Source organism: Brumimicrobium oceani (assembly GCF_003143775.1).
Lineage (GTDB): Bacteria > Bacteroidota > Bacteroidia > Flavobacteriales_D > Crocinitomicaceae > Brumimicrobium > Brumimicrobium oceani.
Genome location: NZ_QFRJ01000002.1, coordinates 313,187 through 543,872, shown reverse-complemented (window position 1 = coordinate 543,872; position 230,686 = coordinate 313,187). Strand labels below are relative to the sequence as shown.

Below are 230,686 nucleotides of genomic sequence, written 5' to 3'. Positions count from 1 at the left end.
ATTAGATCTTTATTCAGTAAATTATCCTTTGCAAAATACCAAAGTAAGACATTTTAAGCATCCTATTAATTCATTTCAAGATGACTTTAATATTTCTTTTGCAACTGCCGATAGTGCACTTTTTACATCGAATAGAGCAGGAGGGGTAGGAGACGATGATATATACTATATTATATTTAAAAGAGAAGAGAAAGTAGAGGAGGAAGAACCAGTAGAGGAGGTGGAGCCACCTTTTATAGTGGAGTGGGAAACTACTGGGATTTACTTCGGGTTTGATAAGTCTACCTATGAAGAAGCCCTGTCGGAAGATAAACTGATTGCTTTGCATGAAATAATGGAGAAATGTCCTACGTGTACCATTCAATTAACTGGCTATACAGATACCAGAGGTTCTCAGCGCTACAACAAGATCTTGGCCGAAAAAAGAGCGAGAAACGTAAATGATTTCCTCCTTGAAAATAAATTTAATAAGGCAAGAATCAGTATTGTAGCCAAAGGAAAAGAGGATTTACCTTATCCATCTGAAAAAGGATTTAGTGAAGAAGAACATAAATTGAATAGGGTTGTGGAAATAAGTATTATTGAATAATCTTTAACTTAAATGCTTTTCTCCTCTCACTTGAAATATGGCACTAGCCTAATTCCATCCTGAAGCGGATTTCTTTTTTTAACTGGTTGGAAATAGAAATTTTCGAAGGATCTTGTTAGTTTACCGCTGAATCACATTATTGTTTGGTTTGATGTATTTACTGGTAAAGTATCGGATAGGTATTTTAACTGATACACCATTTTCATTTTGATCGTTAACTTTTAGCAAAACTTTCCACAGGGTCTGTCAAATCTCAAGCAATTTTGTAGCATTTAGGCAACATGTGGAATACTTGTCTAAGACCTGATATTTTGTTGCTATAGGAACCTTCATGGATGATATTCTTTATTATCTTAAAAACTAAATTCATGAGTTTCTGAGCTGATACAAATAATGGTCGCTTTACTGGAGTAGTCTTATAGTTGAGCTATTCAGGTTAATTGTATTGTGTGCGCACCATTGAAAAGGTGATGTTGTTTTATTGTGACACACAAATGAACGTCAAAAAATCAATAATCAAACCCGCTTAATTATAGTGTAATCTTGTTGTTTAGCGCTTCATTTGGGTATATCCTTCTGGAGGTTCAGTGGAAAAAATCTCTGTTTTGTTGTCTAGCTCATTCTTGAAATTAGAAGCTTTAAAACTCATTCTTATCCCATTGCTTATGGAAACAAACTCTAAAGGAAAACCTGGTAAATTGGGATTAATAATGTGTTGTCCCATGTCTTCCAGAATAATTTCATCAGTTAACCAATATGTGGCATAAGATCCATTTTCTTCCATTACATATTTTCTACATTTAAAACCTAAAATGTTTTTGTACTCATTAAAAGGGGTGATTTCAAAATCTGTTGTGGATGTTTCTGGTTGTGAGCCTGATATTTCATCAACACTTCCCTGATTAGCATAATTGCCATAAATACTTTTTGTAATCGTAATTCCTTTGTCAAGTTTTCTATTAATTCTTATTGAGGAATGAGTGATTTTACCCATTTCGAAGTCAACTCTTGAAAGGTCTTTGGCAAAATAGATTTCCATTTTGCTGTTCTTCATCATGCTGGCTGTTTGTCTGGCGTTTAAAGAGGTGTCAACAGCTGTTACATCAATGTGAAACTGGAGAAATCCCTCCTGAAGTTGACTAAAATTGAGGAATGGAATAAAAAGAAATATAAAAAATAAGTGTTGTGTAGTTTTCATCCTACAAAGATACTAATTTTCTATATTTTACCCTATCTCTAAAAGGTTTTACCAGCTACAAATCGTATTGTAGCTGGCATGGCTTTTAGTCGAAAAAAGAAAGTTTGTGAAGCCTAAAATTACTAGAGTTCAAAGCTATTTGTAGTTTTGATTGCGTTCTACTCCTCTTAAACAGCGTCAAATCCTCCACATTCAAAATCTTCACCTTCCTCTTGACTTATTTTGTTTAATGTGCAAAGTACCTTTTGACTTTTGAGAATAAAGTTTTTACACGAAAGGCACATTTTGGGAGTTGGATATAAATCAGGATCGATGATTGTTCCATCATCATCGCGATAATTTCCTTCACCTAAAAAGTCGAGACTAAATTCTCCCCAGTCATCAACCGTGAATGCATCTGCTTCTGTGTAGCAAGGCAGAGCACTGTCAATCTCGTAATGCTTTGTCGGTAAATTTTCTCCTGTCAAACACTTGTAGCAACCGTTTCCCAATGATGCTGATCCGATAACCCAAATGTCGTTTCCGCAAGAACACCTCACGTTATTTTTGAAATCTGTTATTTTCTGATCTAAATTGTTTCGTAATTCTGCCTCATTTGTGGATGGGTTATTCAATAAATGTAAGGCTACATACTCTTGTTTTGAAATGGGTGTAAAATTCATAATATTTTGATTTTAAGTGGTTATTCTAAATTAAGATAGTGAAATAATTGAGTTTTTGAAAACTTATTTAATGTATAATTAGATTTTATTTAAAGATTACGATTCTTTAATTCCAAGAAAGAAGCAGAGATCATAAATTCCCTGTAAATCCAAACTCCATCTTCTATAATTTCCGTACATTCGCAATAAATATTTAGACGAATGAAAATAATTTCAATTTTAGTTCTACTTACCCTGCTTTTAGTGAGTTGTAATAATAATACAGACGAAGGACTTCCAGTAAAGGAGAATAAAGTCTTCAGTATTGTAACAACAACGACTATGATAACTGATTTAGTGAAGAATATCGGTGGAGATAGCGTTGTTGTTCATGGTTTGATGGGGGCTGGTGTTGATCCACATTTGTACAAAGCGAGTGAAGGTGATGTGAATAAACTTTCCAACGCTGATATGATTTTGTATAATGGTTTACATTTGGAAGGGAAGTTGGTTGACGTTTTTGAACGAATGGAAAAACAAAATATTAATGCTATTGCGGTGACAGATGCACTGAGTAGTAAATTCTTAATAGGATCAGAACTTTTTGAATCGAATTATGATCCACATATTTGGTTTAATATCCGTTATTGGGAGTTGATTACCTTATTTGTAGAAAAGCAGCTGTCTGATGCTCTTCCAGCAAGTAGCGATTATTTTAAGGAAAATGCCCAAGCTTACCTCAGACAACTTAAAATCCTTCAGCAAGAAGTAGCTGATCAAATAGCAACTCTTCCCGAAGATAAACGCAGATTAGTTACTGCCCACGATGCTTTTAACTACTTTGGCAAAGCCTTCGGTTTCGATGTTGTTGGATTACAGGGTTTATCTACTGCCACCGAAGCAGGAGTGCAGGATGTTCAAGAAACGGCAGCTTACATTATAGAACATAAAGTGAAAGCTATATTCATAGAAAGCTCTGTTCCTAGAAGAACTGTTGAAGCGCTTCAGGCTTCCGTAAATTCAAAAGATCATGATGTTGTTATTGGAGGAACTTTATATTCTGACGCTTTAGGAAATCCAGATACAGAGGAAGGAACTTACATCGGAATGTTCAGGTATAATGTGAAAACAATCGTTGATGCATTAAAGTAAAAAATCAATGAAAGGAAAAATAGCAGTAAAAGTAGATGACCTCACCGTAGCTTACAACTATAAACCCGTGCTTTGGGATATAGATTTACAAATCCCCGAAGGTGTTTTGATGGCCATTGTTGGTCCAAATGGAGCGGGGAAGTCAACACTGATAAAAGCTATTTTAGGAATTATAAAACCTATTGCTGGCAGTGTTAGCATTTTCGGTAAAGCTTATACATCTCATCGAAAACACGTGGCCTATGTTCCCCAAAAAGGAAGTGTAGATTGGGATTTTCCCACCACGGCTTTAGATGTAGTTATGATGGGAACTTACGGAAGTTTAGGTTGGATTAGACGACCAAGCACCAAAGAAAAGAAGAGTGCTCTGGAAGCACTTGAAAAAGTAGGCATGCTTTCGTTTAAAAATCGTCAAATTAGTCAACTTTCTGGCGGACAACAGCAGCGTATTTTCTTAGCTCGTGCCTTGGTGCAGGACGCTTCTATTTATTTTATGGACGAACCTTTTCAAGGGGTGGATGCTACAACAGAGGTGGCGATCATCAATATCTTGAAGGAACTCAGAAAAGCGGGTAAAACGGTAATTGTGGTTCACCATGACTTGCAAACTGTTCCCGAATATTTTGATTGGGTAACATTTTTGAACGTAAAGAAAATTGCAACCGGTCCAGTTAAAGAAATTTTTAACGACGATAACTTGACAAAAACCTATGGTATTAATTATAAGGTGAGCATTCAGAAATGAAAGAAATATCAATAAACATTTTACAGAGATACAATGTAATGACGTTTTGAAAACGTCCTGTTTATTGAATAATTGAAAATTAATGGGAATAATTGAATACATACAATTGGTGTTTAGTGATTACACTTTGCGTACCATCACGCTGGGAACTGCTATTCTAGGAGCGGTCACGGGAATGTTGGGTAGCTTTGCTGTATTGCGAAAACAAAGTTTGTTGGGGGATGCCATTTCTCATGCTGCATTGCCTGGAATTGCCTTAGCTTTCTTGTTGACAGGAGCTAAGGATTCAAACGTTTTGTTAATTGGAGCTTTAATTAGTGGATTGATTGGTACACTTTGGATTAGAGGGATTACGCGAAGAACACACTTAAAGTCTGACACCGCATTGGGACTAATTCTATCTATTTTCTTTGGTTTTGGAATTCTTTTGTTGACTTACATTCAAAAGCTGCCCGATGCAAATCAAGCGGGATTGGATAAATACTTATTTGGTCAGGCAGCTACTTTGGTGGAAAGCGACGTGTGGCTAATGGCTTTGGTAACGGGCTTAAGTTTAGTCGTGCTTTTACTGTTTTGGAAGGAATTTAAGATTTTGCTTTTTGATAAAGATTATGCACAAACTTTGGGTTTTAATACCAAGTTTATCGATTTTCTTATTACCACTTTTATAGTTTTAGCCATTGTGTTGGGATTGCAAACCGTTGGAGTAATATTGATGAGTGCAATGCTTTTAGCTCCGGCAGCTGCAGCTAGACAGTGGACCAATAGTTTGGGAATGATGGTTTTTTTGGCGGCAATTTTCGGAGCCAGTGCTGGAGTTTTTGGAACCGCCATTAGTGCAACTCAAAACAATCTCTCCACAGGTCCCGTCATTGTTTTAGTTGCCTCCGTTTTTGTATTGGTTTCATTTATTTTCTCTCCAAATCGTGGTTTATTATTTAAGCGCATTCGATTAATTAAAAACAGAAATGATTTAGAACTGCAAAAAACCTTGTCATTTATGTACCATATTGTGGAAGATCATGATGATATTTCTCACCCTCATGCGATTAGAATTTTAAATAATTTTAGAGGATACAGTAGAAAAGGATTGAGAAAATTAGTCGATAAAAACTATGTGAAACTAGAAGGTGATATGTGGAGAATGACTCCTAAAGGCTTTGCTGTTGCCAAGAATTTGTATAATCAAAACGGGAAAAATGACTGATGCACAAATTGAAATTCAGTTGATTGCGAGTCTTGTGGCTGTTGCTTGCGCGATTCCTGGAACTTTTTTGGTTTTGCGAAAAATGGCGATGATCAGTGATGCAATTAGTCACTCTATATTGCCTGGTCTTGTAGTGGGATTCTTCCTAACGCAAGATTTAAATTCACCTTGGTTAATTTTGTTTGCGGCAATTACTGGAGTTTTAACTGTGGTTTTAGTAGAGAAAATACAACAAACCAAATTGGTGAAAGAAGATACTGCTATTGGACTGGTGTTTCCCGCATTATTCAGTATTGGTGTAATCATGATCGCACAATACGCCAACGATGTTCACCTTGATGTTGATGCTGTTTTACTCGGGGAATTGGCTTTTGCACCTTTCGATCGAGTGTATTATGGAGATATGGATTTAGGACCAAAATCCCTTTGGGTTATTGGAAGTATTTTAGTCCTAACACTCATTTTATTGTTTGCCTTTTTCAAAGAATTAAAGATGAGTACCTTCGATGCAGGGCTGGCTACCTCCCTCGGATTTTCGCCTATTGTAATTCATTACGGATTGATGAGCGTGGCATCAGTAACGACCGTTGGTGCTTTTGATGCCGTTGGAGCAATTTTGGTTGTGGCATTGATGATCGCACCAGCAGCCTCTGCGTATTTATTGACTACCAATTTAAAGAAGATGATTGGCTTGGCGTGTTTTTTCGGTGTTTTCAGTGCTATTTCTGGATACTGGATGGCCAATATTCTGGATGCTTCTATCGCAGGAAGCATCGCCACAATGTTGGGATTAGTATTTTTAATGGTTTATTTATTCGCTCCAAGCAAAGGCTTTTTTGCAGTTTTATACCGTGAAAAACAACAGCGCAGAGAAGTTTCATTAATCACTTTTTTGCTGCATCTAAAAAACCATATTGAAATTGAAGAACGCCATGTAAATCATCTCAACGAACACATTAACTGGCAGAAAGTCCGCAGTAAAACCATTCTTTCATTGGCTCAAAAAAACAATATGATTAGCATTTCAAATGATGTTGTTTCTTTAACCGAAAAAGGGGAGGAGTTCACTTCAAAAGCAATTGAATATATCTTAACCAATGAAGATAGTTTGATAGAAGATATGAAGGAGGATTTCTTTTTGTTTAGGGGGTGATGCACTCAAGCGCTGACTAGAATCTGCTGAGAACGGTAGAGTTTGGTGTGTTAAAACGAAATCAATCTTACATTTGAATTTTTTCGCTAATGTTTTCTACAACTATTCCGTCTTGAATACTGTATTTTCTACCCATAAATTTGAATGTTTCTCCTTCTGATTTACCGATTAAATCATTAAGATCTTCCTTAATTGTGTGTATAGATCCACCAGTTGCAAATGCAAGGTTTAAATACTGTACATTCAGTCTATATTTTGTTCCGCAAAGAACGATGCGAACAGGAGTTTTAACTTTAGAAATTAATTCATGGTCTCTAAAGTCCGATAAATTATCAGCAATTAAAATAATTTCTTTAGCTTTTGGATTTTCTTTTTGTGCTTTCAAAAGGGCTTCGATGTCGTTTTCCTCCCTATCACCACTGCATCCAAAGGAAACTGAGTGAAGTAAATTTTCCCTGAACTGTTTATATTCTTTGGTTTTAATCGTATGAATTCCTCCTGTAATTCCAATTGCTTTTTGATTATTTGGCATTCCATCGCCATCATTGAAAAGGGCAATATAAGCCTCTTCATTTTTATTCATTTTCAACAAAAACCAAAAAGCCATTTGTTCCATATAGGGATACATACTGCAAGTAACATCTGCTACAATAACAGGATTAATCCAATTGTTTCGTTCAAATGCTTTTAATACAACTGGGTCGTCTCTAAATTTCTTTTCTAATTCTTTGTCTGTTATTTTTTTATCATCTTTTATAGGTAACGCAGCGTATTCTTCTTGTTCAATTTTATTCAACAATTGACCTTGTTCGGGCTGGTAATAAATTACAGCTCCATGAAACATCATTTTTGCTTGAGATTCGCTACTGCAATACATTTGACGAACGATGCTCCAAGTTATCCCTCTATTTTTAATTATATCGGGGCGAATGCTCAACATGTTTAAGATGCGTTGTTTGTTTAATTCAGTAATATCCTGATCTTTTGGATAGTTTGTGTACACTAAATCAATTTGAATTATATTGGCATTCTGCAAGACTTTTTTATCCATCACAGACAGAATTTTAGCGCTACCATAATGCATATTTACAACAGCGGTTTGGAGATGTGTACCTGAAACACGATAAATCCCTGCTTTTTTATCTCCTTGATGGATAATGTCATCAATCGTTCGATGCGCCTTTTGAGCAAAAATACAAGTTGAAAAAAATATAAAAGTTAGGATGGCTATTGTCTTCATGTTTCTGTCTTATAGGTTCAATTATAAGTATAACATTAAATCGTACAATAGTTACACTATTAATGATTACACTTAAAACCTCCAAGCCACAACCCGCGTCACCTTATTCCCAGTTCCCATCGGAATTTCTTTTACCTGCTTCGCTCCAATTTTTTCTAGGGCGTTTAAGATTCCTTTCATGTTGGATTGCTTAGAAACTAAAGTGGAAAACCAAGTCACGTTTTTGGCAAAGACTTTACTTTGTTTGATCATCGTATGAATGAAAACATATTCTCCGCCTTTGAAAATCAATTCGTTTGTTTTTCCTGCGAAATTAAGTTCTGGAGTTTTGCTGTCTTTTCCTTTCAGATTTTTGACTTTCCTACGAGTTCCTTTCTCTGCTTCCTCTCTTGAAGAATGGAATGGTGGATTACAAATGGCGATGTCAATTTTATCTTCTTTTTCAATAATTCCAAATAAAATATTTAATGGATTTTCTTGAAGTCTTAATTCAATTTTTCCTTTTAATGAAGGGTTGGATTTTACAATATTTGCAGAAGAGGCAATAGATTTCGGGTCAACATCCGCTCCAATGAAGTTCCAGCCGTATTCTGTTACGCCAAGAATTGGATAAATACAACTCGCTCCAACACCAATATCTAAACAAGTGATTTTATCTCCAGTTGGGATTTTTCCATTATTATTTTCTGCTAATAAATCAGCAATATGATGAATATAATCAGCTCGTCCTGGAATTGGCGGTGTTAAATTCTGCGCTGGAAAATCCCAGTTTTTTATTCCATAATAATGATTCAGAATCGCTGTATTTAGAAACTTCACTGCTCTAGCATCAGAAAAATTAATTGAGTCTTCCCCAAATTTGTTGGGTTGAATATGTTGTTTCAACTCAGGTTTTGCTTTCACTAATGCAGATAAATCATAACGATTTACATTTTTATTGCGCGGATGTAATTGTGATTTTGACACTTTATTTGAATGTGTTATTTGAATGAGATTGATCAATAAAATAGTTTGTTTATTGATAACTTTTTAGGTTCTAATATTCTAAATGGAATCCTTAAAAGCACAAAGATAAGTAAGTAATTGTGGATTTGTTTTTTTCATTTGGTTATCTTGAATTAGAGGTGATATTAAATGAATTGCCTCACTACTCTCCACTCAGCATTCCCTACTTATTCTTAACGTACTTTTCCAACCATTGATCTTGCTCCCACAATAAATGCAGAATGCTTTCTTTGGCTTTGTATCCATGACTCTCTTTTGGTAAAACCACTAATCTTACGGTAGCTCCCAAACCTTTTAAAGCATTGAAATAACGCTCACTTTGCATAGGATAAGTTCCGGAATTATTGTCGGCTTCTCCATGAATAAGCAATAAAGGCTGATTCATTTTATCGGCATTCATAAATGGTGACATGGTATTGTAAACTTCTGGTGCTTCCCAATAATTTCTTTCTTCACTTTGGAATCCAAAAGGCGTTAATGTTCTGTTATAAGCTCCACTTCGCGCAATTCCTGCTGCAAATAAATCACAATGCGTAAGTAAATTAGCCACCATGAATGCACCATAAGAATGACCTCCAACAGCAACTCTGTCTCTGTCGATATAACCCATTTCGTCTACGGCGTCTATTGCAGCTTTTCCGTTGGCAACGAGTTGTTTCACATAAGTATCGTTCGGTTCTTCATCGCCTTCACCTACAATTGGGAATGCAGCATTGTCTAGTACGGCATAACCTTTAGTTACCCAATAAATCATTGAACCATAATAAGGGAAAGTGAATTTATTAGGGTTTTGTGTGTTTTGGCCCGCACTTGCTGAATTTTTATATTCTCTTGGATAAGCCCAAATGATTAATGGTACTTTTTCCTTCTTTTCTTTATCATATCCAACAGGCAGATATAAAGTTCCTGATAAATCTAGACCGTCGTCACGTTTGTAATTTATTACCTCTTTGTGCACATTTTGAATGCTTTTAAATGGATTTTCAAAGAAGGTGATTTGCGTGAGTTTCTTCCCTCTTATATTTCTGAAAAAGTAGTTAGGATATTCTGTTGGCGATTCTATTCTTACCAACATGCGTTTACTTTCTGGATCAAAATCTCTTAAACTTTCCACCTTGTCCGTGTATTCTGACTGGTAAATTCTTTTCTTCTTTAGGGTGTTGAAATCCAATTCATCCAAAAATGGAAATTGACCTTCGGCAGAGTGACCTGCTCCCAAAAGATAAGCTTTGTTGTTGTTTAATGCCAACACACTTTCTCCAAATTGATTTCTTTTCGTTACAAAATTACCCGGATCACTGTATGCATCTTGGTAACTTCTGTCCCTGATTACTTTGGCTTCTTGACTGTTGTCTGAAGGATTGAAAAGGTATGTTTTGGTGTTTCTTGTATTCCACCAATAATCACTTGCAATGGCTGTTGAGTTATCTCCCCATTGAATTCCACCCATGCGATTAATTGTCTTAATCAAACTTCTTTCATTGCCGTTAAAAGGCGCATCCATTTCGAAAGTTTCATCTCTAAACGGAACTTCATTTTCAGGATCTCCGCCGTCCAATGCCTTGGTGAAAATTAAAGTGGCTGCTTTGTCGTTTCTCCAAGAGAAATTTCTTTTTCCGGTACGAACCGCCATAAATCCTTGTGGAAGGTCTTCGATTAAAGGAACTTCTAAAACTGTTTCTACTTTTTTACCTTCTTTTGTGTAGATTGTAGTTTTTGAAGGGAATCTGTAATAGGGAACAAGGTAGGAGAAAGGTTTTTCCACTGTTTCAATCATTACATAATTTCCGTCAGGCGAGAAGGAAACCGTTGTATAAATATCGTCCGTCAACCATTTTTTACTTGTACCCTCTAAAGTTACTTGATAAAGTTCAGCGCGTGCCAATTGTTCGAAGTTGTGCTCATCGCTTTTGTTGCTCAATAAATCTTGGTAGGTTCTATTTTGTGCTTTCTTACCGTCATTTACAGAAATTGTTGGCCCCTTTGGAACAGCTGTTTTCGTGTTGATTAAATCTTCTTTTTCAGAAGAAACCATTTTAACAAGGATAGATTTTCCATCAGCAAACCAGTTTATGGCGTCTCCAATATTCGCATTGAGATTGGCGTCTGTTAATTTTATAGCTTTTGCCGTTTTTAAATCTAAAACCCAAAGCTCAACACCATTTTCTGTGGTGTGTGTAAACGCTATTTTTGTTTGATCTGGTGACCAACTAAAGTTTGTCAATCTTGGATTTTGTGGCAAAGCTTCCACTTGAATTCTTTGGGTGTTTTTAGATTTTAAACTTTTAATTTCAATATTGTTAAAGTAATTCACTCGGCTACCGATGTTGGTTTTAGGATCAATTCTTAAACCTCCCAATCGTAATTCTTCTTGAGAAAGTTCCTCAATTGAACCATAAGCATTTCTAGAAACTAAAATCATATAGTTTTTAGCTTCGTCCATAAAAACACTCGGTGCTCTTTGAACATCAACTAAATCTAAAATTTCTTGTGATGGTTTTTGGTAGCTAAGTCCTTCTTGTGCGTTGAGCGCTGAAAAGGAAAGAAGGATGAATAAAAATGAAAAAAATCTCATATTACTGACTTTTTAATTGGTGAAATATTTATTGTGCTTCTAAAATAGTGATTGTAAATAGATTATTTGTTGATTCTCTTTTGAATCTTTGACTTCAATTGTGTTTTTACAATGATATTTGAGGATTTGCAAATCGTCCCAACATTGTATCTTCGATTGGGAATTTTCTTTAGAAACCTACAAATTAACAAAATTCGTAATTGATTATTTCCAACACTCTTCTTTCTTCCTCCGCGAACCTTTGGCCCTTTGCGAATCTCCGCGTAATTCTTTTTTTTTCTAAAGTACAAAGCGTTCAAATATATCCTCCAATTCTTTTTCTGGATTTTCACAAACACCAGTGTGAGTAGGCGAACTTTGAATAATCGTACTTCTTGTGGCAACTAACCAACGGAATCGATTTGGCATTTCCATTTGTGCAATGGCATTATTTTTTGGTTGCGCATTACAAATGTCTTCCCAAGCTTTTAAGTAATTTTCTAATTCTTCTTTGGTATGTTCACTTTTGAAAGCAGAAAGTTTGGCTTCGTCTATATGAAATCGCATCGCTATAAATTTCTTTGGTTTGGAATAAAGAATTGCTCCAATATTAAAAAATTCTCCACGTTCAACGAGCGGTGAGAAGCGGATGATGGCGTATTCGTATATATATCTATCTTGCATCTTGAGCTTCTTTTACGAGTAAATCAATTAATCCCAATTTTGCCATCATATACTCAAGATATGCTGCACGTTTTTCATCTGGATTGAGGGGGTCTTGTTCATCTTCCAACCATTCTTCTGGAATAGCTTGAATTATCGTTTTAACTTTTTCTTCACTCAAATCTTTTTGAATTTTCTTTGCTGCTTCCTTTAGTTTTGTTGCTTTTTCTAGTAAAACATGATCTTTTATCATGGGGAAGCTGCGGGTAAGATGGTTTTTCCAGTTGTCCCAATTGTGGTGAAAATAGAAGCTTGCTCCGTTATCAATGATCCACAATTCTTTTTTCCAGATTAATATATTCGGGTTCTTTGTTGTTCTATCAATGTTAGAAATCAAACTGTCTAGCATCACAATTTTAGAGCACGTCATGGCATCAACCTCCGAAACCAAAGGGTCGTAAGTGATGGCAGAAGATAAGAAGTGCATTCCCAAATTTAATCCTACGCTGAATTTTAACAAATCTTGAACTTCCTCATCGGGCTCCATTATAGAAAAAGAATCATCGAGATTCATAAAAACCAATTCCGGCATTTTTAGTCCAATAGCTCGAGCCAATTCACCACCAAGAAATTCGGCTATAAGGGCTTTTTTTCCTTGCCCTGCACCTCTAAATTTAATGATATAAGTAAATTCATCGTCTGCTTTTACAAGACCAGGCATCGAGCCTCCTTCACGTAAAGGGCTTATGTATTGAACGACATTAACCGTCCGTATTTCCAATGTTTGCATCATGTGTTTTCTTTTGCAATATTTTAATCCTTTATCTAAAGAAAACTAGCTAAAAACCGAAGCTTTCAAAGCCTCATAAGTTTCCACAGCAATTTCCTCTGCATCTTTTATCATGTCTTTTCCAACCCAGGAGGTCATTTTGAAACCTATTCCTGCGGCAATGGCTTGTCCTACAAAAGGAACCCATTTTGATGCACTTTTTGTGACAATGGAGGAACTTACTCTTTTCAGTAAAATCATAATGGCTTCTTTTCCTCCGTATTTTGTGGTGTATTGAAGAACGATTGAAGCGATTGCTTTGGCGCTTTTTTTATCTAAAAACTGTAAGTTGAACTCTTGGTGTTCTTTGTCAAGTCCATAAATAGAGGAGACTTCTTTCGACATTTTCACCAAAATTCCAATGTCTACGCTGATGTCTACACCAGGAATTGGATTAAGTCCATTAGCTGCTGCAATGGCCGAGTGTCGGGTAACAATTTTCTCAGCTATTCTTTTTTTTTCTTCTAATATTTTGTTGCTGGTAATATTGATATCTGCAATAAAACGCTCCTTTTTAAAGTCATTTAGTGAAAAAAAAACATCTTCTAGCAATTTGCTAAAATCATATTCTTTGGGGTAATCCGCAGAGGTTAAGTAAATTCCTTTAACGTCAATTCCTTTTAAATTTTCAGCAATGTTGTCTCTTACTTTTTTGAGTGTTTCACCTTCCGGAACTCCTCTTTTCATTCCTCTTTCGATAGCGAAATCAATTTTTGTGCGTACCGTAAATACAGGAATCTCTATTTTAATTAGTTCTTTGATTAAATACAAATCATCTTCAAAAAAGCGATCTGATGTGACCAAGATTACACAATCGAATTCCTGAACATTGAATGCTTCTATGTATCCTTCTTTTGGGAATTTTGACGTTGAACAACCTGGTAAATCATAAAATAGCAGTCCATTGCTTTCTATCGGTTCATTCACGTTCATGGTGGTTTCTATCTCACCCACTTCAGCAATATGTTCTCCAGCAATTGCATTAATCATAGATGATTTTCCAGTTCCGCTTCTTCCAATAATTCCGCATTTGATTTTAGCGTTTTGGTAACTTTCTAAATCAGCTTTTAGTTTTTTTATGACCTCGTTGGGGTTCATTTTATCGAATTCCATGTTTATAAAGATAGTGATGATTTGTTAAAAAAGTGGTGCATGTTTTAAGATTTATCATCATTTCCTGTGTTTTTCAAATCGTCGATTAAATCATATTTCACTTGTCTTTTCTCCCATCTTTCTCGGGCGTATTTTTGCATATCTGTGACTGTATCCTTTTCGTCCATTATTTCCAAGCCCAGCAATGTTTCTATAATGTCTTCCATCGAGACAATACCGTCCATTCCACCATATTCGTCAATGATTAACGCGATATGGTCTTTCTTTTCTAGCAAACTTTCCCAAAGTGAAAAAATAGCGGTAAAATTGGGTACTTTGAGGATGGAGTGTTTTAAATCTTTTAGTTTAAGTTCTTTTTTTCCCTCAGCTAAGTTTTCGAAAACTTCTTGTCTCAAGACGTATCCAGTTATGTTTTCATTATTTTCGGAATAGACGGGTATTCTTGAGAATTTTAGAAACTCCTTATGTTTAAGGAACTCAAGTAAACTCATGTTTTCATCAACAGTGGCCACAACCACCCTGGGCGTCATAATTTCCTTAACTTTTATATTCTTAAGTCTAAGAATGTTTTGAATAATTTTATTTTCCTTGTTCGAAAACAAACCTTCTTTGGTTCCAATGTTGGTTAATGCCGCTATTTCGGCTCTACTTGTAGTGCTTTCGTTTCCTTTTTTGGAAAATAATTTTGTAATTAATGCCGAGATCAATACAAAAGGGTAAGTGATGAAAATTGTAATTTTTATTAGCTTGTTGACTGGCTTGGTCAAAGTACTCCAGTATTGAGCACCTACGGTTTTAGGGATTATTTCAGTGAGAAACAAAATCAATAAAGTTAAAACTGCCGAAATAACCCCAAAAGCAGCTTCTCCAAAAACTTTTACTGCTTCTGCACCAACACCTGCAGCACCAACGGTGTGTGCAACTGTGTTTAAGGTTAGAATAGCAGATAGAGGTTTGTCTATATTTATTTTTAAATCGATAAATGATTTTGCCCAAGCTTTTCCCTCGTTCTGTTTTACAATAAGGAAAGATTGTGGGGTAGAGAGTAAAACTGATTCCATGATTGAGCACAGAAATGAAATAAATAAAGCAATAAACAAATAGACAAATAAGGCTACCATGTAGTTTGAATTTTAGAATATCCTAAAAGTACTAAATCTATAAAAATCGAGGGCTGAGGAAATCAAATTAATAGATAAGATAAGTTTAATTTAACAGATATTCAGAGGGAATTTAAAATGGAGTCTTCCTGATATAGAAAATTAGAAGCTCCTTTCAATCATTCTTTTGGGTTCTTTTGTGGAATCAATAATAATTTCGAAATCTATTATTCCCAGTACTAAATTCTCCTCTGTAACAACATCTACTTTCCAAAAGCCTGGCTTTACATTACTTTTAAAAGTATAGCCCCTAAAACCATCATCTCGACCACCTGTTATTTCGTAACCAATATTATCAGTTATTTCCCATTGTTTTGTGCTTTCATTGTACCATTTCCATCGGTGAAATATTGCCTTAGAAATCTCAGTGGGTGCAAAAATTGAAGTAAATACATAAATATTTTCGTTTTCTTGATGAATGTATTTTATTCTGTGATCTCGCCAAAAAACAAACCAATCGTCTCTTTCATAAGTCACCAAATACTCACCATTGTGTTTTTGAACGTTATGCGCCACCATTCCAGAATCTAAGGCCAGTGGAACAGGAGGGATGAGGTTGGTAAAATAAAACAGATTGATTGTCGCATACATCGTTAAAATAATTCCAAGCAATTTTTTTATTCGAATTTCAGCCCTTGTGCTAGGACTTTTTTTGTAAATAAAGGCGATTAAAGACAAGGTGGTGAATAAACTAATTATTCCTGAAATAAGAAAAATGGTGGTGTTCATTTCTCTTATGAAAACTGGAATCATGAAAGTGAAAAAGGTGAAACTAACGAAGAAATACACACTGAATTGTAAATATTTATTCGAAATACGTTTCTTAAGCATTTCATTGGCAAATAGTAAAGCCACTAGAATAACGAAAAAAGTAATGGTTTTGGACAGGGAAACACTTCGCGAGAAGTAAATGACATAAGCACTAGAAAGTCCACCAAAAGAAAACTGAATAGCCAACGGCAAATAGATTTGATACTTCTCTAACAAGGTGTTTTTCCATCTTCCATCATCCACGCGATTATATAAATAAATCACAATGCTTAGAAAGGTCATGTGAGCACAAAGAATACTCAAATCATAGACCCTGTCTATGCGACCAAGAGTTAGCGAATCGAAAATAAATCCTCCGATAAAGAATATAATAGGTGCGTATTTATTATTTCTTCGAATAAATTTACGAAAGCGACTATTCTTGAATTTCTCTACTGTTCTTCTCATGCGTTTTAGAATGGATTGAAAGTAGCGAAAAACATTGTAATAATGAGAATTGGAAAATGATTTTAAATAATTTTAGGAGTTATTGAGAGTACTTTGATTCAAGGCCATTTTCTTTCATTTCCTAGCGTAAATCTGCATGTAATTTACAGTCACTAATTAGTTTTTTAAGAACTGCTTTCTATAATTCAAGTTTCCATCTTTAGAACTCAACTGCAAAACATACATTCCGGAAGACAACTTGCTGACATCAATTTGCTTTGCGTTTACATTTCCATTGTCGATTAAAACTCCTTGCATGTTGATGATTGAATAGCTCAAATTTTCTTTGTCTAATTCAATATTTAGAAATTCGCTCGCAGGATTTGGATAAATTTTCACTTCATCGATTTCATTTTCTAGTAGATCAAGAGTTCCAAAAATAATTTCTTCGCAATAATTGTCATTTGGAACGTTTAAATCTGTTTTGGAATTTGGATGACTGGTGTAAACACAAATATCCAAGGAAATTGTGCTATCGGTAAAATAGTAGGTGTTGTTGTGCATAAACCCTAAGGAAACCCACATTGAGTCATTAGGAGCCAGATTTAAGTTTTCGAATTGTTCGGTGTAATAAGTATAACCGCATACCCCTGGACTTATTTTATGGTTAATTCTACAACTTTCTAGGGTCTTATTTCCATAGTTTTTAATCATCACATCTGCCCACAATTTGATGGTGTAAATACCTTCAAATCCTGGATTGTGGATTGCAGAAACTTGCGTTTGTTGAATATCTACAATTCCAATATCTGTTGAATTTATTACTGCATCTTGAGTTGATTCACGAGAAAAATCTAAGTGGCGAATGGATTTATAACTTGTCAGATTGAAATTGATTGTTGTGGTAAAATGAATATCATTAAAATCCTTTGGCTGGTCAGCATCAATTTTTGCTGGAATTGCAAGAACATCATTTATTGCCAATTGACGATTTACTGTTAGAATAAACTGGTCATTTACTCCTTGACTAACAAATTCTATTTTATTATTTCCAACTTTGAGATTTGAATAACCATTATAGCCAGCAATAGTAGAACTTTCAATAGTTTGGAAATTCGTGTTAAAACTAAATATACTGTCAGAAGTTAAAGCGTAAAGTGTATCGTTGAGTACCTCCATATCTTTTACCCTACTGCTAAAATCAACCGAGGAAATTGTATTTCCATTGTTGTCAAACCCGAAAATTGAAATTCCATTATGCGCAATTTTACTGTATCCTGTAAAGTTGATTATACTTTCTAAATAGGTCTTATTTACGTTAAGCGTGTCTAAAAAAATGCCATCATAATTTAATGTGTAAATGTTTGATTCTTGTGGAGAACTCCTGCTAATGCAGAGTTCATTATTTTGTCCTAATGAAAGACCAGTCATTTTGTTGTCATAATTATCCGAGTCTAGAAAGTTTCGGTTCCAAATGAGCGCACCACTGGCATTGTATTTTTGTAGAAAGTCGAAGTTATCATCTCCATAATCACAGCCTGGTCTTGCGTGACCTAAAATATAAACACCACCATTTTCAGAGGGAATTATTTCCATTCCTCTCAAGTATTCAACAGATTGAAGCGTAATTGGAGTGTTCCAAACTATGTTTCCAGCAGTGTCTGCTTTTATTAAATCACAATACGTGAAAAATCCAGAAGAACTCTGTTGTTTTATAAAGTAGGAAAACTCATCAATGACCACAACGTTTTCAGAAACCTGATTGTAGTCATCATTCAATGCGATTTCTCCGTTTAAACCTTGTGAAAAGCTAGCTAGAGAAATCAATAAAACGGAAATTAGAGTTGTAATTTTCATAGTGAGTGTTTTTTGTTGCAACTTTTTAGTTAACAAGTTTCTTTAATTCTTCACTAATTTACACAAAATAAACAATAAACAATAAACAATAATTTTTCATTTAAGACCTTATTTTTTGAATTACAGGTTGATAGGTGGTCTATAATTCCATTACCATTACGAGTCCAATGGAGTTCATTCTGCCTAACTTTTGTTTATCATTTATCACCAGTAGATTTTTAACAGCTGACCATTTTGTCAAATCATATTGCAAACTGTAATTGAATCCAAGGTGAAGATTTTTATATAACTCATAGGTCAGACCAACGCCAAGTTGCGCACCGAAGTTCCAGCCTTCAAAGCTGTTCTTAATGGTTGAATTTAAGAAGCGGTGCTTTTCTTCTAAAAGATAATTAGCATAAAACCCAAAGTTGGGAATCATGCTCAAATTTTCGTTGAAAGTGTAGTCTAAAATAGCAATGAAAGGAATTTTCAAGAGTTTTCTTTCATGATGGAAGTTTCCGTTTGAATTAAAACCATCACCAGATAATTCGTTCAATCCTACTCCTGTGGCGAGCCCCAGTTTATGGGTAACTCTGTATTTTACTAGGACTTCAGCATTGTTGCTGTTCATGTTGTAATTGGGGTCTTTGTCGTTTTCCATTACGCCAAATCCAATTCCGCCATAGGCCAAAAGATTAAAATCGTAGTGTTTTATTTGGGTGAATGAAAGGTTGATAATGGAAAGGAAAGCGAATAAAAGATAGTATTTAATTAAATTCATTCTATATTTTTTACATGGTTAAGATTTAATAAGAATGAAATAATAGATGTTATTAAATTGGAAGTGATTTAATCTTACTCAGTGTTATTTTTGCTAGTTCTACTTTTTTTGGAAATAATTCTTTTCCTTTTAATTCAAGAGCAACTCTAGCTAGTCTTTCTTTTGTCGATTTTGACATTGAATTAGCTTTTTTAGTTTTAAAATTTTGTTTTTCCTGTTCCATTTTTTTCAAAAGTTAGATTTGAATAATGTGTAGATTAATTAAAAGAATCAACTAGGTAAAGATAATTCATTTTTTTGATACACCAAAATTCCAAAATACTCACTATTTGGAATATACTTAACAAATTCAGGATTTTTTCCACTAGTGAAACCAAAAAAGACATACTCTTTGCTCAATTCATTGAAATTTTTGTCAACGTAATATTATATGCTTTAATTCTTCTGTTGTGATTTTTACAAATTAGGCCACATTTCTTTTTACAAGTGATTTCACATTTATCTTTAAAGTCCTCCGCGCTATCGCTTCCTTGCACCCAAATCGCAGCTTCATTGTTAATCGCAAAAAAAAATAGGAATCGTATTTAAAACAGTATTGAATACTTTTCGCATATCTCCATTATTACTATTAATGTCATCAATTAGTAAACCGCTTTTTTCATTAAAATCTCCGAATCCTAAATTGTAAACTTTTCTACCTGAAATATTTCTAATAAAGCTATACTCTATGGCTTTTACAATAGTTCTCACTCCTTTGCTCTCAAAAATAAACTGAGTGCTCAATGAATTGTTATTTAAAACTTGAAATTTATATGAATGAATATTATTCAAAGGTTAGGTCTTGTATTTAAGTTCTGATGAATTTAACTAGTTTAAATTCACTTGATTTAATGGCGTTATTACATAAATATATGAAAACGGATTGATTTAGCTTTAAAAAAACACAATAAAAAAGCACCTAAAATATAATTTAAGGTGCTTTCGTATAATTTAATATTGATTTTATCCCTACTGTAATCCAGCAATTTTTACAACTTCTTCTGTCTCTTTTGAATAATCAACTTCTTCGAAATTAAATCCGAAAAGGTGGAAAAATTCATTTCTGTATCCTTCTAAATCACTTAGTGACATCACGTTTTCAGTATCTACTTTTTCCCAAAGTTCAGCCACTTTCTCTTGAATGTCATCACGCATTTCTAAATCATCAATGCGTATTCTTCCTTCTTCATCCGTTGGAACTTCATCCAAGAATAATCTTTCAGTGTATAATCTGTGAATTTGTTCGATGCATCCTTCGTGCACATTATTGTCTTTCATTACTTGGTACAACAATGACATATATAAAGGTATAACCGGAATAGCAGAGCTTGACTGAGTGACAAGCGCTTTGTTAACAGAAATGTACGCTTTACCCTCAATGTCTTTTAATTTATCCGTGATTTTAAAAGCCGTTGCTTCCAAATGGTCTTTGGCTCTTCCAATGGTTCCATTTCTATAAACTGGCTCTGTTAATTTTGGTCCAATGTATGAGTAAGCCACAGTTTTAAAGTCTTTAGAAAGTAGATTTTCTTTTTTCAAAGCATCAATCCACATTTCCCAATCTTCGCCACCCATTACGGTCACAGTGTTTTCGATATCATCACCTTCTGCTGGAGCAATGCTTACTTCTTTCACTTCGCCAGTATGAAAATCTACTGTTTTATTCGTGTAAGTAGATCCAATTGGTTTTAGTGAGGATTTGTAGCGAACGCCCGTTTCTGGGTGTGTTCTCACAGGAGAAGCCAAGCTGTAAACAACCATATCTATTTGACCTAAATCCTTTTTGATTAAATCAATCGTTTGTTCTTTTACCTCTTTTGAAAATGCATCGCCATTTATGCTTTTTGCATATAATCCTTCCTTGTGCGCTAGTTTTTCGAAAGCGGCGGTATTGTACCAACCTGAAGAGGCTGTTCTTCCTTCTGAAGGCGCTTTTTCAAAAAAGACACCAATCGTTGATGCTTCAGAGCCAAAAGCACTCGTAATTCTGGAGGCTAATCCAAATCCTGTGGAGGCTCCAATTACAAGAACTCTCTTCGGACTTTCAATTTTTCCCTTCGATTTTATGTATTCAATTTGATTCAATACACCTTGTTCACAGCCATCTGGGTGAGCAGTTGTACATATAAATCCACGGGTTCTTGGTTCAATTATCATATTCTGTTATTTTGTTTTATTGTCAATGTATATTCGAAATAAGCGGTTTTGTTGTTTGAGCATCTAAATTTAAGAATTATTAAAGGAAGAAAATGTTCTTAAATTTAAAAAAAGAAGATTGTTCTTTGGTTTAGGCTTTTTTGAAGGAAGCTGGGCTATTTGAAATGCACCCTCATTTCACAATTTCACAAATTTCATCTGATTTGTATGTTCTCTATTCAAAATGTTTAGCGTATAAATTCCTTTTGGTAATCCGCTTAAAACTATTTGGGTTTTGCTTTGCGTGATTTCCTCTTGTAGAATTTCTTTTCCCAAGCAATCAAGAACAGAAAAAACAATTTTTTGATGGGATGAGCAATTTTCAAGTTCCAAATTCAAAATATCATTGCTTGGGTTTGGGTAAATTTTTACAATTGGCTTTTGCTCAGGAAACTGATGAGTAGAAAGGGCATTAACATATTTCCAAGTTTCCTTTAAACGAATATTTTGTGGATCTATTCCTGCGGCATAAAATAAACTTGTACCGTCGTTAAAGCTCATTCCACCTCTTCTTCCAATAGCAGGCAAAACGTCAAGGGCTTCCCAAGTGGATAGGTCTAAATTATAACGCCAAATATCATCAGCGTAATTACTAATAGAATCCATTCCTCCCATGACAACTAATTTATTCGACAGCCTGTTCAGAGAGGAATGTGTTCTCCCATTTCCTGGAAAAACCGAAAGTAGAGACCAAGTGTCTGCGCTAGGATTGTATTCATATAGTTCATTGTGGAAATGCTCATTTTCGTCCGTTCCGAAAATTAAATAACCTTTATCGTTGGATGCTGCACCAGAACCGCGGTATCTTGCTCCAAAAGGAAAATCGGATTTCTGTTGCCACGAATCAGCGCTCATATCATAAGCCCAAACTTCATTTATTGCTAAATCGTTCATTGTTCGCCCTCCAATAAAATAGGCGATATTATCAATGACAAAAGAAATACAGCCCCGTCTTCCCATACTTGGCAAACTGGTTTTTTCTTTCCATTCGTTTTGACTGGGGTCATACATCCAAAGATCATTTAAATAATTATTGCCTTTTAATCCACCGAAAACAAATCCCTTGTTGTTATTTGAAAATCCAGAAGCATATTGTCTTTCTTTACCTGCAGGCATTGCTGCAATTGCAGACCAAGTTTCAGAATTCATATCAAAGGCATAGAAATCGCGTGTGGCAGACCAACCCACTTTGAAGCCTGTTCCGCAATAGGCTTTACTTCCTATGATAAATGAAGTTCCGTCATCTCTCTCTTCCGCAGGAAAATCTGCGACTTGAATCCAAGATTGAGCGTTTAGTGCTAAGCAAGAAAATACAAAACAGATCGTGAGCATAGCCTTAATCCTATATCTTTTGATGAAACTTGATGTTGAAAGGAGCGCTACGATCACATGAAATGGTTTAAATGAAAAAGTTTATTTAGGGATTAAAAGTATAAGTAATTCCGAGAGACGCATAATGGAATAGGGAGAAATTGTAAACTTCGTTGTTATCTGCTCCTCCTTCAAGAATTCTATATCCTAGGCGAAAATCAAAATTGTTGGAATAATTATAGCTTACCGCCAGCTGAATATCCTCCGCTCTCCCTTGGGGTGCTGCCAAAGCATCTCCTTCTAAAACTAATCCAAATTGATCTGTTAATTTGTACCATAATCGAAAATTAATAATGGGCACAAATCCAACATTTGTTTTAATGGAATTTAAAGTTGCCGAACTCAGTCCAATACCGGCGTCTCTAATTTTGGCTGTAAAACCTAATCCGAATTTAAATTTTGGTCTGTCTACAATTCTATATCTATAAGTGAGTCGGTAAGAATTGAATTTATAGGTGCTGGCGAGTACTGTGTTGGATAGAAATGTTTTGCCATTAAAAAGAATGTCTTTTTCAACTTTTCCTGTTCCAATTGTTTTTAGAGGAGCATATAAAAGTGAGAATGTATGTCGCTTTTTTAACGTATAGTTGGCTCTAATTCTAATAAAACCAGTTGTTGCTGACTGAATATCATCTTTCAAAGAGAAAAAAGTTCCTTGGTCTCCAGGAATACGCACATCGTTATAGCCTGTAAATAGTGCGCCCGTTTCCGCGTCTAATGCAAATTGCGCTTGAATTGAATTGCTAATTAGAAAAAATGAGACTAAAATATAGAAAGTGATACCTGTTGTTTTCATTGCTTATTTTAAATTGATTCTCTATGGAGTAAAATCACTATTTATAAAAACTAATACTCACATTTTCAATCATATCATACAATCCTTCTTGGGTTTGAGTGGCTGAAACTAATTTCACTAGGCGCAGTCCTTCTGGAATTTTGGCTGAAAAACTACCAGCATAATTAGATTGACCAATGAGTTGATTGTCAACATAAATAGCGTATTCTTTTTCCATGGTAGAGTTCGGATAATTATTAATTCTCAATGAGTGTTTGTAGGATTTCAATAAAAAATCTTTTTCAACTGTAGAGGAAGCTCTGTTTTTATTTCTATGGGAATTCAGCCTAACTGTATAAACTCCGTCAGGTAAAGTAATTCCGGTAACTATGTTTGGATTTGCGCCTTCAAAATATTGCAATTCATCGCCAGCGTTATTTAAAATTGTCCATTTGCTATTTTTGTTATTTTTCGACAAGTTCTCGTAAATCAAAGCTTCGCCTTGGGCATATTCATATTTTTTAAGATTAAATTCTGATTTAGGTTTAAGACAAGCAAATAGGAATAAGGGCAAAAGGAATAGTAAGCAGTACTTTTTCATGGCTATGTGTTTTGGAGTGAAATTAAACAAAAATAACTGTGCATCAAAATTATTTATCAGCAGACATAGAAAGGGGAACAATTGCTTTAGAAACTAATTCTCACTCGCTTAATTGCTTTTTTGGTAAATTCAAGTTGTAAAAACCAATGACAAACCGCAGTAAGATTTAGTCTTGATTTAATGCCAATCAATATCCATTATTATTAATACTTCAAACTTCTCGGAATTACTTTAAGACTTGAAAAACGATATGGCTTGTATTGAGTAAATGTATTTCAAGGCTTTTCGAAATGCTTAGTAAGGCCTTTTAAAGTTATGTTATTCTTTCGAGGAAATAAAATACCTACCCCTACCAAAAAACGAGAACTGATGAATTTGGATGGGCCACAATGGCTTTATTGGATTTTTTAATAAAAATAAATCCAATTTATATTGTTGTTTTACAGGGTTTTGCGTCTATTTTTCAATTTAATTTCAATTTAATTTCAATTTATTTTCATTTTTTGAAATCCAAAACTCAATCCGGTGCGTATGTCTCGGCAACAAACAGAAATTATTTAACAAATACAAAAAATTAAAACATGAAAAGATCATTCAAAACAATCGGATTAATTGCAGGATCAATATTCTTAATGGGAACAGCATCTTATGCACAAGAAACAGTAAAAGTAGGAGGAGAGGAAATGTTCCCTCAAAAGAACATTGTAGAAAATGCGGTAAACTCAAAAGACCACACCACTTTAGTTGCAGCAGTAAAAGCCGCAGATTTGGTAGCAACTTTGCAAACAGAGGGCCCCTTCACAGTATTCGCACCAGTAAATGATGCTTTTGAAAACCTACCAGAAGGAACAGTTGCAACCCTATTGAAGCCAGAAAACAAAAAGACTTTATCCACAGTATTAACCTACCACGTAATCGCAGGAAAATATGATTTTGATGCAATTTCAGGATTGATCAAAAAAGGAAAAGGTGCGGCAGATTTAAAAACGGTTTCTGGTGGAACATTGACTGCGCAAATGAACGGAAAACACAACATTACACTTACAGATGAAAATGGAGGCGTGGCAAACATCACAACTTACGATGTTTATCAATCAAACGGAATAATCCACGTAATTGACAAAGTGGTTTTACCAAAAATGTAATATCCAATACCTTAATATAGAGTCGGTAAAAGATATCGACTCTTTCTTTAAAATTTAACTAAAAATATACATGATGAAAAATTTACAAAAAATTGCAATAGCAGCAGTTCTAACCATTTCCACATCGGCAATGAGTTTCGCTGCACATTTAGGAGATCAACTTACTTTTTCTGCTAAAATGGACGGATTACAAGAAGTGCCAGCAGTTACAACAACTGGACAAGGAGTGGCTACAATGGTGTTGAACGGAACACGAGATACCTTGTGTGTTTCCATTTATACGGCAGGAGTTCCAGAGGCAATCAGCGGAATACACTTGCATAACGGAGCTGCGGGAACGAATGGAGGTGTTGCTTATGATTTAACACCGTTTTTAATTAATGGTAATGTAAAAACAATTATTACTGGCACAGATTTAACGCCAGCTTTAATTTCAAATATGATTGAAGGTGACATTTATGTAAATGCACACACAATGACCAATATGGACGGTGAAATTAGAGGTCAAGTAAAATTAGAAACAGACTTGCCTTACCGTGCAGAATTAAATGGACTTCAAGAGGTGCCTTTGGTGGTTACATCTGCAACAGGATTGGGAGTTTTTAACCTTTCATTAGATAAGAAAAAACTAATGTATTGGGTAACTGCTGATGGATTGAGCGGTGCCATAATGGGAGCACATTTACACATGGGAGCTGCCGGAACAAACGGAGGAGTTGTTGTAGACTTAACACCTTCAATTATGGGGAATTCAATAGTTGGTGTTGCCGATGTTTCTGCTGTAGCTGGTTTTGCTTCAGATTTAGCAGCAGGTGATATTTACATTAATATTCATACTGCAGCAAACATGAATGGTGAAATTAGAGGTCAACTTGCGTATGATGACCAATTGGCTTTTGATGGTATGCTTTCAGGAATGCAAGAAGTTCCAGCGGTAACAACAAATGCAATGGGTGTAGCTCAGTTTTCTTTAAACAGTGATTTCACAGCAATCGATTATAGGGTACAAGTGGAAGGTTTGTCTGGTGCAATTATGGGAGCGCATTTACACAATGCCGAAGCAGGTGCTAATGGTCCTGTAGTAGTTGATTTAACTGGAGATGTTACAGGAAACACAATTTCTGGAACAATTTCAGGAGGAGCAATTGATCAAGCCTTAGTTATTGAAATGTTGAAAGGAAATGTTTATTTAAACGTTCACACTGCAGCGAATCCAAATGGAGAAATTAGAGCACAAATTAATAGAGTCGCTCGTGAAGGTTATTCTGTAAACTTAAGTGGAGACCAAGAGGTTCCAAGTGTTTCTACAATGGCGAATGGAGGTGGAATTGTTACCATTTCAAGAGACAGAGATAATGCACACGTTATGTTAGTAGTGAAAGATCTTTCTGGACCAATTGATGCAGCGCACATTCACAATGCAGTAGCTGGAATGAATGGAGGAGTAGAGTTTAACTTGTCTTCATGGTTCTCTATGACCGAAAATTATGATGGTGCTTACGGTTATTTAACTGCTGATGATGCAACTCCAATGAATGCAGCCGCTGAAACTAAATTCAGAAACAATGAAATGTATGTGAATATTCATACAGCAGCAAACCCTGATGGAGAGGTTCGTGGTCAGGTTTTACGTGGATCAGAATGTGTTCAAGAAACTTTAGGTCTTTCTGAAAATGAAGCGTTAAATCAAAATAGTTTGACGGCTTATCCAAATCCAACATCAGATAAAATCACTTTATCATTCGAAAAATTCAATGGTGAAATGACTGTTCAGTTAGTAGATATATTCGGTAAAGTTATTCAAACAAAATCAATTAAAGCAAATGACGCAACGATTGATATGTCTAATTTACCAAGTGGTGTTTACATGTTGAAAGCTGGAAATGACGTTACCAGAATCATTAAAAAATAAGCGTTTGTTTGCTTAACTGCCTGGTTTAGTTCAAACCCTGCTCCGAACAGAAATGTTTAGAGCAGGGTTTTTTTGATTTGGGGTTTAATTCTTAATTCAATATTACTTGCTTCGTGGTCAAATTAATAGCACTCTGTATTTTTAAAATATAATGACCTCTCGGCAAATCAGAAACATTAATGCTTTGTAGATCATTCTTAAATACTTTAATTAATTGACCTTGAGAAGAATAAATGGAGACAGAAGTTAAATCCATCATTTCCTTAGTTGAAATATAAATCTTATTTTGTGCTGGATTTGGATGAACACCAACTTCTAAAACTTCGTTTTTGTCAACAGAAACAATTACTGGGTCGCCAACAAATCCTGGTGTACTGCTATATAAATCACCATACATTGTAAATAATTTGTTTCCAGAATTAAAGTAAAATGGAATTTCTGAAACAGTAGCCCCCGTTGGTAATCCTGAAACATCTCCAACGTTGAAATTTGGTGCAGAAGTCGAGGACATGATATAAGGCGGCGCGTCACTAAAATTACCCGCCTCAGGTAAGATGGAAGCGAAAATGTAATCGTCCACGGCAAACATTGGTCCTACCCAAGCATTGCTATGTGTGTGTTGTCCCGCTGAATTTGTGAGTGCAAATGAATTTCCTCCATCTGTTGAAATATAAATATCTGTTCCGCCATTTGCAGGTGAATTAGAAACGAAAAGTCGGTCTAAACCATTGCTCGCTAATTTATTTCCTTGAAAACCTGAAGGAAGCCCGGAAGCTGCTAAAGTTGTCCAGGAATCTCCGTGGTTCGTGCTTTTGAGCAATTTTCCTGCTCCAATTGCATACCAATTGTCATTCATTCCAATCACATCTGGAATTGTGTAATCAATAGTTGTTTCAATCCAGTCAATTGTTCCTAGTTTCTTGTAATAAGATTTTGTTGGATTAAAAGCCATAACATAATCATTTCCCATATAGCGAACATTCATGGCTTCTTTTCCTGTGTTGGGTAAATTTTGAGGTAAGCCCACCGTATCAACCGACCAAGTAACTCCATTGTCTAAACTATAGTTCAATGTGTGGTCATAATTGTTGACTTTCATTGAAGCATACAAATAGTTGTTACAGGCAATTAATGCGTAAAAAGCACCTGGAGGAGCGGTTATAGCTGGAGCAGTCCATGTTAGGCCTTTATCCGCAGAATGTACAAATGTTGTAGTTGCTCCAACGGCAAAAACATCATCACCAATGCTTGTTGCTGCTACAAGATAGCCTCCACCAGCAGTTGTTAGTGCATTCGTGGCTGTCCAGAATTGGCCAAATGCGCTTGTAGCCAATGCAATGGATATAAAAGTAAAAATCGCTTTCATACTATTTGTTTTAAAATTCATTGTAAAATTAGAGGGAAAGTGGCTGCCAGGAAATACGGCATTTGCCTGATATTTCAGAATTCTGAAAAATAAGACTTGTGCTATTCTTTCTAATTTTTCATAAAAAAAGCTACCATAAGCGCATTTTTCGTAGATTACACAGAAAAAATAATACAACATGGGTATTCTTCCTGATCAATACGATAAATACGTTCGCTTTTTTAAATTCATGATGAAATACTGGAACAGTGATGTTTTCACCTTTCCAGATGGCGGAGTGCCGTCCTCTGATAAGGCCGATGCCTCTGCGGAATTTGACCACACGCCTGAAGAATTAACTGAAGACCTCAAGAAAATGGGACCAACTTATGTGAAGTTAGGTCAGCTACTTTCTACACGACCAGATTTACTTCCTCCACAATTTATGGAAGCTTTAGCAACATTGCAAGACGATGTTGATGAGGTAGACTACAAAATTATTGAAGAAATCTTTAAAGATGAGGTGGGAATGAGAATTTCAAAAGCCTATAAATTTTTTGACCCTAAACCAATGGCAAGTGCGTCAATTGGGCAAGTTCATAAGGCAATAATGCATTCTGGAGAAACGGTAGCCGTTAAAATTCAACGTCCTGGAATTAGAAAACGCTTTATCGAAGACTTAGATACTTTGATGGATATTTCTGAAAAAGCCGAAAGTGTTAGTGAAGTTGCACGAAACTTTGGTGTTCATAACGTAATTGAAGAATTGCGCTATATTCTTTTGAAGGAATTGGATTATACCCTAGAAGCACAAAACTTAATTACGCTGAAAGAGAATTTAAAGGATTTTAAACTCTTGTTTATTCCAGCGCCAATTATGGATTATTGTTCATCTCGCGTATTGACAATGGAATTTGTTGAAGGTGGAAAAATCACCAAAGTTTCTCCGTTAAAATTGATGGATTTAGATTTAGTTCCTTTGGTTGATGATTTAATAAAAGGATATTTAAAGCAAATCATTATTGATGGAATTGCGCATGCTGACCCTCATCCAGGAAACGTTTATTTGACACCTGAAAATAAAATTGCATTGATGGATGCCGGAATGGTGGCCAGATTTAGCAACGAAATGCAAGAAACGGTGCTCAAACTAATAATTGGATTAAGTAACTATGACAGTAGAAGAGTTTCAGAATTGTTATTGTCTATTAGTGAATATGATGAGCAAAAAGTAGATGTTGCACTCTTTAAGAAAAATATAGAACGCAAAATCCAAGAAAGCGAAAATCAAAAAGCCAAAGATTTACAAACGGGGCGAATTCTTATTGAGATCAATCAAATGGCCGCTAAACAAAATATTCATATTCCTGTAGATTTGAATATTCTAGGTAAAATTCTATTGAATTTAGATCAAATTGTGGCCTATCTAACTCCTGATTACGATATGCAGCAAACGATGAAGAAGTATGTTCAGAAGTTGATGCAGAAGAAAATGAAGGAAGACTTGAAGCCAAGTAATTTCATGGAATTATTCTTAGAAATGAAAGATTTAACTGAAAACTTGCCATTTCGCATCAATAAATTCTCTGAAAACCTAGCCAACAATAAGATTAGGGTTAAAGTAGACACGATTGATGAAGATAAATTCACTGGAGCGTTTCAAAAAGTAGCCAATCGAATCACAGCAGGCTTAATTATCGCCGCATTAATTATTGGAGCTGCTATGTTGGTTCAAATTCCAAGTTCTTTCACCGTATTTGGTTATCCAGCATTTGCCTTTGTCCTTTTTATAATTGCCGCATTGATTGGAATGTATTTACTTTATCAGATATTGTTTAAGGATGCGAATAAGGGGAAGTAAGTGGAGTAATTTGTTTTTCTTTGAAATAGGCAACGACTACAAAGTAGCTAAAACAAGATTTTTCATAATCATAAATTGAAGTGATTTAGTCGTTTTTATATCATGGTATAGTTGTTTTTTTAAATGTTGAATTTTGATTGATTGTCTTATGTTCTTAATAATTATTTTACTTAATTATCTTCTTAATCTCCTCAATTTCACCGTTCATCATAAGAATTTTCCCCTCATTGTCCAATAATAAGTAAGTAGGAAAACCATCAATTCTAAGTTTTTCGATTATCTCTTCGTTTGAAAATCCTTGTTGCCATTTTAAATTATGTTTCTCAATGTATTTATTTACATTTTCGATTTTATCATTTACAATTAATCCTAAGACCTGAACATTTTCGCTATTTGATTTTACCAACTCTTTTAAATCTGGAAGTTGTTGCGTACATCCTTTGCACCATGTTCCCCAAAAGTCCAGAAGTAAATATTTTTCACTTTCTTGAATTTCCTTTACTGTTTTCTTTTGACCATTAATCAACTCGATTTCGAAATGAGAAATATTGTCTCCAATTCCTAATGGTCGATTAAATTCTTTTTGACTTCTTTTTAAAATAATGTGCTTTCCGGTTGCTTCGATTTCTTGAATCTCATAAATTCCACCGCCAACTTCAATTTGTGTTGTGCTATTATATTCGACCGCACCTTTATCTAACTCTCCGAAAATTAAATCATTTTCATAATCTCCTATAACAATCCTGTCTTTACCGAGGTCATTGTACAATCCATTGCAATTATTATCGTAAAGTCCAATTTTAACTTCCTCTCCGTTAATTAACGTTTCCGTAACTCGATAATTCATTCTTTTATCAGCTAGCCAATAATCAATGTTGAGGGCAGTATTTCCAAGAGCGTCAGGACCAGAATTTGTAATGATAGATGCGATTTGTGCTTTTGATTCAGTAGTGAGTTTTGGGTAGAAAAATTTTATTGGAAATTGAGCATTTGAGTTTTCTGAATTGCTCAAATAGACAACAAGTGTAGAGTCCTCATCAAAAATCAGTGGTTGGCCATCATCAGAAAAATCTAGATTATGATTGTAGTCTACATAAACAATGGGTTTATAGCTCTTGTAATTTCCAAATAAGAAAGGAGTAGACTTAACTGTTATAGAGTTTTTCCAACCTGTAAAATAGTTAAACGCTAAAGCAGAATCTTTGATGTTGAAATTTTCTGGATAAATAACTTTTTGAACTTTACCATAATGTGTGACTGTTCCATCCGAAGAGCATTGGAGTAATTTCATAAAACCATGTGAATTATCACTTGCATGATAATATCCATTATTAAATTTGATGAACAGAGAATCTTGAGCTTGAGTGATATTTTGAATCCCCAAAAGAAGAATAGTAATGAAAAAGAAAATTTTATTTTTCGCTATACGCATAAGTTATTTAATTTTTTTTAATGTAAATCTTAGTTGCACTCCAACGATTGTGAATAAAATTAACAAAATTGAAGATAGTATAAAAAAATTAAGCAAGAACTGTATCAGTTAAAAATTACTTGTCATTTTCACAAACACAATGATATTATCAGTCCTTATTTCAATGAAGTGCTGTAATTCAGTTAACTCTTTTACACTGAGTTTATTCTCGTTTTGCAAAATCTGTGACAATGAGCAATCATCTGAGGTAAGAAAATCCGTGTCATCCATGAACCATTAGAGAGAAACTGTACATCTATGTTTCTTGGGAACGACTGTCCATTTTTTTAAAAAGATATCGAATTTGTAACCAAATCATTTTATCATTAGTCTTATTACTGAGACGAAAATAGTTTTAACTTAAAATTAGAAATGATGAATGATATTTTTGGAAGTGTAATAGCTATAGTTGCAATTCTATCTGCTATTGCTTTGCCTATCGGATTAGGGGTTTATTTTGCGTTGCGCACAGCAAACTATAAGCATAATGAAAGAATGGAAATGATAAAGCAAGGTCTGATACCTCCAAGTGATGATAAAGAAATCCCGAATCGGCTGAAAACATTGAAAAATGCTACTTTATTAATTGGTTTAGGTTTAGGTGTTGGAATTGGTATTGTTATTGTCAAATCTTTTAATTTAAATGAGGATGAAGGGTTCTGGGCAATCGCGCCAACGGTTCTACTTTTCTTAGGAATTTCACATTTGATTTATTTCTTTATGTCAAAGAAATATAATGAAACGGAAGAAGACTAGGTATGACAGAAAAGCAACTCATAAAGCAAATACTGAAAGGAGACTCTTCTTCTTTCGGTATTCTTGTGGATCAATATCAAGGCATGGCCTTGACAATTGCTTTTCGTATTTTAGGAAATAAGCAGGAGGCGGAAGATGTTGTGCAAAATGCTTTTGTTAAAGCGTATTTTAATTTGAATACTTACCGATTAAACAGTAAATTTTCTACTTGGTTTTATCGCATTGTTTACAATACAGGAATTACAGCAATCAACAAAGTTAAAAGTAGGAGCGAGGAGGGTTTTAACGAGAATACATCAGAAGACCTGCAAAAGATAATTGCCGAGGCGGGTCAATTGGATGAGCAAGAAAATCAAAAAAATCGTGTGAATAAAGCGATTGAACAGCTGCCACGAAATGAAGCGGTAGTTATTTCTCTTTATTATTTAGAGGAATACTCGGTGACTGAAATTTCTGAAATTATGTCCTTAACGAAAAGTAATGTCAAAATAATACTTTTCAGAGCCCGAAAAAAATTACATGACATTTTAAAATAATTATCATGGAAGAAAAAGAAATAAAAGATTTATTAGCAGAAACAAAGTTGAAGGCTGATGATAAATTAAAAGACAGGATTATTCATCAAATTAATGCTGAGAAGGCATTGATTCCTAAAAAACAAAAAGCTACCAATTCAAATGGAAGTTACTTTTATATTTTTGGAATTATGTATTTGCTTCTACTGACATTATCAGTCTACTTTTATCACCAAACTGAAGGAAATCCCTTTCAGTCGCAAACATTTATAGTAGCAACTATTTTCACAGCAAGTACCTTTAGTTTCTATTGGCTGATTCTTGTTTATGGTGATTACAAGAAAATAAAACGATAAAAAAAGGGAGGCTTTTCGACCTCCCTAATTATTGAAATAACCATTTATCATAATGGAGAACGATTTGCAAATCGTCCCTTTATTGTCTTCGATAAATGGGTTTTTCGTTGGATTTTTGAATTTTATCCAATTTTTGAATCAAATAATACATTTAATAATGTAAAAGGACGATTTGCAAATCGTCCCTACATTATTCCTTCGGTAAATGTTTATTGTTTTGAATCCTAACCAATTGATTTTACAAATTTCTGAAACACTTCCTTATGTTTTTCTAAATCCATGTTTCCAGAAAGTGAAGCTCGAACTATGTAATCCTTATCTCCTTCTTTTGTTGTTCCTTGTGTTGATGTCGCTGGAATCGTCCAGTAACAACCTTTCAACTGACCATAACTTACACAGAACTTACTTTCATTAGGAATTTCTGTAATCATCATGTTGATTAATCTCAAATTCAAAGCTCTTTTATGTGCTTCTTTTTCTTCGGCTGTATCTCCTTTTGTTGGAAGATCCAAAGAGAAAACGGAAGGTGTAAATTCTTGCTCAGCCAATTCATCAGAAACAAAATTGATTTTTGCTTCAGGTAAAACATCATGAATAAAGTTTACAAATTCACGCGTATTTTTGTATGCATCTGCAATTCTTTGATTCATTGAAGGCAATTGTTTTGACAAATATTCATATTGAAGATGAGTTGCTTCGTTATCACAAAGTGTCAAATGCAATTCAATTTTATCCATTAACGCTTGCGTTTTATTGTTTCCAACACAATATCCAGCAGTGACTTTTCCACCACTTGGAAATTTCGAACCACTTGCGTAAGAAATTGTTCTCACCGTTGAAAGAATTTCTCCTTCACCTAAGAAATGAACGTTCGGACAAAATGTTTGGTCTAAAATAAAAACTGGGTCAACAGCAACTTCGCCTTTTTCAGTTTTTCTCTCAGCACTTAAAGCTGCTTTTAAAGCCTCTAAGTCTGGAACTTCAACTCTTGGATTTGTTGGGATTTCAGCAATGATATAAGGTACAGCATCTTCCTTTGCTACTTTCGTAAGCACAGTATTGATACTTTGAACCATGTCATTGTCGCCGTCTACTGGTAAATCGACAACTTCAACATTGTCATTACACGCTGCAACTCTTCTCGCTTGGTCGTTTGTTCCTCCATAACAATTCGGAGGGACAATAAATTTAATTGCTTTCCCTTTGTGATTTTCCATCGCATCATGAATAAGTCCCATCATGATTGCGTATTGCATAGAAAGTCCGCTGGAAGCCACCAAAGGTTTTATTTCTGTACCTGTAATTTCATTAATCGAGTTTAAAACGCTTGTTTTATTTTCTTCTAAATTTCTATCAAAAAAAGCATCAAAATCAATCGCAGCATCTTCAACAAATGCATTTAAAGCTACATCACAATTGTCTGGTGTCATCGCAATTGTTTCTCTTCTTCTCACATGCTGAATGTCTGAAATATAACTTTCATTTTTCTCTCCATTTACAGTCAAAACACTTCCTATGTGAGCATGTAAATTAAGGTAAAAGTCGATGTGGTCAGTAAGCTGAATATCTCCAATTTTATTATCCTCAGAAATAAAGATTGTGCTTCCATCAAATGAGTGAACATCTGCTGCTTTATCAACTTTCTTTAATTCGAAATTGTATTCATATACGTTTTGAATAATTTCCGCATCAAAATTGGCTGGTAATTGGTCTACGTAACAAATCTGAGTCTTTTTATTGGCTAATGAATTTGTTCTTAAAACTGCCAAAACAGGAACGATATTTGAATCAAAACTGATTACATTTTCTGCGTTTAAATTATGTAATTGTGCGATTCCCCATTCCAATACACAAGACAAAGGGTGACCTAAACGAATATAATCATAAGCTGTAGGCAATTTTTCTAATGATAATAAATCAGAAGTGTTCTTTTGAAACAACTCTTCCAATTGACTTAAAAACTGAGTTTTTGCTAACTCTTCATCATAAATATCTAATCGGTGCGTAGTTAATTCCAACCAATCACTTGGCATGTTTATAAGTACATCTTTAATATAATCTCGCATTTTATTTGCCTCCATAATTATCTACTTTAAATAGGCGTGCAAGGTACGATTTTTAAGCTGATTTAGAAAGAAATGGAAAAGGAGATGTACGGAAGAAATTTTCGAATAGCGTTTAGTGACAAGAATTATTAAGAAATACGGTTATTGCCCTTTGCTCATTTACCTCATTTGAGCTGGCAAGAGGTTTCGCTAAATGGCATGGTTTGAAATTTCACAGCATATTCTGAACATTTTTCTTCCGCATTCTTTTTTGTATCCTTTATTGAATGAGTTTCAAATACTCCACCAGGATTAAAGCATTCGCAAGTGTATTCTTTCTTGCAGCTAATAAGAAGTAAACTGAGAAGAGTTAGTGCAGAAATGGATTGGAATAGAGTTTTCATAAAGTATGTTTTAGAACAGAACGGAATTTTAAACAGAATGTTGTTGGATAAATGTTAATCCCCTAAATCACTGTCCCACATTTCTCGATAAAAATCAACATATTGAATTGCTGCGCGTTGGTCTATATCATAATAATAGCGACATAATTTTTTGTATACAATCAATACTTCCTCATCAAAAGCAGTTTCTAACAATGCATCCAAAGTTCTTTCAATGACTTTAATATCCTTGCTTTTATTTTGAATTAGTCTTTCAGCTTCGGGTTTAGTGAGGGAAAGGGTGTGTTTCACAGCTTCTTTATGAAGTTCCCCCAATTTTTGTATCAACTCTTTTAGTGTCTTGTGCTCCATAATTACGAGTGTTTAATGAGATAACTTCATTCAAAATAAACCCCTTCTGTGGTGAAAGAGAAAGATTTACTTCCTAATCCACCAATCATAACCGCTTGAAATAAAGGGTTTAATTTTTCACTTCCATACCATTCAACTACGAAATTTGCCCCAGAACCACCACTGTCATCTTTTTCATCTACTACGTACTCTATCGTTTCAAAAGTGTTGACATATATTGGGTTTTCGAGGTATTTCTTTACAAGTTTTCCTTGGGTATCGAAATAATCAATTCTTGTAATGAATAAAGTGTCAGTCTCACTCGTGTTGTGAATACTTAAAGTAGAAGTCAAGGAAGTTCTATCGTTTCGTGTGCTTTGATAAATATTGGAATACACTGGAACATAAACCTTTTTGGTTAGTTTTTGTTTGGCTGACTTTCCAGACAAACTCTCGACAGCATGATTCTTTACAGTGATTTTAGTCTCTTGATTAGGGACTTTATTTTCACATCCAAATAAAAGCAAGCTTGATGCTAAAAACAGAAGGAGGTATTTCATAGTTTATAATTATTATCAAAACAATTTGAATCAAATATACAAAAGATTGATTTCAGCACCTTACTTAATATTAAGTTCAATAACCAAAAATTTATTTCAAGACTTTTTAATAGTATTTTTGCGGCATGTTAACACCATTGAATTTCCCAAAAACTGCATTAAAACTCTCCAAAAAAGGGGAGGAGATTTACGTTTGGGATGTTTTTAGGAAGAAAAAACTTCTGCTTACTCCTGAAGAATGGGTGAGACAACATATATTACATTTCTTAGTCGAACATAAAGAGGTTCCTTTACCTCTCATCGCGGCTGAATATCCAATTGAAGTCAACAAAATGGTACGCAGATGTGATGGAGTTATCTTTAACCGAGAAGGAAAAGCAATAGCAATTATTGAATGTAAAGCTCCGAAAATTAAACTCAATGAAGCCGTTTTACATCAAATCGCACAATACAATTTTAAACTACGTGTGCAATGGCTCATCCTCACCAATGGATTACAAACTATTACCGCATTCGTGGATCAAAAATCGGGAGCAATTCAATATTTCGAAGAAATTCCTTCTTACCAAGAAATGACCAAATAAAAAAGAGCAACATTTCTGCTGCTCTTTAATTTATAATCTAAGTTTATTTTAAAAGTATGCTTCTATTTTCCTTATAAAGTATGCTATCGCGAGTTTCTAATTCGTGATTGCTAGCATACTCTTATTTACCCAAAAACTCCATCACCTCACTCAAATCTGGAGACAATATAATTTCTGTTCTTCTGTTTTTAGCTCTTCCTTCTGCTGTGTCATTACTGGCTTTAGGATCATATTCTCCACGACCAGAAGCAGTCAATCTGTCTGGGTGTAAATTGTGTTCTGATTGTAAAATTCTCACCATCGATGTTGCTCGAGCTACACTTAAATCCCAGTTGTCTTTGTATTGTGCTGTTTTAATTGGAATACTGTCGGTATGACCTTCAACCAATATTTGGAATTCCTTGTTTTTCTTTAAAACATCTGCTAGTGCAGCTAAAGCTTCTTTACCTTTAGACTGAACATTCGCTTTTCCTGATTGGAACATTAGTTTATCTGACATTGAAACGTAAATCTTTCCATTCTTGATTTCCGTTGTCAATTCATCACCATCAAATCCAAGCAAAGCCTCGCGTAGTAAAGAATTTAATCGATTTGCAATAGAATCTTGGCGTGCAATTTCGTCTTCGAGTTTTTTGATTTCACCTTCTCTTTCACTCAACGCAGATTCTTTTTCGGCTAGTTTGCGTTCTTTTTCCTTAATTCTTTCATCATAAAGGTGACCTTGATTCAAGTTGTTGGTTACTGCATCAGAATAGCGTTCACTCAATTCTAAGTGGTCTTTTTTGAGTGCAGTGTGCTTTTTGTCAAGTATCGCTTTTTCTTCTTTTAAGTTTTTATTCGTCGTAGCCAAGCTATCATTTACAAATCCTAATTTTTGATTGTTCTTAATCAAATATTCGTTTTCTTCCGTTTTAATGCTTAGGTCTTCACACAGCTCATCACGCTCGTTTACCACATCAATAAGGCGACTGCTTCCTGCAATTCCACCCTCAGGTCTTGGTTCTCCACATTTGTAAACCGGAGCACAAGAAGCAAGAGTAAACAAGGTACCAATTGCTAATAATGCGAGATTTTTATTTTTCATAGTCTATTGTTCGTTTTAATTCTATTTAACCAAATATACAGATTTTCAAAGTATTGTTGGGATTTCTAATGATTAATTATCAATGTTTAACTTGGTTTGCGCTGTATTCTAATGTTTAATTATTAAGGTTTAATGTTTAACGGTGATGTTTCGCTGGACTTGTGTTTTTTTTCTGTGAACAAACCACAATTTTAACGCAGTTGAAATTTCACATCACTGAGCGTTAAACAACTAATAATTAGCCATTAATCATTACCAATTAAACACTATTTAGTTCATCTCCTTCATCAAAACCTTATAAAACTCCATCATTGCTTCAATGTCACTCAGAAAAACTTTCTCAGTTGGTGAATGAACATTATCTTCTGGAGCTCCAATGAAGCACCAATCGAAAGGTAAATCTGTGTTTTGCAACATGGACCCATCACTTCCACCTGCAGATTCTACTTCTAGTTGAAATTGAATATCATTTTCTTTCGCAATTTTTATAATTCTGTTTAAGAAACTCTTTCTTGGAACAGCTTTATCACGCATCGAAATAGCAACTCCACCGCCGTGTTTAACTCCATCTGTTACCCAAGTAATATCGGAAATTAAGGCTTGATGTACTTTATAATTGTCATATAAAAAGCGTCCTAAAAACCCAACCGATCCTCCGCCGTGTTCTTCGTATGTCGAAAAAACAATAGCGCCGTTTTCTAAATCTTCACAAACAGTTAAGGCATTCAAAACTCCCAGTCGGTTATCTAAGTAAGGAGTTTGAACATATTCATCCGTTAAATTGAAATTTGGCTTGAAGGTCAAATCTGTTCCCCTATCAATTTCCCTATCAAAAACATATTTCATGGATTTATTCCCTTCATCGTCCTCGATAATCATTAGCTCAGTTTCAATTTCTCCTTGACTATCGCTACCCACAAGCTTCATTCCGTCGATGGCTTTTGGTCCACCTATTTTAATTAAGTTGTAGTTGTACGCTGTTGTAAATCCAATGGTGTCTATGTGAGCGAAAACAGCAGTCTTGGGTTTTCCAAAAATTAAAACAATGGCATCCTGAAAACCCTCTCCGTAGTGCACAGTCACTTCACTTTTCCAAGACTTCTTATTCATCTCGACATAATCAAGAATAAAATCTCTGATATTTCCCTCGTTTCCTGAAGCTCCGCGTACTTCGATAAGTTTTTCTAGTAATTCTGGTTTAAAATGTCCCAATTTTCTCAATTTTTAATGAATCAAACGATGCTAGTTTTGATAAGAGCAATTCAGTAGATTCTATTTTAATAGCAATTTTCAAATAGCAATCGTTCTCAAATATTTGTTTATTTATGCTGGCATCGCTCTCTTTTACAGCATCCATAATTAAAGCCATGTCTTGGTAGCTAAAGAAAAGTTCAAATCTATCTTTAACCACTTCTGTAATTATTTTGCCATTTTCAATGGCTTCTTTTGCAGCAGTTCTGTAAGCGTTAATCAATCCTCCAACACCCAGTTTTGTTCCTCCATAATACCTTACCACACCAATAAGAACATTGGTAAGATCGAAAGATTGAATTTGTCCTAAAATAGGAGCCCCTGCTGAATTACTGGGCTCTCCATCATCGTTCGCACGATAAATATCTTGCTTTATTCCAAAACGATAGGCATAGCAAAGGTGCCGGGCTTGGTGGTGCTCATTCTTCCATTGTGCCAAAAGGTGTTTAGCCTCTTCCTCGTCCTCGCAACGAATGGCAATTCCAATAAATTTGGAGCCCTTCTCTTTGTACTGACCTTCAGAAGTGCCTTTTAATGTTTTGTATGTTGTGGGTATTTTCAGTATTTTTGGTTTTTGTGCAAATATAATAAAGTAATCGCTGAAATTATGAAGACCAGATTAACGATGTTGCTCGTATTTACAATTGTCCTTTTTTCTTGTAGAAAAGAAGAGCAATCTTGCTCAGACGGTATTTTTACCCCAGAAAAGGAAGTAAAAACAGATTGTGGGGGCGTTTGTCCTCCATGTGATTATCAGCCAACGATAATCGATACTTATCTGAGCACCACGGTGAATGGTCAAAAAGTATCTTTCTCTGATTTTACTTTAACAAAAACACCAGACTGGATTTTAACTTTCCAGAATGATAGTTTGTATTTCAATGTGAATTTTGGATCAGGAGATTCTTTGGGAGGTAGACCAATTTCAGCTACATATTCGCAGGGAACAATTAATGGAGATAACTATCCTGATTTAATGAATGGTACGGTGGTTTTTGCAGAAATTGATAACGTAGAAAATCAATTGTCTGGATTTTTTACTTTAAAATTCAATAGAGGTGGGGATGTATTTGATACCTTAGCGGTCAGAAATGCAGAGTTTTCAAAAATTAATTGGTAAAAGATGAAAATAAATTTCCGTTTGATATTGGGGTTAGGATTAGTAGCAATTACTTTTTATGATATTGTGGTTGCTGGCTTTCATTTTAAGCATGCTATATTTCTAAGTATTGCGAGTCTAGCCATTTTCTTGTCGTTAAATAAGAAGTAGTCCAATATTAAATCCTGCTCAACAAGTTAAAATGCTTTCAAAGCAAATCAATTTTGAGACTTTGTTGTTATAATTTACAATAAGTTGAAAATATCCTATGAAATTAGATTTACAAAATAATCTTAGAAAACACAAGCGCCCATTTTTAATTGCTGGTCCATGCAGTGTGGAAAGTGAAGAGCAGATGATGGCAGTGGCTAAAGGCATCGCAGAAACAAAGCCTGCTTTAATTCGCGGTGGAATTTGGAAGCCGAGAACAAGGCCAGATTCTTTTGAAGGTGTGGGAGCCATTGGTTTGCCTTGGTTGGTGAATGCAGGAAAAGAAATTGGCGTTCCTGTTACCACTGAAGTTGCGAATGCAAAACATGTTGAAGCTGCTTTGAAAGCGGGTGTCGATGTACTCTGGATTGGCGCGAGGACAACTGTAAACCCTTTCGCTGTGCAAGAAATTGCGGATGCTATTCAAGGCACAGATATTACCGTGATGGTTAAAAACCCAATAAATCCAGATTTGATGCTTTGGATTGGGGCTTTCGAGCGCTTACAAAAGGCCGGAATCCAAGACTTAGTAGCTATTCACAGGGGTTTTTCCGTTTACAATCATCCCAGATACAGAAATGTACCGAATTGGGAAATTCCCATAGGCTTAACAGAGGAAATGCCAAATATTCCTGTAATCTGTGATCCAAGTCATATCTCAGGAAGAAGAGATGGATTATTGAATGTTGCCCAAAAAGCAATGGATTTAAACTTTGCTGGTTTAATGATTGAAACGCATAATAATCCTGACAAAGCATGGTCTGATGCACAACAACAAATCACTCCAGTTCAGTTGAAAGAACTACTCAATCAATTGGTGCTTCGAAAAGCTGATGTGCACTTGGAAGGAGTCGATTTTATAGGAATTCAGCGTGGGAAAATTGCGGAAATTGACAACCAGATTTTTGATTTGATGAAAGAAAGAATGCAAATCGTAAGGGACATTGGGGTTTATAAAAAGGAAAATAACATTACCATTCTGCAATCAGAACACTGGAAGAAAATGATAGATCAACGCCTAGCAAAAGCCAAAGAACTAGAATTAAGTATTGACTTTTTAAGAAGTGTTTTGGATGCCATTCACCAAGAATCTATTCGTCATCAAACTAAAGTAATGAATCCGGGAAGAGGGGAATGAGATTAAATAGGGTTTGATTGCAAGTTATTTAGAGTTACACGATATAGTTTTGATATTATACAGTTTAGCTTTACTTTTATAGAACTACAAATTATACTTCACTATGAAAAACTTACTAACCCTTATCTTCGTTTTTTTTCTGACATTTACTATCTAGGTTTTCACCCTTATAACGTTGCACCTGATGAATACCCATTGGATGAATATTTTCTGTTGTATGATTTTGCTGTTTTAGACACCGTTGCGGTTGGAGATACCGTGACTTTTGGAAGTCAGCTCAATAATGTTTCTATTTCAATCTTAGGAATTGACACAATTCAAATTAATAGTGTAGAAAAAGTCAGGTACTGGATATTTTCAAAAGATGACCAATTAGTTGATTACCTCATTGAGGGAGTCGGTGGCCTACATCCTTTATCTCCTCTTTTAACGTATGGCTTTTATGGATTATGTACTTGCAGTTATGAAGCGACTTATGCAAGTTTAACAGATACTTTAGTGTTAAGTGATAATGCGGTTTTTGGAGACATTAGTGAGTTTTGTTTAACAGCCAGTTTGTCAGAAAATGATAGAGTAAACAGAATAAAAATATACCCAAACCCAGTAACGGGAAATTCCTTTATCATTGAAATGATTGACAATTCACAAATAGATGAAATTCATCTATTTGACAGCCAAGGAAAGCAAATAGATATAGGTATTGATTTTTCGGAAAATTCTAATACTTGTATCATTTCAACAAGCAATTTATCAAGAGGGATTTATTCTGTTGAAATAGTAGGTGATTCAAAATGTTACAGAAAAAAATTGGTTTTACGATAAAGCTGTTGTTTTTGAATGACTTAAAATCATTATTTCTTGCAAGCAAATGCGAAAAAAAGCGATAAGTAAGATGCATAGGGCTTGGACGGAGACAACAAAAATTCAAAATCTATACAATTTATAAAAATCGTCTGTTTCCGACCAATCACTAAATAGTAGATTTTTTAATTACAAAATTTTTCTTTTTAGTTACTAGACCAATTATTATCGTTTTAACAATTGAAAATACGTCTATTCAGATTCAATTTCCTCTAATTTATAAATATCTGTCTCCTCCCATTACTTTTTTAAATTACCCAGCCAAACCCACACTGTTTCAACATAAACTCACTATATTTGCGGGTATTCAGTATTTGAAATTATGGAAAAGATATTACCTTATAAAACAAAGAATAAAGTTCGAATAGTTACTGCAGCCTCACTTTTTGATGGTCATGATGCAGCAATTAACGTAATGCGAAGAATCATTCAGGCCTCCGGTTGTGAAGTAATTCACCTTGGACACGATAGAAGTGTGGATGAGGTAGTAAATTGTGCCATTCAAGAAGATGTGCAAGCAATTGCAATGACATCTTACCAAGGAGGTCATACAGAATATTTGAAATACATGTACGATTTACTCCAGGAAAGAGGAGCGCCGCAAATTAAAATATTTGCTGGAGGAGGGGGGACTATTCTACCTTCAGAAATCGATGAATTACACGCCTATGGTATCACAAAGATTTATCATCCAGATGATGGGCGTGAAATGGGCTTACAAGGAATGATCAATGATTTAATTGAAAAATCTGATTTTCCAGTAGGTAAAGATGTTGAGATTGATCCAAAAATCTTAAAGAATAAAAAAGATGCAGATATCGCAAAAGTGATTTCAGCGGCAGAAAATTTCCCGGAAGAATCAAAAGCTTTATTGGATGAAATGCATGTTTTAGCAGAAAATGCAAACGTCCCTGTTCTTGGAATTACGGGAACGGGTGGTGCAGGAAAATCTTCTTTGGTAGATGAGCTGGTTCGCCGTTTCTTAATCGATTTTGAGGACAAAAGAATTGCTGTTGTTTCTGTTGATCCATCGAAAAGAAAAACAGGTGGTGCTTTATTGGGCGACCGTATTCGAATGAATTCTATTTCTAGCGATAGAGTTTACATGCGTTCTTTGGCGACTAGACAATCTAATTTGGCATTGTCAAAATATGTAGCAGAAGCCTTATTGGTACTAAAAGCAGCAGAATTTGATTTGATTATTTTAGAAACTTCTGGAATTGGTCAGTCAGATACTGAAATTATGGAGCATTCTGATGTGAGTTTATATGTAATGACGCCAGAATATGGTGCGGCAACTCAATTGGAGAAAATCGATATGTTGGATTTCGCAGATGTCATCGCCTTAAATAAGTTTGACAAGCGTGGAGCTTTAGATGCGTTGAGAGATGTTAGAAAGCAATACCAAAGAAATCATGTTCGATTTGACGATCCTGTAGACGCTATGCCTGTTTTCGGAACGATTGCATCGCAGTTCAACGATCCAGGAATGAATCAATTGTACAAAGTGCTTTTAGAAACGTTGAAAGAAAAGACGAATACCACACTGGCTTCAACATTTGAGATAACGGATGAAATGTCTGAGAAAATCTTCGTTATTCCACCGGAAAGAACACGTTATTTATCTGAAATTTCTGAGAGCAATAGAAATTATGATCGTTGGGTTGATGCTCAAGTGATAGTTGCAGACAAAATGTATGCCGTACAAAAATCTATTGAGACTATTTCTGATAGTGAAATGGAGGATAAAGACAGATTGATTAAGGGGTTAACTGAAACTTTCGAGAAATTGAAAATGGATTTGAATCCACATAATATGGTGGCCATAGAAACATGGGGAGATACTATTCAAAAATACAAAGACCCCGTTTTTAAATTCAAAGTGCGCGATAAAGAACTAAAGATTCAAACGCATACGGAATCACTTTCTCATTTACAGATTCCTAAAATCGCCTTACCAAAATATTCTTCTTGGGGAGATATTTTGAGATGGTTATTGCAAGAAAATGTGCCAGGAGAATACCCTTACACAGCGGGATTATTCCCTTTCAAGCGTGAAGGAGAAGATCCAACACGAATGTTTGCTGGTGAAGGAGGACCAGAACGTACAAATAAGCGTTTCCATTATGTGAGTTTGGGAATGCCAGCAAAAAGACTTTCTACAGCATTTGATTCTGTAACACTTTACGGAAACGATCCTGCGGAGCGACCAGATATTTATGGTAAAATTGGTAACTCAGGAGTTTCGATTTGTTGTTTAGATGATGCAAAGAAACTCTATTCTGGTTTCGATTTAAGTGATCCAAAAACATCGGTTTCAATGACTATCAACGGTCCAGCACCTATGTTATTAGGGTATTTCATGAATGCTGCGATAGATCAAGCCTGTGAGAAATACATTAAAGCCAATAATCTAGAGGAAGAAGTTCGTGAAAAGATTAAATCAATTTTTGATAATTTAGGTACAAAGCAACCTGTTTATCAAGGGGAACTTCCTCAAGGAAATGATGGATTAGGATTGATGTTATTGGGTATTACAGGAGATCAAGTTTTACCAGCGGATGTGTATGCAAAAATCAAAAAAGACACACTTGCAGTCGTTCGTGGAACAGTTCAAGCAGATATTTTAAAAGAAGATCAAGCACAAAACACATGTATTTTCTCAACAGAATTTGCTTTGCGTTTAATGGGAGATGTCCAAGAATACTTCATTAAAGAAAAAGTAAGAAATTTCTATTCTGTATCTATTTCGGGTTACCACATCTCTGAGGCAGGCGCTAATCCAATTACACAATTGGCATTGACACTTTCCAACGGATTTACTTATGTAGAATACTACTTAAGCCGTGGAATGGATATCAACGCTTTTGGACCAAATCTTTCCTTCTTCTTTTCGAATGGGATAGATCCAGAATATGCCGTGATAGGTAGGGTAGCAAGAAGAATTTGGGCCAAAGCTATGCGTGAAAAGTATGGTGCAAACAAACGTGCTCAGATGTTGAAATATCACATTCAAACGTCAGGTCGATCACTGCATGCACAAGAAATTGATTTTAACGATATTCGTACAACACTTCAAGCGCTTTATGCGATTTACGATAACTGTAACTCATTGCATACTAACGCTTATGATGAAGCGATTACAACTCCAACAGAAAACTCTGTTCGAAGAGCAATGGCCATTCAGTTGATTATCAATAAAGAATTAGGTTTGGCGAAAAACGAAAATCCAATTCAAGGTTCGTTCATCATTGAGGAATTAACAGACTTAGTTGAAGAAGCAGTATTGACCGAATTTGATAGGATTACTGAAAGAGGTGGTGTTTTAGGTGCGATGGAAACGATGTATCAGCGTTCTAAAATTCAGGAGGAATCATTGCATTACGAAACTTTGAAGCACACTGGAGAGTTCCCAATTATTGGAGTAAATACTTTCAAGAGTTCAACAGGATCTCCAACAATAGTTCCTAAAGAGGTGATTCGTGCAACAGAGGAGGAAAAGCAATATCAAATAGAAATGCTATCCGAATTGAAAGAAGCACGTAAAGAGGAATCCGAAAAATGGTTGGCTATTTTACAAGAAGCAGCAATCAAGAATGAGAATATGTTCGAGAAATTGATGGAAGCAAGTAAGTTCTGTTCTTTAGGACAAATTACTACTGCTTTGTTTAATGTTGGAGGACAATACAGAAGAAACATGTAATGGTTTTCCCACCAGTAGAGGCGCAATGCACAACCACATTAAAAAAATCATTCCAAAAATTAATTGTTTTATAAGCATGCAAATATTATCTTTGTGTGATTCGTAAAAAAAATGGAAGAAATTCAAAAAGTAATAGCAGAAATAGAGTTGAAAGTGGCAAAAATGCACGCTTCACTCATTAATGTTAAATCTGAAAACACCGAATTGACATCAGAGCTACAATTGCTTAATGAAAAGTTGAGAGAACGTGCAGATGAGGTTCAGGATTTCAAAGACAAGTACGATGATTTATTGCGTCAAAACGAGGAGCGTGTTTCACTTGAAGAAAAAAACAAGAAAGGAAACGCAGAACAAATAGACGCACTGGTAAGGGAAATAGATGACTGTATAGGTCGATTGAAAGCATAAAATATATGAGTAAAGTATCAATTAAAATAGTTATTGCTGGACGCAATTATCCACTCACCATAAATGAAGGGGAAGAGGAGAAGGTTCGCAAGGCTGTGGAAGATATTAATACAAATATTCAGAAGCTACAAGAGAGTTATGCAGTAAAAGATATGCAAGATTTATTAGCGATGACTTCGTTGCAATTGGCAACCCGTGTAAACGATGCACCTTCAGATGGAAAGGAGCGGGTTTTGAAATCGGATATGTTAGCAGCATTGAAGTTGTTGTCTCAAAGTATTGAAGTAGAGTAATAAATAGCTTGCATTTTTTATAATAAACGTTTCCCACTTTTTTTTTAAGCAATAGTGCTTTTTAAAGACGTGGGATTTTTAATTTTTAATAACTATGGAAATAATAATAGGAGTAAGTATAGGACTGATAATAGGAGTCGTACTTGCCTTTGTAGTGCAAAACACACTGTTGAAGAAAAGAAAAGAACAGATTCTTAATGAAGCCGAAACTGAGGGCGAGTCTATTAAGAAAGACAAGATCATTCAAGCGAAAGAAAAGTTCTTAAACTTGAAAGAAAACCATGAGAAAACCATAAAAGATCGTGAGCGTAAGTTGCAATCTGCGGAAGATAGAACTAAAGCTAAAGAGAAAAATTTATCTAAGAAAATTGAAGAGATTAATCGTAAAGAGAAGTCTTTAGATGCTAAAACCGCAAGTTTGGAAGAGAAGATTCAATTGACCCAAACGAAGCATGACGAATTGGAAAAAATCCAAGATAAGCGTGTTTTAGAGCTGTCCCGAATTTCAGGAATGGATGTGGAAGAAGCGAAAAAACAATTGATGGAAGCATTGAAGGATGAAGCGCGAACAGATGCAATGGCCCACATCAAAGATATTGTTGATGAAGCAAAGTTGAATGCCAACAGAGAAGCAAAGAAAATTATTATTCAATCTATTCAGCGTGTTGCGCATGAGCAAGCGGTGGAGAATGCAGTTTCTGTGTTTAATATCGATTCTGATGAGGTGAAAGGTAGAATTATTGGACGTGAAGGGCGAAACATTCGTGCCTTGGAAGCAGCTACTGGAGTTGAAATCGTAGTGGATGATACACCAGAAGCAATTTTACTGTCTTGTTTCGATCCAGTGAGGAGAGAAATCGCGAGATTGGCAATGCACCAATTGGTTTCAGATGGCCGTATTCACCCTGCCAGAATTGAGGAGGTGGTAGCGAAAACAAGAAAATCATTAGATGATGAAATCGCGGAGACCGGTCGTAGAACTTGTATAGATTTAGGTATTCACGGTCTACACCCTGAGTTATTGAAGATGGTGGGTAGAATGAAGTACCGTTCTTCTTACGGACAAAACTTATTGCAACACAGTAGAGAGGTAGCCAACATTTGTGCAATCATGGCTTCTGAATTAGGATTGAATGTGAAATTGGCTAAACGTGCTGGTTTGCTCCACGATATCGGAAAAGTTCCAGAGGATGAACCAGAATTGCCACACGCTATTTTAGGGATGAAAATTGCAGAGAAATTTGGTGAAAAACCAGATGTTTGTAATGCAATAGGCGCTCACCACGATGAAATTGAAATGACGACATTAATTTCTCCACTTGTGCAAATAGCCGATGCGATTTCTGGAGCTAGACCAGGAGCACGTCGTGAGGTGGTGGAGTCTTACATCAATCGAATTAAGGAACTAGAGAATCATGCACTTTCTTATGATGGTGTAATCAAAGCCTACGCTATCCAAGCAGGAAGAGAGCTACGTGTTATGGTAGAAAGTGAAAAAGTTTCAGATTTAAAAGCGGATGAATTGTCATTTGCAATTTCTCAAAAAATTCAAACTGAAATGACTTATCCGGGTCAAGTGAAAGTAACTTTGATCCGTGAAAGAAGATCAGTGAACTATGCGAAATAGGTCATTAGGAGGTATTTAATTACGAATTATAAAAAAGCCATTCTCATCGAGAATGGCTTTTTTCCTTTTTATAACTTTTGCCAGAGACAAAAGTCTTGTCCCTGTATGCAAGAGTTACAATTCGTCCCTACATTATTCTTTGAATGATCAATTACGGCGTAGCTTTCCAATGAAAACTTATATTCTCATCCCGCGGATTACTCTATTTTTCACTAATTTTATGTCATGAAGAATTTATATCTATTTGTCACGACTTTATTCTTATTCAGTTCTACTTTGTCTTTTGGACAAACAGAGGAACCAAGTGTAATTAAAAAACAAGGAACATATTTGGGTTTGTCTCAGCCCTTGAGAGATTTGCCGCAGATTCACGATGAAAAATCTATGGCGTATTATAATGACGAAGCCAAGGTGCGCAAGAACAGAGTGCGTCCAGAATATTTGGACTCTTCAGCGTTGCCGTTAAAGTTTGATCCTTTGGTCAACAATTATTCCATGAAGTCCTCAGGGCCCGCAGAAAAGAAAAGAGGAGAGGTAAAGCTACTTCAAAACTTTATTGGAATGGATGGTGCGTTTCCGCCAGACCCATCGGGAGCAGTAAGCGATCAGTATTATGTACAGGCCGTCAATGTTGCATATCGTGTTTATAACCTGGATGGCTCTCCGGTTACCGGAATTATTCAATTAAAAGATTTGTGGCCAGGGTCAACAAATTCAGGGGATCCTATTGTTTTATGGGACAGACATGCTGAAAGATTTTTAATTACTCAGTTTCAAACAGGATCGAATGAAATATTGCTGGCTGTTTCTGAAACTTCTGATCCAACAGGTGCTTATCATTTGTATGCTTATAGTTTTAATAGTTTTCCAGATTACCCAAAATATTCAGTGTGGTCTGATGGTTATTATATGACCTCAAATACTCAGGGAAAAGGCGTTGTTGTTTTTGAACGTGACAAAATGCTGGTGGGAGATCCTAGTGCTTCCATGATTAATCTAAACTTGCCTCCATTCGCCACGCAAAACTTTTTTAATAGTGTGCTGCCAGCGGATGCTGATGGTGACCTACCACCTTATGGAACTCCAATAAGCATGTTCTTGTTTCAAGATGATTCTTGGAGTGGTGGAATAAATGAAGACCATATTAAAGTGTTAAAAATGACCACCGATTGGAACACACCAAGTAATTCCTCTATTGTGGTTGACCAAGAAATCGTAACTGTTCCGTTTAACTCTACTTTCACCAATTCTTGGGATGATATTATTCAAAAAGGAACAAATCAGAAAATCGATGCGATTGCTTCTGTTTTTAATTACAGAGCTCAATATTTGATTTGGCCAACTTACAATACTGTAATGCTTTGTAATGTGGTGGATATCGATAACAACAACACGGCAGGCATTCGCTGGTATGAACTCCGTCAAGATAGCGATGGAGATGATTGGGGAATTCATCAACAAGGTACATATTCAATTGATGATGGGAATAGTCGTTTCCTGGGAAGTATAGCCATGGATTATAATGGGAATATTGGAATGGGCTATTCTGTTTCGGGACCGACGGAATACCCTGGATTAGCGGCTACAGGACGTTTGGCGGGAGATGATTTAGGTGAATTTACCTTTACTGAAACTTGGGCGCAAAAAGGATTGTCCTACCAAAAAGGGGGTAACAGATTTGGAGATTATTCTCATATGTCTCTTTCTCCAGACGGACAAGAGTTTTGGTATACAGGAGAATATATTGGTGATACGGGGCCATTTGGGAATATTGGCGATAGGAAAACAAAAATTTTCTCATTTAATCTGCAAAGTCAGGTGGGAATAGAAAATGAATCGATGAAATCCGAAGCAGCGCTAATACTTATGCAAAATGATGAAAGTATTCTAGTTCAAGGAAGTGATTTGCCTGTTTCAGAGGAAATGTATGTTGATTTATTCGATATCAGTGGAAAATTAATTGAAAGGCAAAAGAAAGGAACATTCAATGGAGAATTGAATACATCCTTTGACAAAACTCGTTTGTCGAATGGTGTCTACTTGGTGAGGATTGGCAAAGAGAGTTTTATGCGGGTGGAGAAGATTGTTGTTTCAAGGTAGCGGGGAATCAGACAACCACGAGAATATTCTCGCGGTAGCCTTTGATTGATTTTGCATTTTTCAAATTTTAAACCATTTTAACAATGATGAAGGTCGATTACTCCCTTTGGTCATGAGATCGCTTCGCTAAGTTTACAAATCGTCCCGACATTATGTCTTCGAATATTGGTTAATGTTTTGGGAGGAAAAAATCGGCTGGGGAATGCCCAAAAACCAATCAGCAATTGGGTGTTTTATTATCTGTTTTGGAATTTTTCGTTTTGTGACGCTATTTCATTTGATAAACCAGGTTTTAGTCATTAAAAATACCCCTAAACGAATTGTCAAATCTCAGTTTTATTTATCGCTTATCATTTGTTACCTTTGCAAAAAATAGATTTGATGAAAATTTACAACAACATATTAGAAACCATCGGTAACACACCAATGGTAAGGATCAATAAAATGACCAAGGATATTCCAGCAACTGTTTTGGCTAAGGTTGAAACTACAAATCCTGGAAACTCTGTGAAAGACAGAATGGCGGTAAAAATGGTCGAAGAAGCTGAAAAGCAAGGGTTGATAAAACCTGGAGGAACCATTATTGAGGGGACTTCTGGAAATACTGGAATGGGCTTGGCATTGGCAGCCGTGATTAAAGGCTATAAACTGATTTGTGTTTTAAGCGACAAGCAAAGTAAGGAGAAGATGGATATTCTTCGTGCGGTGGGTGCTGAAGTAGTGGTTTGTCCAACAAATGTTGAGCCCGAAGATCCACGCTCTTATTATTCAGTTTCTAGAAGATTGGCAGAAGAAACCCCAAATTCTTGGTATGTAAATCAATATGACAACTTGGCCAATCGTGAGGCGCACTACGAATCTACTGGACCTGAGATCTGGGAGCAAACGGATGGGAAAATCACTCATTTCGTTGTTGGTGTTGGAACAGGAGGAACCATTTCTGGTGTAGGAAAATACTTGAAGGAACAAAATCCGGATGTTAAAATCATTGGAATTGATACTTATGGTTCTGTTTTCAAGAAATATCACGAAACAGGTATTTTTGATGAAAATGAAATCTACCCGTACATCACAGAAGGAATTGGAGAAGATATTTTACCAAAAAACGTTGATTTCGATACAATAGATCATTTCGAAAAAGTAACGGATAAGGATGCTGCAATTTACACTAGAAAATTAGCACGTGAAGAAGGGATTTTTGTGGGGAACTCTGCGGGTTCTGCTATCAAGGGAATTCTTCAAATGAAAGACATGTTCAAGAAAGACGATGTTGTTGTGGTTTTATTCCATGATCACGGAAGTCGATATGTGGGTAAAATGTTTAACGATGATTGGATGAGAGACAGAGGTTTCTTGGAAGAAGCGCATAAATCTGCTCATGATTTATTAGAAAATCACAAAGACCATCCTTTGGTAACTATTGGTGTGGAAGAATTGGCTTCTCACGCGGTGGCAAAGATGAGGCAATATAAAATTTCTCAAATTCCAGTTACCAAGGACGGAAAGTTTGTTGGTTTGATCGACGAAACTGCTTTGATTAATCAAATGATTGGAAATGAACAAATGAAAGATGAAGCAGTGGGCAAAATCATGGGGCCTAAACTTCCTGTTGTTCAACCGAATACTTCAATCAAGGAATTGTCTAAATTGATTAACAAGGATGTGCCTGCAGTCTTAGTAGAACTAGGAGAGGACAAATTCCATATTGTTACAAGGCACGATGTAATTAGTGCAATGGCTTAATTTATAGTTGTGATTGATCAATTGGGAGATGATATAATTTTAGAAAAGGAACCGATGAGAATTATCTCTTTGGTTCCTTCTCAAACTGAATTGCTTTATGATTTAGGTTTAGGCGATAGGGTGATTGGGATTACTAAATTTTGTATACACCCCAATGAATGGTTTCGTTCCAAGGAAAGAATTGGAGGAACAAAAGATGCGAATATTGATAAAATTGCTGCTTTGAAACCTGATTTGATTATCGGTAACAAGGAAGAAAATACCAAGGAAGATATTGAAGCATTGCGCAAGATTGCTCCCGTTTATATGAGCGATATTTATGATTTAGAAGACAGCCTGGAAATGATTGCTCAGGTTTCAAAGCTCTGTAATGTTGAAAAGCGAGGAGTGGAGATGGTTGATGAAATTAAAAGCAATTTTAGAACAATAACTCCTTTTACGCACAAAGCTAAAGTGGCCTACTTGATTTGGAAAGATCCTTTTATGGGCGTGGGCTCAAACACTTTCATAGATGTTATTCTTACGGACCATATGGGAATGATGAACGTTTTAGGAAATCAAGAACGCTATCCTGAATTAGATATGGAAAATCTTCCTGAATTGGATTATGTTTTCTTGAGTACTGAGCCATATCCTTTCAAGGAAAAACACTTTGCTGAAATACAAAACTACTTCCCGAAAGCTAAGTTAATGCTGGTAGATGGAGAGTATTTTACTTGGTATGGCTCAAGATTGATCAATGCACCAGCTTATTTAAAAGGATTGATGAGGGAAATGAGGGCTGAGCTATGACTTTTAGTTAAAGAGTAACAGTCCGTATTTCGCAATTTCTACGGTCATAAATTTTTCTTCTCGAATAGAAATTTCTCCTTTAATCTCCAATGAATCTCCTGCTTGCTCTGCGTGAATATTAAAATGCTCTACCTCTTCCAAAAACTGCTTTGAAAGCTTAACAGGTGGCATCATTTTGATGAAACCGGCAATAAATCCTTTTCCCTCGATTTCTAAAATAGTGGATGGATAACCATTCATTGAATAATGCGGTTTTATTTCTTTGGCGGTATATTTAGGCTTTTCTGTGACTCCAATATGAATTTCATTTTCTGAAACTTGAGTGTAATGGTAGACTACATCTCCGAGTGTAATGTGTTGTTTTTCGAAATTGACTAAATCACGATAATATGGATTGAGGTCTTTCATCAAGCTATCTATCTGAATCTTGTCGTCTAACCTGAGTACACAATCTAAATTGGGCAATACAGCCATAGAGCCGTTTATTTCGCCTATTGTAACACCATAAACTAAGATTTGCATCGATTTGATGTGGGGGATTGTTACGCCCAGTTTACTCAAAAAGTTGGTTAAATATTTCATCGCATCTTCAGGTATTTCACTGGTTTGAAGCTGGAAATATTTTTCTGAAATGGGAAGATGTAGAGCATTCTGAATAAAGGATTGAGCAATTGCACTGTCTTTCAGCTTACCTTTTCCTTCAATAAAAATAGTTTCTTTTTCAATGTTCAAATTGAGACTTAAGTCATTTAAATACTGGTCACCCTCACCTCTATAGGCTAGGTTCAGCATAGGTTGAGCGTGTGCAGCCTGACCATCTTTTTTTTCTGAATTGATGATGCGATTTGCCAAATTTGTGTAGTGACTTCTTGCTTTTCCTGGGCTTCCTTCATCTAGATTGATAATGACGCCATATTTAGAATTACTATTTTTTATTGTGTGTTCTTCACTACTTTGATACCTGTCGAAATCTGCCTGATTGGAGAGATTAAAAAGTAATCCTTGTGCACTATTCCCTTGCCAGTTATCATAGAACACAACAACTTCAGAGGTGATGTCAGCTCCTAATCTGTTGGTGACTTCTCCTTCTTTTGGAATGAATAATTCAGCGCTACTTTTATCTAATTCGGTATTAAATAAGACATCGACTAATAGCTCTTTAATAAGTTTTTTTGAGTTTATGGTCATCACGAAATCTACTTCTTCTGGCACGAGGCTTTTGTTTGAAAAAGATTTAGTTTCTGCTGTGAAGCTTATGATTCCAATAATAATCCAGAGGTTCACTAAAAGCAACAGCGCAATAGCAAATTTATATACACGTTTATATTTTTTCACGACCTGCGGAGGATTCATTTATAAAAATTATCTTTGTTGCTTAAATTTTGTATTGGTAAAAATAGTCATTAACCGATACAAAATAAAGGAGTAGTTAAACTTAATAATTTTTCAATATATAATGATGGGGAAAGTTTCTTTGTGGATACTGAAATTAATGGGTTGGGATATCAAAGACAGTCCTGAAGGAGTAGATAAAGCAGTTATTGTAATGGGGCCTCATACGAGTAATTGGGATTTCATTATAGGAAAATTAGCGTTTACTTACTACGGTGTAAAAGGCCGTTATCTAATTAAAAGCGAGTTGTTCTTTCCACCTTTGGGTTGGTTTTTAAAAGCGATTGGTGGAATTCCAATTCATCGAGGGAAAAATAATAAATTTACCGATCAGGCCGTAAAGCATTTCAATAATAACGACTCAATGTACATGGTTTTTACGCCAGAAGGTACAAGAAGTTATAGTCCAAATTGGAAAAAAGGATTTTATTATATAGCGCTTCGTGCAAAAGTTCCAATTTATATTGGTTACATGGACTACGAAAAGAAAATTGGAGGATTTTTAGATTTGTTTACCCCGACAGGGGATGTAGAAAAAGACATTGCTTTCATTAAAAAGGAGTTAAGCCAATTCAAAGGAAAGTATCCTGAAAAAGGCATACGCGCGGTGGAAGATGAGTAAGGTGCGCTGAAATGTTTTGCGTTTTTGCTTTGTTCTTCTTCTCTTTTTTCAAGCTCATGCAAATGGGATTCTTCTTTTGGTGAAAATTATGTTGTTCAAGAAAAGAAGAATTGTGCTTAATTGAAGAGCATACCATTTTCTTTTTTATTAAATGGCGCCGAAAGTTGTCGTAAAGTAATTTTAAATCAAGCAAGGCTAAAGCACAATTTAGAATTCTTTAAAATTAATGCAAATAAGGTATAATCTCTATTTTTTGCAGGAAGCTTAGCTTTATTCCCCTAACTTTGTCGCAATGAAATATCAAGAAGATTTAGACATTGCTAAAGAGAATAAAGCCGATAATAAAAGGCTTAAAAAACAAATGCGAAGAACTCCGGAGAGGAAACTCGACGAAAGATTCCATGCGGAACACGAAAAAGCATTTCAAGATATTGACTGTTTAGAGTGCGCAAATTGTTGCAAAACAACAAGCCCTATTTTCCGAGATATCGATATTAAAAGGTTGTCCAAAAGGTTCCGAATGAAGCCCATTCAATTTATTGATGAATACCTGAGGGTAGACGAAGAAGAGGACTATGTTTTAAAATCTTCACCTTGTCCTTTCTTGTTTGACGACAATACTTGTAGCGTTTATGAAGACAGACCAGCGGCGTGTAAAGAATACCCTCATACCGACAGAAAGAAAATGTTTCAAATCATTGATCTTACGTTAAAAAACACCGAAATCTGTCCTGCTGCTAGTAGGATAGTAGAAGCGATGAGAGGAATCTAAATCGGAGGTTTAAATTTCAGTTTTGAGCAAGAGTATTGAGTATACCGATAAAAATCGGTACAGGTTGAGGGAGGATCAAATATTGTTTTTCTAATTGATTTGCTTTTATGGGCATAAATTCATAATCTAAAATAAAAAATCCTCCATACTTTTCAGTACAGAGGATTTTCTCTTTTATTTCTCTTTGTGAAATCGGGCAAAGCGAAGATGTAACCTCTCCCTCTCCCTATTTTTTCTCTCCCAGCCGATTTATCGGCGACTCTCTCTAGAAATTGTCTTAAATAATTTCTTCTTCTTCCTGAGAAATTGGTTTTCTAAACACGATTTTACCATCAAATAAATCTACAATTACATTTTGAGACTTATCAATTTTCTGTGCGAGTAAGTCTTTCGATAACTCATTTAGAATACTCTTTTGGATTACTCTTTTTACTGGTCTTGCACCGAAGTGAGGATCATAGCCTGTTTCTGCAATCCAATTCAAAGCATCGTCTTTCACGATTAATCTGATATCGTGTTGCTCCAATTGTTTTTTCAAGTTATTCAACTGGATTTCTACAATTTGCTTGGTGTTTTCCTTAGTTAAAGGCGTAAACAAGATTTGTTCATCAATTCTATTTAGGAACTCAGGGCGAATGTGTTGCTTGAGGAACTCTCGCATTTCCATTTTTGTTTTTTCTGTAATCCTAGGAATCTCTGCTTCCACAGCACCTTCAAAGTTGCCTTGTATGATTTCTGCTCCCATGTTTGTGGTCATGATGATCAAAGTGTTTTTGAAATTCACCAATCTTCCTTTGTTGTCCGTTAATCTTCCGTCGTCTAATACTTGCAGTAAAACGTTGAATACATCTGGATGCGCTTTTTCAATTTCGTCCAGCAAAATAATAGAATATGGACGTCTTCTTACGGCTTCCGTTAATTGTCCACCTTCATCGTAACCCACGTATCCCGGAGGCGCTCCAACCAATCTACTCACGCTGTGCTTTTCTTGGTATTCACTCATGTCGATTCGCGTCATAGCGTTTTCATCGTTGAATAAATACGAGGCCAAAGTTTTCGCTAATTCCGTTTTTCCAACACCTGTTGTTCCCATAAATAGGAAAGAACCAATTGGTCGGTCGGGATTTTGCAAGCCTGCTTTGTTTCTTCTTACAGCGTCTGAAACGGCTTCAATGGCTTCTTCCTGCCCCACAACTCTTAGTCTCAATTCATCTTCTAAGCGCAAGAGTTTAGCTCTTTCACTTTCAAGCATTTTGTTTACCGGAATTCCAGTCCATTTAGAAACAACATCTGCAATTTCTTCTCCGTCCACTTCTTCCTTAATCATTTTGCTTTCGGCTTGAAGTTCTAGAAGTTTCGCCTTTCCATTTTCTACTTCCGTTTCAAGTTCTTTAACTTTTCCGTAGCGCAATTCGGCAACTTTTCCGTAATCTCCTGCACGCTCAGCTTGTTCCGCTTTTAGTTTAACTTGTTCAATTTCTTCTTTCGCATTTTGAATGGTATCAATTACGTCTTTTTCTGCTTTCCATTTGGCCATGAATTCATCTCGCTGCTCAGAAAGGTTGGCTAATTCTGCTTTTAAACTTGATAATTTCTGTTGGTCATTCTCACGTTTAATGGCTTCCCGTTCAATTTCTAATTGCATGATTTTTCTTTCGATTTCATCCAATTCCTCTGGTTTTGAATTGATTTCCATTCTTAGCTTAGAAGCCGCCTCGTCAATTAAATCAATCGCTTTATCTGGCAATTGTCTGTCGGTAATATAGCGTTGTGAAAGTTCAACCGCAGCAATAATCGCATCATCTTTAATTAAAACCTTGTGGTGATTTTCATATTTTTCTTTAATTCCTCTAAGAATTGAAATTGCATCATCTGCCGTAGGTTCATCGATCAATACTGTTTGGAAACGACGAACTAATGCTTTGTCTTTTTCAAAGTGTTTTTGATATTCGTCCAAAGTTGTTGCTCCAACCGCCCTCAATTCTCCACGCGCCAAAGCGGGCTTTAGAATATTCGCAGCATCCATAGCGCCTTCTCCAGCACCAGCTCCTACCAAAGTGTGGATCTCATCAATGAAAAGAATAATTTCTCCATCCGATTTAATCACCTCGTTGACCACCGCTTTTAAGCGCTCTTCGAATTCACCTTTGTATTTCGCTCCAGCAACTAAGGCTCCCATATCCAAAGCATAAACAATCTTTGATTTGAGGTTTTCAGGAACATCTTCTGAGACAATTCTCTGAGCGATTCCTTCAGCAATAGCGGTTTTACCAACTCCAGGTTCTCCAATCATAATTGGGTTGTTCTTCGTTCGGCGTGTTAGGATTTGTAATACACGACGAATTTCTTCATCACGTCCAATAATCGGGTCTAACTTCCCATTTTTTGCCATTTCATTGAGGTTGTTGGCAAATTTATCCAAAGACTTGTAGGTTCCGTCTTTGCCTTGAGAATCTACACTTTCCCCATCTCTTAATTTCATAATTGCTTCTTTTAAAGTTGATTTTTTGAACTTGTTGTCTTTCATTAAACTCGCTACTGAATCGTTTCCGTCCATTAAAGCGTAGAGTAAAATTTCTAATGAAAGAAACTCGTCCTTAAAGTTGCGCATTTCGTTCATTCCATAACTAAAAACACGTTGTAATGTGTTGCTTAGATAAGCTTGACCGCCTCCTTGAACTTTTGGATAATTTTTTATTATGCTATCCAAAGCCAATGTAAATGTAGCTAAATCACTGCCTAATTCTTTAAATATAAAGGGAAGAACACTGTCATCAACCTGAATCATGCCGCGCAAGACATGTCCAGTTTCTATCGCTTGCTGACCACCTTCAAGGGCTAATTCTTGCCCTTTTTGCACAGCCATTTGCGTTTTTGTTGTCCATTTATTCGTATCCATATATCTTTTATGTTTTAATTCTTATTTTCGATAGCTTTATATCAAATTCTAATCCATTGCTGAAATCCCTCTAGCTCAATGACAATATGGCGTTCGGAGTTGTTTTAAGCTGACGAAATGACTTGTTTTTCTCCTTAGATTTTGACTTCATTCTGTTTTTTAAGGAGAAATAACTAAAATTAGGGCTTGTTACTTTTTCGAAATTCGTATTTTATGGATTCAATTATTCCCAGTAAATTTAATGTAAATGCGGAGTAATCAGAATTAATCAGATTATTGAATGGAAAAAAAGACAAAGGAAAAAGATCAGGAGGACTATCAAGTGGATTTACAGAAAAAATCCGATGAAGTGGAAGGTACTCAGAAATACGACGATATTTTAAGTAACGTAATTCATGAGGGAGAAGAACTTTTCAAGGTAAATAATACAGCGATGTTGTTGAGTGGTATCATTGCCGGATTAGAAATCGGTGTGAGTTATTTATTGGTCTGCGTGGTTTACTTTCTATTTATTGGGGATGTAGATACGCAATTGGTGTTTAAAATGTTCAGCATTGTTTATCCCATAGGTTTTATTTTGGTAGTTCTTGGAAAATCAGCCCTTTTTACAGAGCAAACTTCTGTTCTAACACTCCCTGTTTTAAATGGTCAGAGAAGCTTTTTAGAGTTGTTAAGGGTTTGGTCTTTGGTGATTACAGGAAATGTCATTGGTGGGATTTTATTCGCTCTTTTTATTGGAATATTAGGACCCGAATTAAAACTTTTCGATACAAATACAATGGTTGCCGTGGGTGAACATGTCATTGATTATAAGTGGTGGGTACTTTTGTTAAGTGCCGTAACCGCTGGCTGGTTAATGGGATTACTAACTTGGTTGATTAACAGTACCAAAGGTTCAGTATCAAAAATCCTTTTAATTTTTATGATTACCGCAGTGATTGGTTTTGGTGGATTTCACCACAGCATTGTTGGAAATATCGAAGTATTTGGAGCTTTAATTTACTCCGATTCCCTGCTGTTTACGGATTATTTGTGGTTTTTATTTTTGGCGCTGGCAGGAAATGGTATCGGTGGAGCAATTGTAGTAGCGCTTTTCAAATACAGAATTTTTGAATCACATCATTTGAGTGAGTAGGGGAAATACAATTTGTTTTCCCAAGCAGAGCAATAGGGTATTTCTTGAATTTCAAAATAAGTTCTTTCATAGACTCTTTTCAATATCCCAACCAATATTCCACCAAAAAAAAACTATCTTTGCCTAAAATTTAAAACTATGATTCAACGCGTTCAATCCCTTTATTTATTGCTGACTTTAGGTGCTTTGATTTTTTTAAGTGTCGGAACGGATGTCTTTGTGACTGAAGTAGGACAGAAAGATCAATTTGAAATGATTAGTTATGGAAATGTATATGGAGTACAAAAGGATGTGCAGATTCATGGTGAGCTATCAGACAATAATATTTTATTGCTAAAAGAAGCAACGGGAAAAGTGAATATTGATGGAGATATGAAGGGAGTTCCGACTTATTACTTTCCTTTCTATTCAATTACCATATTGCTTTCTATGCTAACAGTTGTAGTATTGTTGGGGTATAAAAACTTACAAAGACAATTGAAATTAGGACGTTTATTGTTTGTGATGAACTTTCTTCTATTTGGTGCTGCAATCGCGTTGTACTATGTTTTCCGTAGTGCTACAATCGTTGAATCGGCAAGCTACGAGGCCAGTGCGCAGTTAGGTTTTGGTTTTTATTGCATTGCCATCGCCTTGGCATTTTCTTTCTTGGCAAACATTGGAATTCGTCGTGATGTGCGACTTATTAAATCTATAGATCGTATCCGTTAATGAATTATTTATCAGTTGAACAATTAACCAAAACGTATGCAGACCGTACGATTTTTGAAGATTTAAGTTTTGGTATAGACCAAGGTCAGAAAGTTGCCCTAGTAGCCAAAAATGGAAGTGGGAAATCAACTTTAATCCGTTGCATCATGGGCGAAGAGCCTTTTGATAGTGGGAGAGTGGTTTTTCGAAATGGAATTAATATCGCTTATTTACAACAGGCGGATGACTTGAATCCAGAAAACACGATTTACGAAGAAATTTTTGATCATGATTTACCGAAATTAAACGTTTTTAAAAAGTATTCTAAAGCTGTTCGAGAAAATGACGAATTGGCGATGGCAGAACTTTTTGAGGAAATTTCAGAATTGAATGCTTGGGATTTAGATAGTTTGGTAGAACAAGTTTTGTCTAAATTAAAACTAGATAATCATGAAGCGAAAATATCAACGCTTTCTGGAGGTCAACGAAAACGAGTAGCTCTGGCAAAAGTTTTAATCTCAGAACCCGACTTTTTATTTTTGGATGAGCCTACCAACCACTTGGATTTAGACATGATTGAATGGTTGGAAGAGTATCTTTCAAAGTCGAATTCTACTTTATTCATGGTAACGCATGATCGTTATTTTTTGGAGGTTATTACCGACATCATTTATGAATTAGAAGACGAGCAAATCTACCGTTACAAAGGTAATTTTTCTTATTATCTAGAAAAGAAAGCCGAACGTGAAGAAAACAAAGCCATTGAGGTTGGAAAAGCCAGGAGTTTATTCAAATCAGAATTACAATGGATCAGGCGACAACCTAAGGCCAGAGGAACAAAACAAAAAGCAAGGACAGATGCTTTTGAAGGAATCAAGAAAACAGCGAGTCAGAACATAGAGAAGGAAGAGCTTGAAATTCCAATCAAAATGGAACGTTTAGGTTCTAAGATTTTGGAATTGCACAAAGTCTCTAAAAGCTATCCAAACTTAAATATTCTTGACAATTTAACTTATACATTCAAGCGACAGGAGCGTTTGGGAATTGTAGGGCCAAATGGAGTGGGTAAATCAACACTATTACGAATTATTATGGGTGAGGAGGCTCCAGACTCGGGTAAGGTAGTCGTTGGAGACACGGTTGTTTTTGGTTATTATTCTCAAGCCAACATCGAAGTGGATGAAAATATGAAAGTAATCGACGTAATTCGCGATGTAGCGGAGTTTATACCTTTAGAAAAAGGTAGAGAAATGTCTGCTGCACACTTCCTCGAAAAGTTTCTTTTTCCGCGCCATATGCACCACAACTATGTTTACAAATTGAGTGGAGGAGAGCAACGCAGACTGAAACTGATGAAAGTTTTGATGTCTAATCCCAACTTTTTGATTCTGGATGAGCCAACTAACGACTTGGATATTTACATCTTGAGTGTTTTGGAAGATTATTTAAAGAATTTCCAAGGATGTTTGATTGTGGTTTCGCATGATCGTTATTTCATGGATAAAATGGTGGATCATATTTTCGTTTTCGAAGGGGATGCCAATATCAAAGACATCACTGGGAATTATACTGTTTATCGCCAGAATTTAAAGAAAGAAATTCTCGAGGAACAAGCCGAAAAAAGGTTAGAAAAAGCAGAAGCAGCAAAAGTACCCGTTGAAAAAAAGGTTGAAAAATCAGTTCAAACAGAAGCAAAAAGAAAATTAAGTTTTAAAGAGAAGAATGAATTTGAAACATTGGATTCAGAAATCGAAAAACTTGAAACTGAAAAAGAGGAGTTAACAGCAATCTTATCTGGAGGAACGTCAACATCTGAAGAATTAAACGAAGCGAGTAAACGCATTGGTGAATTGATGATTGAGTTGGAAGCGAAAACTGAAAGATGGATGGAGCTGGCTGAGTTTGCTTAAGGGTAAAATTCTTCGGAGGATCTCGTCAGTTGACGGAGACTTTATCTTTGTATTAAAACCGAATTTAAATTAGCTTTAAATGCCTATCCGATACTTTACCAGTAAATGTATCTAATCAAGTATGTGGTTAAGCGGTGAACCGACAAGATCCTTTCGCAAATTTCTATTTTCAACAAATTGAAAAAGAAATTTACTTCAAGATGACATTGGGCTAGGGCTATATTTCAAACGAGAGGAAAAAAACAAAAGCGCCAGAGCGCTTTTGTTTTTCCTCTCGTTTGCCCACTAACTCCCACAACTGTCATCCTGATCATTGTTGAAAATTATGATTTTCAACAATGGAAGGATCTTGTCAAATTTAAAAGAAAACCATTTTCTATTGTAATTTATTAAATTGCTGGTAAGGCTCTCGACAAGCATTTAGCTTTAAAATGATTGACTTGCATTAATATCAGGGTAGGCCAGAGTTTTAAATCAAACTATTGAGAGTTTCTAAAGGCTTAGTAAAAGGCATTCCCAATTTATTCTTGATCTAAAAAGAGATCACTCGTCGTTGCACTCTGTCGGGATGATAGATTTAGGTATTTAAGGTCGAGAAAACACCACCATGACTTCGTCATTCTGCCGTTATTGAATAACCTCCATATTTAAAGACACAATCTAAATTATTATCGAACAGGATATATTGAAAATTATTGGGTCACATTAAATTTGTGGGGATATGCTATATCATAAAACAATGGCCAGCTAATATCCACACGTCAATTACAAGTAAAATCACGTCAAGATTTTTTGAATTTATGCTTCATTTCGAATCAAGATCGACTTTTAGCTATAAGTTTTCTTGTAGCTTGTCGATGTGGAACTAGACCGAGAAATAAAAAGAAGTTCCCACAAGATTATATCTTGTGGGAACGCTTTAGGTATTTCGGGAACGCTTTATTTACCTAATTTGCTACTTTGTGGTATTTCTTGTGGGAACGCTTTAGTCTTGTTCTTTCATGCACTTCATCTTTTACAAAGTCTAAAAGATTGACTCAATATATGATAAGACCAATTTTTAAACAGGGATTCTTAGTCAAGAAAAAACTTAATCCCCAACTTTTAAAACTGACCTAAATTATTGAAATGCATTTTTCACTTTTCATTTATAATTTTTCATTTATAAAAATAAAGAACTATCTTTGTCGCCTTATATAAATATATATTATTAATAGGAGTTTCGTACTCCAACCAATAAAACATTATGGCAACAAAAATTAGATTGCAAAGACACGGTAAAAAAGGTTATGCTTTTTACCACGTAGTAGTAGCAGACTCACGTGCTCCACGTGATGGACGTTTCATCGAGAAATTAGGTACTTACAACCCAAACACAAACCCTGCGACAATCGATATCGATTTCGACAGAACATTAACATGGGTTGGTACAGGTGCTGAAATGTCTGATACAGCGCGTGCGATTCTTTCGTACAAAGGTGTATTATACAAAAATCACTTGATCAAAGGTGTAGCAAAAGGAGCTTTAACAGAGGCTGATGTTGAAAAGAAATTTGAAGCATGGTTGAATGATAAAGGAGCTAAAATTACTGCGAAAACTGAAGGTCATTCAGATGCAATGAAAAAAGCAGAGGCGGATCGTTTAGCTGCAGAGCGTAAAACAAACGAGGAAAGAGCTGCTGCAATTGCTGCGAAAAATGCACCAGAGGTAGAAGAAGAGGCTGAAACTCCGGTTCCAACTCCAGAAGCTGATCCAGTTGTAGAAGCTGCTGAAGAAGCAAAAAAAGAAGACGAAAAATAAGAGATTAATTTCTCACAATCGTTAAAGAAAATGAATAAAGCAGATTGCTTTAATCTTGGTTACGTAGCGAAACTTCACAGTTATAAAGGTGAAGTTTCGCTTTTTTTTGATGCAACAAATCCTGAGGATTATGCAGATCTTGATGCCGTTTATATTGATGTGGACGGTATTTTAACGCCTTTTTTCGTTGAAAAAATTGAAATGAAGGACAAAGGTTTTGCTAAGGTAAAGTTCGAGGGGGTTGATACAGAAAATGATGCCAAGGTTATATTGAAAAAAGAACTTTTTCTCTCCCTAGATAAGCTGCCACAGCTTTCAGGAAAGAACTTTTATGATCATGAAATTATCGGGTTTACCGTTGTCGATAAAAACTTTGGCGAGGTAGGAGAGGTGATTCAGGTTTTAGATTTTAAGATAAATCCATTATTGCAAGTCCAAAATAATAAATTAGATAAAGAAGTTTTACTTCCCTTGGCCAATGATTTGGTGCAAAGCGTAGATAGAGAAAAGAAGGAATTGCATGTTCAATCGGCAGAAGGTTTGATTGAAATGTATTTGGGGTTGTAGTAGGGACGATTTGCAAATCGTCCGTGCACTGCAAATCCCAAATAGCATTATTGAAATTTTCGAATCATTTTTTGATTAATTTAAAAAAAAAATGAATTAATCGGCATTCTTCATTTAATGACAGGGACGATTTTCAAATCGTCCGTCCACTGCAAGTTCCAAATAAGCAATTTTGATTTTCAATGGTTTCAAATCATGAATTATGAGCATATTCAAATTCAAAAAATTCAATGTTAATCAAAGCAATGCTCCACAGAAGATTGGAACAGATGCTATGATTTTGGGTGCTTTGGCAAATCCAAATTCCATAGGGTTTAAAAATCCGAAGGCAATTCTTGATGTTGGAACGGGATGTGGCGTAATTGCATTAATGTTGGCACAACATTTTCCTGAATCCCAAATCACAGGAATTGATATTGATGATCAGGCTGTTCAACAAGCGGATTTGAATTTCAAAAATGCTAAACTATCCCCTTTTGATTTCAAAAATGATTTCCAAGCCTTGCATTATAACTTTTTAGAATATAGTCCAATTCACAAGTTGGACTTAATTGTCTCAAATCCTCCTTATTTCAATACCAAAATGCCTTCTTCAGATCAGCAAAGAAGTTTGGCAAGACATGAAAGCAGTATGTCGCTGCAAGAGTTAATCAATCATTCAGCTGAAATTTTAAATGAAAGTGGAGAGCTGTGGTTAATTCTTCCTTCGGAAAGAACAGAAGAGTTGGTTTCAGGGCGGCTGGATTTAAAGCTTATTCGAAAAATAGATATTTATGGTAAACCGAATCGGCATGTACGCGATGTTTTAGTTTTTTCAAAAACGGATTTAGTTGACATAACAACCCCGGATACATTTACAATCAGAGATGGTCAAAATCAATATACGGAGCAATATAAAGCACTGACAATTGATTTTCATTTCAATCAGCTTTAATAAGTTCAGGTTTTTGAATATCCTTGGTTTTCTTAGAATGAGTTGGGCTTTTCAATTGGATTTGGTTAGGAAATCGGAAAGGAAGGCTTGATTTTAAGTGTTTTACTCCTGTCTTTCTTTAGCCAAACAATGTTAAACAAACGTGAACTTTAATTACGAATGAAGATAATGTCGTAATATTGCCCTCGAAAATTTCACTTATCACATTAATATGAATTTATTTTCAATTATTCTATTTTCAACATTAAATTGGTCTACACCAGATTCAGTTTCGATTGTTCTAACACCAACGGTTGAAAATGTTGATACGAACTTCTTAGCTACAGAATCTATTTTATTTATAGCTGATGTCTATGCTGATGAAGAAAAGTCTTCTTTGTTTATGCCAGACTCAGTAATTCAAGAATCTGTAATTCACGAATCATTTTTAGTGAAGGATAAACTGATTGATACTTTGATTTTTAATGGAACAGCACTTTTGGGAACGCCTTATCGCTATGCTGGAAATTCAAAAAAAGGGATAGACTGCTCTGGATTAATTCATTATATGTTTGAGTCTATGGGAACTGAGATTGCTAGAAATAGTCGCGATCTGTCTAAGTTGGGAATAAAAGTGGATATGGATGAAGTGGCCAAAGGCGATTTGGTGTTTTTTAAAGGAAGAAACTCTAAATCAAAAAATGTTGGTCACGTGGCCATTGTGGTAGAAGGTTCTGGTGATGAAATGCTCTTTCTGCATGCTTCTTCGAGCAGGGGAGTGGTGATTGACAAAATATCGGATGCTACTTATTTTAAAAAGCGACTTCTTTTTGCGAAACGCTTAGAGTTGGAAGAAATGATGCTGAACATCAATTAAAAACACTTTAAGGGAAAGTGTCTTAAAAGGATGACCCTAGGAAGGGAACGTATCCTAAATTTTCTTTAGCGATTTTTAAAATTAGATTTTAGTTACTGTTGGTTTAATAAATCGCCGTGTAAAGAAGAGGATTTCGCAGTATAGTTCAATACTCAGGATTCATCACTAATTGAGAATTCAACTTCATAGCTTGTATGTCTTCTTATGTTCATCACTCGATCTCCATCCAATAAAAAGTATTGACCTTTAATTCCCATTAGTTTTCCAGAGATAGAAGGTAATTTATCTAGATTAACACTTTTTATCTTTACAGGATATGCTAAAACAGGATAATTAATGTCTGTTATTTCATCGTCTTCGGTAATGTATTGCGCTAAATCTTCTGGAAGCAATTCTTCCAATTGCCATTTTGTTTCTTCAAGGTCTATGTTTTCATCCACTTCGTTTCGGAGCATTTTTCTCCAATTGGTTTTATCGGTGAATTCAGACTTTAAAGCCACTTCCAAAACACCTGCTAAATATCTGTTAGGAGTTTCAGCCAATTTAATCGCTTCATTTGCTCCTTGGTCAATCCATCTCGTTGGGACTTGTGTTTCTCTCGTAACACCAACTTTTACCACGTCACTGGCGGCTAAATAAACAATGTGTGGTTGGTTATGGTGCTTCTCTTCCCATTCAACATCACGACCTTCACCCAAGTGGGCTCTGCACAATTCTGGACGAATGATACATTCAGCAGATTCAGGAGCATCCTTAAAACAAGGATAACAAAAGCCTTGATTAAAGGAAGTTTTGGTTTTTGTACCGCATTTTTTACAAAAAATATTGCCATCAAATTGAAACGAAACGTTTTGCCCAATTAAGTCATTCATAGGGAGCTTTTGTTCTTCCTTCGTTTCAGAATTATAAAAAAGCATTTGATATTGAACAACATTTTCAGCGTTGAATTCAACTAACATTTTTCTTAACTCTCCTTTGATTTTCATTTGAATAAGTATTTATCTTTTATTGATGTTTACAAAAAGCCCGTGCAATCTTATATATCACAATGCTATTCGTAAATGTTGGGCTCAGTTGCTTTCCTTTGTCTTTATCGCCTTCGTCTAGCTCAGTTAACGGTTTACTTTTCGGTTACAGAGCGTTCTAAGATATAACCAAATTGTTTGTATATTATTTCTAATCTTTTCAATATTTTTCCCCTTGTCTCTTCACTGCCTTCGGACAGGCTCACTCAGCGGGATTACCCTTCGGTGACTGAGCCTGTAGAAGGCATAGAACCGAATGAGGGAAATTCCCTTCAAATTATCCTAAAACAACATTCCAACCATAGTTGCAGTTAACATACACGCTAAAGTTCCAGCAATTAATGAAAGCACTCCATACCTTGCAAGGGTAGGTTTTTTACCAGGTGCAATAGCTCCAATTCCTCCAACTTGAATTCCTATGGAAGCAAAATTGGCAAATCCACAGAGCACGTAAGTTCCAATAATTACAGATTTTCCAGTGATTTCATCCTGTAACTCGCCTAAATGTGGATAAGCTACAAATTCATTGATAATGGTTTTTTCACCTAAAAGTTGTCCTATAATCATTGAATCTTGCCAGGGAACTCCCATTAGCCAAGCAACGGGCGAAAGCGCATTTCCAACCAAATATTGGAAGGATAATTCTGTGTAAAGGGATGAGCTACTCGCTATGATGTCATTGATTCCTGTGTAATGTCCAACAGTGCTTAACATGTAGTTTGCCAACGCGATTAGAGAAATAAATACGATTAACATGGCAGCAACATTTACCGCTAGTTTTAATCCGTCGGTTGTTCCATTGGCAATGGCTTCTAGGGCATTTACCCCTAATTTGTCTTTGGGAACGCTTAGGTCCTTATTGATTTTTTCAGTTTCTGGTAAAAGAATTTTGGAAAAAACGATTGCTGCTGGTGCAGACATCAAAGATGCAGTTAGTAAATGTTTCGCGAAGAATACTTTTTGTTCTGGGTCTTCTCCACCGAGGAAACCGATATATGCCGCTAAAACTCCACCAGCGATAGTCGCCATTCCACCGGCCATAAGACAAAGGATTTCACTGTCAGTCATTTTGTTTAGGTAGGGTTTTACTAACAATGGAGCTTCTGTTTGACCTAGGAATACGTTACCTGCGGCGGACACACTCTCGGCTCCAGATAATCCCATTAAACGCTTCATGACATAAGCCATTCCATAAACGATTTTTTGTAGTATTCCCCAGTAGTAAAGTAAACTGGTTAATGCTGAAAAGAAAATTACTGATGGCAAAACCCACGTAGCAAAGTTCATCACAATGGGATTCATTTCACCAGTCACAACGCTGCTAAAAACAAACATTGCTCCTTCGTGAGCCATATCTACTACTTTTACAAAGGCTTTCGAAACGAAGTCAAATCCAGTCTCTATAAAAGGTACTTTAAGGATAAGTAGAGCCAATACAATTTGTAAAAGAATACCTTTGATGACCAGTGGCCAATTTATTCTTCTTCTGTTTTTACTTAGGAGAAAAGCGATGAAAATTAATGCTGAAACACCTATAATTCCTCTAATCACACCTTCCCATGAAAAGGAGGTAGCCAGAGTCTTGTTTTCCTTGAGGTAAGCCACTCTGTTGTTGTCTTTTTCCAATGCTAATTTACCCTCCTCGAGCGTAAGAATAGGGAAGGTTTCGGTGGTAACTGTGGAATCTAGAAGACTAGATAAAACAAGCTTATTATCTTCAATTACGTAGTAGCCTGATTTTTGATAGGTAAGTATAGTATCATTCGTATAGAAGGTACCGTTCTCATTTAGTTTTAAAGAGAATTTTCTTCTGAACCATTCTTGATCAGACGATTGTTCACTTTCTTGTGCGCTAAGGCTGAAAAAAGCAGTTATAAAAACAATGATAATTAGAACTGATCTATGAAGTACGTTTGTTAATTTCATCTCTTATTTTTGATGCAAGCTCATAGTCTTCCCCTTCAACAGCTTTGTCTAAACGATTTTCTAACTCTTTGATTGTTAAGTCTGAAAGGTCGTTTTTGCTTTTTTTGATGGTGACGCTTTTTTTTGGTTTTTCTACAGGTGTGGGAGTTTCTGCGTCCACATCCTCTTGGTCTAGTCGAATTCCAGCGGAGCTAAGTATAGATTCATAAGTGTAAACATTACATTTAAAACGAACAGCAAGTGCTATTGCATCGGAAGTTCGGGCATCAATTTCAACCTCTTTACCTTCTTTTTCACAGATCAGCTTAGAGAAGAAAATACCTTCTTTTAAATTGTAAATAATCACTTCTTTGAGTGTAACACTAAAGGCTTGTGCGAAACTTTTGAATAAATCATGGGTTAACGGCCGCGAAGGAGTCATATCTTCTAATTCAATTGCAATGGCTTGGGCCTCAAATCCTCCAATAATAATAGGTAAACGCCTTAATCCTTCAACTTCGGACAGTACTAGTGCGTAGGCACCAGATTGTGTCTGACTATAAGATAATCCAATAATTTCAAGTTTTACTTTTTCCATAGTTGGCGAAAGAACATCATTTTGATTATTAAATAATAAAATAGGGAAGCATATGCCTCCCTACTTTCATATAATGTAAAAATAATATTTATTATCGAATGATTAGTTCGAAGCCTTGAATTTTTTTACTGCTTCTGTTAATCGTGGTAATACTTCGAATGCATCACCGACAACTCCGTAGTCCGCAGCTTTAAAAAATGGTGCTTCATCGTCTGTGTTAATTACAACAATCACTTTCGATCTGTTCACTCCGGCCAAGTGCTGAATAGCACCAGATATACCTGCTGCAATATACAGATTTGGTGCAATCGCTACTCCTGTTTGACCAACATGTTCGTGATGAGGACGCCAATCCGAATCGGAAACTGGACGAGAACAAGCTGTTGCTGCACCTAACTCTTTGGCTAAGTCAGTGATCATTCCCCAGTTTTCCGGACCTTTCAGTCCTCGACCACCTGATACAACTAGTTCTGCTTCTGGTAATGGAATATCTCCTTCCGGAAGTTTTGTTTCTTTTACTGTAACTCTTGATTCTCCTGCGTTCCCTTCAAATTCTTCTACTGGAGCTTCAGATCCAGTTTCTTCAACTGGAATAGAATTGGGGAGTAGAGCGATAATTTTTTTGTCTGTGTTTACTTTAACATACCCATAGGCTTTTCCAGAGAATACATTTACAGGAATTGTTCCGTCTGCTTCAGGAACTCCTGACGCGCCTGCAACAAGTCCAACGTTCATTTTTACAGATAGACGCGGAGCTACTGCCTTACCGATTAAATCGTTGGAGAAAATAATTGTATTTGCATCAATTTTTTCTGCAGCCGTTGCTACCATTTTAGTTAACTGCTGCTCATCTATTCCTTCGAAAGAGCGATCAACCATAACTTTGCTAGCCCCATATTTACCTAATTGAGAAAGCATAGAGTCGTCCGCTTTACCGTTTGTAACAACCGTTACGTCTCCTATTTTCTTTGCGTATGTAACTGCTTCGAATGCATTTTTAGCAATCTTTTCACCGTTACTATTTATATATACTAATACTGACATATTTAATTCTTTTTTCGGGTGTGATTATATTACTTTCGCTTCGTTATGTAACAATTCAACTAATTCATCCATATTGTTTGGATCGATTAATTTCACTGCAGATTTTGGAGCAGGTAAAGCGTATTTTTCAAACGAAGTTTGTTTTGCTGCACCTGAAGCAGGAACCACATTTAATGGTTTTTTTCTTGCTGCCATAATTCCACGCATATTCGGGATACGTTGTTCTGCCATTCCCTTAGTACAACTCACTACCAATGGTAATTCAGCTTCAACAGTTTGAAGACCACCTATAATTTCTTTGTCCAATGTGGCAGTAGTTCCTTCAACGTCTAATTTCTCAGCAAGTGAAATAAAAGGCATATCTAAATGCTCAGCCAACATTCCTCCAACTTGAGAACCGTTATAATCAATTGTTTCTTTTCCCAGTAAAACCAAGTCATAGGCACCTTCTTTAGCGAAATGAGCTATTTCTGCAGCTACTTGACTAGCGTCTTCCGGTTTTACATCTATTCGGGTTGCATCATCAGCACCGATGGCAAGAGCTTTACGAATTGTAGCTTCATCTTCTGCGGTTCCAACAGTTACAGTGGTTACGCTTCCTCCATGAGCTTCCTTTAACTCCAATCCTCTCACTAGAGCATACCACTCATCGTAAGGGTTTACAATATATTTGACACCACTTTCGTCAAACTTCGTGTCACCATCAGTGAAAGAAATTTTGGTGGTTGTATCTGGAGCTTTACTAATACAAACTAGTATTTTCATATTATTTATTATTAATTTTTAAGTCTTTTACAAAAATATAAAAAGATTCTACTTTAGATACACTTTTTACAAGGTATGCATAGTAAATCTAACTTTTGTCATGTTTTATATGTTAAGCCTTTTGTCTTGCAAAAATATAAGAATATTCTGTCGAAAGAGAATCACTAATTCTTTTTAGTTACTTAAGTCTTGCAATTATCAATTTCTAGTATCTTTGTATCATGTTATTATTCATTAATAGTATTGCGGGATCGGAAATTGTGATTATCCTTCTTTTTGTTCTTATTTTCTTTGGGGCGAAAAGCATACCTGGTATGGCACGTGGTCTTGGAAAAGGAATTCGTCAAATCAAAGACGCTAGTCAAGATATTCAAGACGAAATAAGGAAAACGACTACAGATATGCAGAGGGACTTGAATGTGAATAAAGCTTTGCACGATGCTAAAAATAAACTAGAAGCGCCCATTAAGGATTTCGGAAATGATTTGAAATCTTCTGCAACTGATGTCCACAAAAATATTAACGGTATACTGAATGACGGTGGAGAAAATAGTATAGAAAAAACTTTAGAAGAGCCTGTGAAGGGTTTTCAAAAAGACATTAATTCTGCAACCACAGAAATAAATAATAACATCAATAGTTCGTCTGGAAATAATTCCAAAAATAACGCTGAGCAGGCTTCCAAAGATGAGTCGTTAAAGCGTAAACCGGATCAAGAAAACCTTAATTAATGTTTCTAAATATACTTTTAATTGTTTTGGGGTTAGCCCTCTTAATTGCAGGAGGTGAGTTCCTCGTTAAAGGTGCTGTAGGTATTGCGGCTAAGGCCAAACTCTCAAAATTAGTGATAGGAATGACCGTAGTTTCTTTCGGAACTTCGTCTCCAGAATTATTAGTGTCCTTGCAATCTGCAAGCGAAGGTCTGCCTGAGTTGGCGATTGGAAATGTAGTAGGTTCGAATATCGCAAATTTAGCATTGGTATTGGGAGTAACCGTATTGATTTTTCCTATGCCTGTTGCACGAAACACAATACGCTATGATTGGCCAATGATGATGGTGGCTTCTGTACTGTTTTATGTTTTCGCTATAGACTTAGAAGTGAACCGCTGGGAAGGTTTAGTCATGTTTTCTATCTTGATCGCTTTTATCACCTACATTATCATAAAGTCTCGTAAAAGTAGTGATTCATCCGTGGTAGATCTTCCAGAAATAGAAGAAATGACCAAGAAAATATCAACTGGAAAGCACCTATTGTACTTAGGAATAGGTCTTGCTGGCTTATATTTTGGTTCAACGTGGTTGATTGATGGGGCAAAAGCCATTGCTGAAGATTTTGGCATTTCCAAACACGTAATTGGAATTACAATTATCGCTTTCGGTACTTCAGTTCCCGAATTGGCTACAAGTGTGGTGGCAGCATACAAAAAGGAAACAGATATTTCTGTAGGTAATCTTGTAGGAAGTAATATTTTTAACATTCTTGCTGTTCTTGGTTTGACTTCAATTGTAAATCCAATTCCAATTGAAGAGATCGTCATGTCTTGGGATATTCTGTGGATGATTGGAATTTCACTTTTACTGCTCCCAATGATGGTTTTCAGAAGGAAAGTTGGACGATTGAGTGGGTTTATCCTGCTGGCGCTTTACATTACCTATATCATTACATTATTTTAAAGGGTTCCGAGGTTTTGCGTTTTGGACGCTGAGGACGATTGCGGATCGTCTTGGAGTTATCTCTTCGGATTAATGATCTCTCTTTGATAATGTGGTGGGGACGATTGCGAATCGTCCCTACATTATCTCTTCGATCAATGTTGTTGTTTGGATCATTCATCATTCAAAATCCATCCTTATCACCGCATTTTAAAACTCGCCATTATTGGGTAGTGGTCCGACAAAACTTTTTCTTTCCAAGTCTTAAAAGAAATAGGGGCGAAGTCTTCATTATGGAAAATATAATCAATTCTACCTGCGGGAACTTTTCCAGCATAAGTTCTTGTCATGCTTAGGTTTCCTTCGTAGAAAGCATCACTAAAATGTTTGTCAAACATCGCATACACATAAGAGGTTGGCGGATCATTCAAATCTCCACTGATGATTACAGGATAAGGGGAGGTCAGAATGTGGTCAATAATTTTTTGAGCCTGATTTGCGCGAAGTGGATAGGCTTTTTTGAGTTTTGAAACCAATCCTTTTATGCGGGATAAATAGGTTTTTGAGCTGGCTACTTCGGTATCGAAAAGCGAATATTCGTCTTTCTGGAAACGTATGCTTTCCAAGTGACAATTGTACACCCTTATGGTGTCTTTTCCTTTTACAATATCAGCAAACAAACTACGAATGGTTTGTGTGGAGTCACTAATGATTTCGGAATGAATAATTGGATATTTGGAGTAAATGGCTTGACCTGAGAACATGTTTTTGAGTTCCAAAATCATTGTAGTTGTGGAATATTGAAAACCTCCTGACTCCTTAATTTCTTCAGGTGAGATGATTCTTTTATTCGAGGCGTCTTCGGCATATTCTTGAATACATAAAATATCCGGAGATTCAGATTGGAACAAGTCATAAAACTCCGATTTGCTATTGCTTAATTCGGGGGTAAGAAATTTATAAGCGTCGAATAAGCGGGCGTTGAATGACATTATTTTCACCTCGTTTTCTGAATAGGATTCAAGATTTGGAGATTTAAAATCTACTCCAAAATATTTGGCGTGAGTAAATGTTCCTAAAATGAGTGCAAGTAATGAAAAAAGGATTTTTTTATTCCATAAAACATTAACAATTGTGAGTGCGATAGTGCTTATCAATAGTGCAGGGTAGGCCAAGCCAAACAGTTGAATAAACCAGAGTTTTTGTGGGGGAATTACAGAGCTAGTGTAACTAATTAAAAGCCCTATTGAACAGAGGAGTGTTGCGAATCGAACAATTATTTTAATTAACCGAAAGAGCATTTTTTCTCATTTTGTTGGTTTATTTGCTTTGATCAAATAGTACTTGCTTTTCTTTCTTGGTTAAGCTGTCATACCCTGATTTAGAAATTTTATCAAGAATGGCGTCAATTTGAGCCTGCTTTTGTTTTTTGTCCAGATTATACTGTTCGTCAGTTTGTCTTTGTGTTTTGGAACTGGATGTTGCTCCCGCTTTCCCACCTTTCTGTGCCCGCATTTTAGGCTTTCCATTGAAACTTGCTTTCAGATTTTCAACGGTTACTCTTGTAAAGTTAATGACATTGTTTTTTGAGTTGATATTGCGAATAGATAAAATTCCAAAAGCAGCACCTCCTAAATGGGCAAAGTGTGCAACGTTGTCAGAACCTCCCATTTGTAATAAATCCATCAGAATAAAAATTCCAGCCAGGTAAATCATTTTCACTTTAATTATTCCAAAGAGGTGAACCACCGCCATAGGTCGGTAAAAAGCGGCGGCCATAAAAATTGCATTTACGGCTCCTGAGGCGCCAACAACAAAGGTTTCAGTTCCGCGAAGTGCTGGGAATAAAGAATATGCAGCGATTTGAAATATTCCGCCCATTATTCCGCCTAAAATATAGGTGTACAATAACCTTTGATTGGAAAAGTACATCAAAAAAAAGCGGGAAATAAAATACAGGAAAAGCATATTAAATGCGATGTGCAAGAAGTCGAAATGGGAAAAAATACTGGTGAAAATTCCCCAAGGATGGGTAAGAAAGCCCATAATATCTCCACGAAGTGTAAAGAAATTATAAACAAAATTGGCCAGGGGGTTGGATGCTCCGTTGGTAACAGAGAGTGAGCCAAAAACCAAAAGTATATTGATAACTAGAAATACAGCTAGGTTAACACCAATAAGTTTAATGAGCATTCCGCCGTGTTTCCACTGATATTTAACTTCGTCGCTAAAAGTACGATTCATCTTCTAATAAAATTTACGTTTGTCTTTTTGCCAGAAAAGAACGATAATAAATCCAACAAGCGCTCCACCTAAATGGGCTAAATGGGCTACATTGTCTCCTGGGTTGGCCTGTATTGAGTTGTAAAGCGCGATTCCCACCATGATAATAACCAACCATTTTGCTTTAATAGGAATGGGGGGAAATAACAACATGAGTTTTGTGTTTGGGAACAAATAACCGAATCCAACCAATACTCCGTATACAGCTCCAGAGGCACCAACTACGGGTACAGAAATTCCAGAAATGTAATCTTGCACTAATCCGTTTGTGTTGGGCATAATATTAAAGGTGCTTATGGTTCCTGCGCGCAATTGAGAAATTTTCTCCTGCAAAGTGAATAAGTCATAGCCCGCAGCGATCAATTCGTTTTCTATGCTTTTTACTTCAATGTAACCAACGATTTGGTGCAGGAAAAAAGCTCCAATGGCTGTGGCTACATAAAAAATGAAAAAACGTTTTGGACCCCAGACTTGTTCTAGGGCTGAACCAAAAACAACTAGCGCAAACATATTAAAGAGGATATGGAAAAATCCGCCATGCATAAAAAAATGCGTAACCATTTGATAAGGCTCAAAATAAGGAGAGTTAAAAACATAGCCTCCCAAAATGTAGGTCATGGGAATACCTTGCATTTCTCCCAGTTGCGTAACAATAAACATGATTACATTCAGCAGTAATAAGTTTTTTACTACTGGGGGCATGTTTCCTAATATATTATTCATGATAGATAATTATTCAGTTCGTCAATCGAAATCGTATTTAATATTCTTTTTCCACTAGGAGAATATTGGTGTTGTTCACTTTGAAACAATCGGTCAATCAAGTAGTTCATTTCTTCTTCAGAAAGTGACTTACTTCGGTGATTCGTTGCTGCAGCGGATAAAGATAAAATTAATTCGTGTACCAATTCTCCTTTATCCAACTCTTCGTGCGTAATTTTTTCAACGATTCCATCCAAGCACTGGGTTACATATTCGACTTCCAGCATCGAAGGAATGCTTGATAAAACCAGTGTGTTATTCTGCCAGTCCCAATCAAATCCTAGTCGCTTAAGCGTACTGGTGTTGTTCTCCCATTCTAGTTTTTGAGTCGAAAGTAAATTGTACTCATAAGGAAACATCAGTTGCTGCGCGGCAATAGGCGAAAGCATAAAACGTTCCATTAATTCATCATAAAGCACTCTTTCATTCGCGCGGTTTATGTGGACCAACATTGCACCAGATTTGACTTGGATAAGCAGTAAGTTCTTGTGTAATTGAATTTTGTTGGAACTTGATTTCAGCGGTTCTTCGAACTTTATCTCCTTTGGTGCTTGGGTGATTTCTTCCTCTGCTTCTTCGCTTATTTTATAGAAATCTTCCCATTCCTCCTTGTTGGGTTTGATGGAGTTAAAAGCGTTCGAATTTCCAAAAGATCCAGAACTGCCAAAATTTTTAGAAGAACTTGAGTTTCCTCCAAAATTGCTCTTTTCGACTGAAGCCCCGGAAGAGGAACTGCTTTTGAAGGGATTAAAAGAAGTGTCTACTTGTATTTCGGGTTGTCGAATAGGACTGTTTTGCTGCTCTAAAGATAGGTCAAACTGAGATTGGTGTTCGAAGTCTAAAATAGGAGCGATGTTGTATTTTCCCAAGGCTAATTTAACTGCGCTTCTGATAATGCTATAGATACTTCTTCCGTCTTCAAATTTAACCTCCGTTTTGGTGGGGTGAACATTCACATCCAAAGATTGTGAAGGAACTTCCAAGTATATAAAATAGGAGGGATGATGTTTTGGCGGAATTAAATTGTCATAACCCGCGACCACAGCATGATTAAAATAACTGTCTTTAAAGTATCTATTGTTTACGAAAAAGTACTGTTCTCCGCGTGTTTTGCGTGAAAATTCTGGTTTTCCGATAAACCCTTTCACCTTCACAATGTCTGTTTCCTCCTCAATAGGCACAAGTTTATTGTTGAAATTTCTCCCGAATAAATCGACGATTCGCTTACGCAGTCCCGCTCCTTCAAGGTTATGAATTACATTTCCGTTATGTGAAAAAATAAAGCCAATCTCGGGATGGGTTAATGCAATGCGATTGAATTCTTCAATGATGTGTTTGGTTTCAACATTATCTGATTTTAAGAAATTTCTTCTTGCGGGAACATTGAAAAACAAATTCTTTACAGAAATAGAAGTTCCTTTAGGTCGAGAGCTTGGCTCTTGAGAGGTGATTTTACTTCCCGCAATTTGAATTTTTGTTCCCAATTGCGCACCCAACTCAATGGTGTCCATGTCTACATGGGCTATTGCAGCAATGGAAGCCAATGCCTCTCCACGAAACCCTTTCGTCGTTAAGGTAAATAAATCTGCCGCTGATGTTATTTTACTTGTGGCGTGGCGTTCAAAGGACATTTTAGCGTCCATTTCAGACATTCCTTTGCCATCGTCAATTATTTGAATTGAAGTTTTTCCAGCGTCTTTTATGTGTAGTTCAATATTGTTTGCTCCTGCATCTACAGCATTTTCTATAAGTTCTTTAACCACAGAGGCGGGCCTTTGAATCACCTCTCCTGCAGCAATTTGATTTGCGATATTATCTGGCAGTAAACGAATTACTTCTGACATTCTTTATTTCCTGTTTATGGGTTTTCTAAATCAATTACTTCAGCTGCGAAAATATCAACATAATCCAATATGAAATAGGTCGCCAAAAGTAAAGCAGCCAAGATAATAATTAATCGAATATTAGCCGATCGAGATTGGTTGGTGTAAGTGCTTTCGATGTTCCAAGCATTTTTCATTTTCTCTCTTAATCTTGCTTGTTGTTCTGTTGGCGTAGAATTGCTCTCTGCGTCATAGGCTTTTTGCATATTTTTAATGCGTTCCTTTCGCGCATCGTAATAACGAGGTGTGTAATCAAATTGCTTGTTTCTATTCACTTTCATGAACTTAATTCGCTCCAACATATTCTTCTTGCCTTTAATTTATAAAGCATAAAGGTAAGGTAAAAATCAGAAGTTGTAAAATCATTTTCTTTCTATTTGAGAATGTTTTCTTGTTTAATGCTTGCTTTAAAATCTATGCCTCCGTAGGGACGATTTGCAAATCGTCCCTACGGAGGCATAAAAAAAGCTTTTTAATGATAATGCTTGTCGGGAACTTTACCAGCAGTTCAATAAATTACAATAGAAAACGGTTTTCCCTCTCCTTTGAAATATGCCCCTAGCCTAATGTCATCCTGAAGAAAATTTCTTTTTCAATTTGTTGAAAATAGAAATTTGCGAAGGATCTTGTCAGTTCGCCGCTTGATTAGACACTATTTAATGTTGCTATCGAATTCTTTTGTGTCATCTGGCAGCTGGCGTGCTCAATAAAAAAAAACGACTTACATTTTATTAGCAGATCACGCACTTTGAGGACTAAACTTTAGACGGTGCATAGAAAGATTTTCTTCCATCAATGACCTATCTTGGAAAACCAATTAGTGATTTCATCTGAATATTAGCATTCTTTTAGATACTCACCTACATCCTTTGTTTATATTTGTTCTTAATAAAGGTGCCGAAATAAATTTTTAAGAATTTCGGCAATGTATTTGCTGATTTCAAACAACAATTTTAATAACACAATCCAGTATCATTTCATGAAAATAGTTCCAATTCTTGTTTTACTAGTTATTCTTTCCAGTGGATTAGTCAGTTGGTCTTTAAACAAAGAACTTGAACCTAATGAACCCGATTTCAATAAGAACGGACTTCCTGCTTATATGCGTTTATCGCCACAATGGGCACTAGAAAAGTTGGAGACTTTAACTTTAGAGGAAAAAATTGCGCAAAGTTTTATGGTGGAAGTCACTCCAAGAAAGGGCGAAGAACATCTAAAAAGTATCGATTCTTTGGTTGAGGTACATAAGATTGGTGGGATAATTACTTTTCAAGGAAGTACCCAAGAAACCAAAACGGCCATTAACCGACTTCAACAAAAAAGTGCGCTTCCACTTTTGGTGGGAATTGATGGCGAATGGGGGAGCAACATGAGAATTAGCGATCAGCCGCGCTTTCCTTTTCAACTAACAATGGGTGCAGCCAACCAATTAGAAAGCACAAATCTTATTGCACAGGCAATGGGGGCAGAATTGAATGAACTAGGAATACATTTGAATTTTTCTCCCGTAGTGGATGTCAACACAAACCCTCAAAACCCTGTTATCGGATTTAGGTCTTTCGGTGAAAATCCTTTGTTTGTTGGAAACCATGCACGCGAAATGATCAAAGGAATGCAGGATTTTAATGTTTTGACTTGTATGAAACATTTTCCAGGACATGGAGATACGGATGTAGATTCTCATAAGGATTTGCCAACGGTCAATAAAACAAAAACAGAATTAAACAGAGTGGACTGGGTTCCATACAAAATAGGGCGATTGGCCGGAGCTTCAGCTGTTATGATGGGACACCTCAATGTTCCTGCCCTAGACGATTCTGGATTGCCATCAAGTTTATCTCCAAAAACCATTAAAGAAATTCTTAGAAAAGAGCTGAAGTTTGAAGGTTTGGTAATTAGTGATGCCTTAAATATGCAAGCTTTAACGAAACATTATGGTGATATAGATATTGTAAAACGTGCTTACTTGGCAGGAAACGATATTTTACTTTATCCTTCCAAAGTGAAGGAATCCATTGCAGCGATAAAAAAAGCGGTGGACAAAGGAGAAATTAGTGAAGCAGAAGTAAACGAAAAAGCATTGCGCGTTTTAAGGGCGAAATTTTACGCAATAATTCATGAAAATGAGAACAAGCCTAATTTACTTGAGGAACAAGTAGAATTTGCAAAGTTAAATGTTTACGAAAAGGCACTCACTGTTTTAAAAAATGACAGTGTAATTCCAGTAAAAGATGTTTCAGGAAAAAATTTAATTATAAATATTGGAGCTGAGGGTAGCGCTTTTAATCAGGCTGCAAGTTTTTACACACTTGCAGATACCTTAAGTGCTAAAACAGCAAAGGATGCTTGGGCTATTTATAAATTTGTTTTTCGCAACTATGATAATATTTACCTTAATTTAATTGCTCCTTCAGTCCTTCCGCGCAACGATTTCAGTTATCCTGAAGGATGGAAAGATTTATTAAGAGAAATGCCCGAAGAATCTAATGTGTATGTTTCTATTTTCGGAAACCCTTATGCGATAGATGATGCTTTCACATTCGAAAAAGTAGACGCTGTACTGTTGGCTTTTCAAAACACGGATTCTGGTCAAAATAGAGCAGCGCAATTAATTTTTGGTGGTTTCCAAGCGAATTCTGTTTTGCCCATAACGCTAAGTGCAGAATATCAAGAGGGTTTTGGTCTTGTTACACCTGAGGCTTCAAGATTAAAGTTCACGGTTCCCATGGAGTTAGGTGTTCAAGCGTCTGCTTTTAATCAAATTGACTCTATTGTGTACAAGGGAATAAAGGAAAAAGCATTTCCTGGTTGTCAAGTAGTAGTTGCAAAAGACGGGAAAGTACTTTATCAGAAATCCTTTGGACATCAAACCTATGACCACAAAATAGCGGTGGACGATAAGACTATTTATGATATTGCATCAATTACAAAGGTGGCGGCATCCACAGCGAGTTTAATGTATTTACAAGATCACAAAGAATTTTCTTTAGACAGCACCTTGGGAGATTTTATTGGTGAAATTACGCGTTCTACCAATTATGAAAGTATTAAATTGAGAGATATGATGTCGCACCAAGCGGGACTCATTCCTTGGATTCCATTTTACACTCAAACTTTGGTGAATGGCCATCCAGACACATTGCTGTATTCCACGGCTCCTTTTGATAACAAGAATTCTGTAGTTGCAGATCATTTATATATGAGAGATAATTACGAGGATGATATTCTTAAAATAATTTTGGACAAACCCCTAAGATCTAAAACTTACAAATATTCAGACTTAGGCTATTATTTTATAAAAAAGATCGTTGAAAAATCGACAGGTTTACCGCTCAATGAATTTGTGAATAATCAATTTTACGCTCCGATGGGGTTAACTTCTTTGGGGTATCATCCTTTGGAGCGTTTTAGTTTGAATCAAATTGCGCCCACGGAGCAAGATACCTATTATAGACATCAATTGGTGCATGGTTATGTGCATGACATGGGAGCGGCAATGACTAATGGTGTGGGAGGACATGCCGGACTTTTTTCAAACGCGACAGATTTAGCCGGGTTTATGCAAATGTTGCTGAATGGTGGAGAATATGGTGGACAAAAATATCTTTCTAAGGCAACAATTGATGAATATACCAGTTGTCAATATTGTCCGAAGAACAGAAGAGGAGCGGGGTTTGATAAACCTGTAAGCACTGGAACAGGAGGTCCAGCCGCAGAGGCTGTTTCAAAATCCTCTTTTGGTCACTCGGGGTTTACGGGAACTTTAGCTTGGGCAGATCCAGAATACAATATAAATTATGTGTTCTTGTCTAACCGAGTTTATCCAAGTGCTGAAAACTGGAAATTAGTTAAGATGGATATTCGTACTGAAATACAGAGAGTTATCTACGAAGCGTTGAAATAATGTATTTTTAACACATAGAATTTCGAACATGTCTAACTGGACTGTGTTTGGACTACGTGGTTTTAAGGTTGAACAGTGTTGTTCAATCAAATAATGACAAAAATGAAAATTGGAATAGTATTATACCCTACATTTGGAGGGAGTGGTGTTGTAGCAACAGAGCTAGGGAAGGCTCTGGCAGAAAAGGGGCATAAAATTCATTTTATTACCTATTCACAACCTGTAAGGTTAAGTTCATTTCGTGATAATATTTTTTATCATGAAGTAGTGGTAAGTAACTATCCACTTTTTGATTTCCAGCCTTATGAAACGGAATTAGCCAGTAAAATGGTAGATGTAGTTGAAAATGAAGGTTTGGATTTACTGCACGTTCATTATGCGATTCCGCATGCCTCTGCTGCTTTTATGGCGCAGCAAATTTTAAAATCCAGAGGGGTGGAGATTCCATTCATCACAACCTTACATGGAACAGACATCACCTTAGTGGGGAAAGATAAATCTTTTGAGCCTGTAATTACCTTTTGTTTAAATCAGTCTAATGCAGTTACTGCGGTATCTGAAAGTTTAAAACGAGATACTTACGAGCATTTTGATACGAAGAGAGAGATTAAGGTGATTTCAAATTTCATACATGATTTTATAGATGATCCCATTGGTCAGGATTTAGAGCGCCGAAGAAAATACGCCAATGATGATGAAAAAATCATTTGTCACGTCTCTAATTTTAGAAAAGTCAAAAGAGTAGAGGATGTGGTTCGCGTGTTCCATAAAATAAATCAAACGGTAAAATCTCGTTTGCTGTTAATTGGCGACGGTCCAGACAGGCATAATGTGGAGTTGCTCTGTCGTGAACTAGGAACATGCGATAGAGTGATGATGGTGGGGAAAATTAGAGATGCTTCCAATTTAATGAGTGTTGCAGATTTATTCTTGCTACCTTCTGAAACAGAAAGCTTTGGTTTGGCTGCATTGGAAGCCATGGCAGTGGGAGTTCCTGTAATATCTTCAAATACTGGCGGAATTCCTGAGGTGAATAAGGAAGGATATTCTGGACATCTTTCTAAAGTTGGGGATATTGAAGATATGGCAATAAATGGAATTCGAATTTTAGAAAACGAAGACACACTAAATCAGTTTAAGATACAAGCGAAAGCGCAGGCGATGAAGTTTAGTTTGGCGGAAATTTTGCCTCAATATGAAGCGTTATACGAAGAGGTGTTGACCAAATTTAATGTGGTGAGTGAATAAGTTTACGTAATTTCTTGAGCTCATTAATTCGAATTAATTTACCTCTTTCTCTTATATTCTTAGATGTTTGGGTGAAATACTGATGCACGTTTTCTAAATAGTTTATTTGAAAATCGATCCACTCCGACTCTTTCATTGTATGTCCATAATTGGCCAATTCATGTCTTAATGTTTTCGCTACATTGTGATAATCTGCGCGACCAAGGTAGTCATGATCAGCATCACACATAATTTTTTCTAACAAGGTAACTGGGCAAAGATCTTGGCGAGTGGCTGAAATTATATTACAAATTGTTTCAATTTGCTCTTCGCTATACCCAAATTTTTTCAGTTCAATTTCGGCCATTTTAATTCCGAAGCTTTCATTTTTCGAGTAACGGAAGATAAAACCAGCATCATGAAACAGAACAGCGGTTCTAAGAAGGATTAGCTCTTCGCCTTTTACGCCTTCTAGCTTTGCTATTCTAATGGCAGCCTTCTCTACATTTAGGGTGTGTTTAATATTGTGATAATCTAGTTCATCTGGCAAGGACGATTTTAATTTGGTAATTATAAATCGGCGAGCAAATTCAAAATCCATCGGAGCTAACTCGCAAGCAACTCTCAATTTTCTATTGGGTAATTTTCCTTCATTGAATAGAGAATGCTCTGTTTTTAATTGATCAACAAAAAACATATCAGCATGATTTCCATATTTTAATTGGATTTCTCCTCTATGGGTAACATCAAAATATTCACTTATTTGTTCGGCTACAGAATGAGTAACTGTAATGCAGTTTTCTTTTGAGTTTTGCTCGGCTCTTGCAGCAATGTTTACTGTGTTTCCCCAAACATCATAGCTTATTTTTTTTGTTCCAATTACTCCCGCTACGAGAGGTCCCAAGTGCAAACCAATTCTAATGTTCCAATAGGCTCGGTTGGTTGCAATGGCCAATTGTTTCTTGCTTAATACATAGTTTCTGATCTCTAGCGCCGCCAGAGTTGCTCGAACAGCAGGCTTACTGTTTTTTTCGGTCACTCCTCCCAAGGCCATGTATGCATCACCAATCGTTTTGATTTTCTCCAAATTATAGCGTTCCATGATTTCATCAAATTTGTTGAAATACATTTCTAGCTCTTGAAGTAGGTCTAGTGGGTTTTGATCTTTTGCAGATTGTGTAAAGGCAATAAAATCGGTAAATAAAACTACCCCTTCACCAATTTTTTTCTGTGTAAATTTTCCAACAGTTCTTAATTCTTTAAGAATGGTTTGAGGAAAGATGTTTTCTAAAAGCTGACTTATTCTTAGGTCTTTAAAGTACAAACTTTTAAAAACTTCAATTTTTGCTTTTACCAAATTCTCATTAAAAGGAGTGGAAATATAATCTACTGCTCCTTCTCTAAAACCCTTCACTAGTCCAGCGCCTGTTGAAGTACTTTGACTAATAACAATTTTGTATGCGTCTTTGGAATTGGGATTAGATTTTAGCCGCTGCAAGAGTTCAAAACCGTTTACACATTTACTTTGAATGTTGATCAGAATGATCCCGAATTTGCGTTTTTCTAACTCTGGAAAAGCGGATTCTTCATCTTGACAAAATATTAAGTTATTTCCAGCGCCCAGCAACATTTTTTGTAAATCATTGATGTTGATTGGGTTATTGTCGATAACTAAAATATTTATAAATCTTTCCACTAAATAGAGTTTAAATCTTACTCAACGAAAATAAGAATTTTCATCGGTTAGTGGTAGGGAATGTATTTATTTTTGAATTTTTCAATCATCATATTCTTTCAAAGGGATAGGACGAATTGCAAATCGTCCCTACATTATGTCTTCGAATAATGTTTATGCTTGGAATTTTTGAATCCTTGAATTTTACATTTTTTCAATCATCATATTCTTCCAAGGGGATAGGACGAATTGCAAATCGTCCCTACATTATGTCTTCGAATAATGTTTATCCTTTAATCCTTGAATTAATAAAACATAAAAAAAAGGGACAATCTTATCGATAGCCCCTTCTCCGTTTTATGAAAGCATATTAAAATACTATAAATGCATAAAATCTTTCTTTTTCAAAAGTTGCTCCTCTGTTTCTGGGAAGTCAGGATCATCGACACAACAGTCTACCGGACAAACGGCAGCACATTGCGGTTCGTCATGAAAACCTTCACATTCTGTACATTTATCTGTTACAATATAGTAAACATCCATATCCACAGGTTCGTTTTCGGCCTCTGCATCAACTTCATTTCCATTTAATGTTGTAATCATTCCTTTTAAAGAAGTCCCATCGGCCCAGGTCCAATCGGCACCACCTTCATATATTGCATTATTTGGACATTCTGGCTCACATGCTCCACAATTGATGCATTCGTCCGTAATTATTATTGCCATTTTACTACTTTTTAAGCGTTACTTCAATACATTTGCAAATATAATAAACCTTTAACAAGGAATTTTGTTTTAAGGGACTTAAATTATTTTGACAAAGCACATGAACAGATCAAAGACAATCAAGACATTTTCAATTTTAGGAGACAGCATGATTAAATGGGGTGAAGGAGCAGAAAAATCAGCTTTTAATCCTTATGTTGCGGAAGAGTTTTATGACAGAATGCAAACAGCCATTCTTGGAGCGAAAGCGCACAATGGTTGGTTTTCTGAAGATTCGGTAAAAGAGAGTTTTCGGGTAATAGGCGAAACTTTATCCGAAAAGAATTTAGCATCTTGGTTAGAAGGCTATCCTGTGGTAAAAACTCCAAAAGCGGTTGGCTTAATTCTCGCAGGAAATATTCCTTTGGTTGGTTTTCATGATATTTTATCGACAGTTTTTTCTGGAAATAAAGCGATAATAAAATTGTCTAGCGATGACAAAATATTAATTCCTATGATGCTCGAAGTTTTAGTTGCGCTTCAACCAGAACTGAAAACACAATTAGAAATTGTAGACAAGTTAAATGATGCAGAAGCTGTGATTGCAACGGGAAGTGATAATACGGCAAGATATTTTGAGAAATATTTTGGGCACCTTCCGCGTGTGATTCGCAAGAACAGAACTTCAGTTGCAGTAATCAAGGGAGATGAAACACCTGAAGAACTTAAAGAATTGGGAAAAGATATCTTCACCTATTATGGTCTTGGTTGTAGAAATGTTTCCCATTTATTGTTGCCAAAAGGATATAACTTGGATCATATATTTGGCGCAATCGTTGGTTTTGGTGAGGTAATCAATCATAACAAATACGGTAATAATTACGATTATTACAAGGCCGTGTATTTAATGAATCAAGAAAAAATTATTGAGAATGGTTTTATTCTTACCCGCGAAATCAAAGAATTATTTGCTCCAGTAGCTGTATTGCATTATCATTTTTATGAATCAGAGGAAGAGAAAGAAAGCTACTTGGCAGCGCATGAGGATAAAATTCAAGCTATTGTCGGAAAAGATTATCTTCCATTTGGTGCTGCGCAATCTCCTGCTTTAAACGATTATGCAGATGGTGTAGATACAATGGAGTTCTTATCCAATTTATAATAGGTGAGGAAAACTAGGAGCGATGATGGATTCTAGATTTTTTATGAAAAAGTGAAAACAATATTTACGGAATATTATATTTGTTCAAATTGAAAAACAACAGCAATGAAGTTATTAGAAGATAAAGTAGTTTTGATTACAGGTGCCTCAAGAGGAATAGGAAAAGCAATAGCTGAAAAATGTGTTGCTGAGGGAGCAAAGGTTGCTTTCACTTATTTATCGTCGGAAGAAAAAGCCAACGCACTGGCTACAGAATTAACCAAGGATGGTGGGGTAGTTAAAGGATTTAAATCCAACGCAGCAAATTTTGATGCGGCTCAAGCATTGGTTGATGATGTAATTAAGGAGTTTGGAACCATTGATGTGTTGGTAAATAATGCGGGAATTACACGCGATAATTTATTGATGCGAATGACAGAGGAAATGTGGGACGAAGTGATTAACACCAATTTAAAATCTGCATTTAATTTAACTAAAGCTGTTCAGCGTCCTATGCTAAAAGCGAGAAAAGGTTCCATTATCAATATGTCTTCAGTTGTTGGAGTCTCTGGAAATGCAGGGCAATCGAACTATGCTGCCTCAAAAGCTGGAATGATTGGTTTTACAAAGTCTGTAGCTCAAGAAATTGGTTCTCGTGGTATTCGATGCAATGCCATTGCTCCTGGATTTATTGAAACTGAAATGACAGAAGTACTGGACCCTAAAGTTGTTGAACAATGGAGAGGTGCTATTCCTTTAAAAAGAGGTGGTTCACCAGATGATGTTGCCAATGCTGTGGTTTTCCTAGGCTCTGACATGTCAACTTACATTACTGGGCAAACTATAAATGTTTGTGGAGGAATGCAAATGTAAAATTGCTATTTTCTCAGGAGATAATACTGAATATAGGCCACTGATTACTTAAAAGTTATTGGTGGTTTTTTGTTTTAAATCACTAAGAAAAGAGCACTTAAATAGATTGCTTTATTCTTGGATTTCAGGATGAACTCTTATTTTTTTTAGTGGACATGTAATAAACGATAAGATAGTTCGTTAATATATCGAACTAAATTATAGGCGCTTATGGCAAACAGTTACTCTAAAACAGCTCCCGAGATGGTGGAGGGTAAACATCAACCATCGCAAACTACACTTCAATTCATTCTTAATTATTCCAAGAGTGTTGAGGTTAAAAAAACAAAACAAGAGTCGTTACTGATTCATTTAAACTAGATAAAGGAGCGCCGAAAGGTGCTCTTTTTAGTTTATTTCTTGTCACTGTTTAATCAGGTAAAGTTATCTGTAATCTTGCTCAGTTTTCTGTTGTGAAAAGTTGATTATTTGATTAAACTTGCACAATGGTTTTTAGTACTACACTATTTATACTGTATTTCTTGCCCGTTTTCCTTTTGGTCTATAATCTGACGAATAAAAAATGGAAGAATCTTGTAATCCTAATAGCGAGTATTCTATTTTACAGTTGGGGCGCACCAAAATTCGTATTTGTTATTGTAGGTTCTACTATTATTGATTTTTATCTGGTTCAGCAGATTTATAAAAGTGCGAAAACTAAACTAAGAAAATTACTTTTGGGTATCTCAGTAGTAATGAATTTAGGACTTTTGGCTTATTTTAAGTACGCTAATTTTTTTGTCGAGAATCTAAATTCTATACTAACATCTTTCGGTGTCACAGAATTGGCTTGGACAGCTGTTGTTTTGCCTATTGGAATTTCATTTTATACTTTTCAAACCTTAACTTATTCGATTGACGTTTATAGAAAGGTACACGCGCCATTAAATAAAGTCACAGACTATTTGATGTATATCATGTCTTTTCCACAAATGATCGCGGGTCCAATTGTCCGATTTAGTTCAATAGCGGATCAAATTACGAATCGAAGAGAGGTGATTGATGATAAACTGATTGGGTTTTACAGATTCTGCATTGGTTTAGCAAAGAAAGTGTTGATCGCTAATGTTATGGCAGAACAGGCCGATTTAATTTTTGATAGTGAATTGAGCGAGGTTTCTATGACGGGCGCATGGATAGGAATGCTGGCCTATACCTTCCAAATTTATTTTGATTTCTCTGGGTATTCGGATATGGCCATTGGACTAGGAAGAATGATGGGGTTCAGGTTTCCAGAGAATTTTAACTCCCCATATATTTCAAAAAATATCAGTGAATTCTGGCGAAGATGGCATATTACCTTGGGTGCTTTCATGAGGGATTATCTGTATATTCCTCTTGGAGGAAATCGTGTGAAGTCTAAAGGCAGGTTGTTCTTTAATTTGTGGATTGTCTTCTTGCTCTCTGGTTTGTGGCATGGTGCCGCTTGGAATTTCGTAATTTGGGGGGCGTACCACGGTTTGTTTTTAATTCTAGATCGTTTGTTTTTAATTAGGGTTTTAAATAAACTTGGAGCTGTTCTATCAACGCTCATTACCTTTTTTATTGTGATGATAGGTTGGGTGATTTTCAGACTCGAAGACCTGACATCAATTAAAATATACCTTTCTAGACTGTTTACTTTCGATTTTAATTCAGACACAGATACAATTACAACATTTTGGTTTATTTCTGTATTTGCCATTTTCTTTTCCTTTTTCACCGCTTTTAAGAGAGGAAAGAGAATTGAAAATTTTGTCCTTGCTCAGGAGTCTTTAAAAATCTCTAGCCATTTTGCTTTTGCACTGGTTTCAGTTTTGTTATTAATGTTGTCCTTAATCTCGATTACTTCGTCTGGTTTTAATCCATTTATTTATTTTAGATTTTAAAAATGGGAGTATCGAAATCAAATATCAAAACAAAGAATAGACTTTTCATTGGAGTACTGTGTCTGATTTTGCTTCCTTTATTTTTGGATGTAACGGGATTGATTAAAATTAAACCGCTTAATGGTGCTTACTCTGTGCCTTCAAATCCTGAGTTTACCCTTTCAAAGTGGTTTGAGGGTGATTATCAAGAAGAAAAAGAGAATTATATCGGGAAAAACCTCTACATAAGACCTGTATTTGTTCGGTTATACAATCAATATTATTATTCATTGTTTAATATTCCAAAAGCAAACTCTGTAATTATTGGTAAATCGTCTTATTTATATGAAAAGAACTACATTAAAGAGTATTTAGGAAGAAACTTTATAGGGAGTGAAAAAATAAAAGAAAAAGTAGTAAAATTAGCACGTGTTGCTGATACATTAAGAACAAAAGGAGTAGAGTTAATTGTTGTTTTTGCTCCTGGGAAAGGGAGTTTTTATCCAGATTTTATACCAGATGAATTTAATCCTGGTCATAAGACAATCACTAATTATGAAGTTTATAATAATGAATTAATGAAGTCAGAAATTCATTATTTAGATTTTAATAGATGGTTTGTAAACAATAAATCAACTTCAGAATATCCACTTTTTCCCAAAACAGGAATTCATTGGAGTAAGTATGGTGAATTATTGGCAGCAGATTCCATCATTAAATATATAAACTCGATTTCTCAATATAAAAAGGTACCAGAATTAATTCTTGGTGAAATAGAAACATCAAGTAGAATGAGGGATACAGATGATGATATTGAAAAAGGCATGAATCTAATGTTTAATATTCCAGATTTAGAAATGGCTTATCCAGACTATTCATTTAAGGAAGAAAAGTCTTCAAATCAGCCAAAAGTGCTCACAATTGCTGATAGTTATTATTGGGGGATGTTTAATTGGGGATTATCCCAAAAAGCGTTTAATAAAGGCCAATTTTGGTATTATAATGCCGCTATCTATCCTGATAGTTATGACGAGCCAATAAATGTGAGTGATATCAATATTGTGGATGAGGTAGAAAAAAATGAGGTGGTCCTATTAATGTCTACTGATGCTAATTTATATAAGTTTGCATTTGGTTTTATAGATCAATTGCATGAGGCTTATTTTCCCACAGTTGGGCAACTTGAGTAGAGTATTTTATTAAATACCTATCGTCTTCTTTTGCCCTAAATTATTTAAACTCCTAATTTCAATTTTACTTTGCGAATTCTCATTTTAACTTTATTGAAATCTAAAGTTTTATAACTGCAATATGAAATCCCAAATAGTTATTAGGGTGGAAACTCTTCTTTTTTAGGACGCGCTTTATCTTTTTTTAAAGGTGGAGCGTGATAGTAGTCGCTAGTAATGGCGGAAGCTCCATAGCTTGTCGGTCCCGATTTTTTATCGGGAATATTATCGACTTTTAGGAGTGGAGACAAGAACCGAAGCGAAGCGTGTTCATGAATTCAAACAGAAATAGACAAGAATGAATAATTCCAAAAAGAAAAACACTAATTAATAATGCTAATTTTATTCATGAAGTAGATTGGGCTAAAGTACCCGATAGCCATTTTTTATTATTGTTAAGTCTTTGGGAGTTCGAATTGAGCTTAACAAGAAGTTCAATAGCATGTTGAGTCATTCTCTGTTTATAAAAAATAGTGCATAAAAAAAGACCGTTTGGCAACAAACGGTCTTTTTTCTTGTAGCGAGAGGGAGATTTGAACTCCCGACCTCAGGGTTATGAATCCTGCGCTCTAACCAACTGAGCTACCTCGCCATTTTACTTAAAGCAATAATTGGTTTTCCTATTGCGAGTGCAAAGATAATAGCTTTTTTTTAATTTCAAACACCCTGAATGATCTTCCTTGAAATTTATTTCATCCATTGTTTTTAAATGGCTGTACAACAGTGTGTTGTGTGTTTTTTTTGATGTGTATATTTCGTTTGTGTTTTTGAAGATTGAAAGCCAAATTGAAGCAGTAATCGGATTTAACAATCTATAGGTTTTCTTATGGTATTATTGAAAATTGCAATTTGTGAAGAATCTCGTTAGTGAACCGTTCAATCACATATTTGATTAGATGGGTTTACAGGTAAATTACCAGGTCGTCATTTAGAATAAATTAAACAGCAGTATAAGTTGTTAATTATCAATTTGATAATGTGGTTGTGCTTGCTCAGTTGTTAACTAAGGAATTTGCACAAAGGCCCTGATTAGTTGGCTAAATTCAACGGTTTAAGGAAGAAGAACCTTTTGAATTGGAAGTGCTTATATCACTACTTTTCGGGCGATTGTGCAAAGAACTTTTAAAAGTTTTTAGTATATTGCAACTTATTGTCTGAGTTAAGGATAATGCGAAATAATAATAACAAAATGTCAAAAAAAAATAAGTTCGAACAAGAATACCTTTTCAATACTTCTTCCAAAGTTTTGAATTCTATGGTGATGACTCCCAGTGGTTTAAGCGAGTGGTTTGCCGATGATGTAAACATCAAAGGTGATATTTATACGTTTTACTGGGACGGAAGTGAGGAAGTTGCTCGATTGATTAGTAAAAAGGAGAACGAATATATTAAGTTTCAATGGTTAGAAGATGAGGAAGAAGGCTTGGACACTTATGTAGAAATACGTTTTAAAGTTGATCCGATGACCAAAGCTGTAGTATTACATTTAACCAGTTTTGCAGAAGAGGATGAAATGGAAGAGGTTCAATTGTATTGGGAAAGTACAATTGAGGAGTTGCGCAGGGTTTTAGGTGCTTAGTTTGGTTCTGTTTTTAACAGTTTACTCTTAACTATTACTACTGAAATTTAGTTAATCCTTATTTTATTTAAAGTACATTTATCCCCATAATTAATTATTATGAGCGGATTCTTTATTTTATCAATCATACTTGCCTATTTCGTAGTTCTGTTGATCATTTCTAGATTAACCTCTAAGGGAGCCGAAAATGATGCTTTTTTTACTGGAAATAGAAATTCTAAATGGTATTTGGTAAGTTTTGGAATGATAGGAGCTTCGCTTTCTGGAGTTACCTTTATTTCTATTCCTGGTTTAGTTGGTTCTTCGGGGTTTTCATATATGCAAATTGTAATTGGCTATATGCTTGGCTATGCAATTATTTCATTTGTGTTGCTCCCATTATATTATAAGTTAAATTTAACTTCAATTTATTCTTATCTGGGGGGAAGATATGGTCCTAAAACCCACAAAGTTGGTGCAGGTTTCTTCTTGATCTCACGTATTCTTGGCGCATCTGTTCGCTTGTTCCTAGTAGCTGATATACTTGATTATTTTGTTTTAAGTAGTTATGGAATTCCGTTTGAGGTGTCAGTGCTTGTAACACTGCTGTTAATTTACGTTTACACCTATAGAGGGGGAATAAAAACTATTGTTTGGACAGATACCTTGCAAACTTTATTCATGTTGTTGGCATTGATCGTGAGTGTTGTACTCATTACACAATCCATAGGGGGGATCGAAGAAGTTACGGTTGGTTTAAAGTCTTTGGGAATGACAGATTGGTTCGTGACGGATAATGTAAAAGATAATAATTATGTTCTAAAAGGTATTTTAGGTGGTTTATTTATTACCGTCGGAATGACTGGTCTGGATCAAGATATGATGCAAAAAAACCTTAGTTGTCGGAATGAAAAGGAGGCTAAAAAGAATATGATGTGGTTTTCTATAATACTGTTTGTAGTCAATTTTGTGTTTTTAGTTTTAGGTGGACTTCTGTTTCTTTACGCTCAAGAAAATCCAGATATTTTAGCTTCGATTCAAGGTATGGATGCAGATAAACAGACAGATCGTCTTTTCCCTCTTATTGCGCTAGAAGGGGGCTTGGGAACAATGATTGGAATTACTTTCTTGCTTGGATTAGTTGCTGCAGCCTATTCTTCCGCAGATTCAGCACTAACTTCACTCACCACTTCGACTAGTGTCGACTTGTTTCGTGTGGATACTTGGGAGAATAAAGCAAAAGCAGAGCGGATTAGAAAGTACATTCATATCTCCATGACTTTCATTTTATTTGTCGTGATATTGCTTGCTAATGCATTTAAAGAGCAAGATGTAATCAATACCTTATTTATTTTAGCAGGATACACCTATGGACCTCTTTTGGGATTATTTTTCTTTGGTATAATTAGTAAAAGACGTGTTAATGATAATTTGACTTGGATTGTTTGCTTAGTTGTACCAATTTTCATTTATGTTTTTAAAACTTATGAAGGTGATTGGTTTGATGGTTATAAATCTGGTCATGAGATACTTGGTGTAAATGGTCTTCTCTGTTATTTGGGCTTGTGGTTGTTTTCTAAGAAAAAAGTCTAAGGCTTTTGTTTTTCCCCTTTGTTATCGGATTTTTGGGTTCCAATGGAATAACTATTTACTATCGGTTATTAACCGTTAAAAACCTTTAGAGGGTCTCATAGCAAGAGATTGAGGTTTTTGTGGATTCTGTAATTTTCGTATTTCTGTGTTTCTTTCGAACGTACCATTTACCATCGGTTATTAACCGTTAAAAACCTTTAGAGGGTCTCATAGCAAGAGTTTGAGATTTTTGTGAATTCTGTAATATCCAGATTTCTGGATTTTTTCTGGAATAATTATTTGCCATCGGATATTAACCGTTAAAAACCTTTAGACTCAATGATAAGTGAGTTTTGATTGCTGTGAGAAGTATGAGTTATGAAGATATTGCGAAAGATTGTTGTATAAATAGTTTATGATAACAATTATTTTTCACTAACTTAAATGGAAGCGTAAGGCTAAATCAATTGATAAACTTGAAATCATCTAATTATGAAAAATTGTAAAATATGTTCCAAAAGGCTTGTGGGTAGATCCGATAAATTATTTTGCTCCCTAAAATGTAAGAATTATTACCATACGGATTTACGCCGGAAGACCGCCTTGGTAGCAAAAGATATCGATAAAATGCTGCACAGAAATCGCTCAATTATTTATGAACTCCTGGGTTCAAAGAATCATTTCGTCAAAATAAAAAGGGTAGAATTGGATAAGAAAAAGTTTCATTTCAATTACTATACGCATCAAAATACGAATAAAGAAGGTAGGGTTTATAATTGGCTTTATGATATCGGGTGGTTTGAATACAGTACAGAGGAAATGTTCTTGCTTAAAAAGTACTAATTAGAGAGTTTCTCCTTTGTCTCTTAAGCTAATCGGTCAATATGTCGTGTTTTTGGATTATAAGCTGACTTATTGGCGTACGTCATCTACCTTTTTGGCTTTTTGACGCTGAAAAAGTGGCGAAATTCTATTGGTATTCATTTTGATAGTTACAAATCAAATTAGAAAACAAAATTTTAAAATATAAAATTATGGAAATGTCAAGAATGAATAGTGGGTTTTTACCATCGTTTTTAAGTGGATTAGACGAAGAATTGTTTAATAAGCGTCAAACAAACAAATCATCTCAAGTTGCTGTGAATATTATTGAAAGAGATGAGGACTATGTTGTTGAAATGGCTGTTCCTGGATTCAATAAAGAGAATATTCATATTGAATTAGATGGAAACAAGCTTTCGATTCGCGGTGAAGCGAAAAACTCTTCAGAGTTTGAAGAGGAAAACTATACGCATAGAGAATTTTCCTATGGTGAATTTACTAGATCTTTTACTTTACCGAAAGACGTGGATGGACAAAATATCGAAGCAGACTATAAAGATGGAGTTTTGAGTGTAACGGTTCCTAAACCTGAAACGAAAAAGAAAATTGTTAAGAAAATTGAGGTAAAAGGCAGTTAATAGAAAGAGTGTTAGTTTAATGGTGTTAATAGAGAGTAGAGGTTGATTAAGTTCAATCTCTACTTTTTTTGTAAATTTTCGCCAAGTAGCTTAAACGGTATAAATCAAATAGTTTGATTGGTGGTTCTGGCTGAAACAATCTTTTTTTAATTCTCTTCCCTAAACGTTCGTAGATAAGGCCTAATATTCCAACAAGTCCTAAGGATTTTGTTTTTTCAAATACTCTAAAAATTTTAATCTGTTCTACGATTTCACTTTTTTGGAATATCGGGTTGTACACATATTTTTCAACAGCAATTAAGCTATTGGATAAAAATCCCTCATTGGTTTCATGATAATCATGAACAAGTTGATTGTCAATGTGTAAAACCTTAATAAGGTTCTTCTTAAATTTTAATCCAAGTAAGGTGTCTTCATGACCGTATTCACTTTTATTTAGGTCTATACTACCTTCGTCGAAAGGGTATTTTAAAAACACCTCTTTTCTTAGCATAATATTGAAGCTAATTAGTGAGTTATAAGGTTTCAAATTTCTTATAGATGCCAATTGATACTCTCTTTCTGTGCCGTAGTGCCAGCGTAAGGCGTTTTCTTTTGGCGGGGTTTTGCTATATTTCATTCCTCCAATGACGACTTGTGCTTTATCTTTGTTTTCTATATACTTTTGAATAAAATCACGAGTGTCAACGAGGGCGTCTGAATCAATGAATAATAAATGATCGTACTTCGCTCTTCGTCCTAATTCATTTCTGATTTTAGCTCTTCCAAAGTGAATATCCGATTCGATATATGCGCAATTTACGAGCGCATTTAGACATCTGTTTTCTTCTTTGAACTTAGTCGATGTATCGTCTAAGACCAATACTTCAAAGTTTATCGTTAATTCTATACATTGCTCATGAAGCGCTTTAACAAGAGCTACGCAATCAAAATTATATACTGGGATAAGTATGGAAAGCATCAAATAAAACTAGGGAACCAAGATTTAAATATGAGATCTTGGTTTTTATTATTGTTGAAATAAAAATTAACTAGCAGAACTAATATTGGACGGAAACGCTTAAAAATTCTAAATATTCCTTTTTCGATGGTATACTTTATTTTTTACTGGATAGATTCACAATCATTAGTATTGCAAATCTATCCAGTAAAAAATAACCCTCATCAAATAAATACTTTATGAAACCTGTTTGTTTCCGTTTTTCCGCTGGCTATTTGTTGCCTTTGTCATAATCTGCTAAAAACTTGGCTAATCCACTATCAGTAAGTGGATGTTGGGCAAGTTGCATTATTGCTTTTAGAGGGGCGGTCATAACGTCTGCACCAATTTCAGCACAGTCAATGATGTGCATAGGGTGACGCACTGATGCAGCCAAAATCTGGGTATCAAAATCGTAATTATTGTATATACTTCTGATTTGCGCAATTAGTCCTATGCCGTCAGCTGAAATATCATCTAATCTTCCCACAAAAGGTGAAACATAAGTTGCTCCAGCTTTTGCTGCTAAAAGTGCTTGACCTGCAGAGAAAATTAATGTACAATTTGTTCTGATTTTGTTGTTCGAGAAGTACCTAATAGCTTTAACTCCCTCTGGTGTCATCGGAACTTTCACAACTATGTTGTGATGCAAATCTGATAAACGCTCACCTTCTTGCGCCATTCCTTTGAAATCTGTTGCAATTACCTCTGCACTAACAGGTCCATTTACTATTTGACAAATGTCTCTATAGTGTTTGAGAATAGCATCTTTTCCGGTGATGTTTTCTTTGGCCATTAACGAAGGATTTGTGGTAACACCGTCCAAAATCCCTAAATCATTTGCTTCTTTAATTTCAGCTAAATTTGCTGTATCTATAAAAAATTTCATATTCTTTCTTTTTACTAAAATACTCAGATTTTTTGAAATCCTATATTTTAATAAAATAGAATTTTTGTTTCTTACTTTATGTTGGCCTCTAACAATACGAAAACTGTGTTTTTCTTTATTTATCGAGACGAAGAGAGTAAATAATAGTGATTGTAAATTGCGGCAAAAAAGGGCTTTATTTAAAAGTACGCTTTAAAAATTGAGCTCATAAGTCTCTGTCGACTTGTTACCACAGGCATCTATTGCTCTTATGATTACAGATTTTTTTCCATTCATCCATTCAGGGACGTCAAAATAGAATTGTATGCTTTTGGGTTCGTATTTTAATAATTGCCATTCATTATCGATGTAGATGTCATAATCAGTTAACCCCGAACCTTTCTCAGAAATACTCCAAGAAAGTCGCTTATTGCCAACCTTAGTATGATTCGAGAAGTTTCTTGCTTTAATGACTGGAGCAATGGTGTCTATTTCAACTGAAAAATTTCCAAACGATTTTATCCTTGCAGTGATCCAACCATCTTTAACAATTCCTCCCTCTGCATATTTTGTCCCATAACGAGATTCTCTCTGTATGTATTGTTTGTTCTTTTTTTGATTAGATATTGCGGGTAACATTAGTTTAAAAGTTTCTTGAAGAGGAATAAGGTCGCTACCAAATTGGATTAAATTTTTTGAAGATTCGATGATCAGTGGAGTAGGTTCATACAGAATTCCTGGCGGAAATAAAATATAATGATGGTCATCATAGCTTAAAAATGCACTGTCAGGATAGAGTATTTCCTTTTGCTGAAACATTTGCTGCTCTTTTGCTTTTTGTCCTTCTCCAACTTTTAAAGTGAATTCTATTTGACTTTTGTTTCCATAGGCATCTTTCGAGATGTATTGAATAGGGTAGCTTTGTCCAGGATCTACTTTCAATATTCCATTGTTTTTCATCGTCCGATAAATAGGCAGCGGATTATGTTTTGTCTTAAATGCTTTTTGATAATGGCGCCTTCTATTATGATATTCTTCATAGTCTTTGTGTGTATTGATTTGGCGATTAGATAAAAATGAAATATGCTCCATATTTTGACTAAAAACGGTGTCGCTGTTAACAATGAGAAAAGCTTCATTTATTCCACAAACATTATTAGCACCATCTAATTTATCTATAACATCAAAAGAAAATCCAATTCCTCCTCGGGATGAGGCGTAATTGGCGTCCACATGTATAGTGTTCTCAGGAATGCTATAGTTTCCATTTCCTCCAGAAACTGTATAAGTTTTTGATTTGTTAGGAACTCTATATCCTTCCTCAGTTAAGGCATAAACCTTTAATCTGCGAATTGTGGGTTTTTGCGTATCTGCGATGTCAAAGCCAAACAGTAATGGGTTTAAGGCATGTTCTGTAACGGTTTCTCTAATTTCGAAATGTAAATGTGGTGCGGAACTCCCTCCAGTATTTCCTGATTTGGCGATGATTTGACCTTTTTTGACTTTTAACGAATCTTTCGCTGGATAGTAATCAACCTCAAAGCCCATTTGTCTTTCTTGCTGATCATACGCTAGCTCAGCCAGGTCACCCACGAATGCTTCACAATGAGCATAAACCGAGGTTAGTCCGTTATAATGATCAATATAAACAACATGGCCATAACCCCAAGGAGAAACTTTAATTCTAGAAACGTACCCATCTTCTATACTGAGAATGTTGTATCCTGATTTCCTATAAGTTTTGATATCTATTCCCGTATGAAAATGATTCGTTCTCAACTCCCCAAAGTTTGCAGCCAAGACCATCGGTATATCCATAGGAGCGTGTAAATCATACTTTGAATAATCAAATTTCTGAGCGTTTGATAGATAGCTAAAACAGATGAACAATAGGAGTAAAATGTGTCTAGTTGTTGTCATACTGCAAAAATAACATTTAAGTAAATTCATATTGAGCTAAGATCTATAAAGAACAACAAATTGTTGGATTCCCGCTGAGAAATATTATCTGGGTACCATTTTTGGCTTCTTTTTCTTTTCTCGGATTAAATATACACCGATGAGAATGAGGACTCCACTAAATATGTACCAAGGACTAAATTTTTCACCATCGATTAATCCCCACATAACGGCAAAAATAGGGAGCAGGTAAGAAACACTACTGGCGAAAATAGGACTTGTGTCTTGGATTAGTTTGTAATACAATACTATAGCAATCGTAGTTCCAAAAATGGCAAGTATACTCACGAATCCAAAAGCAGTAAGTGTTTCATAATCAAAATTATGGTTTTTTGTAAAGCCAGAGGAAAGAAGTATGACCAAAGCAGGAATCGCCCATAAAGTAAACATACTTGCAGTAAGTTCTATTGATGTTAATTTGCTGAGTTTATCTTTTATTATTAAAGCAGCAACAGCATAACAAACGGTTGCAAATACCACCATTAGCGCGTACCCAATTTGTGTTTCCTCCGTGTTTGATTCTGAGAAATACATGAGCGTTGCTGCACCGAAAAAACCAATTATAGCACCAAAAATTTGAGAAATTTGGGTTTTGACCCCATAGAATAAAAAGCCAAGTATAAGCACAAAAATAGGTACCAAAGAATCAAGTACTCCAGCTAAAGAGCTGCTAATATGTGTTTGAGCCATGGGGAAAAGGTAAAGGGGTAAGAAATTTCCGAATAATCCAGCTAGCGCTACATAAAAAAGAGTTACTCTATTCATTTTACGAATAACAGGAATGCCTATCATAGATAGGATTATACCAGATATTAATACACGAAGTGAACCAATTTCATAAGGAGAAAATTCGAGCAATGATTTTTTAATCATTATAAACGAGCTTCCCCAAGTTAATGCCAGTATAATGAGCAAAAACCAACGGTTTCCGAAAATATTTTTCAATGTAAACTGAATTAAGAAATGAATAATTTAAATACCTGTGCTGGTGAATTTGAGTTTTGTTTTTAATAATTATTGAAATATAAAAATCACAGGCTACCTAAGGAATAAATATATATAGTTATAAGAAAGACAAAGATAAATCTTCTTTTTCAATGTGTAATACATCAGCCAATTATAAAGTGTTAAAGTAAGATAATATATTTACCACGGTGAATAGTTTGGGTTTTTTAAATTCTACCAATAATTTCAGCGGCATGATGCACTTCTGAATAAGATTTCAACGCTAGGTTTTCGGAGTAGTTAAGGGGAGTATAGATGGAGAAGCGGAAACAGCGTGGAGGGGAAAAGCGATGAAGAGAATATTTAAATCAGAATGAGAAGCAGAATGAAAATGAGGGGAAAATGAAAGGCGATATGAAGATTGAGAAGCAGAATGAGATTGAAGTAAAAAGCGGAATAAAAACTTGGTTTTTATTCCGCTTTTTGTGCCCAGAGAGGGAGTCGAACCCTCACGTCCTAATGGACACATGGCCCTCAACCATGCCTGTCTACCAATTTCAGCACCTGGGCGTTTTTTTGATGCTACAAAGATATAAAATTGATTGTATTCTTGGAGATTTAGCCAAAAAATAAAGTATAAAAAAACCGAGAAGGTCTTTCGACAATCTCGGCTTTCCTAGTGAGTGATGAATAATTTATTTTTTTACAGAATCTACAACAGCTTTGAATGCACTTGGGTGATTCATTGCTAAGTCAGCAAGAACTTTTCTGTTCAATTCTAACTCACTTTTGTTATATAACCCCATAAATTGAGAATAGCTCATTCCGTGTTGTCTAGCTCCTGCGTTGATACGCATAATCCATAATGAACGGAATTTTCTTTTCTTTTGTTTACGATCTCTATAAGCGTAAACTAATCCTTTTTCAACAGCATTTTTCGCTACTGTCCAAACGTTTTTTCTTCTACCGAAGTAACCTTTCGCAAGTTTCATTACTGATTTTCTTCTTGCTCTAGCCGCTACGTGATTTACTGATCTTGGCATATTCTTAATGTTTTTTGATAATAAAGTGCTTCAATTTTCCAGAAGTCTTAGTTACTCATCACCGGGTTTAAATACTAACCTCTGTCACCATGACAGAAAAATTTTACTTCATGCAAAGCATGATCTTAACATTTGGCTGGTCCGCTTTTGTTACATATCCAGTTTTTGTTAAGTTACGCTTTTGTTTTTTTGCTTTTTTAGTAAGGATGTGACTTTTGAAAGCGTGCTTTCTCTTAATCTTCCCACTACCAGTTACTTGGAATCTCTTCTTCGCACTGGATTTTGTTTTCATTTTTGGCATATTCTCACTTTTTATGTTTACTCACTAGTATTTTGGTAATTAATCCTTCTTCGGATTAATCATAATTGTCATTCTCTTCCCTTCTAGTTTAGGCATCAATTCAAGAGTTCCGTATTCAGCAAGCTCTTGAGCAAAACGCAAAAGTAGAATCTCACCACGGTCCTTAAAAACAATGGCACGACCTCTAAAGAATACAAAAGCTTTTACTTTAGCTCCTTCTTGTAAGAATTTCTTGGCGTGATCTAATTTGAAATTAAAATCATGCTCCTCCGTGTTTGGTCCAAAACGAATTTCCTTAATGGTAACCTTAGACTGCTTCGCTTTTAGTTCCTTTTCCTTTTTCTTTTGGTTGTACAAGAACTTTTTATAGTCCATGATTTTACAAACCGGGGGATTAGCTTTTGGAGAAATCTCTACTAAATCTAAATCTTGTTCGTCTGCTAGTTTAATAGCATCTTTTGTATCCATGATCTGAGGTTCCTGCCCATCGCCAACTAAGCGAATCTGTGGAACGCGAATGCGATCATTGATTCTATTAGGATCTTCTTGCCTTGGCTTAAATGTTCTTCTTGGTTTTCTCATTTATTCTTTTTATCCGTTAAGCATTTAAATCTTCATGACTTAACTCTTCTTCAACTAATTTATTGATTATTTTAATGAAGTCTTCAATTGGCATTGAACCCAAATCTCCAGCACCTCTTTGACGCACAGAGATTGTGTTCGTTTCCATTTCTTTTTCACCAACGATAAGCATAAACGGTGTTTTTCCCATCTCTGCTTCACGAATTTTTTTACCTACCTTTTCGTTTCTATCATCTATGAAGCCGCGAATATCGGAATTTTTTAAAACTTTCGAAACTTTTTCTGCGTATTCATTGAAATTTTCACTAATAGGAAGTATCGCATATTGCTCTGAGCTTAACCACAATGGGAAGTCTCCCGCACAATGTTCTAACAATACGGCAACAAATCTTTCCATAGATCCAAATGGCGCTCTGTGAATCATCACCGGTCTGTGCTTCTGATTATCCGCTCCAACGTATTCTAATTCAAACCTTTCTGGTAAATTGTAATCTACTTGAATTGTTCCCAATTGCCATTCTCTTCCCAAAGCATCTTCAACCATGAAGTCTAATTTTGGTCCGTAAAATGCAGCTTCGCCATATTCAATTACTGTATTTAAATCTTTTTCTTTAACGGCTTCAAGAATTGCGTTTTCTGCTTTCTCCCAGTTTTCATCACTTCCAATATATTTTGAATGATCTTCCTGATCACGTAACGAAATTTGTGCTGTAAATTTCTTGAAGTCCAGCGTTTTGAATATGTATAGTACAATGTCAATTACATTCTGAAATTCTTCTTTTACCTGCTCAGGCATACAGAAAATATGCGCATCATCTTGTGTGAATCCACGAACTCTCGTTAATCCATGTAATTCCCCACTTTGTTCATAACGATAAACTGTTCCAAATTCTGCATAGCGAATTGGAAGTTCACGGTAGGAGTGAGGTTTGGCTTTAAAAATCTCACAATGATGCGGACAATTCATTGGCTTCAACAAAAACTCCTCGTTTTCATCAGGAGTATTAATTGGTTGGAATGAATCTGCTCCATATTTTGCATAATGACCAGAAGTTTCATACAATTTTTTACTACCAATATGTGGCGTAATCACTTGCTCATAACCTCTGTGTTCTTGTACTTTTTTCAAAAAGTTCTCCAAACGTAAACGCAGTTCAGCTCCTTTCGGTAACCAAAGTGGTAAACCTTGACCTACAGTTTGTGAAAAAGTGAATAATTCTAATTCTTTTCCTAGTTTTCTGTGGTCACGTTGACGCGCTAGTTCTAATTTTTCTAAATATTCATTCAGTTCGGCATTTTTAAGGAAAGTAATTCCATAAATACGCGTTAACTGTTTATTTTTTTCATCCCCACGCCAATAAGCTCCGGCGATAGATGTTAATTTTATTGATTTTATAATTCCTGTATGTGGAATATGTGGACCTCTACATAAATCTGTAAATTCTCCTTGTGTGTAGAAAGTTATCGAGCCATCTTCTAAGTCTTCAAGTAATTCTAACTTGTATGGATCTTGCTTCTTTTTGAAGTAAGCAATCGCATCTTCTTTAGACATTTCTTCACGGATAAATTCGCTTTTCTTTTTGGCCAGCTCCTTCATCTTTTTCTCTACTTTCTCTAAGTCTTTTTCAGCAAAATTGTAGTCCATGAAATCTACATCGTAATAAAAACCACTTTTTATTGGTGGTCCTATCGCTAGTTTAATTCCAGGATATAAACTCTCTAAAGCCTCAGCCATCAGGTGTGCAGAGGAATGCCACATTGTAGATTTTCCTTCTTTATCATTCCAGGTGAGCAACTTTAAGGTACTGTCAGTTTCAATCGGACGCATTGCATCGATTACTTCATTATTTACTTCGGCAGCAAGTACGTTTCTTGCTAAACCTTCGCTTATGCCTCTGGCAATGTCCAAAGAAGTTGTTCCTTTTTCAACCTCCTTAACAGTTCCGTCTGGAAGTGTAACTTTAATACTCATAGTTTGTCTCTACCTTGTTTTGAGGTGCAAAAATACGAGAATCATTTGAATTTTGACCTCTCGTAGACTTTAAAATATTCCTTGGTTTGTTAAGAAGTAATAATGTATGAGGAAACTGCGGATTTAATTAATTACGAATTACGAATCTTTGAATTACGAATTTTGAAATTTCACTTCCTGTTCATTGCCAAAGGCAATGTTCCAAATCAATTCGTAATTTCTCTAATTCGTAATTCGTAATTGTTTTTCTAATTCGTAATTATTTAAAAATCTCAGCAAATATCCTAATCGACTCTAACCTATCTTCTTGATGGTACAAATACGATGTCGTCATGATCTCATCCACTCCAGTTTCTTCAATAAACTTCTTCGTTTTCTCTCTGATCTCATTTTTATCTCCCACAAATGTGTAATTCAACATTTGTTGTAAAGCCGGATGACTGCGCAATTGGCGAATTTCATCATTCATATCAATTGGAGCCCTCATGTAATCTAATTGTTGCGTTAAAACTCCCAACATCATTCTGTACATACTTGTTGAACGACGTTCTGCTTCTTCAGATGTTTCAGCAGCAATAATATTTACAGCGGCAATTGTGTATGGCTTATCCAAATATTTTGAAGGCTGAAATTCATTGTGATAAATCGCCAAAGCATTGTGCAGTTGGGCAGGAGCAAAGTGACTCGCAAAAACATAAGGCAATCCTTTTTTTGCAGCCAAGTGCGCGCTGTCAGTACTCGAGCCTAAAATATAAATAGGAACATTAACGCCTTCAGCCACAGTTGCGCGAACCTTTGTCGATGTAGAAGTATTCTCAAAATAACCTTGAATTTCATCCACTTCTTGGGGGAATTTGTGAACAGATTGCATTCTGTCGCTTCGTATGGCATGCGCTGTTACTTGGTCTGTTCCAGGCGCGCGACCCAAACCTAAATCCATACGGTTTGGAAATAGATTTCCTAAGGTTCCCAGTTGTTCAGAAACTACCAATGGAGAATGATTAGGAAGCATTATTCCTCCAGATCCAACGCGAATTGAATTCGTTTTAGCGGCAATATGTCCCATTAAAACAACTGTTGCCGAACTCGCAATACTCACCATGTTGTGATGTTCAGCTAACCAAAATCTATGATAACCCAACTCCTCGGCTTTTTGAGCGACTTCAACGCTGTTCTTAAAAACATCCTCGTGTGATGTGTTTTCATTCACCATTGCGAGTTCGAGTATAGAATATTTTGTATTTTTCATATTTAAACTTGTTATGTAAACATAATACAATTTATGGTTGAATTTGTTATGGGAATTGATGGTTTTAACTTTTAATTAGGGATTTGAATCTGAAGTTGCACTTTTTAAGGAAATCTGTTTTCGGAGCCGATTTAGGTGCTGTTCTCAATCCCCCAAGCTGCCGCGAGATTTAGCGCAACTTCTCGTGGCCTTGGGTTTTCATACTTAAATCTCCTTTAAGAATTATAAATCAAATATGTCTATCCACAAATAACAGATTCAAACATCTTTAAAAGAATATTATTCGCTCCAAAATTGATGTTAATCCACCTGTAAATTCAGAGATTAATTTTTCGACCAGAAGGTTGTCCGTGCAGCAGTACTGTTGATTATAGCGGAGAAAGAGAAATTTTAAAGGGAGTAGTGGTAGTAGGTTTTTGAAATTATTTGTAGTTTTAAGGTAGATTATAACAAGGATTCAGACTACCACGAGAATAATCTCGCGGTAGCTGGTGTTTACCTTGGTTTTCATGCTATTTTTTATTGATAAAACCCTCTAAATTAGAGGTGCGAAACTTGAGTAATAATAATAAAGTTTTAGATTTATACTTTATCTTTAACTCTTGAAAACAACAGCTTATGCGACAATTCTTCCTTCTTCTATTCTTTTTTATAGTCTATTTTTCTTATGGTCAACATCCACCAATAACTCCAAAACCTGAGCACTCGTTTAGTTTGGCAGGAGGAGTTTTTGCACAGACAGGAACGAAAGATTACGCTGGTGTTTCCAGTTCATTAACTTATCAGGTTTTGTTTCCGAATAGATATATTTTTGGTCTTGAATTTAAAACAGATCAATCTTTTTTTAAATCCTTTTACAGTTCAAATCCAAATAAAACTCTTTGGTCAAGAGTAGAGGGGTATTCTGGAACTATCCAGATAGGAGTTAATCTTCTTCGAAGAAAGAAGCTCGATTTTGCAATGTTTGTAATTCCACATTTTAATTATCAAAAATATATAAACAAAGTACATATAAAGGACATTGATGAATACCAATTCTCTCATAGAAGCGAAACTTATTTCTTCTTACCATTATTATTGTTCCGTGCAGAATTGTATTACAGACAGAGTGAATTACATGGTTTTGGTTTAGTTGCCGATGTCAGTACTGATTTTGAAGCAGATGGTTTGGGTGATGTATTGGGTGCTGGTATTTTTGCAATAGGACGCTTCATGCTTTCGTATAGATATACTCTTCCAATTCGAGATGATTAATGTTTTTTTTCATCATTGTAATATTGCATTGCAGGCCCCCAAGGGCTGCCGCGAGATTTAGCGAAGCTTCTCGTGGCCTTGGGTTTCCACCAATTAATCTCCTTCCAGAATCATAAAATCCAATAAAAAAACCCCACCAACAAGATACAATCTCATCAAATGGGGATTTTAAAATTCAAATCTAATGTTTATTCCTAAATCTCAATTTTTGAATTAGAAGGCGCTAGAACAAGGCGGAGTTAATTTTAAAATTTACTCCAACGCCGTTATCGCGTCTTCTAATCAAAAAGGAAGGTCGTCGTCTCCTTCGTCTACCAACGTCTCCGCCTTATCAGCACTTGCTGGAGCGATATCCATTGGAGTAGGAGCTCCACCACCTTGGCTTTTCTCTAATCTCCAAACATCAAGAGAGTTGAAGTATTTTACTTCACCTTGAGGGTTTGTCCACTCACGACCTCTTAAATTGAAAGTTACATTCACCGCGTCATTTACGTTGATATTATCCAATAAGTCAACACGCTCTTGTGTCAATTGAAATAAAATATCTTGAGGATAGTTTCCTGATCCATCTGTTACTACGAATTCTCTTTTCTTAAATTTCTCTGTGATTTGCTCAGTATCCTTTTTTACTTTTACAATTCCTGAAATGCTTAACATAATGTTGTTGTTTATTTTATTGGTTATTAAATGCTAATAATGTCATCCAAGCGGCTTCAATTTCATTTTTAGCTAAATATTCTTTCGCTAATTTATGTAATTCTACCTCTAATTTGGCTGGTTCGTCTTCTAAAGTTACAAAAAGTTCTGATAATTCAATTAATTTGTGCTCGTTAACATCAGTTTCGTTGGGTAGGGTTTCTACGCTCCCTAGTTTACCAAAATCATTTCCTGTTAAAATCTCACTCGTGCGAATATCTTCTGGAATATTATCATAACCGATTCCAATGGCCGTAACAGGTTTTTCAACCTCAAACATTGAGTCTTTGTTGGCGCGGCAATACCAATTTCCTCCCATTCTTGACACCAAATCAATTTTATGCTGGTCTATCATTTGATTTTCATCTAAAATCTCTTTGTTGATATGAATTTTAATGACTTCACATATCACTAAGTTTCCAGCTCCTCCACCAGTTCCTAGTTCTTTTACTTCAATCACTTTACATTCTAATTGAACAGGAGATTCCTTTACACGAAATGGTTTTACTTTTTCTGATGGAATTGGAGTAAGGCCACTTTTCTCAAATTCATTGATGTTAATGTCGTAAGGAGAGGAACATAAGCTCATTTGCTCCACCATGTCATAATTCACAATGTTAATTACACATTCCGCTACTTTTTTTACATTCTCGTAAGTGTCCTTAGTTTTCCCAGTACGCCCACTATTTGCTGGCGAGAAAACCAAAATAGGAGGGTTGGCACTAAAAATATTAAAGAAACTAAACGGAGCTAAATTAGGAGTTCCATTTTCATCGATTGTAGAAGCAAACGCAATTGGACGAGGTCCTATGGCTCCTAATAAATAATGATGTAATTTTGGAATTGGAAGTTCTTTCGGCTCTAATGTTAACATATCAGTCTTTTTTTTGCAAGTCGTCAAAGGTAATGCTTATCTTCTTCAATAAAAATGAAAGCGTCATTTTGTTGAAAAGTTCTTTGGATTCTCTTTTTGAATTTAGAACTGATCGACAAAAGTAGTTAGCGTGAGATTGTATTCTTTCTTTTGGCTTATTTATCGGGGTGAGTTTTATTAATTAAATCTAATTTAAGCAGTTTTATTGCAAGGACATAAGTCTATGTTGAGAGCTTTGAGCTTGGTTTTTATTTTGAATTACTGTATATTTTTCTGGCCGACAAAAGAGGTGTCCCTTAATCACTATTTTTAAAAATATGTCGTTCGATTCATGTGAAACCATTCAAGATTCAACTTTTGATTATCGCGAAGAGGTCATGCAGATTCTAGTAAAAAATAAGACCAAATCTAATCACGAGTAATTGCTCTATTTTCTAAGAAGTACTAATGAGTTAACGTGCTCTGCTGAAATATTTATTTTTTTGCAATTCTCTAATTTTATCAGGGTTGTATTATATTTGGTCTAAATATCCTAATATAATGACTCCAGCGGAAGCTTTTAGAAAAATTACCGATTACTTTAGTTTAGATTCAGAAGTTGAATCTCATGACTTTATTCATGCTGAAATCTTAAAAGGGTTAAGATTTAAAGGTACAAACCTTTGGATTTTGGTTTTTGCCATTGTTGTGGCTTCCGTGGGATTGAATGTCAATTCAACAGCTGTAATTATTGGAGCCATGCTTATTTCTCCTCTTATGGGACCAATTAACGTTATGGGTTACAGTATTGCTACCTACGATTTTGATTTATTTAGGAAAGCAATCAAAAACTTCTCATTTGCCGTGGGTGCCAGTTTAGTTGCTTCTTTTCTTTACTTTTTATTGAGCCCATTGTCAACCGCACAGTCGGAATTGTTAGCGAGAACAAGTCCGACCATATATGATGTAATTATTGCATTTTTTGGAGGTGTTGCAGGAATTATCGCTATCACCAGTAAAAATAAAGGAAACGTTATTCCTGGAGTAGCGATTGCAACGGCCCTCATGCCACCTCTGTGTACAGCAGGTTACGGATTGGCTACTGGCCAATTTCACTTCTTTTTTGGTGCCTTATATTTGTTTACCATTAATACTGTTTTTATCGCAATAGCCTCTGCTATTGTTACCCAGTTGCTAAAGTTGCCAATAAGAACTGTGGTGGATGTAAAGCAAAAAACTAAAATCAATCGTTGGATCACAGCTGTGAGTGTAGCTGTTCTTCTTCCTAGTATATATTTTGGTTATGGATTAGTTCAAAACGAGAAGTTCTCAGAAAAAGCCAATAACTATATTGCTAATGTAAGCCTTTTTGAAGGGAATTATTTGCTAAAAAGCGATGTGAATCAAAGTGCTAGACAAATCACTTTAGTTTATGGTGGTACGGAGTTAAACGAAAACCAAAAGCAGGTGATCTCTGAAAAAGTACATAATTTTGATATTGATGATGCAAATGTTATCATCAAACAAGGACTCTCTTTTTCCAATTTCTCAAGTAACAACAATGATGAAACATTGAAACTGAGAGAAGAACTTTCACATTTGTTGAGTGAAGTAAAAAGACGCGATGCTACATTAGATAGTATTCAAAAAAATCAATACATGGGACGTGTTTTGTTGGATGAAATTCGTGCGATTTACCCTCAATTTGAGACTTGTACCTATGCAAGCTCATTTAAATTTAAAGACTCTTTAAAAACACCGTACGAAACAGCATTGGTGCTTTTTACAGTAGACTCTGTTGGACTTGATGCAGAAGAGAAAAAGCGCGTAAATACTTGGGTGAGATCTCGTGTTCAAGCGCAAGACATTAAAGTTTTCTTTGAATAACTAAGTTTTAGTTTATTTTATCTACGAATCCCTGTTTTTAAATAAGTGCAATGACTGTTATTCCTTCTTTTCATAAAACTGAAATTGAAAAGTTGACCGTTGAAAATTGTGAACAAGAAACAAGAATTTATGACTATTTGGTGGGCAAGCTAGATACTATTTCTTCCCGAAAAGGAATCAAAAAAGCCTTATCAAGACAACAAATAACCTTAAATGGCAAACGGACCCACTCAGGAGATTATGTGCAAGAAGGCGACCAAATTATTATTTATGAAAACAGTGTTGCAGCTCACCGTGTTTTTGAAATTGATCTAAATATAATTTATGAAGACAATGAATTAGCAATTGTTGAAAAACCGGCGGGTATTCCTGTTTCAGGAAATACTTTCAAAACACTACAGAATGCTTTGCCAAATCATTTAAAGAGAAGCAATGCCAAAGACTATCTTCCTGTTCCCTTACCCGTGCATAGATTGGATGCACCCACTCACGGCATTGTAATTGTTGCGAAAACCCATAGTACAAGAGTGGAGCTTGGGCATGTTTTCGAAAGAAGAGAGGTTAAGAAACATTATCAAGCAATTGTTCAAGGAAGGTTGGAAGGAAGGGGTAAATTGAACAGCGACATTAATGGAAAAGAGGCGCTAACTTATTTCGAGTCCTTGGCGGTTTTTCCTTCGGTAAAAAATGAATGGATTTCTTTGCTAAAACTTTCTCCTCATACGGGAAGAAAGCATCAATTAAGAATTCATCTTTCCCGCTTAGGTTTTCCTATTGTGGGCGATAAGCAATATGGGGAGAAGGGCTTTACCTTAAAGCATAAAGGCTTGTTTTTAGCCGCGGTAGGAATTTCATTTAGGCATCCTAAAAGCAAGGAAGAACTAATCTTTGAAATTGCATTACCCAATAAGTTTGCTCGCTTTTTAAAACGCGAAGAAGACTGGGTGAAAAGAGTAGGGAAGTAGTTTGCTTCGCATTGTAGCATTTATATATTCACCTTTGTTTCATGCTATTCTCACTATTGAAATAGTTTTTAAAATAGTGCATAATTCCAAGGTGTTTATTTTGATGTATTTCTATCCAGAATATTACTGTACTCCAAAATAATATGAATAACCAAACCCAATAGTGAAATAGCTTGTTCTACTATCTAGTTTTGAATCCTTGATTCCACTAAATTTCTCCATTCCCATTTGATTTGGAGAGAAAACAAAATCATGAATTGCATAACCAAGAGCAAGTCTAAAAGAAGTTCTTTCCGTTGCCATCAATGATAATCCAAGCGTAGGCTCAATAAAAGCAGCGTCTTCAACAAGAGGTTTTCCAAGTTTTACCTCGTTAATGTTGGTGTCAAAAATATTTGCTGAGTAGCCAAACCTTATTCCATAATCAATTCCGAAATTACCATAGAACTTTTCTTGACCAATTTTTCCAAAAACTCCTGCTAGGTGAACGCCTCCTGTCATGTCAATGTTATTTTTAAATTCATTTACATTGAAGAAGCCATAACGCAATCCTACTGCGAAAGTTAAGGTGTTGTCAAGCGTATGTTGAAAAGATGGAGTAACCACAACTAATCCTTGCATAAGATCACGAAAAGCAAAGTTGCTGGCGTTGTTAGGAAGACCAACTTCCACCTTGAAAGAAGATTTTGGTGCAAAGTCTACTTGTGCTTGAGTAGTAAATCCAGTAACAAGAATAATAGATAGAACGATTAGTTTTTTCATGTCTTTTGTTTGCTAGTGATATAATGGAAACAATTCCTTTCCGTTACAATTATAAGCCTTTAATTTCTGATCTCAATGAGCTTTCGTGTTTTTTGATTTTCTGTTTTTGCTTGGTAAAAATAGAAACCATTCTCAAGCTTTGTTGTGTCTAATTGAATTACGTTTCCGCCTTTCTTAAATGTTTTACTTTCTATTACCTTGTTAAAGCTGTCATCAGTTGAAAAAACCGAAAGCTCTACATTCATTGGTGTGTTCATTTCTATAAAAATTGGAACAACACCGTTTGCAGGATCTTTTTCTATCGGATGTAAAGTCAAATAAAGCTTTTTTTCTATTTGGCCACGTTTCATTCTGTGAACAACAATTCTATAGCCTATTAAGAAAAGTAAAATAAACAAAGTGATCCAAGCTATGTTGGCGATTGTTTGTTGAATATCAATTACTAATAACATCATTATAATATAATTACACCGTCAATTTTTGATGCCTTTTCATAAAGGTCAATTACCCGTTCGGAACTCATCATTACTTCCTTAACACTTATGCTGGTGTAAGTACCTTTGCTTGATGGGCGAATTTTAATATCCGAGTTTTCATCAAACATTCCAGTGATGAGCGCAATTTTTTTATTGTCGCTAGGAGAAATGAATTTAAAGAGATAAAGCCTTGGCCATTCTTGTAAATCTAGCTGTATTTTTAATTTGTCAAATTGTCCTTCCATATCTATATTTTCGACAACAAAGTTAATCTTTTTACTTCTTTCTTCATGTTTTCAGAGAGAATATTGTAGTTCTGTTTTAGGTCGCTAATCAAGCTCGAATTTATTAAGTTTTGTGTATTTTTTAGTTCCTCTAATAGCTCCATTGGATCGGGTTCTTTACTTCGAATTACTTCAATATCATTGAGTGCTGTTGCTTCGAGTTTCCAATATGTGGCAAAACTAAGTTCAGTTTGTAGCCAATTTTCTGTGGCTTCAACAAGATCAGGATAGTTTTGGGCTTTCAGTAATTCCGATTTATGAGCGTTTCTTTCTTTGTGGAATTGATTAAAAGCAGATAAAAAATCATTAGGAAAACTTAAACTGATTCCAGTATTTCCTTTAGGTTTTAGTGATTCTTTTTCTTGGTGGGTGAGTGTCAAAAAAGCGATATATTCCTGCTCTAACTTCTTTAACTTGGATTTCCAAACTAAATGAATTGGGGGGCGCATCAAAAAAAACTGCTTTTGTTCGAATAGGCGTTGTTCCCACAGGTCTTCCAAATCATCACCCGGTGAATACGGAAAAAAAAGTTGAGCTTGTTCCTTTGTCATGAAAACAAAATTAAGGACTTCCTTTCGTTTTTCTTTCATTTAACACTAAATTCGTCCATCATTCGTACAATTGTTACTTTAAATAAAATAATGATGAGGACATTTAAAACACTTCTATTTTCAATAATTCTAGTTCTTACCCACTTTTCTTTAAGTTTTTCTCAAAGCAATGGGGAAATTGATAATATGCGCAGCGACACCATTGATGTGCTCAATTATCAAATAGAAATGGACTTAACGCAAATGTCTTCTCAAATTTTAACCGCTTCGTGTAAAGTAAGCTTTGAAAGTAAAATGAATGGCATTGATGGTATTTCTCTCGATTTACTAAAATTTTCAATCGACTCTGTGAAATCTGGAACAAATCACTTGACTTACAATTATAATGATACCCTTTTACGTGTGCATCTTGCCAGCGTATTAAGCCAAGGAGATCAGGACTCTGTTTCTATTTTTTATCATGGAACGCCGCAAAAAGATCCTTCAGGCTTTGGTGGATTTTACTTTTCTGGAAATTATGCATACAATTTAGGCGTCGCCTTTCAATCGGAACCTCACAACTATGGAAGAACATGGCATCCTTGTTTTGATAATTTCGAAGAACGCGCAACTTATGATATTGAAATTACAACACCTCAATCCATTACAGCCTACAGCAATGGTTTTATAGAAAGCGAAAGCGTGGGTGCAAATAACGAAAACATTCGCCGATGGATTTTAGAAGATGAGATTCCAACCTATTTAGCTTGTGTGGGTGCCGCGCCTTATACGCATGTTGCGCAAACTTATACCAGCAGTTTAACCAATAGCCAAACACCTGTAATGCTGATTGCAACTCCGCAAGACACTTCAGATATGAAAAGTTCCTTCGTTAATTTGTTTGGTGCTATGGATGCCTACGAAGACAATTACGGACCTTACGTCTGGAATAAAATTGCATTTGCCTTGGTTCCTTTTAATGGCGGAGCGATGGAACACGCTACATGTGTGATGTATCCTAAATTTGCTACAGATGGAAGCTTAAATTACGAAACCTTAATGGCGCACGAACTTTCGCATCATTGGTGGGGGAATTTAGTGACTTGTAGAACCGCAGAAGACATGTGGATCAACGAAGGCCTGGCTTCTTATAGTGAATCTATTTTCTTAGAACATGTTTATGACTATGACAGATATATCGATGAATTGAAAGGTGTACACCGAGATGTGATTCAGAAAGCTCACTTTCAAGATGGAGGTTTTTTACCCATATCTGGAGTTCCTCATAATGCAACATACGGTTCCCATACTTACAGCAAGGGCGCAACGTTAATGCATAATTTGCGTTCTCACATGGGAGATACAGATTTTTTTGCGGGGCTTAAATCTATTCAAAGCAATTATGCATTCAAAAGTATAAATGCTGAAGATTTTAGAGATGAACTGATAAATTCTACGGGCTATAACGCTAATAACTTTTTTGATAACTACGTTTTTAATCCAGGATTTAACGGCTTCGAAGTAGATTCTTTTATTGTGGACACACAAGGGAGTCAGATCGATGTGAAAGTTTTTATACAGCAAAAACTATTTGAGGCTCCTAATTATTTCGATGATGTTCCCGTTCAAATAACCTTTGTGGATGCTAACTGGAACACATTTTCTGTAGAAAGAACAATTTCAGGAGCAGCACAAAATGTGGACGTTCTCGTACCTTTCTCTCCGGTTATGGTCTACTTGAACAAAGACAGCAGATTGTTGAACGCTGTAACTGGTGAGAATTTGATTGTCAATTCACCTACTTCTGCACAGTTGAATTATGCTTATTTCTACCTCAATGTACAAGAGGAAGAGGATTCTTCTATGTTGAGAATTGAACATTACAGAGTGGAACCTGATGGTTTTGATCATTCAAATTTAGGTTTTGAATATGTTATTTCGCCAGATCGTTATTGGAAAGTAGATGGAATTATTTCAAATAGCTTCAAAGCAAAAGCAAGATTGTTTTATGATGGACGAAATACTGCCAGTGGAAATTTGGATGTAGGTTTAATGACAGACCATAACGGAATTTCATTTCACGAAGACAGTATAGTTTTGTTGTGGAGACCAAATCAAAAAACAGCATGGCAAAAATACGGGCATTATGAAGCATATACTCAAGGGAATTTAACAGATGGTTATGGAAGAATGGAGTTGTCCGAGGTGCATAAAGGAGAATATACTTTTGGGTTTCGTAAAAGTGCTTTGGGAACAACAGGAGAAGCCCCATTGAATCAAATGAAAATATACCCAAATCCTACGAAAGGTCTTCTGCATATCAGTTGGGATGAAGTTCATGCCCACAAACAAATAAAAATTATGGACAGCAAGGGTAAAATCATGAGTGACCTGCCTATGCTGGAAAGCGAAATGCTTGTGTCTACAAAGGAATTCCCTAAGGGAATTTATTTCATAGCCTTATACAATCAAAACAACTTATTGAGTAAGCAAAAATTTATAAAAGAATAGATGAAAAGAATTTTAGCAATTGATTTCGGAATGAAACGAACAGGAATCGCAATTACGGATGAAAACAACATCATTGCATCGGGTTTAACAACTGTAGCTACGAGAGAAGTAATGACGTTCTTATTGAAAACAGTAAAGGAAAAAAATGTGGGGACCCTGGTTTTGGGTGAGCCCAAACGATTAAATATGGAAGATTCTCACAGTTCTCAAAACGTTCGTTTATTCAAAGAAGCCTTAGATAAACAATTTCCAAGTCTACAAATTGTAATGATGGACGAAAGATTTACTTCCAAAATGGCGATGCAATCCTTGATTGCAGGGGGAGTCTCGAAAAAGAAAAGACAACAAAAAGAATTAATCGATGAGGTAAGTGCAACAATTATTTTGCAATCTTACATGGCGAGTGTTTAATTGTTCATTTGAAATAATTCCGTAATCACGTTCTGCCGGAACATGAAATCCATTAGATTTCATTTCGATAAGGTGCCAAACTAAACACAAATTCAATAAATTACACAATCTAAAGCTTGTTTTTTAAGCAAGGTGCTGCGGCGAGCTTTCAAATCATAGTCATGTAACTTTAAAAAAATCCAATATAATTATCTCGATATTGTAAGAAGCTAGTAATTTAGCGGTAAATTTATGGCTATGATAACTGACTTCTCAAAAAATAATTCCATTTTCAATCAATTTCTTTCTGAAATTCGTGACGCAAAAGTGCAAAAAGACCGCCTGCGTTTTCGTAGAAATATTGAACGTATTGCCGAAATAATGGCTTATGAACTTTCCAAAACCTTAAAGTATTCTGAAAAAGAAATTACTACTCCGTTAGGAGAGGCGATAATGAGTACTTGCGATGATGATATTGTTTTGGCGACGATTTTACGCGCTGGAGTACCAATGCATCAAGGATTGTTGAATTATTTCGATAAGGCAGACTCGGCTTTTGTAAGCGCTTACAGAAGACACACAACGAAAGAGGATTTTGAAATAGATGTTGAATACTGTGCTTCACCAAGCTTGGATGGAAAGGTTTTAATTATCAGTGACCCAATGCTGGCGACAGGTAACTCCTTGGCCGCTGTTTATCAAGTTTTGAAAAAATATGGAACACCAAAGCAAGTACACTTGGTTTTTGGTATTGCCACGGAGCAGGGGTTAAACTTTATTGAAAAAAAGTTGCCTAAATCTACCAAGATTTGGGTTGGTGCCGTAGATTCAGAATTAACAGCTCATTCTTATATCGTTCCTGGTTTAGGTGATGCTGGCGATTTGGCTTACGGAGAAAAAGTCTAAATTTTTATGTGGACTTATCTTAGTTTCGCATTGTTTAGTTCTTGGAAGTTCATGTTTACTCCCTTAGCAGGACCTGCTGCAGGATTAACGTTTTGGGAGACTTTCATTGCGTGTTCAATTGGTGGATATATTTCAGCAACACTCTTTTATTTTGGAAGTAGTTACTTCATGAATCTTTCCGTTGAAAGACACTCCAAGAGGGTTAAAAAAGCGAAGCAGAAGGGGAAGGTGATTCCAGTAAAAAGGAAATTTACCAAGACCAACAGGAACGTAATAAAATATAAACAAAAAATTGGTAGAATTTTTACCTATTGGGCTTTTCCCTTGTTTTTATCTATCCCTGTAGGAACAATCATTACTGCAAAATTCTATAAGCACTACAAGCAAACTTTTCCTTTAATCATATTGTTCCTCACGATAGATTGTTTCATTATTACTGGTGGAACTTATTTCATAAAAGATTTAGTGTTATGAATTTTATAAAAGATGTTTTTTTTGATCTAGACAGAACGCTGTGGGATTTTGATAAAAACTCAGAGAGTGCATTGAAAATCATTTATGATGAGTTGAAACTGAGTGATCATTCATCTTCATTTAATACTTTTTTAGATGTTTATCGAGAGGTCAACGCCCGTTTTTGGAGAGATTACGCTCAGGGGAAAATAGACAAGATACAATTGCGAAATGGTAGGTTTTCTGAAACATTAAAAGAATTTCAAATTGATAATCTAAAAATGGGGGAGCAGATGAGTGATCGCTATTTGGAAATCTCTCCTTTTCAAACGCATCTATTCCCATCTACAAAAGAAGTGTTAACAGATTTAAAGAACGAGAACTATAATTTACATATCATTACAAACGGTTTTAAGGAGGTCCAATTCACTAAGTTAAAAAATAGTGGAATTCTACATTTTTTTGACGATGTTTTATGCAGTGAAGAAGTTGGTAAGGCAAAACCACATCCGCTGGTGTTCGAAGGTGCATTGAAACGAACGAATGCAAAAGCTGCTAATTCTATTATGATAGGTGATGACATTAATGCAGATGTTGTAGGTGCCGAAAATTCTGGAATCCGCGGTGTTTTATTTGATCCAAATAAAACGCATGAAGGAAAAATAGGATTGGAAAGGGTTGAACACCTTGAAGAGTTGCCACCATTGATTTTAGGGATATAACAGTCGATTCGTATGGGCGATTTGTAAGGGCGATTTGCAAATCGCCCATACAAATACCCATAAAGTTCAAACTACCCCTCTAGAGCAGCTAAATATCTCTCAGCATCTAATGCCGCCATACAACCTGTTCCTGCTGCAGTAACAGCTTGACGGTAAACATTGTCTGCTGCATCTCCTGAAACAAATACACCAGGTACATTTGTTAAAGAAGTTCCTGGTTTTTCATATTTGATGTAACCAGTTTCATCTAAATTGATGTAATCTTTAAATATCTCTGTATTTGGCTTGTGTCCAATAGCAACGAAGAAACCAGTACAAGGAATATCCATTGTTTCCTTCGTTTTATTGTTGATTACACGTGCTCCAGTAACACCATTGTCATCACCTAAAACTTCAACAGCTTCTGTGTTTACAAGGATTTCAATGTTTGGTGTGTTTCTTACTCTGTCTTCCATGATTTTAGAAGCACGGAACTCGTCACGACGAACTAACATCGTTACTTTCGAACATAATTTTGAAAGATAGTGCGCTTCTTCACATGCCGTATCACCAGCTCCAACAATTACAGTTTCTTGGTTTTTATAGAAAAATCCATCACATACTGCACAAGCAGAAACTCCACCACCCATTTTAAGGTATTTTTGTTCTGACTCTAATCCTAGGTACATTGCTGCAGCTCCAGTGGAAATAATTACAGTTTTCGCGTGAATTTCCGTTCCATCTTCTGCCCAGCATTTGTGAATTGGACCAGAGAAATCAACTTTAGAAATAAAGCCTGTGCGAACATCCGTTTTAAAACGTTCGGCTTGTTTTTGGAGTTGAACCATCATTTCAGGTCCAGTAACTCCGTCAGGATATCCAGGAAAATTCTCTACTTCATTTGTTGTTGTTAATTGTCCACCTGGTTGAAGTCCTTGATACATAACAGGATTCATATCTGCACGTGCTGCATATATTGCTGCAGTATATCCCGCAGGACCAGACCCAATGATAAGGCAATCTATATTTTCTATTTTGCTCATGTTCTTATTAATTTTTTAGAAGTCCAAATTTAAGAAATTTTATCCGTAAAAAAAGTAACATTAGTTGCCGAACAATTGTAATGCTGAAAAAAGGAAAGAATTACGCAGGAGAGGCGCGGAGGGGCAGAGGTTCGCAAAGGTTTTGTGAGAGTGCCTTTGGCACTTTTTTTACACAGAGATAAAAGGCTTTGCACTGAGCTTGTCGAATGTGAGTGATTTCACAGAGATACACAGAGAAGAGAAAAAAGGGAGGAGAAGAATTTAGCCGAGATGCACTAAGTTTTTGTCGTAGGGACGATTTGTATATCAGGTAATCTTATTTTTCATTTGCTCTGTTACGGACGATTTGCAAATCGTCCGTAACACAGTAAATCAAAAAACTCTCAAACCATTAATCTGGTGTTTTTTTCGAATAATCAATCAATTCACTCAATCTTCCAAATTCTTGCTCCGATAAATAACGCCATTCTCCAACAGGTGTGTCTTCCAGTAAAATGTTCATAATTCGAACGCGTTTTAAGGCCGTTACTTCATAATCGAAATATTCACACATACGGCGAATCTGTCTGTTTAATCCTTGTGTCAAGATAATCTTAAATGTGCGCTTATTGAGTTGTTCAACGATGCATTTGTTGGTGATGGTATCCAGAATGGGAACACCATTTCCCATTTTATCTATAAAATCTTGAGTTATTGGCTTGTCAACAGAAACAATATATTCCTTTTCATGATTGTTGCTCGCACGCAGAATCTTGTTTACGATATCTCCGTCATTAGTCAATAAAATTAATCCTTCACTTGGTTTATCTAGACGTCCAATTGGGAAAATTCGCTCTGGATAGTTCATGAAGTCGATAATGTTGTCTGGTTCAACACGTGTGTCTGTCGTACAAACAATTCCAATGGGTTTGTTTAAAGCAATATAAATATTTTTTCTGTTTTTGTTGTCGATATTTTTCCCATCAACAGCAACCACATCTCCCGGTTGAACTTTAGTTCCCATTTCTGGTACAACTCCATTGATGGTTACGCGGTTTTGTTCAATCAGTTTATCCGCTGCTCTACGAGAACAATGTCCGGCTTCACTTAAATATTTATTGATGCGTGTTTCTTTCATAGGGCAAAGATAATTTTCAATTCACAATTCACAATCGATAAATGACAATTAAAATCTAGTTTAGGTCTTTTGCTCATTAGGTTTAGGACAGTTCAAGAATTCTTTTTGAATGAAAGCTAAATTGCAAGTAAACTTTTTGAATTAATCATTAAAAAAGCTTTTCATTCCCATGATGCCTTTCCCCATCCCGCTTCGTTTTCTTCTCTAAATTCTTAGCCAAAGCTTCCGTTAAATCTACTCCAGTCTGATTGGCAATGCAAGTCAACACGAAAAGAACATCTGCCAATTCATCGCCTAAATCTTTGTTTTTATCAGATTCTTTTTCGCTTTGTTCACCATATCTTCTTGACATAATTCTAGCCACTTCGCCCACTTCTTCCATTAAAACAGCGGTATTGGTGAGTTCATCAAAATAACGAACGCCATGTTCTTTGATCCAATTGTCAACTGTAGTTTGTAGTTCAGAAATCTTCATTATTCTTTGTTTTTAGTGTCAATCGTTATCGTTACCGGACCATCATTCACAAGTGAAACTTTCATGTCAGCACCAAATTCTCCGCTTTCTACTTTGCATCCACTTACGATGGCTAAGACTTTTTTGAATTTTTCATAGATTGGAATAGCGATATCTGGTTTTGCCGCATGAATAAAACTTGGGCGGTTTCCTTTCTTGGTTTTGGCGTGTAAAGTGAACTGAGAAACCACCAAAAACTCGCCTTTTATATCTTGAATGCTGAGATTCATCAGTCCTTCCTCGTCAGAAAAGATGCGTAAATTAGTCAACTTTCTACACAGCCATTCAATGTCATCATCAGTATCATCAGCCGCAATTCCTAATAAAATCATTAATCCATTTCCAATTTGCCCAGTGATTTTATGCTCTATTGTCACGCTGGCTTCCGTTGTTCTTTGAATCACTACTTTCATTTACCTGTAATTTTTATCTGTAGTTTTGAGTTTGATCTTCCGTCATTAAATCAACATAAGTGTTGTAACGTGAAGCTTCTATTTCTCCTTCTTCAACCGCATCTTTTATCACACATTCTGGTTCGTTAAGGTGCTGACAATTGTGATATTTACATTCGTTCATTAAAGCACGCATTTCTGGGAAATAATGACTCATGACTTTTTTATCCAAGTCAATGACTCCAAAAGCACGAATTCCGGGCGTGTCAATAATATAGCCGCCAGTTTGCAATTTATGCATTTCTGCAAAAGTTGTGGTGTGCTGTCCTTGCAAGTGATGAATAGAAATTTCTGCAGTTTTAATATCCAAGTTACTGTCCAAAGCATTAATCAAAGTACTTTTTCCGGTCCCACTATGTCCAGCAATCATTACTTGCTTGTCTTTAATGTCCTTTCTTAGAAAATCAATATTTGATTTGTTTAAAGCAGAAATTTTCTCGCAGGAATAGCCAATGCTTTCATACATGGCCATTATTTCATCCACGACCTGAATTTCATCTCCTTCGTAAATATCAATTTTATTAAAAAGTAAAGTCACAGGAATTCGATAGGCTTCAGCAGCAACCAAAAAACGGTCAATAAAAGCCAAATGAGTTTCAGGAGCAAAAAGTGTTACCAATAGGTAAGCCCTATCAACATTCGCAGCTAAGATGTGCGACTGCTTAGAGAGATTTATAGATTTCCGAACAATGTAATTTTGCCGCGGAAGAATTTCTGAAATTACTCCAGTCCCATCTTCATTCTCTGTAATCATCACTTCATCGCCAGCGGCCACTGGATTTGTAGTTTTTAATCCTTTCAATCGTATTTTTCCACGAATTCCAGCGTTGATGATTTCACCGTTTTCTAACTCAATGATGTACCATTTACCTGTCGACTTTATAACTTTTCCTTTCTTCAAATTCTACTCTATTTCTTTGTATGCTTCAAAATTAAAGAAAAAAGACAATCGACAATTGATAATTAACAATTGATAATTTTGAAATAGCTCAAATGAACCTTTTCTATAAGTTCAGATGCAAATTTGTAATATAATGTTTAACGGTTGTCGTTGTTGCGCTGCACTTGTTTTTCATAGTAAACAAACCACAATTTCGACACAGTTGAAATTAAGTGCTCTGGGTGTTAACCATTAATAATTAAACCTTAAACATTAATAACCTTAAACATTAATAACGTTAAACATTAATAATTAAACATTAATCATTGGAAATTGCAGCTCAACATATAAATGCCCCTGTACTGAAATGATTAGATTATTTTTGTGAACAGAAAACAATCACAAATGAAAAGATTACTGGCCTTATTCCTTATTCTGTTCACTTCCCTCTCTTATTCACAAGAAATGAAGTTTACGGGAGTTGTAAATGATACTTTAAATGACAAACCATTAGAAAATGCCGTGATAATGGCTGTTCGACTTTCTGATGGGTTATTGATGGGGTACACGCGTAGCGAAGCAGATGGAACTTACAATCTACAAGGTGTTCCTATCGATACCATGGAGCTAATTGTTTCTCATCACGATTTCGATGAAAAACGTTTCTATATTATTGGATCCGAAGAAAATAATGAAATTCATATTCCAAATATTATCCTTCCAGAGCAAGCTACACAGTTAGACGAAGTGGTTGTTTATGCGAATAAAGAACCGATTTATTTCAGGGGAGATACTTTGGTATATGTGGCAGATTCTTTTGCAACAAAGCAAAATGCAATGGTGGAAGATTTATTGAAAAATTTACCTGGCTTGCAAGTAGATGATGATGGAAATGTAAGTTCACAAGGTCGAAAGGTGACAAAAGTTCTGGTTGATGGAGATGAGTTTTTTGGTTCTGACCCAACTATTGCCACTCGAAATTTAACTGCGGAAGGTGTTGATAAAATAGAGGTTTATGAAGCCGAGGATGAAACCTCCGGTGGAAATTCAGAAGACAAAATTCAAGTTTTAGACGTAAAATTAAAAGACGATGCCAAGAAAGGATATTTTGGAAAAGTGGCAGGAAGTGGCGGCTTTAACTCTGAATATTTTGATGATTTGCCCAATGGAAGTGGTTTCTACGAAGGTGAAGTCTTGGCAAACTATTTCAATAAAGACCTTAAAGTCTCTGTTTTCGCATTGGGTTCCAATACGCCTAACACCGGATTTAGTTATAGAGATGCATCGCGTTTTGGATTGACTAATGAAATGTCTGGTGGTTGGGGTTCCATAATGAATACCAGCCGTTTGAATGGTTTGCCGGAGAATTACAAAGGTGGTTTTTATTTTTCGAATAAACTTTCTGAGAAAATAAAAATGAATGTAAACTATACTTATAATGACAGTCGTTTAACAACTGAACAGGTTCGAACTTCTGAATTCTTTTTTGCAGATACGACTTACCTGAAAAGAGATTCTTCATTTACTGATCAATTACAGCAATCTCATACCGTAAACATGGATTTTGAATATGATGTGAATGACAAAACAAAATTGAAATTGAAGTCTAACCTTGTTTTAAGAAATGAATCTTCATTAACAACAAATACAAGCGATTTTCTTACGAAGAACGAACAGAGATTTAGCGCCACCAATGTGAGAAATGAATCTGAAGCTGATGGATTAGAAGGTAACGTAGAATTAGAATTAAATAAAAAATTTGATAAGCGATTTAGAGAACTAGATGTTGTTTATCAATTAGGCTACACGGAAACTGATAGGAATAATACACTAAATTCCGACTTGTTTTTTGGACAGTTTAATATTCCTGATTCTGTTTATGACCAAAAAAGAAACATGGTCAACAATACCACAGGTCACCGCTTGATTGTGGATTACATGGAACCAATTACGAGAAGTTTTAGACTTAAATTCCAATACAGATTGGATTATTTTTACGGTGAACAGGCAACGTCTACATTTAATAGAACAGCATCGGGATATGATGATTATGCGGAATTGTATAGTAACGATTTCAGCAATACAAGATTGGAAAATAGAGGAGCTTTAGGAATCTTGTTTAAAGATAGAAAGCATACTTTAGAAGCGGGAGCGCGTTTCAGAAATGTCGTAATTGATAATTTTAACAATATCAATAATACTAATATTAATCAAAATGTGGATAATATTCTACCTTATTTGGAGTATTATTATAAATTCTCAAATGCGCACAGAATCCAATTTGTGTATAAAACTACGTCTGATCAACCCAGTTTAAATCAGCTTCAACCGGTGAGAGACAATACAGATCCAAATAGTTTAGTGATAGGAAACCCGAATTTAGAACCCAATTATTCACATAAATTAAGTGTAAACTATAACAAATGGAACGCTTTAAAGCAGAGCTACGTTTACAGTGGATTGTATATGAATTACTTTGATAATGATTTCTCCAACTCAATAATATACACACCAACAGGACAGTCAGTGGCAACAGCTATTAACGTGGATGGAAATATTTACAGTGGTTTTTATGCCGGTGGAGGAATTCCTATCTTCAAAAAACTATTAACCTTAAGGCCACAAGCATCAGGGGGGTATACTAGTTTTAATTCCGAAATCAACAATGAGAAAAATACTACGGAAAACTATAATATAGATGCAGAATTAGGTCTTGAAATGCGCTCTGATTCAATTGAACTTAGCATTAGCGCCATATTGAGTTATAATGATCCACGCAGTAATTTATCTATGGGATTAAATGAACCTTATACAGTTCAAAGGTACAAAGCCTCCATTTTTTATGAACTGCCTTTTAGGTTCTTTGTAGAAACAGATGCGGTTTATGAAATTAATTCCAGAAGAGCAGAAGGCTTTAATGCAACTCCATTTATTTGGAATGCAAAATTGAACAGACGATTCTTGAAGACAGGAAATTTGGTCATTAATGCATCAGTTTACGATATATTTAATCAGAATATTGGGATCTCTAGAAATGTGGGAACCAATATTATTACAGATACTCGCAGTAGAATAATAGCACGTTACTTTATGGTAGGAGCAACATTAAGATTCAATAATAATAAAACAAAAGCAGATGAAGGCAGGGGTAGATGGTTCTAGAATTATAGTAGGAATTGCTTTTTTGTTCTTGACTACTTGGTCTTTTGGTCAGGCAATTTATTCAGGCGAAATCGTTTTTGAGAAAAGAACGAATTTAGAAAAGCGCTACGAAGGTGCTCAAACGATGGGGAATAATAAAGATTGGATGAAAAAACCAAAAACGGATGAATATATTCTGTATTTTAATGACTCAACATCCCTTTTTAAACCTGTTTTGCCAGAAGTAGGAGATGAAGACAGAGAGTGGTCTACGATGAAAAATACAACGTATCAGAATTTAAATTCGAATAAAATGGAACGTCAATTCCTCTATTACGGAGCAGAAATTTATTTAAAGGATACACTTAAACAAAGAGAATGGATCATTACAGAAAACCGAAGAACAATTGCTGGGTTTGAAACGAAACAAGCACTTTGGGTAGCCAACGATTCAACAAATATTTATGCTTGGTATGCCGAGAAAATCGTTCCTTCTGTTGGTCCAGAGTCATTTAATGGTTTGCCAGGTGCAATTTTGGGCTTGGCTTTAGAGGATGGGGGAGTGGTCTACTTCGCAAAAGAGGTGAAGAGTTTATCCAAGAAAAATATACAGCAAGAAATGCCGAAAGGAAAAGCGAAGGATTATTATTCCAACAAAGACATTCGTAAACTTGTAGAAGAATTGTTCTCTGGTCGCGGCTCAGGAGGAAGAATTTTGGATGATATATTTGTTTGGTAATAGCAGTGTTAAGTATTGAGTAGGGATTATCAAGTTTGGAAATTTGAGTTGGATCTTTGGTTGGGAGAATGCTGTTATTTAAATGCTTTAATTGATTTCTCTATCTACTAAACTTTTCATGTTTTTGCTTAAAACAGTAATCATGTCAACAATTATCAAAGTAGATACAAATAGTAAAGCAGCACGAGCTTTTATTGCTTTTGTGAAAACGCTTCCTTTTGCCAAAATTGAAGAGTTAAGTATTGTTGAAGAACCGCGAGCAGAATACAATGCTGAAACCAAAAAAGCAATTGAGGAAAGTCGTGCGGGAAAAACATTCAAAGTGAAAAATTCAGATGAATTATTTGAAGAGTTGGGTATATGAGTTACAAAATTGAATATGTAGGTAAGATTAAAAAAGACATTAAATTAGCCCAGAAGAGAGGTTTAAATATGGAGGCTTTTAAGTCTGTCATTGTTATGTTGGAGTCTAAAGGAAAACTCCCTAGAAAATTCAAAGCACATAAATTAAAAGGAAATTATAAAGGTCTTTCGGGAATGTCATATTGAGCCAGACTGGCTCTTGATTTGGGACCAAAACGATACAATAAAGCTGATTACAGTTGTTAGAACCGGAACCCATTCTGATTTGTTTTAGTAGACTCCAATATTTCCAAAACATCACCAAAATCTATTCAATTATTACCGCAATATTAACCACGTTAAATCTCCATTAAATCATTCAAAACCATTGTTTTTACCCAGATTTGTGTAGTACATTTGTCACAAATAATAAAAATAAAAACAAAAGAAAGAATGAAAAAATTAACGATTATTGCCGCAATGTTGATAGCAAATATTGCGATGTCTTACAGTGGAGAAGGAGAGCCCTTAAGAAAAACAACAATAGACAGTTCAAAGAGCGAGATAGTGTTTAATATTCAAATTATTCAAGCTGATAAGTTGGGTGTTTTAGTAAAAGGTGTAGACGAAAGTTTTACAAGTATTGCATTGATTGATCCCAGAGGAAAGTCAATTTACTACAGCTATGTTAAAACAGATAACGAGTCTTTCGAGATTGATTTAAAAGGATTATCTCCAGGGAAGTACTATGTGAAATTAAACACGGATGCCGAAATTAGAATGAAAACGCTTATTGTTGAAGCTTAGGATGCCGAGTTACTAGGCTATTCACGCAGAGGAAAGCAGAATTGCCACTCCTTTGTTAAACTAACTTTTATAGATTAAATATGTACAACGCTGTTAAAGGCGTTTTTTTTGCTTTCTAATTAAAACCAATAAACAATTTTGTTTCTTGAACGTTTACTATCTTTGTAGCTAAAATTTTTACAATTGAAAACAGTTTACATTACACGCAGAGAACATTTCAACGCTGCACATAAATTGTGGAACGAGGAATGGAGCGATGAGAAAAATGAAGCCGTATTTGGAAAATGCAGCAACAAAAATTGGCACGGACATAATTTTAATATTTTCGTTACGGTAAAAGGAGTTCCCAATGTGGATACTGGTTTTGTGATTAATCTTAAGGACTTAAGTAAAATCATGAAGGAGTATGTGGTTGAAGCATTAGATCATAAAAATCTAAATTTAGATGTTCCTTTTATGAATGGGGTACTGGCATCTACAGAAAATTTAGTAATGAAGATTTGGGAAGAAATCGAAGAGCCAATTAAAAAGGCTGGTGGAGTTTTAGCGAAAATTAGATTAGAAGAAACCGAAAACAATTACGTAGAATATTATGGGGGGAACGAACCATTCTAGCTACATAAAATCAATTTTTAATGGAAAGTAAATTTGAATATAATCAAGAGGTAACTGATAAACTTACCGAAGTTTATAAAAGTGTTTTAGCAGATTTAGGGGAGGACCCAAGCAGAGAAGGTTTACTTAAAACTCCAGAAAGAGTGGCTAAATCTGTGCAGTTTTTAACACAAGGTTACAAACAAAATCCGGATGAAATCCTAAGAAGTGCCTTGTTTCAAGAAGATTATTCTGAAATGGTAATTGTAAAAGATATTGAAGTTTATTCTCAGTGTGAACATCACATGTTACCTTTTTTCGGGAAAGCACATATTGCATATATACCTGATGGGAAAATAGTTGGGTTGAGTAAACTGCCCAGAATAGTAGATGCTTACGCACGTCGTTTACAAGTACAGGAGAGATTGACATTAGAAATTCGCGATTGTATTCAAAGAACACTAGAACCAAAAGGGGTTGCGGTTGTATTGGAATGTAGTCACATGTGTATGCAAATGCGCGGCGTTGAAAAACAAAATTCGTCAACTACAACTTCTGCCTTTAAAGGTCTGTTTATGTCAAATGACAGCACGCGTAAGGAGTTTATTAATCTAATTCAAGCGAAATTACATTAATACTTTTCGAGAATATTGCTGACCTTATTAGGTGTTGAGAACACTGGTTTTCTGTGCTTAATCGATGCAATACTTCGTGAATTGATAGAATTATACAATAAGAGTTAAAGCAGGGAATATATTTAATATTTCCTGCTTTATTTTTTGAGGATTTGGTTGCAGAAGAACTTTCGCTGTATTTTTACTTATACGAGAAGTGTACTAATTAGTGTCTGGTCGGAAACACATCAAAATTAAAAATATTTCTTTTTGCGATAGTTCCCTTTATTTTTAATCGCCTGATGCTAAGGCATCACCTCATAAAAATAAATCAAACTCTCATCAAAAATAATTTATTTTATAAAAATCTTCTGTTTCCGACCATCCACTAATTAGCTTTGAAGGTGGATAGACGAACTTCTTCCTTCAGTTTATTCTGAGCATCAACCAATTTTTCAATCAAGACAAATCTGCCATTTCCCAACTCTGCGGCTTCTCTCATGCTTTCTTCTGACTTAGAATTAGTTTTTATTCCAACTACGCTCATAGTGGTATTGTATTTATCGAAATTCTTTTCAATGTATTTTTTATAATTCCCTGAATCCTGATTAAAGGCCCCATCTGTTATAATGATTAAATGATTTTGGACTCCTACAGATGAGTTTTTATTTACTTGCTTATATCCTAATTTTATTCCTTTACCTCCAGCGGTTTGTCCAGATATTTTTAGCTTTTGAACAACTTTAGAAATAACTTCCTTTTGATCCCCAGGAGTTGGATTCAATAAAACTTGCGCATCTGATGAATAAGAAACCAATCCGATTTTGTCTTCTGGTCTCAACATTCCTAGCAGTTGATCTAGTGAATACTTTAGTAATTCTGCCCTATCATATCTGTTCATGGAGGAAGAAACATCTAATACAAAAACAACATTAATAGGTTTGAAATATTTTAAATCGAAGTTGTCCTTATCTATTTTATCATATTCTGGAATGGTTTCTTTTGCGATTTTCTCCTCTTTGACCTCCTCTGGAGTCTCTTCAATGAAATCGGATAAATCTGTTTCTGGCTGATTCTCTTCAATTATAATTATGCGTTGCTCGTGCAGTTCCTCAAGAATACTTTCCGGCTCTTTTGTAATTTCCGTTATTTCTTCAGCGATTATTTCCTCTTTAGGCATCTCTTTTTTCGTTAAAGCTAAAGTCACAAAATTGTTTTTGAAGTTGACATATTGAGCGAGTTCATCGGGATAGTAACCGTCATGTGTAGCGTAGAAATAAGTAATGCCGAGGGGTAGCTTGATTTTTAATTCACCATCCTTTGAGGTAGGCCACTTCCCAATAGCTGTTCCATTTTGAATGATGGCAACTCTCGACCTTCCTAATTTTTCACCTGTGGTTTTATCTATTGTTTCTACGGTTAACATAAAATCCATAGGGTTGCCTTGAGGTGGTTTTTGTCCAAAGCTTGGACAGGCGGTTAAGCTATTTGACATCGGTAAGGACACTATTCTTCCTTTCAAAAGAATTGTGGTCGCCTCATTACTTGCGCTTGTATAAACTGGGATTGAATAATTAAACTTACCTTTTGATCTATTGTTAATATGAAAGCGAATAACAGCAGAACTATCTGCCTGTATTCTGTCACTTTTTTGAAGGGAAGATACTTCCATAGGTGTTTTTACACTTAGGATAAAAACTTCTTTATTTGTGTTATTCTTTAGGTAGATATCTACATATCGTTGATCATTTCCATTGATTTCTTCAAAATCATGACTGATTTTATCAAATATTATTTGCGTATGTCCAAGAATATGGAAGGATAACAGAAAAAGACTTATGAAAATTCGCATAACAATTTGAATGTAAGTTAATTTTGAATACAAAAAAAGAGGAAAGATATCCTCTTTCCTCTTAATAAACGTTCTTTATTAACGTAAAGTATTTGTCAATCTTAAACTTTGCTTTGCAAAACTCCTGCCAAAGCCTCCGCTAAAAGAGTGTCTGCATCACCATGTTTTTCGATGTAGTCTAATGAACTTCTACGAATCACTTCTTTAGCTTCTTCAGCTCCATAGGTATGCGTAATTTCAACGTTTTTCGAATTTCCTCCTAAGTCTTTGTATGTTAAAAAGAAGTGCTTTACTCTTTCCAGCACCCTTTGAGGAATTTGATCAATTGATGTCATTTCGCCATAAACTTGGTCGTCTTTCAAAACAGCGATGATTTTATCATCTGCCTCACCACCATCAATCATTCTAAAGCCCCCAACAGGAATACATTCTGCGATTATGTTACCACAATTTACCTCACGTTCAGATAATACACAAATATCTAATGGGTCATTATCACCAACAATGTTTGTTCTTCCCGTTTTTTCGTTCGCAAATTCGGCAACACTTTTGTCACAAAGTGTTTGTGGAACAAAACCATACATACAAGGCATGTAATTTGAAAACTTCTGTGGACGATCAACCATTAAATATCCACTTTCTTTATCTACTTCATATTTGATAGCATCTGAAGGGACAATTTCAATAAATGCATTGATTAATTCGGGCTGTTTTTCACCAATTGTGATTCCATGCCATGGGTGCGCCACAAAGCGCTGTTTTAGAGCTTCTGCTAATTTTGCTACTTCATCTTTCATATATATTGTAATTTCGAGTGTGTTATTTTTCTATTTTAAGGATTGCAAAAGTACTGAAAAAATTGAAATGAAAAAAGTGCGCTTTTAAAACGCTGCATTGTCAAAAAGGAAGAACTGGAATGATTCAAATTCAGATGACCAATTTTTCATCACCTAAGTAAATTATCATCTGCCATTTCTATGCTGAATATCAATTATGGTCTGGGATATAAGAAATTAAATGTCCAAATGTTATTCAAATGAAAAACAAACCAATATTCCATATAAAATTCCTTTCATGGATGCAAAATAAATCCTGTATATGGTATTTCCTGTTAGGGCAAATTGAAAGTTGTTGTAAACGTAATTTCAAGACTTACTTACCAAATGAAAAGTAGTCCATGGGATTTAAAGGTCCTAAATCGCTCCATAACTCAAAATGAAGATGCGGACCAGTACTGCGTTCTCCTGTGTTTCCGACAACTCCTATAGCTTTACCACGGGTTACCTTATCGCCAACATTTACATATACTTTTTCCGCGTGTTTATAAACGGAAATAATCTCATTTTCGTGACTTAAGATCACCGTATGACCATCTTTGTCGTCATAGGAAGAATGCAGAACAATTCCATTTAAACAAGCTTTTATTTGTTCGCCTTTCTTTGTGACAATATCTACTCCTGGATGGTTAGGTATTCTAAATTTCTGGCTTACCTCACCAGATACTGGGTCATAAAGAAATAAATGATCGAAAAGTTGATCGTTTGATTCTTTTAATTTCTCTTGATTGTTTCTAATGTTTTCATCCAATTGTTTTTCCGCTTTAGAAATAGTGGTGTCCACAATTATATTGGAATTGTTTTGTGTTTCATCATTTAAACTTGCAGTGTAAATAGAATCAATAGAAACCTCTCCCAGTATCACATTTTGGAGGTTCTTGATATAGTTTTCTTGGGCAACAAGTTTATGCTCTAAGTTAGCCACGCGTGTTGCCGTAAATTCAATCTTTTGTTTGTTTCTGTTCTTTATGTTTTCAGGTAAAAGGTATCCTGCGGGGGTATAGGAAAAAATCAAGTAATTGAATAAAAATAAAACGATTACAAAAATCAAAGAAATGCTAATTAACTGAATACGGTTTATTTTAACTCTCCACCATTCCTCAAAAGTTACAGGGTCCATTCCAACAACCCTTGTTGAACGTTTAAACCAACTTTTCCTTTTCTTCTTTTCCGGTTTTTTCATAATAACTGTCCGCAAAAATACATTTTATAACGAATGAACTAAGCTATAAAAACGTTAAATTAGCAAAACGCTGGTCAATTGCAATGGCAGGACAATGGAGAGGTGCTGATTTGCTATGTCATTCATTTCTAATAAAAAGGTAGTTGTAGCTCATTCAAAAGTAGCTTGTATTTTATTTCTTTACGAAAATTATATAATTTCCCAATTTATTTGTAATTTACCAGTAATAACTAATCGTCATATCTTTGGCTTATTTTTTGTTAAAATAACAACTAAAATGTTTTTAATGCGTTGTACTTATAGATGAAAACAATTCTCTTAATTCTTACATTAATTTTGACTTCCATAGGATGGGGGCAATTGGTCACGAATGGCGGTCAAAACCCAAATCAATTGGTGCAAAATGTTTTACTTGGAACGGGTGTCGATGTTTCTAATGTAAGCTACTCTGGAGCTACAAGTGCTATTGGAACTTTTGATGCTACAAACGCAAGTATTGGGATAGACGAAGGAATCATCATGACAACAGGTACAATTTATCAAGGTCCTGACGGTCCGCATGGTCCCAACGATAAAGCGAATTCAGGAATGGACAATAATGCAAGTGGTTACGGACAGCTAACCAATTTAGTAGGTGAGACCACCTTTAATGCTACACTGCTCGAATTTGATTTTATTCCATATTCCGACACTGTTCGATTTAAATATGTTTTTGCTTCTGAAGAATATCCAGAGTTTGTGGGCTCTCAGTTCAATGATGTCTTTGCATTTTTTATTTCTGGACCAGGAATTCCTGGAGGAACACAGAACATGGCAATTATACCTGGTACAAATCAACCAGTAGCTATCAATAATGTGAATAGTACAAATAATCCTACTTATTATCAAGCAAATGGTGATGGAAGCCAATCTCCTCAAAATACGGATCCTTTCTTTGTGCAATATGATGGCTTTACAGTTCCTTTGGAAGCTGTTTCTAAGGTTCAATGTGGAGAAACTTATCATCTGATTATTGCTGTTGCAGATGTTGGTGACGCCATCTACGACTCAGGTATATTTCTCGAAAAAAACAGTTTAAATAGTGTTCAACCAGTACAAGTGAGTTATCAACTTACCAGTGACCCTTATGGCGATGGGCAAACAATGGCTCAAAACTGTACCAGTGCTGAAGTTACTATTGAAAGATCTGGAAACATGGTTAATCAAGCCTTAACAATTCCAATTAGTCTTTCAGGGTCAGCGGTGGAAGGTTTAGATTATTCGAATGTTCCGAACAGTATCAGTTTCTCACCAGGTCAAACATCAATTACTTTTACAGTGGATGCGCTTAATAATCCCGCTTTAACGGGAACAGCTAATCTTGTGATTCAATTTCAAATTGATGATCCCTGTGGAAATTCTGATTTTCAATCTGTGGAGTTATTTATACAGCCTGTTGAGCCTGTTTCTGTCATCCTTGAACCAGTAGACGTTCTTTGTCCAGGAGAGGAAATAGAACTGGTTGCCCAAGCTCAAGGTGGAGGTGGTGGCTATACATACTCGTGGAATACTGGAGAAACAACTGAATCAATTTTTGTAAGCCCTTTGACTACTCAAAGCTATACTGTTGAGGTGACTGATGATTGCTTAAATGAAACGGCAACGGCCACTGTTGTTATTGATGTTCCGGTCTATGATCCTTTAGAAATAGAGGCAACAGAGGATATCATAGAACAATGCCCTTATGTTCCTTATGACTTAACAGTAGACGCTGTGGGGGGAGCCGGCCTTTATACTTATGAGTGGTTTAATCCTTCAATGAATTTGATCGGAAGTTCACCGGATATTACTGTAGCAGCCCCAGCTACATCTATTTACTCTGTTGTGGTAACTGACCAGTGTGGTGTGAGTGACACTACGACGGTAAAGATTACCATATTGAGTCCTCCATTATTGCTTGATATCACACCCAACCAAGAAGTTTGTCCTGGAGATTCTGTTTTGTTGAATGTTAATGCCAGCGGTGGTTTTGGCAATTATTACTATGAGTGGCCTCATTCTGGTGAAACAGTTGCTAGTATTTGGGTTAACCCAAATGAAACGACAGAATACACTGTGATTGTAAAAGACGATTGTCAAACTTTTCAAGTAAAAGCAGAAACGAAAGTAGTGGTGGTAAAACCTGAGGTTAATTTTAACGCGATTACAGAACCTAAGTTTATTGGTCTACCCATCACTTTTCAAAATTTGACTTCCAATGGAAATACATATTATTGGGATTTAGGGAATGGTGCAACTTCTACGATGGTACATCCAAATAATACTTATTATACGCCGGGAACCTATGATGTGCAGCTCATTGCAACCGACGATAAAGGCTGTATTGATTCCTTAACCAAGACTATTGTGATTTTAGAAGAGGTTTACCTTTATATTCCAAACACCTTTACTCCAGGAACACAAAACCGCTATAACAATTATTTTAGAGCGAGTTCAGTAGGTATTGTAGAGATGAGAATAGAAATTTTCAACCGATGGGGTGAGTTAATGTTTAGTTCAGATGAGGTAGATTTTAGATGGGATGGTACCTACAACAATAAATTAGTTCGTGATGGTACTTACATCTGGAAAATTGAGTATGTAGATGCTCATGATATTGAAGTGAAAAAAATCAATGGATACATAAACGTAATCAAGTAAATTCTAGTTAAATTCAGCTGAAACGGCGCTTAAACAATTAGGGTGTATTATCTTTGCATGAATCGAATTATTCAGCTATGAAATTTTCACGTTTACAAAGATATTTATTGAGTGTTTTAAGTGGTTTGTTGATGACCATCTCATTTCCACATACAGGGAGTCTATTTCCCTTGGTCTTTTTAGCTTGGGTTCCCCTATTACTGGTGGAACACAATATTTATCGCGAAAAGTATCGCTCTTCAAAAGTTCTGCTGCACGCTTATATTACCTTCTTTATTTATAATCTGGGCTCGACCTATTGGATTTACTATTCTATAGGGGGAGAAGGGGGAGCAATTCTGGCGTACTTTCTTAATGGTTTTATTATGGCGATGGTATTTTTATTGTTCCATTGGACTAAAAAATATGTTGGACAAAAAGAAGGGTATATTGGACTCCTATTTTTTTGGATAGGCTTAGAGTACATTCATTACCACTGGGAATTAAGTTGGCCATGGATCAATGTAGGTAATACCTTTGCTACGATTCCAGAAATAGTACAATGGTACGCATATACTGGAATTCTTGGTGGTACATTTTGGGTGCTATTGGTCAACTTACTTATTTTTAAAATAATAACTAACCTCGTATTTGCCAAAGAATCTTTTCAAGTACAGACCCCGTTGATATACTTGTCCTTGGCTTTAATTCTTATACCTTCAGTTTTTTCTTATTGGAGCTATACCGCATATCAAGAGAAGGAGAACCCAATTGAAGTTGTAGTTACCCAACCTAATATCGATCCTTATAATGAAAAGTTTGATTCAGATTTAAAAAATCAGCTGGATAAAAGTATCCTAAAAGCAAATGAACTTGTTACGCCCAATACGGCAGTAGTTTTAGGTCCAGAAACTGCCATTGCAAAAAGTTTTAATGAAGAGAAGTACCATGAAAACGATGCAATGAATTATTTGCAATCGGTAGTGAAAAGCTGGGGGAATACCGCTCTGTTTACTGGAGCTTCTACTTATAAAGTTTTTAAAGAAAAGAATAGTCCTGCGGCTAAGCCCATTCCTGGTTCCGAGTTCTTCTATGAGTCATATAATACCTCCGTGCTGATTTCAAATAAGAAACCTCCAGCGTTTGTGCACAAATCGGAACTGGTTTTAGGAGTTGAAAAAATTCCATTTACAAAATGGTTTCCATTTTTGGAGAAACTTTCAATACAAAACGGTGGAACTTCAGGGACCTTAGGTGTTGAAAAAGAACCGCGTGTTTTAAATACTAACGGATTTACTTTTGCGCCAATTATTTGTTACGAATCTTTGTATGGTGGAATGGTAGCCGAACAATGTAGAAAAGGAGCAGAGGTTATTTTTATAATTACAAATGATGGATGGTGGGAAAATACTGCTGGGCATAAACAGCATGCAAGTATAGCAAGATTACGAGCTGTGGAGACAGGAAGATATGTTGTTCGATCAGCAAATACAGGAATATCATGTGTGATTAATCAACGAGGAGATGTTGTCCAAGCTACTAATTATTGGGAACATGATGCCTTTAGAGAAACGATTCAATTGAATGATGAGCCTACCTTTTATATTACTTACGGTGATGTAATGGGACGTTCGTTCGCTTTTATTAGCCTTCTGATTCTAATGCTTACCCTTGTTAGGTATTTGCGTCGTTTTGGGAAATCATTTTAAGCATTAACCCGAATTATTCATGGGTTTAGGTCATGAAAAGTCATAATGTCAATATATTTCGGAAGCACAGATGCTTTTAGGGCCCAGAAGTGCAACCCCAATTTTGGATGTTAAAAATTTCGAGCATTTCTAAAGTTAGCAGGCAGTTTGGCTTTCTAATAGGAAATTCATGAATAATTAGGATTAAAAGACTAACCAATAAAAAAAGCACGAATACTAAATATTCGCGCTTTTTTAATGAGCGTTCAGGAACTTACAATTTCTTTCAAAAAAAACTACTCCTAATCGTTTTCTGGTAAGATCTCCATTTTCTCTGCAAAATGATAGCAATAATCTCTTAAGTCTTCTGTAATATTTTTTTCACCTGTGGCTTTTTCAAATGTATCAGCCATGGTCACCAGTGTTTGGTGGAAGAATTGTTTCATCTCTTCAATAGAAAGGTCTTTGGTCCACAAATCTATTTTCATTGTGTTTTTCTCCTTGGGGTCCCACATTGAAAGAAACATTGCACTGGCTTCAGCCTTTTCAATATCTCCATCTTGCGCTGACCAAATCATTCTAACAGGTACGTTGTTTTCATTAGTACCTACATTAACAGAAATCTCTGAGGTTTTCGTAATCTTATCTTCATTCATAACTTATTGAATCTCGTATGTTTGTAAAATCGTGTTATATTGTGTCTTTATTAACTCTTGCAAAGATAATGCTTTGTTATTAGACATGTATCCTTTAACAATTCTATATCCTAAAAATTGTCCAATTCTATCAGGTGAGTCTTTTGAAAGTCCCACTGTTGTTGGGCCTTCGTTCAGGAAATTTGTTCTTGCACTAATGTCCGTTTTAAATAGCATTTGTTGCTCTACTAGATAGTTCCACACAGAGGCTTCATTTTCTAGAGCCCAGTTATATTGTTGATCGCTGTACCTCAAAACATAGGCTTCCTTAGAGTTTGGAAAAGCCGCATTGAGTACATATAGTATTTTTCCTGCTTGAATGAGATGTTCGGCTAAATTCGCATCTAATTCGTCAAACAATTGCACCTGAATCCAATTTAATAGAATGTCCCTTTCCAAGAATTCAATTTGCATTCTGTTTTTTTGCCATTGGTAGAGCTCTTCATTAGGTATAGTAGCGATCACCTCACTATCTGGAGAAATATAATTTTCTAATCCGACGGCAATATTTATGTCAGAGCAGGATATGTTACTGAACAACTTGTTGATATAGAAAATATTTTCAGGAACTAGTTGCTGGCCAAAATGATGATTCAAATAAGCAAAACCTCTATCCATTGCCTTTTCATGTGATGGAAGCTGAGGAAGCAATGTTTGTTTCTCTTCTTCAAGTTCAGAAATGTAATCGGAATTATAGAAGTTGTAAATCTCTTTGTAAGAAGAATCTGTTATATTTTGACGAATATTTTGACTTACTTCATATAAAAACAGTTCTCCTAACTGATTTTCTAAAGCTTGAAATTTTTTAGAAACTACTTCTTGTGCTTGCTTGTAAAATTGTTGATCTACATTTATATAATTTACAGTAACTTCTTCCTTAGTCAATTCTACATCTAAAGGATTGGATGAACATCCGTAAAAAAACGCTGATATCAAAAGAATTGCAGATAATGGTAATCTATTGTTCATGAAATATGATTATTTTTGTCAACTGTCATAGAATGTTCTTTACTTTTCTGAACGACAAAGACAAAACTGAAATTATTAACTAATACCAAAAGTATGAAAAAAATACTGACTTTCTCATTAATAGCAGGACTGATGTTTACTGCAAATGCACAAGATGCAGCAGATAAAAAAGTTTTGGCAGGACTGACATTTGGGGGGGCGATAAATATTAATGATCCTCAAACAAATACGATAGACTCAAAGGTTGGGGGCGATTTTATCGTTGGAATGTCCTTGGACTGGAATTTTTCAAAAAATATTGGTTTAGCAACAGGAATAGAGTTTGATTTTAATCGATTTACAACCTCTTACAATGAAGTGCTTTATTTAGATTATAGAGATAAAGATATTCTGCAATTCAAAGATTATAATCCAGAAAATGTAGACAATAATTTCAGAGTGGATTCAAGAAAGCACAAAAGTATTTATCTGAGCCTTCCTGTTATGCTAAAATTCCAAACTAATTTTATGGGATATATGCGCTATTATGGAAAGTTTGGAGTAAGAAATAGTTTTCTGCTCACAACACGCACTAATAATGAGGGGCAAGCATTCAATCTTGAGGGAGACCCAGCGGGGGTAACTGAGTTAGAAGATATGAAATCTCCTGGGGCTATGTCATTCTATAAAGGTTCAATTGGAATCGCAGGTGGAGCAGAATACAATCTATCGGGTAATACTGTTTTAGTGGCTGAATTGGGATATTATTATGGTTTCTCAGAAGTTTTTCAGCAAAGTGGAGCAGTGTTTGGAGATGATGAAAAAGCGTTGTCCTTGTATCAGATTCCAGATCCTAAGAAGCCTTCAGAAAATGATACTAGAACATATTATGCACCAAGTTTAAAACAAGGACAGTTAATGTTAAAATTGTCTGTATTATTTTAATCAATGAGTTCATTTAATAGCAATAAAGTAGCCAGTCATATCATTGACTGGCTTAATGTTTATATAAAGGATATTCCGGTTAATGGATTTATCGTAGGTGTTTCTGGAGGAGTAGATTCAGCAGTAGTTGCATCTTTGTGTGCGAGGACTAATAAGAAAGTTATTTTATTGAATATGCCCATTCGGCAGGCTCAATCGGAATTTAATCGTGCGCAAAAGCAAATTGATGAGTTAACAGATAAATTTGATAATGTTAGTGGATTAAAAATTGATTTGACTCAATCTTTTGAGTGTTTTGAATCTGCTTTACCCGAATATGTAAATGATAATCAATTAGCCATGGCCAATTCGCGTGCGCGCTTAAGAATGACTACTCTTTACGCTATTGGACAAGCAAATGGGCTTTTGATAACAGGAACAGGAAACAAAATAGAGGATTTTGGTATTGGTTTTTTTACTAAATATGGGGATGGAGGAGTAGACCTTAATCCAATTGGGGACCTCTTAAAATCTGAGGTATTTGAATTGGCTAGTCATCTGGAAGTTATTGACGAAATCCTAGCAGCAAAGCCAACGGATGGACTTTGGGGAGATGAAAGAAACGATGAAGATCAAATAGGTGCTAGTTATGATGAATTAGAGTTTGCCATGAGTTTCAACGGCGATAGAAGTGAGCTGTCAGAGCGCCAAATGGAAGTTCTAAGTATCTACGAAAAATTAAACAGTATTAACCAACATAAAATGAAGCCAATTCCTGTATGTAATTTAAAAGGTATAAAGTAATTATACCTTTTATAATGCTAGGCTTCAGGGGCCAATCTCAAAACAATATTATCAATGGCTTCGGTAATGTCTATTTGACATCCTAATCTACTGTTATCCTCAACAAAGAAGGCTTGATCAAGCATATCTAATTCCGCATCACTTTGTTCATCTAATTCGTGGTCAGATTCCAAGTAACACTGACAAGACGCGCACATCGCCATTCCTCCGCAAGTTCCTTCAACAGGTAGCTCATAAGACTTACAGAGCTCCATGATATTCATATTCATGTCCGTTGGTGCTAACAATTCATGTTTTTCTCCTTCACGATCAATTATATAAACAGTTACATTTTCTTCCATTCCTTTAATTTTGATACAAAAGTAGTCATTTATCCTGATTCAGAATTTAATTTTTAACTCAAAAGAGATAAATCAAATTTGTTCTAGATAGGTTAGTGGCTAGTGTTCTTTCGTAAAGTTTTGCTTTCTGAAATCAAGTGATCCGCAATTGTTAAGCTTTACTATTTATTCGTCAGCTTAATACTTGTAGTTTCGTTCAAATTCAGTAGAAATAAAAAAGCCTTGATGTTTCCACCAAGGCTTTAAAATCATTTTTTAACTATTAGTAACTCCAAACATCATGTTCGATATTTCTAATGTCTTCTGTAATTCTTTGTGATTCCATCAATGCATCTACACCAACACGGTATTTCTCGACACTTCTGTCGTACACATTTTCCTCCTTATAAATAAAAGAACTGAATCTGCGTTTCATGAAGTAGTCATCAAAACTCATCCATCTTGATCCATTACTTTCGTTATATACGAAGTAGTTATTAAAAACATAACGACAGTCTGTAGGGAAATATAGCCAGAACATTACTTTAGTTCCGGTAATTGTACCATTATCGTCTTTATCATGCACTACAGGTGCGATTCCTAATATTCGAACATCCATTACCGAACGTTGTTTATCGAAAATCCAATCTTCTTTCAATCTGTATTGAATGATGTCTTCAGAGGTATACCAATTTGTGTCTCTTGCTGGATAAACCGGTTGTCCGTCAAGACCAATGGAGTCCTCTCTATACATGTTCAAAAGTGGATCTAACGGCATTGGTCCAAGGTTTCCTAAATAACCAGTTAACTCCTCCTTGTATTCAGGATCAGTGGAATAGTTCTTCCCTTGCTCTGGTATTATAGGATATTTGAATTTATCACCATCATGAACAGAAAATCTGATTGGATTATAATCGGAATAAACTGTTAAGTCACCTGATAGAACGTGCTGACGAATTACCGTCCATAAACTCCATCTGTTATCGTTTCGAATCCACTGACTTTCTCCGGTTTCTAAATCGGGAGGAGTAATTTCATCTAAAGGATAGTACAACGGACGATTGATTTTCTCACGAAGATCAATTGCTCTCCATACACGTTTACTCCAAATCGCATCCGCTTCACGGATATATGGATATGGGATTAGCCGCTTGGTTGGTATGTTGGATTTAAGATAAACTCCATCAATAACGCCTGTTTCTGTTCGGCTATTAATTGGTCCACCATTCACTTGAGCAAAAGTGCTTAAGCTAAAAATCAACATTGTCGAAAGCAATAAATTCTTCATGACTTCTTTTTTTTATCTATTATTTTACTTTAAAAGTTGCCCCTTGACGTAGGATCTTTCCACTTGGCTCTTTATATCGAGCAGTAATTGTGATTGTTCCACCAGGCTGTGCATTAGATATTATTCTAAGTGCATCACCTGAAAGGTTAGAACCTGTTCCTTGAGCGGCTCTTGGAGCGCCAGTTGCGTTCACTTCCCAAGAAACTACACTGAACTTAGCTTCTAATGGAATTTCTGGTGGATAACCAGCAAATAATTGTCTTGAGGCTCTAAGTTGTGCGGTAGTTGCATCGTCGCCATCATTTAATCTTCCCAAACTTAGTGATGGTTTTGGTAAGTTCATTACACGAAATTTAAAACTACCTAAGTTACTGCTACTTCCATCCTCAGCTACACCTGCAATGTTAATAGTTGCCTCTCTTGCAGATCCTGGACTAGCGATATATCCAGTAGATGATTTTGAGATCGATACATTACTTGCTCCAGATAAAGAGTAGTTAGGGAATCCTGAAGCTGCACCTTCCACTTGGTTGGCGTAACCTCTGTAAAGTACATTCATCTGAGGAAGAGATACAGTTCCTGATGGTTTACCAACAGTATATCTGAAGTCCCAAGCCTTAGGAATTACTTCTCCTTTTTCTTTCACTCCAATGGTTCCCGTTACATGGTAGTTTCCAGGTGAACTTACATCCAATGGAATTTTTCCTGTGGTTTCCTTCCAATTTGAAGGCACAGAATCGTTAATTCCATATTTTAGCGGAGCAACATCAGTTGTGTCATATGCCGCTATCATTACATTTAAATCTAACGAATCTCCAGCGTTAACATATCCTGTTCTTGCAAAAGCCAAAGGTTCAATTTTGTTAAAGTTAAATGTAGGTGCATCAACTTTGGAAAGTAAGAATTCTGCTGCCGAACTTTCGCTGTTTAACACGTCCAATTTTAATGCTGTAAACATTGCTGCTGCAGCTACTACGGGTGCATGGTCAAACATAGCTGAAGGCCATGGAACCATTTTAGGTTTTCCTGCATCTTTCACTTCAATCACTTCTGGAAGTGTCATTGCTTTATAGTAATTCGCTATTCTTGACGTATCGTCTGGATTTGCTGTTGCTAAAGCTTCAGACAAACCAGAAATATCATCAGGAGCTGTAAAAGTGTATACATTTTTACCGCTAGTATAATTACCCATTAATTCAGCAACTGCATTTCTATACTTATTGATGTTGGTTAAAATTGCTAAACCTCTTTCCTTAGGTTGCATCGGATTTCCTCCAATGAACATTTCTGTAGGCACATCATAGTTGTCCATTGCTTGTATACCCATTAATGACTTAAGTTCTACAATTAGACTATCTTCTCCTTGTCGCTTTAATACCCAGTCAACACCTTCAACTTTTTTGATCATGTCGTTGGATTCATTCAAAATATAGTGAATGATATCTTTGGTGTATGCGTTTAGAGAGTCTGACTTTCCTTGCCATAGGTCGATAACTCTTGTATCGGCTTTTGGGTCTGTTAGGATAGCTGCTCTTTTGCTTTCAAATGTACCATATACGTTACCAGTAGCGTTATCTATAATCTCACCACTTGCTTCTAACTTGTCATTTATGGTAACAAATGCTGCAATTATCTCTTTTGACACGTTAAGCGCCAAAAGAGCAGTCAATACGAGATACATCATCCCGATCATCTTCTGTCTTGGGGTTTCTTTTCCTCCTGCCATTTGTAATTAAATTTTAAGAATTAATTTATTAATTAATGTTTTCGAATTTTAGTTCGATGTTGAAATTAAGCGTTACCTTTTACAGTCATTGCTTTCAACATGTTACCGTAAACATTATTTAAGTCCGTTAAGTTCTTAGCTAACATTGACATATTTTCTTTGTAAAGTTTTGTATCCTTTGCAGAATCGGAAAGGTTAGCCATCATTTCAGTTACTTGACCTTGGAATTTTTCAGTTGCTTCTAAGTGAGAAGAAGAACCTTTTAATTGTAATTCGTATACATTATTCAGTGCTGAAAGATTTTTAGATACCTTTTGCATTTGCTCACCGAATGACTGTCCTTCTTCAGTTGAAGATGTCATTCCTGAAATTGCAGCTGATGCTCTTTCATAAGATTCTGACAATTTTGCAACTTTATCTGATGCAGATTGTAAACTACTTACATAAGAATCTGTTGCCGCCGCTGCTGAAGTAACGCCCTTCAATTGCGCTGCATTGTCTCCTAATGCTTTCATTCCTTCCCCTAAACGCTCTAAAAGTGCGCTGTCGATTTTGGCATCTTCTAGCATAGAATCAAGTTCTCCAGTAATCCCAGAACCTTGATTTCCATTTCCGCCTCTACCTTTTCCTGCTTGTAATTCAGATGGGTCGAAGTTTTCATCATTTCCTAATGCTAACTCTGGGTAAACAAGCTCCCAGTTTGGGTCTTCGTGAATTGGCTCAAATGCAGAAAATATAAAGATTAAAGCTTCAGTTCCAAGTCCAACAACCAACATAGGTCCCGCCCCTGGCCAGTGCATAATCTTAAATAGGGCTCCAAGTATTACTACTGCCGCTCCAATTCCATACAGCTTTGCCATAAAATTTTTCCATCCTTTACTTCCTGGTTTCATAGTTTTTAATTTTTAAGGTTTAACGATTTATTTATTTGTTTTATTTACTTGTTTGTGTGATTATCTCAATTGTAGGTCTTGGTCTAATTCTTCACCTCCTTCTTTTGAGAAATCTTTACCACCTCTTCCAAGGTGTGTTGCTACTGATCTAAATCCAATATATGATTTTGCAGTATCTCTATATTCGTAAGTTCTTGTTCCGTTTTGTAGGTAATAACCTATGTCTTTCCAAGATCCTCCTCGAATAACTTTACGCTTCATAGCTGGTGGATCCCAGTCTAAAGCATTGTATCTATACTCCGGGTTTTGATCGTGTGACAATTCATACATAGATTCATCATAAGCTGTTTCACACCATTCAGATACATTTCCAGCCATACAGTACAGTCCGAAACCATTTGGATTATATGAAAAGGCTTTTACTGTCTGATTACCGCCGTCTTCTGAATATCTTCCTCTCATTGGCTTAAAGTTTCCTAAGAAACAACCCGCTGAGTTTCGAATATATGGACCTCCCCATGGGTAGGCAGATAAATCTAAATCTCCTCTAGATGCTCTTTCCCATTCAGCTTCACTTGGTAAACGGAAGTCATGAACATAAATTTCGCCCATTGATTCCAACCAACCATTCAATAATTGTGTTCTCCAAATATTAAATGCTTTCGCTTGTGGCCATGTAACTCCAACTACAGGATAGTTGTCGTATGATGGATGCCAGAAATACATTTTCGTCATTGGATCGTTGAAGGCATAGGTAAAGTCTCTGATCCAAACTAATGTATCAGGGTATACATTTATGGTTTCATCTATCACAAAACGCTGTCTATTCTCATGTCCACGTATTGCGTTGTTTTGCCCTAATTTGTTAATTACTCCCATGTCTTTGTCTAAACCTCTTTTTTCTTGGGTGTAAGGATGATCTGCAGATCTTAGTGTTCTGTGATCCATGTCTGTTTTTATCCCTTGATTGTTGTATCCATCTGGTTTGATGTGTACCTTCCCTTTACGGGCAGCTTCAACAAGGTCAATCCAATAGTATTTGAAGTTGAGCTTTCTAACATCTATTTCTTTTCTTTTGTAAAAACGTTGTGCAGAAGGGTAGTACATTTCTGATAGCAGAGGAACTAACATAGGGTCATAGTATGAAAATTCACGGTCCCAATTTAAAGAGAATTTATCAACATTCTGAAAACGGTCGCTTGATTCGTATTCAACCCATTCCATGATCCCGTCATCATAATACTCTTCCTGATAGTTTAAGAAACGGTCAGCTTCCTTATCTTCTTCGATATTTTCATAGATCATTCTTCTTGCGATTGAATCTCTTACCCACCAAACAAACTGACGGTATTCATTATTAGTGATTTCCGTTTGATCCATGTAAAAGGCAGATATAGTAACTGTCTTTGAAATAGTCTGATGCATGAAAGGAACATCCTCATCATTTTGCCCCATGATATAAGAACCTTGAGGAATATAAACCATTCCTAATGGAACTTCAGGATAGTAGACTTGTCTACCTTGAACTCCAGTTAAATATCCTGATCTTGTACTACAAGATGCAAGCATTAAACTGATTAAACTTATAATTAATAATTTTTTCATTCTACCTTGTTTTTACTTTCCAGTTTCTCACTAACAATTTTAAAGGTGTTCTTTTACTTATGACAGTATAACGAGAAAGCTACCAAAATGGTTACAGATTATTTTTAAGTTATTATAAATACCTTGGACTTCTAGACTTTGTGATTGGAATTGGAGGTAATGGATAACAGTATTTCACCATTAGTTCGTGAGATCCTGCTGAAACACTAGATACTCTGTTTACTGTGATATCGTAAGAGTATCCAAATGTAAATGAGTTCCAGTTTAATCCCGCCATTATACCGATTGCATCTGTGGTTCTGTAAGTTATTCCACCATAGAAGGTGTCATCCCATACGGCGCGAACGTTAATGTCAGCACTTATAAATTTAAGATCAGACCTAATTAATCCGTTTGCTTCTAAGCTTAAATCATCCATGTCGAGGGCATTGTCCATTCGGTAACCCCCCATTGCATAATAGTGGCGAGATGTATTGAAGTTTAAATCAGTAATCTCTAAAGCCGGTAGATGAGTTGATGAAATTCCTGCATACCATCCGTTAAATGACATGTAGTAAAGTCCAAAATTTGCATCAAATGTTGCTTGAGATTTTGATTGTGGAAGAGAGCCATCGTCTGGGTTTCCATCTGGTGTAACCCATGTAGGACTCATTCCAAAACTATTCAGACCAACAGCTGCTCCAATACCTAAAGTACCATTAGCTAGAGATTGGTGATAAGAATAATTTAAGGTAACATTGTTTTGACGTGAGAATCCAATAGCATCATGGTAAAAAGAAATACCTGCTGCACTTGGGAAATAACGAGAGATGTTCGCTTCAGCATTTGCTAATACCGAATTCGGTGCTCCGTTAAATTTGTCCCATTGATTTCGGTAAATCATTGTTCCACAAACTTCATGTGACATACCAACTCCTGTTGCTCCTGGGTTGATGCTCATTTTATCAAAAATAAAATGGGTCAAAATTTTATCCTGCTGGCCGTATGTGTAAAATACTCCTGAGGATAATAAAATTGAAATAAATAAAAGTCTTTTCATATATAGCTTTTTTTCAATGGTTTATGCATGTGATGTCGCAATACCTTGCTGCATCAGTCGACTAAAGTAGTTAAAAAAATGTAATTAGGAAATAAATAAAATGGGAAATGCAGTTTTTTATGAAAATTCATGGATTTTTAATGTTTTGAATAGTGTCAAACTAATTTTTGATAGGTTTTCCACCATAGGTCTGGAATTTCTCCTTGCATTGATTCCTGATAGGTTTCATAACTGCAAGGTATCATCTGATGACGCATGAACTTTGATCTTTTGGATCCAGGATAAGGAACTTCAATCCACCATCGGCCTGACTTGTTACTTTTATAAAAAACAATTTCCTCTTTGAGCTCCTCCAAGAATACTCTGAATTTGGTGTATGATTTTTTACTGCCTATAGGGAAATCTCCTTTTCTGTGTGCATAGCCTTCATTAAAATACCAAATGAGCTGCGCAACTAATTCATCTGTTACTTTGTGTTGATTACTGTAATAGTTGAATATACCAAAACTCGAGAGTTTGTCACTAATCCCAGCATATCGCGTGAGTTGACAAGCTTCGTTGGCAAAGATTCCATTTGGTGCGCTATAATTGTTATTCTGCAAATCACTGGCTCTTACGCTGGATAGGTCAAAACTCAATATATCTGTGTTTCGCATAAATGGTTCTGCTATTTGTATGGACTGATTGATTTCTCCAAGTCGACAAATATCAAAATAAAGTTCGTTGAATAGATCTAGTGTTTTGTTTGAAACGTAGTGGTTCTGCGCGCCAATATTGGTATAATTGAATAGGAAACACGGTTTGTGCAATAGCACATGGCTCAGCCACCCTTCATGATTAATACTTTGATCTATGTCTCCCAAGTCAAGTTTGTTATCTATGGTTGTAAGGTTGACCATTTGCTCTAACTGTTCGTAGGCTTTATAAATGGCATTGGTCAAATCTTGTGTCCCACCAACTATAATTGGAATTATGTCTTTTTTAATTAATTCTTGACATACTGTTTGAATAGCGTATGCTGTATCTTTAATTTCTTTTCCTGGAACGATTGTTCCCAAGTCATAAATGGCGTGTGTCCAATTGATTCCTTTAAACAGCTTGTACAACTGACTTCTGAAATCATTGGTATAATCGTTTTCTATTTTCTCCGAATGGTTCCTGTACTCTGGAACATAAATGATTGCTGTTCCTTTTTCTTCAATTACGGGAAATTCTTCTCCGATGTAGGAGTAAATGGAGTTGCCGAGCATTTCCTCAGCGTATTTCTTTTTATTTGGAATGTTTTGAAAGTAGATTGAAATGTCTTTCATGCACGTATTCTTGTGTTGAACTGGTTTGAAATAATAAAACTACACCCTTTAAGAAAAAGGGTGCAGTTTTAGAGAATTGAAATTATTTTTTCTTAGGAGCAGCCTTTTTAGTTGCTTTCTTCTTTGCTGCAGGCTTTTTGGCTGCGGCTTTTTTTGTTGTTGTCTTTTTCGCTGCGGTTCTGCCTCTTCCAGTTTTCTTTGGTTGATTTTCTGAAATTTCGATGCATTCCTCGTAAGATAGTTGCTTTACTTTTTCTTCGTCATCTTTTATTTCCTTAGGAAGTTTAAAATTATCTTTTCCTATTTTTAAATAAGGTCCCCAACGACCAATCAATAACTGCATTTTGTCGTCTTCAGGGAAAGTTTTCAGTAGTTTTTTGGCGTCTTCTATTCTTTTCGTTTTTATGAGTTCAATTGCACGGTCTAATTCGATACTCATTGGATCGTCTTCTTTAATGGAAACAAATTTTCCATCATGTTGAACATAAGGACCAAATCTTCCAATATTGGCTTTAACCACTTTGTCCTCAAATTCACCTAGGTTCCTTGGAAGTTTGAATAAGTCCATGACCTCCTCAAATGTTATGGTTTCAATAGACTGCGTAGGGCGAAGACTTGCAAATCTAGCTTTTTTGTCTCCTTCTTCCTCGGTGTCTCCAATTTGAGCCATTGGGCCATAACGTCCTATTCTAACTATTACTTTTTCTCCTGTTTTAGGATGTTCTCCCAAGTAACGCTCTCCAGAAGCTCGTTCTGAGTGTTCTAGTGTATGTTCGACGGTTTGGTGGAATGGGTCGTAGAATCTTTTTATCATTTCCGTCCATTCTTTGAGGCCGTTTGCGATTTCATCAAATTCTTGTTCTACTTCTGCCGTGAAGTTGTAACTTAATATTTCACCAAAATGCTCTACCAAGAAATCTGTGACCACCATGCCTATGTCTGAAGGGGAAAGTTTGTTACGGTCTCTTCCCGTTATTTCTGTCGCCTCTTCTTTTCTTGTGCCTGAATCATCTAATGTATAGACGAGGTAGCTTCTTTCAGTTCCCTCGCGTTCAAGTTTTTCAACATAACCTCTTTTTTGAATAGTTGAAATTGTTGGTGCATAAGTGGAAGGTCTTCCTATTCCTAATTCCTCTAACTTTTTTACTAAAGAAGCTTCAACATAACGTGGAGCGGCTTTCGTAAATCTTTCACGCGCTACAACAGATAAAGTGGAAAGCTCTGTACCTTCTTTTAAATCCGGAAGTAATCCTTCTAATGCTTTGTCTTCTTCCTCGTCATCATCCATTTGTGATTCAAGGTAGACTTTTAGAAAACCATCAAATTTTATTACTTCTCCTTTGGCTACAAAGATGTCTTGTACTTCAGGTGCTCCAATTTTAATTGTAGTTCTTTCTAGTTTTGCGGGACTCATTTGAGAAGCGATTGATCTTTTCCAAATCAAATCGTATAAACGATCTTCATCATTCCCTTTGTTTACAGAAGAAACACCAAAATCTGTTGGTCGAATAGCCTCGTGTGCCTCTTGTGCTCCTGCACTTTTACTTTTAAACTTCTTAGGGTTACTGTATTCTTTACCGTAATCTTTAATGATGGTACTTTTTGCACCTTCCATTGCTGTTTCGGATAGATTTACACTATCTGTTCTCATGTATGTGATGAGGCCAGATTCGTACAAACTTTGTGCAACTCTCATTGTTCGCGAAACACTAAATCCTAATTTTAAACTGGCTTCTTGTTGAAGTGTTGAGGTGATGAATGGAGCGCTCGGATTTTTAGTTCCTGGTTTTTTTGTTACCTCAGTTACTTTTAAAGTGGCTTTATCGCAATCTTTTAAAAACGATTCTACCTCTTTGTCCGTACCTATATTATGTGCTAATGTTGCAGATACTTTGTCTTTTTCTTTTGCAAAATCACCAACTACACGAAAATAGCTTTCAGGAGTGAATTTCATTATTTCTCTTTCGCGCTCAACAATTAATCGAACGGCTACGGATTGAACTCGACCGGCAGATAAGCTAGGTTTTACCTTTTTCCATAATACAGGTGAAAGTTCAAATCCCACTAATCTGTCCAATACTCTTCTGGCTTGTTGGGCGTTAACTAATTCTTGATTGATTTCTCGTGGTTCCTCTATTGCTTTTTGAACAGCAACTTTTGTAATTTCGTTAAAAGTTATTCTTTTAGTGTCCTTGTTTTTTAATTTCAAAGTTTCGTAAAGGTGCCAAGAAATCGCCTCACCCTCACGGTCCTCATCCGTCGCTAGCCACACAGTGTCCGCTGCTTTTACTTGTTTCTTTAAATCCGAAACTATTGTTTTTTTATCTGGACTCACTTCATAATTCGGCTTGAAGTTGTTTTCGATATCAATCGCCACTCCTTTTTTTGCAAGATCCCTTACGTGACCATAGCTGGACAGAACTAGAAAGTCTTTTCCAAGATACCCTTCAATTGTCTTTGCTTTTGCGGGAGACTCCACGATAACTAAATTCTTTGCCATATTGATTATGTTAAATGCTTTTTCTGAAATTGAGTGCAAAATAACTCCAAATTAATACCAAATACAAACTTTATTGATAATTTACTTGAATTCTCTGCACTCAATACCTGCTTTTTTTTATGATTTTAGGTAGAAAAAACCCTGTGCTTTACCATGTTGTTCGATAATTATTAAAAATTAGCTACTGACATTTTGACACCATCATAAGAAAATATATCTTTGCCTTTCATAAAATGAATATTTACAATGGGAATTGTTTTAGATAAAGATATGGATGAGACACGCCAAGGCGAAGCGATCTCAATGAATAAGACTGAAGGAAGTCGAAAGCTGTACTTGGAAAGTTATGGTTGTGCTATGAATTTTTCGGACAGTGAAGTAGTTGCTTCAATTTTAGTAAATGATGGATTTTCAACGACACAAGATTCTGAAGAAGCAGATTTAATTTTGATTAATACCTGTAGTATTCGTGAAAATGCGGAGCAAAGAATTAGGAATCGCTTAAGACAGTTTAACAGAGCCAAAAAACAAAGACCAGGATTAATTATTGGAATATTGGGTTGTATGGCCGAGCGTTTGAAAACTAATTTACTTGAAGAAGAAAAGTTGGTAGATATTGTTGCAGGTCCAGATTCATATCGTGATTTGCCGGGGTTAATTGAAGAGGTAGAGGGTGGACAGAAAGCTGTAAATGTTTTGCTTTCACGCGATGAAACTTATGCTGATATTAGTCCTGTTCGTTTAGATAAGAATGGAGTTACTGGTTTTGTAAGTATTACACGTGGATGCGACAATATGTGCTCATTCTGTGTTGTTCCTTTTACTCGAGGAAGAGAGAGAAGTCGAGATCCGCATACCATTGTGCAAGAGTGCGCAGCATTGTTCAACGCAGGGTATAGAGAGGTAACTTTATTAGGTCAGAATGTAGATTCTTACCGTTGGAATATGACGAGTAAAGGAGAGATTAAGGACGAAAATAGTCCAACCACTAACTTTGCTCAATTGTTAGAAATGGTGGCTGAAGTTCATCCAGATTTAAGAGTTCGTTTTTCTACCTCTCACCCTAAAGACATGACGATTGATGTCTTGCATGCTATTGCCAAGTATGAAAATATCTGTAACTACATTCATTTACCTGTTCAATCGGGAAATAGCGATGTACTCAAACGAATGAATAGAGGTTACACTCGTGAATGGTATTTAAACAGAATAGCAGCGATTAATCGAATTATCCCTGATTGTGGAATTACAACAGACATCATCACTGGGTTTTGTGACGAGACCTTAGCGCAACACGAGGATACGCTTTCAATTATGAGAGAGGTTAAATATGACACGGCTTACATGTATAAATATTCTGTGCGACCAAAAACCTTAGCAGAAAGAAAGTTTGAGGACAATATTCCAGAGGAAGAGAAACAAAGAAGATTAGAGGAGATTATTACACTTCAACATGAGCATAGTTTGGCGATGAACAAAGCACAAATAGGTAAAGTGGAGAAAGTGTTGGTTGAAACTCCATCAAAGCGCTCTGAGGAGCAAATGATGGGAAGAACGGACCGTAATCTCAAAGTTATTTTCGATCGCAAGGGCTCGAAGCCTGGTGACTATGTAATGGTGAAAATTACAGATTGTAATAAAGCTTCACTAAAAGGAGAAATTGTTGAAGCTTAATAATCGGATAGAACTATGAATATTCAACAAATCAAACAGAGATTTGGTATTATTGGGAATGCGCCTGGGTTAAATCGTGCTTTGGAGGTTGCAGCGCAAGTTGCCCCTACGGATATATCGGTTTTGGTTACCGGGGAGAGTGGTACAGGAAAGGAGATTATTCCCCAGGTTATTCATCATTTAAGTACCAGAAAACACGGTAGTTATATTGCTGTGAATTGTGGTGCAATTCCTGAAGGGACGATAGACTCTGAGCTTTTTGGACATGAGAAAGGTGCTTTTACAGGTGCTAGCGGAAGTCGAAAAGGTTATTTTGAGGAAGCGGATGGAGGAACAATATTTTTGGATGAAGTAGCGGAACTTCCTCAGCAAACCCAAGTGCGCTTGTTGCGTGTTTTAGAAACGGGAGAGTTCATTAGGGTCGGTTCATCGAAAGTAATCAAAACTAATGTAAGGGTAGTTGCAGCTACTAATGAAAATATGGCCGAAGCCATTCGAAAAAACAAGTTCAGAGAGGACTTGCTTTATCGATTAAGTACGGTTCCGATAAAATTACCACCCTTAAAAGACCGAAAGGAGGACATACATCTTTTGTTTAGGAAGTTTGCAGCTGATTTTGCGGAGAAGTACAGAATGCCTTCAATTAAATTGCAAGATGATGCCGTTGTGGCTTTGGTTAGCTATCCATGGCCTGGAAATATACGTCAACTAAAAAATATTGTAGAGCAAATTTCAGTGATTGAAAATGAAAGAGAAATCACTTTAGAAAAAATGAAATACTATTTGCCAGAAGATATTGTTTCTGGTGTTCCAGCTGTAGTTGGTGGTAAGTCTAAAGAAAGTGATTCTTTCTCGGATAGAGAATTGATTTACAAGTTTCTTTTCGATATGAAGAGAGACATGAATGAGCTTAAAAAATTGGTCATTGAAATGCTCAATGGCAATAAGGAAGTCGATTTAACTGGTACGCAACGTGATGTATTGAATCGTGTGTATTCTGATATTACAAATGAGGACAGTAAAAAGTTGCTCGAAGAAGGCTTGAGGGATGAAGTGCGGGAAGATAGAGAATATGCTCCACAAGAAGAGGTAACCATTGTAGATAGTGACTATCAAGAGCACATTGAAGTAGAGGAATCTCTATCTTTGGAAGAGCGCGAAATGGAGTTTGTGAAAAAAGCCTTAGAAAAGCACCACGGAAAAAGAAAGGATGCTGCAAAGGAGTTAGGAATATCTGAACGAACTTTATATAGGAAAATAAAAGAATATAATTTAAAATAGGCTATTGCCATGCTATGAAAATAATTCTATTAGCCAGTGTTGCACTTTTGTTATCCTCTTGTTGGCCTGCCAGTCTCTCGTTTAAAGACGGGAGTGTGCCGCCAGAGTGGAAAAGATTTATGGTGACGACCTTAGAAAATAAAGCAGCAAATGCTCCAATTAGTTATTCTGCCGAATTATCCGAATTAATCAAGGATGGGATACAGAATAGAGTGGGATTAAACTTGGTCTCTAATGAATCAGATGATCCTCAAATTATAGTTACGGGGACTGTTTTGTCCTATAATGTAACTCCTTTGTCTTTGCAAGAGAATGCAAGTGAAGTGAAAAATAGATTAACGATTAGGTCCAGCTTCCAAATATTTATCTCAGCGCCAGAAGAAGATGTTATGGAGCTGACTAGTTCTCGTTTCGCAGATTTCGATGCTTCTCAAGACGTTGGAACTATTCAGCAGCAATTGTTGGCAGAAATTAATGAACAAGTAGTGCAAGATGTTTTAAATAAGTTACTTTCGAACTGGTAATGTTAAATTTCATAGAAATATCGAATAGAATAGAAAATCCTTCAATGATAAAGTTGGAGGATTTAGAAGGCTTACGACAGTTAGCGGAAAGGTATCCTTTTACAGCAATATTTTCTCAATTGTATCTTAAGGGCTTAGCGCTTCATAATACCATTCAATTTGAAGCGGAGTTAAAAAATCATGCCTACAAAATACCCGACAGAGCACAGTTATTTTATCTGGTTCATTCTGTGGAAGAAAATTCTATTCAAGAAGATATTTCTCACGATGAGTTTGAATTGGAAGGAGGACAACAATCCACTTCAGGAGAGGATAAAGAAGTGGTTGAAAATAATAGCAATGATGCTTCCATTTTCATTAGCTCGGAGGAATCTGCTGATGGTGAGAAAGCAGAACATCAGGAGGAGGAAAAGGAGATTTTGCAAATTGAGCAGTCTTTAGAAGACAGCTCTCTAGAGGAACCTGTTGAGGAAAAAGACTTGGGTCTTTCGGAGTCAGACGAAGGAAGTCTTCATGAACTAGAATCGTTCACTGCAGCAGAAGCGGTAAAGGAAGAATTTAAAGAAATTGAGACCAAAACGCATCAACCTGACTTGTCTCAGGATATCGCGGAGGTGGAATTGGAGGATAAAGAGGCAAGTGATGAGTTTGATCAAGAAAACCTGTCAGGAGATGATGCAAATGAAGGGGCACAAGCTGAGGTGAAGGAGCAGGATTCTTCAAAAAGTAAAGGAGAAGACCAGGTAGATCAAGAAAATATTTCGAAAAAGCTTCGAAATGTTAGTGATTTAGACAGGGATATTTTAGCGCATGCGGTAAGCTCGTCTATTTTCATTGAGGTTGATGAGTCGGAGGCTGAAACTTATAGCTTTGAAAAGCTAAGGAAACTTGACCGATCGGAGTTATCCTCAGGTGATGAAAATTTTGATGAGGAACAGCAGGAGGAATCTATAATTTTTGATTTACCTCTTAATGAAGCAGCGCTTCATGCTGATGTTGAGGATAAAAAGGATACTGAAGCTGAAAATAATTCAAATGAAGAGAAAAAGTCTTTTACTTCATGGATGAGTTCATTTATATCTGAGGACAGAAAATCTGAAGAAAGGGAAGAGATAAAGAAAGACGAAATAGACGAAAGTTCTAGAAAAGAGACAAAATCAGTACAAAAAATTGAAGGAAAAGAAAAAAATAAAGAAATTTCAACACCTGAAAAAAGAAAATCAGAGTTCTTTTCTCCTGTCAAGAAAGCGCGTGAAAGCCTAGATGAATCAAGGCTTCCAGTGAGTGAGACATTGGCTAAAATCTATAGTGCTCAGGGCAATTATCCTAAGGCAATTGAAGCTTATGAAAAATTATTGTTGAAATTTCCAGAAAAAAAGAGTTTCTTTGCACTTCAAATTGAAACTTTGACAAGAAAATTAAATTAGAATATGGGAACTTTATTGACTATACTTATTATGATCGCAAGTATTTTACTTGTGTTACTAGTTTTAATGCAAAATCCAAAAGGTGGAGGTTTATCGACTGATTTTGGTTCGGCTCAACAATTAGGAGGGGTTAAGCAAACGAATGATTTTGTGGAAAAAGCCACTTGGAGTTTAGCAGGTGTTATCGGTATCTTGAGTATTGTAATGACGCTAATGTATCACGAACCAACAGGAGTTCCTGCAGAAGCAGCACCACAAGAAACAGAACAACCAGCAGCGCCAGCGAGCGATGCAGAGTAAAGATAAAAAAGACTTTTAGTGAATTGATTCAAGGTTCACTTTAACATAATACTTTTTAAGAATGTCAGTGTGTCATATACGCTGACATTTTTTTTGTGCTTTATTGTAGCGTTCTGACAAAAGTAAGCTGTAACAGTAATGGCATAGAATTGGTCGAGCAGCATTCAATAAATTTAAACTTAAAAAAACGAACAATATGTCAGCATTAAAACCATTAGCGGATCGTGTGCTTATCGAGCCAATCCCAGCAGAAGAAAAAACAGCAAGTGGAATTATAATTCCAGATGCAGCAAAAGAGAAGCCTTTAAGAGGGACGGTTATCGCTGTAGGAGATGGTAAAAAGGATGAACCATTAACAGTTAAAGAAGGAGATACTGTATTGTTTGGTCAGTATTCTGGAACGGAAATAAAAATTGAGGGAAAAACTTTCTTAATTATGAAAGAGGCCGATATTTACGGAGTGTTCCAAGCGTAGTTATTAATCTTTAAATTAAAATTAATTCAAAATGGCAAAAGAAATATTATTCGACGAAAAAGCGAGAGAAAAACTTAAAAATGGTGTTGATGCATTGGCGAATGCAGTGAAAGTAACATTAGGACCAAAAGGACGTAACGTAGTTATAGGTAAGAAATTTGGTTCACCGCACATCACAAAAGATGGAGTTTCTGTAGCGAAAGAAATTGATTTGAAAGATGAAGTGGAGAACATGGGAGCTCAAATGGTTAAAGAGGTAGCTTCGAGAACTGCAGATATTGCAGGAGATGGTACTACCACTGCAACGGTATTAGCTCAAGCCATTATCACAGCAGGTTTAAAAAATGTTACTGCCGGAGCAAATCCTATGGATTTAAAAAGAGGAATTGATAAAGCAGTTAAAGTGATCGTTGAGGAATTGAAAAAACTTTCAAAGGAAGTTGGTTCTGATAATGATAAAATCAAGCAAATTGCTTCTATTTCAGCAAATAACGATGAAACTATAGGGACTCTTATCGCCGAGGCAATGAAAGTTGTTGGTAACGATGGGGTTATTACAGTGGAAGAAGCCAAAGGAATAGAAACTGAGGTGAAAACTGTTGAAGGTATGCAATTTGACAGAGGTTACTTATCTCCTTATTTTGTTACGAATACAGAGAAAATGATTGCGGATTTAGAGAATCCTTACATTTTGATTTGTGATAAAAAGGTGACTAGCATGAAAGAATTACTTCCTGTATTAGAGCCAGCAGCTCAATCGGGTAGACCTTTATTAATTATTGCTGAGGACATCGATGGAGAAGCGTTGACAACATTAGTAGTTAATAGAATTAGAGGTTCATTGAAGGTGGCTGCAGTTAAAGCTCCTGGTTTTGGTGATAGAAGAAAATCAATGTTAGAAGACTTAGCCATCCTTACTGGTGGACAAGTAATTTCTGAGGAGAAAGGACTTTCACTTGAGACAGCAACTTTAGATATGTTGGGTTCTGCTGAGAAGGTAGAAATAGATAAAGATAACACAACTATTGTCAATGGTTCTGGAGATAAAGGGGCTATCGATGATAGGGTTTCACAAATCAGAGCTCAGATGGAAACATCAACATCTGATTATGATAAAGAAAAAATGCAAGAACGTTTGGCGAAGCTCGCTGGAGGAGTTGCAGTTCTTTACGTTGGAGCTTCTTCTGAGGTTGAAATGAAAGAAAAGAAAGACCGTGTGGAGGATGCATTAGCAGCAACTCGTGCAGCGGTAGAAGAAGGAGTTGTTCCTGGTGGTGGAGTAGCGTTATTAAGAACTTTAGATGGATTGATTGATCTAAAAGGAGAAAATGATGACGAAACTACGGGAATTGAAATCGTAAGACGTGCGGTTGAAGAACCTTTACGTCAAATCGTTAAGAATGCGGGAAGTGAAGGAGCGGTTATCGTTCAAAAAGTTCTAGAAGGTAAAGATGATTTCGGTTATAATGCAAGAACAGAAAAGTATGATAACTTGCTTGCAGCCGGAGTTTTAGATCCAACAAAAGTAACGCGTATTGCAATAGAAAACGCAGCGTCGATTGCTTCTATGTTATTGACAACAGAATGCGTAATTGTAGACGAACCAGAAGAAGAAAATGCTGGTGGCGCTATGGGTGGTGGAATGCCAGGAGGAATGCCAGGTATGATGTAACAGGTATTGGTGTGTTTGGGCGTTATGTATGGGCGATTTGCAAATCGTCCTTACAATCGCCCATACATAACACCGATTTTTTATGATAAACGATCTGTAAGAATCTTCATTTCGATAACTGGTGAAATACGTTCGTATATAATATTGTTCACTGCTTCAACGATTGGCATTTCAACATTGAATTTTTTGTTGATTTCCATAACTGACTTAACAGCGTAGTAGCCTTCAGCAATCATGTCCATTTCCATTTGGGCAATCTTCACAGAGTAACCTTTTCCAATCATAAATCCAAAAGTTCTATTCCTAGAGAACTTTGAATAAGCTGTAACCAATAAGTCTCCGAGGTATGCACTGCTTTTTACATCTCGATGTATCGGGCTAACTTCATCAATAAAGTTTTCGATTTCTTGAATCGCATTTGATATAAGTACAGCTTGGAAATTATCCCCATATCCTAGCCCTGCACAAATTCCTGAGGCAATAGCGTACACATTCTTTAGAATGGCTGAGAGTTCCGTACCAAACAAATCATCAGAAGTAGTGGTCTTAATGTATCGCGTTTTAAATCTATCCGCCATGTCGTCAGCGATATCTTCATCCTGACAAACAATGGTAAGGTAGGAGAGGCGCTCTAAGGCAACTTCTTCTGCATGACACGGACCGCAAATAATTCCAATTTTATCGTAAGGTGTGTCAAAGGTTTTATGAATAAAGCGTGCAGGAATAGCGTGGTATTCAGGAATAATTCCTTTTACAGCAGAGAAAATAGTTTTTCCTTCAAACAGTTCTTTTGGAAAGTCTTCGAATAATGAAGTTAAAAAAGCGGAGGGAGTTGCGAGTATAATTATATCTGAGGATTTTACCGTTTGAATTAAGTTGGTAGACACATTAATTTTGTCAGTCTTTAATTCAACTCCTTGAAGATACTTTAAGTTGCGCTGATATTTTAAAATATGCTCAACAGCTTCTTCATTTCTCATATACCAGTTTACTTTTGATACATTCTCAGTAAGAATTTTTATCAAAGCAGTTGCCCAGCTTCCGCCACCAATAACACCTATTATTTTTTCAGATTTATCCATAGTACGTTCTACAAAAATACATTTTCTTCTCAATTGCTAATGTTTTTAAGTCCTAATCTTTGAAATTAATTTATGCTTTACTTTTTCATAAAATAGTTTTTCATTTATCGAAATATTTTAATTGAATAATTTTTAGAAAAATTATGAATTTAAGTTTGACGATTGTACTAATTTAATACTTTTACCGTGTTATTTAAAATTGACAAATAGTATATTATGAGTAGTAGCAGTAAGCCCAGAGTTGTAAAAGATTACGCTAAATTAGACAAACAAGTTAAGCAACAAATCAAATTAAATTATCCAGAAGGGTTTGAGGGTCACTTGATAAAGTTTAAAAATAAAGACGGTAACACAGTGAGTGCGCTCCCGTTTGAAACGAGTGATTATTATTATTTAATTAGAATGACGGTTAGTCAAGCACAAGAAATTATCGAAGACGATGATGATTATGATGACGAAGGTTTCTTGAAAGAGGAAGTAAAAGAAGAGTACGAAGAGGAAGATATTGACGAGGAGTTCGAATAAGCTTTAACGCTAACTTTTTGAAAATTAATTTCCTGTGATTGGGAATTAAGTTAAGGATGTTTAGAGATTATTTTCAAAGAAAAAATATATGTATTTTAAAACGGCTTTTGGCCGTTTTTTTATTTCTGCAATAGTTCTAATGCTTAGCGTTTATATGGAGCTTTTTTGATTTATTTGTAGGGTCGTCCACTTAAATCGTATTAAGCACTATCGTTTAACCCTATTTGTGTTTTATTATAAAGAGCCTTAATAGTGAGTGTTTTAGAGTGGGTGTCCCTATGCGCCACCACTTTCAAATCCTGACTTATTCCCCCTAAAATGAGTCACATTGTTAACCGGATGTGCAAATAAAAATAATCTCAGTTTTTTAATTTCGGAAGGATCTTTTCTATTAGATTCTAGTTCATCATCAGAAGACAATGTTTTGATTATCAATTTAAAATTTAATGCCTATCCGATACTTTACCAGTAAATATATCTAACCCTACCATAATGTGATTCAGCGGTGAACTGACAAGATCCTTCGCAAATTTCTATTTCCAACCAGTTGAAAAAAGAAATTCGCTTCAGGATGACATTAAGCTAGGTTCATATTTCAAGTGAGAGGGGAAAAGTAAAAGCGCTTTAGCGCTTTTACTTTTCCCCTCTCACTTGCTTACCAGCAACCACAACTGTCATCTCTGGAAGGATCTGGCCTAGTTAAAGAGAGTGCTTTTTATTGTAGCATATTAAATAGCTGGTAAAGTATCGGATAAGCATTTAAAATTTCCTAGGGAAAGAAATTGGCTTTTACAATCTGCGACTAAAAAGGGGCGTCCTATTTAGCTAAAACTACCTTTTGGATTTATTTGAGTTGCTTTGGTAATGAATGTTGGTTTTACTGAATAGTAAATGGAGTACTAAATACATCAATGCCGTTCCAGCTACAACTGCACCAAATATAAATGCTTTGTTTAGGCTCTCAGCGGTGTTTTCATAAATGGAGAGAGTACTTATCGCACCGAACAAAATGCCTAATTCTAAAGCTATAAAAAGGGTTCCCGAACCCACGCCTCTTCTGTGCGCAGGAGAAAGGTCTGCCATCCAGGCGAATAACGTTGGTGAGCTTATTCCCGTTGCAATACCAAAAATAAAAGAGGCGCTAGTGTACCAAAGCTCCGTTTTTGCATAGCCAGTCATTAACATCGCCACAATGAGAAAAGAAATTCCCAAAACAAGTGTTTGTCGGCGACCGAACTTGTCAGATAATCTTCCTGAAAATAGGCGGACAGCTATCGTTGAAACAACGTAGAAAACGTAGTACCACCCTTTGTTTTCTATTTCTAAATAAACGGATTTGTCTGGTGTGAGTACTAAAATTAGCCCCGTACAAATTGTTGTTAAAAACATTACCACTGCCGCAGGAAAAACTTTTTTTTCAAAAACATCCTCTATGCGTATTTTAAAGATACTTATGGTAAAAGCTTGTGGCTCAGGTAACGTTTCTTTTACTGATTTTATTAAAACCAGCGAAATTAACGCCATTAAACTAGAAGCGATAAATAGTCCATTGATGGAAAACATTTGGGCTATAGGTGTTCCTAATCCCTGTCCTACTCCTAATCCAAGTGCTATTCCTGTTCCAAAAACGCCCATTCCCTGACCTCTTTTTTCGGGCGGTAGCAAATCTGTAACTAAGGCTGTGGCTCCTGTGGGAAGGAAGCCTGTGGAAAAGCCATGAAGAAACCTTAGTACTAAAAAAAATGCTATCGTACCGCTCAATGGATAAATCAGAGTAATGATAATGCTCACGAATGTGCCAATGTACATCGTGCTTTTTCTTCCTACGGTGTCCGCCATTTTCCCAGAGAAGGGTCTAGATAAAGCTGCTGTTATGGTGAATAGTCCTATGATTAAACCTTTGTAGGCTTCTCCACCTAAACTGGTGATAAACCCATTAAGCTCAGGAATGATCATGTTGAAAGATGTCATGAAAAAGAACATGCCTAAACTTAAAGCCCAAAAATTTTTGCTGTATCCCATAAAATTATAAATTTGCAAATCTAATTAATACTTATGCGTTTGAACATTTTGTAATTGAAATTGTATTATAAAGTATGAAAAATCACATCAATTTTATATTTCTAAATTCAGTCCTGTTATTGTTCACAGTTGTGACCATGTCTTGTACAAACGATAAAGCTATAACTGCCCCATCTAAGACTGCATCTGCCAGTTTTGAAATGGGGTCTACCTCGGTTTTTGAGGACACGATAAAGAAAGTGGTTAAAACAGAAGCCGAATGGAAAAGTCAGCTTACGGATGAACAATATTATGTGAGTCGACAAGCAGGAACCGAACGTGCCTTTACTGGTAAATATTGGGACAACAAGAAAGAAGGAACTTACAATTGTGTGGGATGTAATTTGCCACTTTTTAGTTCAAGTACTAAATTTAAATCTGGAACTGGATGGCCGAGTTTTTATGAGCCTTTAAATGAGAAAAACGTTTCTGAAGTTATTGATAAATCAAATGGTTGGAATCGAATTGAAGTGGTTTGTGCAAGATGTGATGGTCATTTAGGTCATGTATTTGAAGATGGGCCAAAACCAACTGGATTAAGGTATTGTCTAAATTCGGCAGCGTTGGATTTCAAAGCGAAGTAAATTGACCCTTTTGTGATTGTTTGGTTTTTTAATCCCAATCATTTAGAGCCAATCAGCTAGGCTAATTCCGATTCAAGATTTCTCATTATGTGAATGGTCCTTATTACAATATGAGTAATGATAGCTTATAATTGCGAATCGGTGTTTAGTGATTGAAAAATTAAAATGGTGGCGGTTTAAAATACCTTTCACAGCATTACTAAAAGCGGAACTCAATTTAATTTTCCTACATATTCCAACGTAAATCTAGGGACGTTTACCTTAAAAGAATTTGTTATTTCACCTTGATCATTTATCGTGTTGAAATTATAATAACCCTCCATATATCCTAATCCAGAAGAGAGATCGCAACCAGAAGTGTAAAGGTGAGTTTCACCTGGTTCTAAAGTTGGTTGTTCTCCAATTACCCCTTTTCCTTCAATAATTCTTGTAGGTGCAAGTGAATCAATTATTCTCCAATAACGAGAAATGAGCTGAACTCTATTGTTGCTTAAGTTTTCAATTTTAATCGAATAATTATAAAAATAAAGATGCTTTTCCAGCTTAGTTAAATCCGAGCGGAATAGTGTATTTACTGTTATTTTTATACCCTTAGTAATGGCAACATTCATGATTTGTAATTAGATAAATGCATTTAAATTTTCGCAAATAATGCATAAATATAGTTATTCGATCGAATTTTCCCAAAAAACTTAAAGTTTTAATTATGGACTCTCTATCTCTTTAATTTAGAATGATTCTAAATTAAAGAAGTGTCACGCTTAAGCATCATTAAGCACACTATAAACCGAACAAATTTATATTTTTGTGGACTAAATAAAATGTCTATATAAACATGTCAAAGGCGGTTAGACTTAAGAAAGGACTTGATATCAAGTTGTTCGGTGAAGCCGACCAGGTTAAAGTAGAGGCTAAGAAGCCTACCATGGTCGCATTAAAACCTTCAGATTTTCACGGATTAATTCCGAAAGTCATATTGAAAGAAGGGGAGGAGGTAAAACGTGGTGAAGTCGTGTTTTACGATAAATATAATAAGGATTTAAAGTTTGTGTCTCCGGTAACGGGAACAATCTCTGAAATTTTGAGGGGTGAAAAGAGGCGTATCCTAGAGGTGCGTATCTCAGCTTCTTCAACAGATGAGGCGGTTCACGTTAATCCAATAGACCCTTCTTCGATTTCAAGAGAAGAGGTGAAGTCAACAATGTTGGCGAACGGATTGTGGCCATTCATAAAACAGCGTCCTTTAGACAAGATTGCCGATCCCTCGGTAACTCCAAAGGCGATTTTTATCTCGTCTTTCGATTCAGCTCCTTTAGCACCAGATTATGATTTTATTCTGCACGGTCAGGACCAATTTTTCCAGCATGGTTTAAATGCTTTAGCGAAATTGACTGATGGTAAAGTAAACATCACTTTAAATGGTAAGGGCTCACCAGACGAATGTTTCGTGAATGCAAAAAATGTGGTAATTAACAAGATTGTAGGTAAGCACCCTGCTGGAAATGTGGGAACGCAGATTCATCATTTCGATCCTATTGATAAAGGCGAGTTTGTCTTTACAGTAAACCCCCAAGATGTAGTCACTATTGGTAAATTCTTTGCAGAAGGAAGCTATGATCCAACGCGTTATGTTGCATTGACAGGTTCTGAAACAGAGGGTAGAAAGTACTATAAAACGATTATTGGTGCAAATGTAGAGTCCATTGTTAAAGGTAATTTAACCAACGACAATGTACGTGTAATCAGCGGTAATGCATTAACTGGTGAGGCAATTGGTGAAAAAGGATTTTTAGGATTCTATGACGCTCAAATTACTGTACTTCCAGAAGGAGATGATTATAAATTTTTCCTAACCGATGGATGGTTAGCTCCAGGTTTTGATAAGTATTCAAGCCACCGCTTGTTCCCTACATGGTTAATGCCAAACAAAAAATATCGTTTGGACACCAACTTAAATGGTGAAGAACGCGGTTTTGTTGTTACCGGTGAAATGGAAAAGGTGTTACCTTTTGATATACTGCCAATGCAATTAATCAAAGCAATTATGGTAAACGACATTGATGCAATGGAGCAATTGGGGATTTATGAAATCGCGCCAGAAGACTTCGCATTGTGTGAATATGTTTGTACATCTAAAATAGCTATTCAGGAAAAGATCCGAGAAGGTTTAGATGTAATTGAAGAGGAATGCATGTAATTGTTAATATATAAATTTTAGGAAATTGAAAGCATTAAAAAAAGTCATTCAAAATCTTGACCCAAAGTTTGAGAAGGGTGGTAAGTGGGAGAAAATGTACCCACTTTACGAAACGCTCTCCACATTTTTGTTTACACCAAAACATGTAACACAAAAAGGGTCACATATACGTGATGGGGTAGATTTAAAACGTACCATGTTTATGGTTGTTTTAGCTATGATTCCAGCATTATTATTTGGTATTTATAATACAGGTCACTGGCATTATGAATTACAATCTTACCTTAATCCGGAACAATATGGTGCTTACAGCGACTATCTTACTGGATTTGGAGATAAAGTTGTTTACGGATTATTCCAAGTTTTACCACTGGTAATCGTCTCTTATGGAGTCGGTTTAGCTATTGAGTTTATATTCGGTTTTGTACGCGGACATGGGCTTCATGAAGGGTTTCTAGTTTCTGGGATGTTAATTCCATTAACAATGCCAGCTGACGTTCCGTTATGGATGGTTGGTGTTGCTACAGCATTTGCAGTTGTTATAGGTAAGGAAGTTTTCGGTGGAACAGGAATGAACATCGTAAATATCGCATTAACGGCAAGAGCATTCTTGTTCTTTGCTTACCCAACGGCAATGTCAGGAGATAAAGTATGGAAATCTGGAACAACGGATGTTATTGCAGAAAACGGAGGTACACTTCCAGATGGTGCGTCAGGTGCTACTGCGCTAGGTGATTTAGCTTCATTTGTTGGAGATTCCCCTGTTGTTTCTGGAGAAGTCCTCGCGGGAGGTTCAACAAGTGCTGAGTTAATTCAGAAATTTGAAGGAGCCTACGACCCACTGCATGCAATTATCGGAATGATTCCTGGTTCTGTAGGAGAAACCTCTGTAATTGCTATTTTGTTAGGGGCAGCATTGTTACTTTATACTGGTGTAGCTTCATGGAGAATTATTCTTTCTTTCTTCGCTGGAGGTTTGGCATTCGGTTTATTAATGAACCTAGTTGGAGCAAATGCATACATGGATATCCCGGCTTACTATCACCTAATAATTGGTGGATTTGCTTTTGGAGCAGTGTTCATGGCAACAGATCCAGTTACTGCATCGCAAACACAGTATGGTAAATTATGGTATGGTTTCCTAGGTGGGGGACTAGCGGTATTAATTCGTGTACTTAATCCAGCATATCCTGAAGGGGTAATGCTTTCGATTTTGTTTATGAATATAATGGCTCCATTGATTGATCACTATGTTGTTCAAGCAAATATTTCAAGACGTCAAAAACGATTTAAAACAGCTTAGATATGAAAGTAAATAAAGACGCAAACGGTTATACTTTTGCCTTCTCAATTATATTAGTAATAGTTGTGGGAGTGATCCTTTCTTCCCTTTCAATAGGATTAGGACCTTTGAAAAAAGCAAATGTAGAAGTAAAAAAGAAAATGAATATTCTTTCTGCTTTGGGTGTAGAGTCTACACGTAAAGATGGTAGCGAGAAATATGATAAATACATTACTGAGAGTTACGTGATTTCTCATTCTGGTAATTTACAAGAGAATCTTCCAGCAGAAAAGCAAGCTTTTAGTTTAGATGTACAAAAGCAATTTAGAGATAAAACAGTAAAAGTTACAGATCGACTTTATCCAATTTTTGAGGCGGAAAAAGACGGTGAAAAATTGTTTGTTTTACCTGTTGTAGGTAAAGGGTTATGGGGTCCAATTTGGGGATTCGTAGCTTTAGCAGACGATTACGAAACTATAGTGGGAACTTCATTCGATCATAAAGGAGAAACTCCTGGATTGGGTGCTGAAATCTCTCAGAGTTTTTTCGAAAACCGTTACAACGGTGAAAAGATTGCAAGCAATGGAACATTTACACCAATCTCTGTAGTTCAAAATGGTTCTGGTTCTGAATCTCAAAAGGTAGATGGAATTACAGGAGGAACGATCACCTCAAAAGGTGTGGAGCGAATGGTAAATGAGACCATGGAAGTTTATTATAAATATTTCAGTAAAAATAAATAGTGCTATGAGTAACACTGAAGAAAAAGTTAAAGCGCCAAGCGAGCCGTTGTTCTCTAAAAAGAACAAACGTTTAATTACTGATCCATTATCGGATAACAACCCAATTACAATTCAAGTTCTAGGTATTTGTTCTGCATTGGCCATTACGGTTCAGGTAGAGCAAGCTTTCTGGATGTCCATTTCCGTAATTTTCGTTATGGTATTTGGTAACTTAATTGTCTCCTTGCTAAGAAATCTTATACCATCACGTGTACGTATTATTGTACAGTTAGTAATCGTTGCATCGCTGGTTATTATTGTAAACGAGTCGCTTCAAGCCTTCGTACCAGATGTTTCTGAAAAGTTATCGGTCTTTGTAGGTTTGATTATCACCAATTGTATTATCATGGGTCGATTTGAAGCCTTTGCTATGGCCAACAAAGCATGGCCGTCAATCTTGGATGCGGTAGGTAACGCTATTGGTTATGCTTGGATTCTACTTCTTGTTGCACTTGTGCGTGAGGTGTTAGGTTCAGGAAAAATCTGGGGAGCGTCCATTTTCGGGAACAACTTGCCTGGCGAGGAAAGCGGACTTTACGCATTAGGTTATGTAAACAACAATATGATGATTCTTCCACCAATGGCCTTGATCGTTGTGGGAATTATTATCTGGGTTCAGCGTTCAATGAACAAGGAACTGGTAGAAGAAAATTAATAAGAAGTTAAGATTTTAATTATGGAAAGTACATTAGATATATTCGTAAAGGCGATTTTTACCGAAAATATGATTTTCGCGTATTTCCTTGGGATGTGCTCGTATTTAGCTGTTTCTAAAACAGTTAGGACGGGTGTTGGTCTAGGGTTAGCGGTTGTTTTCGTATTGGTAGTTACCGTACCAATGAACTATTTGCTAGAGAACTATGTTTTAAAAGAAGGAGCTTTATCTTGGTTAAATCCTGAGTATGGAGTGAGCGGATCAAAAACGATTGATTTGAGTTTCTTATCTTTTATTATGTTCATAGCTGTTGTAGCGTCAATTGTTCAGTTAGTTGAAATGTTGGTGGAGAAATTTGCTCCTGCGCTTTATGGAGCGTTAGGTATTTTCTTACCACTTATCGCTGTAAACTGTTCTATTTTAGGGGGAGCATTATTCATGCAAGACCGTCAATATTCTACAATTCTAGATGCAACATCATTTGCTCTAGGGTCTGGTATTGGATGGTTTATCGCTATTGTTTCCTTGGCTGCTATTCGTGAAAAGATACGTTATTCAAACGTTCCACCAGCATTGAGAGGTTTAGGTATTACTTTTATCGTAACTGGATTAATGGGGATTGCTTTCATGAGTTTCATGGGGGTTGAATACGGGAAAAAGAAACAAGAAAAAACGAATACAATTAGTGGAGGTGCAGTAGAAACTTCACAAATTATTAATGTAAAACAAGAAAACTAATGGGTTTATCAATTTTAATTACAGTAGTATTTTTCTTAGCAGTAATTTTATTGTTGGTTTCTATGTTGCTTTTTGTAAAAGCAAAATTGTCTCCTTCAGGAAAAATTAAGATTACTATTAATGGAGATAAAGTTTTAGAAGTTAATGGAGGAGACACTCTATTATCTACTTTAAGTAATGAACAAATCTTTTTGCCATCGGCTTGTGGTGGTGGTGGAACTTGTATTCAATGTGTATGTCAGGTTCACGATGGAGGTGGAAGTATTCTACCAACTGAGGAACCACATTTCTCTAGAAAAGAAATTAAAGACAATTTCCGTCTGAGTTGCCAAGTGAAGGTAAAAGAAGACATGCAAATTGAAGTGCATGAAGAGATCCTAGGAATTAAAGAATGGGAAGCGAAAGTTGTATCTAATTACAACGTGGCGACTTTCATTAAGGAATTTATTGTTGAGATCCCAGAGGATATGAACTACAAAGCGGGTGGTTACATCCAAATTCGTATTCCTAATTGTGTGGTTGATTTTAAAACAATGGACATCACAGCTCACCCTGAGGATCACCCAGGACAGCCTGATAAGTTTAAAGCAGATTGGGATAAGTTCAAATTATGGCCTCTTCAAATGAAGAATACAGAGGATACTGTCCGTGCTTATTCAATGGCTTCTTACCCTGCTGAGGGAAGAAGAATTATGTTAAACGTACGTATTGCAACTCCACCATTTGACCGTAAGGCGGGTGGATGGATGAAAGTGAATCCAGGAATTGCGTCGTCTTATATCTTTAATTTGAAACAAGGAGATCCAGCAATTATCTCTGGTCCTTACGGTGAATTCTTCATCAACGAGGAATCAGATGCTGAAATGCTTTACATTGGTGGTGGTGCTGGTATGGCTCCAATGCGTTCTCACCTATACGAATTGTTTAAGACAATGAGAACAGACCGTAAAGTGACTTATTGGTATGGAGGTCGTTCGAAAGCTGAATTGTTCTACATTGAGCACTTCCGTGAATTAGAGAGAGAATTCCCTAACTTTAAATTCTATATGGTACTTTCTGAACCATTAGAAGAGGATAACTGGACAGTGAAGAAAGATATCCACGATGAGGAAGCGGATGGATTTGTTGGATTCGTTCACCAAGTGGTAATTGACCAATATTTAAGTAAACATGATGAACCAGAAGATATCGAATTTTATTTCTGTGGTCCACCATTGATGAACCAAGCGGTTCTTAAAATGTGTGATGATTGGGGTGTTCCTCCAGAAAACGTATCATTTGATGATTTCGGGGGTTAATCTGAATTTATGATATTTAAAAAAAGCGTTTCGAGAGAAACGCTTTTTTTTGGTCTAATTTGTACGGTTATTTTGGTCTAATTTGCACGGTTTTTTGCAGATACGCAAGGCTGTGCGTATCTGCAAAAAAATACATCTATGTATTAAAAAATATTGGGTTACCAATATAAGCCGTTATCTAAAGTTTATTTGAGGGAAATCCTATCGTCACCGTTAAGCTGTTTTTCAGTGTTACATTGAATTTGTGGGGATATGTTATATTATAAAACAATGGCCAGCTAATATTCACACGTCAATTACAAGTAAAATCACGTCAATATTTTTTCAATTTATGCTTCTTTTCGAAATAAGATTGACATTTAGCTATAAGTTTTCTTGTGGCTTGTCGATGTGAAACTAGACCGAGAAATAAGCAAAAGTTCCCTCAAGATTTAATCTCTTGCGGTAACTTTTTTTTAGGATGTGAGTTCAAAAAAGAGGGGGAATTTAACCCTTTTACAAAATGTTCCTGCAAGATTATATCCTGTGGGAACGCTTTATTTACCTAATGTGCTACTTCGTGGTATATCTTGTGGGAACGCTTTAATCTTGTTCTTTTATGCACTTCATCTTTTACAGAGTCTAAAAGATCAACTCAAGATATGATAAGACTAATTTTTATACAGGGATTTTTAGTCAAGAAAAAACTTTATCCTTAACTTTTAAAACTGACCCGTTTTTCATCCAATTGAGAAGTTTTTAAAAAAACGAATTATTTGGATTCGACTGATCATTAATTTGTTTTGAAATTTATAATTGCCACAGGAGTGGCAAAATGTTAATAAAAACAATTATGAGTTCGCTCCTAAAGCCACGGAGTGGAGACACATGGGTACAAGTTAAGTAATTAACACCCTTTCTTTTCAAAAAAAGAACTAGTCTAGGTTAATGAAAGTATTAATTCTGGTTTGTGTCACCTCTGTGGCATAATAAAAAGCGCAAGCCGTTTTTTATTAACATATCACCAACTCTGTGGGCTTAGCTAGGATTACAGCATAGAAAAATCTCCTTCCATAAACGAACTAACTTGGTAACCCAAAAAAAAATATTTCCGTCAATCGTTAAAAGTTGAAACATCTTTCAATGAAACAACACTACACAAAAACCATTCTGTTAGCCAATAAAAAAAGGAGAAAACCCATGGGCTCCTCCTTTGCTATGTATTATCTATTGATGAATCTATTTCAATTCTTCTGCTGTTTTCAATACAGCTTGTTTGAGTTCATCGATATATTTTACCAATCTTTCCATCAGTTCAGGTTCTGCGACTGCGACAATTTTTGCAGCAAGTATTCCTGCATTCTTTGCGCCATCTAATGCTACGGTAGCTACAGGAATTCCTCCAGGCATTTGTAGAATGGATAAAATAGAGTCCCAACCATCGATAGAATTCCTAGATTTGACAGGAACACCGATAACAGGAAGGGGAGTTAAAGAAGCCACCATTCCTGGTAAATGGGCTGCACCTCCTGCACCAGCAATGATCGCTTTAATTCCTCTTAAATGTGCATTTTTTCCATATTCAAACATCTTTTCAGGTGTTCTGTGGGCGGAAACAATATCCATTTCATACTTTACTCCTAAATAATCGAGAATATCAGCTGCTTCTTGCATTACTGGTAAGTCTGATTTACTCCCCATTATAATTCCTACTTTGGTCATAATTTGTTTTTCGTCAAAGATAAATATTTTATGAAATTATATCGTTTTGAGTGCTTCATCTATTCTTTTCGACATTTTATGATCCATCTCTGTTACGATATTTCCTTCTTCGCTTGTGGTGAGTTTAATATTCACTTTTTTATAACTGTGTAAAAGAATAGTGGGGTGATGGTCCAAATCCTCTGCAATTTCGCCCAATTTATTTACGAATGCTAATGCCTGATTGAAATCTTCAAATGTGAAGTCTCTTTCTAATCTGTTGTTTTCAATGCTCCAATTCATAATTGTAATTTTTGGTTTATATTCTGGTATTAAATTAAGTAATGATTTTGATTTTTCAAAAGAAATTTTAGCGCAACTTAGAATGCTGTGACTAATCAAATTTAGTCCTTTAAAACTTAATTTTACTGCTGGCATTTCAACCAACTACTGCCATACCAGTTCCATTTTAAAGAGGTTATCAGCGATGTCTTTCCAACAGGGATTTTCCATTGAAATAAAACTGGAACTAATTTGACAATCATTTAGCTTTAATTAAAATTGTGGAATTAAAAACGACCTTCTAAATAAAATTGAAGATAAAAGTATTGATCTTACAAGCTCTTGACGTTTTTTACGGTCTTCTTTCTTTGGACTTCACTATTTTCACATTTGTTTATGATTGGGTTGTTTGTATTTGGAAAACTTGATTTATCTTTGGGCTATATGAAGTGGATTGGCGATCGTGTAAGTTTTTTGGATAAAAAGGAGAGTATCAGTTTTGTTATTTATCCTCCAAAATTGGGACGTAAAAAAGGATTATTAATTTCCTGGTTCTTGTTATGGCTGCTCATTGGGGGGTATGTAGCTGCTCAAATGTTTAAGGATTATGGCAACCAAGAAAAACTCATCTTGTTTATATTTATGATTTTTTGGTTGTATTTCGCTATTCGGGTTTTTAGAACTATGATCTATCTCTTTTTTGGAAGGGAGTATATTAAACTAGATAAAAATGTGTTGCGAATCAAGCGTTCTATTGGTTCATATGGAAAGTCTAAACAATACTTGATAGAGAATATTTCTAGATTTTCTTTAATCGAAATGAAGGAGAATTCTATTCAGAAAGTTTACGATGATTCCTTATGGGTTCGAGGTTCAAATAGGCTACAATTCGAATTTTTCCAGAAACGTATTTCTTTTGGTAGAAAGCTGGAAGAGAAAGATGCCAAAATGGTGTTTCAAATCTTGACGAAAAGAATAGAAAAGTTTTTGAATACAAAGAAGAAGGAAGGGTAGGTTTGCGTTATTTGGGTTTGGGCTTTAGGCTTTACGCTTCAGGCTTTACGCTTTAGGCTTTACGCTTTAGGCCTTGCGCTTTGTGCTTTGCGCTCTGCGCTATAATTGGGTGATTGTTAAGGAAGGAACAAATGCATTCGTAGTGTTGTTTTAATCAATATAAAATCGACCATAATTGATGCTTTTTTATATTTTTCACCAGTTTTTCAGAATTTTCAAATCGAATTAAACGATTAAAAAGGATTTTTACGGTAAATGGAATTTAATTTAGTTTTAAAATATGAAGCAAGATTCTAAAAAGCAAACTGAATTATTGAAGTCCATTGAAAACTTTATTATCACTAGCAATTTAACTTTTAGAGTTGAAGATGATAAAGGTGATTATTTATTTTATCTCACATCTAAATCAGGCTTGCCATTTACTTTTGATGTGTGCGATGGTTATGTTGAGTTTTATGGTGATAAAAGTCACGATTTGATTAACTATTATGATTCTGACTTTATTGAAAAGACCTTAAAAATGATTCAATCTTATTTGGAATAAATAACCAATAAAAAAGCCCTAACAATTCTGCTAGGACTTTCTCTATATTATTGAAAAAATTAGTCTTCTAATTCTTCACTAGGAACTAAAATTCTTCCACAGTGTTCACAGATTATGATCTTTTTCTTTTGAACGATATCTAATTGACGTTGTGGTGGGATTCTGTTGAAACATCCTCCACAAGAATCACGATCAACAGGAACAACTGCTAAACCGTTTTTAGCGCTAGTACGCAATCTTTGGTAAGCTGTTTTTAAGTGATCATCCAATTGTTTCATTGCTTTTTCTGATTTTTTCTTGAGTTTTTCCTCGTCTTTTTCAGTTTCAGCAATAATATTTTCTAGTTCAGCTTTTTTTACTTTTAAGTCTGTCTTACGACCTGTCAGCTTTTCCTGAACATCACTAATTACTTCTTTTTTGTGAGCAATTTGGGCTTTTGCTTCTTTTGCTTTCTTTTCGTGTAATTGAATTTCCAATTCTTGGTATTCAATTTCTTTACTTAGAGATTCAAACTCACGGTTGTTACGCACGTTATTTTGCTTCTCTTTATATTGTAGAATCGCAGCTTGGGCATCTTTTTGCTCATTCTTACGGTTACTGATATCAGTTTCTATATCTTTTAGTTCGCCAGTCAATTTCTCAACTCTTTTTTCCAAACCTTCGATGTCTGCCTCAAGGTCTTCAACCTCTAAAGGAAGCTCACCACGAATTGTTAAAAGACGATCAATTTCTGAATCAATTTGCTGTAAATTCGCTAATGCTTCTAAGCGCTCAGCGATAGTTGTGCTTGACTTAGCTTTTGCTTTTGTTGCCATAAATGCTAAAAATAATTAATAGGGTTTGTATTCACCTTACTCAAATGGAAGGCAAAGTTAATAAAATTTTTCTTCAATAGTGCAAGAATTAAATCAGGAGTATATTGCTCACTCTCAAAATGTCCGATATCTGCGATGATAATCTCTTTTTCCGCATCAAAAAACTCATGGTATTTGAAATCTCCTGTGATGTAAATATCTGCTTTTTGACTTTTCGCATTGCCTAACAAAAAGCTGCCTGAACCTCCACAAAAAGCTACCGTTTCAATTTCTTGTTTCACCAATTCAGTGTGTTGAATAGTTCCGCAATTAAAAGCTGTTTTAATATGCTTTAAAAAGGCTTTAACCTCCATTGGTTTTTCGAGTTTTCCTATCATTCCTGATCCTTCATCTTGATTCACATTGGAAATTGGGTAGATTTCATGGGCCACCTCTTCATAAGGATGAGCAGAAATCATGGCATTCACGATTTGTCTTTCTTTGTGAGCAGAAATCAGTACTTCAACACGTTTTTCTTTCGCTTTTTCTTGTTTTCCCTTTGTACCCAAAGTAGGGTTTGCCTTTTCATTGGGCAAAAATGTTCCTTCACCGTCACTGGAAAACGAACATTCGGCATATTCTCCTATATTTCCTCCACCTGCTTCAAAAATAGCTCGAGTAACTTTCTCCGCTTCATTTTCTGGACAAAAGAATACTAGTTTTTTTAAAACATTCTTTTTTGGAGCCAAAACACGTGGATTGTCAATTCCTATGCGTTTTGCAATTTCATAATTCACCCCAAATTTATAATTATCCAAATTAGTGTGAATGGCATAAATCGCGATGTCATTTTTTATGGCTTTAATGACAGTGCGCTCAACGTAGTTTTTACCATTCAACTGTTTTAATCCGCCGAAAACGATAGGGTGGTGCGCAATAATTAAATTGGCTCCAATTTTTATGGCTTCTTCCACCGTTTCTTCGATGCAATCCAACGAGAGTAGGACTTCGGTGACTTTCATTTCGCGATTTCCTACAATTAAGCCTGAATTGTCATAGCTTTCTTGACTACTTAAAGGTGCAAATCCTTCCAGGTAATCGGTGATGTTATTAACTTTTAATTCCATAGTAGACAAAGGTAAGGAAATTACGAATTACGAATAAGGGAATTACGAATTCAATTCGTAAATCGTAATTCAACAATTCGTAATTAATTTTTAAAATCTGCCAGAATGACGTCAACCAATTACACATATCATACAGAATCTTCATTTTTGGCGTGTTTCATTCCAATTTTGACTGACCGATGAAGAAAGCATGATATTTGATATTCAAAAAATGAATTACGGGTTTTAAATCATTTACATCAATTCGTAATTCGTAATTATGTAATTCGTAATTAAATGTTGAACAATTTTAATTGGGAATTGTATCTTTAACGCGATTTAAGAACATGCAAAAAGAGAAAAATATGTATAATAAAGATGAGTTTAAAAAATACGCAACAAAGCATTTAGGGATTAATAGTGCTCATGTTGGACAATATATTGAATCTTCAATGACACCTTATATTATTGAGGAACGTCAATTGAATATGTCACAAATGGATGTTTTTTCTCGTTTGATGATGGACAGAATTATATTTTTAGGAACTGGAATTGACGACCAAGTAGCGAATATCATTAACGCTCAATTGTTGTTTTTAGAGTCTGTAGATCCTAAAAAAGACATTCAAATTTACTTAAACTCTCCGGGTGGAAGTGTTTATGCAGGATTAGGAATTTATGACACAATGCAGTACATCAGTCCAGATGTAGCAACGATTTGTACAGGTTTGGCGGCTTCTATGGGTGCAGTTTTATTGTGTGCAGGTGCAGAAGGAAAACGTACAGCATTGAAACATTCACGTGTGATGATTCACCAACCATTAGGTGGTGCGCAAGGTCAGGCTTCTGATATAGAAATTACAGCGCGTGAGATTCTGAAATTGAAGAAAGAATTGTACGATATTATTGCAACACATACAGGAAAGCCATTTGACAAAGTGGAGCATGATTCTGACCGTGACTACTGGATGACTTCAACAGAGGCGAAGGAGTACGGAATGGTGGATGAAGTGTTGTTACGCAAGAATAAATAAGTAGTTGATATACAATTGGTTTGTCGTTGAGTTTTAGAGTTCGAAACGAAATTAAACAAGGCAGTTTTACGCTCCCTTTTGGGTAGCCAAATGGAATTGCGTATTTTTGTAAAATTAATCAAAAGGTCGATAGCGATATTGACCTTTTTTGTCAAGATATATGAGTAAAAAAGAAACAACATGTTCTTTCTGTGGCCGACCAAAAAGTCAGGTCAGATTGTTAATTGCGGGAATTTCAGGGCACATTTGTGATCACTGTATTATTCAAGCGCAAACGATTGTGAAAGAAGAAATACCAAGTGGTGGATTAGGAATTGACGGTGGATCTGATGATGCGCCTTTGAACTTGATGAAGCCCACAGAAATAAAAGCCAAATTAGACGAATATGTGATTGGTCAGTTATCTGCCAAGAAAACTTTGTCTGTTGCGGTTTACAACCATTATAAGCGTTTAAACCAGAAGGTTGGCGATGATGACATCGAAATTGATAAGTCGAACGTGGTGATGGTTGGACGAACAGGAACAGGGAAAACACTTTTAGCGAAAACTATTGCTAAAATGTTAAACGTTCCTTTTTGTATCGCTGATGCCACTGTTCTAACGGAAGCAGGATATGTTGGTGAAGACGTTGAAAGTATTTTATCGCGTATTTTGCAAGCTGCAGATTACAATGTTCAAGCGGCAGAACGTGGAATTATCTTCATTGACGAAATTGATAAAATCGCACGTAAAAGTGACAATCCTTCCATTACGAGAGATGTTTCTGGAGAAGGAGTTCAGCAAGCTTTGCTAAAATTGCTTGAAGGAGCAGAGGTGAATGTTCCGCCACAAGGAGGAAGAAAGCACCCAGAGCAAAAGATGGTAAAAGTGAACACTAAGAATATCTTATTTATTTGTGGTGGAGCCTTTGACGGAATTGAGAAACTGATTGCGCGCCGTGTAAATCGTCAAACAATTGGTTTTGCGAACGAGGAAGAGGAAAGAATTGACAAGGACAATTTATTGGAATTTGTGAATCCTACAGATTTAAAATCCTTTGGTTTAATTCCTGAATTGATTGGTCGTTTCCCTGTATTGACTTACTTGGAACCACTAGACAAAGCAGCATTGCGTAGAATTTTAACAGAACCTAAAAATTCATTGTTCAAACAATATGTTAAGTTATTTGAAATTGACGGAATAGACTTGAAATTCGACAGCGAAGTCCTTGATTTCATTGTTGAAAAAGCCATAGAATTCCAATTGGGTGCTCGTGGTTTACGTTCAATCTGTGAAGCCATTCTAACAGAAGCGATGTACGAAATTCCAGCAAGTAAAGATCATGCGAAGGAGTACAGGGTAACTTTAGAATATGCGAAAAAGCAATTTTCAAATTCTAAGATGGCGAAAATGAAGGCAGCTTAGATTATTTGAGTAAAACTATTTTGAAAGGCGGTTCTGTTAGGTCAGGGCCGCTTTTTTTTGTGGGGTAAAGCTTCGCTTTGGTATTTAGCGGTTTGTTTTGGGGAGTTGTTTTTTTTTTTTTGGTGTTTGTGGGTGGAGTGGTGGAGAAGTAAGTAATTTTAAATGTTTGTTAGTATTCGTTGAGGTTCTATTGTGTTTGAAATAAGGATTCTAAAAGTGTAGTTGTTCGGATTAAATTGTTAAATTTGGGATGGACGGTACAGGTGAAATGTGTACAATGCATATAGTCAATTGCTGTAAGCAACTAAAAAAAACCTATGTTAAAGGAAATTAAAGTTTTATTAGAGGAAGGAGACCATAAATCTAAAAATGGCAGTGTCTTTGAAAACTTGATACGGATGGTTTTGGAAAAAGACCGATACAAAATAATTCAAAATGTACATGATGCGGGTCTTGAAATAGATTTGTTTGCTGAACATAAAACTAAAAATGAAATACTTTACGCAGAATGTAAGGCTAAAATAAAGCCGAAATCAACTGAAATAAAGAATTTTATATATTCAATGGATTATGGCGTAGAGGATAAAATGGCTGATTATGGTTATTTTATTCATACACAAGAATTGGATAGGCAAGCTGCCACATTAAGCCTACAGCTATCGGAAAAAAAGAAAAACGTATCATTTATAGGTCCGCAAGAATTGATAGAAATATTGGAAGATATTGGGAAAATTATGCCCTTTAAAGATGACAGTATTGCAGACCTAGAAATATCAAAATTGATTCTATCCTACAGTCCAAAAGGGTTTCATTATATATTAATTTTACAAAAAGGGAGCGTTGCCCAATATTTCACAACTTTAAATGCAAAAACTAACAAACCTGAAGTAAAGTTAATTCAAGATTTTTACAAAAAAAACATTAAGGAATTAGCAGATCTTGAAATTTTAGAAATTAGCAATAGTACACCAAGTGCAGTCGGTTTATCTAATGAGCACGAAAGGGATATAATAATTCAAATTAGAGAAAGTGAAAACTGGTATGAAACTTCTCCTGCTTCATTTCATCACTTTATTGGTCGTTTAAATTTAAGGAGAAATTTAAAAGGGTTTTTGGAGAAGGTTAGAACAGGAAATACAGAAAAGAGGATTTTTTTCCTAGATGGTAAATCAGGTTGGGGTAAAAGTTCATTGCTAGCCGAATTAAAAGGAAGTAGCTTAAACTTAAAATTTTGGAAAGGACGGTTATTTGTTTCTGCAATTGATACAAGGAGTGCCTCAAGTGCAAATTTCATTGGACTTGCATTTAAAAAACTCGTTGAAGATGCGATTAAAAATAATTTTCTCGAAAATAACATTTTCACTAAGCAACTACTAATAGCATCTCCACATGATATTCTTGCTGATGAATCGGTGAAAATCTTATTTAAAGAATTAAAAAAATCAAAAAAATTATTAGTTCTTATTTTTGACCAATTTGAGGATCAATTTAGAAAGGATAACTTATTTGATGCATTTTACAAGTTTTGCTTAGACGTTGATTCTCAAAAAGCAAACTTGGTCGTTGGATTCTCATGGAAATCCGAAATAAACATTCCTATTGGAAATCCCGCACATCCAAAATTTATTCAATTAAGAGAATATGCATATCCAATCACAATTCCAGCCTTTTCCCAAAATGATGTGAAGCAAATTATAAAGCAATTAGAGGAAAGTATAGGTAAAAGCATTGGTGTCGAACTAGAGAATAGGTTAATTCAAAGTTCTCAAGGATTTCCTTGGTTAGCAAAAAAATTGTGTATCCATACTCTCAATCAATACAAAGAAGGTAAAACCATTGACGAAATTATTGAAGAAGAATTAAATTATAAAGAATTGTTTGAAAGTGATCTTTCAAATTTATCCGGAGAAGAATCTAAAGCCTTAGAATATATTGCTAAAAGGGCATTTGATGGAAACCCTTTTGAAATTTCAGAATACGAAACTATCGATCAAGAAGTTGTTAATTCGTTAATTCATAGTAGGTTAGTAATTAGGACTGGTAGTAGTTATAATATATATTGGGATATATTTAGAGACTATATTGTAACAAAAGAAATTCCAGTAATTGGTGAAAGTTATCTATTACGTAATAGTGGTAAAGCCTGCCTTGATTGTTTTTTAACTTTCGAATTAAACCAGAAAAAATCTTTGACTGATTTGTGCAGTGATTATCCAAATGACATTTCTGAAAACTCAATGGGAAATATCCTCATTGAGTTAAGAAGTATTGGTTTAGTTAAGAAGACATCTGGAAAGGATGAATACTTGGTCACACCTAAGGTCGATAGTATTTCATCCGATTTTTTTAAAGATTATATCTCGAAAAAATTATCTAATTACACTCCTTATTATGAACTTTTAAAAATCAAAAAAGACACCATTGAAGTCATTGATATTGTTGAAGTATTAAAGTCAATTTTTACTACTGTAAAATTTGAGGATAGCACTTGGAATACCTATGCAAAATACTTGATAATATGGCTAAAGATGAGCAATCTAGCAATAAAAGACAGGGTTGTTGAAATCAATAAAGGGAGAGGTAGTGCAGCAATCAAGGATAAACATGAACAAATACCAGGATACTCTCCTTTAATTTGTATCAAATCATTTGAAAAATATAATTTAGACAGCGAATCCTTAGCTCAACGGAAAGTACGCGATTTACTTTTAATGGATTTAATTTCAGAAGATGGGGATATAATTATTTCCGAAACCAATATACAAGAACGATTATTTGAGGAAGCTAAGAAGAATGTAAATATCAAACAAACCTATGATCTTTTAAAATTATATGGGAAATTAAAAGCAAATGATATTATTGAAAAAATAGGTGATGTATTAGCTCCGTATAAAAGCGTCACCTCGAAAAAACAAGTTGCAAGTGTTCTTTTATCATGGGCGAATTTCATTCTCACTTATGAGTCAGAAGGTGGTGTAAACCTTAATTTCACAAATAAGATAAGAAATCTTGGTTCTTATTATTTAAGTTTCAGTCCAAGCTACGTAATAGATGCTATTGTTGATTTTGACAACAACATACCTTTAGAAAATCAAAGAAAAATATCGGATTTGATTTTTCTTGGAATATTAAATGAAGTTGGTGGTGCTGTTGATTTAAGTTCCATTGGATTAAGAATTTTGAATTCTATAGAGCCTGAAGTTCAACTATCTGAATTTATAGAAAATAACAAGCATCTAGGTTCATTTAGATTAATCTATGATAAAATCGATAATAAGAAATTAAGTGAATTATTGAAAAATGAAGAAATAAAAGGATTTTTCTCTGGCTACTCCGATAGTTCAATTAAAACGAAATTAAGCACTTATTCAGGCTGGATGAAATATCAAAAAAAATATAGCACTTTACAACAAAGTTTATAGTGCATAGCACTCTGCGGGATGCTACGACACCATACACAATCACGTTGCAAAGAGCAAAAAAAACATTATCAAATTGAAATAAACTACAACCAAGGTAAATTGAACTTCAATCCTGATGATTTAAAGAAAATAAGAGATGAGCATAAATTGGTTAGTCAAAAAATACACCTAATGATTGACCATCTATTATCTAATAAAAATTCTGATAAAGAAAAATTAGAAATAAGTCATGTAGGTAAATTTTTGATACTCTTAAATGAAGAAATTTCGATAAAAAGTAAAAGTGAATCTCCTGACTTTATTATTCAAGTAAAAGATAAAATAATAGGCTTAGAACACGAAACAATTAGAAATACAAAAACAGTCGGTAATGTTGGATCTATAAAGAATCTAATTCAAAGAGTTGAAAAATATTATATTAACACATTCACTGATTCCCTAACCCCATTCAAGGAAAAATATCCTAATTGTCCAAATATGATTGTTGATATAAGATTTATTGACGATTTATTCTCCTTCAAAAAACAGGAGTCTTCAAAATTATCTATGGAGATTGCAAATTATGTCCACTCTTTAATTAATGGTGAAGAAACTGATAAACCACATTATATAAATAGAGTTTCAATTAAGCCACACACACAAGTAAAGTATATTTTAAGAACTAATATTAACAAAACAGAAAAACTAGAATTCGAAACTCTTAAATTTTTTATTGACAAAAAAGAGTCTAAAGTTGCAAGATATAAGAGATTATCCAAATTGAATGAACAGTGGTTATTATTAGTTGCAGGTTCACTTAACCGAGATTCTTTCGAAATTGAAAACGATTTTAACCTCGATACATCTGGTTTTGAGAGAATCTATTTACTTGACGATTTTAATGCCAAATACTATAGAATAAAATAAAACCAGCCCTTAACAATTAAGCATCAATAAATTCAAGTAAGCTTGACCTCATTGCGTTTGTTATTGATTTCTTCCTTTCGTACCGATTTTAAAGCCTACCCCTATACTTTTTATAATCAATTAATTCCCTTTATATTTACCTTAGTTATCAGTAATAAATATTCACACTCCATTCAATCCAAACAATAAGTGAAACACACAAAAATGAAACCCGAAACTTTAGCATTGTTTGTCTTCCTACTCCTACTCATTACTTCGTGTTCAAATAAGGAAGAATTTGATGTGTCGAAGGAGTACAGTCCAATAAGTTTGATGTACAAGGAAAAACCCTTTCTTACACCTGGTCAAAAATTAGAGGATTTGGATGCAGAACTTAGTTATAGATTGGATCCAATGAGTCATGAAAATGGAAACTTTAAGCATAAAAAGGATTTTCTGTCAACCGATGATTATTTCACAGTTCAACTTGACATTGGTGTAATAGGCGGAATTGTCTTTTTTCACAGCGACAACTCGAACAATCGCATAACGGGAATTTCTGGTAATTGGACGTTTTCAACTGATAAGGATAGTTTATCGCTTCAAGTGGCTTTTGATCAATTCACGCATCGATTATTCCCCATTCTTAACGAAAAGTTAGATTCAAAACGGAGCTGGAATTTAGAAATTGATAAAATTAATTATACAGAAACATTTAAATTGATTAAACCCGAAGAGGAGTATGGTTTTTGGAAATTCTATTACAAAGCGCACCCAAAATAAGTGTATTTAGTTTGTTTTAGTGATGAGGTGGTAGGGGCTTTTTGGGTTACGGTTCTTTACTTATTTGGTATTCTCAGAATTGCTCATTTAGACTATCGCTTATTAACCGTTAAAAACCTTTAGAGGCGCTCGTAGCGAGTGGTGGAGGTTTTTGTGAATTCTTGAGTTTTGGAATTTCTGGGTTTTCTCGGGAATAACTATTTACCATCGCTTATTAACCGTTAAAAACCTTTAGAGGCGCTCATATCAAAGGGTTCAGGGTTTTGTGAATTCTGTAATTTTCGAATTTTAGGGTTTTCTCAGGAATAACTATTTGCCATCAGTTATTAACCGTTATAAACCTTTAGAGGCGCTCATATCAAGGGGTTCAGGGTTTTGTGAATTCTGTAATTTTCGAATTTTAGGGTTTTCTCAGGAATAACTATTTGCCATCAGTTATTAACCGTTATAAACCTTTAGAGGCGCTCATATCAAGGGGTTTAGAATTTTTGTAATTCTATAATTTTCCCAAATTTTTCGGTTTTCTCAGGAATAACCATTTGACATCAGTTATTAACCGTTAAAAACCTTTAGAGGCGCTCATATCAAGGGATTGAGGTTTTTGTGAATTCCGTAATTTTCGGATTTATGGGCTTTCTCTAGAATACCCCATTTATCATCGCTTATTAACCGTTAAAAACCTTTAGAGGCACTAATAGCAAGAGATTTAAACTTCCCAACTAATCGATATTCACTTAGAAATCGCACTACTACCAAACATAAAAAACTGCCTTTCATCAGTTATTGGAACAACAAATGACTTATTGGTTTTGGTGGAGGCGATATTTTTTAATTTAGGCTTTATTTATTTCAAGTGATGGAGTTAACGGTTGTAGCAGAGAATGCTTTTGAGAAAGTAATTCGAGAATTGGGCTTTTTGGGTGAGGAAATCATCAATACAGAAAACGCTCTCCAAGATAATTCGGGGAACCAACGTTTTTATTTAGAGGAGGCTAGATCATTTGGTGCGAAATCTGTTTTCTTTATTTCTCAATCGATTGGAGAACCAAAACCAATGATTTATTTTTATGATTGGTCGGATAAATCTAAACCTTCTTCTGCTGACACTTTGGCTATTTGTGAAATTCAAAATCAATTGTGGAATAGGAATGCAGTTCCGCTAGCAATTTTCATTTATGACTCAAAATATTTTATTGTCAATTGTAAAAAAACTCAAAGTGATTTAGGTGACGTTTTTTTGAATATTCCCTTTCAAAATCTTGCGATTCGGATAAAATCTGGGACATTTTGGACAATGGACGAAATGCGTAATGAATTTGATTATCGTCAATCTTCTGTTCAGATTTTAAAGAAAAATGTTGATGAATTATACACTTTTCTAAAAAGGTATTTTGGTGAACAGGATTTAACGACTCAAAAGAAACTAATTGTAAATGTTCTGCTTTTAAAACTGATGGAGGAGAAGTATTTAGAAGCTTTTTCACTGGTAAATCCTAAAATTTCAGACTTAGGTTTTTCGCTTGACGACATTAACAGTTATGAATCGTTTTTTAAGAATTCAGCATACGCTGTAAATCAATTCAATTATGAATATGTAAATTTTGATGAGAAAGATAAAATAATTCTTTCTGCTAAGCCTTTTGCAGATTTTAGAGATCAGTTGATAAACGAAGTGAAGTTTTGGAATCTATTAGATTTTAAATATCTATCGAATGAAGCAATAGGTGAAATTATTTATCATGTTTTATTTGGAGATAGCGGTAAATATTTATGTTCTGAGCTTCCTTCAACACTTCTTCAGGTTCAAGTAGAAGAGGCACTTCCCTTTTCTAGACTCAGAAATATTGACCTTTCTAATTATAGAATTCTAATTCCTGCCATTGGTTCAACTTCGATTTTAGTATTGATTTTTAGAAGATTAATCCAATTGGAGAAGCTGAAATTCGATGTGAAAAATCTGGGTTTAGAGCAAATTCAAAAGGTAGTTAACGCTATAATTTGTTTAGCCCAAGATGTTGAGGATTTACAATTTATAAAATTCATTTTTCACCTTTCTGTTCTAGATGCTGAAGTGGGAAATGGGATAAAAAGTGTACATTCATCAATTGATTTTCCAATTGTTTTAGGAAGTTTTTTCGACCAGAACGAAAAGTTTAAAGCGAGTTTTGATCTTGTAATAGGTAATCCTGTTTCTGTTAAATCATTAAAAAATCAAACTTTAAATGCTTGGGAAGTAAATAATAAAGCGATTGAACTGCCAGCCACTTGTGTTTCGGAACATTACATTTCTAATTCATTTTTCTACTTAAAGCAAAGCGGATATTCTTGTTTATTTGTCAACGGTTCAAAATTTTTATTTGACCAGAAATATCCAGATTATCATGATGCTCTATTTATTCAACAAACGGTTCTGAAGATTTTCAACTTCGTTCAGTTTTCCATAAATGGACATTTTGGAAGTGAAATGACTGATTCAGCGACAAGTTTGCTACTGATTAGAAACGACAAAGCAGATTGTTGTATGAGCCTAACGAATTTGGTCATAAATACTTCGAAATTAGCCAAAGAACATATTGCGATTGAATGCGATACTTATGACATTCATTTGATTAACAAACAAACAGAAGTTTTTAATCCTACTATCTGGAAAAGTGATTTGTTAGGAGGTGGGAAAGTGCGCGATTTTGTTGAAGCATTTCAAAAATTTCCAACACTGGGAAGTTTACTTTTCGAAAATCAAATTAGAGTGGAAAATGAAAGTTTGTTGGGATTAAAGTTATTCGATTATTTTAAAAACTATAGCTCTTTTAATGCTGATGTGCCCCTTGTAAAGATGTCTGGAAATGAATTACATTTTCTGGAAGGGCTATTAATTATCACTAAAGCTGACCAATCTGAGTTTGAATTAGAGGAGTTATATACTTCATTTCGTAATTATCTGGACTATTATATTTTCTACATAAGTTTAGCAAATGAGGAAATTTTAGTGAAAGAAAAGGGGGAGTTTTCAGTCTTAGATTTTTTGAATTTACCATTCATTCAAAATTTAGAAGTCTTTCAAAAATATGATACTAAAATGATGTTGGAGAGTCTGAATTATCAAAGTAATTTGTTGCGTTTAAGATCTGAAAATCAAATTCTTCAAGAGATTAATAAAAATGATTATTTACCTTTCATATTGAATTACAGTGAGGCTTTTACTCATAACGTAAATTCATTATATGGAGATGGTTCCTTGCAGTACAAATTGAGTAAAGTCATGTTATGGGAAGAAAGTTTTATCGCTGTTCTTTTTCAATATACTAGTGACATAATAGAACCTGAGTTGCAGGCGGATATTGGGTCTTTTCTAGAAATAGGTGTAGATTTAAATAATTTAAAAATGCTAAACCAAGAAAAGATTGTAAGACTTTACCCCACGCGAGATAGTTTTGTGATCATCAAGCCAAATCAATATAAATATTGGTTAGTTTCATCTGCTTATCGCGATTTTAACAGCTATTTTATCTGAATTTTATCTGAATTTATTGTTTTGATTAACCGTTAAAAACCTTTAGAGACGCTCATAGCAGGAGATTGAGAGTTTTGTGGATTCTGTAATATTCGAATTTTTTGGTTTTCTCAGGAATAACTATTTGACATCGGTTATTAACCGTTAAAAACCTTTAGAGGCGCTCGTATCAAGGGTTTTAGGGTTTTGTGAATTCTGGAGTTTTCGAATTTCTGGGTTTTCTCGGGAATAACCATTTGCCATCGGTTATTAACCGTTAAAAACCTTTAGAGGCGCTCACAGTAAGGGGTTTAGGTTTTTGTGAATTCCGTAATTTTCGGATTTATGGGTTTCTCAGGAATAACTATTTGACATCGGTTATTAACCGTTAAAAACCTTTAGAGGCTTTCATAGCAAGGGATTGAGGTTTTTGTGAATTCTGTAATTTTCGAATTTCTGGGTTTTCTCGGGAATAACTATTTACCATCGCTTATTAACCGTTAAAAACCTTTAGAGGCACTAATAGAAAGGAGTTGAGGGTTTTGTGGATTCTTGAGTTTTGGAATTTCTGGGTTTTCTCAGGAATAACTACTTACCATCAGTTATTAACCGTTATAAACCTTTAGAGGCGCTCATATCAAGGGATTGAGGGGTTTGTGAATTCTGAATTTCCCGAATTTCTGGGTTTTCTCTGGAATAACTATTTGTCATCGCTTATTAACCGTTAAAAACCTTTAGAGGCACTAATAGAAAGGAGTTGAGGGTTTTGTGGATTCTTGAGTTTTGGAATTTCTGGGTTTTCTCTGGAATAACTATTTGTCATCGGTTATTAACCGTTAAAAACCTTTAGAGGCGCTCACAGTAAGGGTTTTAGGGTTTTGTAGATTCTAAATTTCCCGGATTTTCAGGTTTTCTAGACGAGCTTACAGTGCTTGTTGAAAAATCTGACAATGTATTAACGGAACTTTCAGATTCATTGATAAAACTAAGGACATTGAAGGAGGATTATGAATTTCAATACATGAAAGATGTTTTGGCAGATAAAAGTAAGGAAGTCCCCCAAGACCTTAAGCGAGGTGTTCTGAGTGAGGACGCTGTTCACATGTTGCTTGCCGACTTGTTTGAACTGTCTGACAAAATGGAGAAATTGAGTAAGAAAATAAGGTGATTTCAATCAGAAACTATACAGAAGTTATGAAGGAAGTTAGGGGAATCGGCTTGCTCAACGTTCAAATATTTGTGAAGGTAGTGATTAGTCATAAAGTTGTATTATTAATTGCAAGTAATCCGCTAAAATCTTAATTTACCAAATGCTGAAAAATCCGCGATTATCCACGTTGCTTGCATCTATTATGCGGTGACTAGCCTGTCGAAGGCCCGCGTTCTATTACAGCGCAAAACTATTGTACTAACATATATACTGATTTTGCATGGATTTAAGGGCTTTAATCAATTCCAAGCATTATCTTTGCATCAAAATTTTTTCAAATGGCATTAAAATGTGGAATTGTTGGTTTACCGAATGTGGGTAAATCTACCTTATTTAACTGTTTATCGAATGCGAAAGCGCAGTCGGCAAACTATCCATTTTGTACAATCGAACCTAACGTAGGAACTATTTCTGTTCCAGACCCACGTCTTGAAAAGTTAGAAGAGATTGTGAAACCAGAGCGCGTTGTACCAACGACTATGGAAATTGTGGACATCGCAGGATTGGTAAAAGGAGCTTCAAAAGGTGAAGGTTTAGGAAATCAATTCTTGGCAAATATTCGTGAAACAGATGCAATTATTCATGTTTTGCGTTGTTTCGAAGATGACAATATCGTGCACGTAGACGGTTCTGTAGATCCTCTAAGAGATAAGGAAGTTATTGATTATGAATTGCAATTGAAAGATCTTGAAACGGTTGAAAAGCGTTTAAATGGTCTGGCAAGAACTGCAAAATCTGGTGATAAAGAAGCGAAAAGAGCTTATGATTTAGCAGAACGCATTAAAAAACACTTGGAATCGGGTGAGTCAGTGCGCTCAATGGATTTTGATGAAAACGAATGGCCGCATGTTAAAGAGCTTCATTTGATTACTGTAAAGCCAGTTTTGTATTTATGTAATGTTGACGAATCATCTGTGAAAGACGGAAATAAATTCGTTGACATGGTAAAAGATGCTGTTAAGGATGAAGACGCTGAGGTGTTGATCATAGGGGCTCAGATCGAAGCAGATATTACAGAGTTAGATACTTTCGAAGAACGCCAAATGTTTATGGAAGAATTGGGTTTAACCGAGTCTGGAGTAGCGCGTTTGATTCGTTCAGCTTATAAATTGTTGGACTTAGATACTTATTTCACAGCTGGAGTAAAAGAAGTTCGTGCTTGGACAGTTTTAAAAGGTTCAACAGCTCCTCAAGCGGCAGGTGTAATTCACACAGATTTCGAAAAAGGATTTATTCGTGCGGAAGTGATGAAGTATGAAGATTTCGTGAAATACGGTTCTGAAGCAGCTTGTAAAGAAGCAGGGAAATTTGGAGTAGAAGGAAAAGAATACATTGTAAAAGATGGTGATATCATGCACTTCCGTTTCAATGTTTAGGATATCAGCTAGAAGTATTGAGTAGCGAGGCGAGTCTCAAAACATTTTACTTCGATTAAATAATTATAGTTTTAGAAAAAGGTGGTTAAGAACTTTAGGTTTTTTGCCACCTTTTTTTATTGGATTAGGAGTCTTTTAGAGTTTCCGAAACTTCAGTAGCAACTCTTTCTCCAGAACGTACTGCTCCTTCCATGTAGCCATTCCAAACGGTGGCGGTTTCTGCTCCAGCCCAATGAATGTGTTGGATTGGTTTTCGTAAATATTTTCCAAATCCTGACCAAACGCCAGGTGTAAAATGACCACCATATCCGCCGCGCGTAAATTCTTCATCGCACCAGTTTCGTTCTATATAGTCCAAATAATCTTTGGCTTCATCTCCGAAGTATTTCACCAAGCAGCCTATTGCTTTTTGCGTGCGTTTTTCGAGCGTCCATTCCGAAGCTTCTCTGCCGTCGTTCCCTTCCATAAACATCACCAAAACTCCTCTTGAATCGTTGGGTAATGAATTGTCCATTACGATTTTTAGGGGACCAGTAAAACTAACTGCTTGACCTGTTAATCCCTTTTTTCGCCAAAATGGAGTTTTATAGATAATTTGAATTTTTATCACAGAACCCGCTGGAATTCTTTGTGTGAGTTGATCACGCATTCCAGGCAATGGAGGCGCGTATGTTATTCTTCCGGCTAAAGTAGGAGGGAGTGTTACTATTACCTTTTTAGCTTGCCAAAACTGTTCTTTCGAAAAGACTTTTACTCCATTTTCCGATTGTTCAATTCGGGTAACAGGACTTTCTAAAATGACTTCATTTTTTAATAATTCGGATAATCGAATGCTGATTTGTTGCGTACCACCAACAACTCTTTCCTTTTGTGCTCCTTCATCAATATTCAAAAGATTGTCCATTCCGCTTCCAGATTTCACATAAAAAAGGAAGTGGAGAAAAGAAATATCACTTGCTTCTGTAGAAAAAACGACTTCTGAAACAATGTTGAAATATGCCCTGACTTTCTTTAGTTTGGTGTTTTTTCTAACCCAAGACTCCAGTGTTTCACTGTCCCAAACCTTAGCTTTCGGGTGCTTCCATGGAGCGTCTAAATCAATTTGGTCAACCCGCTTTTCTATTTTCTTGATGATTAAACCTAATCCCAATAAAATAAAGACATTCAATTTGGGTAAAGCGCCATTTTTTGATCCCATCAAGGATTTCTTTCCGTGGTCATACAGAATAACTTTTCCTTCATTATGGGTCGGAAAGAGTTCTAACTTCAATTCTTTACATAATTCATACATTTTCGTTTGCGTAGGACCAATCCACTGTCCGCCTAAATCTAAAACTTGACCATCAGCCAAGAGATGCGTTTCATTTCTTCCTCCCACTCGATCTCGGGCTTCAATTACTTTAACGGAATAACCCAATTCTTCAAGTTTTCTTGCAGCGGTTAAACCAGAAAGTCCAGCACCGATTACGATTACGTCCGTTTTTTTAATCATTTCTTTAAAAGCTTTATTTAGTCAAGAAGAACACTGTATAGAACCCGTCGGATATACTATTCACAATTCCTACACAAGGTATAAAAAGTAAATCCTTTTTTGGATTTCAAACATGAATCTTTATTCGTTAATGTCCATTTTGAAATCATTTTAGATTTTGTGTCGCTTTTTAAGGTGATTTCTTTGCCTTTGAATTCCCATTTTCCTGAAACGTTAATGTTTTTCGTTTGCGTATTGTCAATATAGGTGAATGTCATATCCGGATTAATAATTATCGCGTAACTTCCTTTACTGCCATAAACTCCAATGAATTGATCAGGATGATCTTTTAAAGAAGCAAAAGCAAATAAAGTTGAAATAACTAAGGTTCCAAGAACGAATTGTACTGTTTTCATACTGTTTGGCTTATGGAGTGTAGTGCTAAAACTCAATTATAGTTGTTAGTTTAACTAATTGTTTGTCATAAAAATACAGCTAAAATACAATAATTGCAAATAGCTTAAGAAATTCAAATTTCAGATCATGGCTTTTCCACTGAATTTCAATTGAGCTTATTTAATCCGTCAATTTAGTAGCTTAAAGACTTTTGAATTTTTAATTTTACCTAAAACATCATTTACATGCAAGAATTTAAAGGAAACATAGTCGACATAAAGAACAAGCAAATCATCAAAGGAATTTTAAAAGTAGAAAACGGAAAAATTCATTCTATCCTTCCCAATGATGAGGTGCCCGATCAATATATTTTACCAGGATTTATTGATGCGCATGTTCATGTCGAAAGTTCAATGTTAATTCCTTCTGAATTTGCTAGATTGGCAGTAAAACAAGGAACAGTAGCTACAATTTCTGATCCGCACGAAATAGGAAATGTTTTGGGTAGAGCGGGAGTAGAATACATGATAAATAATGGGAATGAAACTCCTTTTAAGTTCTTTTTTGGCGCTCCTTCATGCGTTCCTGCTACAACTTTTGAAACAGCAGGTGGAGAAATTGATTTAGAAGACATCCGAGAGTTATTCAAGTTTCCGCGTGTTAATTACTTGGCAGAAATGATGAATTATCCTGGCGTTCTTTTTCGTGATGAAGGAGTAATGGCGAAAATTGAATTGGCCAAAAGTCTTGATAAAAGAGTAGATGGTCACGCACCAGGATTGAGAGGTGAAGACGCAAAAAAATATATTGAAGCAGGAATAGAAACAGACCATGAATGTTTTACGAAGGAAGAAGCGCTCGATAAACTGAAATATGGAATGAAAATTCTTATTCGTGAAGGGAGTGCAGCTAAAAATTTTGAAGCACTCTACACTTTGATTGACGAATTCCCGAGTGAAATAATGTTGTGTTCTGATGACAAACACCCCAATGATTTTGTGTTGGGTCACATTAATCAATTGGTGGCAAGAGCTGTCGAGAAAGGTTGTGATTTATTTAATGTACTACAAGCCGCCTGTATCAACCCGATTGAGCATTACAGAATGGATGTTGGACAACTGCGTGTTGGAGATCAAGCGGACTTTTGCATTGTTGAAGATTTGAAAAACTTCAAGGTGAAGCAAACGGTTATTGATGGAAATATTGTTTTTGAAAATGATGAGGTGAAATTCGCAAGAATAGATGCAGCGCTACCCAATAATTTTAACTGTTCACCAATCAACAGTTCACAATTAAAAGTTGTGAATACAAGCAATAAAGTGCGTGTAATTGTTGTTGAAGATGGACAGTTGGTGACCAAAGAAACAGAACATATTTTAAAATCTGAGCATGGAGAATTGCTGGCAGATGTCGAAAATGATGTTCTTAAAGTAGTTGTTGTTAATCGTTATTTTGACGCAAAGCCTGCTGTAGCTTTTATCAAGAATTTCGGACTGAAAGAAGGGGCAATTGCTTCATGTGTAGCACACGACAGTCACAACATTATTGCTGTGGGAACGAATGATGATGATATTCAAAAAGCCATCAACCTTATTGTTAAAGAAAAGGGTGGAATTTCTTTAGCCAATGGAATCGAAGAAGAGGTTCTAGGTTTGCCAGTTGCCGGAATAATGACCACAGAAAGCGGTGAAAAAGTAGCAGAACGTTACGAAAGTTTGGACCAACGTTCTAAAGAATTGGGAGCAAAATTAAACGCACCATTTATGACGCTCTCCTTTTGTGCTTTATTGGTTATTCCACAACTAAAACTCAGCGATAAAGGTCTTTTCGATGGCGGTCAATTCCAATTTGTATCACTTTATCAATAACGCGCAATACTCAAAGCTTTATACTCAATACTCCAAAGTCAATACTGAAAAATATGTCTCATAACCACAGTCACGATCATTCTTCCACAAAAAACTTAAAGCTAGCTTTTTGGATGAATCTTGGCTTTTCTATTTTTGAAATAATAGGAGGGATTTATGTCAATAGTGTAGCCATTATTTCGGATGCTATTCATGATTTGGGCGATAGTTTATCTTTGGGATCAGCTTGGTATTTGGAAAATAAATCAAAACAAAAAGCCGATTCTAAATTCTCTTTTGGCTATGCCAGGTATTCATTGTTAGGGGCGTTAATCAATAGTATCATTCTTATTTTGGGTTCAGGATTTGTGATCTACGCTGCGATTGAAAGGCTCGTTAATCCTGAGGAGTCTGATGCACTTGGGATGATTGTGTTTGCCTTAATGGGGGTACTGGTGAACGGTATAGTTGTATTAAAAATGCGCTCTTCCAGCAGTATGAATGAAAAAGTAGTGTACTGGCACATGTTAGAAGATGTTTTGGGTTGGGTAGCGGTTTTGATTGCGGCAATCGTTATTTATTTTTATCCAACGCCCTATATCGATCCAATTTTATCTTTGGCGATAACTGCTTATATTTTGTACGGTGTCATTGGAAGATTAAAAGAAACTTTATATTTCTTTCTTCAAGGTGTTCCAAAGGAAATAGATTTGGCTCAAATACAAAGGGAAATTTTGGCTATTGCTAAGGTGAAAGATATGCATCATACTCATGTTTGGTCATTAGACGGAGATCATCATGTTTTTTCAACACATCTTCGATTGGAAAAGCTTCATTCACTGGATGAGATTACAAGTGTAAAAGAGAAGGTGAAAACTTTGCTAAAGGACAAAAAGTTCAGTCATTGCACTATAGAAACAGAGCTGGACGATGAAACATGTCTGTTTGACTAATTTCCATCTTTCTCCTAAACTTAAGCTTAAACTTTGCAGACTTATTCAAATATTTGTTTGTTTATTGTTAATAAAAAAAGATTGTTCCTTCAAATATTAATGGTGCATTATCATGATTTTAACTATTTTTGGGGCATATAGTTTTCAGATTTATTTTCACTAAGTAGACTTTTGAAAAGATTGGAAAAGAATAACATAGTTAATTCTTTGTTGAGATATTTCCTCAATTCAAAGTTGTTTATTTAAAATGAGTCTGGAAAATTGTAATTAAAACTATTGTATGAGAAATTTTTTACCCACCCTAATTGTTTGTGTATTCTTTATTTTTAATGGTAATTCACAGAATTGTCCCTCTTATTCGACCGCTGTAACCGCAAGCGGTGAGGCTTGTGCAGGACAAAATTATTCAATGACTTTTGAGAACAGCAGCTGCAATAGCGAGCTGTTTTTTGATTATAATGGAACTTTGACAACCGGCGGAAGTGTTCAAGTGATCAGTCAATTGTCGGGAGTAATAGTTTATAGTGAGACCGGAACTGGATCCTATAACGGTACTATTGGGCCATTAGACCCTGCTGTACACGGTACAGATTTTACATTGACCACAGTAAACGGTACTTATACCTTAACCCAAAATGGAGTCACTGCAGGGATTGCTGTGGATGAAACAAGTTTTTTTAGCTTGAAACCGACCATTAGTTCAGCAACATTAAATGTTACAACACCATCAGGTATCATCACAAAAACGGTTGATTTTTGTAAAGACATCAGCCTTGGGCTCACTCTTGCAAATACTGATTTTTGTACTACAACAAATATTAATCTGCCATGGGAAATTGTTTGTGATGAAACCAATACCGTTTTGGCTTCAGGAACACATGCTGTTGTAGTTTATCCTGAAGTGCCTTCAGATCCTAATGATTTAGTTGAGATTATATGGAATTCTACAACCTGTACTTGGGATGTAACAGCACAATTTGATTGCGACAATAGCGATATAGGAACAATCTTCGATATTTCTCCTACACCGTCTACTGTGCCTGCCAATGCTTGTGTAGATGGTAGTGAAATATTTACCATAACTTACAATGGTTTTGCTGCAGGACCAAATTGTTGTTCTACTTCAGGGCCAAAAGATCCAATTCAGTACAATTCATCTACTCCTGCAGTAGTTGCTAATTCACCATTTGGAGGTTCTAATAATGCAGGATACGTTAATATCCCTCCCAACAATTCTGGTGGAAGTGCCAATTCTTTAAGTTTGGATGTCGCTGTTAATTCCTACTGTTTTAACCATACCGATCCCAGTGGAACTGTAAGCGTTTATGTGGATAATATAGTTGTAGCAAATTATCCTTTTGCTACTCCTAATTTTAGTTATGGCTTTAATTTGCCATTTATTCCTTGGTATGATGAAAATAGTACGGTAGAAGTTTATGTTTTCCCTAACGCTTTGAGTAATGGTGGTAACAATACGACGTATTCCCCAGCGACAAGCTGTTCAGCTCTAAACCCTATGGAATGGAGTGGGAATATTTCAGTCGCGTTAAATGTAGAGTTTGAAGACTCTATTGGTTCAGGTTTAACTTGTTCAAATGACACAACCATAGCCTTCACCAATTGTACTCCAGCAGATCCCATATTAACATTAGAAACCGCAGCAGATTGTAACGTTAATAGCACTGTGGCGATTACAAATTATGACAATTCACTGAGCTACACTTTTGCGCCTGTTGGTCCAGTAGTTAGCCCAACAGGAATCGTTAGTGGACCTGCGGGTACATATACTATTTCCGGAAGTAATGGGAGTTGTGCTGGTGATCAGACTTTTACTATTGATCCCGGAAAAACCATCCCTTCCTTTACTTTAAGCGCAACGGACCCTTCTGTTTGTGCAGGAACAGACGGAACGATAACATTAAGTGGTCTAGATAACTCAACTACTTTTAATGTAAGTTATGATGATGGAGGGACAACAGTTGGTCCATTAAGTATTACATCAAATGCTTCAGGAGAGGCGGTAATCACAGGATTAAGTGCAGGAAGCTATAGTAATTTTTCTGTGGAATTGAATGCTTGTATAGGAACAGATAATTCCACCATAGGACTCTCAGACCCGAATGGTCCAACGGTTGATGCAGGCGCTCCACAAACAATTTGTACAGGGAGTTCTGTAACTTTAACCGCTTTAGGATATCCTGCAGGAGCAACAATTTCTTGGGATAATGGAGTTACAGACGGTGTTCCTTTTACTCCAGCGAATACACAAACCTACACGGTTACGGTTTTGTTGAATGGTTGCTCTGCCACTGATGACGTTACTGTTACTTTGACTCCACAGGATATTCCCACTTTTAACGCAATTGCTAATTTTTGCGAAAACACAGCAGCTCCAAGCTTACCTGCAATGTCCAATGAAAACATTACAGGAACTTGGAATCCAGCTACAATTTCAAACACTATTGTTGGTGCAACGACATATACTTTCACACCAGACGCTGGATTGTGTGCGGCAACTGCAACTTTAGACGTGACAGTTGATCCTGAACCTAATCCTACAATTACAGCACCTTCTGATATTTGTGTGGCTTCTGCTTCAGTAACTTTAACGGCAAATCCAGTTGGAGGTACATTCTCAGGAAACGGTATGTCAGGAGCGGATTTTGATCCTGCTGTTGCTGGTTTAGGAACACATACAATAACTTATACTTTCACAGATGGAAATGGATGTACGGGAAGTTCAACCGTAGATATCGAAGTCAATACGGATTTAGATTTTACATTGGCTTCAACTAACCCAACAGCTTGTGGAGGAACCGATGGAAGCATTACCATTTCTGGTCTGGAAAATTCCACTGTTTACTCTGTTTCTTATGATAACGGGGGAATTGTTGGACCAACAAATTTTGTTTCAAATGCTTCTGGTGAAGTCATGATTTCTGGTTTAAATGCAGGAGCATACACTACTTTCTTTGTGGGGTCAGGTGGATGTTTTAGCACAGACAATACGACTTTGAATCTTTCAGATCCTAATGCACCAACAGTAAATGCAGGAACTGATCAAACGGTTTGTGAAGGAACACCAGTTACGTTAACTGCGACTAATCCTGATGGTGCGGCTATTTCTTGGGATCAAGGAATTACTGATGGAGTAGCATTTACGCCAACAACAACGCAAACATATACTGTTACAGCGAATTTAAATAATTGTATTTCTACAGATGATGTAACGGTTACCGTGAATGCACAAACAGTTCCTACTTTTGGTGTAGCAACAGCTTTCTGTGAGAATGATACGCCACCAACGCTACCTACAGTTTCAAATGAAAGTGTAAATGGAACTTGGAGTCCTGCTGTTGTAGCGACAACTTTAGGAACAGCAACTTATACTTTTACGCCAAATGCAGGAGAATGTGCAACAAATCAAACGATTGATATTACAGTAAATCCGCTGCCAACGCCAACAATTGATCCTATTGCTGATATCTGTGAATTTGCAGCAACAGTAAGCTTAGGCGGGACACCAACTGGAGGCGTTTTCTCTGGTCCAGGTGTTGTTGGAGGAGATTTTGATCCAAGCGTTGCAGGTCTTGGAACACATACAATTACATACACATATACGGATGGAAATGCTTGTTCGGCAGATGCAACCACAACTGTATTGGTCAATACAAATATTGTTTTTGATGTTTCTTTTACAGACCCAACGGTGTGTAATGGAACAGATGGAACAGTTGTAATTGAAGGTTTAGATCCCAATGATGTTTACGAAGTGTCTTATTTTAATGGAGCTACGGTTGGGCCAAACGTTATGAACTCTAACTCTTCAGGGAATATCGTAATTCCAGGCCTTAGTGCAGGGGCTTATTCTGATTTTGAAGTAATTTTCAATGGATGTCAAGGAATCAATAATTCAAGTATCGTTTTAAATGACCCAATTCCACCAACTATCGACGCAGGTTTGGATCAAGAAGTTTGTCCAGGAAGTGCTGTTACATTAACTGCATTTAATCCTGATGGAGCAAGTATCGCGTGGGATAATGGAGTGACAGATGGTGCGAGTTTTGTTCCTCCTGTTGGAATCAATACATATACTGTTACTGCAGGATTGTTAAATTGTATCAGTACGGATCAAGTGACAGTAACAGTTCACCCACCATTGACAGGAATTACCGCACCAACCGGTGTAACTGCTTCTTGTAATATTTCTCAACAGCCTCCTTATGCAGATCTCGATGCATTTTTAGCGGATGGAGGAACGGTTTCTCTTCCTGCTGGAGGAAAAATTGATTCTGCATCATTTACAATGTTAGGTGAAGTGTCAGACGGAGGATCTTGTCCTGAAACAATTACAAGAACTTATCAGTTAACCGATGTTTGTGGAGTTTCTGTTTCAGCAACACAAACAATCATTGTGAATGATGATGAAAATCCTACCGGAACAGCGCCTGCTGATTTAACTGTTCAATGTGTTGGAGATTTGCCTGCCGCAGATGTTACTTCAATAACTGACGAAGCAGACAATTGCACCGTTAATCCAACGGTAACTCATGTAGGAGACGTGACGACAGGAAGTGGATGTTTAATTACGGTAACAAGAACTTACAATATCGCGGATGATTGCGGGAACAATATAGATGTGGTGCAAGTGATCACAATTAGTGATGACACTGCCCCAACAGCAACAGTGCCTACTGACACTCTTGTCATGTGTGCAGGGGATATACCTGCTGCAGATATTGCTTTAATCACTGATGAAGCGGATAATTGTACAGCTAATCCAACAGTTACTTTTGTGAGCGATGTTTCAGATGGAAATACTTGTCCTGAAGTAATCACTAGAACTTATAACATTGCGGATGATTGCGGAAATAATGTTGATCTTGTTCAAGTGATCACAGTGAACGATACCGTTTCGCCTACTGCAAGTAATCCAGATACTTTATTTGTCGCTTGTTTAACAGATGTTCCTGTTTTCGATGTTGCGATCATAACAGATGAGGCCGATAACTGTACAGTTTCTCCAGTTGTTTCTTTTGTTTCAGAAGTTACAGATGGAAATACTTGTGCCGGTGAGTTAATTACAAGAACTTACCGAGTAACGGATGATTGTTCAAACTTTACAGATCTAACTCAAATAATTTCGATTGGAGCAGAAGATCCAAACTTTAGTGTTGCTGGAAATGACCCAAGCACTTGTAATGGAACGGATGGAACTATTGTTATTTCTGGCTTAACACCTTCTACAAATTACGATTTAACTTATGATGGAGGAACTGCAACAGGGATAACGTCTAATGCTGCGGGCGAATACGTGATCACTGGCTTGTCTGCAGGAACTTACACAGACTATACTGTGGCAGAAACGACTTGTTCTGCGTGTAGCACTACAGAAAATGTTTCTATTACTTTAACTGACCCAACACCACCTGCGGTAAATGCAGGTTCAGATCTACAAGTTTGTGAAGGAGAAACGGTAACCTTAACAGCCACAAATCCTGATGCCGCAAATATTTCTTGGAATAACGGTGTCACTGATGGTGTAGGTTTTGTTCCTACAGTGGGTTCTTTAACTTACACGGTAACGGCTGAATTAGCCAATTGTACTACAACCGATGATGTAATAGTAGTAGTGTCTCCGTTACCAAATGTTTCTGCAGGAAACATGGTTGAGGTTTGTGAAGGTGAAGAAGTGACCTTGTCGGGAAGTGGAGCAGTGACCTATACTTGGGATAATGGGGTGCTTGATGGTGTTCCGTTTACGCCAACTCTAGGAACGCAAACTTATACCGTTACAGGAACTTCTGCTTCGGGTTGTGAAAATACAGATCAAGTTGATGTTAGTGTTTTAGAAGTGCCAGTAGTTTCTTTTACAGCAAATACAAGAGAAGGATGTGCGCCAGAAGAAATTAATTTAATTAGCACAAGTCCTGGAGTTGGTAACCAATGTCGTTTTACTATTGGAGGTAACGTTATGCTCAATGGCTGTAACGTAAGTCATGTTTTCACTGATGCAGATTGTTATGACGTTACCCTGGAAGTTGAATTAGCGAATGGTTGTTCCGATACTGAAACTATGGCAGATTATATTTGTATTGATAATTATCCAATTGCAGATTTCTCTATTGAACCTGAGGAGTTGACAACTTTCAATAATGAAGCTGAATTTACAAATGAATCTAGTGGAGCAGTTACTTATCAATGGGAGTTTGGCGACAGTACATACAGCAACTCAGTAAATCCAATTCATGAGTATTCCGTGCTTGGAAACCCAGCAGAAAGAATCTATGAAGTAAAGCTAATTGCTTACAGTGATTTAGGTTGTGCAGATTCAATTATTGGAGATTTACCTTTCTTTGAAGATTTAATTTATAATGTACCCAATACATTCACACCAGATGGAAACTTGTTTAATGAATCATTTAAACCTGTATTTACCTCTGGATTTGATCCTATGGAATACAATTTGAAGATTTATAACCGTTGGGGCGAAGTGATTTTTGAAAGTAACGATCCAGCCTATGGATGGGACGGAACCTTTGGAGCTAGTAATATTAAGTTTGCCCCAGAAGGGACTTACATCTGGAAAATTAGCTTTAAGAAATTAAAAGATGACGAAAATGTTGAAGAGATTGGAAGTGTGAATTTGTTGAGATAGTTAACCAATTACGATTTTTTTAAAAGCTACACATTGTACGAAGACACAACGCAGGGACGATTTACAAATCGTCCCTTTTTCATTTTCAAAACATTTATTTTTATGTCTTTTACTTGGTTTTGTGTTAGCGCTTTTTATCCTTAAACTTGCAATTTATTCTAAAAATAGATTCGAAGTGCAAATCGATACTATTACTTCTTTGATACTGCAATTTTTATGAAACACACAATAACATTAATTCTTGTCTTATTCAGTCTTAATATTTCTGCCCAAAGCACTAATTATGCACTAAATTTCAAAAATGGAGATTACGTCAACATTAATTCAATCAGCAGTTCCGTTGCAAATCTGAGTAGTTTTACCGTAGAATTTTGGGTGAAATTTGAAGGACAAAATAATACAGACCACAACGTTTTTTATTCTTCAAATAAGAACTTTAATTACGAAAATGGACTCATTTTTAGATACGCTGGTTCTTTTGATAGTACTCCTGATGTTCCTGTACTTTATTTAAAATCTGCAAACGGAGCTGAAATTTGGATGGAAGGAACAACACCTATTGGAGATAATGATTGTCATCACCTTGCCTTTACTTATGATAATGGCGTCTGTTCTCTATTTGTTGATGGTCAAATAAATACAGTTGCAAATCATGCTTTTTCTTTTGAGTCCACCGACTTTCACTCTTTAGGTCAAGAATTTGATCAAACACCTAATCCAGTTTCACAATTATATGAAGGTGATTTGGATGAATTTAGAATCTGGAATTATGCGAAAACAAGTGCTGAAATCAATGCACAAATTGACATTGAATTAGTTGGAAATGAAACAGGTTTGTTGGTCTATTATGATTTTAATCAAGGAATTCCAGCTGGAAATAATACCGCTATTTCCAATCTAGAAAACTCAGCAAATGTAATGCAAACAGGAGTTTTTAATAATTTCACATTGAACGGAGCAAGCTCTAATTTTGTTTATACCTGCTGTCCAGAAGATATTGACCCAACAGGTTCGGCTGATTCTTTATTTGTTCAATGTATTTCAGATCTTCCTCCAGTAGATGTCAATGTAATCACTAATGCCGCAGATAATTGTACAGCTAATCCAATAGTTACTTTTGTAAGTGAATCTTCAGATGGAAATACTTGTCCGGAGGTGATCTCAAGAATTTATAATATTGCCGATAATTGTGGGAACAATATTGATGTTACACAAACAATTGTCGTTTTAGATACAATTCCACCAGCAGCTACAGCTCCTGCGCCCATTACAATTCAATGTAACACAGTTATTCCAGTTCCAGATCTTAGTTTAATAACGGATGAAGCAGATAATTGTACAACTAATCCAGTGGTCACTTTTTTGTCAGATGTCTCGAATGGAGGAAGTTGTCCAGAAATTATTACAAGAACCTATCGAATTACTGACGACTGTGGGAATTTCACAGATGTAAATCAAAGCATTACAATCATTGATGATATTGATCCTACTGGAACAGCACCAGCAGACTCAACAGTGCAATGTATTACAAATATTCCAGCACCTGATGTGAATTTAATCACCGACGAGGCCGATAATTGTGCTGTAAATCCAATTGTTACGTATGAAGGTGATGTTTCTAACGGCAATACTTGTCCTGAAATTATCACAAGAACTTACAGAATTACTGACGATTGCGGAAACTTTACAGATCTTATTCAATTATTTACAGTTAAAGACACAATTCCCCCAACAGGAACTTCACCTGCCGATACTACAGTTCAATGTATTGAGGATTTACCCGCAGTGGATATTGCTTTAGTTACAGGTGTGGCGGATAATTGTACCGTAAACCCAGTAGTTACTTTTGTTTCTGATGCTACAATTGGAAGTGGATGCTCCAGAATCATAACAAGAACATACAGAATTACAGATGACTGTGGAAACTATACAGATTTAACACAAAGTATATCGATATATGATAATATTGATCCAACGGGAACAGTGTCAGACCTATATGTTCAATGCATAAGTGAAGTTCCTCCGGTGGGTATAAATGTGGTTACAGGAGTTACAGATAATTGTTCCACGACTCCAACTGTGATTCATACTACAACTTATTCTGGTGGATTTACTTGCCCTGCGGTCATCAGAAGAATATACAGAGTAACTGATGGGTGCAATAATAGCATTGATTTAACACAAAGAATTACCATTAATGATACCACTAAACCAACAGCAAGCGTTCCTGATTCTATATTTGTTCAATGTGCAGGTGATGTTCCCAATTCAGACATAAATGTAGTAACTGATGCTGTGGATAATTGTACTGCAAATCCAACGGTAACTTTCGTTTCTGATGTTTCAGATGGAAATACTTGTCCAGAAATTATCACAAGAACATACAGAATAACTGATGATTGCGGAAACTTCTTTGATGTTGACCAAATCATTCAAGTTTTAGATACCATTCCACCAACAGCAACAGCACCAGCAGACTTAACACTTCAATGTTTAGCGGATATTCCTGCTCCAGATCTTAGTTTGATTACAAATGAAGCCGATAATTGTACTACAAATCCAGTAGTTACTCATGTTTCAGATGTTTCGAATGGAGCAACTTGTCCTGAAATAATCACAAGAACCTACAGAATTACAGACGATTGTGGGAATTTCACTGACATCACTCAGTTGTTTACAATCAGCGATGATATTGATCCAACTGCTTCAAATGTTTCAACTACCGTTCAATGTTTAACAGATGTTCCAGCAGTTGATCCGGCTGTGATTTTAGATGAAGCGGACAATTGCACTGCAAATCCAACGGTTGCTTTTGTTTCTGAAAGTACGGATGGAAATTCCTGTAATGGAGAAATTATCACACGTATTTATGGCGTAACGGACGTTTGTGGAAATAGTATAAATGTTACACACACAATTCTTGTTGATTCTTATACGCCAATCTTCACCGTTACAGGGCAAGGAACAACATCTTGTGATGGAACAGATGGAGAAATAACGCTTTCTGGACTTTCACCAAATACAAATTATGAAATGAGTTTTGATGGTGGTGCAACAAATTCAATCACTACAAACGCAACAGGAGACTATGTAATTACTGGTTTGCCAGCAGGTTCTTACACAAACTTCACTGTTTCTGATGGCGATTGTCCTGCATGTACCACAACAGAGAACGTTTCAATAAACATCAATGATCCAACTGCAGCGGTTATTGGTGCTGGTCCAGATGCTCAATATTGTGAAGGAACTACGGTTATTCTAAATGCTTTTAATCCTGAAAGTGCAAATATTTCATGGGATAATGGAGTAAGCGATGGAGTTGGATTTATTCCGCCAGTGGGTGTTTCATACTACACTGTAACTTCTGAAAGAGTGAACTGCTTTTCATCAGATCAATTAATGATAACGGTTTCTCCAGCAATTACAGACATTACTTGTCCGGCAGATTTAACGGCTTCTTGTGATATTTCTGAACAAAGCTCCTATGCCGATTTTGAAGAATTTATTAACGCAGGAGGTTCTGCAACGATTCCTGCAGGAGGAATAATTGATTCTGCTTCATTTACAATGTTTAGCGAAATTTCTGATGGAATAACTTGCCCAGAAACAATTACGAGAACTTATCAAATTTCTGACACTTGTGGAGTAACGCTTTCTTGTACTCAGAATATCGTGATCAGCGAAATAATTTTGCCTACTGGAACCGCTCCTAATGACACAACAGTTCAATGTATTGGCGATTTGCCAGTTGTAGATGTTTTGTCAATTACAGACGAAGCCGACAACTGTTCTAACGTTCCAACTGTGACGCACGTGAGCGATGTTTCAGATGGAAATACTTGTCCAGAAGTGATCACACGAACTTACAATATTGAAGACAAATGCGGTAACAATATAGATGTTGTTCAAACCATTACGATTGATGATGATATTCTTCCAACGGCAAGTAATCCAGATACGATTTTCGCAGCTTGTTTGGCTGATGTTCCACTTCCAGACCCTTTGGTTGTAACAGATGAAGCAGATAATTGTACGGCCAATCCAACAGTAACATTTTTGTCTGAAGCAACGGATGGAAATACCTGTAATGGAGAAGAAATTACTCGTTTTTACAAAGTTGAAGATGATTGTGGAAACAGTATAAATGTCCAGCAGATTATTGTAATTGACTTATTTGATCCTGTTTTTACCGTTTCAAGTACCGATCCAACAACTTGTGATGGAAACGAAGGAACTATTACACTTTCAGGATTAATTCCATCATCAAATTATGAACTCACTTATGATGGTGGAACTCCGTTTTCTATTACAACAGATGCCAACGGGGAATATACCATCACAGGACTAGTTCAAGGAACTTACACAGATTTCACATTAACAGAAGCAACATGTTTAACTTGTAGTACAACAGAAAATGTAACAATGACATTGACAGATCCAGTTCCACCAATTGTAAATGCAGGAATTGATATTATAGTATGTGAAAACGAAAGCATCACATTAACGGCTTTTAATCCAGATGGAGCAAATGTTTCTTGGAACAATGGAGTAGTGGATGGACTTGGTTTTGTTCCACCGGTGGGAATTTCCATTTATACAGTTACCGCGGAAAAAGTAAATTGTTTTACAACAGATCTAGTGCAAGTAACTGTAAATCCTTTGCCTATTGTGAATGCAGGCAATGATTTAACGGTATGTGATGGAGAAGAAGTAACACTCTCAGCAAGTGGCGCAGATACTTATGTTTGGGACAATGGAGTTGTTGATAATGTTCCATTTACGCCAAATTTAGGACTCGTAACTTACACTGTGATTGGAACCTCAATTCATGGATGTGAAAACTCAGACCAAGTAGATGTTGATGTAATTATTTCTCCAGAGGTTTCATTTTTAGCGGACAGAACAGTGGGTTGTGCGCCGCAAGAAGTAAATTTGTTTAGTACTTCACCAGGAATTGGGAACACATGTGTCTTCACAATTAATGGAAATCAAGAAATAAACGGTTGCAACGTAAATCACATTTTCACAGAAGCCGGCTGTTATGATGTCAATTTAAAAGTTGAATTATCAAACGGTTGTGTTGATGATTTAATAATAACAGATTATATATGCATTGATGATTATCCGGTAGCAGATTTCTTTGTGAATCCTGAGGAGTTAACCAATATATACAATGTAGCAGATTTCACCAATGAATCTACTGGAGCAACGGCTTACGAATGGGATTTCGGAGATGAAGAATTCAGTAATGCCATTCATCCAACCCATGAATATTCTGTTAATTCAATAAAAAAGGAATTCATTTTTGATGTCGAACTAATCGCAACGAGTAATTTGGGTTGTCAAGATACTTTCAATTTAGATTTACCGTTTTTCGAAGAATTGGTTTATTTCGTTCCCAACACATTTACACCTGACGGAAACAAATACAACGAAACTTTTAAACCAGTTTTTACCTCAGGATTTGACCCTTTAGATTATAAATTAGAGGTTTATAACCGTTGGGGAGAATTGATCTTCGAAAGCAACGACGCCAACTACGGCTGGGACGGAACCTACGGCGCAAGCCAAATAAAATTCGCTCCTGAAGGCGCATACCTCTGGAAAATCAGTTTTAAAAAATTGCGAAACGAGGAGAGCAAGGAGATTATTGGGAGCGTGAGCTTGTTGAGGTGATTGAATCATCATCCTTGCACAAATCATAGATTGAAGAGATGATGTAGGGACGATTTGTAATCGTCCCCCCCACTCATCATTGAAGCACAACCATAGATCGAAAAGATATTTCAGAACGTTTCGCAATTGTCTGCTTGCCGATCATCAAAGCAAAATCTCAATCCAAAAATCCAAATCTTCTTTTACCATGATTAAAATAATTTCAGGTTCGCGAAAAACAAAATCATCCCTTGCAATTCTCAAAAAAAAGTAGTCGGATTCATCAAAAATACAAGTTGGATGAATGTAACTGTCTGATAACTAGTGATACATTGAGGTATGAATCGAAACTCGGGAATTTCATGAAAAGTCCGTAGAAATAAAACCAAAGCTGGCGCAACTATTTGATCTTTTTTTTCGTTTAATAAGTGCAAAACTATACTTATGAATAACTTGAAAAAGTGTATATCTATACTATTCATTGTTTTTATACCCACACTAGTGTTTTCTCAAAACAATACTCCAGACCAGTTAGTGGAGGAGTTTTTAGGGAAAACAGAGTATGAAAGCAGTCTAAAAAGCAATCCTGGATTAATTAAGCATCTCAAGGTAAAATCTCAGCAAGGATATTCAATCCGAACGGTTCCTAGTGAGAAAGTTGCCCAACTAGATTTACTACCTCTGGTGCATTACAAGGGAAAAGCAATTTCGGCGAATCAATTTGCAAGCGATTTACAATCTAAAGACTTTAATTTCCTAATGTATAATTTCCCAACTATTGAGAAGGGAGCCTTTAGGATCAATAAGGAAAGCAATCAAATCATAATTATATATTCCAATGAGCAAATTAATCGGAAAATGAGAAAGTATTAAAAGCGCAACTACAACTACTAAAGGCTAATTTTATGAAACACATCAGTATAATTATTTTTTTCTTCATATTAATAGGTGCAAATTCAATATTCGCCCAAAACTTTAATATGACAGATGGAGACACAATTACTACTTGTACTGGAATGTTTTATGATACGGGTGGTCCCTCTGGAAATTATACAAATGGTGAAAATTTAACCTATACCATTTGTCCAAGTAATGGAATGTCAACTCGTGTAGATTTTGTCAGCTTTAACACGGAATTCTATTATGATCAGTTCACGATTTATGATGGAGATAATGTTGGCGCACCACCTATTGGAACATACTCTGGGGCAACTGGTCCTGGGTTTGTTGAAGCATCACCAAGTAATGCCTCTGGCTGTCTTACCTTCGTATTCACCGCAAATCTATCAGGAAGTAATGTGGGGTGGGAAGGAGTGATCAGCTGTAAACCAGCTTGTCAAGATTTTAGCTCTAATTTTTCTTTTTCACCCGCGCCCGATCCAGATGGAGTTATTCGAATTTGCCAAGGAACTACTGTGTCAATGACAGGAAGTGGAACCTACCCGTTTAACAACACAGAATATACGCAATCAGATGCTACATCAACCTTTAGCTGGAGCACCCAAGATGGTGTAAATCCGGTTGGACAAAATGTAAGTCATACTTTTAATAATGATGGCGGTTATCTTATTCAGCTTCAAATGGAAGATATTGAAGGATGTTCAAATACGAATATAACCAATCAAGAAATTAGAGTTTCTACCACACCCGAATTTACAGGAACTGAAGCTGTACCAGAAGAAATTTGTATCGGAGATCAATCTGTTCTTACAGGTGTGGTTACTCCAGTCACTTTCGATCGTATTTGTGATCAACCTGTTTTTCCCCCTATAGCTTTGCCAGATGGAACAGGAGTTTCTTACTCGACTTCAGTAAATATCGAGTGTTTTTTACCTAATCAAAGCTTAACAGATATTGATGATTTATTATCTATTTGTGTAAATATGGAGCATTCCTTTTTGGGAGATTTAGGGGTGATAATAGAATGTCCTTCCGGACAAACAGTAAATTTAGTAGATTTTAATTTTGGTGTAGGCGCACATTTAGGTTCTCCAATTGATAACGATAATTTTCCATTTGCGCAAGGTATTGGTTTTGATTACTGCTGGACACCAAACGCTACGAACGGAACTTTGGCCGCAAACGGAACGTCGGGAATAAGTATTCCTGCTGGCTCTTATGAATCTGAAAATCCTATGGATGCACTGGTTGGCTGTGATTTGAACGGAGTTTGGACTTTGACTTTTACCGACGATTGGGCCAGCGATAATGGTTTTGTATTCGATTGGAGTTTGAACTTTAACACAGGAATTATTCCACCTTCAATTGCGTTTACACCGGTAATTGTTTCAGAAAATTGGCAAGCTGACCCCACTATTGTAAGTGGTACAAATCCAATAAACGTGGAACCACCTGCTTTAGGAAGCTCTTGCTACACTTACGAAGCAACTGATAATTTTGGATGTTCTTACGATACCACAATCTGCGTTAATGTTAATCCTTTTCCCATCATTAATCCAATTCCTGATGTAAACCAATGTCTACCTTATACGCTTCCTGCAATTACAGGTGCAAATTTATCAGGAAGTGAGGCTTATTACACGGGTACAGGAGGAACAGGAACACAATATAATCCAGGAGATATTATTTCTTCAACGACTACAATGTACATTTATGATAGCGGTCTTCCTGCTTTTTGCGAAGATGAAACATCGTTTCTCATTACCATTTATCCTGTTACTTTAACCATCAATTGTCCTCCAAATCTTACTGCAAATTGCAATATTTCAGAGCAGCCACCTTATGCTAATCTAACAGCTTTCGAAAATGCCGGTGGTTCTGTTTCAGTTTCTGCAGGAGCTTCGATTCTGCCTTCAACTTTTACTTTACTGAGCGAAGTTTCAGATAATAATTCTTGTCCTGAAACTGTGACCAGAACCTATCAAATTCAAGACGATTGCGGAAATACAGAAACATGTACCCAAATTATTACCATAAATGATGATATAAACCCAACAGGAACAGCTCCTGCGGGAATGGCGTTTCAATGTGTGACAGATATTCCTGCTGCAAATAGTTCCCTGGTAACTAATGTGAATGACAACTGTACAGCTCACCCGATCGTTACACACCTTGGCGATGTTTCAGATGGAAATACTTGTCCGGAAATTATTACCAGAACTTACAGAATCACCGATAATTGTGGAAACTTTACCGATCTTACACAGGATTTTACAATCAACGATGATATTCTTCCAACCGGAACAGCTCCTGCAGATATTACCGTTCAGTGTATTGGTGATGTTCCTTTGCCTAATGTTTTAGAAATTACCGACGAAGCAGATAATTGTACTGTAAATCCTATTGTGACGCATGTCAGCGATGTTTCAGATGGGAATACTTGTCCAGAAATCATTACAAGAACTTACAACATTACAGACGATTGCGGAAATAATATTGATGTCGTTCAAACCATTACGGTGAGTGATGATATTGCTCCAACAGGAACGGCTCCAGCAAATGTGACAGTTCAATGTGTTGGTGATGTGCCAATGGCAGATGTCAATTTAATTACAGACGAAGCCGATAACTGTACGACCAATCCAATAGTGACTTTCGTTGGCGATGTTTCAGATGGAAATACTTGTCCTGAGCAAATTACAAGAACCTACAGAATAACAGACGATTGTGGCAATTCCACTGATTTAATTCAGCTAATTACTATCAACGACGACATCAATCCGACAGGAACAGCGCCTGCTGACCTTACTGTTCAATGTATTGACGATGTTCCAGCAAATGATATTTCTTTAATTACAGACGAAGCAGATAATTGCACTGTAAATCCAACGGTAACTTTTGTGGGCGATGTCTCAAATGGAAATACTTGTCCAGAGTTAATCACAAGAACTTATCGAATTACTGATGATTGCGGAAATTTTACTGACCTCAATCAAATAATCACCGTAAATGACGATATTCATCCAACAGGAACAGCTCCTGCAAATGTGACTGTTCAATGTATTGGTGATGTTCCAATTCCTGATGTGTCTTTAATTACAGATGAAGCTGATAATTGCACAGTAAATCCAATTGTAACGCATGTTAGCGATGTTTCAGATGGGAATGCTTGTCCAGAAATCATTACAAGAACTTACAATATTGCAGACGACTGCGGAAATAATATTGATGTCGTTCAAACAATTACGGTAAACGATGACATTTTTCCAACCGGAACAGCTCCCGCTGATCTTGCAGTTCAATGCATTGGCGATGTTCCAATTCCTGATGTTTTAGAAATTGCCGATGAGGCAGATAATTGCACAGTAAATCCAATCGTAACCCATGTTAGCGATATTTCAGATGGAAATACTTGTCCGGAAGTCATTACAAGAACTTACAACATTGCAGACGATTGCGGAAATAATATTGATGTCGTTCAAACAATTACGGTAAATGATGACATTCTCCCAACCGGAACTGCTCCTGCTGATCTTACCGTTCAATGTATTGGCGATGTTCCTATACCTAATGTTTTAGAAATTACCGATGAAGCGGATAATTGCACAGTAAATCCAATTGTAACCCATGTCAGCGATGTTTCTGACGGAAATACTTGTCCGGAGATTATTACAAGAACTTACAATATTGCAGATGACTGCGGAAATAATATTGATGTTATTCAGACCATTACAGTGAATGATGATATTGCTCCAACCGGAACAGCTCCAGCCAATGTGACTGTTCAATGTATTGGCGATGTTCCTTTGCCTAATGTTTTAGAAATCACAGACGAAGCAGACAATTGTACAGTAAATCCAATTGTAACCCATGTCAGCGATGTTTCAGATGGAAATACCTGCCCAGAGCAAATTACAAGAACTTATAGAATAACGGACGATTGTGGGAATTTTACTGATTTAGTTCAGTTCATCACAATCAACGATGACATTCTTCCAACTGGAACAGCTCCAGTCGATCTTACAGTTCAATGTATTGGCGATGTTCCAGTACATGATATTTCTTTAATCACCGATGAAGCAGATAATTGTACTGTAAATCCAACGGTGACTTTCGTTAGCGATGTTTCAGATGGGAATACTTGTCCAGAAGTCATTACAAGAACTTACAATATTGCGGATGACTGTGGAAATAATATTGATGTCGTTCAAACCATTACAGTGAATGATGATGTGAATCCAACGGCAAGTAATCCGGCTCCTCTTGTAGTGCAATGTTTAACAGATGTTCCACCCGTTGATATTTCTGTAGTAACTGATGAAGCGGACAATTGCACGGTAAACCCAATTGTAGCTTTTTCTTCTGAAAGTACAGACGGGAATTCTTGTAATGGGGAAATTATTTCAAGAATATACAGTGTTACAGACGATTGTGGAAACAGTATTAATGTGACGCACGAAATAACGATTGCTTCTTATACACCAACATTTACAGTCTCTGGAACGGGAACTGGTTCTTGTGGAGGAAGTGATGGAACAATAACACTTTCTGGATTGGATCCTAACACAAGTTACGAAATGAGTTATGATGGTGGTCCAACAAACACAATTACTACAAACGCAGCAGGTGAATATGTCATTACTGGATTGATTGCAGGTTCTTACACTAATTTTACAGTTTCAGATATTGACTGTCCTTCGTGTACAACAACAGAAAATGTTTCTATCAACATCAATGACCCAACATCAGGTTTGATTGATGCGGGGCCAGATGCATTTTATTGTGAAGGAACTACGATAGTGCTATCTGCTAATAATCCTGATGGAGCAATACTTTCTTGGGATAATGGCATTACAGATGGCGTTGGTTTTGTGCCACCAGTTGGAGTAACTTACTATACGGTAACGGCAGATTTAACCAACTGTTTTTCTTCTGATCAAGTAATGATTACAGTTTCTCCTGCTATTACAGACATTACTTGTCCGGGAGATTTAACCGCTGTTTGTGATATTTCTGAACAAGCTGCTTATGCGAACTTTGATGAATTTATTGCTGCTGGTGGCTCTGCTACTATTCCTGCCGGAGGAATAATTGATTCTTCTTCATTTATTTTATTGAGTGAAGTTTCTAACGGTAATTCTTGTCCAAAAATAATCACAAGAACCTATCAAATTGCTGATACTTGTGGAGTGACTGTTTCTTGTAGTCAAGATATTGTGATCAATGATTTAATCAATCCAACAGCTACAGCTCCTTCCGACACTACAGTTCAGTGTATAGGTGATGTTCCAGCAGTTGACATTACTGCAATTACAGATGAAGCGGATAATTGTACTGCAAATCCAATAGTTACACATGTGAGCGATGTTTCAGATGGAAATTTGTGTCCTGAAACGATTACACGAACTTACAACATTGCAGATGCATGCGGAAACAATATAGATGTGATTCAAATCATAACGGTTGATGACGATATTAATCCAACTGGAACAGCGCCTGCAGATGTAACACTGCAATGTATTGAAGACCTTCCAGCGGCAGACATTAATTTAATCACTGATGAAGCAGATAATTGTACTGCCATTCCAACAGTAACACACGTGAGTGATGTGTCAGATGGGAATACTTGTCCGGAGATTATCACAAGAACCTACAACATTGCTGACGATTGCGGAAATAGCATTAACGTCTTGCAAACCTTTACAATTAATGATACAATTCTTCCAACAGGAACTGCTCCAGCAGATGTGGCTTTACAATGTTTGGCAGATCTTCCTGCGGTGGATGTTTTAGCGATTACAGATGAAGCAGACAATTGTACAGTCAACCCAACAGTGACACATGTGAGCGATGTTTCAGATGGAAATACTTGTCCAGAAGTCATTACAAGAACATACAACATTGCAGATGATTGTGGAAATAACATAGATCTTGTACAAACATTCACGATAAATGATGACATTCTTCCAACAGGTTCGGCAGCTCCTTTGGCCGTTCAATGTATTGGTGATGTTCCTGCTCCAGATGTTAATTACATTACAGACGAAGCAGATAACTGTACAGTAAATCCAACAGTGACGCATGTCAGCGATGTTTCCGATGGTAACACTTGCCCAGAAGTAATCACAAGAACTTACAATATTGCCGATGATTGTGGAAATAATATTGATGTGACGCAAATCATCACCATTAATGATACTATTCTTCCAACGGGAACAGCACCTGCAGATGTTACAGTTCAATGTATATCGGATGTACCCGCAGTGGATATTTCTGCAATTACCGATGAAGCTGATAACTGTACAGTAATTCCTATTGTGACGCATGTAAGCGATGTTTCAGATGGAAATACTTGTCCGGAAATCATTACAAGAACCTACAATATTGCCGACGATTGTGGAAATAATATTGATGTGGTTCAAACCATTACAATCAATGATGATATCGCACCAACAGCCACAGCTCCTTCTGATACAACAGTTCAGTGTATTGGTGATGTGCCAATGGCGGATATTGCTTTAATTACTGATGAGGTAGATAATTGTACAGCTAATCCTGCAGTGATTCACTTGAGTGATATTTCAGATGGGAATACTTGTCCGGAAGTAATTACACGAACTTATCGCATTACTGATGACTGTGGAAATAACACAGATATTACACAAATTATTACGATTAACGATACTATTCTTCCAACAGGAACTGCACCTGCTGATTTAGCTTTCCAGTGTTTAAGCGATATTCCCGCAGCGGATATAAATGCAATTACAGACGAAGCAGACAATTGTACTGTGAATCCAATTGTGACGCATGTTGGAGATGTTTCAGACGGAAATACTTGTCCAGAAGTCATTACAAGAACATACAACATCGCTGATTCTTGTGGGAATAACATTGATGTCACTCAAGTTTTCACAATTAACGATACTCTTCTTCCAACGGGAACTGCTCCGGCAGATTTAGCATTGCAATGTTTGGCTGATGTTCCTGCAGTTGATGTTTTAGCGATTACAGATGAAGCCGATAATTGTACTGTTAATCCAATTGTAACACACGTTTCAGATGTTTCAGATGGAAATACTTGCCCGGAAGTTATTGTTAGAACTTATAATATTGCAGATTCTTGTGGAAACAATATTGATGTCACACAAACTTTCACTATCAATGATGACATTCTCCCAACGGCGAGCAATGCTTCTGATTTAACGGTTGAATGCAGTAGCGATGTTCCTGCAGTTAATATTTCAGTGATCACGGACGAAGCAGACAATTGTACTGCGAATCCAACGGTGGCATTTGTTTCAGAAAGTACAGATGGAAATACTTGCAACGGAGAAGTAATCACAAGGATTTACAGCGTTACAGATGATTGTGGAAACAGTATTGATGTTTCGCATACGATCACTATTGATTCTTATACACCGCCAACTTTTACCCTTTCAAGCACGGGTCCAACAACTTGTAGCGGTAGTGACGGTACTATTACGCTTTCAGGTTTAGGAGTGTCAACAAACTATCAACTGAGTTATGACGGTGGAGCTTCCAATCCGATAACTACAAATGCGGCGGGCGAATATGTGATTACGGGCTTAACAGCAGGTTCCTATATCGATTTTACGGTTTATGATGAGGATTGTCCGACTTGTTTTGTAACAGTGACGGAGACCATCAATCTATCAGATCCGGATGCACCTGCTATTGATGCTGGTCTAGATCAAGAACATTGTGAGGAGGCTTTGGTAATACTCAACGCCATCAATCCAGAAAATGCTAATATTTCTTGGGACAATGGAGTAGTGGATGGCGTTGGTTTTGTTTCTCCTGTGGGAACAACAAATTACACAGTTACTGCGGAATTAGCGAATTGTTTCTCCTCAGATGTGGTCAGTGTTTTAATTCATCCGGCACCAGCAGTTTCAGCCGGAAGTGATATCGATGGATGTTTGGATAGTGAATTTGTGCTGACAGGAAGTGGAGCGAGTTCTTATGTTTGGGACAATGGAGTAGTGGATGGTGTTGGTTTTTCACAAGGTGAAGGTACAACAACTTATTCTGTTATTGGAACATCAATTCACGGATGTAAAAATATAGATCAAGTAGATATCACTGTTCATCCATTCCCAATAGTAGATTTTATGGCAGATACTCTAACGGGATGTTATCCATTGGAAGTGAACTTTACGAGCTTACTTCACGAATTGACTGATATTTGTACTTTCACAATTAATGGGGAAACGATGACTCCTGGCATTACTGCAAATTACACTTTCAATACCGTGAAATGTTACGACATTCAACTTAGAGTAGAATCGCAATATGGATGTATAACGGACTATTCAAAAGCGGATTACATTTGTGTGGGAGAATATCCAACAGCTGATTTCTCTGTGAATCCAACTCCTTTAACGAGTTTTGAAACAGCGGCTTCGTTTACCAATGAATCGATAGGTTCTGAAACCTATAATTGGAGTTTTGGAGATGGTGAAACAAGTGTTTTAACAGATCCAACGCACAATTATTCTCCGGAGAAAGAAGAGGTGAAAGCTTACACGGTTGAACTTATTGCGTATAGCGATTATGGTTGTGCAGACACGGTTTATAAAGCCCTGCCTTATGTTGCTGATTTGGTTTATTACATTCCGAATTCCTTTACGCCAAATGCGGATATAAATAATGAAACATTTAAGCCTGTTTTCCATTCAGGATACGACCCAAAGAACTATCAATTAACCATCTTTAATCGTTGGGGAGAATTGCTGTTTGAAAGCAATGATGTGAATTATGGTTGGGATGGCAGTTACGGTGTAGATGGTGGAAGACTGGTTCAAGACGGAGTCTACATTTGGAAGATAGAATTCAAGAAGGAAAGTGATACGGAGAGAATTGAAATTTCAGGTCATGTGAATTTGATTAGATAAAAAAAATAATTACGAATTGTCAATTATCAATTACGAATGACTATAGCTTAGCGTAGCTAACATCTTTACCTAAAATAATTAGTATCCAACGTTAATAATTAGACCTGAATCATTATGAAATCATTAATGCTTATCGGGAACTTTACCAGCTATTTAATATACTACAATAAAAGGTGCTCTATTTAACTAGGACAGATCCTTCCAGAGTTGAAAATTAAGATTTTCATCTCTGATCAGGATGACAGTTGCAGGCGCTGGGAGGCAATTGAAATATGACCCTAGCTTAATGTCATCCTTCGCAAATTTCTATTTTCAACCAGTTGAAAATAGAAATTTGCGAAGGATCTTGTTAGTTTACCGCTGAATCACATTATGGTTAGGTTAGATATATTTAATGGTAAAGTATAGGCTTTAAATCATTATTTAAACCATGCCTTTTTCCACCAATACAGCTTCCATTTGCTTTTGTATTTCCTTCGCTTTTTCACCAGCTTTTTCTGCGAAATCCTCACCATCTGAAGCATAGATAATTCCACGAGATGAATTCACTAAAAGTCCGCAGTCTTCGTTCCAACCATAATTGGCTGTATCCACTAAACTTCCGCCTTGAGCCCCAATTCCAGGAACTAGGAAAAAGTAATTAGGAACAATTTTTCTTACAGTTTTTATGCTTTCAGCTCTGGTTGCTCCAACTACATACATTAAGTTCTTAGGAGTTCCCCATTTTGAAGTTTTCTTCAAAACACGTTCATACAGTTTTTCACCTGACAAATCAGTCATGAATTGGAAATCTAATGCTCCTTTGTTAGATGTCAACGCCAAAACAATAACCCATTTATCCTTATATTCTAAGAAAGGTGTAATTGAATCTTCCCCCATATAAGGTGCAATGGTTACTGCGTCAAAATCCATGTATTCGAAGAATGTCTTGGCGTAATAACGAGAAGTATTTCCAATATCTCCGCGTTTTGCATCGGCAATGGTAAACTTATCTTTTGGAATGTAATCAATTGTTTTTTTCAAAGATTCCCATCCTTTTGGTCCCAAACATTCATAAAAAGCAATATTTGGTTTGTAAGCAACACAATATTCTTTTGTGGCATCAATAATGGCCTTGTTGAATTCAAAAATAGGATCTTCAGTCTCCAACAAATGTTTTGGAATACGATCCATATCTGTATCTAATCCAACGCAAAGAAAGGATTTTTTAGATTTGATTTCTGAAATAAGTTTTTCTCTTGTCATTGCTTACTGCTTAAAAAATAAGAAGGGCAAATATAGTGAAAATTTGATAGATTTTAATTTAGAATTGGGCTACCGGGTTAATTTTCTTTTAGTGTGTTCACTTGCGTTTTTTTAAAGTGACTTCCGAAATTGAGTAGTCCTTGCAGGAAGCGATAGCATGATTTAGTATTTCAACCCAAGGCGATGCCTTGAGTTAAAATTAATTGCCACTTTCATGACGATTTTACATGCTGATTTTATTAGTTGTAATACAATTCCAAATAAGAATTTATTCGGGCTGAAAGCCCAGCTCATTTCAGCAGGATGCATCGCGTCCTGCTGAATAAATAATAGAATCCCACGCCCTGAATGGGCAAATCAATAATTTTCAGTCAAAATGATTTAAAATCAAACAATAAGCGAAAGGGTAATTCTTTTTACACTTAGGAATCTCAATCAAAAAAACGGGAACACTATTAATCTGTTGCAATATCCTAGCACACCAAAATAGTTTTTACCCAGGTTACCAAGTTAGGTCGTTTATGGAAGGAGATTTTTCTATGCTGTAATCCTAGCTAAGCCCACAGGAGTGGGTGATATGTTAATAAAAAACGGCTTGCGTTTTTTATTAAGCCACGGAGTGGTGACACAAACCAGAATTAATACTTTCATTAACCTAGACTAGTTCTTTTTTTAGAAAATAAAGGGCGCTAATAACTTAATTTGTACCCATGTATCGCCACTCCTGTGGCTTTAGGAGCGAACTCACAATTGTTTTCATTAACATTTTGCCACTCCTGTGGCAATTATAAATTTCAAAACAAATTAATGATAAGTCGAATCCAAATAATTCATTTTTTTGAAAAACTTCTCAATTGGCTGAAAAACAGCTGGACGGTGACGATAAGATTTCCTTCAAATAAATTTTAGCTAACGACTTATCTTGGTAAGCCAAATTTAGAATATGGAGGAAGAGCGAGCCGAACTTGTTTTAAGCGTTGATATTGTAAAAGTAGGACAGAAAACGACTCGATAAAGGAGATCCTTTTATTATTTGCTCATTCTTTTCCCAGAAAACTTTGATGTAAATCTTTAGGCTTTTTAATGAGTATTGTATTTTTGTATTACGCAATTTGCGTAATTTTGATTTTAGAATCTGCTCAGAAATAATCCGATTGAAATAGGATGGGCACGGAAATAAATATACTTTCATTAATCAATATATACAGTCATTCTTTCCTCCACTTCCACCGAAAAATAGCCCAATGCTTTATCCTTGAAATTAGAAATAGGATTGGAGGGGGAAGCATTGAAAAAACCGCCTTGGAAAGAAGTTTCTTCAAATGTTTTTATAAATTGATAGCGGTAATAATCTACAGATCTTAAAACAAATTCAACTGAATCTCCACTTTGGTAATAAGCAGGGACCGCATTGTTGTTCATCTCTCCATCCATTAGTTCATCTGTAAACATGTTGCTGGAAGAAAAATAATCAGATGAAAAGCCGTTGATAGCTGTTTTGGTTAAATAGTAGTTCTTTTCGTTAATAGGATCAATGAATTTTGGTGTTAGACCAGTCGTATTCATATTGCCCGAAGAATAGTTGGAGGTGAGCACAGTGTCTAAAACAATTTTGGAGGATGTTTTACAAGTAGCTTCGACTATTTTTTCACCGTCTTTTAAGCGCAAGGTATAATTGGTGTTGTAGTGAATATCGAAATTGTTTAATTCAAAATATCCGCTATCCACATAATTGAATATGCCTGAATTTCCCTTACTATCATTTATAGTAATAATAACATTTTCAGCAGGTCTGAACTCTGGAGATTCAAAATAATTTACTTCATGAGATACTCTTATTTTATGCGAAGTTTCACCTTTTACCAAAACAGCTTCTACAATGAGACGGTCAAAATCGTTTTTATATTCCAAATCGATTTCTTTTTCACATGAACAAAAAAACATTGTTAAAGTCAAAAACAGGCTATAGATAATTGTGTTTTTCATCTTATTTAATTTTAAAATTCCATGTAATGGAAGGGACAAATCTGAACAAAGAAATCTTTTTAGCTTGCATTGGTCCTGGACCATCGGGAGTATATTCTTGTTCAAAATCTATGATGAATGCATTTTGTTGACCATAAGCATTGTAAAGTGAGAAGTTAAAGCTTGATTCATATTTTTCAGTTGATTTTTTCTTCCAAGTTAAGCCTAAATCTAAACGATGATATAATGGCATTCTTTCTTGATTTCTGCCAGAATAGGAAGTTGTTGGGAATTGATTACCCGCTAAATAATAAAACCCTGTTGGAAAGGTCACCGCATTTCCAGTATGTAATACAAAAGTGGCTGATAAGGTCAATTTCGGATTTAAATCGTACATTCCAACAACACTTAAATCATGCGTTCTGTCTTGTCGGGCATTATACCATTCGCCATAATTTATACCTTCAATTTTCCTTTCTGTTCTAGACAGTGTATAGGAAATCCATCCCGTAAAATCACCTTTATTTTTCTTTATTTGAAGTTCTAAACCATAAGCTCTTCCTTCTCCGTACAGTAATTCACCTTCTATGGCTTTTGAGTAAAGAAAATCAGCAGAATTTCTGTAATCTACCTCGTTTTGGGTCTTTTTGAAGTAAGATTCTATTTTTAAATTCAATTTATTATTATAAAAATTTCTAAACCATCCCACTGCAATTTGATCTGCTATACTGGGTTTTGTGTGGTAAGAAGTAAATAAAATAATATCCATTGGATTTGAAGAGATGGAAGGGGATAAAGTGTGAATATTTTGAGTGTTTCTGGCATAAGCTGCTTTTACGGATGTTATAGGCGAAAACGCATAGGATAAAGCCAAACGAGGTTCTATGTTAAAGTAGGTTTTTGCGATCTCTCCTTTATCGAAAAACAGTGAGTCGTTTATACTTCCATCATTATCAAAAGTGAATGTTGATTCGCCATTTCCTAGCACATAAAAACTTGAAAAACGTAAGCCATAGGTAGCGTTTAATTTCTTTGTTATTTGAAAATCATCAGAAACATAAGCTGCCCATTCGAAGCTAGGCAAAGTGGTAGAGCGCTTAAATTGTGATTGATTAAATTCGCTATCTTCCTCATATTCTACCATTCCAGGTATAGACTGATGAAGAATAGCATCTAAACCAAATTTCAATTTATGTTTAGAATTAGCAAACCATTGAAAATCTTGCTTTAAATGAATGTCATTAATAATGGAGGAAATTTTAAACATTTCATAATTATTCCCATAGTTTTCCTCATTAAAAATACGGAAATCAAAATTGCTGTAAATTAAAGAGGTATTGGAGAAAAGCTTGTTGTTAACAATATGATTCCAGCGAATTGTCCCTGTTTTATTCCCCCATTGAAGTCCAAATTGAGTTTCATATTGCTCCATATCACCCATTTGTGGAATATGAGCATTATTGTCTTTTATGATAAAGTTGTCTCTTCCAAAATATCCTGAAATAAAAATCCGGTCTTTCTCTCCGAACTTATAGTTCGCTTTAGCATTTAAGTCATAAAAGTAGAGTTGTGATCCTGTTCTGCGCAGCTCTTTAGAAAAACCTTTTGCGATAAAATCTGCATAAGTTCTTCTTCCAGAAACCATAAAAGAACCTTTGTTTTTAACAATAGGACCTTGAACTGTCAATCGAGAAGCGATCAATCCAATTCCTCCATCCACTTGAAATTTCTTGTTGTTTCCTTCTTTCATTTTAATGTCCACAACAGAAGATAATCGCCCGCCAAAATTTGCTGGTTGATTCCCTTTATAAAGTGTAATGTCCTTAATTGCATCAGAATTGAATGTAGAGAAAAAGCCCAATAGGTGCGATGCGCTATAAACTGTAGCTTCATCCAAAAGAATCAAGTTTTGGTCAGCTGCTCCACCACGAACCGTAAAGCCAGCACTTCCTTCTCCTTCATTTTTGACACCAGGTAACAATTGAAGCACTTTTAGGATGTCTTTTTCACCGAAAATCATAGGGAGTTTATCGATGTCTTCAATACGAAGTCGATCAACCCCAATTTCAGTATTGGTGATGTTGTCGTTTTCTTTTTTCCCTGTAATGGCTACTTCTTCAAATTCTTGAAGCTTTGATTTCAGTTGAATGTTTTGTTGAATGCTTGAAGTTAAATCGAGCTTTAAAACTTGTTTCTCAAATCCATAATATGAAATAACTACTGAATATTCACCTTTGGGAAGGGTAAGCGAAAAGAAACCATATTCATTGGTTAAAGCTCCATATTTATGGTCCGAAGTATAAATCTTAGCTCCAATGAGTTCCTCTCCAGAGCTAAAATCAGAAATTGATCCACTGAAAGTGGTGTTTTCTTGGGAAAAAGCGAATAGAGTAGTAAGTAAAGTGAAAAAAAGAAGTAGTGTTCTCATTATTGTTTTAACTGGTTATTTTGAACGTAAATATAGAGAGTAATTCAAACATTGAATACTTTATTCACTCCATCACGAACCAAACAAAACCCAACAATGAAAAGGACGATTTGTAATTCGAACGACCAATGGAACGGACGTTTACTCCCTTTGGTCATGAGATTGCTTCGCTAAGTTTACCAAACGTCCCTACATTGTGTCTTCGAATAATTGTTATTCTATAGGATTTTTGAATTATTTCAAGCCAACCAAAATTCGTAATTAAATTATTCGTAATTATTTAAGCGATTCCTTCTTCCCCTTTCAATTTCTCCGCATTCTCCGCCATTTTCAAAGCATCAATCATTTCTTGAATATCACCATTCATAAATGACGAAAGATTGTACATCGTTTTATTGATTCTGTGATCTGTAATTCTTCCTTGTGGATAATTGTAAGTTCTAATTTTCGCTGATCTATCTCCAGAAGAAACCAATGACTTACGTTTCTCCGCTCTTTCACTCATGATTTTATCCAATTCTACTTGGTATAAACGCGAACGTAAAACAGAAAGTGCTTTGTCGTAGTTTTTGTGTTGTGAACGACCATCTTGACATTCAACCACAATTCCAGAAGGTGCGTGCGTTAATCGAATAGCAGAATCTGTTTTGTTTACGTGCTGTCCACCAGCTCCAGAAGCACGGAAAGTATCACGGCGAACATCTCCCATGTTCAGTTCAACATCAACTTCTTCTGCTTCGGGTAAAACCGCAACAGTAATTGCAGAAGTATGCACACGACCTTGAGATTCTGTTTCAGGAACACGTTGAACACGGTGAACTCCAGATTCAAACTTCATCATTCCGTAAACACCTTCTCCTTCAACATTCATTGAAACTTCTTTGTATCCCGTTGTTCCTTCGTTGGAGTTAATGATTTCAACTTTCCACCCTTTTTCCTTGAAGTACATTGTGTACATTCGATAAATATCCTCAACGAAAATACAAGCTTCGTCTCCACCTGTTCCAGAACGCAATTCAATAATTACGTTTTTGTCGTCTTCTGGGTCTTTTGGAATCAACATGAATTTGATCTCTTCCTCCATTTCTGGGCGCTGGGTCTCTAATTCATCCAATTCCATCTTCGCCATTTCTCGCATTTCCGGATCTTTTTCCTCCGCCAGTAGCTCTTTTGAAGATGCAATATTTTCCAAGACATTTTTATATTCTTGATAAACTTTATCTAATTCTTCTAGGTCTTTGTATTCTTTGTTTAGCTTAACATAACGCTTCATGTCAGAAATAATGTCAGGGTCAACAATTAATTGCCCAACTTCCTTAAAGCGATAATGAATAGCTTCTAATTTGCTTAATAATGTATTATCCATAAATGTGATTAATATTCAAAAGTACCGAATTCCGATGTAATCGTAAGTTTTTTTGTCTCACTTTCTTCAACGCGACCCACAATTTGTGCATCTACATTAAATGATTCTGAAATCTTAATAATGTCTTGTGCAATTTCTTCTGGTACGTAAAGTTCCATTCGGTGTCCCATATTGAAAACCTTATACATCTCTTTCCAGTCCGTTCCTGATTCTTCATGAATCGCCTTAAATAACGGTGGAATAGGGAAGAGCTTATCTTTTACAATATGTAAATTATCTATAAAATGCAGTACTTTAGTTTGTGCACCACCACTACAATGAACCATTCCATGAATGTCTGCACGGTGACTGTCTAAAATTTTCTTAATAATTGGAGCGTAAGTTCGAGTTGGAGAAAGGACTAATTTTCCAGCGTCAAGCGGACTACCTTCAACTTCATCCGTTAATTTGTAGTTTCCACTGTAAACCAAGTCATCAGGAACACTTGGGTCAAAACTCTCAGGGAATTTTTCTGCCAAATATTTATGGAAAACATCATGACGAGCAGAAGTTAATCCATTCGATCCCATTCCTCCATTGTATTCTTTCTCGTAAGTCGCTTGACCAGAAGAGGAAAGACCAACAATAACATCACCTGGTTGAATCTTGTGATTAGAAATTACGTCTTCACGTTTCATTCTAGCTACGACAGTTGAATCTACGATAATTGTACGAACCAAATCTCCAACATCGGCAGTTTCACCACCTGTTGAATCAATTCCGATTCCCATTTCACGTAAATCTGCCAATAATTCCTCAGAACCATTTATTAACGCAGAAAGTACTTCACCGGTAATCAGGTTTTTGTTTCGACCAATTGTAGAAGAAACCAAAATATTGTCTGTCGCTCCAACACACAATAAATCGTCCACATTCATAATCAAAGCATCTTGCGCAATACCTTTCCAAACAGAAATATCTCCTGTTTCTTTCCAGTACATATACGCCAATGCAGATTTTGTTCCCGCACCATCAGCGTGCATTACGACACAATGGTCCTCACTTCCCGTCAATAAATCCGGTACGATTTTGCAAAATGCCTTAGGAAAAAGTCCCTTATCAATATTTGCAATTGCATTGTGAACATCCTCTTTCCCTGCGGAAACACCTCTTTGATTATAACGATTATCTGCCATGATTCTTTTACGATTATGAAAGTGCAAAGATAATTAAAATTTGAGAGAGGGTGGTGGTGTTGATTCGTTAATTCGTTAAGTTGTTGATTCGTGGAGTTGTTTGTTTGTAAAGTTAGATAGTTTTCAAGTTCTTTAGTTTTCAAGTTATCAAGTTCTTTAGTTATCAAGTTCTTTAGTTTTAAAGTTATCAAGTTGGGTAATTAGTTAGTTTTTAAGTTTTTAAGTTGGGTAGTTTTCAAGTTCTTTAGTTTTCAAGTTTATTAGTTTTCAAGTTATCAAGTTGGGTAGTTAGTTAGTTTTTAAGTTGGGTAGTTTTCAAGTTTATTAGTTATCAAGTTAGTTCGTTGTAAAGTTATTAGTTAGGTTAGTTTTTATTAGTTGTGCTGACCATATTTCTGGTGATTGGGTTACACTGAGCAAGTGGAAAGTGCTGTATTCTCAAGTAGTGAATTCGTTGATTCGTAATTTTAAAATTCGTAATTCATAATTAAATTTGGCGTCCTTTTCTGTCTGCTCCTCCAATCTGCCTTGCTGAAAAGCTACGCTGTAAAATGCCCTAAAAGGAGCTTCCAAGGTCGCTCTTTCTGAGCGTACAGCTGTGCTTTCATCTGCGTCAGGATTTCCGTTTTCGCCAGGGCCGATTTTGCATTACTGATGGACTTGACATTTAGATAATATTTAATTGAAAGGAATATTTTAGCACTCATGTAGTAGTTTTTTTAGATTTTAGTCACAACACTTGATGGTGAATTATGGAATCTTTAACATGATATGCAGTAAATAGGGCGGTTCATGCTTTTTGAAAGTTTATCTGTATCTTTCTGCCGTTAACCTATATACAAAAAAACGACGCTACATAAAATGAAACGAATAGTTTTAATAGTTACATCCACAGTCTTGCTTAGTACAACTTCATTTGGACAAAAATGGATTCCTGAGACAATTTGTTCAATGGATACCTTGATTGTAGAACCCTATGTTTCGATGAAATATAATCCAGAAAATATAGATGCTATAAATCAGAAGCCATATAGGGTAGTACCATGTCGAACTCGCTCTAAAGTCGGATTTAGGATGGATATTGCAGTTTCCAGCTATTATTACGGTGACAAAACAACAAGTTGGATAGGACAACATGGTGGACCGAATTTTAATTTTATCCTTGTAGTTGATAAGTTGAATTTTGGATTTAGGTTTAAGCCTTGGTCGATTGAATCTAAAAAGGAAATGGAATTTAATGGACAAACACTTCCTACAACAGCCAGACTTAATAACATAAGACTTGATTATTATGTTGGTTACTCAATTGACTTTGAAAAACTGATTTCAGTAGAACCATATATAGGATACAATCGGACATCATTCCTTGTGATTAATGAAGACGAATTAAATCAAGCGTTTTCTTTCAATAAAACTGGTGGACTTATTTTAGGAACGACTCTGAATAAGTATATTAAGATAAAGGAACATGAATACCTATCTGTATTTGGAACAGTTGGATATGGTTTTGTAGATTATGAAAAAATTCATCCTGTTCTAGATAATGGATATTTTGAGTGGAATCTTGGTGTGGCTTATAAAGGATTTGGAACTAAACGATTTAATAAAAGAGTTGATTAAGTAATATGGCTGACATTGTAAAGAAACAACAATGTAGTATATGAAAAATAGCCGATTAGTCCCAGAAACTAAAAATGATGCTAAAAAAAATGAGAACCCTATTATTATTGTTACTTCTATTTACAACTCCTGTATTTGGACAGGCAGAACAAAAATTAAAATTTCAGAAAAAGGAAGGGAGGCAGACTTTTACCGTTAAACTTCCGGCTGACTGATCGATTGAAACAATAGATAGAGAATTGATAAAAGGAGTAATATTTAATCAATCTGACTCCCTATTTTACATCAAATGTAATTTTTATGATACACTAAAAGTCTATGAAATTCGATCGGACAAAACTTTGAATAATAAGCAACGAAGAAAATTGATTGACTCACTTTACAGAGCTGACACAATACAAAGGGAGATAAGTTTTACAGAAATAGAAAGCTTTACTTTTACGCGTGGCGACATTGAGGAATTTAGGTATAGAGCACCAATACTCTTGATTGGTGCAGTTTGAATTGCTTCAGGTGCATATTTTTTGGTTTCTGTTGTGGGCAAACAAGAGGGCGAAGAAATAACACCATTTGAAAAGATTAATACAATTGTTTTTCCAATATCGTTTATCACTGTGCTAAGCTCACCGACAAAGAAAATTAAAACAGACAAATGGAAATCTGAATAGTTCCTTTGTACAACCTCAACTGAAAGATAGGCATAGGTTAAAACAAGTTTCAATTGATTAAGGATTATAGAAACCTAATTTACTTTCTTAATTTAATGATTATATGATGTGGTTCATTTCAAAAAAAAATACAAGCAAAAAAAAAGCTACTAAAATTAATTAGTAGCTTTTTAAAATAGTTTTGGTTATATTATTTAACCATCAATTTGTCTTGGATAACTTGTCCATCTGCATATTTTACTTTGTAGATGTAAATTCCAGATTCTAAGTTAGAAACGTTCACTTTTTCAGTTTTACTTACAGAAGTTGTAGTGTAAACTGCAGCACCGTTTAAGTCATAGATAGCTAATTCAGTAACTTCAGATCCTGTGAATTCAAAGTTTACTTCAGCAACTGCTGGATTAGGGAATACAATAGCAGAGTTAGCAATTACATCACCTTCTGTTTCTACACCAACGTTACCTCCATCAAATGTAATTGTTGAACAAGACATGTTGTTTAGCATATCAGTTTCCGTAACGATTACGTTAGAAGAATCTGAATCTTGTAAAAGAACCATTACACAAAAATCGTGATCATTGTTGTCTGGAACTTGAGGGAATGATAAAGGAGTTGTAAAGTCAAAAGTTCCTCCTACTGGAACATCACCATTTGTTCTATCCATTAAAAAGAAACCTCCTAAAACATCTTGTCCATCAACAGTAATTCCAAACGCTACAGTATCACCAACAACCATTGCACTAGGTCCATTGTTAGTTACTGTGAATGTTAAATTAAAATCAACACCTGCTTCAATTACATCACCAGTTACTGGGCTGTCTAATTGTACAGAAATGTCTTTTTGAGCAATTGTTAGTGAGGCTGTTGCTAAAGCGATAAATGAAAGTAAAAGTTTTTTCATAATTATTTTTTTTAAGATTAAACGCAAATATACATTTTTATTCAGGATTTAAAATCAAAGTTAGTTTGAATGGTCAATTTGATTGATTAAACGACGAAGAATGCGCTTTTGCTTAAAGAGTATTATTTATATTCCAAACTTCCACGAGATTTCTCTCTTGGCCTGAAATAAAAAAAGAGGCCGCACTTTCGAACGATCTCTAATTAACATGTAAAATAATTGAACTTATTTTCTAACTCCATCTATTCAGAAGAGCATTCTCATTATTAATAACTTGAAGTTGAATCATATTTAGCATATCAAAATAAACCTTATCAGAAGGTTTGGCTTGGAATAAAAAATCTGCATCAATTCTTTTTTCAACAGTTGCATACTTAGTGATGAACTCATTATATTCAATTAACTTTGCTACTAAAGCATCGGAAGTGGAATCACTATTGATATGATTTTCCCAATTCGACTTTATTTGATCAACTAAATTAATAATCAAATTTGTATGACTTCGTAATGTTGAAATCTCCATTCTATTTGTGTCTAGTTCAAAGTACAACTCAAGATTTGCATTTTCAATGTTTGCCTTATTCAGTTCAACATATTCATGAATTTTATCTTCAGCCATCTTCGATTTCGAACTGTAGCCTAGGTTTTGGAGTGAAAACAACATACCTCCACAGGCTAACATTAGAACAGAATTAACAATAGTGTTTAATTGCAATTCTGGACGTTTGAATCTTGTGAAAAAATATAAGGGTACATAAATAAATGTAAAAGCAACTACTCCAGAAATCATGATGATATTTGCTCCAGGCCAATGCATTAATTTAAAAATAATACCTATCGTAATTTGCATTGCAAGCAAAAAGCCAACGCTGAAGACCCATTTGTCCTTTCGACTTTCTTCATCCTTAAATTTTAGTATAATTAAAAGAGGTAAAAAAATAAGACTGAATAATCCCCCTCCTAAAACTATCGCAACTCCTGCACCTGGTAAGTGAAAGGTTTTTAATAACGCACCTAAAACGGTAAGGATTGCAGTCGCTAATCCAGTAACTTTTAATGTGTTTTTCATGGCGTAATAATTTTTAAATTTTAGTAAAATCTCGGTCTCCTCTTGGATTTCCTTTAAATCCTTTTTGAAAAACCGAGGCATGATTTTTTTATAGAATTCATAAAAGTCTTCATTATCAGATTTCTCATTCTCGATGATACAGCAAATGTGATCAAGTAAGTTGTATTGAAGATCTTCAATCACAACTCCATTGGCTTTAATATCCTTTAAAATGAAATCTATTTCAACTTCTGTGATTTTATGCATTACTCGGTTTTTGCTGAATGTCTAATAAGTATTTCATTGTTTCGATGAAGTCGGCAAATTCGTTCACCTTTACGAGAACTGTTTTCTGTCCTTGTTCCGTAAGTGTATAATATTTTCGCACTCGCTTTCCAATGTACTCCTTCTCAAATCCGATGTCGCCATTCTTTTCTAAAGAATGCAGAGTGGGATAAAGGGCTCCTTCAGTGATTTTAATTTTACCATCAGTCATTTCTTTTACTGTTTGAGTAATTTCATAACCGTACATTTTACCTCGTTCCTTCAATAGGTTTAAGATAATTGTCTTTAATGTTCCTTTTATTAATTCTGATGTATACATAAGACAAATATACATAAGATTCTTAGGTAAACAAATTTTATACATAAGTTTCTTAGGTATAAAATGAAATGATCTTCAGAATGACCGTAAATAGTGGGTTGTAGGAATGTGTTTTCTTTCTAAGATTCAGGCTTAGTAAAAAGTTAGCTACTGTGTATTTCCACAGCACGGTAGTATTTGTTAAAAATAAGTACAAAAAAAGAGGCCGCTCTTTCGAACGACCTCTAATTCACTTATGAAAAGTTGTTATTACTTTTTATCTTCTTCAACTTCTTCGAAGTCTACATCAGTTACCTCGTCGTCACCAGCTGCGTTTTCTGCACCTGCTGCTCCTTGGTCTGCTGCTCCTTCTTCACCGCCTTGCTTGTACATCTCTTCAGATGCTGCTTGGAATACAGTGTTTAGTTTTTCAGAAGCGTAATTGATTTTCTCAATATCTTTTGCTTCGAATGCTGTTTTTAATGCAGCTAAAGCATCTTCAATCGGTTGTTTTTTCTCTGCTGGAATTTTGTCTCCATACTCAGACAATTGACGCTCAGTTTGGAAGATTTGCGAATCCGCTTTGTTGATTGTTTCAACTTCTTCTAACTTTTTCTTATCTGCTGCTTCGTTGGCTTGAGCTTCATTTTTCATCTTTTCGATTTCCTCTTCGCTTAATCCTGAAGAAGCTTCGATTTTGATGGATTGCTCTTTTCCTGTTCCTTTATCTTTTGCAGAAATGTTCATAATTCCGTTCGCATCGATATCAAAGATCACCTCGATTTGTGGTTCACCTCTTCTCGCTGGTGGAATATCAGTCAATTGGAATCTTCCCAATGTTTTGTTGTCAGATGCCATTGAACGCTCACCTTGAAGTACGTGAATGTCTACTGATGGCTGATTGTCTGCCGCTGTAGAGAATACTTGTGATTTCTTCGTTGGAATAGTTGTGTTTGCTTCGATTAATTTCGTTAAAACACCACCCATAGTTTCAATTCCTAAAGAAAGTGGAATAACGTCTAGTAACAATACGTCTTTCACTTCTCCAGTTAAAACACCACCTTGAATCGCTGCTCCAATCGCAACTACCTCATCTGGGTTAACTCCTTTTGAAGGATCTTTCTTGAATAAGTTCTTCACTGCATCCTGAATCATAGGAATACGTGTAGATCCACCTACTAAGATTACTTCATCAATATCATCAATGGATAAACCAGCTGCTTTTAATGCCTTACGACATGGTGCGATAGTTCTTTCAACGATGTCACCAATCAATTGCTCAAATTTAGCTCTTGGTAAAGTTCTTACTAAGTGCTTAGGAATCCCGTCAACTGGCATAATGTATGGCAAGTTGATTTCCGTAGTTGTAGAAGAAGAAAGTTCAATTTTCGCTTTCTCTGCTGCTTCTTTCAAACGCTGAAGTGCCATTGGGTCTTTTCTCAAGTCAATTCCTTCGTCGTTCTTAAATTCGTCAGCCAACCACTGAATGATTCTCTCATCCACATCGTCACCTCCTAATTGTGTATCACCATCTGTTGATAATACCTCGAATACACCGTCTCCTAATTCTAAGATTGACATATCGAAAGTACCACCTCCAAAGTCAAATACTGCAACTTTTTGGTCAACGTTCTTTTTATCTAATCCGTAAGCTAAAGCTGCTGCTGTTGGCTCGTTGATAATTCTTTTGATTGTTAAACCAGCAATTTCACCAGCCTCTTTCGTCGCTTGACGTTGAGAGTCATTAAAGTATGCAGGAACAGTAACTACTGCTTCTGTAACTTCTTGACCTAAATAGTCTTCAGCAGTTTTCTTCATTTTTTGAAGAACCATTGCAGAGATTTCTTGTGGTGTATATGTG

The 230,686-nt window shown here is 35.8% G+C and carries 188 protein-coding genes, 2 tRNA genes and 1 pseudogene (2 of these 191 cut by a window edge); 96 read left to right on the top strand and 95 right to left on the bottom strand.

Going from position 1 to position 230,686, the window contains the following annotated elements:
* Positions 1-589, top strand: the final stretch of a protein-coding gene (locus tag DIT68_RS05190) for an OmpA family protein (RefSeq protein WP_109358742.1). Its footprint begins 1,046 nt before the window's first position; only the last 589 of its 1,635 coding nucleotides appear in the window; the start codon falls outside the window, past its left edge; its stop codon occupies positions 587-589.
* Positions 590-1,139: 550 nt separating this feature from the next.
* Here DIT68_RS05190 and DIT68_RS05185 read toward each other — a convergent pair.
* Positions 1,140-1,787 carry a hypothetical protein gene (locus DIT68_RS05185; RefSeq protein WP_109358741.1) on the bottom strand — a complete coding sequence of 216 codons (648 nt, stop codon included), beginning with the start codon at positions 1,785-1,787 and terminating at the stop codon, positions 1,140-1,142.
* A 167-nt stretch (positions 1,788-1,954) separates the two neighbouring features.
* Complete coding sequence (locus tag DIT68_RS05180) at positions 1,955-2,449, bottom strand: hypothetical protein (RefSeq protein WP_109358740.1); 495 nt, start codon at positions 2,447-2,449, stop codon at positions 1,955-1,957.
* Between the two features lie 201 nt (positions 2,450-2,650).
* Between DIT68_RS05180 and DIT68_RS05175 the strand changes: the two genes are divergently transcribed.
* The 4 genes from DIT68_RS05175 (at position 2,651) to DIT68_RS05160 (ending at position 6,685) form a co-directional block, all read left to right on the top strand.
* Positions 2,651-3,580, top strand: a complete 930-nt coding sequence (locus DIT68_RS05175) for a metal ABC transporter solute-binding protein, Zn/Mn family (protein ID WP_109358739.1) — start codon at positions 2,651-2,653, stop codon at positions 3,578-3,580.
* A gap of 7 nt (positions 3,581-3,587) precedes the next feature.
* Positions 3,588-4,325: a metal ABC transporter ATP-binding protein gene (locus DIT68_RS05170; protein WP_109358738.1), complete on the top strand. Its 738-nt coding sequence runs from the start codon at positions 3,588-3,590 to the stop codon at positions 4,323-4,325.
* An 82-nt stretch (positions 4,326-4,407) separates the two neighbouring features.
* The gene (locus tag DIT68_RS05165; protein ID WP_109358737.1) at positions 4,408-5,532 is read left to right on the top strand and encodes a metal ABC transporter permease; all 1,125 of its coding nucleotides are present in this window, start codon (positions 4,408-4,410) and stop codon (positions 5,530-5,532) included.
* Positions 5,525-6,685 (top strand): metal ABC transporter permease, encoded by a 1,161-nt coding sequence (locus tag DIT68_RS05160; RefSeq protein ID WP_109358736.1) that lies wholly within the window; start codon positions 5,525-5,527, stop codon positions 6,683-6,685. The genes DIT68_RS05165 and DIT68_RS05160 overlap by 8 nt, the downstream gene beginning before the upstream one ends.
* 67 nt (positions 6,686-6,752) lie before the next feature.
* On the opposite strand, the gene DIT68_RS05155 is transcribed toward DIT68_RS05160, so the two are convergent.
* The 16 genes from DIT68_RS05155 to DIT68_RS05080 form a co-directional block, all read right to left on the bottom strand.
* Entirely contained in the window at positions 6,753-7,925 is a 1,173-nt protein-coding gene (locus tag DIT68_RS05155) for a hypothetical protein (protein ID WP_109358735.1), read from the bottom strand.
* A gap of 72 nt (positions 7,926-7,997) precedes the next feature.
* Positions 7,998-8,891 (bottom strand): 23S rRNA (adenine(1618)-N(6))-methyltransferase RlmF, encoded by an 894-nt coding sequence (gene rlmF / locus DIT68_RS05150; protein ID WP_199223376.1) that lies wholly within the window; start codon positions 8,889-8,891, stop codon positions 7,998-8,000.
* A gap of 202 nt (positions 8,892-9,093) precedes the next feature.
* The gene (locus DIT68_RS05145; RefSeq protein WP_109358734.1) at positions 9,094-11,505 is read right to left on the bottom strand and encodes an alpha/beta hydrolase family protein; all 2,412 of its coding nucleotides are present in this window, start codon (positions 11,503-11,505) and stop codon (positions 9,094-9,096) included.
* Positions 11,506-11,784: 279 nt separating this feature from the next.
* Positions 11,785-12,168, bottom strand: coding sequence for a DUF3037 domain-containing protein (locus DIT68_RS05135; RefSeq protein ID WP_109358732.1), 384 nt, complete (start codon positions 12,166-12,168; stop codon positions 11,785-11,787).
* The gene (locus DIT68_RS05130) at positions 12,158-12,937 is read right to left on the bottom strand and encodes a HipA family kinase (RefSeq protein ID WP_109358731.1); all 780 of its coding nucleotides are present in this window, start codon (positions 12,935-12,937) and stop codon (positions 12,158-12,160) included. The genes DIT68_RS05135 and DIT68_RS05130 overlap by 11 nt, the downstream gene beginning before the upstream one ends.
* A 45-nt stretch (positions 12,938-12,982) precedes the next feature.
* Positions 12,983-14,089 (bottom strand): GTPase, encoded by a 1,107-nt coding sequence (locus DIT68_RS05125; protein WP_109358730.1) that lies wholly within the window; start codon positions 14,087-14,089, stop codon positions 12,983-12,985.
* A gap of 44 nt (positions 14,090-14,133) precedes the next feature.
* On the bottom strand, positions 14,134-15,210 hold the full coding sequence (locus DIT68_RS05120; RefSeq protein WP_109358729.1) for a CNNM domain-containing protein: 1,077 nt from the start codon (positions 15,208-15,210) through the stop codon (positions 14,134-14,136).
* Between the two features lie 141 nt (positions 15,211-15,351).
* Positions 15,352-16,467 (bottom strand): DUF2914 domain-containing protein, encoded by a 1,116-nt coding sequence (locus tag DIT68_RS05115; protein ID WP_109358728.1) that lies wholly within the window; start codon positions 16,465-16,467, stop codon positions 15,352-15,354.
* Between the two features lie 156 nt (positions 16,468-16,623).
* The gene (locus DIT68_RS05110; RefSeq protein WP_146194127.1) at positions 16,624-18,303 is read right to left on the bottom strand and encodes a T9SS type A sorting domain-containing protein; all 1,680 of its coding nucleotides are present in this window, start codon (positions 18,301-18,303) and stop codon (positions 16,624-16,626) included.
* Between the two features lie 139 nt (positions 18,304-18,442).
* Positions 18,443-19,066: a porin family protein gene (locus DIT68_RS05105; RefSeq protein WP_109358726.1), complete on the bottom strand. Its 624-nt coding sequence runs from the start codon at positions 19,064-19,066 to the stop codon at positions 18,443-18,445.
* Between the two features lie 52 nt (positions 19,067-19,118).
* A complete protein-coding gene (locus tag DIT68_RS16290; protein ID WP_158276113.1) occupies positions 19,119-19,289 on the bottom strand; it encodes a hypothetical protein in 171 nt (56 codons plus the stop codon).
* 332 nt (positions 19,290-19,621) lie between these two features.
* Positions 19,622-19,897 carry a DUF6934 family protein gene (locus DIT68_RS16510; RefSeq protein WP_394336374.1) on the bottom strand — a complete coding sequence of 92 codons (276 nt, stop codon included), beginning with the start codon at positions 19,895-19,897 and terminating at the stop codon, positions 19,622-19,624.
* A gap of 177 nt (positions 19,898-20,074) precedes the next feature.
* Positions 20,075-21,262: an enoyl-ACP reductase FabV gene (gene fabV, locus DIT68_RS05095; RefSeq protein WP_109358725.1), complete on the bottom strand. Its 1,188-nt coding sequence runs from the start codon at positions 21,260-21,262 to the stop codon at positions 20,075-20,077.
* Between the two features lie 177 nt (positions 21,263-21,439).
* Positions 21,440-22,690 carry a Kelch repeat-containing protein gene (locus tag DIT68_RS05090; RefSeq protein ID WP_146194126.1) on the bottom strand — a complete coding sequence of 417 codons (1,251 nt, stop codon included), beginning with the start codon at positions 22,688-22,690 and terminating at the stop codon, positions 21,440-21,442.
* A gap of 28 nt (positions 22,691-22,718) precedes the next feature.
* Entirely contained in the window at positions 22,719-23,468 is a 750-nt protein-coding gene (locus DIT68_RS05085; protein ID WP_109358723.1) for a hypothetical protein, read from the bottom strand.
* A 37-nt stretch (positions 23,469-23,505) separates the two neighbouring features.
* Positions 23,506-24,048, bottom strand: coding sequence for a hypothetical protein (locus tag DIT68_RS05080; protein WP_109358722.1), 543 nt, complete (start codon positions 24,046-24,048; stop codon positions 23,506-23,508).
* A 581-nt stretch (positions 24,049-24,629) separates the two neighbouring features.
* Between DIT68_RS05080 and DIT68_RS05070 the strand changes: the two genes are divergently transcribed.
* Together DIT68_RS05070 and DIT68_RS05065 are read left to right on the top strand one after the other, a co-directional pair.
* Positions 24,630-25,193 (top strand): fasciclin domain-containing protein, encoded by a 564-nt coding sequence (locus tag DIT68_RS05070; protein ID WP_109358720.1) that lies wholly within the window; start codon positions 24,630-24,632, stop codon positions 25,191-25,193.
* Positions 25,194-25,266: 73 nt separating this feature from the next.
* Positions 25,267-27,105, top strand: a complete 1,839-nt coding sequence (locus tag DIT68_RS05065; RefSeq protein ID WP_158276112.1) for a CHRD domain-containing protein — start codon at positions 25,267-25,269, stop codon at positions 27,103-27,105.
* 91 nt (positions 27,106-27,196) lie between these two features.
* Here the strand turns inward: DIT68_RS05065 and DIT68_RS05060 are convergent, their stop codons facing one another.
* Positions 27,197-28,471: a T9SS type A sorting domain-containing protein gene (locus DIT68_RS05060; RefSeq protein ID WP_158276111.1), complete on the bottom strand. Its 1,275-nt coding sequence runs from the start codon at positions 28,469-28,471 to the stop codon at positions 27,197-27,199.
* Between the two features lie 178 nt (positions 28,472-28,649).
* Here DIT68_RS05060 and DIT68_RS05055 point away from each other — a divergent pair, with 178 nt between their 5' ends.
* The gene (locus DIT68_RS05055) at positions 28,650-30,311 is read left to right on the top strand and encodes an ABC1 kinase family protein (RefSeq protein ID WP_109358717.1); all 1,662 of its coding nucleotides are present in this window, start codon (positions 28,650-28,652) and stop codon (positions 30,309-30,311) included.
* A 166-nt stretch (positions 30,312-30,477) separates the two neighbouring features.
* On the opposite strand, the gene DIT68_RS05050 is transcribed toward DIT68_RS05055, so the two are convergent.
* Positions 30,478-31,743, bottom strand: a complete 1,266-nt coding sequence (locus DIT68_RS05050; protein ID WP_109358716.1) for a TlpA family protein disulfide reductase — start codon at positions 31,741-31,743, stop codon at positions 30,478-30,480.
* A 414-nt stretch (positions 31,744-32,157) separates the two neighbouring features.
* On the opposite strand from DIT68_RS05050, the gene DIT68_RS05045 reads away from it, so the two are divergent.
* From DIT68_RS05045 to DIT68_RS05035, 3 genes are read left to right on the top strand one after another with little or no spacing between them, the layout of a single operon-like run.
* On the top strand, positions 32,158-32,538 hold the full coding sequence (locus DIT68_RS05045; RefSeq protein ID WP_146194125.1) for a DUF6249 domain-containing protein: 381 nt from the start codon (positions 32,158-32,160) through the stop codon (positions 32,536-32,538).
* A 2-nt stretch (positions 32,539-32,540) separates the two neighbouring features.
* Positions 32,541-33,074, top strand: a complete 534-nt coding sequence (locus DIT68_RS05040; RefSeq protein WP_109358714.1) for an RNA polymerase sigma factor — start codon at positions 32,541-32,543, stop codon at positions 33,072-33,074.
* 5 nt (positions 33,075-33,079) lie between these two features.
* Entirely contained in the window at positions 33,080-33,409 is a 330-nt protein-coding gene (locus tag DIT68_RS05035; RefSeq protein ID WP_109358713.1) for a hypothetical protein, read from the top strand.
* A 224-nt stretch (positions 33,410-33,633) separates the two neighbouring features.
* Here DIT68_RS05035 and DIT68_RS05030 read toward each other — a convergent pair whose 3' ends face one another.
* The 4 genes from DIT68_RS05030 to DIT68_RS05015 form a co-directional block, all read right to left on the bottom strand.
* Entirely contained in the window at positions 33,634-35,490 is a 1,857-nt protein-coding gene (locus tag DIT68_RS05030; protein ID WP_109358712.1) for a PLP-dependent aminotransferase family protein, read from the bottom strand.
* A 149-nt stretch (positions 35,491-35,639) separates the two neighbouring features.
* A complete protein-coding gene (locus tag DIT68_RS05025) occupies positions 35,640-35,858 on the bottom strand; it encodes a hypothetical protein (protein WP_109358711.1) in 219 nt (72 codons plus the stop codon).
* Between the two features lie 54 nt (positions 35,859-35,912).
* Positions 35,913-36,209: a hypothetical protein gene (locus DIT68_RS05020; protein ID WP_109358710.1), complete on the bottom strand. Its 297-nt coding sequence runs from the start codon at positions 36,207-36,209 to the stop codon at positions 35,913-35,915.
* Positions 36,210-36,235: 26 nt separating this feature from the next.
* Positions 36,236-36,748 carry a DUF3124 domain-containing protein gene (locus DIT68_RS05015; RefSeq protein ID WP_109358709.1) on the bottom strand — a complete coding sequence of 171 codons (513 nt, stop codon included), beginning with the start codon at positions 36,746-36,748 and terminating at the stop codon, positions 36,236-36,238.
* 125 nt (positions 36,749-36,873) lie between these two features.
* On the opposite strand from DIT68_RS05015, the gene DIT68_RS05010 reads away from it, so the two are divergent.
* Positions 36,874-37,332: a type I restriction enzyme HsdR N-terminal domain-containing protein gene (locus tag DIT68_RS05010; RefSeq protein ID WP_109358708.1), complete on the top strand. Its 459-nt coding sequence runs from the start codon at positions 36,874-36,876 to the stop codon at positions 37,330-37,332.
* Between the two features lie 121 nt (positions 37,333-37,453).
* On the opposite strand, the gene DIT68_RS05005 is transcribed toward DIT68_RS05010, so the two are convergent.
* From DIT68_RS05005 to DIT68_RS04995, 3 genes are all read right to left on the bottom strand, one after another.
* Entirely contained in the window at positions 37,454-38,416 is a 963-nt protein-coding gene (locus tag DIT68_RS05005; RefSeq protein ID WP_109358707.1) for an OmpA family protein, read from the bottom strand.
* A gap of 270 nt (positions 38,417-38,686) precedes the next feature.
* On the bottom strand, positions 38,687-39,628 hold the full coding sequence (locus DIT68_RS05000; protein WP_233244155.1) for a M20/M25/M40 family metallo-hydrolase: 942 nt from the start codon (positions 39,626-39,628) through the stop codon (positions 38,687-38,689).
* Complete coding sequence (locus DIT68_RS04995) at positions 39,615-40,223, bottom strand: IMPACT family protein (protein WP_233244161.1); 609 nt, start codon at positions 40,221-40,223, stop codon at positions 39,615-39,617. Before DIT68_RS04995 ends, DIT68_RS05000 begins: the two co-directional genes overlap by 14 nt.
* Positions 40,224-40,274: 51 nt before the next feature.
* Between DIT68_RS04995 and DIT68_RS04990 the strand changes: the two genes are divergently transcribed.
* The 10 genes from DIT68_RS04990 to DIT68_RS04945 all read left to right on the top strand — a co-directional run bounded on the left by DIT68_RS04990 (position 40,275) and on the right by DIT68_RS04945 (position 53,641).
* A complete protein-coding gene (locus tag DIT68_RS04990) occupies positions 40,275-40,787 on the top strand; it encodes a hypothetical protein (RefSeq protein ID WP_109358705.1) in 513 nt (170 codons plus the stop codon).
* Between the two features lie 247 nt (positions 40,788-41,034).
* Positions 41,035-42,114: a bifunctional 3-deoxy-7-phosphoheptulonate synthase/chorismate mutase type II gene (locus DIT68_RS04985; RefSeq protein WP_109358704.1), complete on the top strand. Its 1,080-nt coding sequence runs from the start codon at positions 41,035-41,037 to the stop codon at positions 42,112-42,114.
* A gap of 195 nt (positions 42,115-42,309) precedes the next feature.
* Positions 42,310-42,936 carry a T9SS type A sorting domain-containing protein gene (locus DIT68_RS04980; RefSeq protein ID WP_109358703.1) on the top strand — a complete coding sequence of 209 codons (627 nt, stop codon included), beginning with the start codon at positions 42,310-42,312 and terminating at the stop codon, positions 42,934-42,936.
* Positions 42,937-43,297: 361 nt separating this feature from the next.
* Complete coding sequence (locus DIT68_RS04975; protein ID WP_109358702.1) at positions 43,298-46,678, top strand: methylmalonyl-CoA mutase family protein; 3,381 nt, start codon at positions 43,298-43,300, stop codon at positions 46,676-46,678.
* A 111-nt stretch (positions 46,679-46,789) separates the two neighbouring features.
* The gene (locus DIT68_RS04970) at positions 46,790-47,086 is read left to right on the top strand and encodes a hypothetical protein (protein ID WP_109358701.1); all 297 of its coding nucleotides are present in this window, start codon (positions 46,790-46,792) and stop codon (positions 47,084-47,086) included.
* 5 nt (positions 47,087-47,091) lie between these two features.
* Positions 47,092-47,379: a cell division protein ZapA gene (locus DIT68_RS04965; RefSeq protein ID WP_109358700.1), complete on the top strand. Its 288-nt coding sequence runs from the start codon at positions 47,092-47,094 to the stop codon at positions 47,377-47,379.
* 94 nt (positions 47,380-47,473) lie between these two features.
* Positions 47,474-49,006 carry a ribonuclease Y gene (gene rny / locus DIT68_RS04960; protein ID WP_199223375.1) on the top strand — a complete coding sequence of 511 codons (1,533 nt, stop codon included), beginning with the start codon at positions 47,474-47,476 and terminating at the stop codon, positions 49,004-49,006.
* A 225-nt stretch (positions 49,007-49,231) separates the two neighbouring features.
* Positions 49,232-51,106 (top strand): T9SS type A sorting domain-containing protein, encoded by a 1,875-nt coding sequence (locus tag DIT68_RS04955; RefSeq protein ID WP_109358698.1) that lies wholly within the window; start codon positions 49,232-49,234, stop codon positions 51,104-51,106.
* A gap of 381 nt (positions 51,107-51,487) precedes the next feature.
* The gene (locus DIT68_RS04950; protein ID WP_109358697.1) at positions 51,488-52,849 is read left to right on the top strand and encodes a pyridoxal-phosphate dependent enzyme; all 1,362 of its coding nucleotides are present in this window, start codon (positions 51,488-51,490) and stop codon (positions 52,847-52,849) included.
* Positions 52,850-52,858: 9 nt separating this feature from the next.
* Positions 52,859-53,641: an ABC transporter substrate-binding protein gene (locus tag DIT68_RS04945; RefSeq protein WP_233244154.1), complete on the top strand. Its 783-nt coding sequence runs from the start codon at positions 52,859-52,861 to the stop codon at positions 53,639-53,641.
* A gap of 3 nt (positions 53,642-53,644) precedes the next feature.
* Here the strand turns inward: DIT68_RS04945 and DIT68_RS04940 are convergent, their stop codons facing one another.
* The gene (locus tag DIT68_RS04940; RefSeq protein WP_146194124.1) at positions 53,645-54,976 is read right to left on the bottom strand and encodes a glutathione S-transferase family protein; all 1,332 of its coding nucleotides are present in this window, start codon (positions 54,974-54,976) and stop codon (positions 53,645-53,647) included.
* A 121-nt stretch (positions 54,977-55,097) separates the two neighbouring features.
* Here DIT68_RS04940 and DIT68_RS04935 point away from each other — a divergent pair, with 121 nt between their 5' ends.
* On the top strand, positions 55,098-55,655 hold the full coding sequence (locus DIT68_RS04935) for a 1-acyl-sn-glycerol-3-phosphate acyltransferase (RefSeq protein WP_109358695.1): 558 nt from the start codon (positions 55,098-55,100) through the stop codon (positions 55,653-55,655).
* Between the two features lie 292 nt (positions 55,656-55,947).
* Positions 55,948-56,427 carry a YkgJ family cysteine cluster protein gene (locus DIT68_RS04930; RefSeq protein ID WP_109358694.1) on the top strand — a complete coding sequence of 160 codons (480 nt, stop codon included), beginning with the start codon at positions 55,948-55,950 and terminating at the stop codon, positions 56,425-56,427.
* A 277-nt stretch (positions 56,428-56,704) separates the two neighbouring features.
* On the opposite strand, the gene clpB is transcribed toward DIT68_RS04930, so the two are convergent.
* Positions 56,705-59,326, bottom strand: coding sequence for an ATP-dependent chaperone ClpB (gene clpB, locus DIT68_RS04925; RefSeq protein WP_109358693.1), 2,622 nt, complete (start codon positions 59,324-59,326; stop codon positions 56,705-56,707).
* Positions 59,327-59,606: 280 nt separating this feature from the next.
* Here clpB and DIT68_RS04920 point away from each other — a divergent pair, with 280 nt between their 5' ends.
* The 7 genes from DIT68_RS04920 (at position 59,607) to DIT68_RS04890 (ending at position 67,219) form a co-directional block, all read left to right on the top strand.
* Positions 59,607-60,461 carry a formate/nitrite transporter family protein gene (locus DIT68_RS04920; protein WP_109358692.1) on the top strand — a complete coding sequence of 285 codons (855 nt, stop codon included), beginning with the start codon at positions 59,607-59,609 and terminating at the stop codon, positions 60,459-60,461.
* Between the two features lie 138 nt (positions 60,462-60,599).
* Entirely contained in the window at positions 60,600-61,172 is a 573-nt protein-coding gene (locus DIT68_RS04915; protein ID WP_109358691.1) for a DUF4293 family protein, read from the top strand.
* On the top strand, positions 61,172-63,061 hold the full coding sequence (locus tag DIT68_RS04910; RefSeq protein ID WP_109358690.1) for an ABC-F family ATP-binding cassette domain-containing protein: 1,890 nt from the start codon (positions 61,172-61,174) through the stop codon (positions 63,059-63,061). Before DIT68_RS04915 ends, DIT68_RS04910 begins: the two co-directional genes overlap by 1 nt.
* Before the next feature lie 1,246 nt (positions 63,062-64,307).
* Entirely contained in the window at positions 64,308-64,862 is a 555-nt protein-coding gene (locus DIT68_RS04905) for a 30S ribosomal protein S16 (RefSeq protein ID WP_109358689.1), read from the top strand.
* 30 nt (positions 64,863-64,892) lie between these two features.
* Complete coding sequence (gene rimM, locus DIT68_RS04900; RefSeq protein ID WP_109358688.1) at positions 64,893-65,429, top strand: ribosome maturation factor RimM; 537 nt, start codon at positions 64,893-64,895, stop codon at positions 65,427-65,429.
* Between the two features lie 202 nt (positions 65,430-65,631).
* Complete coding sequence (locus tag DIT68_RS04895) at positions 65,632-66,363, top strand: tRNA1(Val) (adenine(37)-N6)-methyltransferase (RefSeq protein ID WP_109358687.1); 732 nt, start codon at positions 65,632-65,634, stop codon at positions 66,361-66,363.
* Between the two features lie 211 nt (positions 66,364-66,574).
* Complete coding sequence (locus DIT68_RS04890) at positions 66,575-67,219, top strand: C40 family peptidase (RefSeq protein ID WP_109358686.1); 645 nt, start codon at positions 66,575-66,577, stop codon at positions 67,217-67,219.
* 152 nt (positions 67,220-67,371) lie between these two features.
* Here the strand turns inward: DIT68_RS04890 and DIT68_RS04885 are convergent, their stop codons facing one another.
* The 5 genes from DIT68_RS04885 to DIT68_RS04865 all read right to left on the bottom strand — a co-directional run bounded on the left by DIT68_RS04885 (position 67,372) and on the right by DIT68_RS04865 (position 72,556).
* Entirely contained in the window at positions 67,372-68,205 is an 834-nt protein-coding gene (locus tag DIT68_RS04885; RefSeq protein ID WP_109358685.1) for a DUF2797 domain-containing protein, read from the bottom strand.
* A 321-nt stretch (positions 68,206-68,526) separates the two neighbouring features.
* Positions 68,527-70,170: a NupC/NupG family nucleoside CNT transporter gene (locus DIT68_RS04880; RefSeq protein WP_109358684.1), complete on the bottom strand. Its 1,644-nt coding sequence runs from the start codon at positions 70,168-70,170 to the stop codon at positions 68,527-68,529.
* Positions 70,145-70,747, bottom strand: coding sequence for a bifunctional nuclease family protein (locus tag DIT68_RS04875; RefSeq protein WP_109358683.1), 603 nt, complete (start codon positions 70,745-70,747; stop codon positions 70,145-70,147). The genes DIT68_RS04880 and DIT68_RS04875 overlap by 26 nt, the downstream gene beginning before the upstream one ends.
* A gap of 102 nt (positions 70,748-70,849) precedes the next feature.
* On the bottom strand, positions 70,850-71,791 hold the full coding sequence (locus DIT68_RS04870; protein ID WP_109358682.1) for an electron transfer flavoprotein subunit alpha/FixB family protein: 942 nt from the start codon (positions 71,789-71,791) through the stop codon (positions 70,850-70,852).
* Positions 71,792-71,815: 24 nt separating this feature from the next.
* The gene (locus DIT68_RS04865) at positions 71,816-72,556 is read right to left on the bottom strand and encodes an electron transfer flavoprotein subunit beta/FixA family protein (protein WP_109358681.1); all 741 of its coding nucleotides are present in this window, start codon (positions 72,554-72,556) and stop codon (positions 71,816-71,818) included.
* Between the two features lie 221 nt (positions 72,557-72,777).
* On the opposite strand from DIT68_RS04865, the gene DIT68_RS04860 reads away from it, so the two are divergent.
* Both DIT68_RS04860 and DIT68_RS04855 read left to right on the top strand, forming a co-directional pair.
* Positions 72,778-73,287: a Sec-independent protein translocase subunit TatA/TatB gene (locus DIT68_RS04860; protein WP_109358680.1), complete on the top strand. Its 510-nt coding sequence runs from the start codon at positions 72,778-72,780 to the stop codon at positions 73,285-73,287.
* The gene (locus tag DIT68_RS04855) at positions 73,287-74,231 is read left to right on the top strand and encodes a calcium/sodium antiporter (RefSeq protein ID WP_109358679.1); all 945 of its coding nucleotides are present in this window, start codon (positions 73,287-73,289) and stop codon (positions 74,229-74,231) included. The genes DIT68_RS04860 and DIT68_RS04855 overlap by 1 nt, the downstream gene beginning before the upstream one ends.
* A 179-nt stretch (positions 74,232-74,410) precedes the next feature.
* Here DIT68_RS04855 and DIT68_RS04850 read toward each other — a convergent pair whose 3' ends face one another.
* Genes DIT68_RS04850 through DIT68_RS04830 form a run of 5 tightly spaced genes read right to left on the bottom strand, consistent with a single transcriptional unit; the run spans position 74,411 to position 79,440 of the window.
* On the bottom strand, positions 74,411-75,511 hold the full coding sequence (locus tag DIT68_RS04850; RefSeq protein WP_109358678.1) for an endonuclease/exonuclease/phosphatase family protein: 1,101 nt from the start codon (positions 75,509-75,511) through the stop codon (positions 74,411-74,413).
* A gap of 19 nt (positions 75,512-75,530) precedes the next feature.
* A complete protein-coding gene (locus DIT68_RS04845; RefSeq protein ID WP_109358677.1) occupies positions 75,531-76,454 on the bottom strand; it encodes a rhomboid family intramembrane serine protease in 924 nt (307 codons plus the stop codon).
* A gap of 3 nt (positions 76,455-76,457) precedes the next feature.
* A complete protein-coding gene (locus DIT68_RS04840; RefSeq protein WP_109358676.1) occupies positions 76,458-77,216 on the bottom strand; it encodes a rhomboid family intramembrane serine protease in 759 nt (252 codons plus the stop codon).
* Positions 77,213-79,099, bottom strand: a complete 1,887-nt coding sequence (gene mutL, locus DIT68_RS04835) for a DNA mismatch repair endonuclease MutL (protein ID WP_109358675.1) — start codon at positions 79,097-79,099, stop codon at positions 77,213-77,215. The genes DIT68_RS04840 and mutL overlap by 4 nt, the downstream gene beginning before the upstream one ends.
* A gap of 14 nt (positions 79,100-79,113) precedes the next feature.
* On the bottom strand, positions 79,114-79,440 hold the full coding sequence (locus DIT68_RS04830) for a hypothetical protein (RefSeq protein ID WP_109358674.1): 327 nt from the start codon (positions 79,438-79,440) through the stop codon (positions 79,114-79,116).
* 677 nt (positions 79,441-80,117) lie between these two features.
* On the opposite strand from DIT68_RS04830, the gene DIT68_RS04825 reads away from it, so the two are divergent.
* Positions 80,118-83,042: a glycoside hydrolase family 3 N-terminal domain-containing protein gene (locus DIT68_RS04825; RefSeq protein ID WP_158276110.1), complete on the top strand. Its 2,925-nt coding sequence runs from the start codon at positions 80,118-80,120 to the stop codon at positions 83,040-83,042.
* Positions 83,043-83,144: 102 nt separating this feature from the next.
* Entirely contained in the window at positions 83,145-84,290 is a 1,146-nt protein-coding gene (gene bshA / locus DIT68_RS04820) for an N-acetyl-alpha-D-glucosaminyl L-malate synthase BshA (protein ID WP_109358790.1), read from the top strand.
* Here the strand turns inward: bshA and DIT68_RS04815 are convergent.
* Complete coding sequence (locus DIT68_RS04815; protein WP_109358672.1) at positions 84,271-85,965, bottom strand: adenylate/guanylate cyclase domain-containing protein; 1,695 nt, start codon at positions 85,963-85,965, stop codon at positions 84,271-84,273. The genes bshA and DIT68_RS04815 overlap by 20 nt on opposite strands.
* Before the next feature lie 357 nt (positions 85,966-86,322).
* Positions 86,323-86,670, bottom strand: coding sequence for a 4Fe-4S binding protein (locus tag DIT68_RS04810; protein ID WP_109358671.1), 348 nt, complete (start codon positions 86,668-86,670; stop codon positions 86,323-86,325).
* A 100-nt stretch (positions 86,671-86,770) separates the two neighbouring features.
* On the opposite strand from DIT68_RS04810, the gene DIT68_RS04805 reads away from it, so the two are divergent.
* The 4 genes from DIT68_RS04805 to DIT68_RS04790 all read left to right on the top strand — a co-directional run bounded on the left by DIT68_RS04805 (position 86,771) and on the right by DIT68_RS04790 (position 91,739).
* On the top strand, positions 86,771-87,811 hold the full coding sequence (locus DIT68_RS04805) for an acyl-CoA reductase (protein WP_109358670.1): 1,041 nt from the start codon (positions 86,771-86,773) through the stop codon (positions 87,809-87,811).
* 105 nt (positions 87,812-87,916) lie between these two features.
* Positions 87,917-88,663 carry a 3-oxoacyl-[acyl-carrier-protein] reductase gene (fabG, locus tag DIT68_RS04800; protein WP_109358669.1) on the top strand — a complete coding sequence of 249 codons (747 nt, stop codon included), beginning with the start codon at positions 87,917-87,919 and terminating at the stop codon, positions 88,661-88,663.
* Between the two features lie 485 nt (positions 88,664-89,148).
* On the top strand, positions 89,149-90,570 hold the full coding sequence (locus DIT68_RS04795; RefSeq protein ID WP_109358668.1) for an MBOAT family O-acyltransferase: 1,422 nt from the start codon (positions 89,149-89,151) through the stop codon (positions 90,568-90,570).
* 2 nt (positions 90,571-90,572) lie between these two features.
* On the top strand, positions 90,573-91,739 hold the full coding sequence (locus DIT68_RS04790) for an alginate O-acetyltransferase AlgX-related protein (protein WP_109358667.1): 1,167 nt from the start codon (positions 90,573-90,575) through the stop codon (positions 91,737-91,739).
* A 557-nt stretch (positions 91,740-92,296) separates the two neighbouring features.
* Here the strand turns inward: DIT68_RS04790 and DIT68_RS04785 are convergent.
* Positions 92,297-92,370, bottom strand: a tRNA-Met gene (locus DIT68_RS04785).
* Positions 92,371-92,967: 597 nt separating this feature from the next.
* On the opposite strand from DIT68_RS04785, the gene DIT68_RS04780 reads away from it, so the two are divergent.
* From DIT68_RS04780 to DIT68_RS04765, 4 genes are all read left to right on the top strand, one after another.
* Entirely contained in the window at positions 92,968-93,357 is a 390-nt protein-coding gene (locus DIT68_RS04780) for an START-like domain-containing protein (protein WP_109358789.1), read from the top strand.
* Positions 93,358-93,456: 99 nt separating this feature from the next.
* Positions 93,457-94,929 (top strand): sodium:solute symporter, encoded by a 1,473-nt coding sequence (locus DIT68_RS04775; RefSeq protein ID WP_109358666.1) that lies wholly within the window; start codon positions 93,457-93,459, stop codon positions 94,927-94,929.
* A gap of 684 nt (positions 94,930-95,613) precedes the next feature.
* The gene (locus tag DIT68_RS16505; RefSeq protein ID WP_233244153.1) at positions 95,614-95,751 is read left to right on the top strand and encodes a hypothetical protein; all 138 of its coding nucleotides are present in this window, start codon (positions 95,614-95,616) and stop codon (positions 95,749-95,751) included.
* 191 nt (positions 95,752-95,942) lie between these two features.
* Complete coding sequence (locus DIT68_RS04765; protein WP_109358664.1) at positions 95,943-96,368, top strand: Hsp20/alpha crystallin family protein; 426 nt, start codon at positions 95,943-95,945, stop codon at positions 96,366-96,368.
* Between the two features lie 52 nt (positions 96,369-96,420).
* Here DIT68_RS04765 and DIT68_RS04760 read toward each other — a convergent pair whose 3' ends face one another.
* The 10 genes from DIT68_RS04760 to DIT68_RS04715 form a co-directional block, all read right to left on the bottom strand.
* Entirely contained in the window at positions 96,421-97,329 is a 909-nt protein-coding gene (locus DIT68_RS04760; RefSeq protein ID WP_109358663.1) for a glycosyltransferase family 2 protein, read from the bottom strand.
* A 250-nt stretch (positions 97,330-97,579) separates the two neighbouring features.
* Positions 97,580-98,236 carry a fructose-6-phosphate aldolase gene (gene fsa / locus DIT68_RS04755; protein ID WP_109358662.1) on the bottom strand — a complete coding sequence of 219 codons (657 nt, stop codon included), beginning with the start codon at positions 98,234-98,236 and terminating at the stop codon, positions 97,580-97,582.
* 192 nt (positions 98,237-98,428) lie between these two features.
* On the bottom strand, positions 98,429-100,135 hold the full coding sequence (locus tag DIT68_RS04750; RefSeq protein WP_158276109.1) for a M23 family metallopeptidase: 1,707 nt from the start codon (positions 100,133-100,135) through the stop codon (positions 98,429-98,431).
* An 84-nt stretch (positions 100,136-100,219) separates the two neighbouring features.
* Positions 100,220-101,119, bottom strand: a complete 900-nt coding sequence (locus DIT68_RS04745; RefSeq protein ID WP_109358660.1) for a DMT family transporter — start codon at positions 101,117-101,119, stop codon at positions 100,220-100,222.
* A gap of 486 nt (positions 101,120-101,605) precedes the next feature.
* Positions 101,606-101,689, bottom strand: a tRNA-Leu gene (locus DIT68_RS04740).
* Between the two features lie 125 nt (positions 101,690-101,814).
* Positions 101,815-102,162, bottom strand: a complete 348-nt coding sequence (gene rplT, locus DIT68_RS04735) for a 50S ribosomal protein L20 (protein ID WP_109358659.1) — start codon at positions 102,160-102,162, stop codon at positions 101,815-101,817.
* Between the two features lie 103 nt (positions 102,163-102,265).
* The gene (gene rpmI, locus DIT68_RS04730; RefSeq protein WP_109358658.1) at positions 102,266-102,463 is read right to left on the bottom strand and encodes a 50S ribosomal protein L35; all 198 of its coding nucleotides are present in this window, start codon (positions 102,461-102,463) and stop codon (positions 102,266-102,268) included.
* 39 nt (positions 102,464-102,502) lie between these two features.
* The gene (infC, locus tag DIT68_RS04725; protein ID WP_109358657.1) at positions 102,503-103,045 is read right to left on the bottom strand and encodes a translation initiation factor IF-3; all 543 of its coding nucleotides are present in this window, start codon (positions 103,043-103,045) and stop codon (positions 102,503-102,505) included.
* A 16-nt stretch (positions 103,046-103,061) separates the two neighbouring features.
* Positions 103,062-105,017, bottom strand: coding sequence for a threonine--tRNA ligase (thrS, locus tag DIT68_RS04720; RefSeq protein ID WP_109358656.1), 1,956 nt, complete (start codon positions 105,015-105,017; stop codon positions 103,062-103,064).
* Between the two features lie 259 nt (positions 105,018-105,276).
* Positions 105,277-106,266: an LLM class flavin-dependent oxidoreductase gene (locus DIT68_RS04715; RefSeq protein ID WP_109358655.1), complete on the bottom strand. Its 990-nt coding sequence runs from the start codon at positions 106,264-106,266 to the stop codon at positions 105,277-105,279.
* A 618-nt stretch (positions 106,267-106,884) separates the two neighbouring features.
* Here DIT68_RS04715 and DIT68_RS04710 point away from each other — a divergent pair.
* Positions 106,885-107,520, top strand: coding sequence for a hypothetical protein (locus DIT68_RS04710; protein WP_109358654.1), 636 nt, complete (start codon positions 106,885-106,887; stop codon positions 107,518-107,520).
* 282 nt (positions 107,521-107,802) lie between these two features.
* Here DIT68_RS04710 and DIT68_RS04705 read toward each other — a convergent pair whose 3' ends face one another.
* Together DIT68_RS04705 and DIT68_RS04700 are read right to left on the bottom strand one after the other, a co-directional pair.
* Positions 107,803-108,177: a DUF3127 domain-containing protein gene (locus tag DIT68_RS04705; protein ID WP_109358653.1), complete on the bottom strand. Its 375-nt coding sequence runs from the start codon at positions 108,175-108,177 to the stop codon at positions 107,803-107,805.
* Positions 108,178-108,193: 16 nt separating this feature from the next.
* Positions 108,194-109,090 (bottom strand): flavin reductase family protein, encoded by an 897-nt coding sequence (locus DIT68_RS04700; protein ID WP_109358652.1) that lies wholly within the window; start codon positions 109,088-109,090, stop codon positions 108,194-108,196.
* A gap of 540 nt (positions 109,091-109,630) precedes the next feature.
* Here DIT68_RS04700 and DIT68_RS04695 point away from each other — a divergent pair.
* Positions 109,631-110,956: a DUF389 domain-containing protein gene (locus DIT68_RS04695; RefSeq protein WP_109358651.1), complete on the top strand. Its 1,326-nt coding sequence runs from the start codon at positions 109,631-109,633 to the stop codon at positions 110,954-110,956.
* A gap of 50 nt (positions 110,957-111,006) precedes the next feature.
* The gene (locus DIT68_RS04690) at positions 111,007-111,921 is read left to right on the top strand and encodes an RluA family pseudouridine synthase (protein WP_109358650.1); all 915 of its coding nucleotides are present in this window, start codon (positions 111,007-111,009) and stop codon (positions 111,919-111,921) included.
* A gap of 123 nt (positions 111,922-112,044) precedes the next feature.
* Here the strand turns inward: DIT68_RS04690 and DIT68_RS04685 are convergent, their stop codons facing one another.
* The 4 genes from DIT68_RS04685 to DIT68_RS04670 are packed head-to-tail and all read right to left on the bottom strand — an operon-like array spanning position 112,045 to position 113,994.
* Positions 112,045-112,683: a hypothetical protein gene (locus tag DIT68_RS04685; RefSeq protein WP_109358649.1), complete on the bottom strand. Its 639-nt coding sequence runs from the start codon at positions 112,681-112,683 to the stop codon at positions 112,045-112,047.
* A gap of 59 nt (positions 112,684-112,742) precedes the next feature.
* Entirely contained in the window at positions 112,743-113,138 is a 396-nt protein-coding gene (locus DIT68_RS04680; protein ID WP_146194122.1) for a T9SS type A sorting domain-containing protein, read from the bottom strand.
* A complete protein-coding gene (locus DIT68_RS04675; RefSeq protein WP_233244152.1) occupies positions 113,138-113,404 on the bottom strand; it encodes a DUF493 family protein in 267 nt (88 codons plus the stop codon). The genes DIT68_RS04680 and DIT68_RS04675 overlap by 1 nt, the downstream gene beginning before the upstream one ends.
* A 2-nt stretch (positions 113,405-113,406) precedes the next feature.
* The gene (locus DIT68_RS04670; RefSeq protein ID WP_146194121.1) at positions 113,407-113,994 is read right to left on the bottom strand and encodes a hypothetical protein; all 588 of its coding nucleotides are present in this window, start codon (positions 113,992-113,994) and stop codon (positions 113,407-113,409) included.
* A gap of 90 nt (positions 113,995-114,084) precedes the next feature.
* Here DIT68_RS04670 and DIT68_RS04665 point away from each other — a divergent pair, with 90 nt between their 5' ends.
* From DIT68_RS04665 to DIT68_RS04645, 5 genes are all read left to right on the top strand, one after another.
* The gene (locus tag DIT68_RS04665) at positions 114,085-116,484 is read left to right on the top strand and encodes a M1 family aminopeptidase (protein ID WP_109358645.1); all 2,400 of its coding nucleotides are present in this window, start codon (positions 114,085-114,087) and stop codon (positions 116,482-116,484) included.
* Entirely contained in the window at positions 116,485-116,895 is a 411-nt protein-coding gene (gene ruvX / locus DIT68_RS04660; protein ID WP_109358644.1) for a Holliday junction resolvase RuvX, read from the top strand.
* A 237-nt stretch (positions 116,896-117,132) separates the two neighbouring features.
* On the top strand, positions 117,133-117,780 hold the full coding sequence (upp, locus tag DIT68_RS04655) for a uracil phosphoribosyltransferase (protein WP_109358643.1): 648 nt from the start codon (positions 117,133-117,135) through the stop codon (positions 117,778-117,780).
* 6 nt (positions 117,781-117,786) lie between these two features.
* Entirely contained in the window at positions 117,787-118,254 is a 468-nt protein-coding gene (locus DIT68_RS04650) for a hypothetical protein (RefSeq protein ID WP_146194120.1), read from the top strand.
* A complete protein-coding gene (locus DIT68_RS04645) occupies positions 118,251-118,955 on the top strand; it encodes a YjjG family noncanonical pyrimidine nucleotidase (protein WP_109358641.1) in 705 nt (234 codons plus the stop codon). Before DIT68_RS04650 ends, DIT68_RS04645 begins: the two co-directional genes overlap by 4 nt.
* A gap of 71 nt (positions 118,956-119,026) precedes the next feature.
* Here the strand turns inward: DIT68_RS04645 and trxB are convergent, their stop codons facing one another.
* The 5 genes from trxB to rsgA form a co-directional block, all read right to left on the bottom strand.
* Entirely contained in the window at positions 119,027-119,977 is a 951-nt protein-coding gene (gene trxB, locus DIT68_RS04640; protein ID WP_109358640.1) for a thioredoxin-disulfide reductase, read from the bottom strand.
* Between the two features lie 391 nt (positions 119,978-120,368).
* Positions 120,369-121,094: a 23S rRNA pseudouridine(2604) synthase RluF gene (gene rluF, locus DIT68_RS04635; RefSeq protein ID WP_109358639.1), complete on the bottom strand. Its 726-nt coding sequence runs from the start codon at positions 121,092-121,094 to the stop codon at positions 120,369-120,371.
* 148 nt (positions 121,095-121,242) lie between these two features.
* Positions 121,243-121,569: a nucleotide pyrophosphohydrolase gene (locus DIT68_RS04630; RefSeq protein ID WP_109358638.1), complete on the bottom strand. Its 327-nt coding sequence runs from the start codon at positions 121,567-121,569 to the stop codon at positions 121,243-121,245.
* A complete protein-coding gene (dtd, locus tag DIT68_RS04625) occupies positions 121,569-122,021 on the bottom strand; it encodes a D-aminoacyl-tRNA deacylase (RefSeq protein ID WP_109358637.1) in 453 nt (150 codons plus the stop codon). Before dtd ends, DIT68_RS04630 begins: the two co-directional genes overlap by 1 nt.
* A 13-nt stretch (positions 122,022-122,034) precedes the next feature.
* Positions 122,035-122,961, bottom strand: coding sequence for a ribosome small subunit-dependent GTPase A (gene rsgA, locus DIT68_RS04620; protein WP_109358636.1), 927 nt, complete (start codon positions 122,959-122,961; stop codon positions 122,035-122,037).
* Positions 122,962-123,345: 384 nt separating this feature from the next.
* Here rsgA and DIT68_RS04615 point away from each other — a divergent pair, with 384 nt between their 5' ends.
* The 8 genes from DIT68_RS04615 (at position 123,346) to folE (ending at position 129,198) form a co-directional block, all read left to right on the top strand.
* Complete coding sequence (locus DIT68_RS04615) at positions 123,346-126,102, top strand: outer membrane beta-barrel protein (protein WP_109358635.1); 2,757 nt, start codon at positions 123,346-123,348, stop codon at positions 126,100-126,102.
* Entirely contained in the window at positions 126,077-126,820 is a 744-nt protein-coding gene (locus tag DIT68_RS04610) for a GLPGLI family protein (RefSeq protein WP_109358634.1), read from the top strand. The genes DIT68_RS04615 and DIT68_RS04610 overlap by 26 nt, the downstream gene beginning before the upstream one ends.
* Positions 126,821-126,962: 142 nt before the next feature.
* Positions 126,963-127,184: a hypothetical protein gene (locus tag DIT68_RS04605; protein WP_109358633.1), complete on the top strand. Its 222-nt coding sequence runs from the start codon at positions 126,963-126,965 to the stop codon at positions 127,182-127,184.
* Positions 127,181-127,369, top strand: coding sequence for a type II toxin-antitoxin system mRNA interferase toxin, RelE/StbE family (locus tag DIT68_RS04600; protein WP_233244151.1), 189 nt, complete (start codon positions 127,181-127,183; stop codon positions 127,367-127,369). Before DIT68_RS04605 ends, DIT68_RS04600 begins: the two co-directional genes overlap by 4 nt.
* A 13-nt stretch (positions 127,370-127,382) precedes the next feature.
* Positions 127,383-127,457 (top strand): type II toxin-antitoxin system YafQ family toxin, encoded by a 75-nt coding sequence (locus tag DIT68_RS16500; RefSeq protein ID WP_233244160.1) that lies wholly within the window; start codon positions 127,383-127,385, stop codon positions 127,455-127,457.
* A gap of 158 nt (positions 127,458-127,615) precedes the next feature.
* Positions 127,616-127,969, top strand: coding sequence for a T9SS type A sorting domain-containing protein (locus DIT68_RS04595; RefSeq protein WP_109358632.1), 354 nt, complete (start codon positions 127,616-127,618; stop codon positions 127,967-127,969).
* 183 nt (positions 127,970-128,152) lie between these two features.
* Entirely contained in the window at positions 128,153-128,584 is a 432-nt protein-coding gene (locus DIT68_RS04590; RefSeq protein WP_109358631.1) for a 6-pyruvoyl trahydropterin synthase family protein, read from the top strand.
* 20 nt (positions 128,585-128,604) lie between these two features.
* Complete coding sequence (folE, locus tag DIT68_RS04585) at positions 128,605-129,198, top strand: GTP cyclohydrolase I FolE (protein ID WP_109358630.1); 594 nt, start codon at positions 128,605-128,607, stop codon at positions 129,196-129,198.
* Positions 129,199-129,565: 367 nt separating this feature from the next.
* Here folE and DIT68_RS04580 read toward each other — a convergent pair whose 3' ends face one another.
* The 3 genes from DIT68_RS04580 to DIT68_RS04570 form a co-directional block, all read right to left on the bottom strand.
* Positions 129,566-131,029, bottom strand: a complete 1,464-nt coding sequence (locus DIT68_RS04580; protein WP_109358629.1) for a VWA domain-containing protein — start codon at positions 131,027-131,029, stop codon at positions 129,566-129,568.
* Between the two features lie 101 nt (positions 131,030-131,130).
* The gene (locus DIT68_RS04575; RefSeq protein WP_109358628.1) at positions 131,131-131,826 is read right to left on the bottom strand and encodes an inorganic pyrophosphatase; all 696 of its coding nucleotides are present in this window, start codon (positions 131,824-131,826) and stop codon (positions 131,131-131,133) included.
* 355 nt (positions 131,827-132,181) lie between these two features.
* Positions 132,182-133,048 carry a M23 family metallopeptidase gene (locus DIT68_RS04570; RefSeq protein WP_109358627.1) on the bottom strand — a complete coding sequence of 289 codons (867 nt, stop codon included), beginning with the start codon at positions 133,046-133,048 and terminating at the stop codon, positions 132,182-132,184.
* Positions 133,049-133,351: 303 nt separating this feature from the next.
* Between DIT68_RS04570 and DIT68_RS04565 the strand changes: the two genes are divergently transcribed.
* A complete protein-coding gene (locus tag DIT68_RS04565; RefSeq protein ID WP_109358626.1) occupies positions 133,352-135,727 on the top strand; it encodes a choice-of-anchor L domain-containing protein in 2,376 nt (791 codons plus the stop codon).
* A gap of 77 nt (positions 135,728-135,804) precedes the next feature.
* Positions 135,805-137,415: an apolipoprotein N-acyltransferase gene (gene lnt / locus DIT68_RS04560; protein WP_109358625.1), complete on the top strand. Its 1,611-nt coding sequence runs from the start codon at positions 135,805-135,807 to the stop codon at positions 137,413-137,415.
* 281 nt (positions 137,416-137,696) lie between these two features.
* Here the strand turns inward: lnt and gldC are convergent, their stop codons facing one another.
* Positions 137,697-138,050 carry a gliding motility protein GldC gene (gene gldC, locus DIT68_RS04555; protein WP_109358624.1) on the bottom strand — a complete coding sequence of 118 codons (354 nt, stop codon included), beginning with the start codon at positions 138,048-138,050 and terminating at the stop codon, positions 137,697-137,699.
* A 3-nt stretch (positions 138,051-138,053) separates the two neighbouring features.
* Positions 138,054-139,058, bottom strand: coding sequence for a gliding motility lipoprotein GldB (gldB, locus tag DIT68_RS04550; RefSeq protein ID WP_109358623.1), 1,005 nt, complete (start codon positions 139,056-139,058; stop codon positions 138,054-138,056).
* Between the two features lie 93 nt (positions 139,059-139,151).
* Between gldB and DIT68_RS04545 the strand changes: the two genes are divergently transcribed.
* Together DIT68_RS04545 and nadE are read left to right on the top strand one after the other, a co-directional pair.
* On the top strand, positions 139,152-139,982 hold the full coding sequence (locus tag DIT68_RS04545) for an outer membrane beta-barrel protein (RefSeq protein ID WP_109358622.1): 831 nt from the start codon (positions 139,152-139,154) through the stop codon (positions 139,980-139,982).
* Positions 139,983-139,985: 3 nt separating this feature from the next.
* Positions 139,986-140,765: an NAD(+) synthase gene (gene nadE, locus DIT68_RS04540; protein WP_109358621.1), complete on the top strand. Its 780-nt coding sequence runs from the start codon at positions 139,986-139,988 to the stop codon at positions 140,763-140,765.
* A gap of 17 nt (positions 140,766-140,782) precedes the next feature.
* On the opposite strand, the gene DIT68_RS04535 is transcribed toward nadE, so the two are convergent.
* From DIT68_RS04535 to topA, 8 genes are all read right to left on the bottom strand, one after another.
* On the bottom strand, positions 140,783-141,106 hold the full coding sequence (locus DIT68_RS04535) for a 2Fe-2S iron-sulfur cluster-binding protein (protein ID WP_109358620.1): 324 nt from the start codon (positions 141,104-141,106) through the stop codon (positions 140,783-140,785).
* Positions 141,107-141,368: 262 nt separating this feature from the next.
* A complete protein-coding gene (gene porN / locus DIT68_RS04530; protein WP_109358619.1) occupies positions 141,369-142,373 on the bottom strand; it encodes a type IX secretion system ring subunit PorN/GldN in 1,005 nt (334 codons plus the stop codon).
* Between the two features lie 19 nt (positions 142,374-142,392).
* Positions 142,393-144,099: a type IX secretion system motor protein PorM/GldM gene (porM, locus tag DIT68_RS04525; RefSeq protein ID WP_109358618.1), complete on the bottom strand. Its 1,707-nt coding sequence runs from the start codon at positions 144,097-144,099 to the stop codon at positions 142,393-142,395.
* A 65-nt stretch (positions 144,100-144,164) separates the two neighbouring features.
* The gene (porL, locus tag DIT68_RS04520; RefSeq protein ID WP_109358617.1) at positions 144,165-144,992 is read right to left on the bottom strand and encodes a type IX secretion system motor protein PorL/GldL; all 828 of its coding nucleotides are present in this window, start codon (positions 144,990-144,992) and stop codon (positions 144,165-144,167) included.
* A 60-nt stretch (positions 144,993-145,052) separates the two neighbouring features.
* Positions 145,053-146,597, bottom strand: coding sequence for a T9SS ring complex lipoprotein PorK/GldK (gene porK / locus DIT68_RS04515; protein ID WP_109358616.1), 1,545 nt, complete (start codon positions 146,595-146,597; stop codon positions 145,053-145,055).
* Positions 146,598-146,709: 112 nt separating this feature from the next.
* Positions 146,710-147,636, bottom strand: coding sequence for a PorP/SprF family type IX secretion system membrane protein (locus DIT68_RS04510; protein WP_109358615.1), 927 nt, complete (start codon positions 147,634-147,636; stop codon positions 146,710-146,712).
* A gap of 155 nt (positions 147,637-147,791) precedes the next feature.
* Positions 147,792-148,946: a formimidoylglutamase gene (locus tag DIT68_RS04505; RefSeq protein ID WP_109358614.1), complete on the bottom strand. Its 1,155-nt coding sequence runs from the start codon at positions 148,944-148,946 to the stop codon at positions 147,792-147,794.
* An 82-nt stretch (positions 148,947-149,028) separates the two neighbouring features.
* Entirely contained in the window at positions 149,029-151,446 is a 2,418-nt protein-coding gene (gene topA, locus DIT68_RS04500) for a type I DNA topoisomerase (RefSeq protein ID WP_109358613.1), read from the bottom strand.
* A 246-nt stretch (positions 151,447-151,692) separates the two neighbouring features.
* Here topA and miaB point away from each other — a divergent pair, with 246 nt between their 5' ends.
* The 7 genes from miaB (at position 151,693) to groL (ending at position 158,799) form a co-directional block, all read left to right on the top strand.
* Positions 151,693-153,120, top strand: coding sequence for a tRNA (N6-isopentenyl adenosine(37)-C2)-methylthiotransferase MiaB (gene miaB / locus DIT68_RS04495; protein ID WP_109358612.1), 1,428 nt, complete (start codon positions 151,693-151,695; stop codon positions 153,118-153,120).
* Between the two features lie 15 nt (positions 153,121-153,135).
* Entirely contained in the window at positions 153,136-154,401 is a 1,266-nt protein-coding gene (locus DIT68_RS04490; RefSeq protein WP_109358611.1) for a sigma-54 interaction domain-containing protein, read from the top strand.
* A gap of 14 nt (positions 154,402-154,415) precedes the next feature.
* Positions 154,416-154,925: an LPS assembly lipoprotein LptE gene (gene lptE / locus DIT68_RS04485; protein WP_109358610.1), complete on the top strand. Its 510-nt coding sequence runs from the start codon at positions 154,416-154,418 to the stop codon at positions 154,923-154,925.
* A gap of 44 nt (positions 154,926-154,969) precedes the next feature.
* Complete coding sequence (locus DIT68_RS04480; RefSeq protein WP_146194119.1) at positions 154,970-156,352, top strand: tetratricopeptide repeat protein; 1,383 nt, start codon at positions 154,970-154,972, stop codon at positions 156,350-156,352.
* A 3-nt stretch (positions 156,353-156,355) separates the two neighbouring features.
* Positions 156,356-156,652 (top strand): preprotein translocase subunit SecG, encoded by a 297-nt coding sequence (gene secG, locus DIT68_RS04475; RefSeq protein ID WP_109358608.1) that lies wholly within the window; start codon positions 156,356-156,358, stop codon positions 156,650-156,652.
* 196 nt (positions 156,653-156,848) lie between these two features.
* Entirely contained in the window at positions 156,849-157,127 is a 279-nt protein-coding gene (locus DIT68_RS04470; RefSeq protein ID WP_109358607.1) for a co-chaperone GroES, read from the top strand.
* Positions 157,128-157,158: 31 nt separating this feature from the next.
* Positions 157,159-158,799: a chaperonin GroEL gene (gene groL / locus DIT68_RS04465; RefSeq protein ID WP_109358606.1), complete on the top strand. Its 1,641-nt coding sequence runs from the start codon at positions 157,159-157,161 to the stop codon at positions 158,797-158,799.
* An 80-nt stretch (positions 158,800-158,879) separates the two neighbouring features.
* Here the strand turns inward: groL and DIT68_RS04460 are convergent, their stop codons facing one another.
* Positions 158,880-159,914, bottom strand: a complete 1,035-nt coding sequence (locus DIT68_RS04460) for an NAD(P)H-dependent glycerol-3-phosphate dehydrogenase (RefSeq protein ID WP_317133884.1) — start codon at positions 159,912-159,914, stop codon at positions 158,880-158,882.
* A gap of 183 nt (positions 159,915-160,097) precedes the next feature.
* On the opposite strand from DIT68_RS04460, the gene DIT68_RS04455 reads away from it, so the two are divergent.
* Complete coding sequence (locus DIT68_RS04455) at positions 160,098-160,406, top strand: hypothetical protein (protein ID WP_109358604.1); 309 nt, start codon at positions 160,098-160,100, stop codon at positions 160,404-160,406.
* An 831-nt stretch (positions 160,407-161,237) separates the two neighbouring features.
* Here the strand turns inward: DIT68_RS04455 and DIT68_RS04450 are convergent.
* Positions 161,238-162,428, bottom strand: a complete 1,191-nt coding sequence (locus DIT68_RS04450) for an MFS transporter (RefSeq protein WP_109358603.1) — start codon at positions 162,426-162,428, stop codon at positions 161,238-161,240.
* A 74-nt stretch (positions 162,429-162,502) separates the two neighbouring features.
* On the opposite strand from DIT68_RS04450, the gene msrB reads away from it, so the two are divergent.
* On the top strand, positions 162,503-163,051 hold the full coding sequence (gene msrB / locus DIT68_RS04445) for a peptide-methionine (R)-S-oxide reductase MsrB (RefSeq protein ID WP_233244150.1): 549 nt from the start codon (positions 162,503-162,505) through the stop codon (positions 163,049-163,051).
* Between the two features lie 212 nt (positions 163,052-163,263).
* Here the strand turns inward: msrB and apaG are convergent, their stop codons facing one another.
* The gene (gene apaG, locus DIT68_RS04440) at positions 163,264-163,662 is read right to left on the bottom strand and encodes a Co2+/Mg2+ efflux protein ApaG (protein WP_109358602.1); all 399 of its coding nucleotides are present in this window, start codon (positions 163,660-163,662) and stop codon (positions 163,264-163,266) included.
* Between the two features lie 224 nt (positions 163,663-163,886).
* Here apaG and DIT68_RS04435 point away from each other — a divergent pair, with 224 nt between their 5' ends.
* From DIT68_RS04435 to nqrF, 6 genes are read left to right on the top strand one after another with little or no spacing between them, the layout of a single operon-like run.
* Entirely contained in the window at positions 163,887-165,248 is a 1,362-nt protein-coding gene (locus DIT68_RS04435; protein WP_109358601.1) for a Na(+)-translocating NADH-quinone reductase subunit A, read from the top strand.
* A gap of 25 nt (positions 165,249-165,273) precedes the next feature.
* Positions 165,274-166,551, top strand: a complete 1,278-nt coding sequence (locus tag DIT68_RS04430) for an NADH:ubiquinone reductase (Na(+)-transporting) subunit B (protein WP_109358600.1) — start codon at positions 165,274-165,276, stop codon at positions 166,549-166,551.
* A 2-nt stretch (positions 166,552-166,553) separates the two neighbouring features.
* Positions 166,554-167,273 carry an NADH:ubiquinone reductase (Na(+)-transporting) subunit C gene (gene nqrC / locus DIT68_RS04425; protein WP_109358599.1) on the top strand — a complete coding sequence of 240 codons (720 nt, stop codon included), beginning with the start codon at positions 166,554-166,556 and terminating at the stop codon, positions 167,271-167,273.
* 4 nt (positions 167,274-167,277) lie between these two features.
* Complete coding sequence (locus DIT68_RS04420) at positions 167,278-167,967, top strand: NADH:ubiquinone reductase (Na(+)-transporting) subunit D (RefSeq protein ID WP_109358598.1); 690 nt, start codon at positions 167,278-167,280, stop codon at positions 167,965-167,967.
* A gap of 21 nt (positions 167,968-167,988) precedes the next feature.
* Complete coding sequence (gene nqrE, locus DIT68_RS04415) at positions 167,989-168,705, top strand: NADH:ubiquinone reductase (Na(+)-transporting) subunit E (RefSeq protein ID WP_109358597.1); 717 nt, start codon at positions 167,989-167,991, stop codon at positions 168,703-168,705.
* On the top strand, positions 168,705-170,003 hold the full coding sequence (gene nqrF / locus DIT68_RS04410) for an NADH:ubiquinone reductase (Na(+)-transporting) subunit F (protein ID WP_109358596.1): 1,299 nt from the start codon (positions 168,705-168,707) through the stop codon (positions 170,001-170,003). Before nqrE ends, nqrF begins: the two co-directional genes overlap by 1 nt.
* Positions 170,004-171,221: 1,218 nt before the next feature.
* On the opposite strand, the gene purE is transcribed toward nqrF, so the two are convergent.
* Both purE and DIT68_RS04400 read right to left on the bottom strand, forming a co-directional pair.
* Positions 171,222-171,704 (bottom strand): 5-(carboxyamino)imidazole ribonucleotide mutase, encoded by a 483-nt coding sequence (gene purE, locus DIT68_RS04405; RefSeq protein WP_109358595.1) that lies wholly within the window; start codon positions 171,702-171,704, stop codon positions 171,222-171,224.
* A 36-nt stretch (positions 171,705-171,740) separates the two neighbouring features.
* Positions 171,741-171,986 carry a 4a-hydroxytetrahydrobiopterin dehydratase gene (locus DIT68_RS04400; protein ID WP_109358787.1) on the bottom strand — a complete coding sequence of 82 codons (246 nt, stop codon included), beginning with the start codon at positions 171,984-171,986 and terminating at the stop codon, positions 171,741-171,743.
* A 375-nt stretch (positions 171,987-172,361) separates the two neighbouring features.
* On the opposite strand from DIT68_RS04400, the gene DIT68_RS04395 reads away from it, so the two are divergent.
* Complete coding sequence (locus tag DIT68_RS04395) at positions 172,362-172,979, top strand: hypothetical protein (protein WP_109358594.1); 618 nt, start codon at positions 172,362-172,364, stop codon at positions 172,977-172,979.
* 280 nt (positions 172,980-173,259) lie between these two features.
* The gene (locus tag DIT68_RS04390; RefSeq protein ID WP_109358593.1) at positions 173,260-173,523 is read left to right on the top strand and encodes a hypothetical protein; all 264 of its coding nucleotides are present in this window, start codon (positions 173,260-173,262) and stop codon (positions 173,521-173,523) included.
* Between the two features lie 59 nt (positions 173,524-173,582).
* On the opposite strand, the gene DIT68_RS04385 is transcribed toward DIT68_RS04390, so the two are convergent.
* Together DIT68_RS04385 and DIT68_RS04380 are read right to left on the bottom strand one after the other, a co-directional pair.
* A complete protein-coding gene (locus DIT68_RS04385; RefSeq protein ID WP_109358592.1) occupies positions 173,583-174,338 on the bottom strand; it encodes a zinc ribbon domain-containing protein in 756 nt (251 codons plus the stop codon).
* A gap of 5 nt (positions 174,339-174,343) precedes the next feature.
* The gene (locus DIT68_RS04380) at positions 174,344-175,444 is read right to left on the bottom strand and encodes a Nif3-like dinuclear metal center hexameric protein (RefSeq protein WP_109358591.1); all 1,101 of its coding nucleotides are present in this window, start codon (positions 175,442-175,444) and stop codon (positions 174,344-174,346) included.
* A gap of 344 nt (positions 175,445-175,788) precedes the next feature.
* Here DIT68_RS04380 and clpP point away from each other — a divergent pair, with 344 nt between their 5' ends.
* The 8 genes and pseudogenes from clpP to ychF all read left to right on the top strand — a co-directional run bounded on the left by clpP (position 175,789) and on the right by ychF (position 189,028).
* A complete protein-coding gene (clpP, locus tag DIT68_RS04375; RefSeq protein ID WP_109358786.1) occupies positions 175,789-176,457 on the top strand; it encodes an ATP-dependent Clp endopeptidase proteolytic subunit ClpP in 669 nt (222 codons plus the stop codon).
* A 160-nt stretch (positions 176,458-176,617) separates the two neighbouring features.
* The gene (clpX, locus tag DIT68_RS04370; protein ID WP_109358590.1) at positions 176,618-177,862 is read left to right on the top strand and encodes an ATP-dependent Clp protease ATP-binding subunit ClpX; all 1,245 of its coding nucleotides are present in this window, start codon (positions 176,618-176,620) and stop codon (positions 177,860-177,862) included.
* A 317-nt stretch (positions 177,863-178,179) separates the two neighbouring features.
* Complete coding sequence (locus DIT68_RS04365; protein WP_109358589.1) at positions 178,180-181,284, top strand: restriction endonuclease; 3,105 nt, start codon at positions 178,180-178,182, stop codon at positions 181,282-181,284.
* A gap of 99 nt (positions 181,285-181,383) precedes the next feature.
* Complete coding sequence (locus DIT68_RS04360; protein WP_146194118.1) at positions 181,384-182,190, top strand: hypothetical protein; 807 nt, start codon at positions 181,384-181,386, stop codon at positions 182,188-182,190.
* Between the two features lie 204 nt (positions 182,191-182,394).
* Positions 182,395-182,952 carry a hypothetical protein gene (locus DIT68_RS04355; protein WP_146194117.1) on the top strand — a complete coding sequence of 186 codons (558 nt, stop codon included), beginning with the start codon at positions 182,395-182,397 and terminating at the stop codon, positions 182,950-182,952.
* Between the two features lie 856 nt (positions 182,953-183,808).
* A complete protein-coding gene (locus tag DIT68_RS04350) occupies positions 183,809-186,463 on the top strand; it encodes a hypothetical protein (RefSeq protein ID WP_109358586.1) in 2,655 nt (884 codons plus the stop codon).
* A 904-nt stretch (positions 186,464-187,367) separates the two neighbouring features.
* Positions 187,368-187,610 (top strand): annotated as a pseudogene (locus tag DIT68_RS04345) (DUF4298 domain-containing protein); the annotation flags it as partial.
* Positions 187,611-187,930: 320 nt separating this feature from the next.
* The gene (gene ychF, locus DIT68_RS04340) at positions 187,931-189,028 is read left to right on the top strand and encodes a redox-regulated ATPase YchF (protein ID WP_109358584.1); all 1,098 of its coding nucleotides are present in this window, start codon (positions 187,931-187,933) and stop codon (positions 189,026-189,028) included.
* Positions 189,029-189,152: 124 nt separating this feature from the next.
* Here the strand turns inward: ychF and DIT68_RS04335 are convergent, their stop codons facing one another.
* Positions 189,153-190,520 carry a flavin monoamine oxidase family protein gene (locus DIT68_RS04335; RefSeq protein ID WP_109358583.1) on the bottom strand — a complete coding sequence of 456 codons (1,368 nt, stop codon included), beginning with the start codon at positions 190,518-190,520 and terminating at the stop codon, positions 189,153-189,155.
* 56 nt (positions 190,521-190,576) lie between these two features.
* Complete coding sequence (locus DIT68_RS04330) at positions 190,577-190,915, bottom strand: hypothetical protein (RefSeq protein ID WP_109358582.1); 339 nt, start codon at positions 190,913-190,915, stop codon at positions 190,577-190,579.
* A 225-nt stretch (positions 190,916-191,140) separates the two neighbouring features.
* Here DIT68_RS04330 and ade point away from each other — a divergent pair, with 225 nt between their 5' ends.
* The 6 genes from ade to DIT68_RS04300 all read left to right on the top strand — a co-directional run bounded on the left by ade (position 191,141) and on the right by DIT68_RS04300 (position 215,826).
* Complete coding sequence (ade, locus tag DIT68_RS04325) at positions 191,141-192,763, top strand: adenine deaminase (protein ID WP_109358581.1); 1,623 nt, start codon at positions 191,141-191,143, stop codon at positions 192,761-192,763.
* A 53-nt stretch (positions 192,764-192,816) separates the two neighbouring features.
* Entirely contained in the window at positions 192,817-193,695 is an 879-nt protein-coding gene (locus tag DIT68_RS04320) for a cation diffusion facilitator family transporter (RefSeq protein WP_109358580.1), read from the top strand.
* Positions 193,696-193,975: 280 nt separating this feature from the next.
* A complete protein-coding gene (locus DIT68_RS04315; protein WP_109358579.1) occupies positions 193,976-200,353 on the top strand; it encodes a PKD domain-containing protein in 6,378 nt (2,125 codons plus the stop codon).
* 216 nt (positions 200,354-200,569) lie between these two features.
* On the top strand, positions 200,570-206,029 hold the full coding sequence (locus tag DIT68_RS04310) for a LamG-like jellyroll fold domain-containing protein (protein WP_109358578.1): 5,460 nt from the start codon (positions 200,570-200,572) through the stop codon (positions 206,027-206,029).
* A 423-nt stretch (positions 206,030-206,452) separates the two neighbouring features.
* Complete coding sequence (locus DIT68_RS04305; protein ID WP_109358577.1) at positions 206,453-206,881, top strand: hypothetical protein; 429 nt, start codon at positions 206,453-206,455, stop codon at positions 206,879-206,881.
* Between the two features lie 107 nt (positions 206,882-206,988).
* The gene (locus tag DIT68_RS04300; protein WP_158276108.1) at positions 206,989-215,826 is read left to right on the top strand and encodes an HYR-like domain-containing protein; all 8,838 of its coding nucleotides are present in this window, start codon (positions 206,989-206,991) and stop codon (positions 215,824-215,826) included.
* Positions 215,827-216,249: 423 nt separating this feature from the next.
* Here DIT68_RS04300 and pyrF read toward each other — a convergent pair whose 3' ends face one another.
* From pyrF to DIT68_RS04275, 5 genes are all read right to left on the bottom strand, one after another.
* Positions 216,250-217,071 carry an orotidine-5'-phosphate decarboxylase gene (pyrF, locus tag DIT68_RS04295; RefSeq protein WP_109358575.1) on the bottom strand — a complete coding sequence of 274 codons (822 nt, stop codon included), beginning with the start codon at positions 217,069-217,071 and terminating at the stop codon, positions 216,250-216,252.
* A gap of 1,191 nt (positions 217,072-218,262) precedes the next feature.
* Entirely contained in the window at positions 218,263-219,057 is a 795-nt protein-coding gene (locus tag DIT68_RS04290) for a DUF4249 family protein (protein WP_158276107.1), read from the bottom strand.
* 1 nt (position 219,058) lies between these two features.
* A complete protein-coding gene (locus tag DIT68_RS04285) occupies positions 219,059-221,464 on the bottom strand; it encodes a TonB-dependent receptor (protein WP_109358573.1) in 2,406 nt (801 codons plus the stop codon).
* A gap of 280 nt (positions 221,465-221,744) precedes the next feature.
* Positions 221,745-222,830 carry a peptide chain release factor 1 gene (prfA, locus tag DIT68_RS04280; RefSeq protein ID WP_109358572.1) on the bottom strand — a complete coding sequence of 362 codons (1,086 nt, stop codon included), beginning with the start codon at positions 222,828-222,830 and terminating at the stop codon, positions 221,745-221,747.
* Between the two features lie 8 nt (positions 222,831-222,838).
* On the bottom strand, positions 222,839-224,005 hold the full coding sequence (locus DIT68_RS04275; RefSeq protein ID WP_109358571.1) for an AIR synthase related protein: 1,167 nt from the start codon (positions 224,003-224,005) through the stop codon (positions 222,839-222,841).
* Between the two features lie 897 nt (positions 224,006-224,902).
* Here DIT68_RS04275 and DIT68_RS04270 point away from each other — a divergent pair.
* Both DIT68_RS04270 and DIT68_RS16285 read left to right on the top strand, forming a co-directional pair.
* Positions 224,903-225,625, top strand: a complete 723-nt coding sequence (locus DIT68_RS04270) for a hypothetical protein (protein WP_146194116.1) — start codon at positions 224,903-224,905, stop codon at positions 225,623-225,625.
* A gap of 40 nt (positions 225,626-225,665) precedes the next feature.
* Positions 225,666-225,824: a hypothetical protein gene (locus DIT68_RS16285; RefSeq protein WP_158276106.1), complete on the top strand. Its 159-nt coding sequence runs from the start codon at positions 225,666-225,668 to the stop codon at positions 225,822-225,824.
* Between the two features lie 180 nt (positions 225,825-226,004).
* Here the strand turns inward: DIT68_RS16285 and DIT68_RS04265 are convergent, their stop codons facing one another.
* The 5 genes from DIT68_RS04265 to dnaK form a co-directional block, all read right to left on the bottom strand.
* Entirely contained in the window at positions 226,005-226,346 is a 342-nt protein-coding gene (locus tag DIT68_RS04265) for a hypothetical protein (protein ID WP_109358569.1), read from the bottom strand.
* A 137-nt stretch (positions 226,347-226,483) separates the two neighbouring features.
* Positions 226,484-227,194 (bottom strand): T9SS type A sorting domain-containing protein, encoded by a 711-nt coding sequence (locus DIT68_RS04260; RefSeq protein WP_109358568.1) that lies wholly within the window; start codon positions 227,192-227,194, stop codon positions 226,484-226,486.
* A 232-nt stretch (positions 227,195-227,426) separates the two neighbouring features.
* Positions 227,427-228,509, bottom strand: a complete 1,083-nt coding sequence (locus DIT68_RS16395) for a hypothetical protein (RefSeq protein WP_199223374.1) — start codon at positions 228,507-228,509, stop codon at positions 227,427-227,429.
* Positions 228,502-228,846 carry a PadR family transcriptional regulator gene (locus tag DIT68_RS04250; RefSeq protein ID WP_109358567.1) on the bottom strand — a complete coding sequence of 115 codons (345 nt, stop codon included), beginning with the start codon at positions 228,844-228,846 and terminating at the stop codon, positions 228,502-228,504. The genes DIT68_RS16395 and DIT68_RS04250 overlap by 8 nt, the downstream gene beginning before the upstream one ends.
* A gap of 249 nt (positions 228,847-229,095) precedes the next feature.
* On the bottom strand, positions 229,096-230,686 hold the 3' portion of the coding sequence (dnaK, locus tag DIT68_RS04245) for a molecular chaperone DnaK (protein WP_109358566.1). 317 nt of this gene lie beyond the right edge of the window; 1,591 of the gene's 1,908 nt are visible here — the last part of the coding sequence; its start codon lies off the right edge, out of view — the gene reads right to left on this strand; it ends in the stop codon at positions 229,096-229,098.

Excerpts from the sequence above, each read along its gene's own strand:
- DIT68_RS04315 (WP_109358579.1), top strand. The coding sequence starts at position 193,976 with ATGAGAAATTTTTTACCCACCCTAATTGTTTGTGTATTCTTTATTTTT.
- ychF (WP_109358584.1), top strand. The coding sequence starts at position 187,931 with ATGGCATTAAAATGTGGAATTGTTGGTTTACCGAATGTGGGTAAATCT.
- DIT68_RS04825 (WP_158276110.1), top strand. The coding sequence starts at position 80,118 with ATGAAAATAGTTCCAATTCTTGTTTTACTAGTTATTCTTTCCAGTGGA.
- lnt (WP_109358625.1), top strand. The coding sequence starts at position 135,805 with ATGAAATTTTCACGTTTACAAAGATATTTATTGAGTGTTTTAAGTGGT.
- nqrF (WP_109358596.1), top strand. The coding sequence starts at position 168,705 with ATGGGTTTATCAATTTTAATTACAGTAGTATTTTTCTTAGCAGTAATT.
- DIT68_RS04610 (WP_109358634.1), top strand. The coding sequence starts at position 126,077 with ATGAAGGCAGGGGTAGATGGTTCTAGAATTATAGTAGGAATTGCTTTT.
- DIT68_RS05050 (WP_109358716.1), bottom strand. The coding sequence starts at position 31,743 with ATGCGTATAGCGAAAAATAAAATTTTCTTTTTCATTACTATTCTTCTT.
- nqrC (WP_109358599.1), top strand. The coding sequence starts at position 166,554 with ATGAAAGTAAATAAAGACGCAAACGGTTATACTTTTGCCTTCTCAATT.
- DIT68_RS16290 (WP_158276113.1), bottom strand. The coding sequence starts at position 19,289 with ATGGAACAGGAAAAACAAAATTTTAAAACTAAAAAAGCTAATTCAATG.
- DIT68_RS04870 (WP_109358682.1), bottom strand. The coding sequence starts at position 71,791 with ATGTCAGTATTAGTATATATAAATAGTAACGGTGAAAAGATTGCTAAA.
- DIT68_RS04970 (WP_109358701.1), top strand. The coding sequence starts at position 46,790 with ATGGAAGAAATTCAAAAAGTAATAGCAGAAATAGAGTTGAAAGTGGCA.
- fsa (WP_109358662.1), bottom strand. The coding sequence starts at position 98,236 with ATGAAATTTTTTATAGATACAGCAAATTTAGCTGAAATTAAAGAAGCA.
- DIT68_RS04765 (WP_109358664.1), top strand. The coding sequence starts at position 95,943 with ATGGAAATGTCAAGAATGAATAGTGGGTTTTTACCATCGTTTTTAAGT.
- msrB (WP_233244150.1), top strand. The coding sequence starts at position 162,503 with ATGAAAAATCACATCAATTTTATATTTCTAAATTCAGTCCTGTTATTG.
- DIT68_RS16395 (WP_199223374.1), bottom strand. The coding sequence starts at position 228,509 with ATGCATAAAATCACAGAAGTTGAAATAGATTTCATTTTAAAGGATATT.
- DIT68_RS05080 (WP_109358722.1), bottom strand. The coding sequence starts at position 24,048 with ATGAAAAAGTACTGCTTACTATTCCTTTTGCCCTTATTCCTATTTGCT.
- purE (WP_109358595.1), bottom strand. The coding sequence starts at position 171,704 with ATGACCAAAGTAGGAATTATAATGGGGAGTAAATCAGACTTACCAGTA.
- rluF (WP_109358639.1), bottom strand. The coding sequence starts at position 121,094 with ATGAAAGAAACACGCATCAATAAATATTTAAGTGAAGCCGGACATTGT.
- DIT68_RS04335 (WP_109358583.1), bottom strand. The coding sequence starts at position 190,520 with ATGATTAAAAAAACGGACGTAATCGTAATCGGTGCTGGACTTTCTGGT.
- DIT68_RS04575 (WP_109358628.1), bottom strand. The coding sequence starts at position 131,826 with ATGAAAGATGAAGTAGCAAAATTAGCAGAAGCTCTAAAACAGCGCTTT.
- DIT68_RS04810 (WP_109358671.1), bottom strand. The coding sequence starts at position 86,670 with ATGGCAATAATAATTACGGACGAATGCATCAATTGTGGAGCATGTGAG.
- DIT68_RS04880 (WP_109358684.1), bottom strand. The coding sequence starts at position 70,170 with ATGAAATTAACAAACGTACTTCATAGATCAGTTCTAATTATCATTGTT.
- DIT68_RS04650 (WP_146194120.1), top strand. The coding sequence starts at position 117,787 with ATGTGGACTTATCTTAGTTTCGCATTGTTTAGTTCTTGGAAGTTCATG.
- DIT68_RS04675 (WP_233244152.1), bottom strand. The coding sequence starts at position 113,404 with ATGGAAGGACAATTTGACAAATTAAAAATACAGCTAGATTTACAAGAA.
- DIT68_RS04905 (WP_109358689.1), top strand. The coding sequence starts at position 64,308 with ATGGCAACAAAAATTAGATTGCAAAGACACGGTAAAAAAGGTTATGCT.
- DIT68_RS04985 (WP_109358704.1), top strand. The coding sequence starts at position 41,035 with ATGAAATTAGATTTACAAAATAATCTTAGAAAACACAAGCGCCCATTT.
- DIT68_RS04510 (WP_109358615.1), bottom strand. The coding sequence starts at position 147,636 with ATGAAAAGACTTTTATTTATTTCAATTTTATTATCCTCAGGAGTATTT.
- ade (WP_109358581.1), top strand. The coding sequence starts at position 191,141 with ATGCAAGAATTTAAAGGAAACATAGTCGACATAAAGAACAAGCAAATC.
- DIT68_RS04490 (WP_109358611.1), top strand. The coding sequence starts at position 153,136 with ATGAATATTCAACAAATCAAACAGAGATTTGGTATTATTGGGAATGCG.
- DIT68_RS04400 (WP_109358787.1), bottom strand. The coding sequence starts at position 171,986 with ATGAATTGGAGCATTGAAAACAACAGATTAGAAAGAGACTTCACATTT.
- nqrE (WP_109358597.1), top strand. The coding sequence starts at position 167,989 with ATGGAAAGTACATTAGATATATTCGTAAAGGCGATTTTTACCGAAAAT.
- DIT68_RS04395 (WP_109358594.1), top strand. The coding sequence starts at position 172,362 with ATGATTGGGTTGTTTGTATTTGGAAAACTTGATTTATCTTTGGGCTAT.
- DIT68_RS05010 (WP_109358708.1), top strand. The coding sequence starts at position 36,874 with ATGTTAACACCATTGAATTTCCCAAAAACTGCATTAAAACTCTCCAAA.
- DIT68_RS04885 (WP_109358685.1), bottom strand. The coding sequence starts at position 68,205 with ATGAAAATCAAAGGAGAGTTAAGAAAAATGTTAGTTGAATTCAACGCT.
- gldB (WP_109358623.1), bottom strand. The coding sequence starts at position 139,058 with ATGAACAATAGATTACCATTATCTGCAATTCTTTTGATATCAGCGTTT.
- DIT68_RS04380 (WP_109358591.1), bottom strand. The coding sequence starts at position 175,444 with ATGGAATTAAAAGTTAATAACATCACCGATTACCTGGAAGGATTTGCA.
- DIT68_RS04955 (WP_109358698.1), top strand. The coding sequence starts at position 49,232 with ATGAAGAATTTATATCTATTTGTCACGACTTTATTCTTATTCAGTTCT.
- apaG (WP_109358602.1), bottom strand. The coding sequence starts at position 163,662 with ATGAATGTTGCCATTACTAAGGGTATAAAAATAACAGTAAATACACTA.
- DIT68_RS04680 (WP_146194122.1), bottom strand. The coding sequence starts at position 113,138 with ATGATGTTATTAGTAATTGATATTCAACAAACAATCGCCAACATAGCT.
- DIT68_RS05110 (WP_146194127.1), bottom strand. The coding sequence starts at position 18,303 with ATGAAAATTACAACTCTAATTTCCGTTTTATTGATTTCTCTAGCTAGC.
- DIT68_RS05120 (WP_109358729.1), bottom strand. The coding sequence starts at position 15,210 with ATGGTAGCCTTATTTGTCTATTTGTTTATTGCTTTATTTATTTCATTT.
- DIT68_RS04350 (WP_109358586.1), top strand. The coding sequence starts at position 183,809 with ATGGAGTTAACGGTTGTAGCAGAGAATGCTTTTGAGAAAGTAATTCGA.
- DIT68_RS04565 (WP_109358626.1), top strand. The coding sequence starts at position 133,352 with ATGAAAACAATTCTCTTAATTCTTACATTAATTTTGACTTCCATAGGA.
- clpB (WP_109358693.1), bottom strand. The coding sequence starts at position 59,326 with ATGGATACGAATAAATGGACAACAAAAACGCAAATGGCTGTGCAAAAA.
- DIT68_RS04715 (WP_109358655.1), bottom strand. The coding sequence starts at position 106,266 with ATGAAAAATACAAAATATTCTATACTCGAACTCGCAATGGTGAATGAA.
- DIT68_RS05055 (WP_109358717.1), top strand. The coding sequence starts at position 28,650 with ATGGGTATTCTTCCTGATCAATACGATAAATACGTTCGCTTTTTTAAA.
- DIT68_RS04865 (WP_109358681.1), bottom strand. The coding sequence starts at position 72,556 with ATGAAAATACTAGTTTGTATTAGTAAAGCTCCAGATACAACCACCAAA.
- DIT68_RS05070 (WP_109358720.1), top strand. The coding sequence starts at position 24,630 with ATGAAAAGATCATTCAAAACAATCGGATTAATTGCAGGATCAATATTC.
- DIT68_RS05105 (WP_109358726.1), bottom strand. The coding sequence starts at position 19,066 with ATGAATTTAATTAAATACTATCTTTTATTCGCTTTCCTTTCCATTATC.
- DIT68_RS04705 (WP_109358653.1), bottom strand. The coding sequence starts at position 108,177 with ATGTTAAGCATTTCAGGAATTGTAAAAGTAAAAAAGGATACTGAGCAA.
- DIT68_RS04780 (WP_109358789.1), top strand. The coding sequence starts at position 92,968 with ATGTCAAAAAAAAATAAGTTCGAACAAGAATACCTTTTCAATACTTCT.
- topA (WP_109358613.1), bottom strand. The coding sequence starts at position 151,446 with ATGGCAAAGAATTTAGTTATCGTGGAGTCTCCCGCAAAAGCAAAGACA.
- DIT68_RS04710 (WP_109358654.1), top strand. The coding sequence starts at position 106,885 with ATGCGACAATTCTTCCTTCTTCTATTCTTTTTTATAGTCTATTTTTCT.
- DIT68_RS05015 (WP_109358709.1), bottom strand. The coding sequence starts at position 36,748 with ATGAAATACCTCCTTCTGTTTTTAGCATCAAGCTTGCTTTTATTTGGA.
- DIT68_RS05065 (WP_158276112.1), top strand. The coding sequence starts at position 25,267 with ATGAAAAATTTACAAAAAATTGCAATAGCAGCAGTTCTAACCATTTCC.
- groL (WP_109358606.1), top strand. The coding sequence starts at position 157,159 with ATGGCAAAAGAAATATTATTCGACGAAAAAGCGAGAGAAAAACTTAAA.
- infC (WP_109358657.1), bottom strand. The coding sequence starts at position 103,045 with ATGAGAAAACCAAGAAGAACATTTAAGCCAAGGCAAGAAGATCCTAAT.
- nadE (WP_109358621.1), top strand. The coding sequence starts at position 139,986 with ATGAGTTCATTTAATAGCAATAAAGTAGCCAGTCATATCATTGACTGG.
- DIT68_RS05125 (WP_109358730.1), bottom strand. The coding sequence starts at position 14,089 with ATGGAATTCGATAAAATGAACCCCAACGAGGTCATAAAAAAACTAAAA.
- DIT68_RS04580 (WP_109358629.1), bottom strand. The coding sequence starts at position 131,029 with ATGCGAATTTTCATAAGTCTTTTTCTGTTATCCTTCCATATTCTTGGA.
- DIT68_RS05060 (WP_158276111.1), bottom strand. The coding sequence starts at position 28,471 with ATGAAAGCGATTTTTACTTTTATATCCATTGCATTGGCTACAAGCGCA.
- DIT68_RS04275 (WP_109358571.1), bottom strand. The coding sequence starts at position 224,005 with ATGGCAGATAATCGTTATAATCAAAGAGGTGTTTCCGCAGGGAAAGAG.
- miaB (WP_109358612.1), top strand. The coding sequence starts at position 151,693 with ATGGGAATTGTTTTAGATAAAGATATGGATGAGACACGCCAAGGCGAA.
- DIT68_RS05145 (WP_109358734.1), bottom strand. The coding sequence starts at position 11,505 with ATGAGATTTTTTTCATTTTTATTCATCCTTCTTTCCTTTTCAGCGCTC.
- pyrF (WP_109358575.1), bottom strand. The coding sequence starts at position 217,071 with ATGACAAGAGAAAAACTTATTTCAGAAATCAAATCTAAAAAATCCTTT.
- DIT68_RS04455 (WP_109358604.1), top strand. The coding sequence starts at position 160,098 with ATGAGTAGTAGCAGTAAGCCCAGAGTTGTAAAAGATTACGCTAAATTA.
- DIT68_RS05045 (WP_146194125.1), top strand. The coding sequence starts at position 32,158 with ATGAATGATATTTTTGGAAGTGTAATAGCTATAGTTGCAATTCTATCT.
- DIT68_RS05025 (WP_109358711.1), bottom strand. The coding sequence starts at position 35,858 with ATGAAAACTCTATTCCAATCCATTTCTGCACTAACTCTTCTCAGTTTA.
- DIT68_RS04595 (WP_109358632.1), top strand. The coding sequence starts at position 127,616 with ATGAAAAAATTAACGATTATTGCCGCAATGTTGATAGCAAATATTGCG.
- DIT68_RS04875 (WP_109358683.1), bottom strand. The coding sequence starts at position 70,747 with ATGGAAAAAGTAAAACTTGAAATTATTGGATTATCTTATAGTCAGACA.
- DIT68_RS04480 (WP_146194119.1), top strand. The coding sequence starts at position 154,970 with ATGATAAAGTTGGAGGATTTAGAAGGCTTACGACAGTTAGCGGAAAGG.
- DIT68_RS04805 (WP_109358670.1), top strand. The coding sequence starts at position 86,771 with ATGAACAGATCAAAGACAATCAAGACATTTTCAATTTTAGGAGACAGC.
- DIT68_RS04385 (WP_109358592.1), bottom strand. The coding sequence starts at position 174,338 with ATGGCAACAAAAGCAAAAGCTAAGTCAAGCACAACTATCGCTGAGCGC.
- DIT68_RS04470 (WP_109358607.1), top strand. The coding sequence starts at position 156,849 with ATGTCAGCATTAAAACCATTAGCGGATCGTGTGCTTATCGAGCCAATC.
- DIT68_RS05165 (WP_109358737.1), top strand. The coding sequence starts at position 4,408 with ATGGGAATAATTGAATACATACAATTGGTGTTTAGTGATTACACTTTG.
- DIT68_RS05020 (WP_109358710.1), bottom strand. The coding sequence starts at position 36,209 with ATGGAGCACAAGACACTAAAAGAGTTGATACAAAAATTGGGGGAACTT.
- porM (WP_109358618.1), bottom strand. The coding sequence starts at position 144,099 with ATGGCAGGAGGAAAAGAAACCCCAAGACAGAAGATGATCGGGATGATG.
- DIT68_RS05035 (WP_109358713.1), top strand. The coding sequence starts at position 33,080 with ATGGAAGAAAAAGAAATAAAAGATTTATTAGCAGAAACAAAGTTGAAG.
- secG (WP_109358608.1), top strand. The coding sequence starts at position 156,356 with ATGGGAACTTTATTGACTATACTTATTATGATCGCAAGTATTTTACTT.
- DIT68_RS04665 (WP_109358645.1), top strand. The coding sequence starts at position 114,085 with ATGATGAGGACATTTAAAACACTTCTATTTTCAATAATTCTAGTTCTT.
- DIT68_RS04250 (WP_109358567.1), bottom strand. The coding sequence starts at position 228,846 with ATGTATACATCAGAATTAATAAAAGGAACATTAAAGACAATTATCTTA.
- DIT68_RS05160 (WP_109358736.1), top strand. The coding sequence starts at position 5,525 with ATGACTGATGCACAAATTGAAATTCAGTTGATTGCGAGTCTTGTGGCT.
- DIT68_RS05115 (WP_109358728.1), bottom strand. The coding sequence starts at position 16,467 with ATGAGAAGAACAGTAGAGAAATTCAAGAATAGTCGCTTTCGTAAATTT.
- mutL (WP_109358675.1), bottom strand. The coding sequence starts at position 79,099 with ATGTCAGAAGTAATTCGTTTACTGCCAGATAATATCGCAAATCAAATT.
- DIT68_RS04570 (WP_109358627.1), bottom strand. The coding sequence starts at position 133,048 with ATGAAAAAACCGGAAAAGAAGAAAAGGAAAAGTTGGTTTAAACGTTCA.
- DIT68_RS05170 (WP_109358738.1), top strand. The coding sequence starts at position 3,588 with ATGAAAGGAAAAATAGCAGTAAAAGTAGATGACCTCACCGTAGCTTAC.
- DIT68_RS04690 (WP_109358650.1), top strand. The coding sequence starts at position 111,007 with ATGACTGTTATTCCTTCTTTTCATAAAACTGAAATTGAAAAGTTGACC.
- DIT68_RS05130 (WP_109358731.1), bottom strand. The coding sequence starts at position 12,937 with ATGCAAACATTGGAAATACGGACGGTTAATGTCGTTCAATACATAAGC.
- DIT68_RS05040 (WP_109358714.1), top strand. The coding sequence starts at position 32,541 with ATGACAGAAAAGCAACTCATAAAGCAAATACTGAAAGGAGACTCTTCT.
- DIT68_RS04990 (WP_109358705.1), top strand. The coding sequence starts at position 40,275 with ATGAAGACCAGATTAACGATGTTGCTCGTATTTACAATTGTCCTTTTT.
- DIT68_RS04320 (WP_109358580.1), top strand. The coding sequence starts at position 192,817 with ATGTCTCATAACCACAGTCACGATCATTCTTCCACAAAAAACTTAAAG.
- porL (WP_109358617.1), bottom strand. The coding sequence starts at position 144,992 with ATGAAACCAGGAAGTAAAGGATGGAAAAATTTTATGGCAAAGCTGTAT.
- DIT68_RS04630 (WP_109358638.1), bottom strand. The coding sequence starts at position 121,569 with ATGAAGATTTCTGAACTACAAACTACAGTTGACAATTGGATCAAAGAA.
- upp (WP_109358643.1), top strand. The coding sequence starts at position 117,133 with ATGATAACTGACTTCTCAAAAAATAATTCCATTTTCAATCAATTTCTT.
- DIT68_RS04605 (WP_109358633.1), top strand. The coding sequence starts at position 126,963 with ATGTCAACAATTATCAAAGTAGATACAAATAGTAAAGCAGCACGAGCT.
- DIT68_RS05155 (WP_109358735.1), bottom strand. The coding sequence starts at position 7,925 with ATGAAGACAATAGCCATCCTAACTTTTATATTTTTTTCAACTTGTATT.
- DIT68_RS04860 (WP_109358680.1), top strand. The coding sequence starts at position 72,778 with ATGTTATTATTCATTAATAGTATTGCGGGATCGGAAATTGTGATTATC.
- DIT68_RS04305 (WP_109358577.1), top strand. The coding sequence starts at position 206,453 with ATGAATAACTTGAAAAAGTGTATATCTATACTATTCATTGTTTTTATA.
- DIT68_RS04285 (WP_109358573.1), bottom strand. The coding sequence starts at position 221,464 with ATGAGAACACTACTTCTTTTTTTCACTTTACTTACTACTCTATTCGCT.
- DIT68_RS16285 (WP_158276106.1), top strand. The coding sequence starts at position 225,666 with ATGAAAAATAGCCGATTAGTCCCAGAAACTAAAAATGATGCTAAAAAA.
- dtd (WP_109358637.1), bottom strand. The coding sequence starts at position 122,021 with ATGAAAGTAGTGATTCAAAGAACAACGGAAGCCAGCGTGACAATAGAG.
- DIT68_RS05185 (WP_109358741.1), bottom strand. The coding sequence starts at position 1,787 with ATGAAAACTACACAACACTTATTTTTTATATTTCTTTTTATTCCATTC.
- porN (WP_109358619.1), bottom strand. The coding sequence starts at position 142,373 with ATGAAGAATTTATTGCTTTCGACAATGTTGATTTTTAGCTTAAGCACT.
- DIT68_RS04850 (WP_109358678.1), bottom strand. The coding sequence starts at position 75,511 with ATGCTCTTTCGGTTAATTAAAATAATTGTTCGATTCGCAACACTCCTC.
- ruvX (WP_109358644.1), top strand. The coding sequence starts at position 116,485 with ATGAAAAGAATTTTAGCAATTGATTTCGGAATGAAACGAACAGGAATC.
- DIT68_RS04545 (WP_109358622.1), top strand. The coding sequence starts at position 139,152 with ATGAAAAAAATACTGACTTTCTCATTAATAGCAGGACTGATGTTTACT.
- gldC (WP_109358624.1), bottom strand. The coding sequence starts at position 138,050 with ATGAATGAAGATAAGATTACGAAAACCTCAGAGATTTCTGTTAATGTA.
- DIT68_RS04840 (WP_109358676.1), bottom strand. The coding sequence starts at position 77,216 with ATGAATAATATATTAGGAAACATGCCCCCAGTAGTAAAAAACTTATTA.
- DIT68_RS05180 (WP_109358740.1), bottom strand. The coding sequence starts at position 2,449 with ATGAATTTTACACCCATTTCAAAACAAGAGTATGTAGCCTTACATTTA.
- clpX (WP_109358590.1), top strand. The coding sequence starts at position 176,618 with ATGAGTAAAAAAGAAACAACATGTTCTTTCTGTGGCCGACCAAAAAGT.
- DIT68_RS04260 (WP_109358568.1), bottom strand. The coding sequence starts at position 227,194 with ATGAAAAAACTTTTACTTTCATTTATCGCTTTAGCAACAGCCTCACTA.
- DIT68_RS04920 (WP_109358692.1), top strand. The coding sequence starts at position 59,607 with ATGGAAAAAAAGACAAAGGAAAAAGATCAGGAGGACTATCAAGTGGAT.
- DIT68_RS04695 (WP_109358651.1), top strand. The coding sequence starts at position 109,631 with ATGACTCCAGCGGAAGCTTTTAGAAAAATTACCGATTACTTTAGTTTA.
- DIT68_RS04750 (WP_158276109.1), bottom strand. The coding sequence starts at position 100,135 with ATGACAACAACTAGACACATTTTACTCCTATTGTTCATCTGTTTTAGC.
- DIT68_RS04685 (WP_109358649.1), bottom strand. The coding sequence starts at position 112,683 with ATGAAAAAACTAATCGTTCTATCTATTATTCTTGTTACTGGATTTACT.
- DIT68_RS04365 (WP_109358589.1), top strand. The coding sequence starts at position 178,180 with ATGTTAAAGGAAATTAAAGTTTTATTAGAGGAAGGAGACCATAAATCT.
- DIT68_RS04420 (WP_109358598.1), top strand. The coding sequence starts at position 167,278 with ATGAGTAACACTGAAGAAAAAGTTAAAGCGCCAAGCGAGCCGTTGTTC.
- trxB (WP_109358640.1), bottom strand. The coding sequence starts at position 119,977 with ATGAGCAAAATAGAAAATATAGATTGCCTTATCATTGGGTCTGGTCCT.
- rplT (WP_109358659.1), bottom strand. The coding sequence starts at position 102,162 with ATGCCAAGATCAGTAAATCACGTAGCGGCTAGAGCAAGAAGAAAATCA.
- DIT68_RS04890 (WP_109358686.1), top strand. The coding sequence starts at position 66,575 with ATGAATTTATTTTCAATTATTCTATTTTCAACATTAAATTGGTCTACA.
- thrS (WP_109358656.1), bottom strand. The coding sequence starts at position 105,017 with ATGAGTATTAAAGTTACACTTCCAGACGGAACTGTTAAGGAGGTTGAA.
- DIT68_RS04450 (WP_109358603.1), bottom strand. The coding sequence starts at position 162,428 with ATGGGATACAGCAAAAATTTTTGGGCTTTAAGTTTAGGCATGTTCTTT.
- DIT68_RS04505 (WP_109358614.1), bottom strand. The coding sequence starts at position 148,946 with ATGAAAGACATTTCAATCTACTTTCAAAACATTCCAAATAAAAAGAAA.
- folE (WP_109358630.1), top strand. The coding sequence starts at position 128,605 with ATGGAAAGTAAATTTGAATATAATCAAGAGGTAACTGATAAACTTACC.
- DIT68_RS04310 (WP_109358578.1), top strand. The coding sequence starts at position 200,570 with ATGAAACACACAATAACATTAATTCTTGTCTTATTCAGTCTTAATATT.
- DIT68_RS04760 (WP_109358663.1), bottom strand. The coding sequence starts at position 97,329 with ATGCTTTCCATACTTATCCCAGTATATAATTTTGATTGCGTAGCTCTT.
- rpmI (WP_109358658.1), bottom strand. The coding sequence starts at position 102,463 with ATGCCAAAAATGAAAACAAAATCCAGTGCGAAGAAGAGATTCCAAGTA.
- prfA (WP_109358572.1), bottom strand. The coding sequence starts at position 222,830 with ATGGATAATACATTATTAAGCAAATTAGAAGCTATTCATTATCGCTTT.
- DIT68_RS04895 (WP_109358687.1), top strand. The coding sequence starts at position 65,632 with ATGAGCATATTCAAATTCAAAAAATTCAATGTTAATCAAAGCAATGCT.
- DIT68_RS05175 (WP_109358739.1), top strand. The coding sequence starts at position 2,651 with ATGAAAATAATTTCAATTTTAGTTCTACTTACCCTGCTTTTAGTGAGT.
- fabG (WP_109358669.1), top strand. The coding sequence starts at position 87,917 with ATGAAGTTATTAGAAGATAAAGTAGTTTTGATTACAGGTGCCTCAAGA.
- DIT68_RS04855 (WP_109358679.1), top strand. The coding sequence starts at position 73,287 with ATGTTTCTAAATATACTTTTAATTGTTTTGGGGTTAGCCCTCTTAATT.
- DIT68_RS04645 (WP_109358641.1), top strand. The coding sequence starts at position 118,251 with ATGAATTTTATAAAAGATGTTTTTTTTGATCTAGACAGAACGCTGTGG.
- DIT68_RS04435 (WP_109358601.1), top strand. The coding sequence starts at position 163,887 with ATGTCAAAGGCGGTTAGACTTAAGAAAGGACTTGATATCAAGTTGTTC.
- DIT68_RS04965 (WP_109358700.1), top strand. The coding sequence starts at position 47,092 with ATGAGTAAAGTATCAATTAAAATAGTTATTGCTGGACGCAATTATCCA.
- rimM (WP_109358688.1), top strand. The coding sequence starts at position 64,893 with ATGAATAAAGCAGATTGCTTTAATCTTGGTTACGTAGCGAAACTTCAC.
- DIT68_RS05005 (WP_109358707.1), bottom strand. The coding sequence starts at position 38,416 with ATGAAAAATAAAAATCTCGCATTATTAGCAATTGGTACCTTGTTTACT.
- bshA (WP_109358790.1), top strand. The coding sequence starts at position 83,145 with ATGAAAATTGGAATAGTATTATACCCTACATTTGGAGGGAGTGGTGTT.
- DIT68_RS04355 (WP_146194117.1), top strand. The coding sequence starts at position 182,395 with ATGAAACCCGAAACTTTAGCATTGTTTGTCTTCCTACTCCTACTCATT.
- DIT68_RS04915 (WP_109358691.1), top strand. The coding sequence starts at position 60,600 with ATGATTCAACGCGTTCAATCCCTTTATTTATTGCTGACTTTAGGTGCT.
- DIT68_RS04700 (WP_109358652.1), bottom strand. The coding sequence starts at position 109,090 with ATGTTAACATTAGAGCCGAAAGAACTTCCAATTCCAAAATTACATCAT.
- DIT68_RS04670 (WP_146194121.1), bottom strand. The coding sequence starts at position 113,994 with ATGACAAAGGAACAAGCTCAACTTTTTTTTCCGTATTCACCGGGTGAT.
- DIT68_RS04330 (WP_109358582.1), bottom strand. The coding sequence starts at position 190,915 with ATGAAAACAGTACAATTCGTTCTTGGAACCTTAGTTATTTCAACTTTA.
- DIT68_RS04845 (WP_109358677.1), bottom strand. The coding sequence starts at position 76,454 with ATGAATCGTACTTTTAGCGACGAAGTTAAATATCAGTGGAAACACGGC.
- porK (WP_109358616.1), bottom strand. The coding sequence starts at position 146,597 with ATGAAAAAATTATTAATTATAAGTTTAATCAGTTTAATGCTTGCATCT.
- DIT68_RS04935 (WP_109358695.1), top strand. The coding sequence starts at position 55,098 with ATGATGGGGAAAGTTTCTTTGTGGATACTGAAATTAATGGGTTGGGAT.
- DIT68_RS04615 (WP_109358635.1), top strand. The coding sequence starts at position 123,346 with ATGAAAAGATTACTGGCCTTATTCCTTATTCTGTTCACTTCCCTCTCT.
- DIT68_RS04910 (WP_109358690.1), top strand. The coding sequence starts at position 61,172 with ATGAATTATTTATCAGTTGAACAATTAACCAAAACGTATGCAGACCGT.
- DIT68_RS04830 (WP_109358674.1), bottom strand. The coding sequence starts at position 79,440 with ATGTTGGAGCGAATTAAGTTCATGAAAGTGAATAGAAACAAGCAATTT.
- DIT68_RS04600 (WP_233244151.1), top strand. The coding sequence starts at position 127,181 with ATGAGTTACAAAATTGAATATGTAGGTAAGATTAAAAAAGACATTAAA.
- DIT68_RS04975 (WP_109358702.1), top strand. The coding sequence starts at position 43,298 with ATGGAAAAGATATTACCTTATAAAACAAAGAATAAAGTTCGAATAGTT.
- fabV (WP_109358725.1), bottom strand. The coding sequence starts at position 21,262 with ATGATAATTGAACCAAGAACCCGTGGATTTATATGTACAACTGCTCAC.
- DIT68_RS04790 (WP_109358667.1), top strand. The coding sequence starts at position 90,573 with ATGGGAGTATCGAAATCAAATATCAAAACAAAGAATAGACTTTTCATT.
- DIT68_RS05135 (WP_109358732.1), bottom strand. The coding sequence starts at position 12,168 with ATGCAAGATAGATATATATACGAATACGCCATCATCCGCTTCTCACCG.
- DIT68_RS04795 (WP_109358668.1), top strand. The coding sequence starts at position 89,149 with ATGGTTTTTAGTACTACACTATTTATACTGTATTTCTTGCCCGTTTTC.
- DIT68_RS04950 (WP_109358697.1), top strand. The coding sequence starts at position 51,488 with ATGAAAATTTACAACAACATATTAGAAACCATCGGTAACACACCAATG.
- DIT68_RS04300 (WP_158276108.1), top strand. The coding sequence starts at position 206,989 with ATGACAGATGGAGACACAATTACTACTTGTACTGGAATGTTTTATGAT.
- DIT68_RS04290 (WP_158276107.1), bottom strand. The coding sequence starts at position 219,057 with ATGAAAAACACAATTATCTATAGCCTGTTTTTGACTTTAACAATGTTT.
- lptE (WP_109358610.1), top strand. The coding sequence starts at position 154,416 with ATGAAAATAATTCTATTAGCCAGTGTTGCACTTTTGTTATCCTCTTGT.
- DIT68_RS04775 (WP_109358666.1), top strand. The coding sequence starts at position 93,457 with ATGAGCGGATTCTTTATTTTATCAATCATACTTGCCTATTTCGTAGTT.
- DIT68_RS05030 (WP_109358712.1), bottom strand. The coding sequence starts at position 35,490 with ATGGAGGCAAATAAAATGCGAGATTATATTAAAGATGTACTTATAAAC.
- DIT68_RS04390 (WP_109358593.1), top strand. The coding sequence starts at position 173,260 with ATGAAGCAAGATTCTAAAAAGCAAACTGAATTATTGAAGTCCATTGAA.
- rny (WP_199223375.1), top strand. The coding sequence starts at position 47,474 with ATGGAAATAATAATAGGAGTAAGTATAGGACTGATAATAGGAGTCGTA.
- DIT68_RS05085 (WP_109358723.1), bottom strand. The coding sequence starts at position 23,468 with ATGAAAACAACAGGTATCACTTTCTATATTTTAGTCTCATTTTTTCTA.
- clpP (WP_109358786.1), top strand. The coding sequence starts at position 175,789 with ATGTATAATAAAGATGAGTTTAAAAAATACGCAACAAAGCATTTAGGG.
- DIT68_RS04535 (WP_109358620.1), bottom strand. The coding sequence starts at position 141,106 with ATGGAAGAAAATGTAACTGTTTATATAATTGATCGTGAAGGAGAAAAA.
- DIT68_RS04930 (WP_109358694.1), top strand. The coding sequence starts at position 55,948 with ATGAAATATCAAGAAGATTTAGACATTGCTAAAGAGAATAAAGCCGAT.